At 68.1% G+C, this 226,215-nt stretch carries 203 protein-coding genes, 1 tRNA gene, 8 pseudogenes and 1 riboswitch (1 of these 213 running past the window's edge); of the genes and pseudogenes, 84 read left to right on the forward strand and 128 right to left on the reverse strand.

Translation table 11 applies throughout. The features are described from left to right. The 8 genes from pyrC to BLP73_RS03345 form a co-directional block, all read left to right on the forward strand. Window positions 1-240, forward strand: partial view of a dihydroorotase gene (gene pyrC / locus BLP73_RS03310; RefSeq protein WP_090740267.1) — the end only. It extends 804 nt beyond the left edge of the window; only the last 240 of its 1,044 coding nucleotides appear in the window; its start codon lies off the left edge, out of view; it ends in the stop codon at window positions 238-240. Continuing rightward, complete coding sequence (locus BLP73_RS03315; RefSeq protein WP_090740269.1) at window positions 237-908, forward strand: orotate phosphoribosyltransferase; 672 nt, start codon at window positions 237-239, stop codon at window positions 906-908. Before pyrC ends, BLP73_RS03315 begins: the two co-directional genes overlap by 4 nt. A 93-nt stretch (window positions 909-1,001) precedes the next feature. After that, entirely contained in the window at window positions 1,002-2,501 is a 1,500-nt protein-coding gene (locus BLP73_RS03320) for a replicative DNA helicase (protein ID WP_090740271.1), read from the forward strand. Between the two features lie 18 nt (window positions 2,502-2,519). Next, window positions 2,520-2,870: a DMT family protein gene (locus tag BLP73_RS03325; RefSeq protein WP_090740273.1), complete on the forward strand. Its 351-nt coding sequence runs from the start codon at window positions 2,520-2,522 to the stop codon at window positions 2,868-2,870. A 134-nt stretch (window positions 2,871-3,004) separates the two neighbouring features. Then, window positions 3,005-4,189, forward strand: coding sequence for a multidrug effflux MFS transporter (locus BLP73_RS03330; RefSeq protein ID WP_090740275.1), 1,185 nt, complete (start codon window positions 3,005-3,007; stop codon window positions 4,187-4,189). Window positions 4,190-4,342: 153 nt separating this feature from the next. Further along, on the forward strand, window positions 4,343-5,740 hold the full coding sequence (locus tag BLP73_RS03335) for a helix-turn-helix domain-containing protein (protein ID WP_090740277.1): 1,398 nt from the start codon (window positions 4,343-4,345) through the stop codon (window positions 5,738-5,740). A gap of 187 nt (window positions 5,741-5,927) precedes the next feature. Then, window positions 5,928-7,217, forward strand: a complete 1,290-nt coding sequence (locus tag BLP73_RS03340; protein WP_090740279.1) for a DUF5930 domain-containing protein — start codon at window positions 5,928-5,930, stop codon at window positions 7,215-7,217. Next, the gene (locus BLP73_RS03345; protein ID WP_090740281.1) at window positions 7,207-7,707 is read left to right on the forward strand and encodes a bactofilin family protein; all 501 of its coding nucleotides are present in this window, start codon (window positions 7,207-7,209) and stop codon (window positions 7,705-7,707) included. Before BLP73_RS03340 ends, BLP73_RS03345 begins: the two co-directional genes overlap by 11 nt. Before the next feature lie 88 nt (window positions 7,708-7,795). On the opposite strand, the gene BLP73_RS03350 is transcribed toward BLP73_RS03345, so the two are convergent. From BLP73_RS03350 to BLP73_RS03365, 4 genes are all read right to left on the reverse strand, one after another. Further along, the gene (locus BLP73_RS03350; RefSeq protein ID WP_245686536.1) at window positions 7,796-8,563 is read right to left on the reverse strand and encodes a DUF2189 domain-containing protein; all 768 of its coding nucleotides are present in this window, start codon (window positions 8,561-8,563) and stop codon (window positions 7,796-7,798) included. A gap of 117 nt (window positions 8,564-8,680) precedes the next feature. Then, entirely contained in the window at window positions 8,681-9,172 is a 492-nt protein-coding gene (gene coaD / locus BLP73_RS03355) for a pantetheine-phosphate adenylyltransferase (RefSeq protein WP_090740285.1), read from the reverse strand. Window positions 9,173-9,250: 78 nt separating this feature from the next. Further along, on the reverse strand, window positions 9,251-9,712 hold the full coding sequence (locus BLP73_RS03360) for a CBS domain-containing protein (RefSeq protein ID WP_090740287.1): 462 nt from the start codon (window positions 9,710-9,712) through the stop codon (window positions 9,251-9,253). Window positions 9,713-9,769: 57 nt separating this feature from the next. Further along, a complete protein-coding gene (locus BLP73_RS03365; RefSeq protein ID WP_090740289.1) occupies window positions 9,770-10,672 on the reverse strand; it encodes a LysR family transcriptional regulator in 903 nt (300 codons plus the stop codon). A gap of 105 nt (window positions 10,673-10,777) precedes the next feature. On the opposite strand from BLP73_RS03365, the gene BLP73_RS03370 reads away from it, so the two are divergent. From BLP73_RS03370 to BLP73_RS03400, 7 genes are all read left to right on the forward strand, one after another. Beyond that, window positions 10,778-12,277, forward strand: a complete 1,500-nt coding sequence (locus tag BLP73_RS03370; protein WP_090740290.1) for a CoA-acylating methylmalonate-semialdehyde dehydrogenase — start codon at window positions 10,778-10,780, stop codon at window positions 12,275-12,277. Between the two features lie 102 nt (window positions 12,278-12,379). Next, window positions 12,380-13,507, forward strand: coding sequence for a carboxylate-amine ligase (locus BLP73_RS03375; protein ID WP_090740292.1), 1,128 nt, complete (start codon window positions 12,380-12,382; stop codon window positions 13,505-13,507). A gap of 73 nt (window positions 13,508-13,580) precedes the next feature. Continuing rightward, window positions 13,581-14,726: an acyl-CoA dehydrogenase family protein gene (locus tag BLP73_RS03380; RefSeq protein ID WP_090740716.1), complete on the forward strand. Its 1,146-nt coding sequence runs from the start codon at window positions 13,581-13,583 to the stop codon at window positions 14,724-14,726. A gap of 2 nt (window positions 14,727-14,728) precedes the next feature. Continuing rightward, entirely contained in the window at window positions 14,729-15,736 is a 1,008-nt protein-coding gene (locus BLP73_RS03385; RefSeq protein WP_090740294.1) for an enoyl-CoA hydratase/isomerase family protein, read from the forward strand. Then, on the forward strand, window positions 15,733-16,614 hold the full coding sequence (gene mmsB, locus BLP73_RS03390; RefSeq protein WP_090740296.1) for a 3-hydroxyisobutyrate dehydrogenase: 882 nt from the start codon (window positions 15,733-15,735) through the stop codon (window positions 16,612-16,614). Before BLP73_RS03385 ends, mmsB begins: the two co-directional genes overlap by 4 nt. 67 nt (window positions 16,615-16,681) lie before the next feature. After that, window positions 16,682-16,990, forward strand: coding sequence for a hypothetical protein (locus BLP73_RS03395; protein WP_090740297.1), 309 nt, complete (start codon window positions 16,682-16,684; stop codon window positions 16,988-16,990). Between the two features lie 73 nt (window positions 16,991-17,063). Beyond that, the gene (locus tag BLP73_RS03400; protein WP_139165877.1) at window positions 17,064-17,420 is read left to right on the forward strand and encodes a hypothetical protein; all 357 of its coding nucleotides are present in this window, start codon (window positions 17,064-17,066) and stop codon (window positions 17,418-17,420) included. On the opposite strand, the gene recN is transcribed toward BLP73_RS03400, so the two are convergent. The 16 genes from recN to BLP73_RS03480 form a co-directional block, all read right to left on the reverse strand. Next, complete coding sequence (recN, locus tag BLP73_RS03405) at window positions 17,421-19,067, reverse strand: DNA repair protein RecN (RefSeq protein ID WP_090740299.1); 1,647 nt, start codon at window positions 19,065-19,067, stop codon at window positions 17,421-17,423. Window positions 19,068-19,086: 19 nt separating this feature from the next. Next, the gene (locus BLP73_RS03410) at window positions 19,087-19,908 is read right to left on the reverse strand and encodes an outer membrane protein assembly factor BamD (protein ID WP_090740301.1); all 822 of its coding nucleotides are present in this window, start codon (window positions 19,906-19,908) and stop codon (window positions 19,087-19,089) included. A 194-nt stretch (window positions 19,909-20,102) separates the two neighbouring features. Further along, window positions 20,103-21,047, reverse strand: a complete 945-nt coding sequence (lpxC, locus tag BLP73_RS03415; RefSeq protein WP_090740304.1) for a UDP-3-O-acyl-N-acetylglucosamine deacetylase — start codon at window positions 21,045-21,047, stop codon at window positions 20,103-20,105. A gap of 226 nt (window positions 21,048-21,273) precedes the next feature. Beyond that, entirely contained in the window at window positions 21,274-22,875 is a 1,602-nt protein-coding gene (ftsZ, locus tag BLP73_RS03420; RefSeq protein ID WP_090740306.1) for a cell division protein FtsZ, read from the reverse strand. Between the two features lie 221 nt (window positions 22,876-23,096). Beyond that, window positions 23,097-24,431, reverse strand: coding sequence for a cell division protein FtsA (gene ftsA, locus BLP73_RS03425; protein WP_090740308.1), 1,335 nt, complete (start codon window positions 24,429-24,431; stop codon window positions 23,097-23,099). Window positions 24,432-24,446: 15 nt separating this feature from the next. Continuing rightward, window positions 24,447-25,379 (reverse strand): cell division protein FtsQ/DivIB, encoded by a 933-nt coding sequence (locus BLP73_RS03430; protein ID WP_245686537.1) that lies wholly within the window; start codon window positions 25,377-25,379, stop codon window positions 24,447-24,449. After that, window positions 25,367-26,302 carry a D-alanine--D-alanine ligase gene (locus BLP73_RS03435; RefSeq protein WP_175453221.1) on the reverse strand — a complete coding sequence of 312 codons (936 nt, stop codon included), beginning with the start codon at window positions 26,300-26,302 and terminating at the stop codon, window positions 25,367-25,369. Before BLP73_RS03435 ends, BLP73_RS03430 begins: the two co-directional genes overlap by 13 nt. A gap of 148 nt (window positions 26,303-26,450) precedes the next feature. Next, window positions 26,451-27,398: a UDP-N-acetylmuramate dehydrogenase gene (murB, locus tag BLP73_RS03440; RefSeq protein ID WP_090740722.1), complete on the reverse strand. Its 948-nt coding sequence runs from the start codon at window positions 27,396-27,398 to the stop codon at window positions 26,451-26,453. Between the two features lie 55 nt (window positions 27,399-27,453). Then, complete coding sequence (locus BLP73_RS03445; RefSeq protein ID WP_090740312.1) at window positions 27,454-27,801, reverse strand: hypothetical protein; 348 nt, start codon at window positions 27,799-27,801, stop codon at window positions 27,454-27,456. Further along, window positions 27,801-28,061 (reverse strand): DUF2484 family protein, encoded by a 261-nt coding sequence (locus tag BLP73_RS03450; RefSeq protein WP_090740314.1) that lies wholly within the window; start codon window positions 28,059-28,061, stop codon window positions 27,801-27,803. The genes BLP73_RS03445 and BLP73_RS03450 overlap by 1 nt, the downstream gene beginning before the upstream one ends. Continuing rightward, complete coding sequence (gene murC / locus BLP73_RS03455; protein WP_090740316.1) at window positions 28,061-29,488, reverse strand: UDP-N-acetylmuramate--L-alanine ligase; 1,428 nt, start codon at window positions 29,486-29,488, stop codon at window positions 28,061-28,063. Before murC ends, BLP73_RS03450 begins: the two co-directional genes overlap by 1 nt. Next, window positions 29,485-30,585, reverse strand: coding sequence for an undecaprenyldiphospho-muramoylpentapeptide beta-N-acetylglucosaminyltransferase (gene murG / locus BLP73_RS03460; RefSeq protein WP_090740318.1), 1,101 nt, complete (start codon window positions 30,583-30,585; stop codon window positions 29,485-29,487). The genes murC and murG overlap by 4 nt, the downstream gene beginning before the upstream one ends. Continuing rightward, complete coding sequence (gene ftsW / locus BLP73_RS03465) at window positions 30,585-31,748, reverse strand: putative lipid II flippase FtsW (RefSeq protein ID WP_090740320.1); 1,164 nt, start codon at window positions 31,746-31,748, stop codon at window positions 30,585-30,587. The genes murG and ftsW overlap by 1 nt, the downstream gene beginning before the upstream one ends. Window positions 31,749-31,865: 117 nt before the next feature. Further along, window positions 31,866-32,717, reverse strand: coding sequence for an urea carboxylase-associated family protein (locus tag BLP73_RS03470; protein WP_090740322.1), 852 nt, complete (start codon window positions 32,715-32,717; stop codon window positions 31,866-31,868). A 23-nt stretch (window positions 32,718-32,740) separates the two neighbouring features. Further along, window positions 32,741-33,484, reverse strand: a complete 744-nt coding sequence (locus BLP73_RS03475; protein ID WP_090740324.1) for a cytochrome c biogenesis CcdA family protein — start codon at window positions 33,482-33,484, stop codon at window positions 32,741-32,743. Between the two features lie 121 nt (window positions 33,485-33,605). Beyond that, window positions 33,606-36,203 (reverse strand): ribonuclease E/G, encoded by a 2,598-nt coding sequence (locus BLP73_RS03480; protein WP_090740326.1) that lies wholly within the window; start codon window positions 36,201-36,203, stop codon window positions 33,606-33,608. 568 nt (window positions 36,204-36,771) lie between these two features. Between BLP73_RS03480 and BLP73_RS03485 the strand changes: the two genes are divergently transcribed. Beyond that, entirely contained in the window at window positions 36,772-37,662 is an 891-nt protein-coding gene (locus BLP73_RS03485; protein ID WP_090740328.1) for an alpha/beta fold hydrolase, read from the forward strand. Between the two features lie 85 nt (window positions 37,663-37,747). Here BLP73_RS03485 and BLP73_RS03490 read toward each other — a convergent pair whose 3' ends face one another. Continuing rightward, window positions 37,748-38,368 carry an inner membrane-spanning protein YciB gene (locus BLP73_RS03490; protein ID WP_090740330.1) on the reverse strand — a complete coding sequence of 207 codons (621 nt, stop codon included), beginning with the start codon at window positions 38,366-38,368 and terminating at the stop codon, window positions 37,748-37,750. A gap of 85 nt (window positions 38,369-38,453) precedes the next feature. Further along, window positions 38,454-39,344: a DUF1223 domain-containing protein gene (locus BLP73_RS03495; RefSeq protein WP_139165878.1), complete on the reverse strand. Its 891-nt coding sequence runs from the start codon at window positions 39,342-39,344 to the stop codon at window positions 38,454-38,456. Window positions 39,345-39,619: 275 nt separating this feature from the next. On the opposite strand from BLP73_RS03495, the gene acnA reads away from it, so the two are divergent. Further along, window positions 39,620-42,400: an aconitate hydratase AcnA gene (gene acnA / locus BLP73_RS03500; RefSeq protein WP_090740335.1), complete on the forward strand. Its 2,781-nt coding sequence runs from the start codon at window positions 39,620-39,622 to the stop codon at window positions 42,398-42,400. Between the two features lie 177 nt (window positions 42,401-42,577). On the opposite strand, the gene ggt is transcribed toward acnA, so the two are convergent. From ggt to BLP73_RS03555, 11 genes are all read right to left on the reverse strand, one after another. Beyond that, a complete protein-coding gene (ggt, locus tag BLP73_RS03505) occupies window positions 42,578-44,383 on the reverse strand; it encodes a gamma-glutamyltransferase (RefSeq protein WP_090740337.1) in 1,806 nt (601 codons plus the stop codon). A 67-nt stretch (window positions 44,384-44,450) separates the two neighbouring features. Beyond that, on the reverse strand, window positions 44,451-44,993 hold the full coding sequence (locus BLP73_RS03510; RefSeq protein ID WP_090740339.1) for a DsbE family thiol:disulfide interchange protein: 543 nt from the start codon (window positions 44,991-44,993) through the stop codon (window positions 44,451-44,453). Then, a complete protein-coding gene (ccmD, locus tag BLP73_RS03515; RefSeq protein WP_090740341.1) occupies window positions 44,986-45,138 on the reverse strand; it encodes a heme exporter protein CcmD in 153 nt (50 codons plus the stop codon). The genes BLP73_RS03510 and ccmD overlap by 8 nt, the downstream gene beginning before the upstream one ends. Continuing rightward, window positions 45,135-45,860: a heme ABC transporter permease gene (locus BLP73_RS03520; protein WP_090740343.1), complete on the reverse strand. Its 726-nt coding sequence runs from the start codon at window positions 45,858-45,860 to the stop codon at window positions 45,135-45,137. The genes ccmD and BLP73_RS03520 overlap by 4 nt, the downstream gene beginning before the upstream one ends. 53 nt (window positions 45,861-45,913) lie before the next feature. Then, window positions 45,914-46,570, reverse strand: a complete 657-nt coding sequence (ccmB, locus tag BLP73_RS03525) for a heme exporter protein CcmB (protein WP_090740345.1) — start codon at window positions 46,568-46,570, stop codon at window positions 45,914-45,916. Window positions 46,571-46,580: 10 nt separating this feature from the next. Then, window positions 46,581-47,210 (reverse strand): heme ABC exporter ATP-binding protein CcmA, encoded by a 630-nt coding sequence (gene ccmA / locus BLP73_RS03530; RefSeq protein ID WP_090740348.1) that lies wholly within the window; start codon window positions 47,208-47,210, stop codon window positions 46,581-46,583. Further along, on the reverse strand, window positions 47,207-47,560 hold the full coding sequence (locus tag BLP73_RS03535; RefSeq protein ID WP_090740350.1) for an Mth938-like domain-containing protein: 354 nt from the start codon (window positions 47,558-47,560) through the stop codon (window positions 47,207-47,209). The genes ccmA and BLP73_RS03535 overlap by 4 nt, the downstream gene beginning before the upstream one ends. Next, window positions 47,560-48,549: a protein translocase subunit SecF gene (gene secF / locus BLP73_RS03540; RefSeq protein WP_090740353.1), complete on the reverse strand. Its 990-nt coding sequence runs from the start codon at window positions 48,547-48,549 to the stop codon at window positions 47,560-47,562. The genes BLP73_RS03535 and secF overlap by 1 nt, the downstream gene beginning before the upstream one ends. Window position 48,550: 1 nt before the next feature. Then, window positions 48,551-50,215, reverse strand: a complete 1,665-nt coding sequence (gene secD, locus BLP73_RS03545; RefSeq protein WP_090740355.1) for a protein translocase subunit SecD — start codon at window positions 50,213-50,215, stop codon at window positions 48,551-48,553. Between the two features lie 30 nt (window positions 50,216-50,245). Continuing rightward, window positions 50,246-50,578, reverse strand: a complete 333-nt coding sequence (gene yajC, locus BLP73_RS03550; RefSeq protein ID WP_090740357.1) for a preprotein translocase subunit YajC — start codon at window positions 50,576-50,578, stop codon at window positions 50,246-50,248. A 181-nt stretch (window positions 50,579-50,759) separates the two neighbouring features. Further along, complete coding sequence (locus BLP73_RS03555) at window positions 50,760-51,938, reverse strand: M20 aminoacylase family protein (protein WP_090740359.1); 1,179 nt, start codon at window positions 51,936-51,938, stop codon at window positions 50,760-50,762. Window positions 51,939-52,002: 64 nt separating this feature from the next. Here BLP73_RS03555 and mazG point away from each other — a divergent pair, with 64 nt between their 5' ends. After that, window positions 52,003-52,809 carry a nucleoside triphosphate pyrophosphohydrolase gene (gene mazG, locus BLP73_RS03560; protein WP_090740361.1) on the forward strand — a complete coding sequence of 269 codons (807 nt, stop codon included), beginning with the start codon at window positions 52,003-52,005 and terminating at the stop codon, window positions 52,807-52,809. On the opposite strand, the gene BLP73_RS03565 is transcribed toward mazG, so the two are convergent. The 12 genes from BLP73_RS03565 to BLP73_RS03615 form a co-directional block, all read right to left on the reverse strand. Continuing rightward, window positions 52,806-53,615, reverse strand: a complete 810-nt coding sequence (locus BLP73_RS03565) for a sulfite exporter TauE/SafE family protein (RefSeq protein ID WP_090740363.1) — start codon at window positions 53,613-53,615, stop codon at window positions 52,806-52,808. The two genes, mazG and BLP73_RS03565, sit on opposite strands and share 4 nt — an antisense overlap. Window positions 53,616-53,667: 52 nt before the next feature. Next, the gene (gene dusA / locus BLP73_RS03570; RefSeq protein WP_090740365.1) at window positions 53,668-54,642 is read right to left on the reverse strand and encodes a tRNA dihydrouridine(20/20a) synthase DusA; all 975 of its coding nucleotides are present in this window, start codon (window positions 54,640-54,642) and stop codon (window positions 53,668-53,670) included. Window positions 54,643-55,217: 575 nt separating this feature from the next. Continuing rightward, on the reverse strand, window positions 55,218-55,484 hold the full coding sequence (locus BLP73_RS18920) for a hypothetical protein (protein ID WP_175453222.1): 267 nt from the start codon (window positions 55,482-55,484) through the stop codon (window positions 55,218-55,220). A 252-nt stretch (window positions 55,485-55,736) separates the two neighbouring features. Continuing rightward, a complete protein-coding gene (locus BLP73_RS03575; RefSeq protein WP_090740366.1) occupies window positions 55,737-56,096 on the reverse strand; it encodes a helix-turn-helix domain-containing protein in 360 nt (119 codons plus the stop codon). After that, a complete protein-coding gene (locus tag BLP73_RS03580) occupies window positions 56,096-56,779 on the reverse strand; it encodes a hypothetical protein (RefSeq protein ID WP_139165880.1) in 684 nt (227 codons plus the stop codon). Before BLP73_RS03580 ends, BLP73_RS03575 begins: the two co-directional genes overlap by 1 nt. 19 nt (window positions 56,780-56,798) lie before the next feature. After that, a complete protein-coding gene (locus BLP73_RS03585; protein WP_090740369.1) occupies window positions 56,799-58,319 on the reverse strand; it encodes an aldehyde dehydrogenase (NADP(+)) in 1,521 nt (506 codons plus the stop codon). Between the two features lies 1 nt (window position 58,320). Beyond that, entirely contained in the window at window positions 58,321-59,046 is a 726-nt protein-coding gene (locus tag BLP73_RS03590) for a ribonuclease activity regulator RraA (protein WP_090740371.1), read from the reverse strand. Then, a complete protein-coding gene (locus BLP73_RS03595; RefSeq protein ID WP_090740373.1) occupies window positions 59,043-59,954 on the reverse strand; it encodes a dihydrodipicolinate synthase family protein in 912 nt (303 codons plus the stop codon). Before BLP73_RS03595 ends, BLP73_RS03590 begins: the two co-directional genes overlap by 4 nt. Continuing rightward, entirely contained in the window at window positions 59,954-61,684 is a 1,731-nt protein-coding gene (gene araD, locus BLP73_RS03600; RefSeq protein ID WP_090740375.1) for an L-arabinonate dehydratase, read from the reverse strand. The genes BLP73_RS03595 and araD overlap by 1 nt, the downstream gene beginning before the upstream one ends. A gap of 23 nt (window positions 61,685-61,707) precedes the next feature. Next, complete coding sequence (locus BLP73_RS03605; protein ID WP_090740377.1) at window positions 61,708-63,240, reverse strand: tripartite tricarboxylate transporter permease; 1,533 nt, start codon at window positions 63,238-63,240, stop codon at window positions 61,708-61,710. Window positions 63,241-63,250: 10 nt separating this feature from the next. Further along, window positions 63,251-63,712 carry a tripartite tricarboxylate transporter TctB family protein gene (locus BLP73_RS03610; protein ID WP_090740379.1) on the reverse strand — a complete coding sequence of 154 codons (462 nt, stop codon included), beginning with the start codon at window positions 63,710-63,712 and terminating at the stop codon, window positions 63,251-63,253. A gap of 58 nt (window positions 63,713-63,770) precedes the next feature. Continuing rightward, complete coding sequence (locus BLP73_RS03615) at window positions 63,771-64,727, reverse strand: tripartite tricarboxylate transporter substrate binding protein (protein WP_217630631.1); 957 nt, start codon at window positions 64,725-64,727, stop codon at window positions 63,771-63,773. 142 nt (window positions 64,728-64,869) lie between these two features. Between BLP73_RS03615 and BLP73_RS03620 the strand changes: the two genes are divergently transcribed. The 6 genes from BLP73_RS03620 (at window position 64,870) to BLP73_RS03645 (ending at window position 72,188) form a co-directional block, all read left to right on the forward strand. Beyond that, on the forward strand, window positions 64,870-65,565 hold the full coding sequence (locus BLP73_RS03620) for a GntR family transcriptional regulator (RefSeq protein ID WP_217630632.1): 696 nt from the start codon (window positions 64,870-64,872) through the stop codon (window positions 65,563-65,565). After that, the gene (locus BLP73_RS03625) at window positions 65,562-66,251 is read left to right on the forward strand and encodes a GntR family transcriptional regulator (protein ID WP_090740383.1); all 690 of its coding nucleotides are present in this window, start codon (window positions 65,562-65,564) and stop codon (window positions 66,249-66,251) included. The genes BLP73_RS03620 and BLP73_RS03625 overlap by 4 nt, the downstream gene beginning before the upstream one ends. A gap of 407 nt (window positions 66,252-66,658) precedes the next feature. After that, the gene (gene glmM, locus BLP73_RS03630) at window positions 66,659-68,023 is read left to right on the forward strand and encodes a phosphoglucosamine mutase (RefSeq protein ID WP_090740385.1); all 1,365 of its coding nucleotides are present in this window, start codon (window positions 66,659-66,661) and stop codon (window positions 68,021-68,023) included. Window positions 68,024-68,035: 12 nt separating this feature from the next. Further along, on the forward strand, window positions 68,036-69,859 hold the full coding sequence (gene glmS, locus BLP73_RS03635) for a glutamine--fructose-6-phosphate transaminase (isomerizing) (RefSeq protein WP_090740387.1): 1,824 nt from the start codon (window positions 68,036-68,038) through the stop codon (window positions 69,857-69,859). A 2-nt stretch (window positions 69,860-69,861) separates the two neighbouring features. Continuing rightward, window positions 69,862-70,983 carry a UDP-glucose 4-epimerase GalE gene (galE, locus tag BLP73_RS03640; protein ID WP_090740389.1) on the forward strand — a complete coding sequence of 374 codons (1,122 nt, stop codon included), beginning with the start codon at window positions 69,862-69,864 and terminating at the stop codon, window positions 70,981-70,983. 119 nt (window positions 70,984-71,102) lie between these two features. After that, window positions 71,103-72,188 (forward strand): endo alpha-1,4 polygalactosaminidase, encoded by a 1,086-nt coding sequence (locus tag BLP73_RS03645; RefSeq protein ID WP_245686539.1) that lies wholly within the window; start codon window positions 71,103-71,105, stop codon window positions 72,186-72,188. Here the strand turns inward: BLP73_RS03645 and BLP73_RS03650 are convergent. Continuing rightward, the gene (locus BLP73_RS03650) at window positions 72,130-73,485 is read right to left on the reverse strand and encodes a hypothetical protein (protein WP_090740393.1); all 1,356 of its coding nucleotides are present in this window, start codon (window positions 73,483-73,485) and stop codon (window positions 72,130-72,132) included. The two genes, BLP73_RS03645 and BLP73_RS03650, sit on opposite strands and share 59 nt — an antisense overlap. A gap of 1 nt (window position 73,486) precedes the next feature. Further along, window positions 73,487-75,712, reverse strand: a complete 2,226-nt coding sequence (locus tag BLP73_RS03655; RefSeq protein WP_090740395.1) for a polysaccharide deacetylase family protein — start codon at window positions 75,710-75,712, stop codon at window positions 73,487-73,489. Window positions 75,713-75,993: 281 nt separating this feature from the next. On the opposite strand from BLP73_RS03655, the gene BLP73_RS03660 reads away from it, so the two are divergent. The 10 genes from BLP73_RS03660 to BLP73_RS03705 all read left to right on the forward strand — a co-directional run bounded on the left by BLP73_RS03660 (window position 75,994) and on the right by BLP73_RS03705 (window position 91,953). Then, window positions 75,994-77,511 carry a hypothetical protein gene (locus BLP73_RS03660; protein WP_090740397.1) on the forward strand — a complete coding sequence of 506 codons (1,518 nt, stop codon included), beginning with the start codon at window positions 75,994-75,996 and terminating at the stop codon, window positions 77,509-77,511. After that, window positions 77,508-78,452, forward strand: a complete 945-nt coding sequence (locus BLP73_RS03665; RefSeq protein ID WP_139165881.1) for a hypothetical protein — start codon at window positions 77,508-77,510, stop codon at window positions 78,450-78,452. The genes BLP73_RS03660 and BLP73_RS03665 overlap by 4 nt, the downstream gene beginning before the upstream one ends. After that, window positions 78,439-79,245, forward strand: a complete 807-nt coding sequence (locus BLP73_RS03670; RefSeq protein WP_139165882.1) for a hypothetical protein — start codon at window positions 78,439-78,441, stop codon at window positions 79,243-79,245. Before BLP73_RS03665 ends, BLP73_RS03670 begins: the two co-directional genes overlap by 14 nt. Then, on the forward strand, window positions 79,242-80,750 hold the full coding sequence (pelF, locus tag BLP73_RS03675) for a GT4 family glycosyltransferase PelF (protein WP_090740403.1): 1,509 nt from the start codon (window positions 79,242-79,244) through the stop codon (window positions 80,748-80,750). Before BLP73_RS03670 ends, pelF begins: the two co-directional genes overlap by 4 nt. Continuing rightward, entirely contained in the window at window positions 80,747-82,171 is a 1,425-nt protein-coding gene (gene pelG, locus BLP73_RS03680; protein WP_090740406.1) for an exopolysaccharide Pel transporter PelG, read from the forward strand. The genes pelF and pelG overlap by 4 nt, the downstream gene beginning before the upstream one ends. 543 nt (window positions 82,172-82,714) lie before the next feature. Then, window positions 82,715-83,362 (forward strand): response regulator transcription factor, encoded by a 648-nt coding sequence (locus BLP73_RS03685; RefSeq protein WP_175453223.1) that lies wholly within the window; start codon window positions 82,715-82,717, stop codon window positions 83,360-83,362. A gap of 107 nt (window positions 83,363-83,469) precedes the next feature. After that, the gene (locus BLP73_RS03690; protein ID WP_090740410.1) at window positions 83,470-84,357 is read left to right on the forward strand and encodes an MJ1477/TM1410 family putative glycoside hydrolase; all 888 of its coding nucleotides are present in this window, start codon (window positions 83,470-83,472) and stop codon (window positions 84,355-84,357) included. A gap of 177 nt (window positions 84,358-84,534) precedes the next feature. Beyond that, window positions 84,535-88,824, forward strand: coding sequence for a M10 family metallopeptidase C-terminal domain-containing protein (locus tag BLP73_RS03695; RefSeq protein WP_175453224.1), 4,290 nt, complete (start codon window positions 84,535-84,537; stop codon window positions 88,822-88,824). 82 nt (window positions 88,825-88,906) lie between these two features. Continuing rightward, window positions 88,907-90,658: a type I secretion system permease/ATPase gene (locus BLP73_RS03700; protein WP_090740412.1), complete on the forward strand. Its 1,752-nt coding sequence runs from the start codon at window positions 88,907-88,909 to the stop codon at window positions 90,656-90,658. After that, on the forward strand, window positions 90,655-91,953 hold the full coding sequence (locus tag BLP73_RS03705) for an HlyD family type I secretion periplasmic adaptor subunit (protein WP_090740414.1): 1,299 nt from the start codon (window positions 90,655-90,657) through the stop codon (window positions 91,951-91,953). The genes BLP73_RS03700 and BLP73_RS03705 overlap by 4 nt, the downstream gene beginning before the upstream one ends. Before the next feature lie 52 nt (window positions 91,954-92,005). Here the strand turns inward: BLP73_RS03705 and BLP73_RS03710 are convergent, their stop codons facing one another. Beyond that, window positions 92,006-92,806, reverse strand: coding sequence for a Rossmann-fold NAD(P)-binding domain-containing protein (locus BLP73_RS03710; protein ID WP_175453225.1), 801 nt, complete (start codon window positions 92,804-92,806; stop codon window positions 92,006-92,008). Between the two features lie 276 nt (window positions 92,807-93,082). On the opposite strand from BLP73_RS03710, the gene BLP73_RS03715 reads away from it, so the two are divergent. From BLP73_RS03715 to recR, 6 genes are all read left to right on the forward strand, one after another. Then, window positions 93,083-93,556, forward strand: coding sequence for a putative pterin-binding protein (locus BLP73_RS03715; protein ID WP_245686540.1), 474 nt, complete (start codon window positions 93,083-93,085; stop codon window positions 93,554-93,556). Next, complete coding sequence (locus BLP73_RS03720) at window positions 93,553-96,102, forward strand: hybrid sensor histidine kinase/response regulator (RefSeq protein WP_090740419.1); 2,550 nt, start codon at window positions 93,553-93,555, stop codon at window positions 96,100-96,102. The genes BLP73_RS03715 and BLP73_RS03720 overlap by 4 nt, the downstream gene beginning before the upstream one ends. Further along, window positions 96,099-96,698, forward strand: a complete 600-nt coding sequence (locus BLP73_RS03725; RefSeq protein WP_090740423.1) for a response regulator — start codon at window positions 96,099-96,101, stop codon at window positions 96,696-96,698. The genes BLP73_RS03720 and BLP73_RS03725 overlap by 4 nt, the downstream gene beginning before the upstream one ends. A 112-nt stretch (window positions 96,699-96,810) precedes the next feature. Then, window positions 96,811-98,598 carry a DNA polymerase III subunit gamma/tau gene (locus BLP73_RS03730; RefSeq protein WP_090740425.1) on the forward strand — a complete coding sequence of 596 codons (1,788 nt, stop codon included), beginning with the start codon at window positions 96,811-96,813 and terminating at the stop codon, window positions 98,596-98,598. Window positions 98,599-98,601: 3 nt separating this feature from the next. Further along, entirely contained in the window at window positions 98,602-98,946 is a 345-nt protein-coding gene (locus BLP73_RS03735) for a YbaB/EbfC family nucleoid-associated protein (RefSeq protein WP_090740427.1), read from the forward strand. Between the two features lie 4 nt (window positions 98,947-98,950). Beyond that, window positions 98,951-99,550 carry a recombination mediator RecR gene (gene recR / locus BLP73_RS03740; protein ID WP_090740430.1) on the forward strand — a complete coding sequence of 200 codons (600 nt, stop codon included), beginning with the start codon at window positions 98,951-98,953 and terminating at the stop codon, window positions 99,548-99,550. A 104-nt stretch (window positions 99,551-99,654) separates the two neighbouring features. Here the strand turns inward: recR and BLP73_RS03745 are convergent, their stop codons facing one another. From BLP73_RS03745 to BLP73_RS03760, 4 genes are all read right to left on the reverse strand, one after another. Next, window positions 99,655-100,107 carry an Hsp20 family protein gene (locus tag BLP73_RS03745; RefSeq protein WP_090740432.1) on the reverse strand — a complete coding sequence of 151 codons (453 nt, stop codon included), beginning with the start codon at window positions 100,105-100,107 and terminating at the stop codon, window positions 99,655-99,657. A gap of 126 nt (window positions 100,108-100,233) precedes the next feature. Then, on the reverse strand, window positions 100,234-101,526 hold the full coding sequence (gene glcF / locus BLP73_RS03750; RefSeq protein WP_090740435.1) for a glycolate oxidase subunit GlcF: 1,293 nt from the start codon (window positions 101,524-101,526) through the stop codon (window positions 100,234-100,236). Continuing rightward, window positions 101,526-102,566, reverse strand: coding sequence for an FAD-binding protein (locus tag BLP73_RS03755; RefSeq protein ID WP_090740437.1), 1,041 nt, complete (start codon window positions 102,564-102,566; stop codon window positions 101,526-101,528). The genes glcF and BLP73_RS03755 overlap by 1 nt, the downstream gene beginning before the upstream one ends. After that, entirely contained in the window at window positions 102,556-104,031 is a 1,476-nt protein-coding gene (locus BLP73_RS03760; RefSeq protein ID WP_425415683.1) for an FAD-binding oxidoreductase, read from the reverse strand. The genes BLP73_RS03755 and BLP73_RS03760 overlap by 11 nt, the downstream gene beginning before the upstream one ends. A gap of 103 nt (window positions 104,032-104,134) precedes the next feature. On the opposite strand from BLP73_RS03760, the gene BLP73_RS03765 reads away from it, so the two are divergent. Next, a complete protein-coding gene (locus BLP73_RS03765) occupies window positions 104,135-104,896 on the forward strand; it encodes a DUF599 domain-containing protein (RefSeq protein ID WP_175453226.1) in 762 nt (253 codons plus the stop codon). Here BLP73_RS03765 and BLP73_RS03770 read toward each other — a convergent pair. Together BLP73_RS03770 and BLP73_RS03775 are read right to left on the reverse strand one after the other, a co-directional pair. Then, on the reverse strand, window positions 104,814-106,001 hold the full coding sequence (locus tag BLP73_RS03770) for an MFS transporter (protein WP_090740439.1): 1,188 nt from the start codon (window positions 105,999-106,001) through the stop codon (window positions 104,814-104,816). The genes BLP73_RS03765 and BLP73_RS03770 overlap by 83 nt on opposite strands. A gap of 112 nt (window positions 106,002-106,113) precedes the next feature. Continuing rightward, a complete protein-coding gene (locus tag BLP73_RS03775; protein ID WP_090740441.1) occupies window positions 106,114-106,512 on the reverse strand; it encodes a hypothetical protein in 399 nt (132 codons plus the stop codon). A gap of 54 nt (window positions 106,513-106,566) precedes the next feature. On the opposite strand from BLP73_RS03775, the gene BLP73_RS03780 reads away from it, so the two are divergent. Then, window positions 106,567-107,346, forward strand: coding sequence for an alpha/beta fold hydrolase (locus BLP73_RS03780; RefSeq protein WP_090740443.1), 780 nt, complete (start codon window positions 106,567-106,569; stop codon window positions 107,344-107,346). Window positions 107,347-107,373: 27 nt separating this feature from the next. On the opposite strand, the gene zapA is transcribed toward BLP73_RS03780, so the two are convergent. Beyond that, the gene (gene zapA, locus BLP73_RS03785; protein ID WP_090740445.1) at window positions 107,374-107,745 is read right to left on the reverse strand and encodes a cell division protein ZapA; all 372 of its coding nucleotides are present in this window, start codon (window positions 107,743-107,745) and stop codon (window positions 107,374-107,376) included. Beyond that, a complete protein-coding gene (locus BLP73_RS03790; RefSeq protein WP_090740447.1) occupies window positions 107,745-108,170 on the reverse strand; it encodes a hypothetical protein in 426 nt (141 codons plus the stop codon). The genes zapA and BLP73_RS03790 overlap by 1 nt, the downstream gene beginning before the upstream one ends. Window positions 108,171-108,344: 174 nt before the next feature. Between BLP73_RS03790 and hisB the strand changes: the two genes are divergently transcribed. The 3 genes from hisB to ade all read left to right on the forward strand — a co-directional run bounded on the left by hisB (window position 108,345) and on the right by ade (window position 111,380). Then, window positions 108,345-108,932: an imidazoleglycerol-phosphate dehydratase HisB gene (gene hisB, locus BLP73_RS03795; protein ID WP_090740449.1), complete on the forward strand. Its 588-nt coding sequence runs from the start codon at window positions 108,345-108,347 to the stop codon at window positions 108,930-108,932. Continuing rightward, a complete protein-coding gene (gene hisH / locus BLP73_RS03800; RefSeq protein WP_090740451.1) occupies window positions 108,932-109,561 on the forward strand; it encodes an imidazole glycerol phosphate synthase subunit HisH in 630 nt (209 codons plus the stop codon). Before hisB ends, hisH begins: the two co-directional genes overlap by 1 nt. A gap of 127 nt (window positions 109,562-109,688) precedes the next feature. Then, window positions 109,689-111,380 (forward strand): adenine deaminase, encoded by a 1,692-nt coding sequence (gene ade / locus BLP73_RS03805; protein WP_090740453.1) that lies wholly within the window; start codon window positions 109,689-109,691, stop codon window positions 111,378-111,380. 77 nt (window positions 111,381-111,457) lie between these two features. On the opposite strand, the gene BLP73_RS03810 is transcribed toward ade, so the two are convergent. Then, window positions 111,458-112,048, reverse strand: a complete 591-nt coding sequence (locus tag BLP73_RS03810; protein WP_090740455.1) for a (d)CMP kinase — start codon at window positions 112,046-112,048, stop codon at window positions 111,458-111,460. 172 nt (window positions 112,049-112,220) lie between these two features. Here BLP73_RS03810 and BLP73_RS03815 point away from each other — a divergent pair, with 172 nt between their 5' ends. Next, window positions 112,221-112,976 (forward strand): helix-turn-helix transcriptional regulator, encoded by a 756-nt coding sequence (locus tag BLP73_RS03815; protein WP_090740457.1) that lies wholly within the window; start codon window positions 112,221-112,223, stop codon window positions 112,974-112,976. Window positions 112,977-113,267: 291 nt separating this feature from the next. Here BLP73_RS03815 and tsf read toward each other — a convergent pair whose 3' ends face one another. Together tsf and rpsB are read right to left on the reverse strand one after the other, a co-directional pair. Next, window positions 113,268-114,179, reverse strand: coding sequence for a translation elongation factor Ts (tsf, locus tag BLP73_RS03820; RefSeq protein WP_090740459.1), 912 nt, complete (start codon window positions 114,177-114,179; stop codon window positions 113,268-113,270). A gap of 83 nt (window positions 114,180-114,262) precedes the next feature. Next, window positions 114,263-115,033, reverse strand: coding sequence for a 30S ribosomal protein S2 (gene rpsB / locus BLP73_RS03825; protein WP_090740461.1), 771 nt, complete (start codon window positions 115,031-115,033; stop codon window positions 114,263-114,265). 236 nt (window positions 115,034-115,269) lie between these two features. Between rpsB and eda the strand changes: the two genes are divergently transcribed. Together eda and BLP73_RS03835 are read left to right on the forward strand one after the other, a co-directional pair. After that, window positions 115,270-115,911 carry a bifunctional 4-hydroxy-2-oxoglutarate aldolase/2-dehydro-3-deoxy-phosphogluconate aldolase gene (gene eda / locus BLP73_RS03830; RefSeq protein WP_090740463.1) on the forward strand — a complete coding sequence of 214 codons (642 nt, stop codon included), beginning with the start codon at window positions 115,270-115,272 and terminating at the stop codon, window positions 115,909-115,911. Further along, window positions 115,908-117,107: an MFS transporter gene (locus tag BLP73_RS03835; RefSeq protein WP_090740465.1), complete on the forward strand. Its 1,200-nt coding sequence runs from the start codon at window positions 115,908-115,910 to the stop codon at window positions 117,105-117,107. Before eda ends, BLP73_RS03835 begins: the two co-directional genes overlap by 4 nt. Before the next feature lie 56 nt (window positions 117,108-117,163). Here the strand turns inward: BLP73_RS03835 and xseA are convergent, their stop codons facing one another. Then, window positions 117,164-118,726, reverse strand: coding sequence for an exodeoxyribonuclease VII large subunit (xseA, locus tag BLP73_RS03840; protein ID WP_090740467.1), 1,563 nt, complete (start codon window positions 118,724-118,726; stop codon window positions 117,164-117,166). A 62-nt stretch (window positions 118,727-118,788) separates the two neighbouring features. Here xseA and purD point away from each other — a divergent pair, with 62 nt between their 5' ends. Then, entirely contained in the window at window positions 118,789-120,045 is a 1,257-nt protein-coding gene (purD, locus tag BLP73_RS03845; protein WP_090740469.1) for a phosphoribosylamine--glycine ligase, read from the forward strand. 118 nt (window positions 120,046-120,163) lie between these two features. Here purD and BLP73_RS03850 read toward each other — a convergent pair whose 3' ends face one another. Then, complete coding sequence (locus BLP73_RS03850) at window positions 120,164-121,183, reverse strand: ribose-phosphate pyrophosphokinase (RefSeq protein WP_090740471.1); 1,020 nt, start codon at window positions 121,181-121,183, stop codon at window positions 120,164-120,166. Window positions 121,184-121,268: 85 nt separating this feature from the next. Between BLP73_RS03850 and BLP73_RS03855 the strand changes: the two genes are divergently transcribed. Continuing rightward, window positions 121,269-121,865, forward strand: a complete 597-nt coding sequence (locus tag BLP73_RS03855; RefSeq protein ID WP_090740473.1) for a 2-hydroxychromene-2-carboxylate isomerase — start codon at window positions 121,269-121,271, stop codon at window positions 121,863-121,865. Beyond that, a complete protein-coding gene (locus tag BLP73_RS03860) occupies window positions 121,862-122,617 on the forward strand; it encodes an alpha/beta fold hydrolase (RefSeq protein ID WP_090740477.1) in 756 nt (251 codons plus the stop codon). The genes BLP73_RS03855 and BLP73_RS03860 overlap by 4 nt, the downstream gene beginning before the upstream one ends. Here BLP73_RS03860 and BLP73_RS03865 read toward each other — a convergent pair whose 3' ends face one another. The 8 genes from BLP73_RS03865 to BLP73_RS03900 form a co-directional block, all read right to left on the reverse strand. Then, window positions 122,618-122,965 (reverse strand): H-type lectin domain-containing protein, encoded by a 348-nt coding sequence (locus BLP73_RS03865; RefSeq protein WP_175453227.1) that lies wholly within the window; start codon window positions 122,963-122,965, stop codon window positions 122,618-122,620. Between the two features lie 98 nt (window positions 122,966-123,063). After that, entirely contained in the window at window positions 123,064-123,513 is a 450-nt protein-coding gene (locus BLP73_RS03870) for a F0F1 ATP synthase subunit epsilon (protein ID WP_090740482.1), read from the reverse strand. Window positions 123,514-123,522: 9 nt separating this feature from the next. Continuing rightward, entirely contained in the window at window positions 123,523-124,947 is a 1,425-nt protein-coding gene (gene atpD / locus BLP73_RS03875; RefSeq protein WP_090740484.1) for a F0F1 ATP synthase subunit beta, read from the reverse strand. Window positions 124,948-125,004: 57 nt separating this feature from the next. After that, complete coding sequence (locus BLP73_RS03880; protein WP_090740486.1) at window positions 125,005-125,844, reverse strand: glycosyltransferase family A protein; 840 nt, start codon at window positions 125,842-125,844, stop codon at window positions 125,005-125,007. A gap of 3 nt (window positions 125,845-125,847) precedes the next feature. Continuing rightward, window positions 125,848-126,720, reverse strand: a complete 873-nt coding sequence (locus BLP73_RS03885) for a F0F1 ATP synthase subunit gamma (protein ID WP_090740488.1) — start codon at window positions 126,718-126,720, stop codon at window positions 125,848-125,850. A gap of 12 nt (window positions 126,721-126,732) precedes the next feature. Then, window positions 126,733-128,268 carry a F0F1 ATP synthase subunit alpha gene (atpA, locus tag BLP73_RS03890; protein ID WP_090740490.1) on the reverse strand — a complete coding sequence of 512 codons (1,536 nt, stop codon included), beginning with the start codon at window positions 128,266-128,268 and terminating at the stop codon, window positions 126,733-126,735. Next, window positions 128,268-128,834, reverse strand: coding sequence for a F0F1 ATP synthase subunit delta (locus BLP73_RS03895; RefSeq protein ID WP_090740492.1), 567 nt, complete (start codon window positions 128,832-128,834; stop codon window positions 128,268-128,270). The genes atpA and BLP73_RS03895 overlap by 1 nt, the downstream gene beginning before the upstream one ends. 326 nt (window positions 128,835-129,160) lie before the next feature. Next, window positions 129,161-129,961 (reverse strand): class I SAM-dependent methyltransferase, encoded by an 801-nt coding sequence (locus BLP73_RS03900; protein ID WP_090740494.1) that lies wholly within the window; start codon window positions 129,959-129,961, stop codon window positions 129,161-129,163. Window positions 129,962-130,019: 58 nt separating this feature from the next. On the opposite strand from BLP73_RS03900, the gene gloB reads away from it, so the two are divergent. From gloB to BLP73_RS03915, 3 genes are all read left to right on the forward strand, one after another. Then, on the forward strand, window positions 130,020-130,796 hold the full coding sequence (gene gloB, locus BLP73_RS03905; RefSeq protein WP_090740496.1) for a hydroxyacylglutathione hydrolase: 777 nt from the start codon (window positions 130,020-130,022) through the stop codon (window positions 130,794-130,796). A 196-nt stretch (window positions 130,797-130,992) separates the two neighbouring features. Next, window positions 130,993-133,317: an ATP-dependent Clp protease ATP-binding subunit ClpA gene (gene clpA, locus BLP73_RS03910; RefSeq protein ID WP_090740498.1), complete on the forward strand. Its 2,325-nt coding sequence runs from the start codon at window positions 130,993-130,995 to the stop codon at window positions 133,315-133,317. Between the two features lie 325 nt (window positions 133,318-133,642). Continuing rightward, window positions 133,643-134,191, forward strand: coding sequence for a GNAT family N-acetyltransferase (locus BLP73_RS03915; RefSeq protein WP_090740501.1), 549 nt, complete (start codon window positions 133,643-133,645; stop codon window positions 134,189-134,191). Window positions 134,192-134,257: 66 nt separating this feature from the next. Here BLP73_RS03915 and BLP73_RS03920 read toward each other — a convergent pair whose 3' ends face one another. The 4 genes from BLP73_RS03920 to BLP73_RS03935 are packed head-to-tail and all read right to left on the reverse strand — an operon-like array spanning window position 134,258 to window position 140,090. Beyond that, the gene (locus tag BLP73_RS03920; protein WP_245686541.1) at window positions 134,258-134,893 is read right to left on the reverse strand and encodes an aminotransferase class IV family protein; all 636 of its coding nucleotides are present in this window, start codon (window positions 134,891-134,893) and stop codon (window positions 134,258-134,260) included. After that, window positions 134,854-135,975 (reverse strand): aminodeoxychorismate synthase component I, encoded by a 1,122-nt coding sequence (locus tag BLP73_RS03925; RefSeq protein ID WP_090740505.1) that lies wholly within the window; start codon window positions 135,973-135,975, stop codon window positions 134,854-134,856. Before BLP73_RS03925 ends, BLP73_RS03920 begins: the two co-directional genes overlap by 40 nt. Then, complete coding sequence (mfd, locus tag BLP73_RS03930; protein WP_090740508.1) at window positions 135,972-139,478, reverse strand: transcription-repair coupling factor; 3,507 nt, start codon at window positions 139,476-139,478, stop codon at window positions 135,972-135,974. The genes BLP73_RS03925 and mfd overlap by 4 nt, the downstream gene beginning before the upstream one ends. A 39-nt stretch (window positions 139,479-139,517) precedes the next feature. Beyond that, the gene (locus BLP73_RS03935) at window positions 139,518-140,090 is read right to left on the reverse strand and encodes a hypothetical protein (protein ID WP_090740514.1); all 573 of its coding nucleotides are present in this window, start codon (window positions 140,088-140,090) and stop codon (window positions 139,518-139,520) included. Window positions 140,091-140,185: 95 nt separating this feature from the next. On the opposite strand from BLP73_RS03935, the gene hemB reads away from it, so the two are divergent. The 3 genes from hemB to BLP73_RS18925 all read left to right on the forward strand — a co-directional run bounded on the left by hemB (window position 140,186) and on the right by BLP73_RS18925 (window position 143,327). Beyond that, entirely contained in the window at window positions 140,186-141,181 is a 996-nt protein-coding gene (hemB, locus tag BLP73_RS03940) for a porphobilinogen synthase (RefSeq protein ID WP_090740516.1), read from the forward strand. Window positions 141,182-141,269: 88 nt separating this feature from the next. Beyond that, the gene (locus tag BLP73_RS03945) at window positions 141,270-141,866 is read left to right on the forward strand and encodes a lipid-binding SYLF domain-containing protein (protein WP_245686542.1); all 597 of its coding nucleotides are present in this window, start codon (window positions 141,270-141,272) and stop codon (window positions 141,864-141,866) included. A gap of 765 nt (window positions 141,867-142,631) precedes the next feature. Continuing rightward, on the forward strand, window positions 142,632-143,327 hold the full coding sequence (locus BLP73_RS18925; protein WP_139165883.1) for a hypothetical protein: 696 nt from the start codon (window positions 142,632-142,634) through the stop codon (window positions 143,325-143,327). 40 nt (window positions 143,328-143,367) lie between these two features. On the opposite strand, the gene BLP73_RS03955 is transcribed toward BLP73_RS18925, so the two are convergent. The 17 genes from BLP73_RS03955 to BLP73_RS04035 all read right to left on the reverse strand — a co-directional run bounded on the left by BLP73_RS03955 (window position 143,368) and on the right by BLP73_RS04035 (window position 157,945). Continuing rightward, a complete protein-coding gene (locus BLP73_RS03955; protein WP_090740732.1) occupies window positions 143,368-144,003 on the reverse strand; it encodes a recombinase family protein in 636 nt (211 codons plus the stop codon). A 152-nt stretch (window positions 144,004-144,155) separates the two neighbouring features. Beyond that, a complete protein-coding gene (gene drt2, locus BLP73_RS03960; RefSeq protein WP_090740522.1) occupies window positions 144,156-145,490 on the reverse strand; it encodes an antiviral reverse transcriptase Drt2 in 1,335 nt (444 codons plus the stop codon). Window positions 145,491-145,729: 239 nt separating this feature from the next. Further along, on the reverse strand, window positions 145,730-146,974 hold the full coding sequence (locus tag BLP73_RS18930) for a tyrosine-type recombinase/integrase (RefSeq protein ID WP_139165884.1): 1,245 nt from the start codon (window positions 146,972-146,974) through the stop codon (window positions 145,730-145,732). Window positions 146,975-147,086: 112 nt separating this feature from the next. Further along, window positions 147,087-147,162, reverse strand: a tRNA-Phe gene (locus BLP73_RS03970). A 71-nt stretch (window positions 147,163-147,233) separates the two neighbouring features. Further along, window positions 147,234-147,404: a DNA gyrase inhibitor YacG gene (locus BLP73_RS03975; RefSeq protein ID WP_090740526.1), complete on the reverse strand. Its 171-nt coding sequence runs from the start codon at window positions 147,402-147,404 to the stop codon at window positions 147,234-147,236. Then, window positions 147,404-148,459 (reverse strand): ribonuclease E/G, encoded by a 1,056-nt coding sequence (locus BLP73_RS03980; protein ID WP_090740528.1) that lies wholly within the window; start codon window positions 148,457-148,459, stop codon window positions 147,404-147,406. Before BLP73_RS03980 ends, BLP73_RS03975 begins: the two co-directional genes overlap by 1 nt. Further along, window positions 148,456-149,088, reverse strand: a complete 633-nt coding sequence (locus BLP73_RS03985; RefSeq protein ID WP_090740530.1) for a Maf family protein — start codon at window positions 149,086-149,088, stop codon at window positions 148,456-148,458. The genes BLP73_RS03980 and BLP73_RS03985 overlap by 4 nt, the downstream gene beginning before the upstream one ends. Then, complete coding sequence (gene infA / locus BLP73_RS03990) at window positions 149,085-149,303, reverse strand: translation initiation factor IF-1 (RefSeq protein ID WP_036636451.1); 219 nt, start codon at window positions 149,301-149,303, stop codon at window positions 149,085-149,087. The genes BLP73_RS03985 and infA overlap by 4 nt, the downstream gene beginning before the upstream one ends. 87 nt (window positions 149,304-149,390) lie before the next feature. After that, window positions 149,391-150,542 carry a FliM/FliN family flagellar motor switch protein gene (locus tag BLP73_RS03995; protein WP_090740532.1) on the reverse strand — a complete coding sequence of 384 codons (1,152 nt, stop codon included), beginning with the start codon at window positions 150,540-150,542 and terminating at the stop codon, window positions 149,391-149,393. Window positions 150,543-150,601: 59 nt separating this feature from the next. Continuing rightward, a complete protein-coding gene (locus BLP73_RS04000) occupies window positions 150,602-153,265 on the reverse strand; it encodes an ATP-binding protein (RefSeq protein WP_090740535.1) in 2,664 nt (887 codons plus the stop codon). Further along, window positions 153,255-153,590, reverse strand: coding sequence for a hypothetical protein (locus tag BLP73_RS04005; RefSeq protein ID WP_245686543.1), 336 nt, complete (start codon window positions 153,588-153,590; stop codon window positions 153,255-153,257). Before BLP73_RS04005 ends, BLP73_RS04000 begins: the two co-directional genes overlap by 11 nt. 30 nt (window positions 153,591-153,620) lie before the next feature. After that, the gene (locus BLP73_RS04010; protein ID WP_090740537.1) at window positions 153,621-153,980 is read right to left on the reverse strand and encodes a response regulator transcription factor; all 360 of its coding nucleotides are present in this window, start codon (window positions 153,978-153,980) and stop codon (window positions 153,621-153,623) included. 72 nt (window positions 153,981-154,052) lie between these two features. Further along, window positions 154,053-155,366, reverse strand: a complete 1,314-nt coding sequence (locus BLP73_RS04015) for a short-chain fatty acyl-CoA regulator family protein (protein ID WP_090740539.1) — start codon at window positions 155,364-155,366, stop codon at window positions 154,053-154,055. Between the two features lie 48 nt (window positions 155,367-155,414). Next, entirely contained in the window at window positions 155,415-156,254 is an 840-nt protein-coding gene (locus tag BLP73_RS04020) for an ATP-binding protein (RefSeq protein WP_090740541.1), read from the reverse strand. Beyond that, on the reverse strand, window positions 156,251-157,114 hold the full coding sequence (tatC, locus tag BLP73_RS04025; RefSeq protein ID WP_090740543.1) for a twin-arginine translocase subunit TatC: 864 nt from the start codon (window positions 157,112-157,114) through the stop codon (window positions 156,251-156,253). Before tatC ends, BLP73_RS04020 begins: the two co-directional genes overlap by 4 nt. Window position 157,115: 1 nt before the next feature. After that, window positions 157,116-157,646 (reverse strand): Sec-independent protein translocase protein TatB, encoded by a 531-nt coding sequence (gene tatB, locus BLP73_RS04030; protein WP_090740546.1) that lies wholly within the window; start codon window positions 157,644-157,646, stop codon window positions 157,116-157,118. Window positions 157,647-157,666: 20 nt separating this feature from the next. Next, window positions 157,667-157,945, reverse strand: coding sequence for a twin-arginine translocase TatA/TatE family subunit (locus tag BLP73_RS04035; protein WP_090740548.1), 279 nt, complete (start codon window positions 157,943-157,945; stop codon window positions 157,667-157,669). A gap of 165 nt (window positions 157,946-158,110) precedes the next feature. Between BLP73_RS04035 and BLP73_RS04040 the strand changes: the two genes are divergently transcribed. After that, a complete protein-coding gene (locus BLP73_RS04040) occupies window positions 158,111-158,731 on the forward strand; it encodes a MarC family protein (RefSeq protein WP_090740550.1) in 621 nt (206 codons plus the stop codon). Continuing rightward, window positions 158,728-159,297 carry a retropepsin-like aspartic protease family protein gene (locus tag BLP73_RS04045; RefSeq protein ID WP_090740552.1) on the forward strand — a complete coding sequence of 190 codons (570 nt, stop codon included), beginning with the start codon at window positions 158,728-158,730 and terminating at the stop codon, window positions 159,295-159,297. The genes BLP73_RS04040 and BLP73_RS04045 overlap by 4 nt, the downstream gene beginning before the upstream one ends. 3 nt (window positions 159,298-159,300) lie before the next feature. On the opposite strand, the gene thyX is transcribed toward BLP73_RS04045, so the two are convergent. Both thyX and BLP73_RS04055 read right to left on the reverse strand, forming a co-directional pair. After that, the gene (gene thyX, locus BLP73_RS04050) at window positions 159,301-160,206 is read right to left on the reverse strand and encodes an FAD-dependent thymidylate synthase (RefSeq protein WP_090740554.1); all 906 of its coding nucleotides are present in this window, start codon (window positions 160,204-160,206) and stop codon (window positions 159,301-159,303) included. A gap of 33 nt (window positions 160,207-160,239) precedes the next feature. Next, window positions 160,240-160,656 carry a Fur family transcriptional regulator gene (locus BLP73_RS04055; protein WP_090740556.1) on the reverse strand — a complete coding sequence of 139 codons (417 nt, stop codon included), beginning with the start codon at window positions 160,654-160,656 and terminating at the stop codon, window positions 160,240-160,242. Window positions 160,657-160,754: 98 nt separating this feature from the next. Between BLP73_RS04055 and BLP73_RS04060 the strand changes: the two genes are divergently transcribed. The 4 genes from BLP73_RS04060 (at window position 160,755) to BLP73_RS04075 (ending at window position 164,178) form a co-directional block, all read left to right on the forward strand. Continuing rightward, entirely contained in the window at window positions 160,755-161,630 is an 876-nt protein-coding gene (locus BLP73_RS04060; protein ID WP_090740558.1) for a metal ABC transporter substrate-binding protein, read from the forward strand. A 1-nt stretch (window position 161,631) separates the two neighbouring features. Next, a complete protein-coding gene (locus BLP73_RS04065) occupies window positions 161,632-162,444 on the forward strand; it encodes a manganese/iron ABC transporter ATP-binding protein (protein WP_090740560.1) in 813 nt (270 codons plus the stop codon). Between the two features lie 67 nt (window positions 162,445-162,511). After that, the gene (locus BLP73_RS04070; RefSeq protein ID WP_090740562.1) at window positions 162,512-163,357 is read left to right on the forward strand and encodes a metal ABC transporter permease; all 846 of its coding nucleotides are present in this window, start codon (window positions 162,512-162,514) and stop codon (window positions 163,355-163,357) included. Next, window positions 163,354-164,178 carry a metal ABC transporter permease gene (locus BLP73_RS04075; protein ID WP_090740564.1) on the forward strand — a complete coding sequence of 275 codons (825 nt, stop codon included), beginning with the start codon at window positions 163,354-163,356 and terminating at the stop codon, window positions 164,176-164,178. The genes BLP73_RS04070 and BLP73_RS04075 overlap by 4 nt, the downstream gene beginning before the upstream one ends. On the opposite strand, the gene BLP73_RS04080 is transcribed toward BLP73_RS04075, so the two are convergent. Next, window positions 164,175-165,788: a GMC family oxidoreductase gene (locus BLP73_RS04080; RefSeq protein ID WP_090740566.1), complete on the reverse strand. Its 1,614-nt coding sequence runs from the start codon at window positions 165,786-165,788 to the stop codon at window positions 164,175-164,177. The genes BLP73_RS04075 and BLP73_RS04080 overlap by 4 nt on opposite strands. A 122-nt stretch (window positions 165,789-165,910) precedes the next feature. On the opposite strand from BLP73_RS04080, the gene BLP73_RS04085 reads away from it, so the two are divergent. From BLP73_RS04085 to BLP73_RS04110, 6 genes are all read left to right on the forward strand, one after another. After that, window positions 165,911-167,371 (forward strand): methyl-accepting chemotaxis protein, encoded by a 1,461-nt coding sequence (locus BLP73_RS04085; RefSeq protein WP_090740567.1) that lies wholly within the window; start codon window positions 165,911-165,913, stop codon window positions 167,369-167,371. Between the two features lie 55 nt (window positions 167,372-167,426). Beyond that, a riboswitch (TPP riboswitch) is annotated at window positions 167,427-167,528 on the forward strand. A 65-nt stretch (window positions 167,529-167,593) separates the two neighbouring features. After that, window positions 167,594-168,415, forward strand: coding sequence for a bifunctional hydroxymethylpyrimidine kinase/phosphomethylpyrimidine kinase (gene thiD, locus BLP73_RS04090; protein WP_281179908.1), 822 nt, complete (start codon window positions 167,594-167,596; stop codon window positions 168,413-168,415). Continuing rightward, the gene (locus BLP73_RS04095; RefSeq protein ID WP_090740571.1) at window positions 168,408-169,370 is read left to right on the forward strand and encodes an FAD-dependent oxidoreductase; all 963 of its coding nucleotides are present in this window, start codon (window positions 168,408-168,410) and stop codon (window positions 169,368-169,370) included. The genes thiD and BLP73_RS04095 overlap by 8 nt, the downstream gene beginning before the upstream one ends. Beyond that, window positions 169,360-169,557 (forward strand): sulfur carrier protein ThiS, encoded by a 198-nt coding sequence (gene thiS, locus BLP73_RS04100; RefSeq protein WP_090740573.1) that lies wholly within the window; start codon window positions 169,360-169,362, stop codon window positions 169,555-169,557. Before BLP73_RS04095 ends, thiS begins: the two co-directional genes overlap by 11 nt. Before the next feature lies 1 nt (window position 169,558). Further along, window positions 169,559-170,320, forward strand: coding sequence for a thiazole synthase (locus BLP73_RS04105; RefSeq protein WP_090740575.1), 762 nt, complete (start codon window positions 169,559-169,561; stop codon window positions 170,318-170,320). Then, window positions 170,317-170,913, forward strand: coding sequence for a thiamine phosphate synthase (locus BLP73_RS04110; protein ID WP_090740577.1), 597 nt, complete (start codon window positions 170,317-170,319; stop codon window positions 170,911-170,913). The genes BLP73_RS04105 and BLP73_RS04110 overlap by 4 nt, the downstream gene beginning before the upstream one ends. 33 nt (window positions 170,914-170,946) lie before the next feature. Here the strand turns inward: BLP73_RS04110 and BLP73_RS04115 are convergent, their stop codons facing one another. The 7 genes from BLP73_RS04115 to pheT form a co-directional block, all read right to left on the reverse strand. Further along, entirely contained in the window at window positions 170,947-171,720 is a 774-nt protein-coding gene (locus BLP73_RS04115) for a MetQ/NlpA family ABC transporter substrate-binding protein (protein WP_090740579.1), read from the reverse strand. 30 nt (window positions 171,721-171,750) lie between these two features. After that, window positions 171,751-172,425, reverse strand: coding sequence for a methionine ABC transporter permease (locus tag BLP73_RS04120; RefSeq protein WP_090740581.1), 675 nt, complete (start codon window positions 172,423-172,425; stop codon window positions 171,751-171,753). Beyond that, complete coding sequence (locus BLP73_RS04125) at window positions 172,415-173,470, reverse strand: methionine ABC transporter ATP-binding protein (RefSeq protein WP_090740583.1); 1,056 nt, start codon at window positions 173,468-173,470, stop codon at window positions 172,415-172,417. Before BLP73_RS04125 ends, BLP73_RS04120 begins: the two co-directional genes overlap by 11 nt. Before the next feature lie 204 nt (window positions 173,471-173,674). Continuing rightward, window positions 173,675-175,513: a response regulator gene (locus BLP73_RS04130; protein WP_090740585.1), complete on the reverse strand. Its 1,839-nt coding sequence runs from the start codon at window positions 175,511-175,513 to the stop codon at window positions 173,675-173,677. Continuing rightward, window positions 175,503-176,363, reverse strand: coding sequence for a CheR family methyltransferase (locus BLP73_RS04135; RefSeq protein ID WP_090740587.1), 861 nt, complete (start codon window positions 176,361-176,363; stop codon window positions 175,503-175,505). The genes BLP73_RS04130 and BLP73_RS04135 overlap by 11 nt, the downstream gene beginning before the upstream one ends. After that, a complete protein-coding gene (locus BLP73_RS04140) occupies window positions 176,360-179,443 on the reverse strand; it encodes a response regulator (RefSeq protein ID WP_090740589.1) in 3,084 nt (1,027 codons plus the stop codon). The genes BLP73_RS04135 and BLP73_RS04140 overlap by 4 nt, the downstream gene beginning before the upstream one ends. Window positions 179,444-179,618: 175 nt before the next feature. Continuing rightward, window positions 179,619-182,006 (reverse strand): phenylalanine--tRNA ligase subunit beta, encoded by a 2,388-nt coding sequence (gene pheT / locus BLP73_RS04145; RefSeq protein ID WP_090740734.1) that lies wholly within the window; start codon window positions 182,004-182,006, stop codon window positions 179,619-179,621. Window positions 182,007-182,206: 200 nt separating this feature from the next. Here pheT and BLP73_RS04150 point away from each other — a divergent pair, with 200 nt between their 5' ends. Next, a complete protein-coding gene (locus BLP73_RS04150; RefSeq protein WP_090740591.1) occupies window positions 182,207-183,376 on the forward strand; it encodes a DVUA0089 family protein in 1,170 nt (389 codons plus the stop codon). 274 nt (window positions 183,377-183,650) lie between these two features. After that, a complete protein-coding gene (locus BLP73_RS04155; RefSeq protein ID WP_090740593.1) occupies window positions 183,651-183,950 on the forward strand; it encodes a TM2 domain-containing protein in 300 nt (99 codons plus the stop codon). A gap of 9 nt (window positions 183,951-183,959) precedes the next feature. On the opposite strand, the gene BLP73_RS18935 is transcribed toward BLP73_RS04155, so the two are convergent. From BLP73_RS18935 to pyk, 9 genes are all read right to left on the reverse strand, one after another. Beyond that, window positions 183,960-184,643, reverse strand: a complete 684-nt coding sequence (locus BLP73_RS18935; protein ID WP_175453228.1) for a hypothetical protein — start codon at window positions 184,641-184,643, stop codon at window positions 183,960-183,962. Then, on the reverse strand, window positions 184,640-185,722 hold the full coding sequence (gene pheS, locus BLP73_RS04160) for a phenylalanine--tRNA ligase subunit alpha (RefSeq protein ID WP_090740595.1): 1,083 nt from the start codon (window positions 185,720-185,722) through the stop codon (window positions 184,640-184,642). Before pheS ends, BLP73_RS18935 begins: the two co-directional genes overlap by 4 nt. Window positions 185,723-185,798: 76 nt before the next feature. Beyond that, window positions 185,799-187,205 carry an alanine/glycine:cation symporter family protein gene (locus tag BLP73_RS04165; RefSeq protein WP_090740736.1) on the reverse strand — a complete coding sequence of 469 codons (1,407 nt, stop codon included), beginning with the start codon at window positions 187,203-187,205 and terminating at the stop codon, window positions 185,799-185,801. A gap of 61 nt (window positions 187,206-187,266) precedes the next feature. After that, the gene (locus BLP73_RS04170; protein WP_090740597.1) at window positions 187,267-188,619 is read right to left on the reverse strand and encodes a cytochrome P450; all 1,353 of its coding nucleotides are present in this window, start codon (window positions 188,617-188,619) and stop codon (window positions 187,267-187,269) included. 55 nt (window positions 188,620-188,674) lie between these two features. After that, entirely contained in the window at window positions 188,675-189,760 is a 1,086-nt protein-coding gene (locus BLP73_RS04175) for a sensor histidine kinase (RefSeq protein WP_217630633.1), read from the reverse strand. Window positions 189,761-189,951: 191 nt separating this feature from the next. Then, on the reverse strand, window positions 189,952-190,311 hold the full coding sequence (gene rplT / locus BLP73_RS04180; RefSeq protein ID WP_090740599.1) for a 50S ribosomal protein L20: 360 nt from the start codon (window positions 190,309-190,311) through the stop codon (window positions 189,952-189,954). 15 nt (window positions 190,312-190,326) lie between these two features. Continuing rightward, complete coding sequence (gene rpmI, locus BLP73_RS04185) at window positions 190,327-190,527, reverse strand: 50S ribosomal protein L35 (RefSeq protein WP_090740601.1); 201 nt, start codon at window positions 190,525-190,527, stop codon at window positions 190,327-190,329. 108 nt (window positions 190,528-190,635) lie between these two features. Next, window positions 190,636-190,848, reverse strand: coding sequence for a hypothetical protein (locus BLP73_RS04190; protein WP_090740604.1), 213 nt, complete (start codon window positions 190,846-190,848; stop codon window positions 190,636-190,638). A 30-nt stretch (window positions 190,849-190,878) separates the two neighbouring features. Beyond that, entirely contained in the window at window positions 190,879-192,324 is a 1,446-nt protein-coding gene (gene pyk, locus BLP73_RS04195) for a pyruvate kinase (protein ID WP_090740607.1), read from the reverse strand. A gap of 118 nt (window positions 192,325-192,442) precedes the next feature. Here pyk and BLP73_RS04200 point away from each other — a divergent pair, with 118 nt between their 5' ends. Further along, window positions 192,443-193,183, forward strand: coding sequence for an N-formylglutamate amidohydrolase (locus BLP73_RS04200; RefSeq protein ID WP_090740609.1), 741 nt, complete (start codon window positions 192,443-192,445; stop codon window positions 193,181-193,183). A 156-nt stretch (window positions 193,184-193,339) separates the two neighbouring features. Here the strand turns inward: BLP73_RS04200 and BLP73_RS04205 are convergent, their stop codons facing one another. From BLP73_RS04205 to BLP73_RS04215, 3 genes are all read right to left on the reverse strand, one after another. After that, the gene (locus tag BLP73_RS04205; RefSeq protein WP_090740611.1) at window positions 193,340-194,200 is read right to left on the reverse strand and encodes a D-amino-acid transaminase; all 861 of its coding nucleotides are present in this window, start codon (window positions 194,198-194,200) and stop codon (window positions 193,340-193,342) included. Between the two features lie 68 nt (window positions 194,201-194,268). Continuing rightward, window positions 194,269-195,195 (reverse strand): TIGR02186 family protein, encoded by a 927-nt coding sequence (locus BLP73_RS04210; protein ID WP_090740613.1) that lies wholly within the window; start codon window positions 195,193-195,195, stop codon window positions 194,269-194,271. Next, the gene (locus BLP73_RS04215; protein WP_090740615.1) at window positions 195,195-196,112 is read right to left on the reverse strand and encodes a sulfite exporter TauE/SafE family protein; all 918 of its coding nucleotides are present in this window, start codon (window positions 196,110-196,112) and stop codon (window positions 195,195-195,197) included. Before BLP73_RS04215 ends, BLP73_RS04210 begins: the two co-directional genes overlap by 1 nt. 168 nt (window positions 196,113-196,280) lie before the next feature. Between BLP73_RS04215 and surE the strand changes: the two genes are divergently transcribed. Genes surE through BLP73_RS04230 form a run of 3 tightly spaced genes read left to right on the forward strand, consistent with a single transcriptional unit; the run spans window position 196,281 to window position 198,909 of the window. Next, the gene (surE, locus tag BLP73_RS04220) at window positions 196,281-197,099 is read left to right on the forward strand and encodes a 5'/3'-nucleotidase SurE (RefSeq protein WP_090740618.1); all 819 of its coding nucleotides are present in this window, start codon (window positions 196,281-196,283) and stop codon (window positions 197,097-197,099) included. Further along, window positions 197,096-197,755: a protein-L-isoaspartate(D-aspartate) O-methyltransferase gene (locus BLP73_RS04225; RefSeq protein ID WP_090740620.1), complete on the forward strand. Its 660-nt coding sequence runs from the start codon at window positions 197,096-197,098 to the stop codon at window positions 197,753-197,755. The genes surE and BLP73_RS04225 overlap by 4 nt, the downstream gene beginning before the upstream one ends. Before the next feature lie 47 nt (window positions 197,756-197,802). Continuing rightward, complete coding sequence (locus BLP73_RS04230) at window positions 197,803-198,909, forward strand: M23 family metallopeptidase (protein ID WP_090740740.1); 1,107 nt, start codon at window positions 197,803-197,805, stop codon at window positions 198,907-198,909. Window positions 198,910-199,095: 186 nt separating this feature from the next. Here BLP73_RS04230 and BLP73_RS04235 read toward each other — a convergent pair whose 3' ends face one another. Beyond that, window positions 199,096-199,557, reverse strand: a complete 462-nt coding sequence (locus BLP73_RS04235; RefSeq protein WP_090740622.1) for a MarR family winged helix-turn-helix transcriptional regulator — start codon at window positions 199,555-199,557, stop codon at window positions 199,096-199,098. 67 nt (window positions 199,558-199,624) lie between these two features. Between BLP73_RS04235 and BLP73_RS04240 the strand changes: the two genes are divergently transcribed. Both BLP73_RS04240 and BLP73_RS04245 read left to right on the forward strand, forming a co-directional pair. After that, entirely contained in the window at window positions 199,625-200,101 is a 477-nt protein-coding gene (locus BLP73_RS04240) for a VOC family protein (protein ID WP_090740624.1), read from the forward strand. A gap of 17 nt (window positions 200,102-200,118) precedes the next feature. Next, window positions 200,119-200,535, forward strand: a complete 417-nt coding sequence (locus BLP73_RS04245) for an SRPBCC domain-containing protein (RefSeq protein ID WP_090740626.1) — start codon at window positions 200,119-200,121, stop codon at window positions 200,533-200,535. A 386-nt stretch (window positions 200,536-200,921) separates the two neighbouring features. On the opposite strand, the pseudogene BLP73_RS19310 reads toward BLP73_RS04245, so the two are convergent. Continuing rightward, window positions 200,922-201,110 (reverse strand): annotated as a pseudogene (locus tag BLP73_RS19310) (IS6 family transposase); the annotation flags it as partial. A gap of 4 nt (window positions 201,111-201,114) precedes the next feature. On the opposite strand from BLP73_RS19310, the pseudogene BLP73_RS04250 reads away from it, so the two are divergent. Beyond that, window positions 201,115-202,095 (forward strand): annotated as a pseudogene (locus tag BLP73_RS04250) (IS110 family RNA-guided transposase). Window positions 202,096-202,337: 242 nt separating this feature from the next. Here BLP73_RS04250 and BLP73_RS04255 read toward each other — a convergent pair. Both BLP73_RS04255 and BLP73_RS04260 read right to left on the reverse strand, forming a co-directional pair. After that, window positions 202,338-202,675: pseudogene (locus tag BLP73_RS04255) on the reverse strand (transposase); the annotation flags it as partial. Between the two features lie 720 nt (window positions 202,676-203,395). Continuing rightward, window positions 203,396-204,405: pseudogene (locus BLP73_RS04260) on the reverse strand (IS3 family transposase); the annotation flags it as partial. A 72-nt stretch (window positions 204,406-204,477) separates the two neighbouring features. On the opposite strand from BLP73_RS04260, the pseudogene BLP73_RS04265 reads away from it, so the two are divergent. From BLP73_RS04265 to BLP73_RS04280, 4 genes and pseudogenes are all read left to right on the forward strand, one after another. Next, window positions 204,478-205,462 (forward strand): annotated as a pseudogene (locus BLP73_RS04265) (IS3 family transposase); the annotation flags it as partial. A gap of 334 nt (window positions 205,463-205,796) precedes the next feature. Continuing rightward, window positions 205,797-206,870 carry a GGDEF domain-containing protein gene (locus tag BLP73_RS04270; protein WP_090740628.1) on the forward strand — a complete coding sequence of 358 codons (1,074 nt, stop codon included), beginning with the start codon at window positions 205,797-205,799 and terminating at the stop codon, window positions 206,868-206,870. 96 nt (window positions 206,871-206,966) lie between these two features. Further along, the gene (locus tag BLP73_RS04275; protein WP_139165886.1) at window positions 206,967-207,797 is read left to right on the forward strand and encodes a viral aspartic protease; all 831 of its coding nucleotides are present in this window, start codon (window positions 206,967-206,969) and stop codon (window positions 207,795-207,797) included. Between the two features lie 22 nt (window positions 207,798-207,819). Then, window positions 207,820-208,839: a hypothetical protein gene (locus BLP73_RS04280; RefSeq protein ID WP_175453230.1), complete on the forward strand. Its 1,020-nt coding sequence runs from the start codon at window positions 207,820-207,822 to the stop codon at window positions 208,837-208,839. Between the two features lie 3 nt (window positions 208,840-208,842). Here the strand turns inward: BLP73_RS04280 and BLP73_RS04285 are convergent, their stop codons facing one another. The 6 genes and pseudogenes from BLP73_RS04285 to BLP73_RS19690 all read right to left on the reverse strand — a co-directional run. Then, window positions 208,843-210,189, reverse strand: a complete 1,347-nt coding sequence (locus BLP73_RS04285) for a tetratricopeptide repeat protein (RefSeq protein WP_090740635.1) — start codon at window positions 210,187-210,189, stop codon at window positions 208,843-208,845. After that, window positions 210,186-211,265, reverse strand: coding sequence for a family 8 glycosyl hydrolase (locus BLP73_RS04290; protein ID WP_090740637.1), 1,080 nt, complete (start codon window positions 211,263-211,265; stop codon window positions 210,186-210,188). The genes BLP73_RS04285 and BLP73_RS04290 overlap by 4 nt, the downstream gene beginning before the upstream one ends. Continuing rightward, complete coding sequence (locus BLP73_RS04295) at window positions 211,262-213,646, reverse strand: cellulose biosynthesis cyclic di-GMP-binding regulatory protein BcsB (protein ID WP_090740640.1); 2,385 nt, start codon at window positions 213,644-213,646, stop codon at window positions 211,262-211,264. The genes BLP73_RS04290 and BLP73_RS04295 overlap by 4 nt, the downstream gene beginning before the upstream one ends. Next, a complete protein-coding gene (gene bcsA / locus BLP73_RS04300) occupies window positions 213,643-215,961 on the reverse strand; it encodes a UDP-forming cellulose synthase catalytic subunit (protein WP_090740642.1) in 2,319 nt (772 codons plus the stop codon). The genes BLP73_RS04295 and bcsA overlap by 4 nt, the downstream gene beginning before the upstream one ends. Before the next feature lie 34 nt (window positions 215,962-215,995). Then, window positions 215,996-216,640 (reverse strand): hypothetical protein, encoded by a 645-nt coding sequence (locus BLP73_RS18940; protein ID WP_139165887.1) that lies wholly within the window; start codon window positions 216,638-216,640, stop codon window positions 215,996-215,998. Between the two features lie 369 nt (window positions 216,641-217,009). Continuing rightward, window positions 217,010-217,607: pseudogene (locus tag BLP73_RS19690) on the reverse strand (transposase); the annotation flags it as partial. A 221-nt stretch (window positions 217,608-217,828) separates the two neighbouring features. Between BLP73_RS19690 and BLP73_RS04310 the strand changes: the two are divergent. After that, entirely contained in the window at window positions 217,829-218,596 is a 768-nt protein-coding gene (locus BLP73_RS04310) for an SDR family oxidoreductase (RefSeq protein ID WP_090740646.1), read from the forward strand. A gap of 4 nt (window positions 218,597-218,600) precedes the next feature. On the opposite strand, the gene BLP73_RS04315 is transcribed toward BLP73_RS04310, so the two are convergent. The 4 genes and pseudogenes from BLP73_RS04315 to folE2 all read right to left on the reverse strand — a co-directional run. After that, window positions 218,601-219,320, reverse strand: a complete 720-nt coding sequence (locus BLP73_RS04315; protein WP_090740648.1) for an FkbM family methyltransferase — start codon at window positions 219,318-219,320, stop codon at window positions 218,601-218,603. Further along, window positions 219,317-221,131, reverse strand: coding sequence for a putative bifunctional diguanylate cyclase/phosphodiesterase (locus tag BLP73_RS04320; protein WP_175453231.1), 1,815 nt, complete (start codon window positions 221,129-221,131; stop codon window positions 219,317-219,319). The genes BLP73_RS04315 and BLP73_RS04320 overlap by 4 nt, the downstream gene beginning before the upstream one ends. Window positions 221,132-221,290: 159 nt before the next feature. Continuing rightward, window positions 221,291-221,797 carry a putative pterin-binding protein gene (locus BLP73_RS04325; protein ID WP_139165888.1) on the reverse strand — a complete coding sequence of 169 codons (507 nt, stop codon included), beginning with the start codon at window positions 221,795-221,797 and terminating at the stop codon, window positions 221,291-221,293. A 197-nt stretch (window positions 221,798-221,994) separates the two neighbouring features. After that, window positions 221,995-222,996, reverse strand: a pseudogene (folE2, locus tag BLP73_RS04330) (GTP cyclohydrolase FolE2); the annotation flags it as partial. 335 nt (window positions 222,997-223,331) lie between these two features. Between folE2 and BLP73_RS19880 the strand changes: the two are divergent. Then, a pseudogene (locus BLP73_RS19880) lies at window positions 223,332-224,491 on the forward strand (transposase). A gap of 132 nt (window positions 224,492-224,623) precedes the next feature. On the opposite strand, the gene BLP73_RS04340 reads toward BLP73_RS19880, so the two are convergent. Continuing rightward, the gene (locus tag BLP73_RS04340; RefSeq protein ID WP_090740654.1) at window positions 224,624-225,586 is read right to left on the reverse strand and encodes a Hint domain-containing protein; all 963 of its coding nucleotides are present in this window, start codon (window positions 225,584-225,586) and stop codon (window positions 224,624-224,626) included. Between the two features lie 346 nt (window positions 225,587-225,932). Continuing rightward, entirely contained in the window at window positions 225,933-226,118 is a 186-nt protein-coding gene (locus BLP73_RS18945; protein ID WP_175453232.1) for a hypothetical protein, read from the reverse strand. Window positions 226,119-226,215: the final 97 nt, after the last annotated feature.

A 226,215-nucleotide genomic window follows, 5' to 3' on the forward strand; every position in this document is an offset into this window, starting at 1 on the left:
CCGAACACCATGTCGATCCTCGCCCAGGTCTTCGAGGATGACGGCGCGCTGGACCGGCTGGAGGCCTTTACCAGCCTGAACGGCGCCACCTTCTATCGCATGGCCCCGAACGAGGACCGCATCCGCCTGACGAAGCGGGCCACCCCGGCCGCCTACCCGGCGCAGATCGAGGTCGGGGCCGAGGTGGTAACCGTCTTCGACCCCGGCTTCCCGCTTCACTGGCACCTGGAGACCGTATGAGCCTGACCTTCCCCGCCCGCGAGGAGATCGCGCGCCTCTCTGCCCGGATGCTGCTGGAAATCAAGGCGGTGGACTTCAACGCCGCCCAGCCCTTTACCTATGCCTCGGGCCTCAAGGGGCCGACCTACGTGGACTGCCGCCGCATCATCAGCTTCCCGCGCGTGCGCGCCACGCTGATGGACTTCTTGGCAGCCACCGTCATGCGCGACGCCGGCTTCGAGGCCTTCGACAACGTGGCGGGCGGCGAGACGGCGGGCATCCCCTTCGGCGCGCTGGTGGCGGAACGGCTCGGCCTGCCGATGACCTATGTCCGCAAGAAGCCCAAGGGCTACGGCCGCAACGCCCGGATCGAGGGCGTGATGACCGAAGGACAGCGCGTCCTGCTGGTCGAGGATCTCACCACCGACGGCGGCAGCAAGCTGTCCTTCGTCAACGCGATCCGCGAGACGGGGGCCACCTGCGCCCATACGGCGGTCGTCTTCTACTACGGCATCTTCCCCGAGACGATCCAGCGCCTCGGCGATCACGGTGTGCAACTGCACCACCTCTGCACCTGGTGGGACGTGCTGGCCGAGGCCCGCGCGCAGGCCGCCTTCGACGAGGCGACGCTGGCCGAGGTCGAGGCCTTCCTGACCGATCCGCGGGCATGGCAGGCGGCGAACGGCTGAACCGGGGTTATCCCCATCATTCTACGGCCGGCCCCGATGACGGGCCGGCCGCTTTGGGTCTAATGTGACCGCAATCAAGAAGGGCAGTCAGGCATGAGCAGTCTCCCCGTCACCACCGCGCGTGTGATCGTCCCCGGCCAGGCCGAGGCGCAGGACAAACAGGCGGTCCCCTATTCGCTCGAGGCCGAGCAGCAGCTTCTGGGCGCGCTCCTGACCAACAACGATGTCTTCGACCGCGTCAGCCAGATCATCCGGGCCGAGCACTTCTACCACCCGGTCCATGCCCGCATCTTCGAGATCTGCGCCGAGCGCATCCGCCGCAACGCGCTGGCGAGCCCGGTGACGATCAAGGCCTTTCTCGAACATGACGACGGGCTGAAAGAGCTGGGCGGCCCTGCCTACCTGGCCCGCATGGCGGCCTCGGCGATCAGCGCCTATGCGGCGCGCGACTATGCCCAGATGATCCGCGAATTCGCCCTGCGGCGCGAGCTGATGCAGCTGGGGCAGGACATCGCCGCCCGCGCCGCCACCGTCGAGGTGGGCGACGACGCCGAGGAACAGATCAAGGCGGCCGAGCAGACGCTCTACAAGCTGGGCGAGGCCGGCGTGGCCGAGCGCGGCTTCCAGAGCTTCCTCAAGGCCGTGACGGGCGCCGTGCAGGCCGCCAACGCCGCCTATCAGCGCGACGGCAAGCTGTCGGGCATCTCGACGGGGCTGATCGACCTCGACGCGAAGATGGGCGGGCTGAACAATTCCGACCTCATCATCCTCGCGGGCCGTCCGTCGATGGGGAAGACCTCGCTCGCGACCAACATCGCCTTCAACATCGCGAAAGCCCACAAGATGGGCGAGAAGCCCGACGGCACGCATGGCACGATCGAGGGCGGCGTCGTCGGCTTCTTCAGCCTCGAGATGTCGGCCGAGCAGCTGGCCGCCCGCATCCTCTCGGAGGCCGCCGAGGTGTCCAGTCATCGCATCCGCTCGGGCGACATGGACGAGGCCGAGTTCCGCCGCTTCGTCGAGGCCGCGCACGCCCTGCAGAACTGCCCGCTCTATATCGACGACACGCCCGCCTTGCCGATCAACCAGCTGGCGGCGCGGGCGCGAAAACTCAAGCGCACGCATGGGCTTGACGTGCTGATCGTCGACTATCTCCAGCTGCTGAAGGCAGCATCCGCCAAGGACAGCCGCGTGAACGAGGTCTCCGAGATCACGCAGGGCCTCAAGGCTGTGGCGAAGGAGCTGAACATCCCCGTCATCGCCCTCTCGCAGCTTTCCCGCCAGGTCGAGAACCGCGAGGACAAGCGCCCGCAGCTTTCGGACCTGCGCGAATCCGGCTCGATCGAGCAGGACGCCGACATCGTGATGTTCGTCTTCCGCGAGGAATACTACAAGGAACGCGAGAAGCCGTCGGACAGCGATCTGGATGCCATGGCCAAGTGGCAGCAGGTGATGGAGGCGGTGCATGGCAAGGCCGAGGTCATTCTCGGCAAGCAGCGCCACGGCCCCATCGGCACGGTCGAGCTGGCCTTCGAGGGTCAGTTCACCCGCTTCGGCAACCTCGCCAAGGACCGCCAGAGCCAGTGGGACTGAACCTGTGGGACTGAAACCATGAGCCTGCCCATCCCGGTCATGACGATCGGGCTTCTGCTGCTGTCCAACGTCTTCATGACCGTGGCCTGGTACGGCCACCTGAAGTTCAAGACCGCTCCGCTGGTGACGGTGATCTTCATGAGCTGGGGCGTCGCCTTCTTCGAATACGTGATGCAGGTGCCGGCGAACCGCATCGGCCACGGACATTTCAGCGCCGCCCAGCTGAAGACCATCCAGGAGGTCATCAGCCTCTCGGTCTTCGCGATCTTCTCTTGGGCCTATCTGGGAGAGCGGATCGGCTGGCAGCACGGCGTCGGCTTCGGGTTCATCTGCCTCGGAGCCTGGTTCATCTTCCACGACTTCGGCTGACGCGGCAGAGGGGGGTGCGGGGGGCCGGCCCCCCGCCACCGCGGGACGCAATTCCGCCCTCTGGCGCAGCGCATCGCGGCAGGGTAATCATCTCCGGCGCCTTGCACATCCTGCAAGGAGGCCGGAGGACCACCATGAGGACAGCCCCCCATCTTCTGACGCTGGTCGCGCTTTCGGGCGTCTCAGCGCTGTCGATGAACGTCTTCCTGCCCTCGCTGCCCGGCATGGCCCGCGACTTCGGGGTCGATTACGGCTTCATGCAGCTGTCGGTCTCGGCCTATATCGGCGCCACCGCCGTCCTGCAGCTTCTCGGCGGGCCGATCAGCGACCGCTACGGGCGGCGCCCGGTCGTCATCTGGGGCCTCGTCATCTTCCTTCTGGCGACCATCGGCACGCTTCTGGCCGCCAATGCCACGGTCTTCCTGATGTTCCGGATGCTGCAATCGGTGGTGTCCGTCTGCATCCTGGTGCCCCGCGCGGTGATCCGCGACCTCTATGACGGCGACCGCGCCGCTTCGATGCTGGGCTATGTCACGATGGGCATGGCGGTCGTGCCGATGATGGCGCCGGTCTTCGGCGGCGTTCTCGACGAGTGGTTCGGCTGGCAGGCCAACTTCGCCGTCATGGGGCTTCTGGGCCTTGGTGTCCTGATCCTCTCCTGGCGGGACATGGGCGAGACGGTGCGCGGCGGCGGGATGCCCATGCGCCAGCAGATGCGCAACTACCCCATCCTCGCCCGCTCGCAGCGCTTCTGGGGCTACTGCCTGGCCGCGACCCTCGCCTCGGGCGCCTTCTTCGCCTATCTCGGCGGCGCGCCCTTCGTGGGCGACCAGGTCTTCGGCCTGACGCCCGCGCAGGTCGGCTACTGGTTCGCGGCCCCTTCCATCGGCTATCTCCTCGGCAACTTCCTCTCGGGGCGTTACTCGGCGCGGTTCGGGCTGAACCGCATGATCCTCTGGGGGGCGCTCGTCTGCCTGCTGGCCCTGGTCGTCGCGCTCGTCATCGACCTGCTCGGGATGCTGGTGCCGCTGGCCTTCTTCGGCGCCATCGCGGTCATGGGCTTCGGCAACGGCATGGTCCTGCCCAACGCCAATGCCGGCCTGATGGGCGTGCGGCCGGAACTTGCCGGCACCGCCTCGGGCCTTGGCGGCGCGCTGGCGGTGGGCGGCGGGGCGGCGCTGTCGGCGCTGGCCGGGGCGCTGCTGCAACCGGGTAGCGGCGCGGGCCCGCTCTTGGTCATCATGTGCGCCTCCGCCGTCGGCTCGCTGGCCGCGATCCTCTGGGTCATGCGGCGCGAGGCGCAACTCGGCGCCGGCTGACAACGCGATCTTAACCCTTCCGGGCCATGATGCCGGCCCATGCCCCTGCGCCCCGCCCTCCATCTGATCTGCTGGCTCCTGGCGCTCACGCCAGGGCTTGCCGGAGCGCATTTGCAAAGTCTACCTCTTGCCTTGCAAAGGACGGAGGCGGCGATGGCGACCCAGAAGATCTATGCCGGCAGCGCGCTGCGCGAGACGCGCACGCGGACGGGGCTGACGCAGCGCCGCTTCGCCGAGGCGCTGGGCGTGTCGCTGCCCTACCTCTCGCAGATGGAAAACAACCACCGCCCGATCAGCGCAGGCGCCCTTCTGCGGCTGGCGCAGGAATTCGGCGTCGATCTGGCGACGCTGGCCGCGGGCGACGCCGAGCGCATGGTCATCGACATGCGCGAGGCGCTGGCCGACCCGCTCTTCGACGCCATGCCGCCGCTCGCGGACCTGCGCCTGGCGGCCACCAACGCGCCGGTGCTGGCGCGCGCGTTCCTCGATCTCTACCGCGCCTACCAGGGCGGGCAGGAGCGCCTCGCCGCGCTGGACGAGGCGCTTGGCGCCGCCAGCGCGACCAGCCTCACCACCCCGTGGGAGGAGGTGCGCGACTTCTTCCATTACTGCGACAACTATATCGACGCCGTCGACCGCGCGGCCGAACGCTTCGCCTGCCCGGACGGGCAGCGCGCCGATCCCTGGACCCGCGCCGTCGCGGCCCTGTCCGAGCGCGGCATCACCGTCCAGCTGGTCGAGCTGCCCGCCAATGCCGTTTTCCGGCGCGAGGGGGCGGTGGTGCTGGTCAATGCCGCTGCCGAGGCGCCGACGCGGCTGTTCCAGCTGCTGCATCTCGTCGCGCTCGAACGGCAGTCCGAGCTGCTGGAGGCGACGCTGGACCTTGCCCGCTTCCGCAGCAGCACGGCGCGCGAGATCGCGCGGCTCGGCATGGCCAACTACTTCGCCGGCGCCGCGCTGATGCCCTACCGGCGCTTCCACGCCGCCGCGCAGGCCGAACGGCACGATCTCGAGCGGCTGGCCCATCTCTTCGGCGCCTCGCTGGAACAGGTCGCCCATCGCCTGTCGACCATGCAGCGGCCGGGCGCCAAAGGCATCCCGTTCTTCTTCGTCCGCGTCGACCAGGCCGGCACGATCACCAAGCGCCATTCGGCCACGCGGCTGCAATTCGCCCGCTTCGGCGGCGCCTGCCCGCTCTGGAACGTGCACCAGGCCTTCGAGCAGCCCGGCCGCTTCCTGCGGCAGCTGGCCGAGACGCCGGACGGGGTGCGCTATCTGCTGCTGTCGCGCGACGTCTCCAAGCATGCCGGCGCCTTCAACGCCCCGGTCCGCAGATTCGCCATCGGCCTTGGCTGCGAGGTCGCCCATGCCGGCAGCCTCGTCTATGCCGACGGGCTGGACCTGACGAAGCCCCGCGCCTTCGAGCCGATCGGAATCTCCTGCCGGATCTGTCCGCGCCGGGATTGCCATCAAAGGTCAATCCCTCCGATCGACCGTCCCCTGACGATACCCGCCGACCGCGAGGGTCCGTTACCCTATGATATCGCCTGAAGAAACCTCACCCCGCCGCAAGATCCCGGCGAAAACTCGCGCAACCGGGCGAGGATCCGCGCATCTGCACCGCGCGCAAAGGATGCTATGTTGCCAAGAAGGCACAGCTCCTGTTTACCCATCCCCGAATGGAACAAACAAGTCCGCCCTCCGCAGGCGGCATTCCATCAGGGGACAGGATCTGCCAATGAGCGTCTCGGACCGATTGAACTCGTCGCTGGCCCGATTGCTGCCTGAACGGCGCATCTTCATCCGGTCCGACGGGTCCAGCCGCGTCCTGACCCTGCGCCCGCTGACGCAGCTCGCCGGCATCAGCGGCATGGCGCTGGTCTTCGGCTGGACGCTCGTCTCCAGCTCCTTCCTCGCCATCGACGCGATCAGCGCCGGCACCGCGCGCGACCACATGATCCGCACCCAGTCCGTGCTCGAGGAACGGCTCCAGCAGCTTTCTGAGGAGCGTGACGCCCGCGCGGCCGAGGCGCTGGCGGCGCAGAACCGCTTCGCCGTCGCGCTGGAGCAGGTCTCGCAGATGCAGTCGCAGCTGCTGGCGTCCGAAGAGCAGCGGCGCGAGCTGGAAACGGGGCTGACGACGCTCCAGGCCAACCTGCGCAGCGTCAAGGTCGAGCGTGACACGATCCTCGGCACCACCGCCCCGGCGGGCGAGGCCGCCGCGGACCGCGCCGAGGAGTTCTCGGTCGCCCTCGACATCCTGTCGGGCGAACTGCGCCAAGCCGCCGACCAGCGCGCCGCCGCCGTCCAGCAGGCCGAGGAGGCCCGCGTCGCGGCCGAGGAGCTGACGGTCGAGCGCGACCAGATCCTCGCCCGCAACGACGAGATCCTGACCCAGCTGGAAAACGCCGTCACCGTCTCGGTCAAGCCGCTGGACGACGTCTTCCGCTCGGTCGGCATGAACCCCGACGAGGTGCTGCGCACCATCCGCCGCGGCTATTCAGGCCAGGGCGGGCCGCTGACGCCGATGTCCTACTCGACCCGCGGCGACGCCGCCCTCAGCCAGGGCGAGACGAAGGCGCGGCAGATCATGGTCACGCTGGACCAGATGAACACCTACCGCATCGCGATGGAGAAGCTGCCCCTGGCCATGCCGGTCAAGCAGAGCTTCCGCTACACCTCGGGCTTCGGGCGCCGGTGGGGCCGTATGCACGAGGGGATCGACATGGCCGGCCCCGTCGGCACGCCGGTCTACACCACGGGCGACGGCGTCGTGACCTTCGCGGGTCGCATGGGCGCCTACGGCAACCTGATCAAGATCCGGCACGAGCTGGGGACCGAGACGCGCTATGCCCACCTGAACCGGATCGGGGTCAAGGTGGGGCAAAGGGTGTCGTCAGGCGAGCGGATCGGTGATATGGGCAATACCGGACGCTCGACCGGGCCGCACCTGCACTATGAGGTGCGCGTCAACGGCCGGGCCGTGGACCCGATGAGCTTCATCAAGGCAGCAGAAAATGTTCAGTAAGACCCGCGTGACCGAGAACCGCCCCCAGCAGAACGCCGCCCAGCCCCTGTCCGAGGCCGGCGCGCCCGTGCCCGAGCGCGCGCCCGAGCCGTCGGTCGCGGCGACCGCCCCGGCCGCGCCGCGCCAGCGCAGCGCCCCCTCGATCCTGTCGCCCGACCTGACGGTGACCGGCAACATCGCCACCCAGGGCGACATCCAGGTCGAGGGCACGGTCGAGGGCGACATCCGCGCCCACCAGCTGACCGTCGGCGAGACCGCCACGATCAAGGGCGAGATCGTCGCCGATGACGTGGTGGTGCATGGCCGCGTCATCGGCCGCGTGCGCGGCCTGAAGGTGCGCCTCAGCGCCTCGGCCCGCGTGGAAGGCGACATCATCCATAAGACCATCGCCATCGAATCCGGCGCCCATTTCGAGGGCTCGGTCCAGCGCCAGGAAGACCCGCTGGCCAATGGCGCCACAAAGAAGCTCGCCCCGCCCGCCGGGGCCTGAGGCCTGAGCCATCGACCGAAGGCCCGCCTTGCGCGGGCCTTTTTGCATGCGGCCTGGAGCAGACGCAGCGACCCGGGTCCGTCGCCTGTCAGCCCGCCTCGTCCACCATCGCGCAGCGATAGAGGTGCCAGGTCGCGTGGCCCAGCACCGGCAGGGCCACGAACAGCCCAAGGAACAGCGGCAGCATCGCGACCAGCAGCGCGACGGCGATGAAGGCCGCCCAGGCCGCCATGACCGGCAGGTTCAGCCGCACCGCCTCGGTCGAGACGATGATCGCGCTGATCAGGTCCGTCTCGCGCTCGAGCAGCAGGGGCAGGCCGAAAACCGAGAAGGTGAACAGCGCCGCCGCGAAGCCGAGGCCGATGGCGCCGCCGATGATCAGCATGCCGATGCCGCGCGGGGTGGCGAGGATCTCGGCCGAGCTGGTGACGTTGACCATGGGCGACGTGCCGAGGAACAGCGCGAAGATGGTGTGGGCCACGAAGACCCAGAACATGAACATCAACAGGATCACGACGGCCATCGACGGGATCTGCCGGTCGCGCTGCGCGAAGACGACGCGGATGACGGCCGGCCAGTCGAGCGGCCGGCCCGCCTCGATCCGGCGGCTGACCTCGTAGAGGCCCACGGCCGCAAAGGGCGCGATCAGCGGGAAGCCCAGCACGAAGGGCACCAGCCACCAGTCCCGGCCGACCGCCAGCGCCACGGCCGCCAGCACCAGCCCGCCTGCGACGTAGAAGGCCGAGAAGAGCAGCCCGAAGGCCGGCGCGCGCCGGAAGTCCTGCCAGCCGCGCCACAGCGCGTGGACAAGGTCAGCCGGCTCGATCCGCCGCGGCTCGGGCAGCGTGTCCGGCATGGAGACGCGATGATGTTGCACCCTGTCGCTCGCCATCGCTTCCCCCTGCCCCGCGCCTTGACGAAAGCTTACGTAGCGGAAGCCCGTGCGGCAAGAGTTTCGGCGGGCGCGGCCGGCTCAGGCGTAGCGCGCGTTCAGCGCCTCGCAGACCGGGGGGCTGACGAACTTCGAGACGTCGCCGCCAAGCCGGGCGATCTCCTTGACCAGCTTCGAGGCGATCGCCTGACGCCGGGCGTCGGCCATCAGGAACACGGTCTCGATCCCGCTGTCGAGCGCGCGGTTCATGCCGACCATCTGGAACTCGTATTCGAAATCCGCGACCGCCCGCAGCCCGCGGATGATGATCCCCGCGCCGACATCGCGGGCGCAGTCGATCAGCAGGTTCTCGAACGGGTGGACCAGGATCTCGCCGCCCGCGCGGGCTGCGACGGCGGCGCATTCCGCCTCGACCATCGAGACGCGCTCCTCCAGGCTGAAGAGCGGCCCCTTGTCGCGGTTGATGGCGACGCCGATCACCAGCCGGTCGACCAGCGCCATCGCGCGCTGGATGATGTCGATATGACCAAGCGTGATCGGGTCGAACGTGCCGGGATAGAGGCCGATGCGCATGCGGAGGCGTCCTGTGTCAGGGATCGTCGCCCAGGCAAAGCCCATCTGCGCCGCGATTGCAAGATCGTGATCGGCGCCTCAGGCGCCCATGATCATGCCCGTCAGCGCCTCCTTCTCGGCCGCCAGCTCCTTCAGCCGGCCGCTGACCGCATCCCCGATCGAGATGACGCCCAGCATCCGGCCATCCTCGTCCACCACCGGCATGTGGCGGAAGCGCCCTTCCGTCATCCGCTCGAGGATCGTCAGCGCGTCATCGGCCGGGCTGCAGGTCTGCACGCTGCGCGTCATGACCCCGCCGATGGGCTCGGACAGGGCCTGCGCGCCGCCCGGGCCAAGCTGCCGCACGATGTCGCGCTCCGAGAGGATGCCCTCGGGCCGTGTGCCGTCGGAAGAGACGACCACCGCGCCGATCCGCCGCTCGGCCAGCAGCTTGGCTGCCTCGCCGAGCGTGGCCGTCGGGGCGATGGTGACCACCGTGTCGGCGGCAATGCCGGGCTTGCCCGAATTCGACTTCATCGACAGCAACTGCTTGACCAGCATGGCAGCCTCCCTCTCACGGTGTGGTTGCGCCCATCTTTTTCCCTTGTTCGCCATCCGTCAAGCGGCAGCATCCGCTGCGGCGAGGCTTTCCAGCCGCTGCACCTCGGCCCGCAGCAGCGCGGCCACCGCCTCGGACAGCAGCGTGAGGCGGCGCGAGTTGCGGTCGTCGGCATGGCGCACCAGCCAGAAGCTGCGCTTGAGCGAGATCTGGTTCGCCAGCACCCGCCGCACGCCGGGCGCGAAAGGGATGGCGAAGTCGTGCACGATCCCGATCCCCGCCCCCGCCCGGATCGCCTGCATCTGCACCGAAACCGAGTTCGAGCTGATCGCCGCCGTCTCCACCCCCGTCTCGGACAGGTAGTCCAGCTCGCGGTCGAAGATCATGTCGGGGATATAGCCGATCACCCGGTGCCGCCGCAGATCGTCCCGCCGCACCTCGCCGTGCCGCGCCAGGTAATCCTCGTGCGCGGCGAGGTGCAGCCGGTAGTCGCTCAGCCGCTGCACGACCAGCCGCCCCGTCTCGGGCGGCGAGACGGCAATCGCCATGTCCGCCTCGCGCCGTGTAAGGTTCACGACCCGCGGCAGGGCGACGATCTGCACCTCCAGCCCCGGATGCGCGGCGCAGAGATCGCGCGCCACCTGCGGCAGCAGATAGTTCGCGCAGCCGTCCGGCGCCCCGATCCGCAGCTGCCCGGTGATCCCGGCCTCGCGCCCCACCGCCTCTGCCGCCGCCACTGCGGCCAGCTCGGCCGCCTCGGCCGCCGGCAGCAGCCGCTCCCCCTCGGCCGTCAGCCGGTAGCCCTGCGGCGTCTTCACGAACAGCACCGCACCCACCGCCGCCTCCAGCCGCGCGATGCGCCGGCCCACGGTCGAGGCATCCATAGCCAGCCGCCGCCCCGCCCCCGACAGGCTCTCGCTGCGGGCGACGCCCAGGAAGATGCGCAGATCGTCCCAGTCCATCCTCCCGTCCTCCTTTGCAGAAACGCAAAACGCCTTTGGCAACCTGCCTCTTCTCGGGGCATTTCCGCAAGGCTATCTTCACGCCAACCCACAGGAGGATGGCACATGCGCGAGATACATCACTGGATCGACGGCAAGGAATACAAGGGCACGTCGGGCCGCTTCAGCGACGTCTTCAACCCCGCCACCGGGGAGGTTCAGGCCCGCCTGGCGCTGGCCACCAAGGCCGAGCTGGACCACGCCGTGGCCCGCGCCGCCGAGGCGCAAGTCGCGTGGGGCGCCACCAACCCGCAGCGCCGGGCGCGGGTGATGATGGCCTTCGTGCAGCTGATCAACCGCGACATGGACCAGCTGGCCGAGGTCCTGTCCTCCGAGCATGGCAAGACCTTCCCCGACGCCAAGGGCGACATCCAGCGCGGCCTCGAGGTGATCGAGTTCTGCATCGGCGCCCCCCATCTGCTCAAGGGCGAGTTCACCGACAGCGCCGGCCCCGGCATCGACATGTATTCCATGCGCCAGCCGCTCGGCGTGGTCGCGGGCATCACGCCCTTCAACTTCCCCGCCATGATCCCGCTCTGGAAGATGGGCCCCGCCCTCTCGGCCGGCAACGCGATGATCCTGAAGCCGTCCGAACGCGACCCCTCCGTGCCCCTCATGCTGGCCAAGCTGCTGCAAGAGGCCGGCCTGCCCGACGGCGTCCTCCAGGTCGTCAACGGCGACAAGGAGACCGTGGACGCCATCCTCGACAGCCCGGTGATCCAGGCGGTCGGCTTCGTCGGCTCGACCCCTATCGCGCAATACATCTACGAGCGCGCGGCCCAGACCGGCAAGCGCGCCCAGTGCTTCGGCGGCGCGAAGAACCACATGATCATCATGCCCGACGCCGATCTCGACCAGGCGGCCGACGCGCTGGTCGGCGCCGGCTACGGCGCGGCCGGCGAGCGCTGCATGGCGATCTCGGTCGCGGTTCCCGTGGGCGAGAAGACCGCCGACGCGCTGATCGAGAAGCTCGTCCCGCGGATCGAGAAGCTCAAGGTCGGCCCCTGGACCGCCGGCAACGACGTGGACTACGGCCCCGTCGTCACCAAGGCCGCGAAAGAGAACATCCTGCGCCTCGTCCAGACGGGCGTGGACCAAGGCGCGGAACTCGTCATCGACGGCCGCGACTTCAACCTGCAAGGCTACGAGAACGGCTTCTTCGTCGGCCCCCATCTGTTCGACCGCGTCACCCCGGACATGGACATCTACAAGCAGGAGATCTTCGGCCCGGTCCTCTCGACCGTCCGCGCCGCCAGCTACGAAGAGGCGATCGGCCTCGCCATGAGCCACGAATACGGCAACGGCACCGCGATCTACACCCGCGACGGCGACACGGCCCGCGACTTCGCCAGCCGCATCAACATCGGCATGGTCGGCATCAACGTCCCGATCCCGGTTCCGCTGGCCTACCACACCTTCGGCGGCTGGAAGAAATCCGGTTTCGGCGACCTGAACCAGCACGGCCCGGACGCGTTCCGCTTCTACACGCGCACCAAGACCGTGACCGCGCGCTGGCCCTCGGGCATCAAGGAAGGCGGAGAGTTCAATTTCAAGGCGATGGACTAAACATCTTCTGTGCTTCAATATCCTGCGGGGGTCCGGGGGCGCAAAGCCCCCGGCCGTCGCGGAACGCAACTCCACGGTCGCGGCCCTCACGGATGGCACAACATGATCGAACCTGACTTCACCCTCGGCATCGAGGAAGAATACCTGCTGGTCGATGCCGAAACCGGCGATCTGGCCGAGGCCCCGCAGGCCCTGATGGAGGCCTGCTCGGCCGACCTCAAGGACCAGGTCAGCCCCGAATTCCTGCGCTGCCAGATCGAGATCGGCACCCCGGTGTCCCAGGATATCCGCGAGGCGCGCGCCCATCTGGCCCATCTGCGCGGCACGGTGGCGAAGCACGCCGCCGATCACGGCCTCGCCCCGATCTCGGCCTCCTGCCATCCCTTCGCCGACTGGCGCGACCAGGCGCATACCGACAAGGACCGCTACAACCAGCTCTCGCGCGACATGGGCGGGGTCGCCCGGCGCATGCTGATCTGCGGGATGCATGTCCATGTCGGCATCCCGGACGAGGATCTTCGCGTCGATCTGATGAACCAGATGACGCATTTCTTGCCCTGGCTGCTCGCCCTCTCGGCCTCCAGCCCCTTCTGGCAGGGCGAGGACACGGGCCTCGCCTCCTACCGCACCACTGTCTTCGGCGACATGCCCCGCACCGGCCTGCCCCCGCAGATGGGCAGCTGGGGCGAGTTCGACCGATCGGTCACCGCGCTCGCGAATTTGGGCATCATCGAGGACAGCTCCAAGATCTGGTGGGACCTGCGCCCGTCCTGCAAGTTCCCGACGCTTGAGACGCGTATCTGCGACGCCTGCCCGCGGATGGAGGACACGCTGACGCTGGCCGCGCTGATCCAGGCGACGCTGCGGATGCTCTGGCGTCTGTCGCGCCGCAACCAGCACTGGCGGCAATACGAAAACTTCCTCATCGGCGAGAACCGCTGGCGCGCTGCCCGCTACGGCACCACCGAGGGACAGATCGACTTCGGCCGAGGCCAGGTCACCCCTTTCGCCGAGCTGGCCGAGGAGTGGTTCGCGCTGATCTCGGAAGACGCGGACGCGCTGAACAGCCAGCCCGCGGTCGCGCGCCTGCGCGAGATGGTGGCCGGCGGCACCTCGGCCGAGCGCCAGCGCCGGGTCGCCGCCGACGCCCGCGCGGCCGGTGCCGACCGGATGGACTCGCTGCGCGCCGTCACCCGGCACCTCACCGAGGAGTTCCGCCGCGACCTCTAGCCTCTTGCGGGACCGGCCCGACATCTGCAATTAAACACCTGTTCAATTCGCGCATATCTGGGGAGGGATGCCGGTGGATTTCGAGCTGAGCGAGGAGCAGCAGGCCATTTTCGAAATGGCGCGCGATTTCGGGCAGTCCCGCATCGCGCCCCATGCCCGCGCATGGGAGGCGGCCGGCACCATCCCGCGCGAGCTGTGGCCCGAAGTGGCCGAGCTGGGCCTCGGCGGCATCTACGTCTCCGAGGACTACGGCGGCTCGGGCCTCTCGCGGCTCGATGCCACGCTGGTCTTCGAGGCGCTGGCCATGGCCTGCCCCTCGGTCGGCTCGTTCCTGTCGATCCACAACATGTGCGGCGGGATGATCGACAAGTTCGGCAGCGATGAGGCAAGGGAGCGCTGGCTGCCCGCCCTCTGCCGGATGGAGAAGGTGTTCAGCTACTGCCTGACCGAGCCCGGCAGCGGCTCGGACGCCGCGGCACTGCGCACCCGCGCCGAGCGGACCGAACAGGGCTGGCGGCTGAACGGGACCAAGGCCTTCATCTCGGGCGGCGGCTATTCGGACGCCTATATCTGCATGGTCCGCACCGGCGAGGACGGCCCCCGCGGCATCAGCGCCGTGATCGTCGAGGACGGCACGCCCGGCCTCTCCTTCGGCGGGCTCGAGGACAAGATGGGCTGGCGCTCGCAGCCGACCGCGCAGGTGCAATTCGACGATTGCGCCATCCCCACCGGGAACCTTCTGGGCGAGGAAGGGCGCGGCTTCGCCTATGCGATGGCGGGCCTCGATGGCGGGCGGCTGAACATCGCGGCCGGCGCGCTTGGGGGCGCGCAGGCGGCGCTGGACGCGACGGTCAGCTACATGGGCGAGCGGAAAGCCTTCGGCAAAAGCCTCGACCAGTTCCAGGCGCTGCAGTTCCGGCTGGCCGAGATGGAGGTGGCGCTGCAATCCTCGCGCATCCTCTTGCGGCAGGCGGCGGCGAAGCTGGACGCGGGCGCGCCGGACGCCACCAAGTTCTGCGCCATGGCGAAGCTGCACGTCACCGACCGGGCCTTCGAGGTGGCAAATCAATGCCTTCAACTGCATGGCGGTTATGGCTACCTTGCCGATTACGGGATCGAGAAGATCGTGCGCGACCTGCGCGTTCACCAGATCCTGGAAGGCACCAACGAGATCATGCGGCTCATCATCAGCCGCGCGATGCTGGCCGAACGGGGGTAGGCTTGGACGACCTGAACATCCGCATCACCGGCCGCGCGGGCCGGATCACCTTCACGCGGCCCAAGGCCCTCAATGCGTTGACGCATGAGATGGCGCTGGCGATCCACGAGGCGCTGGACGCATGGCGAGACGATCCGGCGGTCGCGCTGGTCATCCTCGACGCCATGGGCGAGCGCGCCTTCTGCGCCGGCGGCGACATCGCGGCAGTCTATCACGCGGGCCGGGCCGGCGATCACCAGGTCGGGCGCGACTTCTTCCGTGACGAATACCGGATGAACGCCGCCATCGCCTCGTACCCGAAGCCCGTGGTGGCCTTCATGCAGGGCTTCGTGATGGGCGGCGGCGTCGGCGTGGGCGGCCATGCCAGCCACCGGATCGTCGGGGCCACGACCCGCATCGCGATGCCGGAGAGCGGCATCGGCCTCATCCCCGATGTCGGCGGCAGCTGGCTTCTGGGCCGCGCACCGGGCCGCATCGGCGAATATCTGGCGCTGACGGGCGACCGCATGGGCGCCGGCGACGCGATCCATGCGGGCTTTGCCGACACCTACCTGCCCGAGGCCGACTGGCCGGCACTGATCGCGCGCCTCGAGGAGACGGGCGATCCTTCCGCCATCGCGCCCGCCCCCGCCCCGCTCGCGCCGCTGGCACGCCGCGATCTGTCGGCCTTCGGCGGCCGCGCGCTCGAGGACATCCTGGGCGCGCTGGAGGATGCGGGCGAGGACGAGGCGCTGTCGGCGCTTCGGCGCAACTCGCCCCTGTCGATGGCCGCGGGCCTGACGCTGGTGCGCGCCGCGCGGCGGGATTGCCGGATCGAGGACGCGCTCTCGCGCGAATACCGCTTCACCGCCCGCGCCACCGCGCAGAGCGATTTCCTGGAAGGCGTGAGGGCGCAGATCATCGACAAGGACCGCCAGCCGAACTGGCAACGCCAGGGGACGCCCGCCGAGGTCGAGGCAATGCTCGCCCCGCTCGGCGACGAGGAACTTCTGTGGGAGAAAACGGCATGAAGATCGGTTTCATCGGCCTTGGCAACATGGGCGCGCCGATGGCACGCAACCTTGCCGCGGCGGGGCACGAGGTTCGCGGCTACGACATGGCCGCCCCCGAACCCGAGGGCGTGCTGGCCGCCGCCAGCGCCGCCGAGGCGGCCGAGGACGCGGACGTGGTCATCACCATGCTGCCCAACGGGCCGATCCTTCTGGCCGTCGCGGCGCAGGTCATGCCGGCGATGAAGCCGGGCGCGATCCTCTGCGACTGCTCGACGGTGGACGTGGAGAGCGCGCGCAAGGTCGCCGCCGATGCCCGCGCCGCGGGCCTTGGCGCGCTGGACGCGCCGGTCTCGGGCGGGATCGGCGGCGCGCAGGGCGGCACGCTGACTTTCATGGTCGGCGGCTCCGAGGGCGACTTCCAGCGCGTCCTGCCCCTTTTCGAGATCATGGGCCAGAAGACCGTGCATTGCGGCGACAGCGGCGCCGGACAGGCCGCGAAGATCTGCAACAACATGATCCTCGGCGTCACGATGATCGCCACCTGCGAGGCCTTCGCGCTGGCCGACCGGCTCGGCCTCGACCGGCAGAAGATGTTCGACGTCGTCTCGACCAGCTCGGGCTACAGCTGGAGCATGAACGCCTATTGCCCTGCCCCCGGCATCGGCCCGACCTCGCCCGCGGACAACGACTACAAGCCGGGCTTCGCATCCGAGCTGATGCTGAAGGACCTCGGCCTGTCGCAGGAGGCCGCGGCGGCGGCGGGGGCAGAGACGCCGATGGGGGAACTGGCCCACCAGCTCTACACCCGCTTCGTCGAGCAGGAGGACGGGCGCGGACGTGACTTTTCTGCCATGCTGCCCCGGTTTGTCAGCCGCAACGCGAAGAACCTCGGCTGAGCCGCGCCCTCCGGAGGAACCGCGCCGATGAGGTGGCGTTGCCCCTCGACTCGACCAAGGACTGCCGATGCCTTTGCTGAAAATCACCGCGGCCTGCCTCGTGGCGGTCTCGCTTCTGTCGGCCGTCCGCTTCAACGACACCGCGGCCCTCTCGGACGAGGCGATGATCCTGCCGCAGGTTCCCGGCAAGTTCAGCGTGGGCGATCGCGTTGCGCCCGACGATGTCCATCTGATCCTGCAGCCCGGCCGCTACGGCCTTGGCCCCCAGCTCAGCGGCAGCCATTACGGCATCGTGAGCGGGCAGTTGATCCGCTTCGATCCAGCCACTTACCAGGTGCAGTCGATCCTGCGGCGGCAGGTGCAGCTGCTGGATTGACCGGCGTCTGTCAGAACGGGGAACTTGCGCATGGGCTGCAAGGTTAGTCCGTGAACTCCACCGGAGACTGAAGATGCTGCAGCCCCAACTTGCCGCTGCGGCGGCGGGCGGGCTGCTGCTCGCCGCCGTCACGGCGATCGCCGACGACCGCGGTGCCCAAGGCCCCGCGACTGCGCCTGCGCCGCTTGTGGTGGCCGAGGTGGCGCAGCAGGCCGCCCCGGCCCGTAACCCGGCGCGGCGCAGCTTCCGCGTTGGCGACATCGCGCCCAAGGACCGGCTGCACCGCATCACGACGCCGGGCCTTTACGGCCTCTCCGACCCGCCGAACGGCGACGCCTATGCCATCCTTGACGGAGAGTTGATCCGAATCCACAACGGCAGCGGGCAGATTCTCTCGGTCCTCTGGCAGGTCAAGCGGATCCTCGACTGATCAGCCGGCCAGAAGGGCACGCGCCGCCTCGGTCGCGGCACCGGTGATGCGGTCGCCCGACAGCATCCGAGCGATTTCCGAGACACGCTCAGCGTCGTCGAGCGGGCGCACGACCGACCTTGTGGCCCCATCCTCGACGGACTTCGCCACCTGGAAATGCAGATCGCCAAGCGCCGCCACCTGCGGCGAGTGCGTGACCACCAGGACCTGCGCGCCCGTCGCCAGCGCCTTCAGCCGCCGGCCGACCGCATCGGCCGTCGGCCCGCCGACGCCACGGTCGATCTCGTCGAAGATCATCACCAGCGCGTCGTTCCCGCGCGCGAGGCAGACCTTCAGCGCCAAGAGGAACCGCGACAGCTCACCGCCCGAGGCGATCTTGTCCAGCGGCCCCGCCGGCGCGCCCGGGTTCGTCGCGACGACGAAGGCGACGGTGTCGGCCCCCTCGGGGCCCGGCTCGGCGGGGGTCACGCGCGTCTCGAAGACCGCCCGCTCCATCCGGAGAGGCGCCAGCTCGCGCATCACCGCCTGATCCAGCCGCCCCGCCGCCGCCTGCCGCGCCTCGGTCAGCTGCCCGGCCGCCTCGGCATAGGCGGCCTCGGCCGCGCGCGCGGCGCCGCGCAGCGCCTCGATCCCCTCGGCACCGCGGTCAATCCGCTCCAGCCGGCCGCGCAGCTCGCCGGCAAGGCCCGACAGATCGTCCGCCAGGACGTTGTGCTTGCGCGCCAGCGCCCGCAGCGCGAACAGCCGCTCCTCGGTCGCCTCCAAGGCTGCGGGGTCGAACTCCATCTCGGCCAACGCGTCCTCGACGCCGCGATGCGCCGCGCCCAGCTCGACCAGGGCGCGGGACAGGGCGGCCAGCGGCTCGTCCAGCCGCCCCTCGGCGCTGGCGGCAGCGCCCTCGAGCCAGCGGCCGGCATCGACCATCGCGGCCTCGGCGCCGTCCCCGCCTAGCATCTGCAGCGCGCGGGCGACATCGCTGCGGATACGCTCGGCGGCCTGCATCCGGCGGCGGGCGGTGTCCAGCGCCGCCTCCTCGCCTGCCTCGGGCGACAGCTTGTCCAGCTCGGCGACGGCGTGGCGCAGGAACTCCTCCTCGGCCCGCGCCGCCTCCAGCGCCGCCTCGGCCGCCTCAAGCGCCCGCGCCGCCTCGCGCCGCGCCGTCCAGGCGGCGCGCACCGGGCCGAGGTCCAGCGCGGCGAAGGCGTCGAGCATGCCGCGATGGCCGCGGGGGTTCAGAAGGCCGCGGTCGTCATGCTGGCCATGCAGCTCGACCAGCGTGTCGGAAAGCTGCCGCAGGACCTCGCCGGACACGCGGCGGTCGTTGACCCAGCCCGTCTTGCGCCCGTCCTGCGCATTGACCCGGCGCAGGATCAGCTCGTCGTCGTCCAGCTCGATCCCCGCCTCGGCCAGGACCGCGCGGGCCGGATGCGCGGCCGGCAGGTCGAAGACCGCCGTCACATCGCCCTGGCTCGCGCCCGTGCGCACCAGCTCGGCCCGGCCGCGCCAGCCCAGCACGAAGCCCAGGCAGTCGAGCAGGATCGACTTGCCCGCCCCCGTCTCGCCGGTCAGCACGTTGAGCCCGGGCGCAAAGCCAAGGCTCAGCCGGTCGATCAGCAGCATGTCGCGGATGTCGAGAGATCGCAGCATCAGGCGGCCTCGCGCCGGCTCAGAGCCAGCGCCCCTGGATGGTCTGGCGGTAGATGTTGGTCAGCCAGCTGTCCCCCTGCGCCTCGGCCGAAAGACCGCGGCCGCGCAGCTGCCGGAACGCGTCCTCGTAGAAGGGCGAGGACTGGAAGTTGTGGCCGAGAATGGCGCCTGCCGTCTGCGCTTCGTCCAGAAGACCGAGCGCCAGGTATGCCTCGACCAGCCGCATCAGCGCCTCGGGCGTGTGGGTGGTGGTCTGGAACTCCTCGACCACGACGCGGAAGCGGTTGATGGCCGAAGTGTAGTGGCCGCGCTTGAGGTAGTAGCGACCGATCTCCATCTCCTTGCCGGCAAGGTGGTCGAAGGCCAGGTCAAACTTCAGGATGGCGCTGCGGGCGTATTCGCTGTCCGGGTAGTCCTCGATCACCCGGCGCAGGCCCTGCAGCGCCTGGAAGGTCAGGCCCTGGTCGCGGCCAACCTCGTCGATCTGGTCGTAGTAGGAGAGGGCCAGCAGGTACTGCGCGTAGGCGGCGTCCTCGTCCCCCGGATAGGTGTCCAGGAAGCGCTGCGCGGCGCTGCGCGCCTCCTCGTAGTTGCGGGCCCGGTGGTTGCCGTAGGCCTGCATGATCAGGGCGCGCTTGGCCCATTCGGAATAGGGATAGAGTCGCTCGATCTCGGAGAAGTAGAAGACCGCGTCGTCCGGGCGGCGGCTGTTCTCCAGTTCGAACTCGCCGCGGCGATAGATTTCCTCGGCGGTGAAGCGGTCGAGGTTCTGGCGCTCGGCCGTCGCGCGATTCCCGCCGCAGCCGGTCAGCAGCGCGCCGGCCAGCAGGGCAGCGGTCATCGAAGTGGTAATTTTCGAGCGCGCCATCTTTGTCCTGCCTACGATTCTGCCTCTGGGCGCCCCTGCGGGCCGCGCTGCCGGCACGTCCTAGCACAGAACATCAGGGGGATCAAAATGGCAATCCGTTGAATTCGGCGCGGCTTTGGCGGGCAAAACAGCGCGGCCGCGACCCGCCCGCCCGGCGCGCCGCAGGCCTATTCGGCGGCCAGGATCAGGGGCATCGGGACACCCGCATGAACGCCGTAGGCCGCGACGCCCGCGCCTGGCAGGCGGCCCTCAAGGTCGGGGCTGCACAGCTCCCAGGTCCAATTCGCGGGGTCGCTGAACAGCGCCCGCAGCAGCCGGTTGGTCATCGCGTGGCCCGCGCGGTGGCCGGTATATTGCGCCAGCAGCGGGGCGCCGGCCAGTGCCAGATCGCCCACGGCGTCCAGCATCTTGTGGCGCACGGCCTCGTCCGCGTGGCGCAGCCCGCCGGGGCTGAGGACACGCGCACCGTCCACGACGACCGCGTTCAGGAAGGTGCCGCCAAGCGCCAGCCCGCTGCGGCGCATCGCCTCGACATCGGCGGCGCGGCAGAAGGTGCGGCTGTCGGCCAGCTCACGCAGGAAGGCGCCGTTGGCCATGTCGAGGCTCATCGCCTGCCGCCCGATGGCCGCGTCGGTGAAGTCGATGGCGAAGTCGATCGAGAGATGGTCGGCCGGGCTCAGCCGGGCGAAGGCCTCACCCTCGCGCACCTCGACCGGGCGCAGCACCCGGATGGCGCGCAGCGGCGCATCCTGGAGCGCGATCCCGGCGCCGAGGATGCCGGCCACGAAGGGTGCGGACGAGCCGTCGAGGATCGGGATCTCGGGGCCGTCGATCTCGACCAGGACGTTGTGCAGGCCGGTGCCGGCCAGCGCGGCCATGACATGCTCGATGGTCGAGACGGTCGTGCCCGCGCCGTCGTCCAGCAGCGTGCAGAGCTTCGAGAGGGTCACGTTGCTCCAGAGCGCCGCGACCTCGGGCTGGCCCGGCAGGTCGGTGCGGCGGAAGCGGATGCCGTGATCGGGCAGCGCCGGCAGCAGGGCAAGCCGCACCGGGGCACCGGAATGAAGTCCGACGCCCTCGAAGGTGACCATGTGCTTCAGCGTTGCCTGCATGACTGACGTCCTTGAACCCGATAACTGCGGCCCAACAACGGCCGTTGCAGTCCAGCTATGGGCGCCCCCGAGTCGCTTCAATTAACGTTTTGTGACGCGGTGAAACATTCGGCCCTGGGTACATGCAGAACCCTCACCTTGATGGCCTAAAAGCCTAAACTACAACAGAAAAAGAGGGCGCATTCGCGCCCTCTCAACCGCCGGTCGTAGCGGCTTCGTGATGATCCTAGTTGGCTTGGCGACGCAGGAAGGCCGGGATCTCGACATTGTCCTGATTGGCGTCGGGGCTGGCCAGATCGTCGAAATCGGTTTCCTGCTGGCGGGCGCGGACGGCGACGCGGTCGTTCACGCGCTCGGCGATCGAGGCCGCCGGCGGGCGCTGCTGGCCAGCGGGCTGCTCGCCGCCATGGCCGGCCATCCGTTCCAGCATCCGGCCGAGGCCGCTCATGCGGCTCTGGTTGCGGCTGGCATCCTGCTGCGGCTGTGCGGGGGCCTCGCGCTGACCGTGGTTCTCGACGGCGCGGCGCAGGCGGTCCATCACCTCGGGCGCGGGCTGCCCGGCGCGGGCCGCGCCCGGCGCACGGGGCGCCACGAAGGCCGAGGCGTCATCGTCGATGCGGACGGCATTGCCGCGCGCGGTTTCCTTGGGCTGGTAGGCGGGCTGCGGCATGTCCTCCTCAGCCCGCGCCTCGGGGGCGGCGGGTGCGGCCGAGGCCGCCGAGGGGATGTTCACGCGCGCTTCCGGCATCGGGGTGCGGCGCGGCGGGACGGCCATTTCGGGCTCTTTCGGCGCGACGACCGGGTTCTGCGTCAGCGGCGCGGCCATCGTGCGGCGCGGCGAGGGCACTTCGGCCACGGCGGCCGCCGCGTCGATGCCGGTCGCCACGACCGACACGCGGATCGAGCCTTCCATGTCCGGGTCCAGCGTCGAGCCGACGATGATGTTGGCGTCCTGGTCCACCTTGTCGCGGATGACGTTGGCGGCCTCGTCCAGCTCGAACAGGGTCATGTCGTAGCCGCCGGTGATGTTGATCAGCACGCCGCGGGCGCCGTTAAGGCTGATCTCGTCCAGCAGCGGGTTCGCTATGGCGCGCTCGGCGGCCTCCTGGGCACGGTTCTCGCCCGTGGCCTCGCCGGTGCCCATCATGGCCTTGCCCATCTCGTCCATCACCGCGCGCACGTCGGCAAAGTCGAGGTTGATGAGGCCTGGGCGCACCATCAGGTCGGTCACGCCCTTGACGCCCTGGTAGAGCACGTCATCGGCCAGCGCGAAGGCCTCGGTGAAGGTGGTCTTCTCGTTCGCCAGCCGGAACAGGTTCTGGTTGGGGATGATGATCAGCGTGTCCACGACCTTCTGAAGGGCCTCGACGCCCTCCTCGGCCTGGCGCATCCGCTTGGTGCCCTCGAACTGGAAGGGCTTGGTGACGACGCCGACGGTCAGGATGCCCATCTCGCGGGCGGCCTGCGCGATGATCGGGGCCGCGCCGGTGCCGGTGCCGCCGCCCATGCCGGCGGTGATGAAGCACATATGCGCGCCCATCAGGTGATCGACGATGTCCTCGATGGTCTCTTCGGCGGCCTTGGCGCCGATCGAGGGCTTGGCGCCGGCGCCCAGCCCCTCGGTGACCTTTGGGCCCATCTGCACGCGGCTGGTGGCGCGCGACTGCTGCAGCGCCTGCGCGTCGGTGTTGGCCACCACGAACTCGACCCCGTCGAGCTGCTTCTCGATCATGTTGTTGACCGCGTTGCCGCCCGCCCCGCCGACGCCGAAGACGGTGATGCGGGGCTTCAGCTCTTCTTCGTCGTTCATCATCAGGTTGAGGTTCATGCTGTCCGCCTGTTGTCGCTGCTTCGCCTGCGGGTACGGGCTTGCCGCCGAATCCCGTTAATTAAGTGTAACCGTAGCCTGTGGCGCCCTTGACGTCACCTGAAAAACGGCATTGGCAAGCAAAATCTGGGGATAGGTGCTGCAACCTTCGGCGGTATCTTGCCAAGCGCGCAGCATGTGGTGGACGCCGAAGCGCCCGCCCATAGAAGATGCTGGCACAATCACCAGTTGTTCTTGAACCAGCGATAGGCGCGCCGGATCGAGCGGGCCGGATAGCTGTCGGCGGGCATCTCGAAATCCCACCATTCGTCTTGCGGATGGGCCGCGAAAAGCGCGAGGCCGACGGCGCTGGAGAAGCTGGGATCGGTCAACTGATGGGCGAGCCCGTCGATCCGCAGCGGCCGCCCGCAGCGGATGTTCGGCCCGAGGATGCGCGCGGCCAAGCCATCTAGGCCGGGGATCTGGCTGCCCCCGCCCGTCAGCACGATCTGCTGGCTGGGCATGTGGTCGAAACCGGCGGCGTCCAGCACCTCGCGCACGTTTTCCAGGATCTCCTCGACCCGCGGGCGCATGACGCCGATCACGTCGGCGCGGCTGACCTGCCGGCGGTCCGATTCCCAGTCCCCAGTCTCGCCGCCCACGTCGATCATGTCGCGGTCGTCGCGGCCCGTCGCCTCGACCCCGCCGTTGAGCGTCTTCAGCCGCTCCGCCACCGGCAGGCCGACGCGCAGCCCCTGCGCGATGTCCTGGGTGATGAGGTTACCGCCGATCGGCACATGGTCCGAAAAGATCATGTGCTTCTTGATGAAGACCGTCACCCCGGTCCCGCCGCCGCCGAAGTCGACGCAGGCCGCGCCCAGCTCCTGCTCGTCCTCGACGAGGCTGGCGCGCGCCGAGGCGTAGGGCGCCGAGGCGATGCCCGCCAGCTCCAGGTCGCAGCGGCGGATGCACTGGACGAGGTTGCCGATCATGTCGCCGTCCACCGTCAGCACATGCATGTCGCAGAACAGCTTGTTGCCGACATGATCGCGCGGGTCCGGCAGGCCTGAGCGGTTGTCCACCGCGAAGTTCACCGGCTGCGCGTGCAGCACCTCGCGGTTCTTGCCGAAATCAGGCGCGTCGCAGGCGGCGAGGACCGAGGCGACCTCGTGATCGCCGACCTTGCCCGAGGCCAGGGTGATCTCGCCGGCAAGGCCGTACGAGGCGGGGCGCCCGCCCGAGAGGCAGGCGATGACATGGTCGACCCGCACCCCGGCCAGCTTCTGGGCGGCGGCGACGACGGTGCGGATGGCGCGCTCGGTCTCGGCCATCGTCTCGATCTCGCCGCGGCGCATGCCCCGCGCGCGGGTCGAGGCGGCGCCGATGACGCGGAAGTTCACCTGCCCGGCCATCGGGCCGATCCCGTCGGTCTCGCGGAAGGTGCCGGTGCCGTCGAAGCGCAGCACGAGGCAGGCGATCTTCGAGGTGCCGATGTCGAGGATGCCGATCACCCCCCGTTGAAGCGCCGCGCGACGGATGTTCCGCATCGCCCGCTGCGTCTGATAAAGCTCCGCCATCGCCCTGCCCTCCCCTCAGCCTTCGTTTTCCGCAATCACGCGCCCGTCGGCGTCCAGCATCGGCTGGCCCCGCGCGGTGCGGATCGTGTTTCTTGCGTCGATCCCGAGCCGCAGCACCGGGCGCGACGGATCGCGCAGATCGACGGTGCTGATGTCGCGGCCCAGCATGTCCTCAGCCCGGTCCAGCGCGATGGCGGCCTCCAGCGCAACGACGGCGCCGGTCTCGGGCAGCATGATCCGCTGGCCGAAGTCCAGGACCAGGTCCCACCGCCGCTCGCCCCGCCGCACGAGGCCGCGCACGCGGGGCAGGATCGGCCCCGCCGCGTCGAAGAGGGCCAGCGCCTCCTCGGTCATCAGGTCGGCGCCCTCGCCCGAAATCAGCGGCAGGTCCGGCCGCACCTCGCGCGAGGTGACGCTGGCGACGCGGTGCCCGCCGCGGTCGAGGATCTCGATGCCGCGCTGGTGGCGCCACAGGATCGCGGGCTCGCGCTCCTTCACCACGGCCGAAAGGATGCCGCCCGGCTTGATCCGCAGGTCGATCGTGTCCACCGCGTCGAGCTGCATCACCTGAAGCCGCAGCGCGGGCAGGTCGATGTCGAAGCTGGAAGCCGGCAGGTCCACCGGCAGCATGGCCCGCAGCGCGCGCTCGACCACCGGGGAGGCGCCCTCGATGGTCATGGTGCGGACCTGGAACTCGTCGCGGCTCTGGATGTCGGTGACGACGCTGGCGATGCTGCCCGTCAGCGCGGCGCGCCGGTCCTCGTCCGCCAGCCACAGCCCGCCGAGCATTGCCAGCAGGAAGGCCGGCAGCCCCACCCGCACCACGCGGCGGTAGAGCGGCGTCAGCCACATGCGCTGCAGGCGATAGGTCAGCCGCGAGGGCGCGGGATCGCGCCGCACGCGGGGCGCCTCGGCCTTGGAGGGGCGGTGATCGATCACGACCGGCACAGCGCGTCCTCCACCATCCAGGCCATCAGCGCCGGAAAGTCGATGCCGGCATGGGCGGCCTGCTCGGGCGCGAGGCTCGTGGGCGTCATGCCGGGCTGGGTGTTCACCTCGAGGATGATGAGCCCGGCAAGGCCGCGCGCCTCGTCCCACCGGAAGTCGGTGCGGCTGAGCCCCGTGCAGCCAAGCGCCTTGTGCGCCCTGACCGCCAGATCGAGGCAGGCGGCGCGGATCTCGGCCGGGATGTCGGCAGGGATGACGTGGCGCGAGCCGCCGACGGTGTATTTCGCGGCGTAGTCGTACCAGCCGTCGGTCAGGATCTCGGTCACGTCCAGCGCCCGCTCGCCCATCACCGTCGTGGTCAGCTCGCGCCCCGGCGCATAGGTCTCGACCATTACCCGCGCTGGCATGTCATCCGACAGCGCCGGCGGCTGGTTGGCGCCGTCATGGACGATGTAGACCCCGACCGAGCTGCCCTCGTCGTTGGGCTTCACCACATAGGGGGGCGGGATCACGTGGCGGCGGCGCACCTCGTCGGCATCGGCGATGACGCTTTCGACGACCGGCAGCCCGGCGGCGCGGAAGGCCTCCTTGGCGCGGGTCTTGTCCATGGCGAGGGCCGAGGCCAGCACGCCGGAATGGGTATAGGGAAGGTCCAGCCACTCGAGGAGGCCCTGAACGCAGCCGTCCTCGCCCCATCGGCCGTGCAGGGCGTTGAAGACGACGTCGGGCGCCGCATCGCCAAGGCGGCGGACGATCTCGTCCCCGCGCGCGCTATCCAGCGCGATCTCGACCACATCAAATCCTGCCACCCGCAGCGCGGCCGCGCATTCGCGCCCCGACGACAGCGACACCTCGCGCTCGGCCGAGGGTCCGCCCATCAGAACGGCTACGGTGTGGGCTGTCCTGCTCGACCTGCCCGTCACGTTTTCGCCTTTCGCGCCCGGTTGCTCCGGGCTTTCTTGCTGCACCCTCGGTCCGATCCTGAACGGAAACCGGGGTGCCATGATCGTGAAGATACAGTTAAAGCGTCTGTGGCAAAAGCACAATTTTCAGGCGAGTGAGACTTGCCGCTCAGGCGGGCGCGGCGGCTTCCTCGGGGGCGGGATCGCCGATGCGGATCACCTCCCATTGCAGCTCGTGCCCGCTTTCCTCGAGGACGCGGCGGCGGACCAGCTCGCCCAAGGCCTCCAGTTCGGCGGCCGTCGCGCCGCCGGTGTTGATGAGAAAGTTCGGGTGCTTTTCCGACATCTGCGCCCCGCCCCAGCTGTGGCCGCGCAGGCCCGCGGCGTCGATCAGCGACCAGGCCTTCAGCTCGTGCGTGTCATCCTCGCGCCCGGTCGAGGAGAAGCCGGCCGGGTTGCGGAAGGTCGAGCCGGCGCTGCGTTCCTTCGTCGGCTGGCTGGCGTCGCGGCGGGCGAGCTGGTCGGCCATCTTCGCGTGCAGCGCGTCGGGATCGCCCGGTTCGGCGCGGAAACGGGCGCGGGTGATGACCGCGCCCTCGGGCAGTTCGGCATGGCGGTAGGCAAAGCGCAGGTCGGTCGGCGTCAGGGTCAGGCGGCGGCCGTCGCGGGTGACGGCCTCGGCGTCGATCAGGTGGTCGGCGACATAGCTGCCATAGCAGCCGGCATTCATCCGCACCGCGCCCCCGATGCTGCCGGGGATGGTCCGCAGGAAGGTCAGGTCCAGCCCCGCATCCGCCGCCCGGCGCGCGACCTGCGAATCCAGCGCGGCGGCGCCGGCCGTGACGATGTCGCCTTCGGCCTCGATGCCGTTGAAGCCGCGACCAAGCCGGATCACGACGCCGCGGATGCCCCCGTCGCGGACGATCAGGTTGCTGCCGACGCCGATCGGGAAGACCGGCACGGCCGGATCGAGGGCGGCCAGAAAGCCCTCCAGATCCGCGTCATCGGCGGGCTGGAACAGCCAGTCGGCCGGACCGCCGACGCGAAGCCAGGTCAGCCCGTCAAGCGGGCGGTCGGGGATCAGGCTGCCGCGCGCGGCGGGAAGATCGATGCTCATGGGGAAGGTCGTAGCCAGCCGCGCGGGCAGCGTCAACCGACGGCGCCGGACCGGATCAGAAGCCGAAGGACGCCGCAACGCCAAGGCCGGCCGCGATCAGGCCGAGTCCCGCCAGCCCTCCGGACAGGCTGCGCCAGCGCAGCGCATGGCCGGCGATGCGCGCCAGCACCAGCCCCGCGAGAGCGCCCAGCAGCGCCGGCGCCGTCACGTAGCCCTGCGCGATCAGCGCGCCGAGGTCGTGAAAGCCCCCCTGCCCCTGCGCCGCCATGTAGAGCTGCCCCGAGATCGCCGCCAGCAGCAGCGCCAGCACCGCCACCGGCCAGGCCAGCCGCAGCCGGGCGCTGCCGAAGGCGATGACACCCGCCCCTAGCAGGCAGGCAAGGCCGATGGCTTCGGGGTTCATCAGCCGCGGCGCTGCGTGCGCTCGAGCGCGGCGGCCCGGCGGCGCAGCGGCGCGCGGGCCAGGACCAGAAGGCCGAGGGCGAAGCCGCCGAAGCCCGGGCCCGGCCCCCAATGCAGGGTCAGAAGCCCGAGGACGGGCACACCGGCCAGGGCCAGCAGCCACAGCGTCGCGCCCGTGTGCCGCAGCGGCAGGCGCGGGATGACCAGCGCCAGCACCAGCCACAGCAGCGTCGCCGCCACCGCGATGGCCGGCGGCGACATCACGCGGCGCGTTCCTGAAGGCGCGCCGGCAGCCCGTTCGCCCAGGCCGAGATGGTGCCGGCGCCGAGGCAGACGACCATGTCGCCGGGGCGGGCCTGCTCGCGCACAAGCCGCTCGAGGTCGTCCTCGGAAAGGATCGCGCGGGCGTGGCGGTGACCATGGGCGATGAGGCCGGCGACAAGGTCGTCGCGGCTAGCGCCGGGAATCGGGTCCTCGCCGGCGGAATAGACCTCGGAGATGGCGACGACGTCGGCCTCGTTGAAGCAGGTGCAGAAATCCTCGAAGAGCGAAGAGAGGCGCGAGTAGCGGTGCGGCTGGTGGACGGCGATCACGCGGCCGCTGCCGGCCTGCCGGGCGGCCTTGAGGACGGCGGCGATCTCGACCGGGTGGTGGCCGTAATCGTCGATGATGGTGACGCCGTTCACCTCTCCGACCCGCGTGAAGCGGCGGCCGACGCCGCCGAACTTGGCCAGCGCCTCGCGGATCTCGGATTTCTTGATGCCGAGGTGTCGGGCGACGGCGACGGCCGCGAGGCAGTTCGAGACGTTGTGATCGCCGGGCATGGGCAGGGTGCAGCCCTCGATCATCTTCAGATCACCATTGTCCTCCGGCCCCTCGCCTTGCAGCGCGATGTCGAAATGGGCGATGCCGCTCTCGTAGCGCAGGTTCATGGCACGGACATCGGCCTGGGCGTTGAAGCCGAAGGTCACCACGCGGCGGTCGGTCAGCTTGCCAACGAGGGCCTGCACTTCGGGGTGGTCGGTGCAGAGGACGGCGAGGCCGTAGAAGGGAATGCCCGAAGCGAAGTTGTAGAAGCCTTGGCGGAGGGCGTCGAAGCTGCCCCAATGCTCCATGTGTTCGGGGTCGATATTGGTGACGATGGCGATGTCGGCGGGCAGGCGGTTGAAGCTGCCGTCCGATTCGTCGGCCTCGACGACCATCCATTCCCCGGCGCCGGCACGGGCGTTCGAGCCATAGGCGTGGATGACGCCGCCGTTGATGACGGTCGGATCAAGGCCGCCGGCGTCCAGAAGCGTCGCGACCATCGTGGTGGTGGTCGTCTTGCCGTGGGTGCCGGCAATGGCGATGTTCGACTTCATGCGCATCAGTTCCGCCAGCATCTCGGCGCGCCGCACGACCGGCAGGCCGCGGCGGCGGGCTTCCTCAAGCTCGGGGTTGCCCTTCTTGATGGCGGTCGAGATGACGATGACGGCGGCGGCGCCGATGTTCTCGGCCCGCTGGCCCTCGAAGACCTGCGCGCCGAGCGTCTCCAGCCGGTCGGTGATCTTCGAGCGCTTGAGATCCGAGCCCTGCACCTGGTAGCCGAGCGTCAGGAGGACCTCGGCGATGCCGGACATGCCGATGCCGCCGATGCCGACGAAATGGATCGGGCCGAGTTCACCGGGCAGTTTGGTCGCTGCGTTCATGTCGCAATCTCCTTGACGAGGTCGTAAAGGCGCCGCGCCGCATCGGGCCGGGCCAGTGTCAGCGCGGCAGCCGCCATCTGGGCGGCGCGGGAGGGGTCGGTGAGGATCGCGCGGATGTCGCGCGCAAGGCTTGTCGCGTCAAGCACGGATTCGGGATGGACCAGCGCGGCCCCCGCTTCGGCGAGCGATTGCGCATTGGCGGTCTGATGGTCCCCGGTAGCGGCGGCGAAGGGGATCAGGATGGCGGGGCGGCCGATCACGGTGATGTCGGCCAGCGAGGAGGCGCCCGAGCGGCTGATGACGAGCTGGGCGTCCGCGATGCGGTCGGGCACGTCGGCGAAGAAGGGCTGCACCTCGGCGGCGATGCCGGCGTCGGCATAGGCCTTCGTCACGCGGTCCATGTCCTCGGCGCGGGCCTGGTGGCTGACGGTCAGGCGGGCGCGCAGCTCCTCGGGCAGCGCCGCCACGGCGGCGGGCACGATGTCCGACAGCACGCGCGCCCCTTGGCTGCCGCCGATGACCAGCAGCCGCAGCGGCCCCTCGCCCGGCGCGTCGTAGGCGCTGGCGGCGCGCTCCAGGACGGCGGCGCGGACCGGGTTGCCGGTATGGGTGCCGGTGACGCCCGCCGGCAACTCGGTCGGCCAGGTCCCGCAGGCGATCCGCTGCACGCGCGGTGCGAAAAGGCGGTTCACCCGGCCCATCACGCCGTTCTGCTCGTGGATCATCCGCGGCAGGCGCATCAGGCGCGCAGCCGACAGGGCGGGAATGGTCGGGTAGCCGCCGAAGCCGATCACGACATCGGGGCGCTCGGCCCGGAAGGCGCGGCGGGCGGCGAGGACACCGGCGGCGATCTTGAGGGGCGCGGTCAACTTGCCGCCGACGCCGCCCCGCGCGGTGGTGGCCGAGGCCACGACCTGCCGCGCCACGGCCGCAGGGAAGGCGCCGGCATAGCGGGCGCCGCGCTCGTCGGTCGACAGCTTGACGCGCCAGCCCTCGGCCAGCAGCAGCTCGGCCAGGGACTGGGCCGGGAACATGTGCCCGCCGGTGCCGCCGGCGGCGATCAGGGCAAGGCGGCCTTTAGCGTCGGGGCCGGGCATCAGCGGCCCCGGCGCAGGATCTGGCCCAGCTCGCCCTGGGGCCGGGTGCGGGTCAACGCCAGAAGCATGCCCGCTGCGATCCCCGAGGCGATCATGGACGAGCCGCCATAGCTGACGAAGGGCAGCGTCATCCCCTTGGCGGGCAGAAGGCGCACGGCGACGCCCATGTTGATCAGCGCCTGCACGCCGAAGGCGCAGGCGAGGCCGGTGCCGGCGATGCGCGCGAAGATGTCCCGCTCGCGCAGCAGGCGCAGCAGCGAGCGCGTGACGATGGTGCAGTAGAGCGCGATGATGACCATCACCAGCACGAAGCCGTACTCCTCGGCCGCCACCGCGATGATGAAGTCGGTATGGGCGTCCGGCAGGGACCATTTCACGCTGCCCTCGCCGACGCCGACGCCGAAGAAGCCGCCCTCCTGGATGGCGTTGGTGGCATAGCCGATCTGCGTGCGCGGGTCGACCTCGGACGAGAGATAGCCGTTGATCCGCCGGGCGAAGTGCTCGGAGGCGCCATAGGCGAAGATCCCGCCCCCGACCGCCAGACCGGCGACGCCCAGCAGCAGCGCCATCGGCGCGCCGGCGACGAAGATCATCACCAGCCAGGCGAAGAGGACCAGCGAGGCCTGGCCGAAATCCGGCTGCAGGGCCAGCAGCATCACGACCACCAAGGCCGCGAAGAAGGAATAGAGCTTGCCCGGCGGTCCGCCCACCTCGGAACTGGCCGCCATGAACCAGGCGCAGAGGGCGACGAAGCCCGGCTTGAGGAACTCGGACGGCTGGATGGACACGAAGCCGAGCGAGAGCCAGCGCGTGGCGCCCTTGCCGAAGTCGGTGCCGATGAAGGGCAGTGCCGCGATCATCACGAACGAGACGGCGAAGCCCAGCACCCCGATGCGCCGGATCTGGCGGGGCGAGAGCATGGAGACGACCAGCATCACCAGAAGGCCCATGCCGCCGAAGACCGCCTGCCGCTGCACGTAGTAGAAGCGCGGCAGGTTGTTCTTTTCGGCCAACGGGACCGAGGCCGCGAGGCCCAGAAGGATGCCCGTCGCGAACAGGCCGAACACGCAGGCCAGCGCCCACTTGTCCAGCGTCCTCCACCAACGGGGAAGAATCGGATCGGCCGCCCGCACGGGCGTGGTGCCGAAGACCATCTCGGTCATGGGGATACCGCCGTCACTGCCTCTGATCGCCCGGTTGGTCCGGGTCTGCCGCCGACGATAGCCGAAATCCGCCGGTCGTGCTACTGCGGATTCAGCGCGCTCTGCGGAAGGATGGGGTCAGGTGCCGTGGCTGCGGTCATAGCTGCGCGGCGCGGGAAGCTGCCAGCCATCCGGGCGCGCGGCCGGCCGGAAGGTCTCGACGCGCAGCGGGTGGCAGGCGGCCGCGTCCGAGCTGTGCTCGCCCCCGCAATCGCCGCCGGGGCAGGCCGACAGCGCGCCCAGAAGGTCCAGCTCGGCGAAGAACTCGAGGTGGTCGCCGGGGCGGACGGGGCTGGCCTTCATGAAGTACTGCCCCGTGCCGCGCAGGAAGCCGGTGCACATGAAGACGTTCAGGACGTCGTGGATATGGCCCTCGGCCTCGGCCAGAGGCAGGTGGCGGGCCTCGGCCAGCGCGCGGGTGAGGTTCGAGTGGCAGCAGTGGTGATACTGGCCACCGCCCGACAGCAGGTTGTGCGTGTAGGGATCGCAGCGCGTGCCGATGACGTCATGCACGCCCCCGCCATGCTCGTCGAAGCCGTACCAGTCGAGCGTGTCGTCCGTGATCGTCGCCATCGGTCGCAGGGTCGGGAAGTTCGACCAGAGCCGGTCGCCGGTCGTCAAATGCGTGCCGTGCAGGGCGCGGGTCTTGCCGGAATAGAACCGCTCGGACAGGTCGGCCGACCAGAGGTTCAGATCGCCCACCTGCGGGCCTTCCACGCTGATGATGCGGAAGAAATGGCCCGCCGGAACCTCGAAGCAGCGGGCCTCGCGCGGGGGGACGGGGACGGTGGCCGTGCGGGTCCAGCCGGCGCGCGCGGCGCGCAGGGCGTGAAGGTCCGGCTGCGGCAGGGTCTCTGTCGGGTAGCAGACGACGGGCGGGATGGCGCGGCGGGCGGCGGCGTCTTGCGGGGCGTCGTGCTCGGGCGTCATGGGCTCTCCGGTGGTCGCGGCCCTCAGCCGAGGGTGGCGAGGGCGGGGAAGGTTTCCAGCAGCCAGAAGCTGAAGGCCGAGAAGGCGCCGGTGATCAGCATGACCCCGACGACGATCAGCAGCGCGCCCATGACGCGCTCGATCGCGCCGAGCCAGGGCTTGATGCGGTTCATCAGGCCGATGGCGCGGTTGATGAAGATCGCGGCCAGCAGGAACGGGATGCCGAGGCCGGCGGCGTAGACCGCCAGCAGCGCGGTGCCGCGCGAGAGTTCCCCGCCGGTCGCGGCCAGCGACAGGATCATGCCCAGCTGCGGGCCGATGCAGGGGGTCCAGCCGAAGGCGAAGGCGAGGCCCAGCACATAGGCGCCAAGCGCGCCGCCGCCCTGCTGGCCGGTCTGAAGCCGCGCCTCCTGGTCCAGCAGCGGGATGCGGATGATGTGCAGGAAATGCAGGCCCATCACGATGACCATGAGCCCCGCGACCTGCGCCAGCCGGTCCTGCCACATGAGGAACGCCCGCCCGAAGGCCGAGGCCGCAAACCCCATGACGAGGAAGACGGTGGACAGGCCCAGCACGAAGAACAGCGCCGGCAGGACCGCGCTGCGCTGGCGGGCGGTCAGGCCGTTGACGTTCACGCCGGTCATGTAGGCCAGATAGGGCGGCACGATCGGCAGGACGCAGGGCGAGAGGAACGAGAGAACCCCGGCCAGCAGCGCGACGAAGGCGGCGGGCAGGAAGGCGGCGGTGGCAATCTCGATTCCCAGCATGGCCGGCACTCTAGCGGGACGCCCGCGGAAGGACAGGGGTCAATGCGTCACGGCTGCGTCAGCCGCAACGCGACAGGGGCGCCGTGACGCGCCCCTGCCCTGCATTCCTATCGGTCTCGGATCAGCTGCCCGACCACCAGCCGCGACGCTTGGGACGGCTGTCCTCGTCCGCGGGACCGGCGGTGTTGGCCGGCTCGGGCACCGCGGCGGGTTGCACCGGGGCGACGGCGACCTCGGGCTGCACCTCAGGCTCGGGCTGCGGCTCCGGCTGCGACTCGGCCTCGTCGGCCGCGTCATCGGCCTCGGCAGGAACGCCAGCTTCGGCATCCGGCTGCGCCGCCTCCGGCAGATCGGCAGGCGCTTCGGCCGAGACGATGGCGTCGGCCAGCAGCGCCTCGGGCTCCGGCGCGTCCGGGGCCGCGGCCTCGTCCAGGCCCGGCAGGGCCTCGGCGCGGGCATCGGCATCGGCCGACAGGTCCACCACCTCGGGCAGCGGCTCGACCGACTGGCTCTCGCGTCCGCGCGACCGGCGGCGGCGGCGTCCCGAGGGCGCGGCGTCATCCGCCGCGACCTCGGCCGGCTCGTCGGCCTCAGGCTGCGCCACGACTTCTGCGTCGGTCGCGTCTTCGGAGCCAGCATCGGCCTCGTCCTCGCCACCCTCGGCCGAGATCTCGCCCTCGGGACGATCTCCGTTCCGCCGCCGGCGGCGGCGGCGGCGGCGCGAACGACCTTTGCCATCGCCCTCGCCCTCGTCGCCCTCGGCATCGGCCCTGGCGGCCTCTGCGGCAGGCTCGGCTGCCGTCTCGACAGTGGTCTCGACCTCGACTGCATCCTCGACCGGGTCCTCGACGGCAGCCTCGTCCTCGTCATCGATCCGGGCCATCAGCTCGGCATCCACCGACAGGGCCGCATGGGCGGCCGGCTGGACGACGCGCGTCGCCGTCTTGAACTTCTCGAGCGCGAAATCCGGCGAGATCAGCGTCGGGTCGGCCTCGACCCGGACGGCCATGCCGTAGCGCGCCTCGATGCTGGCCACGTGCTCGCGCTTGGCGTTCATGATGTAGTTCGCCACCGCGATGGGCGCCTTGACCAGCACCTCGCGCGAGCGCTTGCGCGTGCCCTCTTCCTCGATCGCGCGCAGGATGGTCAGCGCGAGGCTGTCGTCCGAGCGGATGAGGCCGGTGCCGTGGCAATGAGCGCAGGGCTGCGTGGTCGATTCCAGCATCCCTGGACGCAGTCGCTGGCGCGACATCTCCATCAGGCCGAAGCCCGAGATGCGGCCGATCTGGATGCGGGCGCGGTCGGATTTCAGCGCGTCCTTCATCCGCTTCTCGACCGCGGCGTTGTTGCGCCGCTCGTCCATGTCGATGAAGTCGATGACGATGAGGCCGGCAAGGTCGCGCAGCCGCAACTGGCGCGCCACCTCGTCGGCGGCCTCGAGGTTGGTCTTGAGCGCCGTCTCCTCGATCGAGCCTTCCTTGGTGGCCCGGCCCGAGTTCACGTCGATGGCGACCAGCGCCTCGGTCACGCCGATGACGATGTAGCCCCCGGACTTGAGCTGCACGGTCGGATTGAACATCGCGCCGAGGTAGCTCTCGACCTGGTGGCGCGCGAAAAGCGGCATCGGGTCGGTGTAATGCTGCACGGCCCGGACGTGGTCGGGCATGATCATGCGCATGAAGTCCTTGGCGGTGCGGTAGCCGCGTTCGCCCTCGACCAGCACCTCGTCGATCTCCTTGGAATAGAGGTCGCGGATGGTGCGCTTGATCAGATCGCCCTCTTCGTAGATCGGGGCGGGGGCGACGGACTTGAAGGTCAGGTCGCGGATCTGCTCCCACAGGCGCAGCAGGTATTCGTAATCGCGCTTGATCTCGGTGCGGGTGCGCTGGCTGCCGGCGGTGCGGATGATGAGCCCCGCGCCCTTCGGCACGTCGAACTCGGCCGCGATCTCCTTGAGCTTCTTGCGGTCGGCGACGTTGGTGATCTTGCGGCTGATCCCGCCCCCGCGCGCCGTGTTCGGCATCAGGACGCAGTAGCGGCCGGGCAGCGACAGGTAGGTGGTCAGCGCGGCGCCCTTGTTGCCACGCTCTTCCTTGACGACCTGGACCAGCATGATCTGCCGGACCTTGATCACCTCCTGGATCTTGTAGCGGCGCGCGCGGGGCTTGCGGGGGGCGCGGACCTCTTCGGTCACGTCCTCCTCGGCCACCGATTCGATCTCGTCGTCCTTGTCCGAGGCCTGCGTGGGCTCGTCCTCGGCCTCGCCCTCGTGGTCGGCGGCGTCCTCCGCGGCGTCGGCCGCGTCGGCGGCAGCTTCGGCGGCGTCCGCGGCCGCCTCTTCCGCGACGGTCTCATCGCCGCGCTCGGCGGCCTCGGCACGGGCGCTGCGGCGGCGGCTGCGACGCTCCTCCTCGGCCTCCTGGGCCTCGGCGGCGGCACGTTCCTCGGCCATCAGCGCCTCGCGGTCGGCGGCCGGGATCTGGTAGTAGTCCGGGTGGATCTCGGCAAAGGCGAGGAAGCCATGCCGGTTCCCGCCATAGTCGATGAAGGCCGCCTGAAGCGACGGCTCGACCCGCGTGACCTTTGCCAGATAGATGTTGCCAGAAATCTGGCGCTTGTTCAGGGTCTCGAAGTCAAATTCTTCGACCTTGGTTCCGTCGACCACGACCACCCGAGTCTCCTCGGCATGGGTGGCGTCGATCAGCATTTTCTTTGCCATTGATATGTCTTTCGCGCAGGCGGCAGCCCGGCGGGGCCAGTGGCCTCGGCCGGGTCAACGGGCTGCGTTGTGATGAGGACACGGGCGCGTCACCCCGAACGGCGGCGGCACCGGCCGGGCTTGTCGCCCGCCGGTTCCCGTCATTGCCATCCATCGCGCGCGTCATCGCGTCTGTTCCTTCGTCTGACCCGGAGCCGAAGAAGGCCGGCCGGGCCGCTGTCTGTTGTCGCCCCCGTGCAGCCAAGGCGCAGGCAGGGGCGGGTTTTCCGCGCGGCACATGACTCGCCCGGTCCGGGATCAGAGGTGCCGCGCTGCGAAACTTTGGGCGCCGGCAACCGCGGGTTGCGGGATCGACGCGCATATCCGGACCATAGAGGCGAAAGCGCCCCGGTTTCAATCGAAAATCCGCGTGCCCGGACCAGATGCCAAGCGGCTTCCCGCCACGCCCGTCCCGGCGTTGCCTCGGGCCGCGCGCAACAGCGGCGCACGCAAGTGTAACGGAAGCTTCATCCGGCTGTCGCAGGCTCGACCTAAGAGGGCCCTTGCGAGGCAGGCCGGGAGGCAGCTGATGGCGGTGATACGGGTGACGGCGGAAGATGCGCCCTCGGCGCGCCTGCTGGCCGAGGCGGCCGCCCTGCCCCCCGGCGCCCCCATCGTCGCCATGATCCACGGCTACCGCTACTCGCCCGCGCGGCCGGCCAGCGACCCGCACCGGCACATCCTCGCGCTGGACCCGGCGCCCGGCTGCCCGCGCGCCTTCTCCTGGCCGCGCGGGCTGGGCTTTTCCGGCGCGCCCGGCGAAGGCCTCGCCCTCGCCTGCGCATGGGAGGCGCGCGGCAGCCTCGGTCGCGCCTATGGGCGCGCCGGCGCGACCGGCGCCGCCCTCGCCCGCCTTCTTGGCGAGCTGGCGCAGCGGGCCGGACGGCCCGTGGCCGTCATCGGCCATTCGCTCGGCGGGCGCGTCGGGCTGCAGGCGCTCGCCCATGCCGAGGCTGGCGCGATCTCGCGGCTCGTGCTGCTGAACGCGGCCGAGTTCCGGGACACCGCCGCCGCCGCCATGAACGCCCCGGCCGCCGCCGGCGCCGAGGTGCTGAACGTCACCTCGCGCGAGAACGACCTCTTCGACTTCGCGCTCGAGCAGCTGCTGGCGGCCGGCCGCCGCCGCGCGCTCGGCTTCGGGCTGGAGCGGGCAGCGGCGAACTGGCTGGACCTGCAGATCGACGACGGCGCCACGCTCGAGGCGCTGCGCCGGCTCGGCTTCCCCACCGACCGCCGGTCCCTGCGCCTCTCGCACTGGACGCCCTACCTGCGCGAGGGCCTCTTCGAGCTTTACCGAACGGCCCTCTGCCACCCCTGGGCGCTGCCGCTGGACCTGCTGCGCCGCCAGCTGCCCGCACGCCCTGAGCCGCGCTGGTCGCGCCTTCTGCCCTTGCCCGCAGCCGGTCTCGCCGCAGGCTAGCGAAGGCGCCTTCTTCTGTGTGCAAATATCCTGGGGGGTCCGGGGGGCAACGCCCCCCGGCCGTCGCGGGACGCAGGAAGCGCCTTCAGCCGTCCTTCGCGTCGCCCGCCGGCAGCGCATGCGCCTTGAACAGCCCCGCATTGCCCATCAGGAAGACGAAGATCAGCACCGGCAGGCCGAAGGTCTTGAACCAGACCCAGCTCGTCTCGGACATCGTCCGCCAGACCAGCTCGTTGAGCAGCGCGAGGCCGAGGAAGAACACCGCCATCCGCGCCGTCAGCTTGCGCCAGCCGGCCGCGTCCATCGGCAGCGCCTCGGACAGGACTGCGCCCAGCCAGTTGCGGCGCAGCACAAGGCTGGTGCCGAGGATCGCGGCGAAGAGAAGGTAGATGATCGTCGGCTTGATCTTGAAGAAGCGCGGATCGTTCAGCCACAGCGTGGCGCCCCCGAAGACCACCACCAGCACCAGCGTCGCGACCTGCATCGGCGCCAGCTTGCCGGTCAGGCGCCACTGGATCAGCGTCGCGATGGTCTGGACCGGCACGAAGACCAGCGTGGCCAGCATGAAGCCGCCATAGGCCTGCCCGAAGACGGCGACGGTGTCGTTCCGCCACAGCATGAACACCGCGAAGAACAGGATCAGCGGCCCGAACTCGAGCAGCGGCTTGACCCAGGGCTTCGCCCCCGCGGTGTGGCTGTCGCTCATCGTATGTCACTCCTCTGGATGCATGGGCCTCTGGATGGGGCTGGTTCTGGACCAGGACGGCCGCCGCGGCAAGCGGCGCGGGGCGTCAGTCCAGCCGCACCGCCGCCAGGATCGGGCCAGGCAGGTCCGCCGGCGGCTGGAGCAGCTGGACCAGCAGCGCATGGCGCGTGTCGTCGGGGAAGCGCCCGCTCTCGTCCAGCTCGGCCCGAACGGTCAGGCGCAGGGGCTTCTGCCCGTCCCACCGCGCCAGCGGCTCGATCGCCAGCACGACGTTGCTGTATGACACCCGGCGGCCCCGGTTCTCGCCCGCCGTGACGTCCACCGACCGCTGCGGCGCGTAGCGGATCATCAGGATCTCGGCGCTGCCGCCGAGGTCCGAGAGGGGCAGAAGCTCGATCGCCTCGCCCGAGGGCAGGCTGTCGCGCTGCACGCTGACGCGCGCCGGCGCAAAGCGCGCCGCGTCGATCTGGCCGTTCAGCTGCGCGGGGCCCGGCGACGGCACCGTGTCATGGCCGGCGACGATGAGCTGGGGCGTGTAGATCGCCCGCTCGCCGGCGGCCCGGGCATAGCCCTCCTGCCGCTTGGTGAATTCGGGGCGCGCGTAGCTGTCCGCCCAGCCCAGATAGTCCCAGTAATCGACATGGTAGGACAGGGCCAGGACGTCCGGCTGCGCTGCCAGCATCGACAGCATCGCGTCGGCCGGCGGGCAGGTGGAGCAGCCCTGCGAGGTGAACATCTCGACCACGACCGGCGCCGAGGCGGCCCGCGCCAGCGCGGCGGCGGGCGCGGCCAGCGTGTCGGCCGAGGTGAAGCTGTTGAAATCGCCGCCCTCCGATCCGGCCTCGTCGCCGCGCGGGGCGGTCCGGCTCGGATCGTCGGGCGCCGCGATCACGGGCGCGTCGGCCGCGATGCCCTGCGCCTCGGCCGCCGCGGATGCAATCCCGGCCAGCGCCAGCGCAATTGCAGCGACAGTCATCGCCGGGCGCCCCTGGCGCGGCGCATGGGGCCGCGCCCCGTTCCCTGTGTCCATCGAGATCATCACCCCCGTCCATACCGCCTTGGTCCCTAAAGCTGTAATCAAGGCTTCGTTAACCGCGCCGGCAGGCGACTGCGTGCCTCTTGAGCAACAGGCGCGTCTCTGGTATGCCACGGCATACAATTCGGTGCCGCCGCACTTGCGCCCTGCCTGTCGATGGGGCAAAGCGGTGCGGCAAGCCCGACCCATCCTCACGTCCAGACAGGGAGGCCCTGATGCCCATCCAGACCGGAACCGACACCGCCAAGACGCGCCGCACGCTCAGCGCGGGCGCGCAAAGCGTCGACTACTACTCGATCGCCGCCGCCACCGAGGCGGGCCTGGGCGACTTCTCGAAGCTGCCGGCCGCGCTGAAGGTCGTGCTGGAGAACATGCTGCGCTTCGAGGATGGCGGCTTCACCGTCAGCACCGACGACATCAAGGCCTTTGCGCAATGGGCGGCCGATGGCGGCAAGAGCGCCCGCGAGATCGCCTACCGCCCCGCCCGGGTGCTGATGCAGGACTTCACCGGCGTTCCGGCGGTCGTCGACCTTGCCGCGATGCGCGACGGGATCAAGGCCCTTGGCGGCGATGCGCAGAAGATCAACCCGCTGAACCCGGTCGATCTGGTCATCGACCACTCGGTCATGATCGACGAGTTCGGCACCCCCCGCGCCTTCCAGCGCAACGTCGAGCTGGAATACGAGCGCAACATGGAGCGCTACACGTTCCTGAAATGGGGTCAGAAGGCGTTCAACAACTTCCGCGTGGTCCCGCCCGGCACCGGCATCTGCCATCAGGTGAACCTGGAATACCTGGCCCAGACCGTCTGGACCGACACCGACCAGAACGGCAAGACCGTCGCCTACCCGGACACGCTGGTCGGCACCGACAGCCACACGACCATGGTCAACGGCCTTGCGGTCCTTGGCTGGGGCGTCGGCGGGATCGAGGCCGAGGCCGCGATGCTGGGTCAGCCCATCTCGATGCTGATCCCCGAGGTCGTCGGCTTCAAGGTCACCGGCGCGCTGCGCGAGGGCGTGACCGCCACCGACCTGGTGCTGAAGGTCACCCAGATGCTGCGCGCCCACGGCGTCGTCGGCAAGTTCGTCGAGTTCTTTGGCGAGGGTCTTGACCACATGCCGCTGGCCGACCGCGCGACCATCGCCAACATGGCACCCGAATACGGCGCCACCTGCGGCTTCTTCCCGATCGACGACGAGACGCTGCGCTACCTCCGCCAGACCGGCCGCGAGGAAGACCGCATCGCCCTGGTCGAGGCCTATGCCAAGGAAAACGGCTTCTGGCGCACGGCGGACTACGCGCCCGTCTATTCCTCGACGCTGGAGCTGGACCAGAGCACCGTCGTTCCCGCCATCTCGGGCCCCAAGCGCCCGCAGGACCACGTGCCGCTGACCGACGCCTCGCGCGTCTTCGGCGAATACATCAAGGGGATGCGTCCCGCCGCCTCGGTCTCGCTGGCCGAGAAGGAGAAGATGACGGCCGAGGCCGGCTCGCCCGATCCCGCGCCGCAGCAGATCCCCGGCGGCGATCACGGCCACCTGAACAGCGCCCCGGTCGAGGGCGAGGACTACAAGCTGCGTGACGGCTCGGTCGTGATCGCCTCGATCACCTCCTGCACCAACACCTCGAACCCCTATGTGCTGATGGCCGCCGGCCTCGTGGCCCGGAAGGCGCGCGACCTCGGCCTGACCCGCAAGCCCTGGGTCAAGACCTCGCTCGCCCCCGGCTCGCAGGTCGTCGAGGAATACCTCAAGGCCGCCGGCCTGCAGGAGGACCTGGACGCGCTCGGCTTCAACCTCGTCGGCTTCGGCTGCACGACCTGCATCGGCAACTCGGGCCCGCTGCAGCCGGAAATCTCGAAGGCGATCAACGACAACGACCTGGTCGCGGTCTCGGTCCTGTCGGGCAACCGCAACTTCGAGGGCCGCATCTCGCCCGACGTGCGCGCGAACTACCTCGCCTCGCCCCCGCTGGTCGTGGCCTATGCCATCGCCGGCGACATGAACATCGACGTGACCAAGGACCCGCTGGCCCATACCCCGGACGGCAAGCCGGTCTATCTCAAGGACATCTGGCCGACCTCGAAAGAGGTCTCGGACATGGTCCACAACATCGTCACGCGCGAGATGTTTCAGACCAAGTATGCCGACGTCTTCAAGGGCGACGAGCGCTGGCAGGGCGTCGAGGTCACCGACAGCGAGACCTATGACTGGCCCGCGTCGTCGACCTACATCCAGAACCCGCCCTACTTCCAAGGCATGTCGAAAGAGCCGGGCACGATCAGCGACGTCAAGGGCGCCCGCGTCCTGGCGCTGCTGGGCGACATGATCACCACCGACCACATCTCGCCCGCGGGCAGCTTCAAGCCAACCACCCCGGCCGGCAAGTACCTGACCGAGCGCCAGGTCTCGCCGCGTGATTTCAACAGCTACGGCTCGCGCCGCGGCAACCACGAGATCATGATGCGCGGCACCTTCGCCAATATCCGCATCCGGAACGAGATGCTGGACGGCGTCGAGGGCGGCTACACCAAGGGCCCGAACGGCGAGCAGGAGGCGATCTTCGACGCCGCCATGCAATATGCCGACCAAGGCACGCCGCTGGTGATCTTCGGCGGCAAGGAATACGGCGCCGGCTCGTCGCGTGACTGGGCGGCCAAGGGCACCAACCTCCTCGGCGTCAATGCGGTCATCGCGGAAAGCTTCGAGCGCATCCACCGCTCGAACCTCGTCGGCATGGGCGTCGTCCCCTTCGAGTTCACGAACGGCGACACCCGCCACTCGCTGAACCTGACCGGCGACGAGACCATCACGATCGAGGGCCTCTCGGGCGAGTTCAAGCCGCTGTCCATGGTGCCCTGCACCATCACCTACGCGGACGGCACCGAGAAGACGATCCAGCTGAAGGCCCGCGTCGATACCGAGGTCGAGATCGACTACCTCAAGAACGGCGGCGTGCTGCACTACGTGCTGCGCAACCTCGCCGCCGCCTGATCCGGCGCTCGTGACAAAGAAAACCCCCGGCAGACCGCCGGGGGTTTTTCGTTGCGAGCTTAAAATCTGTATTCTCGAGTGAAGAAGAAGCACCGCGCCGCCCCTTCTTCTTCATGAAAATATCCGCGGGGGAGCCTGCGCAGCAGGCGGGGGCGGCAGCCCCCTGCCCGCTCGCCGTCAGCCCCCGATGGCGATCCCCTCGCGCCGCGGATCGGCCCCGCCTTCCAGGATCTCCGGCCCGATCACGATGCCCTGCAGGCCCGAGGTCAGTTCGGTCTCGTTCAGCTCGAAGCCAAGCGCGGTCAGCTCGTCCGTCAGCACGGCGGGGAGTCCCGCCTCGATGTCCATCGGGCCGAAGCGGTTCACGATGTTCGGGCTGGCGATCGCCTCCTGAATGTTCAGGTCCCAGTCCAGGTGGGCGATGATGGCCTTGGCCACATAGCCGATGATCCGGCTGCCGCCCGGCGAGCCGATGACCATGACGGGCGCGCCGTCCTGCATCACGATGGTCGGCGCCATGGACGAGCGCGGCCGCTTGCCTGGAGCGATGGCGTTCGCGATGGGCCATCCGTCCGCGTCATGCGTCTCGAAGCTGAAATCGGTCAACTCGTTGTTCAGGAGGAACCCGCCCGCCATCACGCGCGAGCCGAAGCCGTTCTCGATGGTCGTGGTCATCGACAGGGCGTTCCCGTCGGCGTCCACGATCGAGATATGGGTGGTCGAAGGCAGCTCCAGCGCGCTGTCCTGGCCCCAGAGCGAGGCGTGGCTCCAGCCCGGCTGGCCCGGCGTGACCTCGGGCAGGCTGTCGTCGCCCTGCAGAAGCTCGGCGCGTTTGTCCAGGTAGGCGCGGTCGATCAGCCCCTCGGTCGGCATGGGCACGAAGTCCACGTCGGCCATGTAGCGGCCCCGGTCGGCGAAGGCGAGGCGCGAGGCGTCGCCGATCAGGCGCCAGGCCTCGGGGCTCTCGGGGCCCATTGCGCCCAGGTCGAACCCTTCCAGCATCCCGAGGATCTGCCCCACCGTCAGTCCACCCGACGAGGGCGGGCCCATGCCGCAGACGTCATGGGCGCGGTATTCGACGCAGACCGCCGGACGCTCGACCACGCGATAGGCGGCGAGGTCCTGAAGCGACAGAAGGCCCGGATTGTCCTCGGCCCCGCGCACCGCCGCGACAATCTCCTGCGCGATCTCGCCGCGGTAGAAGGCGTCCGCGCCCTCGGCGGCCAAGGCGCGCAGTGTCTCGGCATAGGCCGGGTTGGTCAGCGTCGTGCCCTCGGCCACCGGCGCGCCATCCGGGAAGAAGTAGTCGGTCGTGGCAGCGTAGCGTGCCAGCGCGTCCCCCTCGCCGGCGACCAGCGTGGCGAGGCGGGGCGAGACGGTGAAGCCGTCCTCGGCCAGGCGGATGCCGTCCTCGAAAAGGCTCGCCCAGTTCGCGCGGCCCCATTTGCGATGCGCCATCTCCATCAGCGCCGGCGTTCCGGGCGTGCCGACCGAGCGGCCGCCGACCACCGCCTCCATGAAGGCCAGCGGCTCGCCCTCCTCGTTCTGAAAGAGGGTCGGCGTCGCGGCGAGGGGCGCTGTCTCGCGGCCGTCGAGGGTCGTCACCTCGCCCGTCTCGGCGTCGTAAAAGACGACGAAGGCGCCGCCGCCGAGGCCCGAGCTTTGCGGCTCGACGAGGCCGAGGACGACCTGCACCGCGACCATCGCATCGGCCGCGCTGCCGCCCGCCTCGAGCACCCGCGCCCCGGCTTCGACCGCCAGGGGATGGGCCGCGCTGACCATCCAGTTCTCGGCCGTGACCGGGGTGCTTTCGGATTTCGCGGTCAGCCCGTCTTGCGCCGCCTCGGTCAGATCGCCGAAGCCCTCGGTCCTGACGTCGAAGCCGGATGCGCCCTCGGGCGCGACGGCATCCGCCGCCTGCTGCGCCCCCGCCATGGCCGCGCTGCCGAGCAGCAGCGCCAGTGCCAGACCTGTCCGTGTCATGCCAGACCCTCCCCTTGATGTGATGGGAGAAGTTTGGCCTGCACATAATGCGGGTGCAACCCGCGGCTTACTCCTCGGCGGAAAGCGCCGCGTCGAGCTGCGGGCGGAAGCGGGTCTCGTAATCGGCATCGACCAGCGGGCCGGCAAAGCGGTAGAGGACGTTGCCCTGCCCGTCGAGGATGAAGGTCTCGGGCGGGGCGGTCACGCCCCAATCGATCGCCGCGCGGCCGCGCGGGTCGTCCGCGATGGCGGCAAAGGGATCGCCGTCCTGCGCCAGGAAGGACAGCGCGTTGGAGGGGTTGTCGCGCAGGGCGATGCCATAGACGGGGATCTCCTGCGAGAGCTGCATCAGCGTCGGATGCTCCAGCCGGCAGGGCGGGCACCAGCTGGCCCAGAAATTCACCAGCTTGACGCCCGGCTCGGCCAGCATCTCGACCGTCAGCGGCGTCTTGCCCTCCAGGGCGCCCTCGGGCACCGGCGGGGCGCTGCTGCCGACGATGGCCGAGGGGACCACGCCCGGCTCGTCCCGGTTCATGCCCCAGAGGAAGGTGACCGCCAGTGCGGCGAACAGCGCCGGCGGCAGGATGACCAGCGGCGAGAACCTAGCCATTGTCGCTCCGTCTTTCGTGGGTCTCAAGCGCGCGGCGGGCGCGGGCATTGGCGGCCAGCGTGTGCCAGACAAGGCCTCCCAGCAGCGCAAGCCCGATCCCGTAGGAGGCGAGCACGGCGAAGGCGTAGCGGCCGAGGTCGATCATGCGCGCGTCTCCCGTGCCAGAAGCGCGGCGAGGCGGCGCTTGCGGATCTCGGTGCGGGTGCGGATCAGCAGCAGGGTCAGGAACAGCAGCCCGAAGCCGATCATCGCGAGATAGAGAGGATAGCGGTAGACATGGCTCATCCGCTCGCCGGACTGCACCGAGAGGCTGGCGCCCTGGTGCAGACCCTGGCTCCAGAAGAGGACCGCGTAGCGCGAGAGCAGCGCGAAGACCGAGCCGACGAGGCAGAGAACCCCTGTCAGGTCGGCGGCGCTGTCCGGGTCCTCGATCGCCGACCAGAGGGCGATGTAGCCCAGGTAGAAGAGAAACAGGATCAGGAACGAGGTCAGGCGCGGGTCCCATTCCCACCACGTTCCCCACATCGGCTGGCCCCAGAGCGCGCCGGTCGCCAGCGCGATCAGCGTCATCACCGCGCCGATGGGGGCGGCGGCCTTGGCGGCCAGCGCGCTGACATGGTGGCGGCGGATGATCCAGATGAGCGAGGCGACCAGCATCATCACCCAGATGTTGATCGCCATCATCGCCGCCGGCACGTGCAGGAAGACGATCTTGACCGTCGAGCCCTGGCGGAAGTCGTCCGGCGTCAGGAAGCCCCAGCCGAGCCCTCCGACCGTGCCGATGACGGCGCCGGCGGCGACCCAGGGCAGCATCCTGCCCGAGACCTGCATGAACCTGACGGGGTTGGCGTATTCCCAGAGCGACATGGGCCTGTCCTATCGGGGGCGGCAGGGACGCTCAAGCCCCATGAAGGTCGCGGTCACCGCAGATTGACCCGCAGCGCGGCCGATGCGGCGAAGGGTATCAGCGCCAGCGCGCCGAGCGTGATGCCGGCAAGGAAGACCAGCGGGGTCGCGGCGCCCAGACCCTCGGCCCCGCGGCGGGTGACCTCGGCGCCGAAGATCAGCGTCGGGATGTAGAGCGGCAGGACCAGCAGCGACATCAGCAGCCCGCCGCGGCGCAGGCCCACCGTCAGCGCCGCGCCGAAAGCTCCCAGCATCGACAGGGCCGGCGTGCCGACCAGCAGCGAGACGATGAGCCAAGGCATGGCGGCGGGCGGCAGTTGCAAGAGGACGCCGAAGAGCGGCGCGGCAAGGATCAGCGGCAGGCCGGTGGTGATCCAGTGCGCGAGCGCCTTGACGGCCACCGCCCCCTCCAGCGGCAGGGGCGCGGTGGCGAGCAGATCGAGGCTTCCGTCCTCGTGATCCAGCGCGAAGATGCGGTCCAGCGAGAGAAGGCAGGCCAGCAGCGCGCCGACCCACAGGATGCCGGGCGCCACGGGGGCCAGCGCGGCGCGGTCCGGGCCGACCCCGAACGGGACCAGCGCGGACAGGATCAGGAAGAAGGCGACGCCGAGGCCGAAGCCGCCGCCGGCGCGGACCGCCAGGCGCAGGTCGCGGATCAGCAGCGCCAGCACGGGCGGCTCCTCATGCGAAGGCCTCGTTGAAGCTGTGCGGCCGGGCCGGCGCCGCGCCGCTGGCCCGGTAGGGCGTCAGGTCCAGCGCCCGCGCCCCCGCGATCCCCAGCTCGATATGCGTCGCCATCAGCGCGGCGCCTCCGCCGTCCAGATGCGCTCGGACCACTTCGGCGAAGCGCAGGGTCGAGGCCGCGTCCAGCGAGACCGTCGGCTCGTCCAGCACCCAGAGCGGCCGCCCGGTCACCATGAGCCGCGCGAGGCCGAGGCGGCGCTTCTGCCCCGCCGACAGCGCCCCCGCCGGACGGTCCGCCAGCGCCTCCAGATCCATCGCCCGAAGCGCCGCGGCCGCGCCGGTGCCGCCGAAGACCCGCGCCCAGAACGCCAGATTCTCGGCCACGCTCAGCGCCGGCTTGATCCCGTCGGCATGGGCCGCATAGGCCACCGCGTCCTCGGCCAGCACGATGCTGCCGGCCGCCGGCGGCTGTAGGCCGGCGATGCAGCGCAGCAGCGTCGTCTTGCCGATCCCGTTCGGGCCGCGCAGGACCAGCGCCTCGCCCGCGTCGAGCGTGAAGCCGAGGCCCTCGATCACCCGCAGGCCGCCGCGCGAGACTGCAAGCCCCTCGGCGGCCAGCAGTCTCACAGCGGCAGAAGCGCGCAGGCGACGCGCCGCCCTTCGCTGCGGGTGACGTTGTAGGTGCGCGCGGCCTGCGGCGAGGGCATGGCCTCGGCATGGACCTTCAGCGCGGCAAGTCGGGCGACCAGATCGCGCGGGGCATAGGCCGCCTCGGCGCCGGTGCCGAGGAACAGCACGTCCACCTGCCCCGCCAGCGCCAGAAGCGGCGCCTCGTCGGCCAGCCCGCCCCAGGGCGTCGCCGTCTCGCCCACCACCAGCACCCCGCCCCGGATCACCTCGCCCGCGACGCGAAAGAAGCCGGGGCCGTAGCCCTCAATGGTGTTCGTGCCCTCGAAGTCGGCGGAGCGGAAGGCCATCAGACCTCCTCTGCGCCTTCGAAGGGCGAGGCGGACTTCTTCTTCGTCTCGGGGTCGTTCTTGTCCCAGTTGCGCTTGACGCCCAGCCAGAGGACGACGTTCTTGGCGACGTAGATCGAGGAATAAGTGCCGATCAGGATGCCGAAGGTGATCGCGAAGACGAAGCCGCGGATGACGTCGCCGCCCAGCACCAGAAGGGCGATCAGCGCCAGAAGCGTGGTGCCCGAGGTCATGACGGTGCGCGACAGCGTCTCGTTCACCGACAGGTTCATCAGCTCGCGCAGCGCGCGCTTCTTGTACTTCATCAGGTTCTCGCGCAGCCGGTCGAAGACCACGACGGTGTCGTTGATCGAATAGCCGACGATGGTCAGCAGCGCCGCGATGGTGGTCAGGTCGAACCGGATCTGGAACAGCGCGAAGATGCCCATGGTGATCAGCACGTCATGGATCAGCGACACGATCGCGCCCACGGCGAACTGCCATTCGAACCTGAGCCAGATGTAGATCGAGATCGCCACCAGCGAGGCGAGGACGGCGTAGATCGCCGTCTGGATCAGCTCGGCCGAGACCTTGGGCCCGACCGATTCCACCGAAGGGAAGGTGATCGAGGGATCGACGGTCTGCAGCGCCGCCTCGACCGCCAGGATCGTCTCGGGCGTGACGGCCTCGACGCCGTCTTGCGCGCTGATGCGGACCTGCGCGACGTTCTGGTCGGCCCGGAAGCCCGGGTCGAAGACCTCGGTGATCGCCACGTCGCCAAGATCCAGCGGCGCCAGCGCGGCGCGGTAGGCGCCGACATCGACGGGCTGCGCGCTCTCGGTGCGGATCGTGGTGCCGCCGCGGAAGTCGATGCCGAAGTTCAGCCCGTTCATGAACAGCACGACGACCGACAGGACCGCCAGCAGCGTCGAGATGCCGAAGGTGATCTTCTGCGCGCGGAAGAAGTCGATCGCGGTGTGCTCGGGGACGAGTTTCAGACGAAATGCCATGTCAGACCTCGATCGTTTTGGGGCGCGCGCGCTCGAACCACATGACGGTCAGAAGGCGCGTGACGAAGAGCGCCGTGAAGACCGAAGTGACGATGCCGATGGTGAGCGTCACCGCAAAGCCCTTGACCGGACCCGAGCCGAGAACGAACAGGATGGCCGCGATGATCAGCGTGGTGATATTGGCGTCCACGATGGCGGACATGGCCTTCTCGTAGCCCAGCTCGATGGCGCGGGCAGGGCCGCGGGCGGTCCGCAGCTCCTCGCGGATGCGCTCGAAGACGAGGACGTTGGCGTCAACAGCCATGCCGATGGTCAGCACGATCCCCGCGATGCCGGGCAGCGTCAGCGTCGCCCCGATCACCGACAGGACCGCGAAGAGCAGCGCCATGTTCACCGCCAGCGCGACGGTCGCGAACAGGCCGAGGCGCCCATAGCTGAGGATCATCAGCGCGATCACGGCGATGAAGCCGACCGATGCGGCGACCTTGCCCGCGTCGATGCTGTCCTGGCCAAGCTCGGGGCCGACGGTGCGTTCCTCGAGGAATTCCAGCTCGGCCGGCAGGGCGCCGGCGCGCAGCAGGATCGCCAGCTGGCTCGCCTGCTCGAAGTTCATCGAGCCCGAGATCTGCCCCGAGCCGGTGGTGATGGCCGAGCGGATGACCGGGGCCGAGATCACCTCGTTGTCCAGCACGATGGCGAAGGGCTGGCCGATATTGGCCGAGGTATAGGCGCCGAAGGCCCGCGCCCCCGTCGGGTTGAAGCGGAAGTTGACCGAGGGCATCCCGTTCTCGTCCGTGCCGGGCATGGCGTCCACGAGATCGTCGCCGGTCACCACCGGACTGTCCTCGAGGATGTAGTAGAGACCCTCCTGGTCAAGCGAGGGTGCGAGGAACTGGCCGATGCCGGGCGCGGCCTCGGGGTCCGAGGTCGAGCCGGTGACGGGGTTGAAGGTCAGCTGGGCCGTGGTGCCGATCAGTGCCTTCAGCTCGCCCGCCGAGCCGATGCCGGGCACCTGGATCAGGATGCGGTCCTCGCCCTGGCGCATGATCGTCGGCTCGCGCGTGCCGACCTCGTCGACGCGGCGGCGGATGATCTCGAGCGATTGCTGGATCGTGCGGTCGTCGGTCAGCGCCTTCTCGGCATCCGACAGCTGGATCGTCAGCGTGCTGCCCGTCGCGTCGATGGCCAGCGACTGTTGTCCCGCGCCGGTCAGCGTCGTCACCGGCGTGGAAAAGCCGCGCGCGATCTCGACGGCGCGGGCCAGCTGGTCCGGGTTGCCGATCTCGATCGCCAGCGTGCCCTCGGGCGAGGGAACGCGGCGGACCGCGCCGACCGCGTCCCGCTCGGCCGCCAGGGCGCGGCGCAGCTCGGGCCACAGCGCGTCCACGCGGGCCTTGTAGACCTGTTCGACCTGCACCTCGCCCAGGAGATGGGCGCCGCCGCGCAGATCGAGTCCCAGATTGACCAGGCTGGAGGGCAGCCAGCTCGGCCAGCCATCCCGCGCCGCCACCAATTCGGGCGTGGTGACGCCGGTCGCCTCGATCCGGGCAACGGCATCGTTATGCGCCTCGACGCGGGTGTAGAAGGCGTTCGGCATGGCGTAGGCCAGGCCCAGAAGGCAGATCCCGAGGATCAGGATGCGCTTCCAGCGGTCGATCTGAAGCATGGTGGCTTGCGCCTTTCAAGAATTGGCGGCTCAGGAGTTCGCGGCGAGGGGCTCGGTCCGGCTGACGACCTGGGCGATGGTGCTGCGGACGACGCGGATGCGCACACCCTGCGCGATCTCGACCTCCAGCTCGTCGTCGCGGACGGTGGTGACCTTGCCGAGGATGCCGCCCTGCGTGACGACCTGGTCGCCCTTCTTCAGCGCGCCCACCATCTCGCGGTGCTGCTTGAGGCGCTTCTGCTGCGGGCGGATCATCAGGAAGTACATGATCGCAAAGATCAGGATCAGCGGGATGAACTGCGCGAAGGCAGCGCCGGCGCCGGCGCCTCCGGCGGCTTGGGCATAGGCGGGGGTGGCGAACATGCACGGTCCTTTCGTTCGGGAAGGCGAGGCGCGCACGCACCGCCCGGCTGGATTGGCGCGCAACCTAATCGCGCCGCCCGCCCTTGGCAAGAAAGCCCCGGACCGCCCGCCGGCAAGGCGGCGGAACGGCTTCGTGATGAAACGTCAGCCGATGTCAGCCCGCGCTGGCCGTGCCGACGCGTCAGCGTGCCGCAGGCTGGGCGCGTTCGACGAGGCGGGCGAAGAAGCTGGCCCCGACCGGCGCGATGGCGTCGTTGAAATCATAGGTGGGGTTGTGCACGCCCGCCCCCTCGCCCTGCCCCAGAAACAGGTAGCAGCCCGGCCGGGCGTTCAGCATGTAGCTGAAATCCTCGGCCCCCATCTCGCGGCCCGCTTCGCCGGCCACGTTTTCGGCGCCCGCGATCTCTTCGGCGACGGCGACGGCGAAGGCGGTCTGGTCCGGGTCGTTGACCGTGGCGGGGTAGCCGACCTGATAGTCCAGCCGCACCTCGACGTCGTAGGCCGCCCCCTGCCCGTCGCAGATCTGCGTCATCCGCCGGCGCACCATGTCGCGCACATGCGGCGCGAAGGTCCGCACGGTCCCGCAGATATAGGCCGTGTCCGGCACGATGTTGTCCGCGCTGCCCGTGTGGATCTGCGTAACCGACAGGGCCAGATCCTCCAGCGCATGGTGGTTGCGGCTGGAGATGGTCTGGATCGCCGAGACGATGGCCACCGCCGCAACGATGGGATCGGCCGTCAGATGCGGCAGCGCGCCATGCCCGCCCCGGCCGCGGACATGGATCTCGAACGTGTCCACCGCGGCCATGATCGGGCCGGGCGTGGTCTGGAACGCGCCCTCGGGCTGGCCGGGGTTGTTGTGCATGGCGAAGACGCGGGTGATACCGAAGCGCTCCATGATGCCGTCCTGCACCATCGCCTCGCCGCCGCCGCCGCCCTCTTCGGCGGGCTGGAAGATCAGCGCGACGCGGCCGGCGAAGTTGCGTGTCTCGGCCAGATAGCGCGCCGCGCCCAGCAGCATCGTGGTGTGCCCGTCATGCCCGCAGGCATGCATCCGGCCAGGGACGGTCGAGGCGTGGGGCAGCCCCGTCTCCTCGTCCATCGGCAGCGCGTCCATGTCGGCGCGCAGGCCGATGGTCTCGCCGCCATCGGTGGTCTGGCCCTGCCCGTTGATGATCGCGACGATGCCCGTCTGCCCGATCCCCTCGTGGATCTCGTCCACCCCGAACTCGCGCAGGCGCTCGGCCACGAAGGCGGCGGTCTGCTGGCACTCGAAACCCAGCTCGGGATGCTGGTGCAGGTGACGGCGCCAGGCGGTCATCTCGTCCGCGAAGTCGGCAATTCGGTTCAGGACGGGCATGTGGACACGGGCCTTTCGCTGTGGCAGTCGAGGGGGCATCATCCGCCTGACCGAGGGAATTGCAATGGCCGACCCGCGCGACCCCGCCACCGAGATGACGCGCCTTCTGGGCATCATGGCCGCCCTGCGCGATCCCGACACGGGCTGCCCCTGGGACATCGAGCAGACCTTCGAGACCATCGCCCCCCATTCGATCGAGGAAGCGCACGAGGTCGAGGACGCCATCCAGCGCAAGGCCTGGGACGAGCTGCCGGGCGAGCTGGGGGACCTGCTGCTGCAGGTCGTCTTCCAGGCGCAGATCGCCAAGGATGCGGGGATGTTCGACTTCGCCGACTGCGCCGCGGCCATCAGCGACAAGCTGGTCTTCCGCCACCCCCACATCTTCGGCACCGAGAGCCGCGACAAGACGGCCGAGCAGCAGGTCGCGGACTGGGAGGCGATCAAGGCCGCCGAGCGAGCGGGCAAGGCCGAGCGGGGGACGCTGGACGGCGTGGCGCTCGGCCTGCCGGCGCTGACGCGGGCGGTCAAGCTGCAGAACCGCGCGGCGCGTGTGGGCTTTGACTGGCCGGGGCCGGCGGACGTGCTGGAGAAGATCACCGAGGAGACGGCCGAGCTGGTCGAGGCGCGCGACACGCTCGGGCCGGACCAGCTTGAGGAGGAGTTCGGCGATCTGATGTTCGTGATGGCGAACCTTGCGCGCCACCTGAAGATCGACCCCGAGCTGGCGCTGCGCCGCGCCAACGCCAAGTTCACCCGCCGCTTCCGGTCGATCGAGGCCGCGCTCGCCGCCGATGGCCGCCGCCCCGAGGAGAGCGATCTGACCGAGATGGACCGCCTCTGGGACGCGGCGAAGGCGGCCGAGCGCGCCTAGCCCGCCAGCGCCTTGCGCAGCATGTTCAGGCCGACCAGCAGCAGGAAGAAGGCGAAGTAGCGCTTCAGCCGCACCGCATCCGTCCTGTGCGCCAGCGTCGCGCCCCAGGGCGCCGTGATCAGCGTCATCGAGATGGTCAGGAAGAAGGCCGGCAGGTTGACCGAGCCGAGCGTATAGGGCGGCGCAAGCTCCACCGGCATCATCAGGAACAGCACGACCGAGGGCACCGCGATGGCGACGCCGAAGCCCGCCGCCGTGGCGACGGCGCGGTGGATCGGCCGTCCGTGCAGCGTCATCAGCGGCACGCCGATGCTGCCCCCGCCGATCCCGAGAAGGACCGAGACGAAGCCGGTGAAGGGCGAGAACAGCCACAGCCAGCCGCCGCGCGGCATCTGGTCCGCCAGCCGCCAATGGGGCTTGGAGACCGCCATGTAGACCGCGATGACCGAGACGAGCACGCCGAAGATGATCGCCAGCGTCTCGGTCCGAAGCGAGCCGACGATCAGCGCCCCCGCCAGCGCGCCGACGCCGATGCCGGGCGCCCATTGCCTCAGGATGTCCCAGTCCACGGCGCCCTTGCGGTTGTGGGCCAGCACGGATCGCAGCGATGTCACGATGATCGTCGCCAGCGATGTCGCAAGGCAAATCTGCATCAGCTGCGGCCCGCCATAGCCCGCCGCGCTGAAGACGTAGAAGAAGGCCGGCACCAGCACGATGCCGCCGCCGACGCCCAGCAGCCCGGCCAGGATGCCCGCAAAGGCGCCGGTCAGGGCGAGCGCGATGATGGGAAGGATCAACTCGGTCATGCGCCCTGATTAACGGGCGGGCCGGCCGCATGCCAGTTGCAATATCTGCAACCTAAGTCTGAAGCTGCACGACCTCGGCCAGGGCGGCGTCATAGACCTCGATCCCGCCCTTCGAGGCGCCCTCGGACAGGGTGCGCTTCCAGCCGCGGGCGCCCGGCAGCCCGTGAAAGAGGCCCAGCATGTGCCGCGTGACCTGGTGCAGCCGTCCGCCCTGCCCGAGGTGATCCTGGATCAGCGGCCGCATCGCCGCCGCCGCCTCGGCCGGATGCGCGAAGGGCGGTGTCTCGCCCCAGAGCGCGTCCGCCGCCCCCAGGACCTGCCACGGCTGGTGATAGGCCGCCCGGCCGACCATGACGCCGTCCATCACCTCCAGCTGCGCGCGGATCGTGTCCATGTCCGCGATGCCGCCGTTGATCGACAGGTGCATCTGCGGGAAGGCCGCCTTCATCCGGTGGACCAGCGGGTAGTCGAGCGGCGGGACTTCGCGGTTCTCGCGCGGGCTGAGACCCTGAAGCCAGGCCTTGCGCGCGTGGATGGTCATGCGGCGCACCCCCGCCGCCTGCATCGCCGCGATGAAGTCGGGCAGCACCTCGGCCGGCTCCTGATCGTCGACGCCGATGCGGCACTTGACCGTGATTGGCACCGGGCTGACCGCCTGCATCTCGGTCACGCACTCCGCGACCAGCTCCGGCGTCTTCATCAGCACGGCCCCGAAGCAGCCCGACTGCACCCGGTCGCTCGGGCAGCCGACATTCAGGTTGATCTCGTCATAGCCCCAGTCCGCCGCGATGCGCGCCGCCTCGCGCAGCTCGGCCGGCTCCGAGCCCCCCAGCTGCAGCGCCACCGGATGCTCGGCGGCGTCGAAATCCAGCAGGCGCGCGCGATCGCCATGAATGATCGCCGGCGCCGTCACCATCTCGGTATAGAGCAGCGCCCGCCGCGACAGCAGCCGGTGGAACCGCCGGCAATTGCGGTCGGTCCAATCCATCATGGGCGCCACTGAAAGGCGAGAGGCAGTCCAAGCCATTGTTGCGAGATCGCTATCCAAGTCTATTCCTGCCAAGAACCAGCTCTGTACGCACCCGGCTTCGGCGCGTTATGCAGCATTTTGCCAAGGTCCGCGAGCGGAGTTGCTGCAGTGTAGCAGATTGGGTGGCAGGCCCTAATGGGCGCGAGGGTCCCGCGACCTACGCTGGCCTGGCATCAGCGGCAGGGCCATCGAGCCTCGCGTGCCTGTCGCCCCCTTGCGCCCGCCGCGGCACCGGACATGCAGCCGCTCCTCGCGGCAGATGCATTTGAGTCACCTCGTGTTCCTCGCGGCGCTGGAAGACACGCAGCCGCCGATAGCCGAACCGGCGTTCATGGGCCCTTGGACCGATGGCGCCACACTGGACAAACGCAGCCGAGCCAGTTCTTACAGCTGCTCGCGCAGCACAGCGTCATCCTGCCGGATCGCCTCATTGTGCATGGTCATCCGACATGAGCCGATGACCTAAGACGCCCGCCGCTCGCTCATTTCGTGGCTGACGCGACCGTTTGCCGCTTTCCGGCACGTCACCAGCAGGTGCGCGCCTGACTGCGGCGCCAGAAGCGCGGATCTTATCAGCGGCCGCGCCTGTGCATGACGACGCCGCGACAGTTGCTCATGTTGTGCTTGGGGCAGTTGCGCAGGTTGATCTTGCCGGAGGCGGCACGGCCTGTCGCAGGTGCAGCGGCAGGCGCTCCCTCGGCTAAGGGCGCGGTGTCTGTTCCCTGTGCTGGAATGCCGGCGGTCTGCGCCAGGCCTGCAGGTGCCAGCAGGCCGGCCGAGACCATTACGGTCACGAACAAGCGAGACATGATATGTCCTTTCTGTGGATGATTCAGCATGCGCTCGAATCGCTCGTTGTTCAAGAAGTTGGTCGAGCCTCAGACGTAAGCCTCGGGCCTTCGAGACGAGCACAAGAAGGATGGAAGCTCGCTCAGGAGTCCATGAAAGCCGGTGCCAACTGGAGTGCGATCAACCTTGGCGATGATCGTCTTGAGGCGACGGATATCGCACGCCAGCGATCACGCGCGGCGCCGAAGATGCGCCGCCAGATCCATCTGCCGCGATCGCCGCGACGACGCCGGAAGGCACGGTCAGAAGTCGTCCGGCAGATCGAGGCGGAAGCCCATGTCTCGCGCCGCGGCCAAGTGGAGCTTGCGCGTCTCTTCTTCCGACAGATCGAGAGCGGTCGCGAGGCGGTCGATGGTTTCGGGCCGCGGGACCTTCGAGCCTGTCGCGAGTTGCGAGAGGTATGCCGGGGTCATCTCGAGCGAAGTGCTGAGCTCGCTCTGGCTGTAACCCCGGCTTTCGCGCAGCGCCCCGAGGATGCGCGGAAACTTCCGCTCCTCGCGATGGTCGCGCCCCTCGCCCTTGCGGGGGCGGCCACGTCCCCGGGCCGATGCTGTCGGCTCAACCGGTTCCGGCGCCTCAGCGTCCCTGTCATCTTGCGGCATTAGGATGGCTCCTCTGGCTCCGACATGACCGCGCTGTCGACGCGGGCGCGGCGCATGAACGGGACAGGGTCGGGCGATGCCGCCGGCAGCGGCGCGAGGGTGTCGAGATCGACTCCGCTCGCACCACCGAGGTCGGGTTCTGGGCCATCCTCACAGGCTTCATCCCCGCCGAAGGCATCACCTGCCGTAACCTTCTGCGCACTGGAATAGGAGGTGCTCAAGGCCATGCCGGAGGCGAACAGTGACATGTTCGCGGCCGTGGCCTCGAAGATCGATCGGGTCGCCTCGCGATCGGTGCCGTAAGCCACGATCTTGTCATCCTTCAGCCCAAGCTTCCGGCCCATGTTGTAGGCCTCTTCTCGCAAGCCAGCCCCCATGAAGATGAACTCCCAGCCCTGCTGCTCCATCGCGCAGATCCGGCCCTTCACCTCCTCCCAGCCATGACGGCGCGATGCGTTCTCTTCCCCGTCCGTCTGGATCGCAACGATCACCTTCACCTCGCCCGGCTCACGCCCCTCCAGGGAAGAACTGATGGCCGCGATCGTGTCCATGATCGCATCGAGCAGCGGAGTGCCGCCCCGCGGCTGGAAGTCCGTCTGCTGCAGCAGAGGGACCTCGGCCACGCGACGCGCGATATGGATCGTCTCGAGGCACATCTGCCCGGCATGATCGTCGAACTGCACCAGGGACAGGCGGATGGGCTCAGATCTCGCGCAGGTCCGCGGGGATCAGCGCGTCGGGCAGGTTCTGGTAGCAGACCGGGCGCAGGAAGCGGCGGATCGAGAGGGTGCCGACCGAGGTCGCGCCGAAGTTCGTGCTGGCCGGATAGGGCCCGCCATGGACCATCGCGTCCGCCACCTCGACCCCCGTCGGAAAGCCGTTGCAGAGAACCCGCCCCGCCATCCGTTCGGCCACCGGCAGAAGGCGCTGGCCCAGCTCGGCGTCCGCGTCGTCCAGCTGCAGCGTCACCGTCAGCTGGCCGCCGAAGCTGGCCGCGACCTCCTCCATCTGCGCCGCGTCCCTGACCCGCACGATCAGCCCGAGCGGGCCGAAGACCTCCTCGGCCAGCTCGTGGTTGCCGAGGAAGTCGGCCGCCGCGACCTCGAAGAGATAGGGCAGCGAGGTGCGGCCCGAGCAGTCCTGCTCCAGGAGCGCGCGCACGCCCGTGCCCGCCGCGACGCGCGCCGCGCCCTGGCGGTAGGCCTCGGCCATGCCATCCGTCAGCATCACCTGGGGCTGCACGTCGGCAAGCGCCGCCCGGGCGGCCTCGGCGAAGGCTTCAGCTTCGGGGCCGTCCTTGATCACCGCGATGCCGGGGTTGGTGCAGAACTGGCCCGCGCCCATCAGAAGGCTGCCGGCCCAGCCCTTGCCGATCGCCTCGCCCCGCGCGGCGGCCGCCTCGGGCAGCACAAACATCGGGTTGACCGAGCCCAGCTCGCCGAAGAAGGGGATCGGCTCGGGGCGCGCGGCGCAGAGGTTGTAGAGGGCGCGGCCCCCGCCGAGCGAGCCGGTGAAGCCCACCGCCTTGATGCGCGGGTCCTGCACCAGCGCCTCGCCCACGTCGCGCTTGCCGCCTTGGACGAGGCTGAAGATGCGCGGGTCCATCCCCAGCTTCTCGATGGCGGCGGCGATAGCGTCCGCGACGATCTCGCCGGTGCCGGGATGGGCGGAGTGACCCTTGACGACGACCGGGCAGCCGGCGGCGAGGGCCGCGGCGGTGTCGCCGCCCCCGACCGAGAAGGCCAGCGGGAAGTTCGAGGCGCCAAAGACCGCCACCGGCCCGATCGGCCGCTGGATCATGCGCAGGTCCGGGCGCGGCAGCGGCTGGCGGCCCGGCAGCGCGGCATCATGCCGGCGGTCGAGATAGTCGCCCTTGCGGATATGCTCGGCGAAAAGGCGCAGCTGACCGGTGGTCCGCCCGCGCTCGCCCTGAAGGCGCGCCTCCGGAAGGCCGGTCTCGGCGCTGCCGATGGCGGTGATCGCCTCGCCGCGCGCCTCGATCTCGTCGGCGATGGTGTCCAGCAGCCTCGCGCGCTCCTCGCGGGTTGTGGCGGCGAAGGCCGGGAAGGCGGCATGGGCGGCGGCGCAGGCCTGATCCACCAGCGCCGGGGTCCCGGCCGAGAACTCATGCGCCGTGCCGGTGGCCGGGGCGGAGGAGAAGCGCCCCTCGCTGCGGGTCTTGGTGCCGGCGATCCAGTGATCGCCATGGGGAATGTGCGTCATGTCAGCGTCCTGTCCGTTCGCGCCATTCGGCGTATTTCGTCAGGTTCTCCTCGTCCGTCGCCGGATAGAGGCCGATGATGCCGGCGCCGGCCTGCACCTGCTCGAGCACGAAGTCCTCGTAGGACTCCATGCCCGTGCACTCTTCGGCGATCTCGTCGGCGAGATGGGCGGGGATGACCATGACGCCGTCGCCGTCCCCCAGCATCACGTCGCCGGGAAAGACCGGTGCGTCGCCGCAACTGATCGGCACGTTGATGTCGATGGCCTCGTGCAGCGTCAGGTTCGTGGGCGCCGAGGGACGCGCGAAGTAGGCCGGCATGTCCAGCGCCCCGATGCCCGCCGCGTCGCGCACGCCGCCGTCGGAGACCACGCCCGCCGCACCGCGCAGCGCCAGCCGGGTGATCAGGATCGAGCCGGCCGTGGCGGCGCGGCTGTCCTTGCGGGCGTCCATCACGAGGACATGGCCCTCGGGGCAGGTCTCGACCGCGACGCGCTGCTTGTGGTCGCGGTTCCTGAAGACGGTGATCGGGTTGCGGTCCTCGCGCGCAGGGATATAGCGCAGGGTGAAGGCCTGGCCGACCATGGTCACCGGCTTGCGCTCCACGGGGACCACGCCCTGGACGAACTGGTTGCGCAGCCCGCGCTTGTAGAGGGCGGTCGCCACGGAGGCCGTCGAGACCTTCTTCAGCTTCTCGCGCGTGGCGTCGGACAGGACATAGTCGGTCATGCGTGTTCCTTCGGGCAGAGTTCGTTGTCTGTCATGAAGCCATCCAGCTGCGCCTGTTGCGCCGCCGTCAGGGGCCAGGCGGAAGGGGCGCGGGTCGGGCCGCAGTCATGGCCCTGCGCGATCAGCGCGGCCTTCACGCCGGTGACGTTGGTGCCGTTCATCTCTTGCGCGCGGATGTCCTCGAAGACGCGCATCTTCTCGATCAGGGCGTTCGCCCTGTGGTAGTCGCCTGCCTCCAGCGCGGCGTGGATGGCGACGGAATGCTCGGGCCAGATGTTGATGAGGCCCGAGGTGAAGCCCCGTGCGCCGACGGCGTAGAAGGTCGGCGCCCAGACCTCGGCCAGCCCGCCGACCCACACGATGGAAGGATCGCAGGCGGCGCGCGCCTCGGCCAGCTTCTGCGGGTTCGGGGTCGCCCATTTGACGCCGCGCACGCCCGGCACAGCGCAGAGATTCGCGATGGCCTTGGTGCCGATGGTGTCGTTGCGCAGATAGACCATCATCGGCAGCCCGCCAGAGGCGTCTGTCAGCGCCATGAGGTAGTCGACGACTCCCCGGGGCGCCACGAAGGGATCGGGCGGCTGGTGGACCATCAGCGCCGTGGCGCCTGCCCCGGCCGAAGCCTTCGCCAGCCTGATCGCGTCCGGCAGCGCGCGGCCGACACCCGCCAGCAGGGGCGCGCGGCCGGCGATGAGGCCGGCAACCTCGCGCACCATGGTGCAGGCCTCATCGGTCGTCAGGGCGTAGAACTCGCCCGTGTTGCCGTTCACGACCGGCATGTGCATCCCCGCGCCAAGCGCACGGTCGAGGATCGGCGCCAGCTTGGCCGGCGCGATCTGCCCCGCCTGGTCGTATGGCGTCACGAGAATGCCCGAGATGCCTGTCAGGGCTTGGTCCAGCGTCATCATCAGAAGATCTCCGGCTCGTTCGCCGCGGGGCCGAAGCCGCGCTCGAGGAAGGTGAAGTCGCAGCCCTTGTCCGCCTGCGTGACGTTCTGCGAGAACATCCAGCCCCAGCCCCGCTGATAGCGCGGCTCGGGCGCTTTCCAGGCGGCGCGGCGGGCCTCTAGCTCGGCCTCGTCCACCAGCATGTCGAGGCGGCGGTTCGGCAGGTCCAGCCGCACGATGTCGCCGGTCTTCAGGAGGGCCAGCGGGCCGCCGATATAGGCCTCGGGCGCGACATGCAGCACGCAGGCGCCGTAGGAGGTGCCGGACATACGCGCATCCGAGATGCGCAGCATGTCGCGGTGGCCCTGCTTGATCAGCGCCTTGGGGATCGGCAGCATGCCCCATTCGGGGAAGCCCGGCCCGCCCAGGGGGCCGGCATTGCGCAGCACCATCACCGTGTCGGGCGTGACGTCGAGGTTCTCGTCATCGACCGCCGCCTTCATCTCGGGGTAGCTGTCGAAGACCAGCGCCGGGCCCTCATGGACATGGTACTTCGGATCGCAGGCGGCGGGCTTGATCACCGCGCCGTCGGGACACAGGTTCCCGCGCAGCACCGCCAGCGAGCCCTCGTGATAGACCGGGTTCGACAGCGGCCGGATGACGTCGTCGTTGTGGACAACCGCGCCCTCGAGGTTCTCGCCCATGGTCTTGCCGGTGACGGTCAGGGCCGACAGGTCAAGCCGGTCCGCGATCTGCTTCATCAGCGCGCGCAGGCCGCCCGCGTAGAAGAAGTCCTCCATCAGGTAGTCCTTGCCCGAGGGGCGGACGTTGGCGATCAGGGGCGTCGTACGGCCAAGCGCGTCCAGATCGTCCAGCGTTAGCTCGACCCCCGCGCGGCGGGCCATCGCGATCAGGTGGACGACCGCGTTGGTCGAGCAGCCGGTGGCCATGGCGACGATGGCAGCGTTTCGGACGGCGGCCTCGGTCACGATGCGGTCGGGGGTCAGGTCCTCCCACACCATCTCGACGATGCGGCGGCCGCAATCGGCGCCCATGCGCTGGTGGCCGCTGTCGACCGCAGGGATCGAGGAGGCGCCGGGCAGCGTCAGCCCCATCGCGTCGGTGATGGCGGTCATGGTGCTGGCCGTGCCCATGGTCATGCAGACGCCGGCCGAGCGGGCGATGCCGCCCTGCACGCCCTGCCACTGCTGGTCCGTGATGTTGCCGGCCCGCCGCTCGTCCCAGTATTTCCACGCGTCCGAGCCGGACCCGAGCCGCGCCCCTGCATAGTTGCCGGCCAGCATCGGACCTGCGGGCAGGTAGATCATCGGCACGCCGGCCGTCAGCGCGCCCATGATCAGGCCGGGCGTGGTCTTGTCGCAGCCGCCCATCAGCACCACGCCGTCCAGCGGGTGGGCGCGGATCTGTTCCTCGGTCTCGATGGCCAGAAGGTTGCGGTAGAGCATCGAGGTCGGCTTGGTGAAGCTTTCATCGACCGACAGGGAGGGCAGCTCGACCGGCAGGCCGCCCGCCTGAAGAACGCCGCGCTTCACGTCGGCGGCGCGTTCGCGGAAGTGCGAATGACAGCTGTTCAGCTCGGACCAGGTGTTCAGGACGCCGATGATCGGGCGCCCCATGAAGTCGGCCTCGGAATAGCCCAGCTGCATCATCCGCGAACGGTGGCCGAAGCTGCGCAGGTCGTCGGGCGCGAACCAGCGGGCGGAACGCAGTTGGTCGGGGGTCTTGGTCATGGTCTGTCCTTGCGCAGGGGCGGTCATTCTTCGCCGCCGAGCCTGAGGGAACCCGCCGCCGCGGGGCGCCGCGCGTTGCGCCATTCGCCCCAGAGTTGCCAGGCGATCGAGATGACGGCGAGGGCGAGGAACGTCCCCGCGATCGGGTTCGTGACGAACCCCATGTAGTCGCCGCGCGACAGTTGCAGGCCGCGGCGGAAGCTGGTCTCGGCCATCGGGCCGAGGATGAAGCCGATGATGAAGGGCGCGGTCGGGATGCCCGCCTTGACGAAGGCGTAGCCGAGCACGCCGAAGCCCAGGATGGTCCAGATGTCGAAGACGCGGCTGGCAAGGCCGAAGGCGCCGACGGCACAGAGGACCAGGATCACAGGCAGCAGGATGTGCTTGGGGATCGCCAGCAGCCGGATGAAGATGCGCAGGCCCCAGAACTCGAGCAGCAGCATCATGAAGGCGGACACGATCAGCGCGGCGAAGATCGTGTAGACCAACGGTCCCTGCGTCAGGAACAGCATCGGGCCGGGCTGGATGCCGTGGATCATCAATCCGCCCAACAGGATCGCGGTCACCGCGTCGCCTGGAATGCCAAGCGTCAGCAGCGGGATCATCGCGCCGCCGATGCCGGCGTTGTTCGCGGTTTCCGAAGCGACGACGCCCTCGATCGTGCCCTTGCCGAACTGCTCGGGCGTCTTCGAGCGCTTCTTGGCGACGATGTAGCTGATGATGTTCGAGGTGCCCGCCCCGATCCCCGGCAGGATCCCGATGCTGACGCCCAGAAAGGCGCTGCGCAGGGCGTTGGGGATCTGGCCCAGGAACTCGGCCATGGAAAAGCCGAAGCCCTTGATGCGGACCATCGCCGCCTTGGTGCTGCCCGCCAGCGGGTTGCGGGCGGTCTCGGCCACCTTGATGATCTCGGCCACGGCGAACATGCCCACCAGCACGGTCAGGATGTTGAAGCCGGCGTTCAGCTCGACCTGGCCGAAGGTGAAGCGCGCGGTCGCGTCCACGGGCGCGATGCCCACGGTCGAGACGGCAAAGCCCAGCACGCCTGCGAAGATCCCCTTGGCCATGGACCCCGAGGAGAGCGTCGCGATCAGCGTCAGCGAGAAGACCGCGATGGCGAAATACTCGTGCGGCCCGAAGGACAGCGCGACCCGCGCCAGCGTCGGCGCGATGAACATCAGCGCGCCGATCGAGATGATCGTGCCAATGAACGAGAAGACGATGCCGACGCCAAGCGCCTTGGCGCCCTCGCCCTTCTCCATCATCGGGCCGCCGTCGAAGGTTGTGGCGATCGAGGAGGGCGTGCCCGGGATCTTGAGCAGGATGGCCGAGATCAGCCCGCCGGACGTGGCGCCGACGAACAAGGCGATCAGCAGGCTGATCCCCGCAGCCGGGCCAAGCCCGTAGGTCATCGGCAGGCACAGCGCGATGGCCATCACCGCCGTCAGGCCGGGGACGGCACCGAAGACGATGCCGACCGCCACGCCAACCGTGATCAGCATGAAGATCTGCAACGAGAAGACGTTGCCGAAACCTTGCAGGAGAAGATCGAACATGGCCCGCCTCTCAGTTCAGCCAGGCGACCAGCGGCCCGGCGGGCAGCAGAAGGTCGAAGCCATAGCGGAAGGTCGCGAAGATGACGCCCGCGGCCATCACCGCCAGCCCGGCATAGCGCGCGAAGGGCCGGCCGCCGTCCCTCGGGGTCAGGACGAGGAATTGCAGGAAGAGGTAGATCGCCGTCGCGATGGGGAAGCCCAAGGGCCGCAGCGCCGCCACATAGCCCGCGATCAGCGCCAGCGTCAGCGCGACGGTGACCATGTTGCCCACGCCCTTCTCGCCCGGCTCTCCGGGCCGGCGCAGCGCGCCCGCCAGCTCGATCAGGCCAAGGCCGATCATCATCCAGGCGAGGATCGTCGGCACTGTCGTCGCGTCGACGCCGTCACGCACGGGCAGACCCGCGATCATGCCCAGATAGCCCAGACCCGCCCCGGTCATCGCCAGGGCCACCAGAGTGTCCTTGAGCCGCATCGCCGCCCCCTTGCCATGTCAGGTGTAACGGTGGGCGCGCCGCGCGCGCCCGCGAGGATCAGCGCGCGGCCTGCAGCGCCTCGCGATAGGGCATGTAGGCGTCGCGGATCGCGTTCAGACGCTCCATCGCCTCGGCCTGCGGCAGGAAGCTGACCGGCTGGCGGAAGCCCTGCTCAAGATCGGTCGCATATTCCGGGATCTGGGTGATCTGCTCCATCACCTCGCCCATCTTCGCGACGATCTCGGGATCGGTGCCTTTCGGGAAGGCGATGATGTAGGGATTGTTCATCACGAAGTCGACGCCCTGCTCGGCAAAGGTCGGGACTTCGCCCAGCAGCGGGTTGCGCTCTTCGTTGGGCTGGCCCAGCACGACCATCTGCCCGGCCGTGACGTAGTCCTGCACCGCGCCATAGGCGATGCCCGCCACGTCGATCCGCCCGCCCAGGAGGTTCGCGATCTTCTCCGAGGCCGAGCCGGTGTCGACGACCATCATCTCGGCGCCGGTTCCTTGCTGGAAGATCAGGCCCTGCAGGTGCGAATAGCCGCCGAACTCGGTGCCGAAGGTGATGCTGCCCGGCTCGGCCGCCTGAACGTCCGCAACCGAGGTGAGGCCCGAACTGGCGCTGGCGACGAAAACCGCGCCCTGGTCGATGGCGGGGATGCAGCAGATCTCGAAGTCGTCGATGCCGTAATCGGCCAGGCCCGAGACCTCGGTCACGATCAGGTGGCCCGTATGGCCGAAGAGCATCGTGTAGCCGTCCGGATCGGCATCGCGCACCGCCGAGGTCGCGATGGTCGCGCCGCCGCCCGGCATGTTGGTGATGACCATGCTGGTGCCGGTGATCTCCTCGAAGTAGCGCGCCATCGTGCGGGCGTTGAAGTCGGTATCGCCGCCGGGGCTGGCCCCGATGATGACGTTCACCGTGCGCTGCGGCCAGTCGGTCTGCGCCATCGCAGCGGTGCCGTAGAGGCTGGCGGCCATGCCGGTCAGCGCGATCAGTGCCTTCATGTTCATGTCGATCTCCTCCCCTTGGGCAGATTGCCCTTTACCCGATTTGACGCACTAATATATTTGTGACGATGCAGCAAGCCTAAATTCGGTTGCGGGACCGCATGTCTGCTGGCACTGCGGAAACAGGGAGAGGAGGATGTTCGGGATGCAGAGGCGCAAGCGGTCACGGGCCGAGATCGTGCATGACGAGCTGCGGCACCTCATCGTGACGTTGCAACTGCAGCCCGGACAGCCGCTGCTCGAGAAGGAGTTGTGCGAGCGCTTCGGCGTCAGCCGCACTCCTCTGCGCGAGGCGATCCTGCGGCTGGCGGAGCACGGCCTCGTCACCGTCGCCCCGCAGCACGGCACCTTCGTCGCCGGGATTTCGCCCCGCGCCGTGCGGCTGGCGCATTTCATGCGCGAGAACCTGGAGATCCCCGCCTCGCGCCGGCTGGCCCAGCAAGCCGCGGCGGACCTCAAGCCGGCGCGCGAGATCCTGCTGGCGCAGAAGATCGCCGCAGCCCGCAACGATCATGCCGAATTCATCCTTCTGGACGACCGCTTCCACGAGGCTCTGTTCGAAGCGGCAGGCCTTCACGAGGTCTGGTCGGTGATCCATGCGCGCAAGGGCCACCTCGACCGGATCCGCTTCATCCAGGGCAACGCCCGCGGCAGCGTCGAGGTGCCGCTGGCCCAGCATGAGACCATCCTTCAGGCCTTGGCGGACGGCGATGCGGATCGCTCGGCGGATCTTCTGCGCGAACATGTCGCCGGCTCGCTGGTCTTCATGGAGCGCCACCTGCGGGAGCGGCCGGAGCTGTTCGTGGATGAAGGCGGGCCCGTGCGGAGGAAGGTGTCGTGACAGCCGACGATGGCCTGGTGGAGGATCTGCGCCGCCGCATCCTGTCTCTGGAGCTGCCGCCCGGCGCGGTCCTGTCGCGGGCGGATCTGGCGGCCCGCTACGGCACCAGCTCGACCCCGCTGCGCGACGCCCTGCTGCGGCTTCAGGATGCCGGCCTCGTCACCATCATGCCGCAGTCCCGCACACAGGTGACGCGCATCGACCTCGACCACGCGCGGCAGATCCATGTCTTGCGCAGCACCATCGAGGCCGAGGCCGCGGCGCGCCTTGCCGCCGCGCTGCCCGAGGGGCTTGTCGAGCAGTTGAAGGCCCTGATCGGGATGCAGGAGGCCGAGGCGCAGCGGGCCGAGATGGACGCCTTCGCGCGGCTGGATCTGGCCTTTCACGAGGCGCTGTTGCAGGCCGCGGGGCTGGCCGCCGTGCACCGCGTCATCCGCCGCGAGAGCATCCATATCGACCGCCTGCGCGCCCTGCACCTCATGCAGCCCGAGAAGGCGCAGCAGATCCTGGAAGATCATCGCTGCATCGCGGCAGGTATCGCCGCGGCCGATCCCGAGGCGGCAGCCGCGGCGATGAAGCGCCACCTGTCGCAATCGATCCTGCTGGGCGAAAGGCTGACCCGCGAGCGGCCCGAGTTCTTCACGACCGCGGACGCGGGAGATCGCCGCGCGGCGGCCGCGTTCTGACAGCCCCCTTACGCCGAAAAAGCGGTGACGGATCACTGTCGTGTCATAGCTTAAGGGTGAAGGGGTCAACCGACGGCTACTAGCCGACGCAGCGATTGATCATGTCCACGGCTGCGCGAGATGATCAGGCGACAGGAAGATGCCAATGCGGCGTCTGGCCCTTTCGGCGGGCAAGTCGGGATGAACGTGATGCCAGATGTCGATCCTTCGGTGACACTTCGCGGCGCGGTGGCGACTCAGGGCGTCAGCCCGCTGCGGACAGGGACGCGCGGTCTTGCGCGACCGGCGGGATCGCGGCCCGCTGAACCGCGATCAGCGCGGGCCTGATCGCGCCCGATCAAAAAGCTAGCGATTTCCTCATGTTCTCCGCTGATACCCGTGAAACCCTCAAGAGGTGAGTTTCAGACATGCGCCACAAGCTTTTCGGGACCGACGGCGTGCGGGGGCGCGCGAATGCCTGGCCGATGACGCCGGAGGCCGTGCTGCAGCTCGGTCGGGCGGCCGGCCGTCACCTCTCGCGCTCGGGTCAGGCGAACTCGGTGCTGATCGGCAAGGACACGCGGCTCTCTGGCTACATGGTCGAAAGCGCGCTGGTGGCGGGCTTCACCTCGGCCGGGATGAACGTGCTTCTGACCGGACCGCTGCCGACGCCCGCCATCGGGATGCTGACGCGCTCGCTGCGCGCGGATCTGGGCGTGATGATCTCGGCCTCGCACAACCCGTTCGAGGACAACGGGATCAAGTTCTTCGGCGCCGACGGCTACAAGCTGCCCGATGAGCGCGAGGCCGCCATCGAGGCGGCCATCGGCTACCGCGGCGATCTGGCCGAGCCGTCCCAGATCGGGCATGTCCGGCGCATCGACGGGGCCGGCGAGCGCTACATCGAGTTCGCCAAGCGCGCCTTCCCGCGCGGGCTGCGGCTGGACGGCCTGCGCATCGTCGTGGACGCGGCCAACGGGGCCGCGCACCGGGTCGGCCCCGAGCTGATCTGGGAGCTGGGCGCCGACGTGATCCGCGTCGGGACGAAGCCCAACGGCGTCAACATCAACGCGGCCTGCGGCTCGACCGCGCCGCAGGCCTGCATCGACGCAGTTCTGGCGCATGGGGCCGATCTCGGCATCGCGCTGGACGGGGACGCGGACCGCGTGCACCTGATCGACGAGAAGGGGCGCCTGATCGACGGCGACCAGCTGATGTGCGTGATCGCCGAACGGGCCCGCGCCAGGGGCGCGCTGGCCAACGACACGCTGGTGGCGACGGTGATGTCGAATTCCGGGATGGAGCGCCACCTCGCCGGCCAAGGGATCGCGCTGCTGCGCACGCGGGTCGGCGACCGTTACGTGGTCGAGCGGATGCGCCAGACCGGCTGCACGGTAGGGGGCGAGCAGTCCGGCCACATCATCCTGTCCGAATTCAGCACCACCGGCGACGGCCTCGTCGCGGCCCTGCAGGCGCTCGCAGCCATGCGCGAGGCCGACCGCCCCGCCTCCGAGGTGCTGTCGCGCTTCACCCCGCTGCCGCAGATCACCCGCAACGTGCGGATCGAGCCGGGCGCCGGCCTGCTGGAGCGGCCCGCCGTGGCCGCGGTGATCGAGCGCATGACCGGCCGGCTCGGCGGGATGGGCCGCGTCCTCGTGCGCCCCTCGGGAACCGAGCCCCTCGTTCGCATCATGGCCGAGGGCGAGGACACCGACCTGCTGTCCGAGATCGCGGACGAGATCGGCCACGTCCTGTCGGCCGAAGCCCGTCCAGAGCTGTTCCGTACCGCCTGAGGAGGGCGCGCCATGTGTGGAATCATCGGAGTCATCGCCAACCGCCCCGCCGCCCCCATCCTGATGGCCTCGCTGGAGCGGCTGGAATATCGCGGCTACGATTCGGCCGGGATCGCCGTGCTCGAGGGCGGCATCCTCGACCGCCGCCGCGCGGCCGGCAAGCTGTCGGCGCTGGCACGGCTGCTGACCGACCGGCCGTTGCCGGGCACGACCGGGATCGGCCATACCCGGTGGGCGACCCATGGCGGCCCGACCGAGGCCAATGCCCATCCGCACCGCGCGGGGCCGGTGGCCGTGGTCCATAACGGCATCATCGAGAACTACCAGGAGCTGAAGCGCGACCTGACGGCGGCTGGCTACGGCTTCGAATCGCAGACGGATACCGAGGTGATCGCGACGCTCTGCGCCTCGATGCTGGCGCGGGGCCTCTCCTGCGAGGATGCCGCGGCCGCCACCATCGCCAAGCTGCGGGGCGCCTATGCGCTCTGCTTCGTCTTCGACGGGCAGCCCGACATCCTGATCTGCGCGCGGCGCGGCTCGCCCCTGGTCGTGGGCCTTGGCGAGGGCGAAAGCTTCGTCGGCTCGGACGCCATCGCGCTGGCGCCGATGACCAACCGCATCTGCTATCTCGAGGAGGGGGACTGGGCGGTCCTGACCCGCGACACGATCCGCATCCACGACGCGGGCGGCAACCCGGTCCGCCGCGAGGTCCAGACCATCGCCATCGACACGATCCTCGCCGACAAGGGCCAGCACCGCCACTTCATGGCCAAGGAGATCCACGAGCAGCCGAGCGTCATCGCCCGCGCGCTTGGCGCCTGGATTTCGGAGGATCGCACCCGCGTCTCCTGCGCGGCAGAGGCGATTGATTGGCGGGCCGTGCCGCGCCTGACCATCGTCGCCTGCGGGACGGCCCATTACGCCTCGCATGTGGCGAAGGTCTGGATCGAGCGCGTGGCCCGGCTTCCGGTCGAGATCGAGATCGCTTCGGAGTTCCGCTACCGCGAGCCGCCGCTGCCGCGGGGCGGGGTCACCATGGTCGTCAGCCAGTCGGGCGAGACCGCCGACAGCCTGGCCGCCCTGCGCTATGCCAAGGCGATGGGCCAGACGACCTTGGGCCTGGTCAACGTCACCACCTCGACCATCGCGCGCGAGGCGGATGTCGCGCTGCCGATCCATGCCGGCCCCGAGATCGGCGTGGCCTCGACCAAGGCCTTCACCGCCATGGTGCTGTGCCTTTCGGCGCTGGCCGTGATGATCGCCCGCCAGCGCGGCGTGATCGACGCCGCCGGCGAGCGCGCGCGGCTGGACCTGCTGTCCACCGTGCCGCGGCTGATGGCCGAAACGATCGCGCTGGAGCCGCAGATCGAGGCCCTGGCCCGCGAGATCTCCGAGGCTGGCGACGCGCTGTTCCTCGGGCGGGGGTTGATGTACCCTCTGGCTCTCGAGGGTGCGCTGAAGCTGAAGGAGATCACCTACATGCATGCCGAGGGCTATGCCGCGGGCGAGATCAAGCACGGCCCCATCGCGCTGGTGGACGAGACGACGCCCGTCATCGCGCTGGCCCCGCATGACGCGCTGTTCGACAAGCTGGCCTCGAACATGCGCGAGGTGATCGGCCGCAAGGGCCGCGTCGCGATGATCGGGGATGCCGACGCCTGCGCCGAGATGTCCGGCGAGGTCTGGCGCTCGGTGACGCTGCCGCGCGCCGACCCGCTGGTCGCGCCCTTCCTCTATGCCGTGGCGGTCCAGTTCATCGCCTATCACGCGGCCCTCGCCAAGGGCACCGACGTGGACCAGCCCCGCAATCTCGCCAAATCCGTCACGGTGGAATGATGATGCAGAACACGAACGACCGGCCCCCTCAGACGGGCAGGACCATCCTGGCGACGGGCGGGGCCGGCTATATCGGATCGCATGTGGTGGTCTCGCTGCTGGAAGAGGGGCACCGGGTGGTCATCCTCGACAACTTCGAGAATTCAGACCGCTACACCGTCGCGCGCATCCCGCGCATCGCCCCCGGCTCGGTCGCCCTGGTCGAGGGCGACGTGCGCGACCAGGCGCTGGTGACGGACCTTCTGCGCCAGTACAAGGTCGACGCCGTGATCCACCTGGCGGGCAAGAAGGCCGTCGGCGAATCCGTCGCGGACCCGCTGCTCTATTACAGCGACAACATCGGCGGGGCCGTCTCGCTGCTGCGCGCGATGCAGGCGACGGGCGTCTCGCGGCTGATCTTCTCGTCCTCGGCCACGGTCTACGGCATGACCGAGGTGATGCCGATCGACGAGACCGCGCCGACCTCTGCCACCAATCCCTATGGCCGCACCAAGCTGATGATCGAGGAGATCATCGAGGACCTCACCGTCGCCGACAGCGACTTCCGGGCCATCTCGCTGCGCTACTTCAACCCGGTCGGCGCGCATTCCAGCGGCCTCATCGGCGAGAACCCGAAGGGCGCGCCGAACAACCTCTTTCCCTATGTCGCCCAGACCGCCGCCGGGCTGCGCAAGAAGGTGCAGGTCTTCGGGTCCGACTATCCCACGCCGGATGGCACCGGGATCCGCGACTACCTGCATGTCGTCGACCTGGCCCGCGGCCATGTCGCCGCCATCGACCACATCTTCGGCGCCGCCCCGCAGAACCGCCACCAGAAGATCAACCTCGGGACCGGCACCGGCTACAGCGTGCTCCAGGTGCTGGCGGCCTTCTCGAGGGCCTGCGGCTTCCAGGTCCCCTACGAGCTGACGCCCCGCCGGCCCGGCGACGCCGCGCGTTCGCTGGCCGATCCAAGTCTGGCGCACAGCCTTTTGGGCTGGAAGGCGCTGCACGACCTCGACCAGATGTGCGCCGATCACTGGGCCTTCCAGCAGAAGGCGGCGCAGGACAGCCGCCCGACCCTCGTCTCCGGCAGCCGCACGGGGCCGGCCGCGCGCAGCGAGCGCGTCAGCCCGGCAAGCTGAGACGGGGCGGCCCGATGTCTGCGCCTCGGGACCTGCCGCAACCTGCCGCCTGCGGGCCGGCACTCGACCATGACCGGGACGTTCCTGTCTCGAAAGGACGCATCTTGCCCTTCAAGCCTTTGTCGTTGATCGCGGCGCTTTCCGGGCTGGCCGGCCCGCTGCTGACCGGCGCGCCCGCCCATGCCGAGCCCGCCGCGGCCCTCGCGCCTCCCGCCAGCGCCGGCGACCGCGACTGCGTCATGTCAAACCCGCGCAGCCGCGCCGCCCGGCTGTCGCAGGCGCTGGCGCGGGGCTATGGCGTGCAATACTGGGGCCCGTCCTACGATGCCGAAGCCCTGTCGCGCCAGCCGCACGGCCTGCTGATCATCGAGACGACGCGCGTCGGCGCGCCCGACAGCGCGACCGGCGTCGAAGAGCGTTTCACGTCCGCCGAGATTGCGCAGATCAACCGGAACGGGTCGCGGCCCGTGCTGGGCTACCTGAATGTCGGCGAGGTCGAGACCTATCGCGACTACTGGGCCCACCGCCCAAGCGAGACGCCGGACTGGTACGGCCCGGTGGCGGGCGCGGGCGATCACCTCTCGGCCTTCTGGTCGCCCGACTGGCACGCCATCATGCTGGACCGAGTGGACCGGATGATGCAGACCGGCATCGACGGGCTGTTCCTGGACGACGTCCTGCACTACTACAACCACGCGATGGACCCGGGCCTCAGCTGGCCCGCCGGGCACCGGCCGGAAGGACCGGCCGATGCGCCCGGCATGGCGCGCGAGATGATGCATCTGGTCGGCCTGATCGCCGTGCGCGCGCGGCAGTGGAACTGCAACGCCTTCATCGTGGTCAACAACGGCGCCTTCATCGGCCGGGACGCCGCCGGCGACGGCGCGGACCCCGCCGCACGGCGGGCCTTCGCCGCCTATCTGCGCGCCATCGACGCGATCCTGATCGAGAACGTCTCCGCCCCCGGCACCCATGCCCACACGATCGAGGCGCTTCAGCAGGATTTCCGCGACCAGGGCGTGGCGGTGATGTCGCTGGACTTCGCCACCACCTTTCCCGCGACCACGCCCGAAGCCCTTGGCCGGTTCATCGTCGAGAGCGCGCTGGACCGGGGCTTCCACCCGGCCCTCGCCGAGGATGACAGCTTCAACCGGGTCTCGGCGCCGATCTCGCTGCCAGCGCGTCCAGCGGGCGCGCGGGAGTGACCGCCTCGCGCAGCCGCTGGCGCAGGCCCGGATGCGTGGCGGCGCCGGCCAGAAGCTGGCGGTGGAACGAGGTGCCGCGCAGGTTCTCGGCCAGCGACATCCAGATCAGCTGGTCCCAATCCGACAGCGGCTGCTGCGCGGCGGCCACCAGATCGCGGTAGCCGCCCGCCAGGTCGGCGCGCCAGATCGACCAGGCCGCACCCAGCAGAGGCGCCTTCTCGATAACTACGCCGTCCAGAAGGCCGCGGTAGGGGACCAGCGCCACCGGCCCGCGATAGCGCAGGAACTGCATCAGCGCCGCGGCGGTCGCGTCGGGACCGGCCGGCCCCTTGCCCGAGACCAGTGCCGCGTGCAGCGCGCGCAGATCGCCCGTGCTTTCCGCCATCGCGGTCAGGGTGGCCCAATCCCCCGCGCCAAGGGTCTGGCGGCCGGCCAGCCACTCGTCCTGCAGCATCCGCGCGACGCCGCCATGGCCGGTGCGGGCCAGGACGGGCAGCGCGACATGCCCGTGCTCGGGCGCGGCCGCAAAGCCTGCCCGCGCCAGGCGTATGGCCGCGTCGACCGCGCCCCGCCCGATCAGCGCCTGGACCGAAGCCTCCAGGACCGCGGCGGCGTCCGGCCGCTCGAGCCATCGCGACGCGGCGGCGACGGCATCAGTCGGCCGGCCGCTCTCGACCAGGTATTCCAGCCAGCGCCGCTTGAAGACGAGGTGGTCGGGCCCCTGCCCCTCGGCAAGGCCCGAGAGCAGCGCCTCGTAGGCGTCGATTTGCCCCGCATCGATCAGCAGCAGGGACAGCCGGTCGATCTCGGCCCGGGTCAGCGTCTCGGACGGGACCGAGGCCAGCAGCGCGCGCTCGGCATCCGCCATCCTCAGCGCGCCGTAGTAGCCAGCGAGGCGCGAGCGCCGCTCGGCCGAGGGCGCGGTGTGGTAGGCCCGTCGCAGGGCGACGACGGCGCGCGGCAGGTCGCCCTGGATCACCTCAATCTCGGCCAGCATGTCCAGCGCCGCCACGGTCGAGGGGCTGCGCGCCAGCAGGCGCAGGGCAGACTGCCGCGCGGCCCCCAGATCCCCGTCGGCCAGAAGAAGCTGTCCGTAGAGCAGCTCGAGATTGTCGTGGAACGTCATCCGGCCCTGCGCCTCGCGCAGTTGCAGCAGCGCCGCATCGGGTTCGAGCTGCGCCAGCCCGGCCTCGAAGCGCACCTCGGGGGCGGGGCGCAGGGCCACCAGCCCGCCGACGACCCCGCAGCAGAGGACCAGCGCGCCGATGGCGACATCGCGGCTCAGGCGTCGCTGCATCCTAGCATCCTCCGCTGATCGACACGCCCCGCAAGCCGCCCGGCGCCGCGGGAACCACGAGGGTCAGCATGCCGCCCGCATCGGCCGTGGCTGCCCGCGGCCGCCCGTCATCGACGCCCGAGACCGCAACCGCCAGCCGCGCGCCCGGCGCCGTCTTCAGCGTCACCGGGCCGGGCGCGAAGCCCGAAACCTGGAAATCCAGCGTGCAGTCCCCGCGCGCCCAGGTCTCGATCACGGGGCGGCTGGAGGACAGGGCAGGCGCGCCCACGCCCGGCGCGATGCCGCTTGGATCGCGGCCCGCCGACAGCGAGACCAGAGGCGCCTCGACCCCCGGCGCCAGCGCGACGAAGAGGCTGGTCCCCACGCGGCGCGCGCCCATCACGCCCTCGCTGCGGGTCATGTCCAGCACCCGGCCCGCGGCATCGTCCAGCCGCAGCGTCCGCAGCGCTCCGCCGTCGCGGATGCGCCACAGGTCCGGGCCCTCGGGGATGATCCGCATCCGGGCGAAGCCCTCGGCGGCCGCGACATAGGCCGAGGCGCGGATCGGCACGATCTCGGCCTCGCGGGCCAGTCGCAGGGCGTTCTGCACCGCGCGCAGCGTCTGGAAATGGATCATCGAGCGCGCCGCCAGCGCAAGCTGGAACGGCTTCAGCCGCCGCGGCCTCTCGGTCAGGCGCAAGGTCTGCGGCAGGGCGTGCAGGCCGGAGAGCGGCTCGGTCCAGTAGCCGGTAAAGGCCGCGTCGCCGCCAAGCGCGTCATAGACCTGGCGCTGATCGCCGACCTGCACCGACATGGGCCAGAGGCCGGTGACCGAGGGCCGCGCGGCATCCATGATCCCGCCGCCGCCGCCGATGCCAGGCAGGCCTGCCTCGCCGACGGCCCTCAGCGCAGTGTCGAAGGGTCGCGCGTTGCCGCTCCAAGCAAAGAGGCCGACGGGACGGGCGGGCGGCGCCAGCGCGGTGACGTCGCTCATCGCGCCGGCCAGTTCCCGGTTCAGGTCGAAGGGCACGCCCGCGTAGCGCCGGGGCGCGCCGCCCCATTGCGCGTTCCTGACCATGCCGGGATCGGCCACCGCCTCGCGCAGCATCTGGAAGGCCGAGGTCACCAGCGCATCCTCGGTCCCCTGCCCGCCGGACGCGGCCATCATCAGCGCCTCCTGGCTGCTGTCGTAGCGCGCGAAGAAGTCCCAGTCCCAAATGTCGCTGTAGCCCTCGGCCGCGGCCTCGACATTCGGGGCGGCGAAGGCCTGCATCGCCGCCTGCCGGCCGCGCGCGGCATGGCGCCCGCCGATCTCCGTGGCCAGGTCCCCGGCCAGCACGGCGACCGACATCGGCAGGTCGGGGAACGCCTCGATGACGCGCTCAACCAGCACCTCCGAGGCCAGGCGGTCCGGCTTGCCGAAGACCGGCGCGGGCATCAGGTCCAGCCAGCCCGTCGGCAGGATCGTGACGAAGAAGCTGCGCAGTCCCTGGAAGGTGGTGGGATCGGGCCTTGGAACCGCGTCCTGCTGCAGGACCGCCTCAAAGAAGGCGAAGGGGTCGATCACCCAGGCCGCGCGGCCGCCGGGAGCGGCCTGGACCGCGGCACTGGCATGGACATAGCCCCCGCCCGCCCCGATGGCGGCCAGCGTCAGCGGCGCCTCCGGCGGACCGAGTTGCAGCAGCACCCGCGCCGCGGGCGTGGCACCGACAGCGCGGTAATCGCCGGGGACCAGCAGGAAGTCGGTCTCGAAGTCCATCAGGGCGCGGTCGCGGGCGATGACAGTCGCGCCGATGCCGACCGCCCGGATGGCCGCATCCCAGGTCACCCCCATCGCCGCCATCGACCGGCCCGAGGGATCGATCGCGGCCCAGGGGGCGAGGTCGTCGAAGGCGACGATCCTGGGACCGCCGTCGCAGAAGCCCTGATCCTGCGCCAGCCACGCGCCCAGGGCCGAGACATCGGCCACCGGCGCATCTAGCCACGACATCACCAGCGCGACCGAGGCCGGATCGACCTGCGGCGCCGCGTTGCGGGCGATGTCATGATAGACCACGACCTGGCCCAGATGGTTCAGGACCAGCTCGGCATAGCGGTGGATGCGGGTGTCGCGGGGGGCGGCTTCACGCGTGCCGTCATAGAGGGCGAGCGTGGTGCGGGGCACCGCCTCGCAGGCGGCGGGCGCGGTCGCGCCGGCCAGCAGGGCCAGCGCGGCGGGCAGCAGAAGCTGGCGGAGAAGCGGCGTCATGTCCCGGCATGCTCCCTGACCGAGGCGGCGCGGCTGGCCGGCACCAGTCCCGAGAAATTACACCCCCGACGCTAGCGCCCGGCACCCGCCGAATCCATCCAGCCTTCGGGATGAAGCCCATTCACCTTTGGTCGGGTCCTACACCCTTCGGGCAGTCCGGCGCATCGGCCGCCCCGGCCGCACTCTCCCTCAGGGCAATTGCACCGACAAACCGATTCCTCGTATCCCAATCGTTAAGACTTTATCGAGTTTCGAGATTTGCACGCAGATGGAGAGCCGAGTTGTCCAGCGATAAGAGCGGCTTCCTCGTCAGTGCGGCCATCGTCGCGGTCGGCATCGGCGGACTGTGGGCCTTCCCCACCCTGCAAGAGGACGGTCTGCAAGGCGCGCTGGCGCGGCTGTCGGCCCTGGCCGGGCGCGGCGGCGCGGTGACGGTGCCCGACGGCAGCGCGGGCGTGCCGAGGCCGGACCCGGCATCCATCGCAGAATCCCCTGTGCCGGGCCATGGCGCGGCCGATCCGTCGATCCTCGTCGCGGCCAGGGCACCGGAGATCGGGTCCCTCTGCGACCGCCGCGCATCGGACGATCTTGCGGTGGTGGGCGACCGGGTGCAGCTGCGTTTCTTCGAACGCTCGGCCATGGCCGCCGCGACAGGTCCCGCCGGCCCCCTCCCCGCCAGCGAGATCGTGTTCGAGCGGCTGGACCTGTCGGGGCTCTACGACATCGACGCGGCCGGCGCGGCCTCCTTGCCCGCCATCGGGCATGTGGAGCTGGCCGGGCGCGGGCTGGCCTGCATCGAGGCGATCATCGCCCGCGCGGCCTACGACAGGATGGGCGCGCAGACCTCGGTCACCGCCGCCTTCGCCGCCCGGCCGCCGGTGCTGGTGCGCGGGGCGGTGCGCGCTCCGGGCAGCTACGGCCACAGCCCCGGCCTGACGGTCGAGCGGGTGCTGGCCCAGGCCGGCCTGCTGGACGGCCGCGACCCCGCCAGCCAGGCGCGCCTGATCGCGCTCGAGGCCCGCCGCACCGAGCTGGAGCGCACGCGCGCCGCCTTGGCGCTGGAGCGGATGCGCGTCGCGGCCATGCTCGCGGGCCAACGGACGCTGCGTGACGACCCCCTGCGGCCCGAGGTCCTGCGCCTGCTCGGCGCGGACCGCCTCGCCGCCGAAGAGCGTGTCCTTGTGCAGATGCTGGATGCCGAGGATCGCCGCGCCGACACCGCGCGCGAGGCCATCGCGGACCTCAGCGAGCGGATCGACATCGCCGGCCGCCAGCAGAGCCTCGCCCGGCAGCAGGTGGTCCAGTACAACGCGCGCCTCGCCCAGCAGAGCCAGCGCCTGCGCAACCTGCAGGTCCGCGACCTGCGGCTGGAAGAGACCACGATGCGCGCGGTCGATTCCGAGCGCATCCTTCTGGAAAAGCAGGACCTGCTGCTGCGCCTGCAGGCCGAGCGGCGACAGGCCCAACTGGACGCGGCCCTGTCCGCCGGCGCGCGAGAGCGGGACCTGACCCTCGAGCTGCGCCGCATCGACGCGGCCATCGCCTCGGCCGCGACCGAGCTGCAGGCGATCGCGGCCGAGGAGCGGTTACTGGGTCAGGACGCCGCGGCTCTGGAGGTGACGATTGCACGCGCCGGCGGATCGCCCGTCGCGGCCGAGACCTCGGCACCGGTGCGGCCGGGCGATCTGGTCACCGTGACCCTTGCCACGCCGCCAGCGCCCGACGACCTTTCGGCCCTCCCGAAGCCGTCCTCGCCCATCGCCTTGCCCCATGACAACCAGAGCGCGTGGATCAGATGAGCCATATTGCCGAGCTGCCTCCCCGGGACATGATCGCTCCGGATGCCGATGGCGGAAGTTTCCTGCGCGGCTTCGTCGGCAGCGCGGTGCTGCTGCTGGCCATCGATGCGGTCGAGCCGCTGTTCTTCGGTCCGGGCTACTTCTCCGGGCTGACCTATCACCCGTTCTGGATCGTGATCCTGCTGGCCGCGGTGCAGCACGGGCTGTTCGTGGGGCTTTCGGTCGTCGGGCTGGCGACCCTGCTGATGGACTGGCCTGCCCGTCCGCTTGGTGTGGACATCACCGCGCATTACGCCGATGTCGCGACGGCGCCGGCGCAATGGCTGCTGGTGGCGCTGGTGGTCGGCCTCTACCGCCAGCACCAGCTGCGCCAGGAACGGATGGTCCGGCAGGCCGCCGACCGCCTGCAGCAGGTCAACCAGACGCTGACCGACGAGATCCGGCGCCTCGACGCCTATGTCGTCCAGACCGAGCGCATGGTCGCCATCGCGGGCTCGGCCCCGAACTCAGCGATGCTGGCGGCGCTGGACGCGCTGGCCCGCGCGGACGCGGCACGTCGGCAGGACGCGTTCGTGGCGGCCGCGCGGCTGTGCCTGCCGGCGCCGGGCGCCTGGCTGGCGCTGGAGGACGGCGCCTTCACCCTTGCCGCCGCGACGCAGCCAGAGATGCGCCCGCCCGCCCTGTCGTCCGAGGACGTGGCGCGCGACGCCGACTGGCACACGCTGCCGCTGGACCCGCCCGCGCTTGGCGCGGCGGTGATGGTCGACGAGGCGCTGGCGGGGCTGATCCTGGTGCAGGCGCCGGCAGCGGAGGCGGCGGGATACGAGGTGGCGATGGACGCCCTGCGCCGTGCGTTGCAGGACAGCCTGCGGGCCGAGCGCCACCGCCCGGTCCTGCGCCTCGAGCGCCCGAACCGGCTGCTGACCTATGTCCGCGGCTGAGGCATCCTCGGGCCGGGCGCAGCCGTCCGGCATGGGCATCGGCGCGCTGATAGGCCTTGCCGCGCTGGCGGACATCCTGCTGGTCCGGGCCTGGCTGATGCAGGACTTGGCGATGATTGCGGCGATGGGCCTGCATCTCGGCGTCGTCGCGCTGTTCGCCGGCCTCTGCCGCGCCATCCTGGGCCGGGGCGCACCGGCGGTCTGGGCCATGACGGCGATCCTGGCGCTGTTCGGGCCGTTCGGCGGACCCGCCCTGATGATCATCGGCCCCGGCCAGGCGGGCGGCAGCGCGGCCGATGCCGCACGCACCGGCGCAGGCCGGCGCCCCGCCAGCGCCGCCGAGGCGCTGGCCGACAGCATCACGCAGCGCCGTCGCCATCCCCTGCCGCTGACTGGCATGCCCGGCTTCGTGCAGGTCTTCCGCACCGGCACGATGCAGCAGCAGCAGCGCGCCATCGCCGCGATCTCGCGCCACTACCATCCCGACATGCGGCCGGCGCTGGCGACGGCGCTGGCCTCGCCCGTGCCGGCGCTGCGCGTGCAGGCCGCGGCCGTCCACGCCAAGCTGCGCAGCAGCTTCGAGGCGCAGGCGAAGGCGATCCTGGCGCACCCGGCCTCGGCCGATGCCGCGACGATCCACAGGGTCGCGGCATCGGGCTTCGTGGACGACGAGACCCGCCTGCTGCTTCTGGCGCTGGCCGCCGATCACGCCCCTCCGGCAGCGGTTGACCGCTGCTCGCCGCTGCTGCCCGCGCCGCGGCTCAAGCGCTATTCCTGCGGAGGCCTCGCATGACCGAGGGCAGCACGGCGGTCGATGTCTGCCTCGTGGTCGAGGGCTGCTATCCCTTCGTCGCTGGCGGCGTGTCCTCCTGGCTCGACTGGCTGATGCGCACCCAGCCGCAGACCCGCTTCGCGGTCGTCGCCCTCGTCGCGGACGAGCGCCCGCGCGAGATCCGCTACGCCCTGCCCCCCAACCTCGAGGCGCTGCATGTCCTGCCCCTGGCGCCGCGCAGCCGCCAGCCCAGCCTGCGCCAGCCGGTCCTTGACGGGCAGCTGATGGCGGACCTGCTCTACGGCGTGCTTCACGACGGCGACCTGGACAGCTTCGACGCGCTGATGGCCCTGGTCGCGCGCCCGGTGCGCAGGCAGCCGCTCGGCTTTCTGGACCGGCCCGCCGCGCCCGACTACGCGACGCTGACCGCCTCGCCCGCGGCCTGGCACGCCCTGACCGACTGCTACCGCCGCATCGCGCCCGAGGCCGCCTTCAGCGACTTTTTCTGGGCGTGGCGCAACCTCGTCGGCAGCCTGCTGGCGGTCGCGACCGCGCCCGTGCCCCGTGCCGCCACCTATCACGCGATCTCGACCGGCTATGCCGGCCTCTTCGCGGTGCGCGCGGCGCGCCAGACCGGGCGCACCGCGGCCATCACCGAGCACGGGATCTACACCGCCGAGCGGCGCATCGACCTGGTCATGGCCGACTGGATCACCGACACCATCGACGCGGGCATGTCGGACGCCGATCCGCGCATCGACGTCCGGCAGTTCTGGATCCACGCCTTCGAGTCCTTCGCGCGCATCGCCTATCAGGGCAGCCGGCGGATCACGACGCTCTACGGCGCCAACCAGTCCTTCCAGCGCCAGCTCGGCGCCGAGGAAGCCCGCCTGCAGGTCATCCCGAACGGCATCATGCTGGAGAAGTTCGCCGCCATCCGGCCAGAGCCGGACCACCCGCTGACCGTCGCCCTGATCGGGCGCGTCGTGCCGATCAAGGACATCGAGACCTACATCGCCGCCGCCGCCATCGCCCGGCGCGCCCTTCCCGCGATCCGCATGCTGATCCTGGGGCCGATGGACGAGGACGAGGATTACGTCGCCCTCTGCCAGCGCCGCGTCGCCGAGCTGGGCCTGCAGGACTGCATCGAGTTCACCGGCAAGGTCGACATCGCGGACTACCTTCCGCGGATCGACATCGTCGTGCTGACCAGCATCAGCGAGGCGCAGCCCCTCGTCCTGCTGGAGGCGGGCGCCGCCGGCATTCCCTGCATCGCGACCGATGTCGGCTCCTGCCGCGAGATCATCGAGGGCGCGCCGGACGAGCGCCCCAATCTCGGCTTGGCCGGGCGCGTCGCGCCGCCGATGGATGCCAATGCGGTCGGCGCGGCGATCGTCGAGCTGGCGGGTGATCCCGCGTTGCGTGCCGCCTGCGGAGAGGTGTTGCGCCAGCGCGTCCGCACCTACTTCACCTCCGAGATCTCGGCCTCGCGCTACGAGGCCCTCTATCGCGAGCTGACCGCATGATCACGCCCCGGGCCTCGCGGCGGCACCGGCTGGAGGCGGGGCTGGCCGAGCTGGAATGGATCGCGTCGGACCCGCTTCTCGGGGCGGCGAGCCGCGTCGGCGCGGCGGTGATCGTGGCGGCGGGGCCGTGGCTGGTCTCGGTCATCGCGCTGGCGCTGATCTCGGTGACCATGACGCCGGTGATGGGCTTCGCCGCGGTCGAGGACCTGCGGCTGACGGTGGTCTACGCCTTCTGCATCGCCCCGCTGGCCGCGGGTCCCGTCGGCGCGATCGCGGCGCGGCGCATCTCGGCGCGGATCGACACGGGCGACACGGCGCCCGTGCCGGAGCTGTTCCTGGCGGCGGCCCTGGTCTCGGGCCTTGCCGCGCAGCTGCTGGCCCTGGCGGTCAGCCTCGCCTTGGGGATCGGGCCCGCAAGCATCGTGGTGGGCTTCGTCTGCCTGACGACGGCAGCCGCCCTCCTCTGGACCTGCTTTGCGGTCCTTGCGGCGATGGGCTCCTACGCCTTCCTGATCGCGGCCTTCACCGGCGGCATGGTCCTGTCGGTCGTCTGCGTGATGGTTGTGGACGTGCCGACGACCGAGATCCTGATCTGGTCCTTCTCGGCCGGCATCAGCCTCTGCGCCGCCCTGTCGATGCGGCATATCCAGAAGCGCTTTTCCAGCGATTACGCCAGCTTCACCGCGACCTTCCGCGAGCTGCTGGCCCTGCTGCGCCGGCACGCGGTCCTCTGCGCCGGCGTCCTTTGCGCGATCTGCGGCATCTGGGTCGACAAGTGGGTCTTCTGGCTCGGCGCGTCCGGGGTACGGTCGAGCGCGGGCTTCCTGCATTTCAGCGGCTATGACAGCGTGATGTTCCTGGCCCATCTGTCGGCGATCCCGACCTATGCCGGGCTGCTGATGTTCCACCGCACCGACCTCGTCGCCGCCATCGAGCGCTTCCGCGCCAGCCTCGACGCGCGCGCCACCCACGGCCTACTGCGGCAGCGCGTGGACCGTCTGGAGGAGGTCGCCTGGTCCGGCATCGTCACGATCGCCCTGGTTCAGGCCAGCGTCACGATCGGGCTCGTGATGATGTCGCCGGTCCTGGTGGACCGGGTCGACTTGAGCTTCGACCAGCTTCTGGTGCTTCGGGTCGGGCTGATCGCGGTCTTCTTCCACTCGGTCCTGTTCCTGTTCTGCACGCTGCTGCTGGTCGCGAACCGCGTCCGGCACTTCGCCCTGGTGCAGGGCTGCTTCCTGGTCCTGAACCTGATCCTCAGCGTGATCCTCGACGCCACGATCGGCATGTCCGCCTACGCGATGCTGGCCAGCGCGATTCTCTCTGCGGCGATCTGCTTCCCCTTCGCCTACATGTCGCTGAGGGCCTACGACTACCACCTCTTCGTCGGCGAGAACGAGTCGCTATACGTGCAGCGCTAACAGCGGGCCGGGCCAGCGCGGGGGACGATCTTCATAAAGCGTTGTAATGAAGAACTCTTGCGGAAGGTATTCCGAATCAGAATGAGTAGCTATCGGAGCATCTTCTTCTTCAACGCGAGTTGCGCGGCCTCATGATTATCCTTAATTGATCTACGGCTTGAATGTGGCGCAAGTGGCAATGCGCCCAATATCACCACTCGAAGTTGATTATTTAGCAAAATCGATGACTTGAAACTCCGAATTCTACAACCAAAAAGATTATCCTCTCCCGCGACACATCTTCAACAAAACCGCCGCGAGCGCCCAAACCGGCTTGCGGGTCTATTTTCGGACAGGAGGGGGAACTTTTCTTGCAGACACATTAACGTGGCGTTAACGTGGAATTAATTCGAGTTTTATCAGTGTCCCTCTACGGGAGTATTTACCATGACGGCCACCAATCTGCTGCTCGTAGATCCCAACACGTTTCGCGGTTCGGCATTTGTGGCACTTCTCGCACCATGGGCAGTCCGCTGCGGTGCCGAGCTGCATGTCGTCCAGGACGTGAGCGAAGCCGCCGACCTCTCCGGTCTCGACATCGCCGCCTGCCTGATCAATGTCGGCGGAATGTCCCTGTCAGATCGGGACGTCATCCGCACCACGGACGGCTTGCAGGAGCTTTATCCCGACGTTCCCCTGATCATCCTGTCCGATGTCACCGATCCGTTCGAGGTGGACATCGCGCTCGACAACAAGTTGCAGGGCTTCATCCCCACGACCATGCCGACGCATGTGGCGCTGGCGGCCGTCCAGTTCATCCTGAACGGCGGCACCTACCATCCCCATGCGCTGCCGGTGAACCGCCCGGCGGCAGCCCGCACCCTCGGGACGCAGCGCGGGTGCAGCGCGGATGTCCGACCTCCGGTCGAGCAGGATGGACATGAGCCGGCGACGAACCTCGTGCCGCTGAAGAAGATGCGCCACGTCGAGGTGCTCCGCTACCTTGCGCAGGGCGAGACCAACAAGGAGATCGCACGGCGCCTGAAGCTGACCGAGGCGACGGTCAAGGTCTATGTCCGCGAGCTGATGCACCACTTCGGCGCCAAGAACAGGATGCAGGTCGCGCTGCATGCCCTGGCGATCGACCCGGTGGACCCGCCGCACGCCCCGGCGCAGGCGAACGGCACGGTGGCGTCCCAGATGCACCTGTGATCGGGCGCAGCCGGCATCGTCAGCACGCATGGCCATGGGCCTGACCTGCTAGCCGCAATGCCGGTTATGGTGCTACAGCTGTAGCGTCGTGCCTTCGAGGGCTCCCGATGGACCTGCCCTATCTCTACCAGCTGCAACATGCCGACTACCAATCGCTGGAAGCCGCCGCGTTCCGCGTCGCCGTCGTCGATCCGGACGACACCGGCCTGACCGCGGACCAGATCCTCGATCTGCGCGAGAGGCAGGGGAAGATCCTCTACGCCTATACCAGCATCGGCGAGGCCGAGGACTACCGCGGCTACTGGCAGCCAGAGTGGCGCCTCTCACCGCCGGACTTCCTGCTGGCCGAGAACCCCGAATGGGAGGGGAACTACCGCGTCGCCTTCTGGGCGCCGGAATGGCGGGACATCGTCCTCGGCCGTGTCGATGACACGGTGGCGGCCGGCTATGACGGCGTCTACCTCGACATCGTCGACGGCTACGAGGCCGAGGAGGTGGTTCGGGCCTATCCCGGAACCTCGGCCGCGTTGCGCCAGGAGATGGTGGACTTCGTCACCCTGATCTCGGCGCGGGCGAAGGCCGCCGACCCGGACTTCGCCATCATCCCGCAGAACGCCGTCGGGCTGCTGTCGGTGGAGGAAAGCAGCCTCGGGTCCGGCCCGAACCTCGGCTATCTCGCGGCGATCGACGGGATCGGCGTCGAGGATCTCTGGTACGATGGCGACGCGCCGGCGGGTTGGACGCCGGGCGATCTGGAGATGATCGGCATCGCGCAGCGGGCCGGGAAGTTCGTCCTCGCGACGTCCTACCCCGCGCAGGAGGCGGCGCAGCGCGACTTCATCGACAAGGCGCTGGCTGCGGGCCTCGTTCCCTTCGTCGCCGATCGCCAGCTGACCGGCACCATTGATCCGGTCAATCTCGGGCTTCGGGAACGCATGGCGGGTCGCGACATCGTCGCGCCCTGGAATGACGGCCGCCGCCCGACCCGTCGGTGATGGCCGCAGCACCGCCGTTCTCGCTTGGACGGACTCAACCTTCGGCGCGGTATACCAACAGCTAACCACCCAAAGATAGGTTGCGACCTGCCCCCCTCCCCGGGCGATATCGGATCAGGTTCCGGTCATGCCCGACAGGCCGGCGAACTCTCCGATGACGAGATGGGGGTGCTTTCCATGCCGACTCTGACTGGTTCGATCAGCGACTTCCCGAGCGGCGCACGGCTGGACCGACCGGGCCAGGGCGCCGAGGGCTATGCCCTCTACGGCTACAAGGACGGCGACATCTACGTCTTCGCGTTCCAGGCGGACGCGCAGGCCATCGGCGCGGGCACCACGCTGTGGCTGGACGCGGACAAGAACCGCAGCACCGGCTATCAGATCTGGGGCTTCACCGGCGGCGCCGAGTTCAATGTCGACGTGGGCGCAGACGGCATCCCGCGGCTCTACACCGGGGATGCAGGCAGCGCCTTCGTGTCGAACATCGACTATATGTATTCGGCGGACGGGCGCGTGCTGCAACTCGCCATCCCGGCCAGTCTGATCGGCGGCGCGCCCGAGGTGCGGGTCTTCGCTGACGTGAACAACCAGGTCTTCCTGCCGAACAGCTACGCCAATATCGACATCTTCGTGGGCGGCGAGTCCGCGCCGCCGATCACGGTGGACGGCAAGGTTCTGGACGGCCGCATTGGCGAATGGACGGCCGCCATGCGCCTCGACACGCCCGCGACCGGCACGCCGGGCTTCGCGCTCTACGGCGACAAGGGCGAGACCAGCTTCCAGTTCGCGATCACCTCCGAGACGGCGCGCATCGGCGCCGGCACCACGATCTGGCTCGACACGGACACGAACCGCGCCACGGGCCACCAGATCTTCGGCTTCACGGGGGGCGCGGAATACAACGTCAACTTCGCCGCCGACGGGACGGCCGCGCTCTATCGCGGCGGCGCCGGCCAGACCTTCGTCGCCAATATCGACTACCGCCTCTCGCCGGACGGGCGGGTGCTGGAGTTGGCCATCGACAAGGCGCTGCTGGGCGGGACCGAGCGCGTGCGCGTCTATGCCGACGTGAACGACCAGGTCTTCATCCCCAACGACTACGCCAACGTGAACCTTTTCGTCGGGGCCCAGGTGGTGACGCCGGCGGTGGACAGCCCTGCCCTCAGGATCGGCATCGTCTTCTCCGAGACGACGGCCGCGAACTTCTACGCCGAGACCTCGTATCACCAGCTGATCATGTCGGCGCAGAACCAGGCGATCCAGGCAGGCATCCCCTTCGATCTGCTGTCCGAGCAGGACCTGAAGAACACCGCAAGCCTTGCCAACTACGACGTGCTGGTCTTTCCCGGCTTCTCGCATGTGCGCTCGGCGGACCTGGTCGAGATCACCGAGTCGTTGGCGGCCGCGCAGCGCGCCTACGGGATCGGCTTCGTCGCGGCGGGCAACTTCCTGACGAACACCGAGACCGGCGAGCCGATCGCGGGCGACAGCTACGCCCGGATGAAGACGCTGCTCGGCGTGACGCTGGAGGGCTTTGGCGAGACGGCGGGCATCGGGATCGAGGCGAGGGGCGGCACGAACCCCATCCTCGACAGCTACGGGGCCGGTGAGCGGGTCGGCAACTACACCAACATCTCGTACCTGAACTTCACCGACGTCACCGGGAACGGGACGGTGCTGTTCGATCAGGTCGTGTCGGCGCCGGGCGGCGGCACCACGCGGGTCGATGGCGTGATCGCCACCCAGACTGCGGGCCGCAACGTCCATTTCGCCAGCGACGCGATCATCGGCAACAGCAACATCCTGCAGGACGCGATCGGCTGGATCGCCGCGGACAACCAGCCGTCCGTCTCGCTGGCGATGACCCGCGGCAACTCGCTGTTCTATTCGCGCAACGACATGGACCAGTCGCAGGAGGCCTATGACGTCATCGACACGCAGCCCAGCATCTACGACCGGATGCTGCCGATCCTGGAACGGGCCTATGCTGATTTCGGCTTCGTCGGCTCGTATTACGTCAATATCGGCGCGGACAGCCCGGACCAGCGGACGGACTGGACGGTCTCGCGCGCCTATTACGACCGCCTGCGCGCCATCGACAGCGAGATCGGCTCGCATTCCTATACGCATCCCCATGACACGAACCTGCTTTTGCGGGACACGCCCGAGATCCTGGCCCTGATCGCGCGGGTCGATCCGCGCAATCCGAACGCGGTCGACCCCACGACCCTGACCGCCGCCGAGAAGGAGCTGCTCTTCTCGTCCTACCGCTTCCAGTTCGAGACCTCGCGCGCCATCCTGGAGGCGCGGCTCGGCTATCCGATCACCGGCGCCGCGGTGCCAGGCATGCCCGAGCGGATCGAGACCACCCGCGAGATCATCAAGTACTACGACTACATCAGCGGCGGCTATTCGGGCACCGGGGCCGGCTATCCCGGCGCCTTCGGCTTCCTGTCCCCGGCCGAGATGAACCAGGTCTACCTGGCGCCGAACATGTCCTTCGACTTCACCCTGATCGGCTGGCTCGGCCTGACGCCAGACCAGGCGACGGCGCGGTGGTTGGCGGAATACGAGACGCTGACCGCCCATGCCGACACGCCGATCATCGCCTTCCCCTGGCACGACTACGGGCTGACGAACTGGGACATCGGCTCGCCGCAGCAGGTCTATACCGAGGAGATGTTCCTGACGATCATCCGCCGGGCCTTCGCGGACGGGACGGAATTCGTGACCGGCGCCGATCTGGCCAACCGCATCCGCTCCTTCCAGGCCAGCGCGCTGGAGGCCACGCGCGAGGGCAACATGCTGTCGCTCAGGGTCAACTCGACCGATGCGGGGCGCTTCGCGCTGGACGTTTCGGACGAGGGGCGCATCCAGTCCGTGGCCAACTGGTATGCCTGGAACGAGAGCAAGGTGTTCCTCGACCGCGATGGCGGGCAGTTCAACGTCGTTTTGGGGCCGAACGCGGCCGACGTCACGCGGGTGAGCGATCTGCCGCAGCGCGCCGACCTTCTGTCGGTGACGGGCAACGGCACGAACCTGTCCTTCGCCTTCGAGGGCCGGGGCAGCGCCGCCGTCACCCTCAGGACACAAGGCAGCGACATCGTCCGCATCACCGGCACCGACGAGGGCACGCCCGAGGCCGGCGGCAGGGTCGTGCTGAAATACAACGCGGCCGGGCGTCACGACACGGCCGTCACCTATGTCGCGGCCGGGACGGTCGTCACCGCCACGGCGGCGGGCGACGTGCTGCTGGGCGGGACGGCGAACGACCGGCTGAACGGCGCGGGCGGCGCGGACCACCTTCATGGCGGGGCCGGCAACGACACGATCAGCGGCTTTGCCGGAGTCGACCGGCTGTTCGGGGGCGCCGGGCGCGACGTCCTCAGCGGCGGACAGGGCAACGACCAGATCTTCGGCGGAGACGGCGACGACCTGATCCTCTGGACCTGGGGCGACGGCAACGACAGCATCGACGGCGGCGCCGGCACCGACCGCCTGCAGATCGACGGCACCTCGGCGGGCCAGACGATGTCCGCGACCTGGAACGGCACGGCCCTGTCGGGACTGACCAACTTCGCCGCCCTGACCTCGGTCGAGGAGTTCCAGCTGAACCTGCAGGGGGGCACCAACACGCTGAGCTATGCGGCAGGGTCGGCCGGCGTGACGGTGAACCTGACCGCAGGCACGGCCTCGGGCTTCGTCTCGATCGCCAACATCGCGAACGTGAACGGCGGCAACGGCGCCGACGTGCTGACCGCAAGCGACCGGGCGAACGTGCTGAACGGCGGCGCCGGCGACGACCGGCTGATCGCGACGGTGGACAACGTGCGCGACACCTTCGACGGCGGGGCCGGGACGGACATCCTGGACCTGTCCGCCTATGCCAGCAACCTGACGGTCAACATGTCCTCGAGCACGGTCACCATCGGCGGCACCGGCTCGAATCAGGGGCAGTCGGACATCGCCCTCAACATCGAGACCTTCGTCTTCGGCTCGGGCGCGGACAGCGCGACCGGCAACGCCTCGGCCAACCGCTTCGTCGGCGGCGCCGGCAACGACACGCTGAGCGGCCTCGGCGGCAACGACACGCTGGAGGGCGGCGCCGGGAACGACAGGCTGATCGGCGGCGCCGGCACGGACGTGCTGATCGGGGGGACGGGCGACGACCGCTTCGTCTTCAACTCGATCAGCGACAGCTCGGTCTCGGCCCCGGACGTCATCATGGACTTCCAGGGGGCGGGCGTGACCGGAGGAGATGTCATCGACCTCAGCGGGATGTCGCTTCTGCCGTTCCTCTGGATGGGGTCGTCCAACTTCATCTTCGGGTTGGGGAACCAGGTCAGGGCGTTCAACAACGGGACGGACACGTTCGTCCACATCAACACGAACCTCGACACCTCGCCCGAGGCCGTGATCCGGCTCGCCGGCGTCCACAACCTGAGCGCGGGCGATTTCATCCTCTGAGCCGCGCCTCGGCGGACCGCTGCGCCCTTTCAGGGCGGGGATCATCGCCCCCGCCCGTTTCTCCCACCTCGAAGGCCGTGCCATGACACAGTTCCCGCTTCCGCATGATGGCGCCAAGGAGATGAAGCTGGCGCGCGATGTCGGCTGGCGGCTGCTGGTTCCGGTCGCCATCTTCTCGATGGTGGTGAACCTGCTGATGCTCACCGGGCCGCTGTTCATGCTGCAGGTCTACGACCGCGTGCTGGCCTCGCGCAGCGTCGCGACGCTGACGGCCCTCTTCGTGTTGATCATCTTCCTCTTCCTGCTGATGGGCGTGCTGGACCTGATCCGCAGCCGCGTGATGCAGCGCCTCTCGGCCCGCTACCAAGACCGGATGGAGGCGCGGGTCTTCAACGCCTCGCTGCGCGAGGGCGCGCTCTCTGGGCAGGAGGCCGCCGCGACCACGGGCGGGATGCGCGATCTGGACGCGGTGCAGCGGCTGATCGGCGCGCCCGCCGCGATGGCCTTCTTCGACCTGCCCTGGACCCCGATCTTCCTCGCCTGCGTCTACGTCTTCCACCCCCTGCTGGGCGTCGTCGCCACGGCCGGCGGGGCGATCCTCGTCGGCGCCACGATCCTGAACCGCGTCCTGACCCGCGACCCCCTGCGCGGCTCGGCGCGGGCGGGGGCAGAGGCCCAGAGGATGATCGACCTCTACAGCACCGAGGGCGAGGTGATCAGCGCCCTCGGCATGCGCGGCGCCACCTTCGCGCGCTGGCGCCGCGCGCGCGCCGAGGCGCAGGCCGACACGGTCCGCGCGGGCGACATGTCCGCGGGCTTCAGCGTCTTCTCGCGCGGCTTCCGGCTGTTCCTGCAAAGCGCGATGCTTGCCGCGGGCGCCTGGCTGGTCCTGCGCCACGAGCTGACGCCGGGCGCGATGATCGCCAGCTCGATCATGATGGGCCGCGCGCTGGCCCCGGTGGACCAGCTGGTCGGCGGCTGGCCGATGGTGCAGGCCGCGCAGGACAGTTGGGCGCGGCTGGCGGGCCTTCTGTCCCGCAACCCGCCCGAGGCCGCGCCGACCGCCCTGCCGCGCCCCGAGGCCCGGCTCGAGGTCACGAACCTCTTGGTCGCGCCGCCGGGCACGAATGTCGCGACGCTGCGCGGGGTCAGCTTCAGCATCCCGCTGGGCACGGCACTCGGCGTCATCGGCCCATCTGGCGCCGGCAAGTCCACCTTGGCGCGGGCGCTGATCAACGCCTGGCCCGCCGGCGCCGGGACCATCCGCATCGGCGGGGCGACGCTGAACCAGTTCCAGCCGGACGTGCTGGGCGCGCTGATCGGCTACCTGCCGCAGCAGGTCACCCTGTTCGACGGCACGATCGCCCAGAACATCGCCCGCCTCGCCGAGGCGCCCGACCCCGAGCGCGTCGTCGCCGCCGCCCGCGCCGCCGCCGCGCATCAGATGATCCTCGGCCTGCCGCAGGGCTACGACACCCGCATCAGCCAGACCGCCGGGCGGCTGTCGGGCGGGCAGATCCAGCGCATCGGGCTGGCCCGCGCGCTCTATCCCGACCCGGTGCTGCTGGTCCTCGACGAGCCGAACTCGAACCTCGACAACGAGGGCTCGGAGGCGCTGAACCAGGCCATCCGCGCGGTCAAGTCCCGCGGCGGCGCCGTCGCCATCATGGCCCACCGGCCGGCCGCCATTTCCGAATGCGAGAACCTCCTGGTCCTGGAACAGGGCCAGAGGCGCGCCTTCGGTCCGCGTGATCAGGTCCTTCAAGAGATGGTCAAGAACTCGGCGAGTATCCTGCGCACCCACACCGCCGGGCAGAAGGGAGGTGTCGCATGAGCGCGCCGCACTGGTCGGTCCGGGGCCACATCCTGACGGGCCTTCTCTCCATCGCCATCCTTGTCGGCGGCTTCACGGCCTGGGCGATGGGCACCCAAATCTCGGGCGCCGTCGTCGCCAGCGGCCAGGTCGAGGTCGAGCGCCAGCGACAGGTGGTCCAGCACCCCGATGGCGGCGTGGTCGCGACGATCGCGGTCCGCGACGGCGCGGCGGTCGAAGCCGGGGAAATCCTTCTGTCGCTGGACGGAGATCTGCTGCGCAGCGAGCGCACCATCGTCGAGGGGCAGTATTTCGAGATCCTGGCCCGCCGCGGCCGGCTGGAGGCCGAGCGGGCGGACGCCGCCAGGATCGAGGTTCCCGCAGCGCTGCGCGAGGCGGCGGCGCTGGACGACACCTATGCCAAGCTGATCGCCGGTCAGGAGAGCCTGTTCCAGACCCGCCGCGACACGCTGCGGCAGTCGCTGGACCAGCTGGCCCAGCTGGCCGGCCAGATCGACGCCGAGGTGGGCGGCATCGACGCCCAGATCGAGGCTCTCGCCAAGCAGCGCGACCTGATCGCGCAGGAGCTGAAGGACCAGCAGAGCCTTCTGGACCGCGGCCTGGCGCAGGCCTCGCGCGTGCTGGCGCTCGAGCGCGAGGCGGCGCGGCTGGACGGTCAGGTCGGCGCGCTGCAGGCCGACCGGGCCGCCGCGCTGATCCGGCAGCGCGAGCTGGAGATCCAGCGCCTGCGGCTGTCGGCCGAGCGCCGCGAGGAGGCCGAGACCCAGCTGAGCGATGTCGGCTATCGCGAGCTGGAGCTGGCCGAGCGCCGCCGCAGCCTGACCGAGCAGATCGGCCGTCTCGAGATCCGCGCCCCGGTGGCGGGAATCGTCTACAACATGCAGGTGACCACGCCCCGCTCGGTGATCCGTCCGGCGGACCCGCTGCTCCACATCATCCCGCAGGACCGGCCGCTGGTCATCACCTCGCGCATCGCGACGATCAACATCGACGAGATCCAGCTGGGCCAGCCGGTGGCGCTGCGCTTCTCGGCCTTCTCCTCGCGCACCAGCGCCGAGATCGAGGGCAGTGTCAGCCGCATCTCGGCCGACGTCCTGATCGACGAGGCGACGCGGACGCCCTATTACCGGGTCGAGGTCTCGATCATGCCGGACGAGTTGCAGAAGCGCCCCGACCTGGCCCTGGTCCCCGGCATGCCGGTCGAGGTCTATGTCCAGACCGGCGACCGGACCCCGATGGCCTATCTGCTCAAGCCCTTGGCCGACTACTTCAACCGGGCCTTCCGCGAGACTTGAAAGCTTCCTGCTGCGCGCGGGCACCGGTGACAACCACCTGCCGCCGCGCGTCTCAGGCCGGCGTGGCGAACGCGGCCTTCAGCGGGAACAGCATGTGCCGCCCGGACCTCAGATCGGACTGCGCCGCAGGCTTGCCGGCCCAGGGAAACGCCCGGCTGCGCGACGGCAGGCTGCTGGTCATCTCGGACACTTCAAGCGTCGAAACCGTCGCCTGCATGCCGATGGCGGTGAAGATCACGTCCAGGCGGCGCGCGGTCTGTGCGTCGGTGACGCCCAGCATCACGGGAAGCAGGTCCTCGGCCGCCGCATCGCCCTCGGCCTCGAGCCGGTCGCTCATGTGGCAGAGGCCGAAATCGACGCCCGCGCGCAGGCCCGACGCCGCCTCGATGGCGGGCAGCAGCACGCCGCGGGTGGTGCCGGGTTCGGTCGCGGCCTGCTGGATGATGACGTGGAAGCCGGCCTTGTGTGCAAGCGCTGCGCCGATCGTGCGGCCCATCGCGGACAGGACGTAGGTGTCCATCTCGCCCAGGAAGTTCTGGCTGGCGCCCTGGCAGATCACCGTCACGTCGCTGTCGATGATCGCCATCAGCGGATCGTCGGTAACGCGCAGCGCGCTGGAGGCGCAGCCCCGGGCCAGCCCGCGCAGACCGCCCGGCGCCGTCCGCTCGATCTGCCGCGACAGCGCCTCGACCTTCTCGGGATCGGCATCGGCGCAGATGACGTTGTAGCCCGCGTCCAGAAGCGCCGAGGCCTGCGCCGCGGTGGTGGCGTCGATGCCCAGGATCGAGATGACCGACTGAGCCGGCAGCAGCGGCATCGCGATCCCGGCAGCTTTGTAACCCTGAGCCATCATGACCTTCACTCCTCTTGGCTGGTTGTTGAGCCTTGATGCCATACGGCGCCGGGCACGTCGCGCGTCGGAAAGAAGATCGGGGCGGCGCGGATGGCGCGCTGCGCCTATACGACCGGCAGAAGACTAGCCAGAGGTATAGCAGGGGGCGGATTCCCGGCGGGTCGGAAGACCTTTAGCCAATTTCCTCAACCGGAAGGCGCGAAGCTGTGGCAAGACATGCGGCAGCCTGCGGCCGACGACGCCGCGCATCCTGTCTGTCGTTTCCCGGAGTTGACCATGTCCCACCGCACCGTGATCGCGCCCTTCGCACTGATGGCCGCCCTCGCCATGCCCCTTGCTGCCGGCGCCGCCGAGCTGCTGACCGTGACCGGCCCGGCCGGCGTGCAGACCTATGACCTGCCGGCCCTCGAGGCGTTCGAGCCGGTAACCTTCGAGACCTCGACGATCTGGACCTCGGGCACGGCCAGCTTCGAGGGCGTGCCGCTGAAGGCGCTTCTCGACGCCGCCAGCATCGAGGAAGGCAGCGTGCAGGCCACCGCGATCAACGACTATGCCATCGACATCCCCGTGGCCGAGATCACCGACAGCTATCCTATCGTCGCCTACCGGATGAACGACGAGGTGATGTCGACGCGCGACAAGGGACCGCTCTGGGTCATCTATCCTTTCGACAGCGAGCCGTCGCTGCAGACCGAGGTGAACTACTCCCGCAGCATCTGGCAGCTGGACCGCATCGCCCTTAAGGAATGACCCGCGCCGCGGCCATGAAGGGGCTGATCGCCCACCTGCTGCCGGTGCTGGTCGCGCTGACCGTCAGCGTGCTGGCGGTCGTCGCCTGGAGCCACAATGCCGACATCCGCCGGCAGATCGAGGAGCTGGGCATCGCCAATTCGGACAGCACCCAATGGTCGCTGGCCCAGACCGAAGTGGAGGCGATGGCCCTGCAGCGGGCCATCCTGCTGCTGCAGGACGATCCCGCCGATGCCGACCAGGCCGACGAGCTGCGCAAGCGCTTCGACATCCTCTATTCGCGTCTTCAGACCCTGCGGACGGGGCGCACCTTTACGGGGCTGCGGGCGCGGACCGGCATCGTCCCGGCCCTCGACGAGCTTCAGGCGGCGCTGGACGGCGCGATCCCGGTCATCGACGGCGACGACGCGCTGCTCTTCGCCTCGCTCGACCGGCTGGCCGCGCAGGCCGAGGCGGCGCTTCCCCTCGTGCGGCAGATCTCGCTGGCCGGCGTGCGGCAGTTCTCCAGCGAGTCGGACCTGCGGCGGCAGGACGTGGTCAAGACCCTGTTCCAGCTGTCGCTGATGGTTGTTCCGCTGTTCCTCGTCCTCGTCGGCACAACGCTGGTCCTCTTCGTCATGGTGAACGCGGCACGGGTGCAGACCTCGCGCATCGCGGCGACGGGCGAGCGGATGCGCTCGCTCTTCGACGCCTCGACCGATGCCATCCTCTTCGCCCGGCCCGACGGGCGGGTGCGCGGCTACAACAAGGCTGCCGAACGCATCTATGGCTACGAGCCGGACGAGGTGATCAACGGCGACCTGATCGAGCTGCTGACGCCGCCGACGCAGCGCGACGCCGTGCGGGCGCTGCTGGCCGAGGTGCAGATGGGCCGCACCGGCGGCGAGGGCAGCGGGCCGGCGGTGATGCAGGCGACGGCGCAGCACAAGTCGGGCCGCGTCATCCCGGTCGAGATGTCCTGGTCCGTCGCCCATGACGACCGCGGCCCCCTGCTCGTCGCCTATGTCCGCGACGTCTCGCGCCGCGCGCAGGAAGAGGCCGAGCTGATCGAGGCCCGCGACCGCGCCGTCGCCGGCGAACGGGCGAAGGCGCGGCTGATCGCGGTCATGAGCCACGAGATGCGCACCCCGCTGAACGGCATCCTCGGCACGCTCGACCTCTTGAAGCTGACCGGGCCGGACGCGCGGCAGCGTCACTATCTCGACGCGATGGAGCAGTCCGGCCGGATGCTGCTGCGCCACGTCAACGACGTGCTGGACGCCTCGCGCGCCGACGGCGCCGCCACCGCCGCGCCGCTGGACCTGCGCGCCGTGGTCGCAAGCACGGTCGAAAGCCTGCAGGCCCATGCCGAGGCGCGGGGCAACCACATCACCATCGGCCTCGTGGGCGAGCAGGACGGTCTTCTTCTGGGCAACGCGCTCCAGATCGAGCAGATCCTCATCAACCTGATCGGCAACGCGATCAAGTTCACCGAGAACGGCAGCATCCACGTGGAGCTGGACCGCAGCGCCGGACCCGGCCAGGTCGAGCTGCGCGTCTCGGACACCGGCATCGGCATCGCCGAAGAGAACCTCGCCCGGATCTTCGAAGAGTTCGTGACGCTGGACGCCACCTTCGACCGCACGGCCGAGGGCACGGGACCGGGCCTGTCGATCGTCCGCAACCTCGTCGGCGCGCTGGACGGGCAGATCGACGTCGAGAGCGCCGTCGGCGAGGGCACCGTCTTCTCGATCAGCTTTTGCCTGCCGCAGGCCGCCTGCCCCGACACCACAGACGACGCCGAGCCGGCCGCGCCGCTGCCCGCCGCCTCGCGCAACCTGCACGTGCTCGTCGTCGACGACAACGAGATCAACCGCCTCGTTGTCTCGGACATGCTGCAGCATCTGGGCTGCGAGGTCGTGCAGGCGGCCGACGGGCTCAGCGCCTGCGAGATCGCGGGGGGCACGGTCTTCGACCTCATCCTCATGGACATCAGCATGCCGCGCCTCGACGGCACGGTGGCCGCGCAGCGCATCCTAGCCGAGGGACCGAACGTCGCGACGCCGATCGTGGCGCTGACCGCCCATGCCCTGCCCGAGGATCTCGCCCGTTTCCGCCGCGCCGGCATGCGCCGCGCGCTTCTCAAGCCCCTGCAGCTTCGCGACCTGACGGCGGTGCTGAACGACATCTGCGGCGCCGGGGCCGAGGAGCCGGTGCCTGCCGAACCCTCCCTGCCTCCCGGCCTCGGCCAGCGCATCGAGGACGAGCTGCGGACCGATCTCGGCGATCTCTGCCTTTCGCAGGAGGACGCGGCAGCGCGGGTGCACAGGGCTGCCGGAACGGCCGCACTCGGCGGCTTCAAGGAGTTGCACGGCCGGCTGATCCGGCTCGAGACGGCACTGCGGCAGGGCGCGGACCGGGCGATCCTGGTCCCGCAGCTGCGCGAGATCGTGGGCATCCTGCCCGGCGCGAAGGACGTCAGCAGATATCAGCGTCGTCTCAATGATTTGGAAACCTCGGGCTGCTACCCCTTGGACAGAAGCGCGGGGCGTGAGGTCATGCAATGAAGATCCTGTTAGCTGACGACCACGGCCTCGTGCGCGAGGCGCTGTCCAGCCTGCTGCGCAACGAAAGCCGCTTCGAGGTGACCGAGGTCGACTGCGTCGAAAGCGCGCTGGCCGCCGTCGAGGCCGCCGCCGAGCCGTTCGAGCTTGTGCTGCTGGACTACGACATGCCGGGAATGAACGGGCTCGACGGCCTGGCGCGCCTGCGTGCGGCAGTCGGCGGCAAGCCCGTCGCCATTCTGACGGGGACGACTTCGCCCGCCCTCGCGCGGCAGGCGCTGTCCGCCGGCGCCAGCGGCTTTCTGTCCAAGACCCTCAGCGGCCGGGCGCTGGCCGCGGCCATCGACTTCATGCATGCGGGCGGGGTCTTCGCCCCCTATGACCTGATGAAGGAGGAGACGACGGGCACCGGCGGCAATCTCACGCAGCGCGAGGCGGATGTGCTGGCGGGGCTGCGCCAAGGCAAGTCCAACAAGGAGATCGCGCGCGACCTCAACCTGCAGGAGGTGACGATCAAGCTGCACGTCAAGACCCTCTGCCGCAAGCTCGGCGCCCGCAACCGGACGCAGGCCGCGCTGATGGCCCCGGCCGACATCTAGCCGCCTTCCGCCAAGGCGGCCGCTTCCGCAAAGCTGCTCCCTTGCGCCCCCGCCGACCGGTTGTCCCCGCCCCGCCGCGCGGCTAGAGTGACGCCGCAACAGCGGGTGCCGGATGAGCGAGACGACCACCACCTACAGGGTTCTGGCCCGCAAGTACCGGCCCGAGACCTTCGCGGACCTCGTCGGCCAGGACGCGATGGTGCGGACGCTTAAGAACGCCTTCGCGGCCGACCGCATCGCTCAGGCCTTCGTGATGACGGGGATCCGCGGCACCGGCAAGACGACGACCGCCCGGATCATCGCCAAGGGCATGAACTGCATCGGCCCCGATGGCCAAGGCGGGCCGACCACCGAGCCCTGCGGCATCTGCGAGCATTGCGTTGCCATCGCCGAAGGGCGGCATGTCGACGTGATGGAGATGGACGCGGCCTCGCGCACCGGCGTTGGCGACATCCGCGAGATCATCGAATCGGTACACTACCGGGCAGCCTCGGCACGCTACAAGATCTACATCATCGACGAGGTGCACATGCTCTCGACCAGCGCGTTCAACGCGCTGCTCAAGACGCTGGAAGAGCCGCCGCCCCATGTGAAGTTCATCTTCGCCACGACCGAGATCCGCAAGGTGCCGGTCACGGTCCTGTCGCGCTGCCAGCGGTTCGACCTGCGCCGGATCGAGCCCGAGGTGATGATCGCCCTGCTGCGCCGCATCGCGGCCGCGGAAGGAGCGACGATCACCGACGAGGCGCTGGCCCTCATCACCCGCGCCGCCGAGGGCAGCGCGCGCGACGCAACAAGTCTGCTGGACCAAGCGATCAGCCACGGTGCGGGCGAGACGACGGTCGAGCAGGTGCGCGCGATGCTGGGCCTTGCCGATCGCGGCCGGGTCATCGACCTCTTCGAGATGATCCTGCGCGGCGACGCCGCCGCGGCCCTGACCGAGCTGCAGTCGCAATATGCGGACGGCGCCGATCCTGTCGCCGTGCTGCGCGATCTGGCCGAGGTGACGCACTGGATCTCGGTCTGCAAGATCACGCCGGACGCGCTGGACGATCCGACTGTCGCCCCGGACGAGCGCACGCGCGGCCGCGACCTGACCGATCGGCTGGCGATGCGGATCCTCTCGCGCCTGTGGCAGATGCTGCTCAAGGCGCTGGACGAGGTGGCGGCGGCCCCGAATGTCATGATGGCCGCCGAGATGGCCGTCATCCGGCTGACCCATGTCGCGGACCTGCCCGATCCCGAGGCGCTGATCCGCCGCGTCCAGCAGGCGCAGGCGGCCGGCGAATTCACGCGCGGGCCGGCCGCGCCCGCCGCCGCCGCCTCGGCCGGCGCCCCGCAGATGCGTGCCGCCCGACCCGCGCCGCGGCATGCCGCGGTCCCGTCCTCGGGCGCCGCGACGGCGCTGGCCGTGGCGCCTCAGCTGCTCGAGACCTTCCCCGACTTCGCGTCGGTCGTCGACCTGATCGCCCGGATGCGCGACATGACCCTCCTCGTGATGGTGGAACGCCATGTCGCCCTCGTGCGCTACAGCCCCGGCCGGATCGAGTTCGAGCCGCGCGGCAACGCCCCGGCCGATCTTGCGCAGCGCCTGGCCGAGCGGTTGCGCGGCTGGACCGGCGGGCAACGTTGGGCGGTGACGGTGGTCAACGACGGCGGCGCCCCCACCATCGCCGAAACGCGGCAGGCCGAGGCGCAGGCGGCGCGCGCGCGCGCCCTCGCCCTGCCCATCGTCCAGCAGGTGATGCAGACCTTCCCCGGCGCCCGGCTGACGACCGTCACCCGCGCCCCCGCGCCCGAACCGGTCGAAACGGCCGAGGGACAGGCAAACCCCCATGACGGAACCGAAGGCCCGGTGGCCGAGGTTGAGGAATGGGACCCCTTCGAGGATGAGGACTGAGCGATGATCAAGGGACTGGGCGGCATCGGCGACATGGCCAAGATGATGAAGGCCGCCAAGGAGATGCAGGACAAGATGACCCAGGTTCAGGAGGACCTGAACCGGATCACGGTGACGGGCGAGTCCGGCGCGGGCCTCGTCAAGGCGACCTGCACCGCCAAGGGCGAGCTGACCGCGCTGGACATCGACCCGTCGATCTTCGTGCCGACCGAGAAGGAGGTCGTCGAGGACCTGATCCTCGCCGCCATCAAGGAGGCGCAGCGCGCCGCCGAGGACCGCATGCAGTCCGAGATGGCGCGCGTGACCGAGGGGCTGGGCCTGCCCGCCGGCTTCAAGTCGCCCTTCTGACGCGATGGCCGCCGGCAGCGACGACATCCAGGCGCTGATCGCGCTGATGGCGCGGCTGCCGGGCCTCGGGCCGCGCTCGGCCCGGCGGATCGTGCTGCAGCTCATCACCCGCCGCGACAGCCAGATGATCCAGCTGGCGCAGCTTCTCGACCGTGTTGCCGCCGGCGCGCGCGAGTGCCTCACCTGCGGCAACATCACCGACCGCGACACCTGCGCGATCTGCGCCGATCCCGCCCGCGCGACGGGCGAGATCTGCGTGGTCCAGGACGTCGCGGACCTCTGGGCGCTGGAACGCGGCGGCGCCTTCCGCGGCCGCTACCACGTCCTCGGCGGCACGCTCTCGGCGCTCGACGAGATCGGCCCCGAGGACCTGCGGATCCCCGACCTTCTGACCCGGATCGAGGAGGACCGCACCGCCGAGGTCATCCTTGCCCTCCCCGCCACGGTCGATGGCCAGACCACCGCCCATTACATCGCCGATGCGCTCGCGGACACGGCGGTCGCCGTCACCGGCCTCGCCCAGGGCGTGCCCATCGGGGGCGAGCTGGACTATCTCGACGACGGCACCATCACCGCCGCCCTCCGCGCCCGCAGGCGCATATAGAAAGAGGCCGCGCAAACGCGCAGCCTCAGCCCTGCTTTGGTCCCGAAATATCCTGCAGGGGGTCCGGGGGACGCAAAGTCCCCCGGCCGCCCGCGGGACGCGGATCAGGCGTCCAGCTTCTCCACCTTCGGCGCGGTCTTGGCGATCTCGATCCGGCGCGGCTTCAGCGCCTCGGGGATCTCGCGCACGAGGTCGATATGCAGCATTCCGTCGGCATGGCTCGCGCCATCGACGCGGACATGGTCGGCCAGGGTGAACTTGCGCTCGAAGGCGCGGGTGGCGATGCCGCGGTGCAGGAAGGTCCGGCCCTCCTCCTCGTCCGCCTTGCGGGCCGAGACGATGACCGAGCCGTCGCGGACCTCCACGTCCAGATCGTCGGCGGCAAAGCCGGCCACGGCGATCGAGATGCGGTAGGCGTTCTCGCCGGTCTTCTCGATGTTGTAGGGCGGATAGGTCGGCGCGGCGACATCGGCGGACAGCGCGCGGTCCATGACATCGGCCAGGCGGTCGAAGCCGACAGAGGCGCGGTAGAGCGGGGTCAGGTCGAAGTTACGCATGGTTCTCATCCTCGGGTTCAAGCGATGTGAAGGCTGCCCCCCGATGATCCGGGCGGGCGGTCACCGACGCCGTTGCGGCCGCCGGTGACCCGAATCTAGGATGCGCGACGTCGGCTTCAAGACCCTTCAGGCAGGCTCCAGCGCGCGCGGCTTCGGCCCGCCCGTCGCCCAGTCCAGCAGCTCGACCGTGTGCACCACGGGCACATCCGTGCCGCCGCCGATCTGCATCATGCAGCCGATGTTGCCCGCCGCGATGACCTGCGGCGCGGTCGCCTCCAGCGTCTGGACCTTGCGGGCCTTCAGCTCGGCCGACAGCTCGGGCTGCAGGAGGTTGTAGGTCCCTGCCGAGCCGCAGCAGAGATGCGGGTTGGCCGGCTCGACCACCGTGAAGCCCGCACGGGTCAGAAGGTCCTTCGGCGCGCTGCGGATCCTCTGGCCGTGCTGCAGCGAGCAGGCCGAGTGATAAGCGACGCGCAGCGGATCGCCGGCCACCCGCTCGGGCAGGCCGAGCACCTCGAGAAACTCGCTCACGTCGCGCGTCAGGCCGGCGACGCGGCGGGCATCTGTCTCCATCGGATCGCCGGCGAAGAGGTGGCCGTAATCTTTGACCGTGGTGCCGCAGCCCGAGGTGTTGATGATCACCGCATCCAGCGGCCCCGCCGCCTCGGCCGCCAGAATCCGCCTGATGCTGTCCCGCGCCCGCGCCTTGCCGTCCTTGTCGTCGCCCATGTGCAGCGTGATCGCCCCGCAGCAGCCGAAAGCCTCAGGGATCACCACCTCGCAGCCCGCGCGGCGCAGCAGGCGGATTGTCGCGTCGTTGATGTCGGTGTTTAGCGCCCGCTGCGCGCAGCCGATCATCAGCACGACCCGCGCCCGGCGCTCGCCGATGGCGGCGAAGGTCTGGCCGTCATCGTTGCGGCTGACCGGGGGGACATGCTTCGGCGCCATGCCGATCATCGCCCGCAGCCGCCGGTCCGGCATCAGCCGCCCGAAGGGCCGCGCAATCTTGGCGCCCAGCAGCGCCAGGCGGAAGCGGCGAGGATAAGGCAGCACGGTCTTCAGCACCCAACGCAGCGCGCGGTCCATGAAGGGCCTGCGATAGGTCGCTTCGATATGCTCGCGGCCGTGCTCCAGCAGGTGGGCGTAATGCACGCCCGAGGGGCAGGTCGTCATGCAGCTGAGGCAGCCGAGGCAGCGGTCGATGTGCTTGACGGTCTTGGCGTCCGCCGGGCGGCCGGATTCCAGCATCTCCTTCATCAGGTAGATGCGCCCGCGGGGGCTGTCCAGCTCGTCGCCCAGCACCTGGTAGGTCGGGCAGGTCGCCGTGCAGAAGCCGCAATGCACGCAGGTCCGAAGGATCTTGTTCGAGCGCGCCGTCAGCGGATCGGCCAGCTGCTCGGCCGTGAAATGGGTCTGCATCAGGCCGTCCTTTGAAAGATGCCGCGCGGATCGAAGCGGGCGGCGAGGTCGCGGTCCAGCCGCGCGGTGACCGCGTCCTGCGGGGGCACGAGGCCGGGCGTGCCGGTGATCCGGCGGGCATGGCCCGAGAAGCGCGGCAGATCGAGGCTGCTGCCCTTGGGCAGGCGGACATGGATCAGCGCCCCGCCCCAGTCCAGCATCAGGGGGTGCGGCAGCTGGGCCAGCAGCTGCGGCGCCTCGCTCGGGCGGCAGAGGATGCGCCAGGTGTCCGCCTCTAGATCATGGGTATTTGGGCAACGAAGGAGCGGCCAGGGGTCGTCTTCGGTCCGGGTGACGGTGCCGAAGGGGGCGAGGCGGGCGGCAAGCGCCTCCGCGCGTTCGGCGACCGAGCCGGCGAGGCCCTCCAGCCGGATCAGCGCGCCGTGACCGGGCAGCCAGGCGGCGCCTGAGACGTCGAAGGCGCCGGTCAGGGCCGAGGTGAGGGCGGGGATCGCGCCCGGTGCGTCCAAGTCCGGCAAGGCCAGCGTCGCGCGGTGGGGCGGGATGGGGGCGGTGCGGAAGGTAAGCTCGGTCAGCACGCCGAGACGGCCGCGGCTGCCGGCCATCAGCTTGACGAGGTCGTAGCCGGTGACGTTCTTCATCACGCGCCCGCCGTTGCGGATCACGCTGCCCTCGCCATCGACTATGCGGATGCCGATCAGCGCGTCGCGCGCCGCGCCCGCCTGCACCCGGCGCGGGCCGGCGGCATTGGCGGCCACCACGCCGCCGATGGTCGAGGCGGGATCGCCCATCGCCTCGAAGCCCAGCATCTGCTTCTCGGCGGCCAGGGCCTCCTGCACCACCGAAAGGGGCGTGCCGGCGCGGACGCTGAGGGTCAGCGCCTCGGGCTCGTAGAGCGTCACGCCGGTCAGGCCGCGCGTGTCGAGCCGCTCGCCCGCGCCTTCGCCCGGCCAGAGGCGCGTGCCGCCGCCGACGACGCAGAGCGGGCCGCGGGCGTCGCGGATGATCTGGGCCAGTTGCCCCTCGGTCTCAGGCCACATGAACGGGCAGGCTCGGGGCAGGCGTGTTCAGGCGGCGGCTGCGGCGGGGTTCCGAGACGGCCAGCGGGAAGACCTTGGCGGCGTTCAGAAGCCAATGCGGATCGAAGGCGTCCTTGACGCGCATCTGCGCCTCGAGGTCGGGCGGATCGAACTGCGCCGTCATCAGGTCGCGCTTCTCGATGCCGACGCCATGCTCGCCGGTGAGGCAGCCGCCGACCTCGACGCAGAGGCGCAGGATGTCGGCGCCGAGCGCCTCGGCCCGGTCCAGATCGCCGGGCGTGTTGGCGTCATAGATGATCAGCGGGTGCATGTTGCCATCCCCGGCGTGGAAGACGTTGGCGACCTTGAGGCCGTAGTCATGGGACAGCTCGCCGATCCGGTTCAGCACCAGCGGCAGGGACGAGACCGGGATCGTGCCGTCGAGGCAGATGTAGTCGCCCATCTGCCCCATCGCGCCGAAGGCCGACTTGCGGCCCAGCCAGATGCGGCGGGATTCGTCCTCGGACTTGCTCTCGCGGAACTCGACCGGGTCGAAGCGCATCGCGATCTCGCGGATGAGGGCCAGCTGCTCGTCGATCTCGGGCGGCGTGCCCTCGACCTCGACGATGAGCAGCGCCTCGCAGTCGGGATAGCCGGCGCCGGAGTGACGCTCGGTCGCGACGATGCAGGGGCGGTCCATGAACTCGATGGCGACGGGGATGATGCCGGCGCGGATGATGGCGGCGACGCAGGCGCCGGCGGTCTCGCTGCTGTCGAAGCCGACCAGGACCGGGCGCGCGCCGGCGGGCTTGGGCAGGATCTTCAGCGTCGCCTCGGTGACGATGCCCAGTTGCCCTTCCGAGCCGCAGACGACGCCCAGCAGGTCCAGCCCGGCCCCCTCGCCCATCGGGCCGCCCAGCTCGACCACCGAGCCATCCATCAGCACGACGGTCACGCCCAGAAGGTTGTTCGTGGTGACGCCGTATTTCAGGCAATGCGCCCCGCCCGAGTTCATGCCGATATTGCCGCCGATGGCGCAGGCGAGCTGGCTGGAGGGATCGGGCGCGTAGAAGAAGCCCAGGTGATCGACCGCCCCCGAGACCGACAGGTTCGTGCGCCCCGCCTGTACGCGGACCAGCCGGTCCTCGGGCGAGATCTCCAGCACCTCGGTCATGCGCGAGAGGCCGATGACCACCGCATCCGTCGTCGGCATCGAGCCGCCCGCAAGGCTGGTCCCCGCCCCACGCGGCACCACCGGCACCCGCAGGTCGTGGCAGAGGCGCAGAAGGCGCGAGACCTCCTCGGTCGTCCGCGGCAGGACCACCGCCAAGGGCGCGCAGCGATAGGCCGAGAGGGCGTCGCACTCATAGGCGCGCGTCTCGGCCGGATCATCGATCACGGCGCCGGGCAGCGCGGCGGCCAAAGCCTCCACGATCTGCGTGCGCCGGGACAGGACGCCCGCGTCGGGAATGGGAAGTTCGATCATGGCCCGCCTCCTCCTGATGCCCGCCGGCCTTTGCGGACCTGCCGACGATAAGGGTGCGGCCCCCCCCTTTCAAGCCGCCGTCCCCCGCCCTACAACAAATGTCATGAGCCAAGACCTGCTGTTCTCGCTGCGCCTCCCGCTGCCCGATCTCGTCGCGGTCGCGCTGCTCTTCGTCACCTGGCTGGGGATCGGCTGGCTGACCGAGCGTCCGCCGGCGGGCCGCCCCTCGGTCTCGGTGCTGATGGTGCGGTTCCGGCGCGAATGGATGCGGCAACTGGTCGCGCGGGACAATCGCATCTTCGACGGCAACATCCTGGCCAGCCTGCGCGAGGGGACGGCCTTCTTCGCCAGCGCCTGCATGATCGCCACCGGGGGGCTTCTGGCGCTGATCGGCAATGGCGAGCGGCTGCGCGGAATCGTGCAGGAATACGAGTTGGAGGCCGTCGCCGGCACCGCATGGGAGATGCGGCTGCTGGTGACGATGTTCTTCGTCGTGAACGCCTTCCTGAAGTTTGTCTGGGCGCATCGCCTGTTCGGCTATTGCGCGATCATGATGGCCTCGGTCCCGAACGAGCCGCATCACCCGGCCGCCGAGGCGCGGGCCATGCAGGCCGCCGACCTGAACATCACGGCGGCGCGCAGCTTCAACGCCGGGCTGCGCTCGGTCTATTACGCGCTCGCCTCGCTGACGTGGCTGGCGGGGCCTTGGGCGCTGATGATCGGCACGGCGGTCGTGCTGTTCGTGACCTGGCGGCGCGAGTTCAACTCGACCTCGCGCGAGGTCATCCTGCGATCGCTGCCGGCGCCCGAGCTGTCCGATCATGCCAGACGGCCGCTGTCAGAACGACAGCCCCCGCAGCCGTAAGCAGCACGCCCACGACACCCGGCGCGCGCCAGCCCCAGCCCGCTGCCAGCGCAAGGCCGGCGAGATAAGGCCCGAGCGCGTTGGCCGCGTTGAACGAGGCATGGTTCATCGCCGCCGCCATGTTCTGCGCCCGCCCGGCGACATCCATCAGTCGCGCCTGCAGCGGGATCACCAGCCCCGCCCCGGCGGCCAGCAGGAAGGACGAGATCGCCATCAGCACCCAGTTCCCGACCGCCGCCGCCGCGAAGGCCTGCGTCACCGCCATCAGCGCCAGGCTCAGATAGGCCCCCCGCCACGGCCCGAGCCGGGCGGTGTAGCGCCCCGCCCCCCAGATGCCGAGCGTGCCGCCGACGCCGAACACCGCCAGCGCCAGCGGGATGCCGTAGGCCGGCGCGTCGGTCGTCGCCAGCATCGCCGCCGTCAGAAAGGCGTAGGCGCCGAAGAAGCCGCCGAAGCCCACCGCGCCCACGGCCAGCAGCCACAGGACGCGCGGGTTGCTCAGCGCCTTCAACTCGTCCAGCGGCCGGGCATGGGGATCGCCGCCGACTCGCGGCGCGACCTTCAGGATCGCCGCGGCCGAGACCAGCGCGATCACGCCCGGCAGCGCGAAGCCCCACCGCCAGCCCATCTCCTGCCCCAGCCAGCCGGCCAGAGGCACGCCGAAGATGTTCGCGACCGTCAGCCCCAGCAGCACCTGCGCCGCGCCCTGCGCGCGCCGCTCGCGCGGCAGGGCATCGGCGGCATAGAGCATCGCGATCCCGAGGAAACCGCCATGCGGCAGCCCGGCGAGGAAGCGCACGGCCGTCAGGCTGGCAAAGCCCGGCATCAGCGCGGCCGTCAGGTTCATCACGCCGTAGAACCCCATCAGCGCCGCCAGGAACCGCCGCCGCGGCAGCCGCGCCCCGATCATCGAGGTGATGGGCGCCCCGATCACCACCCCGATCGCATAGGCGCTGATGACATGCCCCGCCTGCGGGTCACTGAGGCCGAGCGCGTCGCGGAAGAAGGGCAGTAGCCCCATCGCGGCGAATTCGGACGTGCCGATGGCAAAGGCGCCGAGCGCCAGGGCGAGAATGGCGGGCGTCATGCTGCGGGGCTGGGTCATGGATGTCCTGTCGGCGCGAGGGTCATGATGGCCCTAACACCAGCTTGGCGGCGCCTTGGCAAGCACGCGAGGCGGCAGGCTGCCTTGCATCCCGTGCAAGATCCGACCCGCGTCAGCCCCGTGCACGCAGGACGGTCAGCCAGATCGCCAGCGCTGCAAGAAGCAGCAGCGTCAAGGCCAGCCGCGAGGCAAGGCTGACCGCGCGCCCCTGCCAGCGGCTGATCTCGCCCAAGGGTCGCAGATGAGCGGCCAGCGCCGCGTGGTCGCGCGCCAGCCGGTCCAGCGGCAACTGACGGGCGATGCGGGGCTGGCTTGCCAACCGGTCCGCCCGAGCCAGCCGCTGCGCCGGATTGCGCAGCCGGCCCGGCAGCGCGCCGCCGCGACGGCGCAGCATCGCCTCCAGCGTCGGGCGCTCGCCGCGCTGCGCCCCGCCGAGCCGCGAGGCCATCAGCGCCGCGATCTCGTCGGCCAGCTCTCGGATCTGCTCGAAGTTGCGGGTCGGGCGGCTCATGGGACGAGCCTAGACGGGATGGCGATGCCGCGCCAGACGCTCTAGTCTCGCGCCATGAAGCTGAATCGCACCAGTGCCGGGCCCGAGAGCGGCCTTCCCATCCTTCTGGTCCACGGCCTCTTCGGCCAGGCCCGCAACCTCGGGGCGCAGGCCCGCCGGCTGGCCGAGACGCGGCCGGTCGTCAGCGTCGATTTGCGCAATCACGGCGAAAGCCCGCACGACCCGGATGCCGGCTATGCGGCGCTGGCCGCGGACCTGGCCGAGGTGATCGAGGATCTGGGCGGACGCGCCGACGTGGCCGGGCATTCGATGGGCGGCAAGGCGGCGATGGTGCTGGCGCTGACGCGGCCGCAGCTGGTCCGGCGGCTGGCGATCATGGACATCGCGCCCGTCGCCTATGCCCATGACCAGACGCCCCATATCGACGCGATGGAAGCGCTGGAGCTCGGCGGCCTCGACCGCCGCGCCGAGGCCGATCGCGGCCTAGCGGCCGGCGTGCCCGACCGCGGCACCCGCGCCTTCCTGCTGCAGAGCCTCGACCTGAAGTCCGATCCGCCCGCCTGGCGGCTGAACCTGCCCGCGCTCAGGACGCACATGCCGGCGATCGTCGGCTGGCCGGAAGGGCTGCCCGAGGCGAACTTCGGCGGGCCCGTGCTCGCCATGCGCGGCGCGCGGTCCGACTACGTCACGGCCGAGGGCGAGGCCGCGCTGCGCCGCCACTTCCCGCAAATGCGGCTGGTGACGCTGAAGAACGCGGGCCACTGGCTCCATGCCGACGCGCCCGAGGCGGTGGCCGACACGCTGGCGGCCTTCTTCGGCGACGGGCGCGGCTGAGCGCCCGTCCCGGCACCGCTTCGGCGGTCAGTCCGTCGTGTCCGCCTGCTGGTCGGCCAGCCGCTCGGCCAGCGATTCGGCGCGCGCGGCCAGTTCCGCCATCGCCTCCTTCAGATCGGCCGGGATCACCGGGACCTCGACCCGCGCAGGGTTGGCCTGAAGCCGCGCCAGGTGCCGCTCGGCGCGCTCGGCGCGCTCTTCCATCGTGTTGAAGCGGTCGGCCAGCATCAGCCCGGCCAGCAGCAGCAGCCGCGGCTCGGGCACGCGGCCCGCCTGCTCCAGGATCTTGCGGGCCTCGCCGTCGAGGACCTGCGCGGCCTTCTGCAGCAGCCGCTCCTCGCCGTCGGCGGCTCCGACACGGTATTCCTTGTGCCCGATGGTGAAGTCGACATCCGCCATCAGCTCTCTCCGTCCTTGCGTTCGCCATCCTCGGCCAGAAGACGCTCCAGCTCGGCCATGATGTCGCCCATCTGCGTCATCTCGGCGGTCCGGGCGGCGCGCAGCGCCTCGATCTCGGCCTCGAGCGCCTCGCGCGTCTCGTCGGCGCCGATGCCGCCGGTCTCCTGCGCCTCGATCAGCTGGCGGTTCGCCGCCATCAGGTCCTCGTTCGCCGCCGCGAGGCGCGCCGCCTGCTCGGACAGGGTCTGCAGCCGCGCGCTCATGTCCTCCGCCTGCGCCGCCGCCAGCTGCGCCTGAAGGGCATCGCGCTCGGCCGTCAGCGCCGCAAGCTGCCGCGCCGCGGCCGGGCTGCCCGTCTCGAGAAGCTGGTCGATCCGGTCGAGCGCGGCACTGAGCCGGCGTTCGCTGGCGGTGATCTCGGTCATGCAGCCGATCCCTTTCGCGTGGTTTCACCGTTTCTCGCATCGCATCGGCGCCATGACAAGAACGGGCGGCCGGCTGCCGGCCGCCCCGCCCGCGCCGGCGACTTCCCGCCGCCCGCCGCATCTTGGCGGGCCGCACCGCGCGCCCTATAAGGCGGCCACAGGAAAGGGACCCCCATGCGCCAGGCGACGATCACCCGCACGACCTCCGAGACCGAGATCGAGGTCACGCTGAACCTCGACGGCACGGGCGTTTACGACAACCGGACGGGCGTCGGCTTCTTCGATCACATGCTGGACCAGCTTTCGCGCCACTCGCTGATCGACCTGACGGTGAGGGCCACCGGTGACCTGCACATCGACGACCACCACACGGTCGAGGATACCGGCATCGCCATCGGCCAGGCGCTGACGCAGGCGCTCGGCGACAAGCGCGGCATCCGCCGCTACGGCAGCTGCCTTCTGGCGATGGATGATGCGCAGGTGCGCTGCGCGCTGGACCTCTCGGGCCGGGCCTTTCTCATCTGCAACCTCGACATGCCGACCGAAAAGATCGGCGCCTTCGACACCCAGCTGGTGCGCGAGTTCTTCCAGGCCCTCTCCAGCCACGGCGGCATCACGCTGCATATCGACCGCCTGCACGGCTTCAACAGCCACCACATCGCCGAGGCCGCCTTCAAGTCCGTTGCCCGCGCCCTGCGCGAGGCGGTCGAGCCCGACCCGCGGATGGAGGGCGCCCTGCCCTCGACAAAAGGCGCGCTCTGATGCGCGTCGCGCTGATCGACTACGACAGCGGCAACCTGCACTCGGCGGAGAAAGCCTTCCAGCTGATGGGCCGCGACGCGGGGGCCGAGATCATCGTGACCTCGGACCCCGACACCGCGCTGAAAGCCGACCGCATCGTCCTGCCCGGCGACGGCGCCTTCCCCGCCTGCCGCGCCGCACTGGGCGAGGTCGACGGCATGGCCGAGGCGCTGCGCGAGGCCGTCCTCAGCCGCGGCACCCCCTTCATGGGCATCTGCGTCGGCATGCAGATGCTCGCGACGACCGGGCACGAATACCGCGAGACCCCCGGCCTCGGATGGATCGGCGGCGAGGTGCAGGCCATCGCCGCCCCCGGCCTCAAGGTCCCCCACATGGGTTGGAACGACCTCGTCATCGACCGCCCCCACCCGGTCCTAAGCGGCATCGCCACCGGCGATCACGCCTATTTCGTCCATAGCTGGCAGTTCCAGGTCGCCGATCCTGCCCACCTCCTGGCTCATGTCGACTACGGCGGCCCCGTCACCGCCATCGTCGGCCGGGACAACATCATCGGCACCCAGTTCCACCCTGAAAAGTCCCAGGCCATCGGCCTCAGGCTCATCGCCAACTTCCTGCGCTGGACCCCCTGACGCTTTTTCGTTGCCCAAATACCCCAGGGGGTGAATTGGCCGGCACGGCCAAGAGGGGGCGCGTGCGCCCCCTTCCGTCTGGACGCCGCCGCCCCGATCCGCTTCTTTGTCGGAAAAGAGGACATCCATGGACGATCTGGAACGCCGCATCGCGCAGGCCCGCGGAGACGCGCCCGCCGATCTCATCCTGCGCGGCGGCCGCGTCTTCGACCTGATGACGGGCGAGATGCTCGCGGGCGATGTCGCGATCACCGGCACCCGCATCGCCGGGATCGGCAGCTATGACGGCGCCCGCATCCTCGACGTCACGGGCCTCACCCTCGTGCCCGGCTTCATCGACACGCATCTGCATGTCGAAAGCAGCCTCGTCACCCCGTTCGAGTTCGACCGCTGCGTCACCCCGCGCGGCATCACCACCGCCATCTGCGACCCGCACGAGATCGCCAACGTCGTCGGCCCCGCCGGCATCCGCTACTTCCAGGACGCCGCGCAGCACCTCCTCATGGACCTGCGCGTCCAGCTCTCCTCCTGCGTCCCCTCGACCGACATGGAGACCTCCGGCGCGCGCATCGAAGCCGCCGACCTCGCCCCGCTGATGAACCATCCGTCCGCCATCGGCCTGGCCGAGTTCATGAACTACCCCGGCGTGATCCACCGCGACCCCGCCGCCTTGGCCAAGCTGCGCCTCTTCGAGAACGGCCATATTGACGGCCATTGCCCGCAATTGACTGGCCGCGACCTCAACGCCTATATCGCCGCCGGCATCCGCACCGAGCACGAGGCGACCACCGCCGAGGAGGCGCTGGAGAAACTCCGCAAGGGCATGCGCGTCCTCATCCGCGAAGGCTCGGTCAGCAAGGACCTTGACGCCCTCGCCCCCATCCTGACCGAGCGGACCAGCCCCTACCTGTGCCTGTGCACCGACGACCGCAACCCGCTGGACATCGCCGAACATGGCCATCTCGACTACATGATCCGCCGCCTGATCGCCCTCGGCACGCCGCCGCTGGCTGCCTACCGCGCCGCCTCGCTCTCGGCGGCGGAAGCCTTCGGCCTCAAGGACCGCGGCCTCATCGCGCCGGGCCTCCGCGCCGACATCGTCGCCCTCGACAGCCTCGAGAGCTGCCGCGCCCAGCTGGTCCTCGCCGCCGGCCGCGTGGTCGATGCCGAGGCCTTCGCCGCCCGCGGCCACGTCCCGGCCGTCGGCCGCGGCTCGGTCAAGGCCCCGCCGCTCACCGCGGACAGCTTCCGCTGCGCCGGCAACCGCGCCGAGACGCCGGTGATCGGCGTCATCGAGGGCAAGATCATCACCCGCCACCTGACCGAGGAAATCGCGCCCGAGGACGGCGACAAGCGCCCCGATCCGGCGCGCGACCTCGCCCGCATCGCCATCATCGAGCGCCACGGCCGGAACGGCAACATCGCCACCGGCTTCGTGCAGGGCTTCGGCCTTCAACGCGGCGCCATCGCCTCGACCGTCTGCCACGATCACCACAACATCGCCGTGGTCGGCATCGACTACGACGACATGGCGCTTGCCGCGACCCGCCTGACCCAGATCGAGGGCGGCTTCGTCACCGCCGAGAATGGCCGCATCACCGCCGAACTCGCGCTTCCCGTCGCCGGCCTCATGAGCCTTCAGCCCTTCGAGACCGTCGAGGCCGCCCTGCGCGAGCTTCGCGCCGCCGCCCGCAGCCTCGGCACCCAGCTCGAGGAACCCTTCCTCCAGCTCGCCTTCCTCGCGCTGCCGGTCATCCCCGCCCTGAAGATCACCGACCGCGGCATGGTCGATGTGGAAAGCTTCCGCCTCCTGCCCTGACCATCTTCTGTGCCGAAATATCCGCGGGGGTGAATTGGCCGGCACAGACAAGAGGGGGCGGCAGCCCCCTTGTGCGCTTAGGCCCCCGCCCGGGCGCGCTCGGCTGCGGCAATGGCCTGCGCCACCGCCTCCTCGATGCTCAGATCGCTCGTGTCCAGCACCAGCGCGTCCTCGGCCGGCCGCAGCGGCGCCACCGCGCGCTCGCTGTCGCGGCGGTCACGCTCGCGCAGCTCGCTCAGGATCGCGGCCGCGTCCGCACCCAGCTCGGCCGCGCGCCGCGCCGCGCGGACCTCGTCCGAGGCCACGACATACAGCTTCAGCGCCGCATCCGGGCAGATGACCGTACCGATGTCGCGCCCGTCCAGCACCGCGCCCGGCGGCTGGAGGGCGAAGCGCCGCTGGAACTCCACCAGCGCGGCGCGGACCTCGGGGATGGCGGCGATGCGGCTGGCCGCCTGCCCCGCCTCGGCCGAGCGCAGGTCCGGCCGTTCCAGGTCCTCGGGCCCGAGCGTCCGCGCGGCGGTGACTGGATCCCCGCCCTTGACCGCCGTCGCGCGGTAGAGAAGCCCGGTGTCCAGGTGATGAAGACGCAGCCGCGACGCCAAGGCCCGCGCGATCGTCCCCTTCCCCGAGGCGGCGGGACCGTCGATGGCAATCACGAAAGGCATGGCAGGCTCCGTCAGGTCATGCCGTCCCATGCCATGCCGCGCCCGCGCTCGTCCAGTACCACCCGCCGAAAGGTCAACGCGAATGGCTAGTGCACGAAAGTATTGCTTGGCAAATGTTAGCCATGTCTGCCAGTTAATGCTCCCTACGCATTAACGAATCAACTCATTTACAATGATCGACGAATGGCTCGAGCGGCTCACGTCCTGTGAAGAGACCTCCGCCCTGCACGGAGCGTTCTTCGAGGCCATGGCCCATTTCGGCTTCAACAACGTCTTCTACTCGGCCCGCTTCCTCGTGCCGCTGCCCTCCTCGCTGACGCAGGGGCACGCGGTGACCGTCACCAACCTGCCGCCCGACATCGCGCGGCAATTCACCGACAGCGGGGTCATCAGCCAGTCGCTCTGGGCGGACTGGGTCTTCAACAACAGCGGCGAGATCTCGTCGCGCGAATTGCTGGCCAGCGCTTCGGACGCCGCGCCCACGCAGATGCTGCGCATCGCGCGGCGGCTGGACCTGGTGGCGGCGCAGATCCTGAGCCTGCGCGATCGCGAGCTGCGCAGCCACGGCGCGCTGCTCCTCAATCCCCATGTCGGGGCCGAGCACGAGGACGTGGCGCGGCTCTGGTCCATCGGCGGTCGGCAGGTGCGCGTGCTGGCGCGGGTCTTCCACCTCAGGATGGCGACGATGCGGCGCGACACGCGGAAGGTCCTGACGCCGCGCCAGCGTGAGGTGCTGGAATGGCGCTCCGCCGGCAAGACCATCGCCGAGATCGGCACCATCCTCGGCGTCACCCCCGCGACGGTCGAGAAGCACATGCGCCTCGCGCGCGAGGCGCTTGGCGCAGAAACGACCGCGCAGGCTATCCTGAAGGCGCATGTGGCGCAGGAACTGTTCCCCGATCACGACAGGCAGAACCCATTCGCATGACCGGGTAAGGGTTTACGGACTTTCGCCCGGCTCTTCGGCCACGCACATGAAAGAGGTTCCGTGAGTGGTGACACGCAAGTGTCAGGAACCTGCAGCGGCTGCCTCGGGTGTTGCCGGGCGGTCGCGGCAGTCGGACCCCGGTCCGGGCGGGCTGCCGGCGGACATGTCCGCCCGGCAGCCCTGCCCGCCCCGGTCACGCTGGCCGAAGGTCCAACACCAGCCGACCTCCAGAACGCAAGATGCCAGCCCGGAGGCTGGCATCTGCAACTTCATCGTGGCGAGCGCCGAGGATCAGGCGCCGCTGAGGGTCTTGGCGACCTCGGCCGCGAAGTCCTCTTCCTTCTTCTCGATGCCTTCGCCGACCATCACGCGGGCATAGGCCGTGATCTCGACGCCGGCTTCCTGCGCCGCCTGCTCGACCGTCTGGTCGGGGTTCATGACGAAGGCCTGGCCCAGCAGCGTGTTCTCGGCCACGAACTTCTTCATCCGACCCGGGATGATGTTGTTCTGGATGACGGCCTCGGGCTTCGGCTTGGCCGAGCCGGCATTCTCTTCCAGCGCCTTGGCGGTCTGGACCTGCAGCTCGCGCTCCAGCGCGGCGGGGTCCATCGTGGCTTCCGACAGCGACACCGGGTTGGTCGCCGCGATGTGCATCGCGAACTGCTTGCCGACCGCCTGCGCCTTCTCGGTCGGGCCGGACAGCGCGACCAGCACGCCGATCTTGCCCAGACCGTCGGCGGCGGCGTTGTGGACGTAGGAGACGACGGTCTCGCCTTCCAGCACCTGCACGCGGCGCAGGGTCAGGTTCTCGCCGATCCGGGCAATGGCGCCGGTCACGACGTCCGAGACGGGCTTGCCGTTCAGGTCGGCGGCCTTCAGCGCCTCGATGTCGCCGGCGCCGGCCAGGGCCACGCCCGTGATCTCGCGCACGAGCTGCTGGAAGTCGGCGTTCTTGGCGACGAAGTCGGTTTCCGAGTTGATCTCGACGGCGACACCGCGGCCACCCTCGACCTGCACGCCCACCAGGCCCTCGGCGGCGACGCGGTCAGCCTTCTTGGCGGCCTTGGCGAGGCCCTTGGTGCGCAGCCAGTCGACGGCGGCGCCCATGTCGCCATCGGTCTCGGTCAGGGCCTTCTTGGCGTCCATCATGCCTGCGCCGGTCGTCTCGCGCAGCTCTTTCACCATCGCAGCGGTGATTGCCATATCCGTCTCCTCTGTGTTCAACGCATCAGGCGGGGCATATCCCCGCCTGACGACAATTCGATGAAGTCGCGCGGCTGGCGCGCTCAGGCTTCCGCAGCGGCCGGCTCGTCCAGCAGCTCTTCGGGCGCATCGGCCAGCGAGCCCAGATCGACGCCCGCGGCGCCCATCTGCGCCGACATGCCGTCCAGCGCGGCGCGGCTGGCCAGATCGCAATACAGCGCGATGGCGCGGGCGGCGTCGTCATTGCCGGGGATGATGTAGTCGACGCCGGCGGGCGAGCAGTTGGTGTCGACGACGGCGACGACCGGGATGCCCAGCTTCTTGGCTTCGGCGATGGCCAGGTCTTCCTTGTTCACGTCGATGACGAACAGCAGGTCCGGCAGGCCGCCCATGTCGCGGATGCCGCCAAGCGAGGCTTGCAGCTTGGCCTGCTCGCGCTCGAGCTGCAGGCGCTCTTTCTTCGTCAGGCCCTCGGCGCCGCCGGCCATCGTCTCGTCGATCGCCTTCAGGCGGTTGATCGACTGGCTGACGGTCTTCCAGTTGGTCAGCGTGCCGCCGAGCCAGCGATGGTTCATGTAGAACTGCGCCGATTTCTCGGCAGCTTCGGCGATGGCCTTCTGCGCCTGACGCTTGGTGCCGACGAAGAGGACGCGGCCGCCCTTCGAGACGGTGTCGCGGATCACGGTCAGCGCCTGGTCCAGCATCGGGACGGTCTGGGTCAGGTCAAGGATGTGGATGCCGTTGCGCTCGCCATAGATGAACTCGCCCATGCGGGGGTTCCAGCGTTGCGTCTGGTGGCCGTAGTGAACGCCAGCTTCAAGAAGCTGACGCATGGAGAAATCGGGAAGCGCCATAACGTGTTCCTTTCCGGTTTGCGCCTTGGCAGGGGATCTCAGGGCGATTGCCCCAACCGGTGGACGTCTTGCGGATGTCTCCCGCAAGGGCCCGCCCCTGCCTGTGAAGTGCGTGCGCCATAGCCCCAAGCGGCGGCGGATGCAAGCCCCCTTGCGCCGTGTCAGCGGTAACGGCGGCCTTGCATCGCGGGGCCGCGGGGGGCAGTTTGCGGGGCAAGCCAGCAAGAGGTGCCCTGATGACCCCCGAACTGCAATCGCAAAAGACCCGCAGCCTGTGCCGGCTGGCCCCGGTGATCCCGGTGATCGTGATCAAGGATGCGGCCGCGGGCGCGGACCTGGCGCGCGCGCTGGTCGCAGGCGGGCTGCCGGTCCTCGAGGTGACGCTGCGCTCGGAGGCCGCGCTGGACGCGATCCGCGCGATGTCGGCGGTCGAGGGCGGCCATGTGGGGGCGGGCACCGTGCTGACACCGGACGATGCGCGCCGGGCCAAGGACGCGGGCGCGACCTTCGCCGTCTCGCCCGGCCTCACCGACCGCCTGATCGACGCCTGCGCCGAGATCGAGCTGCCCCTTCTGCCCGGCGCCGTCACCGCCTCCGAGGTGATGCGCGCCGCCGATGCGGGCTTCGACATGCTGAAGTTCTTCCCGGCCGAGGCCGTGGGCGGCGCCCCGGCGCTGAAGTCCCTTGCCGGTCCCCTGCCCCGGATCAGCTTCTGCCCTACCGGCGGCGTCACCACCGGCAACGCGGCCAGCTACCTGTCGCTGCCGAACGTCGTCTGCGTGGGCGGCAGCTGGATCGTGACCGATGCCGACGTGGGGAGCGGCAACTGGCAGGCCATCGAGACCCGCGCCCGCGAGGCGGCCGCCCTCAGGCCGTGACCGACCTTCGGCGCGCGCGTCGCAACGCGGCGATCCTCGTCTTCGCGCAGGCCATCCCCGGCGCGCAGATGTCAGTGGTCTTCATCATCGGCGGGCTGGCCGGCATGGCGCTGGCGCCGCATCCCTGCCTTGCCACCCTGCCCGTCTCGCTGATCATCCTCAGCTCGGCCCTGACCGCGCGGCCGATGGGCCGGCTGATGCAGCGCCGCGGGCGGGTGGCGGGCTTCATGCTGGCCGTGCTGGGCGGAGGGCTGGGAGGCGCGGTCTCGGCGGCGGGGCTGTGGCTCGGCTCCTTCACGCTGTTCCTGATCGGGGCGCTGCTGACGGGCGTCTACATGGCCGGGCAGAACTACTACCGCTTCGCCGCCACCGACACCGCGCCCGAGGACTACGCCCCCCGCGCCATCAGCTTCGTGCTGGCCGGCGGGCTGGTGGCGGCGGTCCTGGGGCCGATGCTGGTGCGCGTGACGGCCGACCTGACCGCGGCGCCGTTTTTGGCAAGCTATCTGGCGGTGATCGCGCTGAACCTCGTCGGCCCGTTCCTCTTCGCCTTCCTCGACATCCCGCGCCCGCCCGCCCCCGCGCCGGGCGAGAGCCAGGGCCGCCCCATGGCCGAGATCCTGCGCGATCCCGCCATCGTCGTCGCGATCATCTGCGGCATGGTCACCTACGGGCTGATGAACCTGGTGATGACCTCGACGCCGCTGGCGGTGGTCGGCTGCGGCTACGCGCCCGCCGATGCGGCCAACATCGTCAGCGCGCATGTGCTGGCCATGTTCGCGCCGAGCTTCGTCACCGGCCACCTGATCGCCCGCTTCGGCGCCGCGCCCATCGTGACGCTCGGGCTGATGATCCTCGCCTCGGCCGGTGCGGTGGCGCTGTCGGGGGTGGAGCTGACGCAGTTCTACCTAGCGCTGGTGCTCTTGGGGATCGGCTGGAACTTCGGCTATATCGGCGCAACCGCGATGCTGACCCGCGCCCATTCCCCGGCCGAGCGGGGCCGCGTGCAGGGGATGAACGACGCCATCGTCTTTGGCGGGGTGTTCCTGGCCTCGCTCTCCTCGGGCGGGCTGATGAACTGCGCGGGCGGCTCGGCAGTGGCGGGCTGGCAGGCGGTGAACCTTGCCATGCTGCCCTTTCTGGTGCTGGCCGGCGGGGCGCTGATCTGGCTGGTGCTGCGCCCGAAGGCGGCGTGAGAGCCGGGGGCATTCTGCCCCCGGACCCCCTGAGGATATTTCAGGACCAAAGCAGGCTAGAGGAGGGTCTTCTGCTCGGGGGCCGGTGTCGTGCGGCGCTTCGGTCTGGGCGCGGCCTCGGGGCGGGCGTCGATGCGGCCGTCGGCGAACTCGATCTGGAACTGCGCGGTCGCCGCAGCTGCCGCGGCGCTGGTCAGAAGGTGCTCGGGGCCGTGGATGACGGCGAAGCCGCGCTTCAGGGTCTCCGTATAGCCAAGCGTCAGGCGCATCCGGTCGAGCCGGCCCAAAGCTTCGCTCCGCTGCGCCTGCCCCCGCCGCAGGGCAGCCGTCAGGCGCGCATCGAGGTCGGCAAGCTTCGCCTGCTGCTGGGTCATGGCCCGGCGCGTGCTCGCCGTGACGCGGGCGAGCGAGCGGTCCAACCGCTCGTGCAGTTGTGCGAGGCGGTCCTGCGGGCGCTCGAGCCGGCGCTGGCGGGCGGCGTCGAGGCGCCCTTCCAGCCGGTCGAGGCCGTGGCGCTTGGCGGCGGTGAACTGGCGCAGGGTCGCCGCCGGAATGGGACGGGAGGCGAGGCGGTGGCGGCGCGATTGGACAAGCTGGCGCAGCGCAGGCTCTAGCCGGGCGCCCTGCAGGTCGAGGCGCTGGCGCGGCCCTTCGGTCAGGGTCGCCGGCCGGCCCATGGCGCGGGCGAGGTCGCGCAGGCGCTGGCGGCGCCGCTCGGTGCCCTGCGCCCGGCAGCGCAGGATGCGACTGCCGGCCTCGGAGAGGCGCAGCGCCAGTTCGGCCCGGACGGGCACCGCCATCTCGGCGGCGGCGGTCGGCGTCGGGGCGCGGCGGTCCGAGGCGAAGTCGATCAGCGTCGTGTCCGTCTCGTGGCCTACGCCCGAGATCAGCGGGATGCGGCTGGCGGCGGCAGCGCGGACGACGATCTCTTCGTTGAAGCCCCAGAGATCCTCGAGGCTGCCCCCGCCCCGCGCGACGATCAAGAGGTCCGGGCGCGGGATGGGGCCGCCCTCGGGCAGCGCATTGAAGCCGTGGATGGCGGCCGCGACCTGCGGCGCGCAGCCCTCTCCCTGCACGGCGACGGGCCAGATCAGCACGTGCATCGGGAAGCGGTCGCGCAACCGGTGGAGGATGTCGCGAATCACCGCGCCCGATGGCGAGGTGACGACGCCGATCACGCGCGGCAGGAAGGGCAGCGGGCGCTTCCGGTCCTGATCGAACAGCCCCTCGTCCGCCAGCGCCTTGCGACGCTTGTCCAGCATCGCCATCAGCGCGCCGGCGCCCGCCAGCTCGATCTGGTCGACGATCATCTGGTATTTGGACTGGCCCGGAAAGGTCGTCAGGCGGCCGGTGGCGATGACCTCCATCCCCTCTTCGGGGCGCTGGATCAAGCGGGCGGCCTGGCCCTTCCAGGTGACGGCGGCGAGGCAGGCGCGGTCGTCCTTGAGGTCGAAATAGAGATGGCCCGAGGAGGGGCGCGAGACGCGGCCGACCTCGGCCCGCACCCGCACGCGACCGAACTGGTCCTCGATGCTACGCTTCACCGCGCCCGACAGCTCGGAGACGGTGAATTCATGCGCGTTGCTGCCCGGGCTGGGCTCGTCGTCGATGAGGTCCATGTCGCTTGTTCCCTTCCGGGCGGCAGACTAGAACGCCGGCAAGTCAAGCGAAAGGGCGGCCCATGAATATCCTGATCCTCGGCGGCGGCGGGCGCGAGCATGCGCTGGCCTGGGCCATCCGGCAGAACCCGAAATGCGACCGGCTGGTGGTGGCGCCGGGGAATGCCGGGATCGCGGGGGTGGCGGAATGCGCGGCGCTGAACATCCTGTCGCGGGCCGAGGTGCTGGAATTCGCGCAGGAAAACGCCATCGACTTCGTGATCGTGGGCCCCGAGGCGCCGCTGGCCGCGGGTGTCTCGGACGCGCTGCGCGATGCGGGCTTCCTGGTCTTCGGGCCAAGCCAGGCGGCCGCCCAGCTCGAGGCGTCGAAGGCTTTCACCAAGGAGATTTGCGACGCCTGCGGCGCGCCGACGGCGGCCTGGGCGCGCTTCACCGACGGGGCCGCGGCGCGGGATTACGTCAGCGCACAGGGCGCACCGATCGTGGTCAAGGCGGACGGGCTGGCGGCCGGCAAGGGCGTGACCGTGGCCGAGACGGTGAGCCAAGCGCACGAGGCTATCGACGCGATCTTCGACGGGGAGTTCGGCGAGACCTCGGTCGTGATTGAGGAATTCATGGCCGGCGAGGAGGCCAGCTTCTTCGTCCTTTCCGACGGCACCGACTGTCTGCCCATCGGCACGGCGCAGGACCACAAGCGCGTGGGCGATGGGGATACCGGGCCGAACACCGGCGGCATGGGCGCCTACAGCCCCGCGCCGGTCCTGACCGAGGCGCTGCAGGCCCAGGTCATGGAGCGGATCATCCGCCCGACCATCGCCGAGATGGCCCGGAGAGGGATGCCGTTCCAAGGGGTTCTCTATGCCGGGCTGATGATCGAGGATGGCCGGGCGCGGCTTGTCGAATACAATGTCCGCTTCGGCGATCCAGAATGTCAGGCGCTGATGATGCGGCTCGGCGCGCAGGCGCTGGACCTCATTCTCGCCTGCGCCGAGGGCCGGCTGGCCGAGGCGCAGGTCACCTGGGCCGAGGATCACGCGCTGACGGTGGTCATGGCGGCAAGGGGCTATCCGGGCGAATATGCAAAAGGCAGCCGCATCAGTGGCTTGGACATGCTTCCCGAGACGAGCTTCCAGATGACCTTCCATGCCGGCACGGCCTTGAAGGCGGGCGCCGTCGTCGCGACGGGCGGGCGCGTCCTGGCCTGCACGGGGCGCGGCGCGAGCCTCGCCGAGGCGCATGAACGCGCCTATGCGCTGGTCGACTCCCTCGCCTGGCCCGAGGGCTTCTGCCGACGCGACATTGGCTGGCGGGCGCTGTAGAACCGCCCGCAGCGGACCTGCACGGCTTTTATCCACAACGGAAAAAGCCGGCGCCCAATCGCCGGCTTCTTCGTTGCCCAAATACCCCCGCCGGAGGCTCCCGCCCCAATCGCCCGGCTCAGACGGTCGTGTAGAGTCCCTCGTAGATCGGCAGCAGCGTATCCGTCTCGAAGAGACTCGAGACCGAGGTGCCGTTCCAGATGTTCAGGATCGCCTGCGTGAACATCGGCGCGGTCGGCACGATTCGGATGTTGGGGGCGGCCTTCACCGCCTCGGTCGGCTGGATCGAGTCGGTGATGACCAGCGACTTCATCACCGACTTGCCCACCCGCTCGACCGCCGGACCCGACAGCACGCCATGGGTGATGTAGGAATGAACCTCGGTCGCGCCATTGTCGATCAGCACCTGCGCGGCCTTGCAGAGCGTGCCGGCCGTGTCGCAGATGTCGTCGACGATGATGCAGGCCTTGCCGGTCACGTCGCCGATCACAGTCATCTCGGCCACCTCGCCCGCCTTCTCGCGGCGCTTGTCCACGATGGCCAGCGGCGCGCCGATCCGGGTCGCCAATTCGCGCGCCCGCGCGACGCCCCCCACGTCGGGCGAGACGACCATCAGATCGCCCATCCGGCCCTTGAAATGGTGCTGCACGTCCAGCGCGAAGACCGGCGCGGCGTAGAGGTTGTCCACGGGAATGTCGAAGAAGCCCTGGATCTGCGCGGCATGCAGGTCCATCGTCAGCACCCGGTCCACCCCGGCATTGGTCAGCAGGTTCGCCACCAGCTTGGCCGTGATCGGCGTGCGCGCCTTGGCGCGGCGGTCCTGGCGGGCATAGCCGAAATAGGGAATGACGGCCGTGATCCGCGCGGCGGACGAGCGCTTGAGCGCGTCTACCATGATCAGCAGCTCCATGAGGTTGTCATTCGCCGGGTTCGAGGTCGGCTGGATGATGTACATGTCCTCGCCGCGGACGTTCTCGTAGACCTCAACGAAGATCTCGGCGTCGTTGAACCGCTCGACCCGGGCGTCCAGCAGGCTGACGCTCATGCCGCGATGCATGGACATGCGCCGGGCGATGGAGCTTGCCAAGGGTCGGTTGGCATTGCCGGAAATCAGCTTGGGTTCGGTCATGACGGGCATGGAGGTGCGGCCTTTGAGAGGTTGCGTCAGATTGCGGCTGCCTTAGCACCGCGCTAGCCTGCCGGCAAACCAGAAGGGGGCCGTCATGGCGCATATCGACTATTACCTGGCGACGATCAGCCCGTGGTGCTACCTGGCCGGGAACCGGCTGGAGGAGATCGCGCAGCGGCATGGGGCGAGCGTCACCTACAAGCCGCTGGACGTGCTGCAGCTTTTCGACCGCACCGGGGGCGTACGGCCCGCCAACCGGCACCCGAGCCGGATGGAATATCGCGGCTACGAGCTGCCGCGTTGGGCGTCGCATCTGCAGATGCCGATCAACCTCAAGCCCGCCTTCTGGCCGGTAAACATGGCGCCTTCCTCCTATGCCATCATCTCGGCGCAGGAGACGGGCGGCGATGTCGGCCCGCTGGTGCAGGGCTTCCTGCGCGCCTGCTGGGCCGAAGAGCGCGACATCAGCGACGACCAGGTGATCCGCGACATCCTGGGCGCTGCGGGATTCGATCCGGCGCTGGCCGACAGCGGCCTCTTCGTCGGGGCCGAAACCTATGGGCGCAACCTGGAACAGGCGGTCGAGGCCGGCGTCTTCGGCGTGCCCTTCTACATCGTGCGCGAAAGCGGGCAGCGCTTCTGGGGCCAGGACCGGCTGGACTTCCTCGACCGGCACCTGGCCGGGCTGTGAGCGGCATCCATCTGCGGCACTGGCCGGGCGATGCGGATCGTCCGGCCCTCGCGCTGCATCCGATGATGGGCTCGGGCGCGGTCTTCGACCGGATGGCGGCGGCGCTGGACGGGCGGCTGGACCTGCGCGGCTTCGACATGCCGGGCCACGGGAAGAGCGGGCCTTGGGAGGGGGCCGAGGTCGACTTTCACACCGCCGTCACCCGCGTCGCGGCTTCGATGATCGAGCGGCCGCTGGACCTGATCGGGCATTCGATGGGCGCGACGGTGGCGCTGCGGATCGCGGTGGCCGCGCCCGAAGCGGTGCGGAGCCTCACCCTGATCGAGCCGGTGCTCTTCGCCGCCGCGCCCGATCCGGCGCAGGACGCGCTGGACGCGCGCTTGGCCGAGCTGCTGGCCACCGGCGAGGATCAGGAGGCGGCGCGGGTCTTCCTGTCGGCCTGGGGCCTGCCGGGGATGAGGGTCGGACCAGAGGCCGCGGCGCAGATCCGGCTGGTGGCCGAGACCGGGCCGACGCTGCGCGAGGACGCCGCGCGCATCCTGCGGCCGGGCGGGCTGGAGGCGATCGACGCCCCGGTGCTGCTGATCCAGGGCGCCGAGAGCCCGCCGGTGATCGGCGCCATCGCCGAGGTCCTGGCCGCGCGGCTTTCCGATGTCGGCCGGGCCGTCGTTCCCGGCGCATCGCACATGCTGCCCCTGACCCATGCCGCCGAGGTGGCGGGGCTGGTCGGGGTCAACCTGGACCGGGCGTGACTAGAGGATGAAGTCGCTGTCGTCGGGCAAGGGCCCGATGGCGGTCCACTGCACGCGCAACCGGCCGATGCGGCTGTCGCCCCAGGTCTTGAAGACCAGCTCGAAGCCGCGCGAGGTGATGTTCTCGGCCGCGATGTCGCCGCGCTGGTTCGCCGCGCCGTCGCTGTCCCACATCACGACGCCCAGTTGGACCGAGGGCGGGATGTGGAAGCGATCCGGAAACTCGACGCGCTGGCGGGACTCGCGTTCGCCCTGCCCCGTCCAGAACGGGCCCTGGGTGTCGAAATCCGAGACGATCTGCACGATGCCCTGGCTGATGCCAAGTTCGCTGGCGGTGAATCGCAACATGCCTGCCCCTTTCTGCGCGACCATATGCGGCAATGCCGCGTCAAAAGAAAAGCCCCGGCGCGGGGCCGGGGCTTTGAAGATGCTGAGAATGCCGCGGATCAGTCCGGGACGGTGGACTGGTTCGGGTCCAGCCCGATATGCGTGCCCATCGCGACCATGTCGCCGACCAGCTTGACGGCGGCGGTGACCGCCTCCTCGCCCAGATGCTCGCGCCGGTCCTCGACGCTGCGGCGAGAGCGGTGCGCCTCGGCCAGCATGTCGTTGTAGACGTCCTGCGTGATCTCCTCGCGCGCGTGACCGCGCTCGGCCAGCAGGCTGACGCTGTCGGCATTGATCTCGGCGAAGCCGCCGGTCACGGCGAACTCGCGGCTGGTGCCGTCCGCGCCGATCAGGATGACCATGCCGGGCCGCAGCGTGACGATGGTCGGCGCGTGGCCGGGCATCGCGGTCAGATCGCCGTCGCTGCCCGGCAGGCGCACCTCGCGCACGGGAACGGAGGCGAGGCTCCGTTCCGGCGAGACGAGGTCGAACTGCATGGTATCGGCCATCTTGCCCCCTTACGCGGCTTCAGCGGCGAGGCGCTGCGCCTTGGCTTTCACTTCCTCGATGTCGCCGACCATGTAGAAGGCGGCCTCGGGAAGGTGGTCATACTCGCCGGCAACCACGGCCTTGAACGAGGCGATGGTCTTCTCGAGCGGCACCTGCACGCCGTCCGAGCCGGTGAAGACCTTGGCGACGTCGAAGGGCTGCGACAGGAAGCGCTGGATCTTGCGCGCCCGCGTCACGGTCAGCTTGTCCTCTTCCGACAGCTCGTCCATGCCGAGGATGGCGATGATGTCCTGCAGCGACTTGTACTTCTGCAGGATGCCCTGCACGTCGCGCGCGACCTGGTAATGCTCTTCGCCGACCACGGCCGGGTCGAGGATCCGGCTGTTCGAATCGAGCGGGTCAACGGCCGGGTAGATCCCCAGTTCCGAGATGGCGCGCGACAGAACGGTCGTGGCGTCGAGGTGGGCGAAGGTCGTCGCCGGCGCCGGGTCGGTGAGGTCGTCGGCCGGAACGTAGACGGCCTGGATCGAGGTGATCGAGCCGTTCTTGGTCGAGGTGATGCGTTCCTGCATCGCGCCCATGTCGGTGGCCAGCGTCGGCTGGTAGCCCACGGCCGAGGGGATGCGGCCCAGCAGAGCCGACACTTCCGAACCGGCCTGCGTGAAGCGGAAGATGTTGTCCACGAAGAACAGAACGTCCGTGCCCGAGGCGTCGCGGAACTGCTCGGCCAGCGTCAGGCCGGTCAGGGCGACACGCATGCGGGCCCCCGGCGGCTCGTTCATCTGGCCGTAGACCAGGGCCACTTTCGACTCCGACAGGTTGTCGGGGACGATGACGCCCGATTCCACCATCTCGTGGTAGAGGTCGTTCCCCTCGCGGGTGCGCTCGCCCACACCGGCAAAGACGGAGTAACCCGAGTGCACCTTGGCGATGTTGTTGATCAGTTCCATGATCAGAACCGTCTTGCCCACGCCGGCGCCGCCGAAGAGGCCAATCTTGCCGCCTTTGGAGTAGGGCGCCAGCAGGTCGATGACCTTGATGCCGGTGACGAGGATTTCCGAGCTGGTCGCCTGCGAGGCGAAGTCGGGCGCCGGCTGGTGAATCGCGCGGGTCTCGGTGACGTTCAGGGCAGCGCCCTCGTCCACCGGCTCGCCGACGACGTTCAGGATGCGGCCGAGCGTCACATCGCCGACCGGCACCGTGATCGGCCCGCCGGTGTCGGACACGGCCTGGCCGCGCACGAGCCCTTCCGAGGCATCCATCGCGATGGTGCGGACGGTGTTCTCGCCAAGGTGCTGGGCAACTTCCAGGACCAGCGGCTTGCCGTTGTTGTCGGTTTCCAGCGCGTTCAGAATCGCCGGCAGGTGGCCATCGAACTGCACGTCAACGACGGCGCCGATCACCTGCGTGATTTTGCCCTGTGATACTGCCATGTCTTGAACTCCTTGGCTTTCGTTGCAGGCGGGCCGAACGGCACGGCGGCCCCGCAGTTATTGTCCCACGCCCTTGCTGTCGGGCGAGGCATATACATGATCGTCGAGAAAGTCCCAACGGCTTTTGGGCGTCTCGCGCCAGCCCTCGCGGAGACCGCCAAGGCCGAAATCAAATTGGGCCACCGTGCACTGGAGCTTGCGCCCCGGGAAGTAGCGCCGGTACTTCTGCGCGAACCGCTGGCGGCTCGGCTGGAAGGTCGCGTCGATCATGCCGGGGCTGTGATGCTCCAGCAGGAAGGGGATCACGTAGCTCCGCCCGCCCATGATCTCGGCCAGGCGGCAGAGATCCGAGGCATAGAAGTGGAAGCCCGTCAGATCGTAGGAATTCACCACCGGATGGTCGCGCCGCATGACGAAGAAGTTCTCGTCGAGCGATTCCACCAGCGTCGGGGCGGTGACCCGCTCCTCGGCGTCGTGCGGATCGCGCAGGTGGCGCGCGTTCTTCCCGTAGGTGACGCCGCCGGCATTGCCGGCCAGCAGCCAGAGCGGATCGAGCCGCGTCAGTTCCTCGAGGCAGGCGGTCAGCCGCTCGGCGCCGTCGGCGACGAACTCCACATCGTCATGCGTGAAGACGATGTAGCGTCCCTTCGCCTCGGGCAGCGCTCGGCGGATCGCGCCGTAGCCGTCGAAGTTGTTGCCGCGCCGGTTGTCGATGGCGAGGAACTGGCTGTTGCCCGCATGAAAGCCCTTGGCCTCGGCCGAGGTCAGCATGCGGTCGTAGCGGTCCTGCCGCGCCAGCAGGGTCACGAAGGTGAAGGTCACCTCGGCTTCGGCGGGTCCGGCCAGATACCGGACCCCGAGGCGGTCGGCGACGTCGCCCTTCGTGCCTGCGGACATGGATCAGAGCGCCTCCGCGCCGGAGATGATCTCGATCAGCTCCTTCGTGATGGCAGCCTGGCGCGAGCGGTTGTACTCGGTCGTCAGGCGGTCGATCATGTCGCCGGCGTTGCGCGTGGCGTTGTCCATCGCGCTCATCCGCGCGCCCTGCTCGGAGGCGGCGTTCTCGAGCAGCGCGGCGAAGACCTGCGTCGCGACCGAACGCGGAAGCAGTTCGGCCAGCAGCTCTTCCTCGCCCGGCTCGTAGTCATAGAGCGCGTTCGCGGCCGAAGCCTCTTCCGGCACTTCGGCGGGGATCACCTGCCGGGCGGTCGGCACCTGGCTGATGACCGACACGAAGCGGTTGTAGAACAGCGTCGCCACGTCGAAATCGCCGGCCTCGAAGCGCCGCAGCACCTCGTCCGTGATCTGGCGCGCCGTGTCGTAGCCCATCCGCTTGACCTCGGAGAGATCGACGTGATGGACGAACAGGCTGCCATAGTCGCGCTTGAGCTGCTCGCGGCCCTTCTTTCCGACGGTCAGGATCGCGACTTCCTTGCCTTCGCCCCGCAGCCGCTCGGCATGCTGTCGCGCCAGCCGCACGATCGAGCTGTTGAAGCCGCCGGCAAGCCCACGTTCGGAGGTCAGCACCACCAGGAGGTGGCGCCGGTCCTCGCCCGTGCCGGCCAGAAGCCGCGGCGCGCCCGACTGGCCCGCCGCGTTCGCGGTCAGGCCGGCCATGACGGCCGCCATGCGGTCGGCATAGGGACGCGCGGCTTCCGCCGCGTCCTGCGCCCGGCGCAGCTTCGCGGCGGCGACCATCTGCATCGCCTTGGTGATCTTCCGCGTGTTCTTGACGCTTCCGATCCGGTTCTTGAGATCCTTGAGACTGGGCATCTATTCCCCCTCTCAGGCGCGGGTGCGGTTGTATTCGTCCAGCGCCGCCTTGATCGCATTCTCCAGATCGCCGCTGACCTTGCGGTCGTTGCGGGTCATGTCGTCCAAGAGTTCGGACTTCTGGCTGCGCAGGAACTGGATCAGGCCATCTTCCCAGGCCGTGATCTCGCGGACCGGCACCTGGTCGATATAGCCCTTGGTGCCGGCATAGATCACGATGACGATCTCGGCGTTGGTCAGCGGGCGGTATTGCGGCTGCTTCATCAGCTCGGTCAGACGCGCACCGCGGTTCAGCAGGCGCTGCGTCGCGGCGTCGAGGTCCGAGCCGAACTGGGCGAAGGCAGCCATCTCGCGATACTGCGCCAATTCCAGCTTGACCGGGCCGGCGACGGATTTCATCGCCTTGGTCTGGGCGGCCGAACCCACGCGCGACACCGACAGACCGGTGTTCACGGCCGGGCGGATGCCCTGGAAGAACAGCTCGGTCTCGAGGAAGATCTGGCCGTCGGTGATCGAGATGACGTTCGTCGGGATATAGGCCGACACGTCGCCCGCCTGCGTCTCGATGATCGGCAGCGCGGTCAGCGAGCCGGCGCCGTTCGCCTCGTTCAGCTTGGCCGAACGCTCCAGCAGGCGCGAGTGCAGGTAGAAGACGTCGCCCGGATAGGCTTCGCGCCCGGGCGGGCGGCGCAGCAGCAGCGACATCTGGCGGTAGGCCACGGCCTGCTTCGACAGATCGTCATAGATGATCAGCGCGTCCATGCCGTTGTCGCGGAAATACTCGCCGATCGCGGTGCCGGAATAGGGCGCCAGGAACTGCATCGGGGCCGGGTCCGAGGCGGTGGCCGCGACGATGGTCGTATAGGCCATCGCGCCGGTCTCTTCCAGCTTCTTCACCAGCTGCGCCACGGTCGAGCGCTTCTGGCCGATGGCGACATAGATGCAGTGCAGGGTCTTCATGCCCTCGGCCTCGCGGCCGTTGTAGTTCTGCTGGTTCAGGATCGTGTCGAGCGCGATGGCGGTCTTGCCGGTCTGGCGGTCGCCGATGATCAGCTCGCGCTGGCCGCGGCCGACGGGGATCATCGCGTCCACCGACTTGAGGCCGGTCGCCATCGGCTCGTGCACCGACTTGCGCGGCATGATGCCGGGGGCCTTCATGTCGGCGATGCGGCGCTCGGTCGTCTCGATCGGGCCCTTTCCGTCGATCGGGTTGCCGAGCGCGTCCACGACGCGACCCAGCAGCGCCTTGCCGACCGGAACGTCCACGATCGAGCGGGTGCGCTTGACGGTGTCGCCTTCCTTGATCGTGCGGTCGTCGCCGAAGATCACGACGCCGACGTTGTCCGTCTCGAGGTTCAGCACCATGCCGCGCACGCCGCCGGGGAATTCGACCATCTCGCCGGCCTGGACCTTGTCGAGGCCGTAGATGCGGGCGATCCCGTCACCGACCGACAGCACCTGGCCGACTTCGGCAACCTCGGCGTCCTGGCCGAAGTTCTTGATCTGCTCCTTGAGGATCGCCGAGATTTCGGCAGCCTGGATTCCCATTATCCGACCTCTTTCATGACATTCTGCAGGGAAGCGAGCTTCGAGCGGACCGAGCTGTCGATCATCTGCGAGCCCAACTTGACAATCATTCCGCCGATGAGCGTGTCATCGACGCGGGTGTTCAGCTTGACGGTCTTGCCCGATTTCTGGGCCAGCGTCGCCTTCAGCTTCTCTTGCTGCGCGTCCGTCAGCGGGGCGGCGCTGGTCACCTCTGCCGTGACCTCGCCGCGTTCGACCGCGATCAGTTCGGCCAGCGCCTGCGTGAATTGCGGCAGCACGAACAGCCGGCGGTTCCGCGCCATCAGCTGCAGCGTGTTCGCCAGCACCGGCGAGAGGTTCATCCGCGCGGCCAGCGTGCCGATCGCGCGCGCCTGGTCGTCGCGCGCATAGATGGGCGAGGAGATCAGGTCGCGCAGCTCGGGGCTGCCGTCCAGCGCGGCCGAGAGCTCCTCGGTCTGCGCGGCCAGGGCATCGACCTGCCCCTCCTCGCGGGCGATCTCGAAGACGGCCTGCGCGTAACGCCGGGCGATGCTGTGGGACATGGAAACAGAGTTGGCCACGGTCATCCTTTACGGTTTGCCCAAACCCCGCTGGCGGGCCGGGCTGTTGCCTGGTCTGTCGCGGGGTGCGGGTCGCGGTCGCGCGGCTTATGGAGGGCCGCCCGGAAATCTCGCGTGTCTCTAGCAGCAGTTTCAGCGCCCGGCAACCGCATTGGACGCGCGTGGCCGCACTTGCGCGGCGCTTCTGCCGCATCCGGCGCGGGCCTGCGGATTCGCCAGGAGGATAGCGGAAACATGGGCTTGTCCGGGATCGCCGACGGATGCGACAGCCTGTCGCATGCCACCAAGGTCGCGGCGGCGGAGCGCGCCTTTGCAGTGGGCCGAGAGGCGACTCAGGGGCGCTGCGTCAGGGGCGCCGGACGCGGCTCGTTCCGGGCCAGGCCTGCGGGACTACGGGCCGGCCGGACGGCGCCGTCCAGCAGCTCCAGCGGGCTCGGCACATGGACCTTGATCCCCGGCCCCACCGGCGCGCGGGTCTGCTTGGACAGCTCGACCAGCACCACCCCCGCGATCAGCACCCGGCTGATCCTGAGGCCGAGCCGCTCCCAGAACTGGGCGCTGCGCAGCCAGAAGCGCCTTTCCGAGGGCGGCACGTAGACGGCCGAGCCGTGCCATTCCGGCGACAGGCCCGCCGCCCGCATCTGCGCCTCGATCTGGCCGGTCGTGTAGGCGCGGCCATAGCCGAAGGGCGTGCGCTCGGACGCGGCCCAGAGACCTGCGCGGTTCGGCACCATCACCATCATTCGCCCCCCCGGCCCCAGGCAGCGCCAGGCCTCGGCCAGCAACTCGCGCGGATGCTCGGAGGTCTCGATCCCGTGCAGCATCACTAGGCGGTCGATGCTGCCCGTCTCGATCGGCCAGGCGGTCTCGTCGCACAGGACGGCGTGGTTCGCCATGCCGACAGGCCAGGGCATGACCCCCTGCTGGCCCGGCATCAGCGCCGTCACCCGCCGCGCCGTCGCCAGATAGGGCCGCAGCATGGGGGCAGCAAAGCCGAAGCCCGCGACCGTCATCCCGGTGCAGCCGCCCGGCGCCCATCGCTCGGTCAGCCGGTCGCGCAGGATGCGCTGGACGACGCGGCCAAGCGCGCGCTGATAGTAGAACCGTCTCAGCTGGTCGATGTCGTGGTGCATTGCGCCCCGGGCCGGCATTTGTCAGGCTTCAGGTGACCACAAGGGGAAGGATTTGCCAATGCCGGTGGAAAACGCACCGCTGACCGCGCCGACGCTGGAGCTGGTGACCCTGCGCTGCCTTGCGGACAACTACGCCTACCTGCTGCATGGCGCGGCGGGCACGGTGCTGATCGACGCCCCAGAGGCCGAGCCGATCCTGACCGAGCTGGAGGCGCGCGGCTGGCGGCTCGACGCCATCCTGCTGACGCACCACCACGACGACCACATCCAGGCCGTCCCGCAGATCGTCGCCGCGACCGGCGCGCGCGTCATCGGCGCCGCCGCCGATGCCGACCGCCTGCCGCCGCTGGACCTGGCCGTCGCGCCCGGCGAGCCGCTCGAGGTGCTGGGCGAGCCGGTGGCGGTCATCGACGTGCCCGGCCACACGATCGGCCATGTCGCCTTCCATTTCCCGAACTCGGGCTACGCCTTCACCGCCGACAGCCTCATGGCCCTCGGCTGCGGGCGGCTGTTCGAGGGGGATGCGCCGACCATGTGGCAGAGCCTCATGCGGCTGGACGCGCTGCCCGGATCGACGCTGATCTGCTCGGGGCACGACTACTGCAAGGGCAACGGCGCCTTTGCCCTGTCGGTCGATCCCGACAACCCCGCGCTGCACGCGCGGCTGGAGGCCATCGCAGCGGCGCGCCAGCCCTGCGCCCCCGCCACGCTGGAGGAAGAGCGCGCCACGAACCCCTTCCTGCGCGCCGCCGCGCTGCGCGAAAGCCTGGGGATGATCGGGGCGAGCGACGCCGAGGTCTTCGCCCGGCTGCGGCAGATGAAGGACGCCTTCTAGGCGCGGCAGGGGGGCGCTCTCTTGAAAGGCGCCCTTTGTGACATCACATCTGCCTCATCCGTGGGAAATTCCGATGCCGGCGACGAATTGCCTCTTGATGCCGGCCGAAATCCACCAAATCTTTACCTTATCATGACAGTCTGGGCAGGTGGGTGTCGTGAGCCCATACCGCCAGCCGACTGACAGGAGACGACCCGTGCCAAGTTTCTCGACCTCCCTGGAACAGGCCATCCACCAGGCGCTCGCGCTGGCAAACGAACATCGACATGAGCTTGCGACGCTTGAGCACCTGCTGCTGGCGCTGACCGAGGAACCGGACGCGGTCAAGGTGATGCGCGCCTGCAATGTCGATCTGGACGAGCTGCGCAAGACCCTGGTCGAATTCATCGAGGATGACCTCTCGACCCTCATCACCGACATCGAGGGCTCGGAAGCCGTGCCGACGGCCGCCTTCCAGCGCGTGATCCAGCGCGCCGCCATCCATGTCCAAAGCTCCGGCCGGCAGGAGGTGACGGGCGCCAACGTCCTCGTCGCCATCTTCGCCGAGCGCGAATCCAACGCCGCCTATTTCCTACAGGAAATGGACATGACCCGCTACGACGCGGTCAACTTCATCGCGCATGGCGTCGCGAAGAACCCCTCGTTCAACGAGCCGCGCAAGGTGGTCGGCTCGGACGAGCCGGTCGAGCAGACCAAGGCCGAGACCGCGCAGGAATCCAAGGACGAAACGGCGCTCGGCAAGTATTGCGTGGACCTGAACCAGAAGTCCCGCAAGGGCGACGTGGACCCGCTGATCGGCCGCGAGGCCGAGGTCGAGCGCGCGATCCAGGTCCTCTGCCGCCGCCGCAAGAACAACCCGCTGCTGGTGGGCGATCCCGGCGTGGGCAAGACCGCCATCGCGGAAGGGCTGGCGCTGAAGATCACGCGCGGCGAGACGCCAGACGTGCTGGCGGGGGCGACCATCTTCTCGCTCGACATGGGCGCGCTGCTGGCCGGCACCCGCTATCGCGGCGACTTCGAGGAGCGGCTGAAGGCAGTCGTGAAGGAGCTCGAGGCCCATCCGGACGCGATCCTCTTCATCGACGAGATCCACACCGTGATCGGCGCGGGCGCGACTTCGGGCGGGGCGATGGATGCCTCGAACCTGCTGAAGCCGGCGCTGGCTGGTGGCAAGCTGCGCTGCATGGGCTCGACGACCTACAAGGAGTATCGTCAGCACTTCGAGAAGGACCGCGCCCTCAGCCGGCGCTTCCAGAAGATCGACGTGAACGAGCCTTCGGTCCCGGACACGATCAAGATCCTCATGGGCCTGAAGCCGCATTTCGAGAAGCACCACGACCTGCGTTACACCAATGACGCGATCAAGTCGGCGGTGGAGCTGGCGTCCCGCTACATCAACGACCGCAAGCTGCCCGACAGCGCCATCGACGTCATCGACGAGGCGGGCGCCGCGCAGCACCTGGTCGCGGAAAGCAAGCGCCGCAAGACGATCAGCCCCAAGGAGATCGAGGCCGTGGTGGCCAAGATCGCCCGCATCCCGCCCAAGAACGTCAGCAAGAACGACGCCGAGGTGCTGCGCGATCTGGAGACGACGCTGAAGCGCGTGGTCTTCGGCCAGGACAACGCGATCGAGATGCTGTCCTCGGCGATCAAGCTGGCCCGCGCGGGCCTGCGCGAGCCCGAGAAGCCCATCGGCAACTACCTCTTCGCCGGCCCCACGGGCGTCGGCAAGACCGAGGTCGCCAAGCAGCTGGCCACCAGCCTCGGGGTCGAGCTGATCCGCTTCGACATGTCCGAATACATGGAGAAGCACGCGGTGAGCCGTCTGATCGGCGCGCCTCCGGGCTATGTGGGCTTCGACCAGGGCGGGCTTCTGACGGACGGGGTCGACCAGCACCCGCATTGCGTCCTTCTGCTGGACGAGATCGAGAAGGCGCATCCCGACGTCTTCAACATCCTGCTGCAGATCATGGATGCGGGCCGCCTGACCGACCATAACGGCCGCACGGTGGACTTCCGCAACGTGATCCTGATCATGACCTCGAACGCGGGGGCGGCGGACCAGGCCAAGGCGGCGATCGGCTTCGGCCGCGACCGGCGCGAGGGCGAGGACACGGCCGCCATCGAGCGGACCTTCACGCCCGAGTTCCGCAACCGCCTGGACGCGATCATCTCCTTCGCGCCGCTCTCGCGCGAGGTGGTGGTCCATGTGGTCGAGAAGTTCGTGCTGCAACTGGAGGCGCAGCTGATGGACCGCAACGTCCACATCGAGCTGACGCCGGAAGCCGCCGACTGGCTGGCCGAGAAGGGCTATGACGACCGGATGGGTGCACGCCCCCTCGGCCGGGTCATCCAGGAGCACATCAAGAAGCCCCTGGCGGAAGAGCTGCTCTTCGGACGCCTCACCAAGGGCGGCGTGGTCCGCGTGAAGATCGAGGACGACAAGCCCGCCTTCGACATCTCGGGCCCCGACACCCCGCGGATCGGCAAGTCGAAGACCCCGCTTCTGACGGCCGAGTGACAGGAACAACAGCAGGGCCCTGCCGATGGTGGGGCCCTCTTGCAGCACGCGCCAGGCAAGCGGCGATCCCTTGAGCGCCCTTCTGTTGGTCAGCACGGTGACGATGCTGCTCCCCGACATCGCTGACTTCAATTTTCGCGTCTTTGCGCCGCCACAGACCTATTCCAGCGCGATCTGGTGCTCGTGATTACTCTGCGATAAATGTCACGCCGAATGGATGGCAGAAGCTCATGAGCGCCCGCCCCTCCCTCGCGCATGGCACTTTGGAAGCAAACGGGACACAGTCGAGGCACCCCTTTCGCACCCTCCTTGGGCAGAGCAACAGATGCCCCGCGCCTACCGACTCTCTGACAGTCTCACGACCTCGCACTACCTGCTGCGCCGAGTGACGACGGCGGATGCCGCAGCCATCTTCACCAGCTACGCCGCGGATGCGGATGTGACGCGCTTCCTTGGCTGGACGCCGCATCGGCATGTGGCAGAGACGGAGCGGTTCCTCGCCGGTGCCGCGCGGGAATGGGAGGACGGCAGCGGCTTCCCCCTCATCGTCTCCCCTCGTGGCGCGCCAGCGGAGGTCATCGGAATGTTCCACCCGCGCCTTCGAGGCAGTTCCGTCAGCTATGGCTACGTGATCGCCCGCCGCGCGTGGGGCCGCGGCTGCGCGTCCGAGATCCTTTCTTGCCTCGTGCAGCACGCCCTCGCCCATCCTGCGATCTTCCGGACCGAGGCCTTCTGCGACGAACGCAACGTCGCCTCCGCACGCGTCATGGAGCGTGCAGGGATGCAGCGCGAGGGTCGTCTGCGCCGCTACTTCCTGCACCCGAACCTCTCGCCCGAGCCGACCGACTGCCTGCTCTACGCCCGGGTGCGCTAGGCGCCGGGGGTGCGGGGGCGGGCCCCCGCGCGCAGGCGGCCCCTTCGATGGGGGCCGGCTGCGCCCTCAGCCGAGCTGCGCCGGGATGAGGCCGCGCAGCGCGTTGCCGCAGAAGACCTCCCGGCCCGCCAGATCCGCCGGAGACAACACCGCCTCGCGGGCCCGCCCCGCCGCCAGCAGGCTCTCGCGCAGCACGCCGGGCAGAAGCCCCGAGGACAGCGGCGGCGTCAGCAGCAGACCGCGCTCCGCGACAAAGAGGCTGGTGATGGTCCCCTCGCACAGCTCGCCGCGCTCGTTCAGCAGCAGCGCCTCGTCGGCGCCCGGCTTCAGGCGCGCGCGCGCGCGGTCGTAGACCGCCCGCTGCGACGACTTGATCCCCAGCCACGGATCGTCCGAGCGCAGCCGCTCGTCGGAGATCACCACCCGCCAGACTGGCGGGCTCGGGGGAAGCGGCGCTTGCGTCAGCGCGACGGCACCCGCGGCATCGATCGCAAGCCGGGCGCGCAGCGGACGGCCGCGCGGCAGGCTGGCCAAGGCCTGCGCGACGGCGGTTTCGTCCAGGCTGAAGCCCACCGCCGCGCAGCCCCGACGCAGGCGGGCGAGGTGCAAGGGCCACAGCCGGATGCTGCGATCCGCCTCGGCGCGCATCGTCTCGAAGACGGTCAGGTCGGGGGGGTAAGGTCCAGGTATGCGGCCTTGCACAGCGCCTCCTCCCATTCGCTGCCGGCGCGGCTGTCATGGACGATGCCGCCGCCGACATTCAGCCGCAGCCGCCCCTCGCGCGTCATCCAGGGCGAGCGGATCGCGACGGAAAACCGCATTGGCCCCGCAGGGTCCACCCATCCGATGGCGCCGCAATAGACCTCGCGCGGGGCGTCTTCCAGCTCGGCGATGATCTCCATCGCGCGGATCTTCGGCGCGCCGGTGATCGAGCCGCAGGGAAAGAGCGCCCCGAGGATCTGCGCCAGCCCGACGCCCGGGCGAAGCTGTCCCGCCACGGTCGAGACCATCTGGTGCACCGTCGCGTAGCTCTCGATGGCGAAGAGCGAGGGCACATGCACGCTGCCCGGATGGCAGATGCGGCTGATGTCGTTCCTCAGGAGGTCCACGATCATCAGGTTCTCGGCCCGGTTCTTGTCGCTGCGGGCCAGGGCGCGGGCCGCCTCGGCATCCGCGCGCCCCGATCCCCGCGGCGCAGTGCCCTTCATCGGGCGTGTCTCGATGCGGCCCGCGGCATCCACGGCGAAGAACAGCTCGGGGCTGCGGGAGAGGACCACCGGGCCGCCGAGATCGACGAGCGCCCCCTCGCCCACCGGCTGGCGGGCCGCCAGCGCGGCATAGAGGGCCAGCGGATCGCCCGCGCAGTCGGCCTCCATCGGGAAGGTCAGGTTGATCTGGTAGGTGTCGCCCGCCTCGATATAGGCATGGACCGCCGCGATGGCCGCGTCATAGCGGGCGCGGTCCCAGAGGGGGCGGGGCGCCGTGATGCTGCCGCCGGGCGCGGGCAGCGGCGGCGCCGGGCGGGGGCCGTCGAAGACGCCCATCAGGATCAGCGGCATCTCGCGCCGCGCCGGCATCAGGGCGAAGAGGCGCGGGTCCAGCGCGAAGCCCAGCTCATAGGAGAGATAGCCCGCGAGCCAGCAGCCCCGCGCCTGCGCGGCCTGCATCGCGGCGAGGGCCGGGCCGACGCCGGCCGGCGTGTCGGCGCGGATCACCGTCTGCGGCGCCTCGAAGAGGGTACCGCCGGGGATCGGGCCGCGGTCGAAGCGGACGCGGCCGCTCACGCCCGCGCCTTTCCTTCCTTCGCGGCCTTGCCCTCCTTGGCGGCGGCCTTGCCTGCCTTGACCTTTGCGGCCAGATCGCGCGCCACGGAGAAGGCCGCCTTGATCCGCTCGGCGTCCGAGGGCAGGTCGCGCAGCAGCACGACCTTGTTGTCGGCGACCTTCGCCTGACCGCGCTCCTCGGTCAGGAACTCCACCAGACCGGCCGGGTTCGGGAACTTGTCCATGTGGAACTGCACCGTGACGCCCTTGGGCCCGGCATCCAGCTTCGAGATGTTGGCGCGCTTGGCCATCGCCTTGATGCGGATGACCAGCAGCAGCGTGTTCACCTCGCGCGGCAGGGCCCCGAAGCGGTCGATCAGCTCGGCCGCGAAGCCCTCCAGCTCAACCTTGGTGGTCAGCTCGGCGAGGCGGCGGTAGAGGCCGAGGCGGACGTCCAGATCGGGGATGTAGCTCTCGGGGATCGTGACCGGCACGCCGAGGTTCAGCTGCGGCGCCCATTCGTCCTCGGGCGTGCCCTCCAGCTCGCCCGAGCGGAGCTTGGCGATCGTTTCCTCCAGCATCTGCTGGTAAAGCTCGTAGCCGACCTCCTTGATGTGGCCGGACTGCTCTTCGCCCAGAAGGTTGCCGGCGCCGCGCAGGTCCATGTCCTGGCTGGCGATGTTGAAGCCCGCGCCCAGCCCGTCGATCGAGCCGAGGAACTTCAGCCGCCGCATCGCCTGCGGGGTCAGCGGCTGGCGCGGCTTGGTGGTCAGGTAGGCGTATGCGCGGGCCTTGGACCGGCCCACCCGCCCCCGGATCTGGTAGAGCTGGGCTAGGCCGAACATGTCCGCCCGCCAGACGATCATCGTGTTGGCCGTCGGGATGTCGAGGCCGCTCTCCACGATGGTGGTCGCCAGCAGCACGTCATGGCTGCCGTCGTAGAAGGCGTTCATGCGCTGGTCCAGATCACCCGCCGCCAGCTGGCCATGAGCGACGATGTAGTTCAGCTCGGGCATGTTCTCCTTGAGCCAATGCTCGACGTCCGGCAGGTCCGACAGGCGCGGGACGACGAAGAAGCTCTGCCCGCCGCGATACTTCTCGCGCAGCAGCGCCTCGCGGATGGTGACGCTGTCGAATTCGCTGACATAGGTGCGGATCGCGAGGCGGTCCACCGGGGGCGTGCCGATGACCGAAAGGTCGCGCACGCCGGTCAGGGACAGCTGCAGCGTGCGCGGGATGGGCGTCGCGGTCAGGGTCAGGACGTGGATGTCGCTGCGCAGCTCCTTCAGGCGTTCCTTGTGGGCGACGCCGAAATGCTGCTCTTCGTCGATGATCAGCAGGCCGAGGTTCTTGAAGCGGATGCCCTTGGCCAGCACCGCATGGGTGCCGACGACGATGTCGACGCTGCCATCCGAAAGTCCGGTGCGGGTCGCCGCGGCATCCTTGGCCGAGACGAAGCGCGACAGGGGCCGGACGTTGATCGCGGTAACGCGGAAGCGTTCGGCGAAGGTCTTGAAGTGCTGGCGCGCCAGCAGCGTCGTCGGCGCGACCACGGCGACCTGCATGCCCTGGCTGGCGGCGATGAAGGCGGCGCGCATGGCGACCTCGGTCTTGCCGAAGCCGACATCGCCCACGACCAGCCGGTCCATCGGGCGGCCGGCGGCCAGATCGCCCGCCACATCCTCGATGGCGGAAAGCTGGTCGTCCGTCTCGCTATAGGGGAAGCGGGCAAGGAACTGCTGCCATTCGTGATCCTCGGGCTCCAGCACCGGGGCGGGACGCAGCAGGCGCTCGGCCGCGACGCGCATCAGCTTGTCGGCGATCAGCTTGATGCGTTCCTTCAGGCGGGCCTTGCGCGCCTGCCAGGCGCCGCCACCCAGCTTGTCCAGAAGCCCTTCCTCGTGACCGTAGCGGCTGAGAAGCTCGATGTTCTCGACCGGCAGCAGCAGCCGGTCGCCGCCCGCATATTCCAGCGCCACGCAATCGTGGGGCACCTTCATCGCGATCACGGTCTCGATGCCCATGTAGCGGCCGATGCCGTGCTCGACATGGACGACCAGGTCGCCGGGGCTGAGGGTGGCGGTGTCCTTGAGGAAGTTCTCGGCCTTGCGGCGCTTCTTGGCGCCCCGGATCAGCCGGTCGCCCAGCACGTCCTGTTCCGAGATGACCGCGATGCGGCCAAGGGCGGTGCCGTCGGCGACAAAGCCCTCCTCCAGCGGCCAGACGGCGAGGCCGATGGCGCCCGCCGCGTCGGGCAGGTCGCGCAGGTCCGCGATGGGCTTGGCGCCGGCCAGTCCCTCGTCGGTCAGCAGCCCGGCCAGCCGCTCGCGGGCGCCGTCCGAGAAGCTGGCGATGACGACGCGGCGGTCCTTTGCCAGCGCCTTCACGTGATCGGCCAAGGCCGCGAAGAGGTTGATCGACTCGGCCTGCCGCTCGGGCGCGAAGTTGCGCCCGACCCGGCCGCCGGCGTCGAGGACACCCGGTCCCGGCGGCTGGTTCAGCACCGACAGGCGCAGCGTCCGGTGCGCGCCCAGCCAGCGGGACCATTCCTCCTCGGAAGGGAACATCAGGTCCGGCGGGACGGGCTTGTAGACGTTGTCCGTGCGACCCTTGGCGGCCATGGCGGCGCGGCGGGCGTCGAATTGCTCGGCGATGGTCGAACGGCGCGCGTCGATCACCTGCCCGATATGGTCGTCCAGCACCACCGAAGCGCCGGGCATGTAGTCGAAAAGGCTCTCCATCCGCTCGTGGAACCACGGCAGCCAATGCTCCATCCCTGCGGTCTTGCGGCCGGCGCTGACGCTTTCGTAGAGCGGGTCCGAGGTGCCGCCGCCGTATTCGGTGCGGTAGGCCTGACGGAAGCGGGTGATCGAGGGCTCGTCGAGGATCACCTCGGACATGGGGGCCAGCTCGATCCGGTCCAGCTTCTCGGTCGTGCGCTGCGTCACCGGATCGAAGCGGCGCGCCCCGTCCAGCACGTCGCCGAAGAGGTCCAGCCGCACCGGACCGCCCTCGCCCGGCGGGAAGATGTCGATGATGCCGCCGCGGATGGCGTAATCGCCCGGCTCGGTGACCGTGGGGCTCTGCACGAAGCCCATGCGGACGAGAAAATCGCGCAGGGCGCTCTCGTCGATCCGGTCGCCCACGCGGGCGATGAAGGCGCTCTGTCGGACCAGATTGCGCGGCGGCACGCGCTGCAGCACCGCGTTCAGCGTCGTCAGCAGGACGAACGGCCCCTTCAGCGCGCCCTGCGCCAGCGCGGCCAGCACCGACATGCGCGCGGCCTGGATCTCGGGCGCAGGCGAGACGCGGTCATAGGGGGTCGTATCCCAGGCCGGGAAGTCCAGAACGACCAGCTGCGGCGCCATGAAAGCCAGCGCGGCCCGGGTCGCGGCCATGCGGCGGTCGTCGCGGGCAATGTGGATCACCGGCGCGCCGCGATTTTCGGGCCGGGCGGCCTCGCGCGCGATGAGGGCGGCGTCATAGCCCTCGGGCGCGCCGGAGAGGATCAACTGGTCGGACATGCTGGCTGACCTAAGGGGCGGCGGGGGGAAGTCAAGCCGTCACAGCCCGTTCGGGTGCAGAAGCGACCAGAGCGTGCCCCAGAGCGCGGTCACGGCCACGGCCAGCATCGACAGAAGCAACACCCAGGTCCGGTGACGGACCATCCGGCGCACGGCCGCGGTGGCGGTCTCTTCGGGGCTCGCGCGGCCCTCCTGCGCGTCCTCGATCAGCGGGATCAGGCGGCGGGCCAGCGCGTGGCGCATCCAGAAGAGCAGCCAGAACGGAAACAGCAGCAGGAACAGGGCCTGCGCCATCTCGAGCCAGAAGAGAAAGCCCATGAGCGCCAGGACCGTCAGCCCGAAACTGGTGACGCCCAGGAAGACCACCCCCTCGCGCGGGCCCATCCGCCAGCGGGGCAGGACCAGCGACAGCCAGTCCAGAAGCGTGATCACCGCCATCGTCTCGCCCCGCCCGGCGCGGAGATCGCTCCGGGCGCGGCCGAGGATCTCGGTCGGCACGCCGAGGACACTGCGTCCGGTCGTGGACCACATGCCGACGAGGACCAGCCAGTACCAGACCGTGACAAAGGAGCGGCTGTCCAGCAGGCCGATCACCCCGTTGAATTGCGGCACTCTGTCGCTTCCTTGTCCTTGGCTGCCGGCGACCTTAGAACGGGTTTCAGCCGAGGAAAAGCCGCCCGCCCGCACCCGCGCCAAGGAGTCACGTCATGGCAACGCCCATCATCGCCCCCTTCCCCGCCTCGCGCCTGCGCCGGCTGCGCCGCAGCGCGAACATCCGCGCGATGGTGTCCGAAACGAACCTGACGCCCGCGAACCTGATCTGGCCGATCTTCGTGACCGAGGTGCCGGGCGCGGATGGCGAGATTGCCTCGATGCCGGGGGTCGAGCGGCTGACGCTGGACGGCGCCCGGCGCGCGGCCGAGCGGGCGATGCGGCTGAGCATCCCGGCGATCTGCATCTTCCCCCATTCCGACCAGGCGCTGCGGACCGAGGATTGCGCGCGGGCCTGGGACCCGGACAACATCGGCAACCTCGCGATCCGCGCGGTCAAGGAGGTCGCGCCCGAGCTGGTCGTGATGACGGACATCGCGCTGGACCCCTACAACGCCAACGGCCATGACGGACTGGTCGTGGATGGCGAGATCCTGAACGACGAGACGGTCGAGGCGCTGGTCCGCATGGCGCTGGTGCAGGCCGAATGCGGCGCGGACGTGCTGGGCCCGTCCGACATGATGGACGGGCGCATCGGCGCCCTGCGCGCGGCGCTGGAGCGCGAGGGGCACAAGCATGTCGCGATCCTCAGCTACGCCGCCAAGTTCGCGAGCGCCTTCTACGGCCCGTTCCGCGACGCGGTGGGCGCCTCGGGGCGGCTGGTCGGGGACAAGAAGACCTACCAGATCAACCCGGCGAACCGGGGCGAGGCGATCCGCTGCGTGGCGCGCGACCTGGCCGAGGGGGCCGACATGGTCATGGTCAAGCCCGGCATGCCCTATCTGGACATCTGCCGGGCGGTGAAGGACGAGTTCGGCGCCCCGACCTTCGCCTATCAGGTCAGCGGCGAATACGCGATGCTGGAGGGAGCGATCCGGAACGGCTGGCTCTCGCGCGAGGCGATGCTGGAGAGCCTGCTCGGCTTCCGCCGCGCCGGCTGCGACGGCGTCCTCAGCTATTTCGCGCCGAGCGTTGCCGAGATGCTGGCCTAGAGACGGCCGTGCCGCTATCATCTGCCGCAACGGGCCTGTCAGAACCCGGCGATCGTAACGAGGGCGGAAGATGAGCAATTCCATGATGATGACTCGCCGTGGCCTGCTGGTCGGCGGCGCGGCGATGCTGGCCCTGGGCGGCTGCACGAACGCTGTCGGCACCAACGGTGCGGCGCAGCTGGACGCGCGGGTGGACGAGACGCACCAGTACCTGGTCAGCGCCTACCCCGCCGCAGCCCCCGTGGTGCAGAATGCCCGCGGCGTTCTCTACATGCCGCTGATGACCGAGGCCGCGCTCGGGATCGGCGGCGCCTACGGTCAGGGCGCGCTGAGGATCGGCGGGCAGACGGTCGACTACTATTCCGCGACGCGGGCGACGGTCGGGCTGCAGGCCGGGGCGCAGCAATACGCGCATGTCCTGATCTTCCAGACCGACGAGGCGCTGGCGGCATTCCGCGGCGCGCCTGGCTGGGTCGCCGGGGCGGGCGCCTTCTACGCGATGCCCGACCGCGGCATGGCGATCGGCGCCGATACGTTCAGCGCGCAGTTCCCGGTGGTGGCGATGATCTTCGGGCAGGCGGGCCTCATGGCCGGCGCCGCCATCGAAGGGACGAAGTACAACCGCGTCATCCCCTCCACCCTGCCCGAGATCGCCTTCGGCATGGGCGGCACGCCGGCTTACTGAGGCCGGCGTCTCGGGGCGCCGCACCGAGACAAGCGAAGACAACCTGGAAGCTCGCGGACCGCCCACGGCCTGCGGGCGCTTCTGCTATTCAAGATGGTGGAAGAAGATGGTGCCCGGAGACGGATTTGAACCGCCGACACGCGGATTTTCAATCCGTCATGAACGTCCGTATTTCAGTAACTTAGCTGATGTGTCTAGGTTTTAGTGTCTAAGTATTTTAGCCGAGATGTGGACCGGCTCCCCAATATTTGTAAGGAATCGCGACCGTGTTCTGGGCCTGTCCCCGACCTGAGTAGAGACAGCTTCAGATCGACCGTTAGCTAACCGAAATAGCATAAATAGAACGTGCGCGGGATGAGGATCAACGACGAAAAAAAGTCGAAGAAGTCAAAATACCTGCGAACATATCATGAACACGCGTATAAATAGATTATAGACAAACGGAGATCTGGCGAATGGATGACCTACATATTCGACTGCCCAGCCAGCTGAAGCACGACTTCAGGGAAAGCTGTGCAAGGAAGAACCTTTCGATGACTAGTGCATTGATATTTATGATGAACAGAGAGATGAAAGAAGGTTTTCTCGTCGATGAGAAGCATTATTTGTCTCAAGAAACAGAACTACTAGGGTTCTTCCTGACCTAGATGGCAAGATAGTTGTCCTGCGGGACCTCGTGAGCCGCCATCGCCAAGCCTCCCGTCACATTCAACAACGCCTTTTCAGGCGAAGGTATAGCTATGGAAAAACGATAAAGGAGATAGCATGAAATTTTTCAATGAAAAAACACAGCAGTATAAGCTGGTAAACGAAGGAATAGCAGCAGCTGCAGCCGGGATGAAGTCGCATTCACAACTCGATGAACGGTGTCTGATCTTCACTGTCCATCTCACTGGACCTGCTCAGCATGAGCAGCTTTGCCGGACTATGTTCGGCAAAGTAGAACAGTTCCTTGAAAGCATTGGCCTCAAGTGTCCAGCGCATCCCGCTTCTGGACTGGCATCGTATCTAGACGTAAATGGCAGCAAGTTCACAGGCGCAGACAGAGACCCAACACAGGTGCACTGTCACGGAATGATCTTCTGCCCGCATGGCATGACTGACCATCAGTATCAGGAACTGATTGAACAACTGACCTCTGCGGCTATCGAACTAGTTCACAGCCGCTACTTGCTGCCAAGGAACGTTGCAAGCGTCGTCTCTGTCACCCGCTTCGACCGCAACAAGCGACGTGAGGCAGATGGATCCGCATTAGCGCTCAGCCGCTGGGTCAGCTATGCTCAGAAAGAGGAAGTTCGAGTATCCGCGACAACGGGCCTTGGGATTTATCTTCCGTTTGATATGCGCCACAGCTACCCCAAGCATGTTCGCGAGCGGCTTGAGAAGAAGCGCGACCTGATCTTAGGTGAGCTAAACACGAGCAACCACTTCAAAGTCTTTCGCCGCCCCCGGCCCTCCTAGAGTAAAAAACTTAGGTCCGGTTGACCCGGGCAGGAATACATCAGACCCAACGCTCAAGCAGGGCTTCAGCCGCTGTGAAGTCATTACGTAGCCGCTGGACAGTCTGCCGCGTCAGACCGGTCGCCCTTGCGATTGCGGACATTCCCTCACCTCGCGCCACCATATCCCGCATCAGCGTCAGCTGCTGCCGATTGAAGCTAGGTTTCCGGCCGCGATATTTGCTTGGCTCGCGCGTCCTAGCGGCCATGATCCCTGCCCGTTGCGCCTCTTTAGTGGCCTCTGCTTGCGCCTGGGCTGTCGCCGCCATGAACGCGATCATAGCATCTCGGACAGCCTGCTGCATCGGGTCGGTAGTTGCGCCGTCAAAGGTCAGCTTGTTGATGACGGTCTTGATGACAACGCCGCGCTTCATGAAACGCCTGATTGTGTCAGTCACGTCGTCATAGTTCCTCCCAAGCCTGTCGACCCAGCGAACCACCAATACGTCACCATGTCGAAGCAGATCGAATAGTCTTCGTCCTTCTGATCGTTCAGAAAGCAAAGTGGTAGTGCCAGACACGCCGTGATCTGCAACCACCTCATCAATGTTGAAGCCCGCAGCTTCGGCTTGTTGCCGCTGATGTTCGATCACCTGGTCCAGCGTAGAGACACGTGCGTAGAGGATAGTTCGAGACATGTGGCACCCGCCCGTTAAGGTCATGCCCATTTAATAGCGCGCCCACAAAAGAGAAGCAACCCTCTTGGGCACCTTCTCAACATTCTCTAGACCTGCCCATAAAGGCATACCCCCATGGGCATTTTACAGCAGGTGAGAGAGAGCGGACGCCATCACTTAGATGATACGAGCCCGCCATACACGGCCTCTACCTCGCGCTCCCAGGCGTTGTTGAACCACCGCAGATGGTTTCTCACCTGATGCCGGATTGCTTCCGTTCCCATCAGGTCGGAAGATCGATAAGCGTATCGGATAAAGTTCCGACCCTTGCCCTTGTGAGTGTATCGGCTCATCAGGTCGCGCTTGTAGACGGAGAAAGAAGGTATCCCGCGCGACTTTGCGGCTACAAGCTTTGCATGGATGCCGCGCCTCATCTTGCGGCAGTATGCGTCGATGGAAGATGGTCGGATCAGCGTCCTCTGCCCGTCATAGGTGAAGCCGAGATACTGGATGGGTCTACTTCCAACCAACAAGCCCTGGTGGAACTCAGCCGCTTCTGTCTTCTCCACCGAGAGCGGGAGGTGGTAGTCTGCAAGTGCCTTTTCCACGACTGCGACCACGTGGCGTCGTTTGATCCCACGCGGCAGCACCACTGCAATGTCGTCCGAATATCGCCGGTAAGATCCGCCAAGTGACCGAGCCAGTTCGAGAAGTTGCCGGTCAAAGGTCCGCATGTAAATGTTTGCATACAAGCCGGAAAGCGGTGTCCCCTGGGGAATACCATAGCTTAGTTCGTGCATCCGGACCAAGCCATCTGACCTGCCCCGCACATGCTCCCTGAAGTCGTCGGGCGAGCAGATCCGTCCCTGACGCTTTCGGTCTTTACCTAAGACTGCCTCAATATCGCTTGTCTCCACCCATGCGTAACGGGTCATAAACTGGTAGACCGTCCAGTCGTGTCCGAGAAGACGCCCCGCCCCACGAAGGGACAGAAGCTCATCTTTAAGGTGGCTGTGATCCAGCATGTCGAAGAAGCCACTGATGTCCATGCAGATGACTTGGCAGTCACCCCGTTCAGCGATTTCGGCAAACAAAGATCGAGCGTGATGGATGTTACTCCCGCCTGATCTTCTGTAGGCCAGCACGGACGCTGTAGTTTGATCAGAAGAAAGTGCCTGCTCGTAGACCTCGTTAAGATGCTCTGCGTAGGCCTGAAGGTAGGCAGCGTCGGCATGCGCTGAATACCTGATGGGCCGCTCCTTCTTCTTCTTTACGACGTCTTTCGCGGCATTCCTTGTGACCTTCCAAGTCGTGTCCGTGAACCCCAGCAACGGATAAAACCGATGTCGCGTGGCCTCAGACGTGAAGTCATAAGTTCTTTGGCGATCCTTCTCTGATAGCGGAAGATCGAAGTGACGATACTTGCGCTCCTTCGTCACAAACGGCGCGACGAAATCGTCTTGTGAGGGATCATATTCATCGTGAGTAGGCAGGTAAAACCCGGGCATAGCGACTCCGTTCGTCAACTGCCCGGGCTCTTTGAACCTAACTCCCGCCTTACTTCGCAGACGGTTCGGAATAAACCTGGCGTGGTATGATATGACCACGATGTGTGTGGAAGGATGCCCGATGTGCAGATGCACGGCCACCCGGATGCTGGCGCAGTTCGCGCTTGCGGTCCTTAACACGGTTCATCCGGGCCCAAAGTCCCAGAGCACAACTTACGTGGCGTCGCCTAGTTATGACTTCAAGGGGTGGTAGCAACTTTTTCATCATCCACGAGGGGCGGTGTCGCTGGGGGATCTGCTACGCGCTCAAAATGAAGGTTCTCGATCATCGCTGACGAAGGGGCAAGGAACTTCGCGTAGAACTTTTCGATCATCTCAACGCTTGTCCCGGCATTCTTCGCAAGCGTGTAGATGTTAACCACCCCGCCTGACCCAGTGATCCGTTTCTGAATGCTGTAGTGACGGAGTGAGTAAAGTTGCCTGGCCTCCCCTCGCGGGTCCGTCTTCAGGGCCGCTTTCCCAAGGACGTGGTTGAACATCTGCCTAGCTGCAGTGACCGCGAGAGAACGGTTAAGCAAGTGCGGGAAGAAGAGGAACTGGTCGGGCGATGTAGCGCCAGCCAGCTTGATCTGTCGGTGATATGTATCAACGCATTCCGGCATTGTGACGGTGGTCCTGGCGCCGTTCTTACCATCGTGAATCGACAGATGAAGAGCCTTCGGGTGCTCCTTTATCTCAATGTCGCTGAGACGCAGCGAGAACAACTCAGACTCAAGTGGCCGCACGAAACTGCCGACCATGAACTCAATGAGGTTTGGAAGTTCCATCGTAATGCGGCGCCCCATCACTAGGGCTCCCAGGCTCGCTTCAGCACGTGCGGTGGCAAGCAGAAGCTTATAGTCTTCATCACTGAAGGATGGCCGCGGGCGAGGACGTGATGTCTGTCTTGGAAGAGCCGGGACGGTAGAGAGCGTCCCATCCTCCACAGCTTCATTGAACACCTTCCGGATCACAATCACATGCTTCGCAAGAGTTGAATCGCTTAGCGGCGCCGCTCTTCTCTCGTTCAACGACTGCAGGTAATCGCGCACAGCCGACGTTTTGATCGTGCGGATGTCCAACTGTCCAAAGTGTGCAACAAGACCATCTACTGGACGAAGAAGAATGCGTTCGTCATCCCGCGCTGCAAATTTTTTGCTTGATCCCGTCCCCGCTCGGAGCACGCGCTGGGAAAAGTAATCAAATGACGTTCGGCTCTCTAGCAGTGGCTGCGGCTTGAAGTGACCCTGAGCCGCCAGTGCACTGACCAGTTCCTCAGCCGCAAGTTTTGCAGCAACCCTTCCAGTCTCGCGCGTCGACCGCACAACATACTTCTTTGTAGCTGAGTTGTAGATCCTTACGTGCCAGTAGGGGCTGCGCCCAACTCGATAGATGGCGACGCCGCGTCTGATCTGAATAAGGTCAATTTTCTGGTTGCGTGTCACAGGTAAATCCAAAGAAACGGACTGAATCTGTGTCTAACAGTGTCTAAGGAAATCGTGGTCAGTCCGGTAGGCCGACGAAACCACAAACAACACGCTAATTCAATAGGTTGTATGGTGCCCGGAGACGGATTTGAACCGCCGACACGCGGATTTTCAATCCGCTGCTCTACCAACTGAGCTATCCGGGCCCCGTGTGACGCCATCCGGCATCGGGTAGGCGGTGTTTATGCGGCGTGCCGGGCGCTGTCCAGACCCAATCTCAGGATTTTTCCGGCCCCTCGTCCGCCTCGCCCGGAAGATCTTCCAGCGGCGGGCCCGGGATGGCGTAATCGCCCCGCAGCCACTTCGCCAGGTCCACATCCGCGCAGCGTTTCGAGCAGAACGGGCGGTAGCGCTCGGTGCGGGGCTTGCCGCAGATCGGACAGGCCATCAGCCCGCTCCCGCCGCGGCGAGGCGTGCCAGCGGCACGCGGTCCCGCTTGCGGCTCAGCTCGTAAAGGCCCATCGCGGTCCAGCCGACCAGCGTCGTCTCGGTGCCGCTGGCGCGGAAGGCGGCCGACAGCACCTGGTCCAGCGTCGCGCGGTCGCGCTTGGGCATCGGGGCGAAGTCGATCACCACCTGCCCGCCCAGGCCCCGCAGCCGCAGCTGGCGCGGCAGATCGCGGGCCAGCGCGATGTTGGCCTTCAGCGCGGCGGCGGGCGAGCTGTCATTGCCGGTGTTCACATCGACCGCGACGAGGGCGCGCGTCGCCTCGATCACGGCGTCGCCGGCCCCGGCGCCGAAGGGCACGCGCGGCGAGAGCAGCGCGTCCACGGCCTCCAGAACGCCGCAGCGGGCGAAGCTGTCCTCGCCCTCCTCGACGGCATCGGGTGCGGGCTCGGCCCATTCGGTCCAGGCTTGCTCCCAGGGGGAAGCGGCGTCCAGCAGCAGCTCGGGTCCGCCCTCGCCCTCGGCGCAGACGCCGTCCGCCAGGTCCAGCAGCTGCGCCAGTTCCGCGGCGATCTCGTCCTCCTCGGCCAGTTCCGCGGCGCTGCGCAGGATCAGGCCGTGGCTGCGCCCATCAAGCGCGGCGGTACCGAGCGCCTCGAGCAGCGCGCGCTCCTCCGCCTCCCGGATCTTGCGCGAGACGTTCACGCCCGGCGCATCGGGGGTCACCAGCGCGTGGCGGCCGCGGAAGATCAGCCGCGTCGTCAGCGGGATCGCCTTGCCGGGCTCGGCGACTCCGGCCACCTGCACCAGCAGCGGCTTGCCCTCGGCAATCCCCCGACGGTCGCGCAGATAGCCGGTCTGGCCCTCGGGCAGGCGCACGAAGATCCCGCCCTGCCCCTTCATGAGCCGCTCGGCCACGCCGCGGCAGATCGCGCCGGGCGCAAGCGGAGTCAGGGGCGAGATGTCGGCCAGAAGGTCGACGAGCTGGCCGTCCTCCATCAGGGCGGCAGCTTCCCTGCCGAAGAGGCGTCCCAGAACGACCTGGCGACCTTTCATGCGGCGTCTCCTTGGGTTTCGGGCAGGATGCCCGCGGCGGCAAGCATGGCGGCGGTCTCGGCCAAGGGCAGGCCCACGACGGCCGAGAACGAACCTTCAATCCACGGGATGAAGGCCGCGGCGGCGCCTTGGATGGCGTAGGCGCCGGCCTTGCCCTGCCAGTCGCCAATGTCGAGATAGCGCTCGAGCGCGGCAGGCTCGATGGGGCGCATCCGCACCCGGGTCTCCACCAGGCGCAGGCGCGTCCGGCCGCCCTGCCGCAGGGCCAGCGCGGTCAGGACCAGGTGCCGGCGCCCCGACATGAGCCGCATGAAGGCGGCGGCCTCCGCCCGGTCCGCGGGCTTGCCGAGGATGCGGCGGCCGACGCTGACGGTCGTGTCCGCGGTCAGCAGCAGCTCGTCATCGGCCAGAGGCAGCGCCTCGGCCTTCTCAGTGGCCATGCGGCGGACATAGTCGCGCGCCGTCTCGCCGCGATGCGGTGTCTCGTCGATGTCGGCGGGGCGCAGGGCGTCGGGCCGGATGCCGATCTGCGCGAGAAGCTCAAGCCGGCGAGGGCTGGCCGAGCCGAGGATCAGCCGCGGCCGCGTGGCCGGACATGCGCCGGCCTCAGCTGCGGGATCGGGCGTCACTTGAAGCGATAGTTGATGCGTCCCTTGGACAGGTCGTAGGTGTTCATCTCGACCTGCACCTTGTCCCCCGCGAGAACGCGGATGCGGTTCTTCCGCATCTTTCCTGCCATATGCGCGATGATCTCATGGCCGTTTTCCAGCTCGACCCGGAATGTCGCATTGGGCAGGAGTTCCTTAACGACACCGGGGAATTCGAGCATTTCTTCCTTGGCCATGGTCACTCCATCATGAACGTCCCGCAGGATTCGGGACCGGGGTTAGATGCGACCGCACGGCAGGAATTTCAAGGAAAAAGCGCCTGCTCAGCTGGCAATGCGACCTTCGGGCAGATCGAGGTCGCCGCCGAGCCCCCCGCCGTCCCCCATCTGCAGGCGGAAGGGATCGTCCCCCTCCGGCAGCAGGCCGGGGACGAAGCCCGCCGCGGGCCCGCCGATGCCGTCCAGCATAGCGCCCCCTGCATGAAGGGAAGCAGCCTCCTCGGCAGGCGCGCCGAGGCGGATCGCGTGGCAGCCCGCCGCCTCGCCGAGGCGCCCCTGCGCCAGAAGCTGGCCATCCACCGTCTCGACCCGGGCATCGGTCAGCCGGGCGCGGGGCAGCATCAGAAGCCGGCCCTCGGTCAGCGCGCGCAGCTCGCCCAGAGTAATGCGGCGGCGGCAGAGCACGCCGACGACCTCGACCGAGGCCTCGCGCACGGCCGAGGCGATGTCCTCGGGCTCGGCCGCGCCCGCCGCTGGCGCCTCGGACGGGGCTTCCAGCTGGGGGATGGCGGTGGGCGCGGCTGTCGGGGCCGGGCGGGATTGCGTCTCGGGCTGCGGCAGCGCCAGCAGCAGGCGGCCGTCCCGGCTGGCGGGGGCGCCGAGGCGCATCTGGAAATCGAGGCTGCGGAAGGCGTCATGGTCCAGCAGCAGCGACAGGCTGCGTGCCTCGTCGACGGCAGTGACGAAGCGGAACGCGCCCATGCTCTCGAAACCGGGCAGGCTGCACAATTCCTCGCGCAGCTCGGTCAGGAGGGCGTTGATGAAGTCGGTGCAGAGCAGCGCCTCGCTGCGCGTGGGGCGCCGCCGCTCGCCCTCGCGCGTGGTGACGCGGCCCAGGGTCTGGATCTCGATCAGCGCCGTCACCGCCTCGGGGCAAAGCGCGACGGCGCCGAGCGTCTCCCCTGGCCCCTGCAGGATGCCCAGGAGCGGGCGATCGGGCAGCAGCTCGATCAGTTCGGCCAGCGTCAGCGCGCCGGCGGTCACGTCGAGCGGCTGGACGGGCAGCGCGTGCAGCCGTTCGGCCACGCGCCCGAAGGCGGTCGCCGCCGCGCGCGAAGGGGTGCTGGGCGTCTGCCGCGGCAGCTCGGGCGGGCGGCCGCGCTTCGTCTCGGCCTGCCGCCGTGCCAGCAACTGCCGCAAGACCCCCCCTGCACCGGACATGGCGTCCTGTTCCGCATCCGTCTGCTGGCTGGTCATGGTCCGTCCGAATCGCGCTGCTGTCCCGGCCAGATTCGCAAGGAAGGGTTGATAAACCGTTACGCGACGGCCTGCGGCAGCTCGACCGGCGGGCGCTGCGGCAGGCTGATGCGGAAGGCAGCGCCGCCAAGGCCCGGCAGATAGGCGATGTCGCCGCCGAGGACCGCCATGATCTCGCGGCAGATCGCGAGGCCGAGGCCCGCGCCGCCGGCCCGCGCCGGATCATTCAGCCGGGCGAATTTCTCGAAGATCAGCGACTGCCGGCTGCTGTCGATGCCGCTGCCATTGTCCATGATGTTAATGACCGTCCCGCCCTCGGCCGGGCGGGTGACGCGGATGTGCAGCATGGGCCGGTCCGCGTCGCAGTACTTCCGCGCGTTCGAGATGACGTTGATCAGCACCTGCAACAGCCGGTCCGCGTCGGTGATGATGCCGACATGCTCGGAGGCGACGTCGCGGTCGATCAGGAAGCTGCGCTCGGGCCGCGTGGCCGAGGCGGCCGAGAGCGCGCGGCTGATCAGGTCGTGCAGGTTGACGGCCGTAACGGACAGCTGCGCCCGCCCGCTTTCCAGCACCGAGAGGTCCAGAAGGTCGTCCAGAAGCCGCGTCAGCCGCCCGGCCTCGTCATGGATGATCCCGGCGAAACGGCTGCGTTCTTCATGCGTGAGCGTCGGGTCCTTGAGGATCTCCGAAAACGCCCGGACCGAGGTCATGGGCGTGCGCAGTTCGTGGCTGATCTGGCTGAGGAAGGCGTCCTTCTGCACCGAGAGGGCGGTCAGCTTGTCATTGGCCTCGCGCAGTTGCAGGGCGGTGCGCGCCAGTTCGGCCCGCGCGCTCTCCAGCCGCTGCGTCTCTTCCTTGGCGCGCTGCGCCTCGTCCGCGACCTGCAGAAGGTCCGAGACGGTCAGCGCGACGCCCCCCGCCACGCGGTCGATCATGGCATGGGCGGTCGCCGAGCCGATCGACCCGCCAAGCCGCCGCTCGAGCCGCGTCAGAAAGCGCGGGGTCAGGTCCGGCAGGTAGCCGGTCTTGCCCTGCGCATGCGCCTCGTCGCGGAAATAGCGCAGCGCCTCCTCGGGGCCCCAGACCCGGCGGGCCATCGCCAGAAGCGGCTCGGCGCGGCCCTCGCCGCGGGTCATGCGGCTGTGGCGGATCGGCTCGACCGCCGACACGAAGGACAGGCCCTGCAGCCGCTCGACCGGGTCGGGAAAGCCGAAGATCGACACGCCGATGAAGGCCAGGATGTTCATCGACAGCGACAGGAAGACGGCGAAGGTCCAGGGATCGACGCCCGACGGCAGGGGAATGTCGCCGCCAACGCCGATCGAGGGCAGGAAGATCAGCGCGATCCACAGCGCCGCGCCGCAGCCGATCCCGGCATAGGCGCCCTTGCGGTTCGCCCCGCGCCAGAGCAGCCCGCCGATCATCGCCGGCAGCACCTGCGCCATGCCCGCGAAGGCCACAAGGCCCATCGCCGCCAGCGCCGCCGTGCCGCCCGAGGCGTGGTAGTAGAGCCAGCCCGCGCCGGTGACGGCCAGGATCGCCAAGCGCCGGGCGTTCAGCACGAAGCCGCGCAGGTCGTCCGCGTCCTCGCCCCCCTGCGGGCGGCGCAGCGCCAGCCAGACCGGCACCAGCCAGTGGTTCGAGACCATCGTCGCCACCGCGATGGCGCAGACCACCACCATCGAGGTCGCCGCCGAGAAGCCGCCGAGAAAGACCAGCAACGCCAGCCAGTTCTGCCCCTGCGAGGCGGGCAGCGTCAGCATGTAGAGATCGGGGTTGGCCGCGGCCGGCAGCAGCTCGCGCCCCATCACCGCGATCGGAAGCACGAAGAGCGACATGGCGAAGAGATAGGCCGGAAAGGCCCAGCCTGCCGTGTTCAGCCGCTCTTCGTCGGCGGCCTCGACGACCATGACCTGAAACATGCGCGGCAGGGTCAGGATGGCCGCGGCCGAGACGATGTTCAGCGCCGTCCAGCGATCGGCCCTGAGGGCCCAGCCCTCCGCGTTCTGCGGCTCGGCGGCGGCGGCCGCGATGCGGTCCAGGATGTCGGCCGGTCCGTCGGCCAGCCACCAGACGACGAAGACGCCAAGGGTCAGGAAGGCGACCAGCTTGACCACCGCTTCAAGGGCGATGGCGGTGACAACCCCGTGGTGCCGCTCGTCCGCGGCCAGGTTGCGCGTGCCGAAGAGGATGGTGAACAGCGCCAGCCCCGCCGCCACCCACAGCGCGGTGCCGCCGAGCGTGTTGCCGTTCAGCGTCGGCCCGTAGGGCGTGTCGGTGGCGAAGACCTCGAAGGACAGGCTCACCGATTGCAGCTGCAACGCGATGTAGGGGGTCGAGGCGATGACGGCGATCAGCGTGACGAGGCCGGCGAGGCGGTTCGACTTGCCGAAGCGGGCCGAGATCAGGTCGGCGACCGAAGTCACATGGTGCATCCGCGCCACGCGCACGAGGCGGCGCAGCCCCCACCACGCGCCGGTGAAGACGATGGTCGGGCCGAGATAGATGGTCAGGAACTCCAGCCCCGAGCGCGAGGCGTAGCCGACAGCGCCGTAGAAGGTCCAGGCCGAGCAGTAGACCGAGAGCGAGAGCGTGTAGACCAGCGGATGGTCGAGCCAGCGCACATGGCCGCGCGCCGCCGCGCGGTCGGCCGCAAAGGCGACGCCGAACATCAGGACGACATAGGCCAGGCAGCTCGCGAGCAACGTCTCAAAGGGCATCGGGGCCGCGCTCCGCCTCACCTGACGGCCGGCGCCCCGCAAGCCCGTCGCGCGGGGCGACCTGCGCGGCGGCGGCCTCGCTGGCGCGGACGGTCGCGGCCTCGGCCCGCAGCAGCGCCCGGTGCAGCGCCCAGATCGCGACGATCAGCCCGGCCCAGAGCGCGAAGAACCACACCGCCCCGCCTGCATAGCTGACCGAGCGCGGCACCCACCAGACCGGCAGCAGCAAGAGCAGCGTCGCCAGCACCGGCAGCACGCGCGCGGCGTCGCCAAGCCGTCGGCGGTGGAACGACGCGCGTTCCAGGAACAGCGGCCGGTCAGGCATGGCCCTGCCCCGCCGCAACCGCCTGCCGTGTCATGACAGCATCTGGCGGACCAGCGCCCGCAGGTCCTCGTTCGCGAAGGGCTTGGCAAGGACGGCGTCGGCGCCGCTTCCGGCCTCGGTCGTCTCGCCGCGGGCGGTCAGCATCAGCACCGGCGTCGCGGCGAGGGCCGGATCCTCGGCCGCGCGCAGGTCGCACAGGATCTCGGTCCCCGAGCGGTTGGGCAGCATCAGGTCCAGGATCACGAGGCGCGGGCGGTGGCGCTCGATCTCCTCGATGCCGCCGGCGCCGTCGTGATGCAGGCCGAACTGCCAGCCCTCGCGGGTCATGATGAAGCGCACCGCCTCGGCGATGTTCGGCTCGTCCTCGATCATCAGGATGTCCAGACCCATCTGACACGCGCCTCCCCCAAAGCGCGTTGATGATGCGGCAGAAAGCGTCGCGATGTCAAAGCATCCGTGGTCTCATCGACCGTCCGGCAGGTTCGTGATGCCCGCGCGCATCCCTGCCGCCGTGGCTGGCGCGAGGATTGACGGCTCGCGCCGGGCCGGGCAGTCCCGGCGCGGGCAGATGCGGCAGGTCGGCCCGATGGCGGTGGCGTCGGCCCGTGCCGCCCCCGGCTCCGGCAGGACCAGCATCAGCCCCTCGATCAGCACCGGCCCCGACATTCCCTGCGGTTGACGGCGCGCGGCGAGGCTGAGCGTCCAGAAGCGGCGCCCGTCAGGCGTGACGACCTGCCGCTGAAGCGCCGCGCCCGGCGCGGCCAGCGCCTCGTAGAGCGGCCAGAGCGGGCAGCTTTCGCCCGGCCGGGGCAGCGGGAAGCCAGGGGCGGCGCGGCGGAAGGTCAGTGTGCCCGAGGCGTCGCAAGCCAGCAGCCCCGCGCTCTCGAAACCGGGCGGGCGCAGCATCGCCAGCCGCCGCAGCAGAAGATCCAGCGGCACCCGCAGGCCCTCCGCCATCATCACCGGGTCCGGCACGCCCGCGCCCTCTTGCCCTGTCGCGGCAGCGGCAAGGCGCAAATCGGGCAGCGCGTCGCGGTCGTCCTGCATCCGCATCGCCAGCCGCGCGGCCATCGCGCGGGCAGCGTCCGAGGCCAGCGCCGCATCCTCGAGGGCGCCAGCCTCCAGCCACTGCTCCACCTCCTCCTGCGGGGTCAGCGGCGCGGCCTCGGTCTCGAAACTGTCGAGATATGCGACGAGCGATTGCGCCGTCACCGACAGGCGCTGGCTGTCCTCGTTGAGGTTGCCGTGGAAGCGCCGTCGCCAGTCGGCCGGAATGTCCTCTTCCTCGACGAGGATCGAGGCGGTGGAGCGCAGCGAGGTCACGGCCGACAGCACCTCGTGCAGCGTGGTCAGCAGGTAGGGATCGCGCGTCATCCGTTCGCTGAGGGTCGTCAGCTGCCGCTCCAGCGCGGCGGCGCGGCGGGCATGGCCGACCAGCAGCTGCGACCAGCCCGGATAGCGGGCGATGAACTCGGCGGCCTGGTCCAGCTCGGCCGCCTGCGCCTCGGGCAGGGGCTGTGCGGCGGCCTCGCGCAGGGCCGCGATGCGCGCCTCCTCGCGACCCTGCGCCAGCTCCTCGGGGGGAACCTGAAGCTCGCCGGCGAGGCGGCTGACCAGTTCGGGGCTGACGGGACGGCGGTTGTGCTCGATGAGGTTCAGATAGGCCGGCGAGATGCCTACGGCCCGTGCCAGCTGCGCCTGCCGCCGCGACAGCGCCAGCCGCCGCTCGCGGATGCGGGTGCCGGTCAGGACATGGGGGCCGCTGCGATCGCTCATGGGGTGATGAAAGCCCGCCCGCTTGCCTTGGGCAAGGAAATCCTGCGCTTAGACGGCGATCCCGTGACGGCCCGCAAGGTCGGTGAAGAACTGCCACGCCACCCGCCCCGAACGCGCGCCCCGCGTCGCCTGCCACTCGATCGCCTCGGCATGCAGCTGCTGCGGGTCCACGGCCAGCCCATAGCTGTCGCAATAGCCGGCGATCATGGCGAGGTATTCGTCCTGGCTGCAGGGGTGGAAGCCCAGCCACAGCCCGAAGCGGTCCGACAGCGAGACCTTCTCCTCGACCGCCTCGCCGGGATGGATGGCGGTGGCGCGCTCGTTGTCGATCATGTCGCGCGGCATCAGGTGGCGCCGGTTCGAGGTCGCGTAGAGGATCACGTTCGCCGGCCGTCCGCTGATCCCGCCATCCAGCACCGCCTTCAGCGACTTGTACTGCGTGTCGTCATGGCTGAAGGACAGATCGTCCGCGAAGAGCAGGAACCGCTTGTCCGGCCGCGCGCCCAAGAGCGCCAGCAGCCGGCCGACCGAGGCCAGATCCTCGCGCGCGATCTCGACCAGCACCAGCGGCAGGCCCTGCGCGACCGCCTCGGCATGGACCGCCTTGACCAGCGAGGACTTCCCCATGCCCCGCGTGCCCCAGAGGAGGGCGTTGTTCGCGCCATGCCCGCGTGCGAATTGCAGCGTGTTCTCCAAAAGCGTGCGGCGGGCGCGGTCGATGCCGATCAGCTGGACCAGATCGACGCGGGCGACCTGCGGCACCGGCTCAAGCCGGTCGGGGTCCGGGTGCCAGACATAGGCCTCGGCGCCGGTGAAGTCGGGCACCGGCACGGGAGGCGGCGCCAGCCGCTCGAGCGCGGCGGCGATGCGCTCGAGCGGCTCGCTCACTGCTCGTCCTCGACCCAGAGGCCCTGGGCGCGCAGCTCGGCCTCGCGCTTCTTCTCGATGCGGCGGACCAGCTGGATCGAGATCTCGTAAAGGCCGTAGACCACCGTGAAGAGCACGACCTGAGAGATGACGTCCGGCGGCGTGGCAATGGCCGCCAGCACCAGGATCGCCAGCACGGCGTAGCGCCGCACCCCGGCCAACCCCTCGGCCGAGACCAGCCCCGCCTTGCCCATCAGCGTCAGCAGCACGGGCAGCTGGAAGCTGAGGCCGAAGGCCATGATGAACTTGGTGGTCAGCGACAGGTATTCCTCGACCGAGCCCTGGAAGACGATGGCGGCCATCGGCGTCGCGGGCTGGGTCGCGCCTGCGGCGGGATCGTCTGGCAGCAGCAGCGGCCCCTGCTGAAAGGCCAGGAAGAAGTCGTAGGCCATCGGCAGGATGATGTAGAAGGCGAAGGCCGCGCCGACGAAGAACATGACCGGCGAGGCGACGAGGAAGGGCAGGAAGGCCTGCTTCTCGTTGCGGTAGAGGCCCGGCGCCACGAAGCGCCACATCTGGTAGCCGATGATCGGGAAGGACAGCGCGAAGCCGCCCAGCAGCGAGATGCGGATGGCGACGAAGAAGCCCTCCTGCAGCTTCAGCAGGATCAGGCCGCATTCCTGCCCGCGATCTTCCAGCGCGGCGCAGATGGGCTGGGTCAGGAAGTTGTAGATCGGGTTCCAGACCGTGTAGCACAGCACCATCGCGATGATGAAGGCGACCAGCGACCAGATGATGCGGGTGCGCAGCTCGGCCAGATGCTCGATCAGGGGGGCAGAGCTGTCGTCGATCTCTTCTTTCGGGGGGGTCTTGCCGGCCAACTCAGTCGTCTTTCATGTCCGAGCGGCGAACCGCGTGCAGCCGCCGCGCGCCCGTGCCACTGCCCGTGCCTGCGCCAGCACCTGTTCCGGCGATCGGGGCGGCTGCGGCCGTCGCCGTCGCCGGGGCAGGCGCGGCCTCGGCGGTTGCCTTCGCCTTGGCGATCGTCTCGGCGGGGGGTGGGGGTGCGTCGGCGGCGGGGGCGTCCGGGTCGGGCTTCAGCGCGGTGCGCTTCGGCTGCGGGCGCTTGGGGTCCCATTTCTCGAACCGCTCCGTCGCGCGGTCCAGCGCGTCGAGGCCGAGCGCCTTCTTCGAGGTCAGGCTCTTCACGTCGCGCAGCGTGCCCGCCGCCTCGTCAAGGCCCGCGCCCTTGGCCGCGTCCTCCATGGCCGAGCTGAACTCGCGCGCCATGCCCCGCGCCTTGGCGGTGATCCGGCCAAGCGAATGGAACAGGTGCGGCAGGTCCTTCGGCCCGACCACGATCAGCGCCACGACCCCGATCAGAAGCAGCTCGGTCCAGCCGATGTCCAGCATGGCTCAGCGCCTTTCGCGGATCAGCGGTGGTCGGTCGAGGTGGTGGTGGTGCTCTGCGGCTTCGGCGTCGGCGTCACGTCGCGGGCACGCTCGCCCGGCAGGTCGCGGCGCAGCGCGGGGTCGCGCAGGTCGTCCGTCGCGGTCTCGACCTCTTCCGAGCCGTCCTTGACGCCCCGCTTGAAGGCGGTGATGCCCTTGCCGACCTCGCCCATCAGCGACGAGATCTTGCCGCGCCCGAACAGCACCAGCACGACGACCGCGATGAGAAGAAGGCCGGGAAGGCCGATATTGTTCAGCATGTGAAACTCCATCAGCGGACGAGCTTCGCCCGCGCCCCACAGATACGGGCTGGCACGCGTGATTGCAAAGCCCTTCTCCGTGATCGCGAAGCCGTGTGCAGACCCCCGCCCGCCTGCGCGCCCGCGCCGCCTTGGCAGCGCGCTGGCGCCGGGTGATAAGGGCGCATGGACATGGCCACCTACATCACCGCTTTCGTGACGCTTTTCGTGGTCATGGATCCCGTCGGACTGGCGCCGATCTTCATCGCGCTGACTCCGGACATGTCCGGCGCCGCGCGTCGCCGCATCGGGCTGCGCGCGCTGGTCATCGCCGCGATCCTGCTGACGCTCTTCGGCCTTGCGGGCGAGGCGATCCTGTCGGGCATCGGCATCTCGATCTCGGCCTTCCGAATCGCCGGGGGCCTCCTGCTGTTCCTGACCGCGCTCGACATGCTGTTCGAGCGGCGGACCGAGCGGCGCGAGGGCCAGGCCGGCATGGAGGAACCCAGCCACGACCCCTCGGTCTTCCCGCTGGCGATGCCGCTTCTGGCCGGTCCCGGCGCGCTGGCCACGATGATCCTGCTGGTGGGCGAGGGCCAGGGCGCGGGCCATATCGTCATGGTCCACCTGATGATGCTGGCCGTGCTGGCCATCGCCATGGTCCTCTTCGTGCTGGCGACGCCGCTTGCCCGCGCGCTTGGCCGCACCGGCACGATGGTCGTCACGCGCCTTCTGGGGATGCTGCTGGCCGCGCTGTCGGTGCAGTTCGTGATCGACGGGCTGCGCGGGTCGGGGCTTTTCGGATGAGCGGGGACGAGACTGCCCGCCTCGCCTATCTGGTGCTGCTGCTGGTGGTGATCGGCGGCGCGATGCTGTTCGAGCTGTCCGGCCGCGGCGGCCGCGCCCTGCGCCAGATGCTGCTGTGGGTGGTCGCCTTCGCGGGCCTGGCCCTGGCGGCCGACTGGTGGATGGGCGGCGATGCGCCGCGCCAGCAGATGCTGGAGGGCGGCCGGATCGAGGTTGCCGCCGGCCGCGGCGGGCATTTCCACCTGGAGGCCGTGCTGAACGGCGAGCCGGTCCATTTCATCGTCGACACGGGCGCGACCACCGTCGCCCTCAGCCGCGAGGATGCCCGCCGCGTCGGCATCGACCCCGCGCGCCTCTCCTATACCGGCATCGCCATGACGGCGAACGGCCAGGTGCCGACGGCGCAGGTGACGATCCGCGACTTCGCGCTTGGCGAGGTGCGGGACCAGAACGTGCGCGCCGTGGTGATCGACGGCGACCTAGGCGTGTCGCTTCTGGGCATGTCCTATCTCAGCCGCTTCGCCCGCGTCAGCTTCGAGGGCAACCGGCTGATCCTGGAGCGCTGAGGGTCAGCCCCAGACCTCCTGGAATTCGCGCCACTCGCGCGCGCCCATCCCGGAATTCTCCTGCGTCACCACCTCGCCGGCCAGCCGCCGCTTCAGCGCCGCCGCGCCCTGCGCAGACAGGCTCACCGCGTCCATCCGGTAGTCGCGGAAGGCGGCGAAGGCGGCCGGCACCCAGTCCGCGACGATCTCGCACATGACCTCGGCATAGACCCGTATCTCGTATTGCGCATGGGCATCGGCCCGCAGGCGCAGGAAGTGCAGAAGGTTGTGCAGGTCCGTCTTCCAGTACCACTGGGTGTAGATGTTCGCCGGCAGGTTCATCCGCGCCAGCTCGCGCGCGAGGCCCTGCTGGCCGTCCTGGCTCAGCATCGCCTCGTAATGGTCATAGGACCGCATCGCGTCGTCCCGCAGCAGGTCGAGGACGCGCTGCGCCTCCTCGCCCTGCAAGACGTCGCCGCGCCCCTGGTTGTTCTGCGTCGATTGCGCCGCCAGCTGCTCGGGCGCGGGAATGTAGAACTCGCGGTCGAGGATCGAGTAGCGCGCCGAGTATTCGTTGACGTTCGCCATCCGGTGCCGGATCCACTGGCGGGCGACGAAGACCGGCAGCTTGACGTGGAACTTCACCTCGCACATCTCGAACGGGGTCGAGTGCCAGTGCCGCATCAGGTAGCGGATCAGCCCCTCGTCGTTCTGGACCGAGCGCGTGCCCCGGCCATAGCTGACCCGCGCCGCCTGGCAGATCGCCGCATCATCGCCCATGTAGTCGATGACCCGCACGAAGCCGTGGTCCAGCACCTCATGCGCCGTGTAAAGCCGCGCCTCCATCCCGGGCGAGACCGCCCGCAGCGTCCGCTCGCCCCCGGCCCGCTGGCTCTCGATCTCGGCTTTCTGTTCGGGGCTGAGCGGCATGGGGGCGATCCTTCGGTCGGTTCGGATCAACCTCTAGCGCCGGCGCACATATAATTCCAGCCGGTGATGCACGATCTCGTAGCCCAGCTCGGCGGCGATCTCGGCCTGCAGCTTCTCGATGCGTTCGCTGTGAAACTCCATCACCTCGCCGCTGTCCACGTCGATCATGTGGTCGTGGTGCGGCGCATCGGCCGCCTCCCACCGGGCCGGCTCGCCCTGGAACTCCAGCTTCTCGATCACCCCCTGCGCCTGGAGCGTCGTCAGCGTGCGGTAGACGGTGGCCAGCGACACCCCTGCCCCGGCCGTGACCGCCCGCGCATGCAGCTCGGCCGCGTCGGGATGATCCTCGGCCGCCGCGATCACACGCAGCAGCGCCGCCCGCTGCCGCGTCAGCCGCACGCCCGCGCCGCGCAGCGCATCCTCCAGTTCCTTGGCCCGTCCCTCGCTCATCCGCCGATTTTGCCGCAAGCCCGCACCAGTTGCAACTGGTTCGCATCTATTGACAGTTGCGAACGCGTCGCACATCTAGAGCGGCAGGAGGTCCATCGATGCGCTTGCCGATCCTTGCCGCCCTGCTTCTGACGCCGCTGGCAGCTGCCGCCGACCAGATCAAGGTCGCGACCAGCTTCACGATCCTGGCCGACATGGCCCGGAACGTCGCCGGCGATCTGGCCGAGGTGACCTCCATCACCCGCCCCGGCGCCGAGATCCACGACTACCAGCCCACCCCCCGCGACGTGCTGGGGGTGCAGGATGCCGACCTGATACTGGTCAACGGCATGAACCTGGAAGGCTGGATCGACAGCTTCCTCGTCCGGCTCGAGGACGTGCCCGTGGCGGTGCTGACCGAGGGAATCGCGCCCGTCCCCATCGCGGGCGGCGGCTATGACGGGCAGCCGAACCCCCATGCCTGGATGGCCCTCGACAGCGCCGGGATCTACATCGACAACATTGCCGCCGCCCTGTCCCAAGCCGACCCGGCGAACGCCGCCGCCTACGCGGCCAATGCCGAGACCTACAAGGCCGAGATCGCCGCCACCATCGCTCCCCTGCGCGACGCCGCCCGCGCCCTGCCCGAGGACCGCCGCATCCTGGTGACCTCCGAAGGCGCCTTCTCCTACCTCGCCCGCGATTTCGACCTGGAGGAGCTGTACCTCTGGCCGATCAACGCCGAGGGCGAAGGCACGCCGCAGCAGGTCCGCACCCTGGTCGACCGGATGCGCGAGACGGGCGCGCCGGTGATCTTCTCGGAAAGCACCGTCTCGGACCGCCCCGCCCGCGCGGTGGCCGCCGAGACCGGCGCCCGCTATGGCGGCATTCTCCACGTGGACAGCCTGTCCGATGCGGACGGCCCGGTGCCGACCTATCTCGACCTCCTCCGGGTGACCTCCGAGACCATCGTCACCCAGCTCGCGGCCGACTGAGATGACACACGCGATCGAGGTCCGAAACCTGACGGTCGCCTATCGCAGCGGCCTGACCGCGATCACCGATGCCAGCTTTTCCGTCCCGAAGGCCTCGGTCACCGCGCTGGTCGGCGTGAATGGGGCGGGCAAGTCGACCCTCTTCAAGGCCCTGACCGGCCTTCTGCCCGGACGCGGCGACATCGCCATCCTCGGCCGCCCGGTCCGGCAGGCCCTGCGCGCCAACCTCATCGCCTACGTGCCCCAATCCGAAGAGGTCGACTGGACCTTCCCCGTCCTCGTCGAGGACGTGGTGATGATGGGCCGCTACGGCCATATGGGCTTTCTGCGCCGCGCCCGTCCCGCCGACAGCGAAGCCGTCGAGGCCGCCCTCGCCCGCGTCGGCCTCGCGGACATGCGCCGCCGCCAGATCGGGGAACTCTCGGGCGGCCAGAAGAAGCGCGTCTTCCTCGCCCGCGCGCTCGCGCAAGAGGCGCAGGTGATCCTCCTCGACGAGCCCTTCACCGGCGTCGACGTGCAGACCGAGCGCGCCATCATCGAGCTGCTGATCCAGATGCGGAACGAGGGCCGCGCCATGCTCGTCTCCACCCACGACCTCGGCGCGGTGCCCGAATATTGCGACCGGGTGGTGATGGTGAAGGGCACCGTCCTCGCGAGCGGCCCCACCGCCACCACCTTCACGCCCGAGAACCTGCGCCGCGCCTTCGGCGGCACGCTGCGCCACTTCCCGCTAGGCGCGACCGACCTCTTCACCGATGACGAGCGCCCGCTGGTCATGGAGGCCAACCGCCCCCGCACCGGAGGCGGCGCGTGAGCCCATCTTCTGTGCAGAAATATCCCACGGGGGTGCGGGGGTGTGAAACCCCCGCCTGCGGCGCCTGATGCTGGAGCTCGCCCTGACCCCCTTCCGCTACGACTACATGACGACCGCGATCTGGGTCGCGGCCCTTGTCGGCGCCAGCTGCGCCTTCCTGTCGGCCTATCTCATGCTCAAGGGCTGGAGCCTCATCGGCGACGCCCTCTCGCATTCCATCGTCCCCGGCGTGGCCGGCGCGATCATGCTGGGCCTGCCCTTCTCGCTCGGCGCCTTTCTGGCCGGGGGGCTCGCCGCGCTCTCGATGCTGTTCCTGAACCAGCGCACGGGGCTGAGGCAGGACACCGTGATCGGGCTCATCTTCACCGGCTTCTTCGGCATCGGCCTCTTCATGGTCTCGCTGAACCCGGTCGCGGTGGACATCCAGAGGATCACGCTCGGCAATATCCTCGCCATCGCACCCGGGGACGTCCTGCAACTCGTCCTCATCTCCGGCGTCTCGCTCGCGATCCTCATCTTCATCTGGCGCGACCTGATGGTGGTCTTCTTCGACGAGAGCCACGCGCGCACCATCGGCCTGCGCCCCGGCCTTCTGAAGCTCGTCTTCTTCACCCTGCTCGCCGCCTCGACCGTCGCCGCCATGCAGACCGTCGGCGCCTTCCTGGTGATCGCGCTGGTCATCACGCCCGGCGCCACCGCCTACCTGCTGACCGACCGCTTCGGCTGGATGCTCGCGCTGTCGGTCGCCATCGGCGCGCTCACCTCGGCCATCGGCGCCTATGCCAGCTTCTTTCTCGACGGCGCCACCGGAGGCGTCATCGTCCTTCTCCAGACTGCCCTCTTCCTCGCCGCGCTGGTCTTGGCCCCGCGCCACGGCCTGATCGCCGCCCGCCGCCGCAGGCGCGCCGCATGAGCTGGGCATACGAGACCTTCATCCTGCCCTTCACCTTCCCGGTGATGCGCGACGCGCTGCTGATGGCGTTGGCAGTGGCGCTGCCCGCCGCCCTTCTCAGCTGCTTTCTGGTCCTCAAAGGTTGGGCGCTGATCGGGGACGGGATCAGCCACGCGGTCCTGCCCGGCGTGGTGCTGGCGCATCTGGCCGGCGTGCCGATGCTGATCGGAGCCTTCATCGCCGGCATGATCTGCGCGCTGGCGGCGGGCTGGCTCGACGCCTCCAGCCGTATCAAGTCCGACACGGCGCTCGGCATCGTCATGTCGGGGATGTTCGCGCTCGGCCTCGTCCTACTGCTGGCCTTCCCCGGCGAGCTGCATCTGAGCCACATCCTCTTCGGCAACATCCTCGGCCTCGTGCCGGCCGACTTCGCCAGCACCCTGCCCATCGCCGCCGGCATTACCGCCGCCATCGCGCTGAAGTGGCGGGACCTCGCCCTGCTGGCCTTCGATCCGGTGCAGGCGCGGGCGGCGGGGCTGAGGACGAACTGGCTGCATTACGGGCTTCTGGCGATGATCTCGGCGGCGGTGGTGGCGATGCTCTCCTCGGTCGGGATCATCCTCGCCATCGGCCTGCTGATCGCGCCGGGGGCGATCGCCTTCCTGCTGGTCCGCCGGCTCGGCGCGATGCTGATCCTCGCCGCCGCCCTGACGCTGGCGGCCAGCGCGGCGGGCATCTGGGCCAGCTTCTGGCTGGACAGCGCCCCTGCGCCCACGATCATCGTGGTGCTGACGGGGCTCTTCGTTCTCGCCTTCCTCTGGCGGCAGGTGGTGCCGCGCTAGGCCATCGCGCGGGCGTCCGCCAGGATCATCTCCGCCGCCTTCTCGGCGATCATCGTCGCCGGCGCATGGGTGTTGCCCGAGACGATGCTCGGCATGATCCCCGCATCCGCGACGCGAAGCCCAAGGAGCCCATGCACCTTCAGCCGCGGATCGACGACAGCGCCCGGCCCTGTCCCCATCTTCGTCGTGCCGACCGGATGGAAGATCGTCGTCCCGACCTCCCCCGCCGCCCGCAGCAGATCCGCGTCGCTGACCAGATGCGCGCCCGGCTTCACCTCTTCGGGACGGAAGGCAGCCATGCGCTTCGTCGTCATCAGCCGGCGCGCGTGGCGCAGGCTCTCGATTGCCACCTGCCGGTCACCCTCGGTCGAGAGGTAGCGCGGCGCGATGGCCGGGGCGGCCAAGGGATCGGGGGCGGTGATGTGGCAGGAGCCCACGCTCTCGGGGCGCAGGTTGCAGACCGAGACAGTGAGGCCCGGAAAGTCGTGCAGCGGATCGCCGAACTTGTCCAAGGACAACGGCTGGACATGGTACTCGATATTGGCCGTCTCGAACGCTTCCGAAGACTTGGCGAAGATCCCCAGCTGGCTCGGCGCCATCGCCATCGGCCCGCTGCGCCTGAGCGCATATTCCAGCGCGATCCCCGCCTTGCCCCAGAGCGTCCGCGCCCGGTCGTTCAGCGTCTTCGCCCCCTCGATGCGGAAGATCGTCCGCAGCTGCAGATGGTCCTGCAGGTTCTCGCCCACGCCCGGCAGGTCATGGACCGCCGCGATGCCCAAGGCGGCCAGCCGCTCGGCCTGCCCGATGCCCGACAGCTCCAGCAGCGCGGGCGAGTTGATCGCCCCGGCCGACAGGATCACCTCGCCGCGCACCCGCGCCCGCCGGACCATCCCGTGCTGACGGAAGTCGAGGCCTGTGATGCGCTTGCCCTCCAGCACCAGGCGCAGGACCTGCGCGTCGGTCTCGATCCGCAGGTTGGGCCGGCCCCGCACCGGGTCGAGAAAGGCCTTTCGCGCGTTCCAGCGGATGCCCCGCCGCTGCGTGACGGGGAAGTAGCCCACCCCCTCGTTGTCGCCACAGTTGAAATCTGGGCAGGCCGGCAACCCCATCTCCTGCGCCGCCTCGGCCACGGCATCCAGGATCGGCCAGCTGAGGCGCTGCTTCTCGACCCGCAGCTCGCCCGCATCGCCATGCAGCGCGCAGGCGGCCTCGTAATGCCGCTCGGACCGGCGGAACAGCGGCAGCACGTCGTCCCAGCCCCAGCCCGGATTGCCGGCCTGCCGCCAGCGGTCGTAATCGGCCGCCTGCCCGCGCATGTAGATCATGCCGTTGATCGACGAGCAGCCGCCCATGACCCGCCCGCGCGGATAGTTCAGGCGCCGCCCGTTCAGCCCCGGCTCGGGCTCGGTCCGGTAGCACCAGTCCAGCTTGGGGTTACCCATCGCATAGAGATAGCCGACCGGCACATGCACCCAGAGCCGGTTGTCATGGCCGCCCGCCTCCAGCAGCAGCACGCGGTGCCGCGGATCGGCGGAAAGCCGGTTCGCCAGCACGCAGCCCGCCGAGCCCGCGCCCACCACGATGAAGTCGTAGTCTCCGAAATCCTGCATCCGCGCCTCCTCGCGCCAAAGGCTAGCCAGCCGGGCGCAGGGCCGCAAGCTGCAGGGCTTCAGCAATCCTTAAGGCCTGCCTGCTAGGGTCGTTCATCGAACTGCTTCATGTAGGTGCCAAGATGGCCGCTTCCCTTGACGAGACTGCAATAGACCTAGAGGCCCGGCTCGACTTCCTCGGCCTGACGACCGAGGACCAGTCGAGGCTGCGACGCCTCTCGGCCCAGATCGACGCCAGCATCCGCCCGGCCCTGGCAGGTTTCTACGCCAAGGTCACGCGGACGCCGGTGCTGCGCCAGCAGTTCCGGGACGAGGGTCACATGGACCACGCCCGCGATTCGCAGCAGGCGCACTGGAAGCGGATCATGCAGGCCGATTTCGGCCAGGCCTATGCCTCGGCCGTGCGCCGCATTGGCGCCGTCCACGCCCGGATCGGGCTCGAGCCGCGCTGGTATGTCGGCGGCTACGGGCTGGTGCTCGACCGGCTGCTGCGGGACGTGGTCGTGAACCGCCGCAGCTTCCGTGCAAGCCACCGGGTGGCGCTTGCGGCCGATCTGTCGGCCCTCGTGCGGGCGGCGCTTCTCGACATCGAGCTGTCCATCACCACCTATCTCGAGCAGATCGACGCCCGCCGCCTCCATGCCGAGGAAGAGCGTCAGCGCGCCTTCGACGAACTGGCCGGGGCGATGTCGCAACTGGCGCGCGGGGACCTGTCGGCCCGCGTCAGCGCCTGCCTCTCGGAGAAGACCATGTTCAACGAGGCGATCGCGTCGCTGGCCGCCACGATCGGCGCCGTGCGCCGCGGCGCCGACGAGATCGGCAACGGCACGCGGGAGATCGCGGCGGCCTCGGACGATCTGGCGCGCCGGACCGAGCAGCAGGCCGCCAGCTTGGAGGAGACCGCGGCCGCCTTGAACGAGATGACGGAATCGGTGCGCGCCTCTGCGCAGCGCAGCCGCGAGGCGGACCAGATGGCCGGCCGCGCCCGCGACGTTGCGGCCAAGGGCAGCCAGGTGATGTGCGAGACGCGCGATGCCATGTCCAGCGTCGCAAGCAGCGCCAGCGAGATGGGGCAGATCATCGGCGTCATCAACGAGATCGCGTTCCAGACGAACCTTCTGGCGCTCAACGCGGGGGTCGAGGCCGCACGCGCCGGCGACGCCGGCCGCGGCTTCGCGGTGGTCGCGGCCGAGGTGCGGGCGCTGGCGCAGCGCTCGGCAGAAGCCGCGCGCACGATCCAGGTCCTCATCGACCGCAGCGCCCACCAGACTGAGCAGGGCGTGGCGCTGGTCGACGCGACCAACTCGGCCCTGAGCGAGATCATGGAGGTGGTCGCCGAGATCGGCAGCCGCATCACCGAGATTGCGGACGGCACGCAGCGCCAGGCGATGAGCATCTCCGAGATCAACAACGCGATCCGCTATCTCGACGACGCCACGCAGCAGAACGCCGCCATGGTCGAGCAGGCCACGGCGACAAGCGCGCTTCTGCACAACGAGACGCAGTCGCTGACGCAGCTCGTCTCGCGCTTCGCCGGCATCGACACCCGCCCCGAGCCGCAGCGCCTCAGCCGCGCCGGCTGAGGCCCGCACCCGCGCCGGACCGGCTTGCGCCGCCCGAGCGGGTGATCTAGCCTTCCTGCAACCGTTGGGGTGCCTGCGTGCAGGCTGAGAGGCGAAATGCCAACCCATCGAACCTGATCCGGGTCATGCCGGCGGAGGGAACGGTGCCGAAGGACTGCCGCCACGCGGCCTGCCCTGCGTCCTCTCCCCCTCGTCACGCCCCGGCTGCCGAAGGAGGGCGACGTGACACCAAGGCTGAACCGCGTGCCGGTCGCGCTGACGATTGCCGGATCCGACTCGGGCGGCGGCGCCGGGATCCAGGCCGACCTCAAGACATTCTCGGCGCTCGGCGTCTATGGCGCCAGCGTCATCACCGCCCTCACCGCGCAGAACACACGCGGCGTGCACAGGGTCGAGGCGGCCAGCCCCGACATCATCACCGCCCAGATCGATGCGGTGACCACCGATCTTGCCCCTGCCGCGATCAAGCTGGGGATGCTCGGGGACAGCGCCGCGATCTGCGCCGTGGCCGCAGCCCTGACCGGCTCGAGCGTTCCTGTGATCCTCGATCCGGTGATGGTGGCGAAGTCGGGCGACGCGCTGCTGCCGGACGAGGCGGTCGAGACGCTGCGCACGGTCCTGCTGCCGCGCTGCGCGCTGCTGACGCCGAACCTGCCCGAGGCCGCGCGCCTGCTGGACTGCCCCCCGGCGAGCGACGAGGCCGAGATGGCGCGGCAGGCCGAGGCGCTGCGCGCCCTCGGTGCCGCCGCCGTGCTGATGAAGGGGGGACATGCGGAGGGGCCGACCTGCACCGACCTCCTCCTGACGGACAGCGGCATGCTGCGCTTCAGCGCACGGCGCCAGGCGACGCGGAACACGCACGGCACCGGCTGCACCCTGTCCGCGGCCATCGCGGCCGCGCTGGCGCATGGGCAGGGACTGGCGCAGGCGGTCGGGATCGCGCATCGCTATCTGCAAGGCGCCATCGCAGGGGCCGATGCGCTGCGGGTCGGCGGCGGCATCGGGCCGGTCCATCATTTCCATGCAGTCTGGGCGGATGTCTGACGTCACCGTCATCGGCGCCGGCGTCGCGGGCCTCTTCGCCGCGCTTGAGCTGTCGCGCCGCGGCCTAGCCGTCCGCCTCATCGACCGGGGGGGCGGGCCGGGCGCGCATGGCTGCTCGTGGTGGGCGGGCGGGATGCTGGCGCCCGATTGCGAGGGCGCGACGGCCGAGCCGCAGGTCGCGCGGCTCGGGGCCACGGCCGCCGCGGCCTGGGCCCCCATCACCCCCGTGACCCGGCGCGGCACGCTTGTCCTCGCCATGCCGCGCGACCGGGCCGAACTGGCCCGCTTCGCCCGCCGCACGAGCCGGCACCGCGAGATCGTCCCGGCCGAGCTTGAGCCGGAACTGTCGCATCACCGGACCGGCCTCTTCTTCGAGGCCGAGGCGCATCTGGACCCCCGCCGCGCGCTCAGCGATCTGGTGCGGGCGCTGGCCGCGCGCGGCGTCACGGTCGAGACCGCCGAGGCCGATCCTGCCGACATCCCCGGTCCGGTGATCGACGCGCGCGGCCTGGCGGCAGGGCTTCCTGACCTGCGTCCCGTTCGGGGCGAGATGGCGGTGCTGCACGCGCCCGGCATCCGCCTGTCGCGGCCGGTGCGGCTGCTGCATCCGCGCCATCCGCTCTACCTCGTGCCGCGCGACGAGGGGCTCTTCATGCTGGGGGCGACGCAGCTGGAAAGCGCCAGCCGCGCGCCCGTCAGCGCCCGCGCCGCCCTCGAGCTGCTGAGCGCCGCCTATGCCCTCGACCCGCGCTTCGCCGAAGCCGCGATCGTCGAGCTGGGCGCCGACCTGCGGCCCGCCTTTCCCGACAACATCCCGCGCATCCTCGTGCGCGGGCGGGTGCTGCATCTGAACGGCCTCTTTCGCCACGGCTACTTGCTGGCGCCGGCGCTGGCGCGGCAGGCTGCCGACCACATCCTGACCCGCACGAGGGGAGAACTCGTCCATGAAGATTGAACTCAACGGCGCCGAGCGCGACATCGCCGCCGCCACCGTGGCCGAAGCGCTGGACGAGCTGGGGTTCGGGGACCGCCGCGTCGCCACGGCGCTGAACGGCGCCTTTCTGCCGGCCTCGGCCCGCCCCGTGCAGCGACTGCACGACGGTGACCGGCTCGAGGTGCTGACGCCGATGCAGGGGGGCTGAGATGCGCGACTTCTACGGCGTCACCCTGCCCTCGGCCCTGATGCTGGGCACCGCGCGCTACCCATCGCCGGCGGTGCTGGAGGCGGCGTTCCGCAGCAGCGGCGCGGCCGTCGCCACGGTCTCGCTGCGCCGCGAGCAGGGCCAGGGCGGGGCGTTCTGGGACATGATCCGCGAGCTGGGCGTGCGCGTCCTGCCCAACACCGCCGGATGCCACAGCGCCCGCGAGGCGATCACCACGGCGCAGATGGCGCGCGATCTCTTCGACACGCCGTGGATCAAGCTCGAGGTGATCGGACATGCCGACACGCTGCAGCCCGACCCCTTCGGGCTTCTCGAAGCCGCCGAGGCGCTGGCCGCCGACGGATTCGAGGTCTTCCCCTACACGACCGAGGACCAGGTCCTCGCGCAGCGCCTGCTGGATGCCGGCTGCAAGGTGCTGATGCCATGGGGGGCGCCCATCGGCTCGGGCCTTGGCCTCAACAACCGCTACGGGCTGCGGATGCTGCGCGCGGCGTTCCCCGACGTGCCGATGGTGATCGACGCCGGCCTCGGCCTGCCGAGCCAGGCGGCCGAGGCGATGGAGATGGGCTTCGACGCCGTCCTGCTGAACACCGCCGTCGCCGAGGCCGGGGATCCCGCCGCGATGGCGCGCGCCTTCGCCCTGGCGGTCGAGGCCGGGGCCGCCGCCCGCGCGGCCGACCCGATGGAGCCGCGCGAGATGGCCAGCCCCTCCACGCCCCTCATCGGAAAGGGCTGGCTGTGAGCCTGCCGCGCTTCTACCCGATCTTCGACAGCGCCGACTGGCTGGAGCGCGCGCTGCCGCTTGGCGTCAAGCTGGTGCAGCTGCGCCTGAAGGACCGCGCCGAGGCCGAGCTGCGGGCCGAGATCCGGCGCGGGCTGGCGCTGGCGCGGCGGCACGGCGCGGCGCTGGTCGTGAACGATCACTGGCGGCTCGCCATCGAGGAAGGCGCTGACTGGCTGCATCTGGGGCAGGAAGACCTCGACACGGCCGACCTACCGGCGATCCGGCGCGCGGGGCTGCGCCTCGGCCTTTCGACCCATGACGAGGCGGAACTGGAGCGGGCGCTGGCGGTGGCGCCGGACTATGTCGCGCTCGGGCCGGTCTGGCCGACGATCCTGAAGAAGATGCGCTGGCACGAGCAGGGGCTGGACCGGGTGACCGACTGGAAGCGCCGCATCGGCCCGCTTCCCCTGGTCGCCATCGGCGGCGTCACGGTCGAGCGGGCCCCCGCGGCGCTGGCGGCGGGGGCGGATGTCGTCGCGGCGGTGACCGACATCACGCTGAACCCCGACCCCGAGGCGCGCATGGCCGACTGGCTGCGCGTCACGGGGTGACGAAGGGCCGCCCGGAACGGGCGGCCGCACGTATTACCACGAGGTGATGACGGCGCCCTCGTATTTCTCGTCGATGAAGGCCTTCACCTCGGGCGACTGGTAGGCCTCGACCAGCGTCTGCACCCAGGGCTCGTCCTGGCGGCCCTCCTGGACGACGATGATGTTGACATAGGGGCTGTCTGCCTTCTCCATCGCGATCGCGTCCTCGCGCGGCGAGAGGCCTGAGGCCAGCGCGTAGTTCGTGTTGATGATCGCGATGTCGGCATCGGCCAGCGTGCGCGGCAACTGCGCCGCGTCCAGCTCGAGGAAGCGCAGGTTCTTGGGGTTGTCGGTCACGTCCAGCGGGCTGGGGACCAGCCCCGTCTCGGGCGCAAGGCCGATTACGCCCTGGTCCTGAAGCACCAGAAGCGCCCGGCCGCCATTCGTGGGATCGTTCGGGATCGCCACCTGCGCGCCGTCCGGCAGATCGTCCAGCGAGTCGATGCGGCTGGAATAGATGCCCATCGGCGTCGTGATCGTGGTCCCGACCTCGACCAGCGCGAAGCCGCGGTCGGTCATCTGGTTTTCCAGATAGGGGCGGTGCTGGAAGCTGTTGGCGTCCAGATCGCCGTCCGCCAGCGCCTGGTTCGGCACGACATAGTCCGACAACTCGATGATCTCGATGTCGAGGCCGAGGGGCGCGGCGACCTCGGCCACCTTCTCCATGATCTCGCCATGCTCGCCAGGCGAGACGCCGACGGTGATGTCCTCGGCCATGGCGGCGCTCGAGAGGGCCAGGGCGGAAACGAGGGTGGTCAGACGCAGCATCGGATTTGTCCTTTCTTGTCTGCGGAAAACTTAGTGCCCGCGGTTGCGGGCGGCGCGGCGGTCGACGCGGGCGGCGATCCATTCGCCAAGCGACTGGACCAGCTGCACCATCACGATCAGGATGACGACGACGGCGGCCATGACCTCGGGCATGAAGCGCTGGTAGCCGTAGCGGATGCCCAGATCGCCGAGGCCCTGCCCGCCCACGGCCCCGACCATCGCCGAGTAGCCGATCAGGCTGACGACGGCGAGCGTGAGGCCAAGCGTGATGCCGGGCAGCGCCTCGGGGATCAACACCTTGCGGATGATCTGCAGCGGCGTCGCGCCCATCGCGCGCGCGGCCTCGATCAGGCCGGCATCGACCTCGCGGATGGCGTTCTCGACGAGGCGGGCGATGAAGGGGATCGCGGCCAGCGTCAGCGGCACGATGGCCGCGTTGGTGCCGATCGAGGTGCCGACGACGGCCCGCGTGAAGGGGATGATCGCCACCACGAGGATGATGAACGGGACCGAGCGTGTGGCGTTCACGACCAGTCCGAGGATCTTGTTGATCCAAGGGGCGCTGATCAGCTCGCCCCGCTGCGAGACGGCCAGGAACACCCCGAGCGGCAGCCCGCCGAGCGTGCCGAGCAGCGCCGAGATCGCCACCATGTAAAGCGTCTGCAGCGTCGAGTCCCAGAGGATCGGGATCAGGTTAGCGGACATGGCCCAGCACCTCCGTCAGCAGCCCGTGGCGTTCCAGATGGGCGCGCGCCTCCTCTGCCCGCGCGGCGTCGACGGCGATCAGCAGGTTGCCGAAGGGCCGCGTGCCGACCTCCTCGATCGCACCGGCCAGGATGTTGGCGGCGATGCCGAGATCGGTGGCAAGGCTCGCCAGCATCGGGTCGGTCGCGTGCGTGCCCGCGAAGGTGACGCGGATGACCTGCTGGCTGGGCCCGTCCGGGCGGCTGTCCAGCAGGCGGCCGGCGATGAAGGCGGGCAGCGTCGCGCCGGTCACGCCGGCGAGGAAGCTGCGCGTCGTCGGATGCGCGGGCCGCGTGAAGATGTCGTAGGTTGCGCCGGCCTCGACGATGCGGCCGGCATCGATGACCGCCATGTGGCTGGCGATGTCGCGCAGGACCGCCATCTCGTGCGTGATCAGCAGGATGGTCAGGCCCAGTTCGCGGTTGATCCGGCCCAGCAGCTCAAGGACCGTCTGCGTCGTCTCTGGGTCCAGCGCGCTCGTCGCCTCGTCCGACAGCAGCACCTTCGGGCGCGTGGCAAGGGCGCGGGCGATGCCGACGCGCTGCTTCTGCCCGCCCGACAGCTCCGCCGGGTAGCGGTCGGCCAGCGCGTCGAGGCCGACCTGCGCGATCAGCTCGTCCACGCGCGCCCTAGTCTCGGCCCGCGGCACGCCGGCGACCTCCAGCGGCAGGGCGATGTTGCCGCGCACGGTGCGCGAAGCCAGCAGGTTGAAGTGCTGGAAAATCATTCCGACCTCGCGCCGCAGCAATCGCAGCGGCGCGCCGCGGGCCGCGCCGACATCCTGTCCGCCGACCAGCACCCGCCCCTCGGTCGGCCGCTCGAGCCCGTTGACCATGCGCAGCAGCGTTGACTTGCCGGCCCCCGACCGGCCGATGATGCCGGTGATGCTGCCTTGCGGCACCTCCAGCGTCACGTCCTGCACGGCCATGACCGGGCGGCCCTTCTTGACGAAGGACTTTCCGACCCGCTCGAAGCGGATGGCGGCGGCGGCGGGGCTGCCGGGCATGGCGCGGTCTCCTGCGATGCGAGGGGGAGGGGATGCCTCAGACGCGGGGCAGGCGCAACCCCCGCACCCGGTCCGAACGGGGGCGCGCCGGGGACGACATGCTTCAGATCAGGGCGAAGGGGGCGACGCCGTTCCGCAGGCCCGCCCGCCGCAGGACGTCCGATCCGTCACCCCGGGGCGGCGGCGGACCGGCGTTCTTCTTCGTCACGCCGCGGCGGTGCCGACCTTGCCACGGCCCATCTCGGCAAGCACGGCCGTCAGGATGGTGCGCAGGGCGTCGGGCCGGAACGGCTTCTCGATCAGCGGGGCGTCCGCGAAATCCCGGGGCAGATGCTCGCGCCCGTAGCCCGAAACGAAGCAGAAGGGGATGTCGCGCCGCGACAGGAGGCGCGCGACCTCATCGACCGCCTCGCCGCGCAGGTTTCCGTCCAGAAGCGCCAGGTCCAGCGTCAGGTCCGCGGCCATCGCCAGCGCCTCGGGCACCGAGCGGGCGACGGCAACGACCTCGGCGCCGGCATCCTCCAGCTCGAATTGCAGGTCCATGGCCACCAGCGGCTCGTCCTCGACCAGAAGGACGCGCGCGCCGGTCAGGCTGGCGGGAACGCTCCGGGACATGCCGGGCGCGGCCTCGGGGGCCGGACTGGCCGTGCGCAGGGCGGTGATGCCCTCGTTGATGCTGATCGTCCAGACGACGCCGTCGGGGCGCCAGTCGACGCTGGCGGCGCCGTCGTCACCGCCTCCCGCCGCGCCGATCAGGATCGTGCCGAAGCCGCTGCGATCGGGCGGCGTCACCGGCGGACCGCCGGCCTCGCGCCAGGTCAGCTCCAGCCGGCCCCGGTCGAAAGTCCAGGTGACGTGAACCTCGCCCGTCGGCACCGACAGCGCGCCGTATTTCGCCGCGTTCGTGCCCAACTCGTGCAGGGTCAGCGCCAGGCGCAGCATCGTCTCGGGCGCCAGCTCGACCGGCGGGCCGCTGCGCCGCAGCCGGTCGGGGTCCAGCGTGCCCGAGCTGATCTGGTCGTCGATCAGCTGGTCCAGCGGCGCCGAGGCCCAGGTGGCGTCCGACAGGATCGAATGCGCCCGCGCCAGCGCCTGCAACCGTCCCGTGAAGCTCTGCTCGAACTGCTCGAGCGAGCCGGACTGGCGCAGGCTCTGGCGGGCGATGGACTGCACGTTCGCCAGCGTGTTCTTGATGCGGTGGTTCAGCTCGCCGATCAGCAGCGAGCGCACCTCCTCGCCCTGCTTGCGCTCGGTCACGTCGAGCACCTGCAGCGAGAGCGACTGGCGGCCCAGGCCGTCGTCCAGGATCGAGCCGTAGACCTCGCAGCTGATCGCGTGCCCATCCTGGTGCAGCGGCGTGATCTCGGCCGAGAAGCGCGGCGCCTTCGTGTCGCTGTCGCACCAGGCCCTGAGGGTGCACGCCGATTCCTCGCCGATCCAGCCCGACTCGACCGCGCCCGTGCCCACGATGCCGTCGGTCGTCCGGCCGAACATGCGCTCGGCGCCCTTGGACCAGGCGCGGATGACGAGGTCGCGGTCCAGCTCGACGAAGCCGAGGGGCGAGTTGTCGGTATGCGCCTTCAGCCGTGCCATCGCCTCGTCGCGGTGACGGGCCAGCGCCTGCATCGCGTCGCGCTGCCGCTCCAGCTCCTTGGCCTGAAGGCCGATGCGGAAGAAGACCTCGGCCTTCGACTTCAGGATGACCGGGTCGATGGGCTTGAAGATGTAGTCGACGGCGCCCGCCTCGTAGCCACGGAAGCGCCGGGCCTCGTCCATCTCGGCGGCGGTGACGAAGATGATCGGCACGCTGCGGGTCCGCTCGGTCCCGCGCATCAGCTCGGCCAACTCGTACCCGTCGGTGCCCGGCATCTGCACGTCGAGGAAGGCCAGCGCATAGTCATGGACCAGCATCAGCTCCAGCGCCTCGGCGGCGCTGCGGGCGCGGTCAACGACCAGGCGGTCGCGTCGCAGCAGAGCCTCCAGCGCCATGATGTTCTCGGCGATGTCGTCGACGACCAGGAAGCGGATCGGCTTATCGGGCATGGGTCAACTCCTGGCTGGTCCGGCGCCAGATCCGGTGGCTCTCGTCAAAGGCGGCGAAGGCGGGAGCGTGGGAGGAAAAGCGCAGCGTCTCGTGCGAGCCGAGGCCGAGAAAGCCCCCCCGCGTCAGCGCCTCGGCAAAGAGCCCGAGCGTCCGGTCCTGCAACGGCGTGTCGAAATAAATCAGCACGTTGCGGCAGGTGATCAGGTGGACTTCCGAGAAGACCTGGTCGGTGGCGAGGTTGTGCTCGGAAAAGACGGTGCGCGCGCGCAGGCTGCGGTCGAAGGCGGCCCGGCCATAGGCGGCGGTGTAGTAGTCCGACAGCGAGCCGCGCCCGCCGGCCTGCTGGTAGTTCTGCGAGAATTGCGGCAGCCGCTCGATGTCGTAGACGCCCGCCTCGGCCCGGCGCAGGGCGCGGGCGTTGATCTCGGTCGCGTAGAAGAGCGTGCGCTCCAGCAGCCCCTCTTCGTGGAAGAGGATCGCCAGCGAATACAGCTCCTCGCCGTCCGCGCAGCCTGCGACCCAGACCTTGAGCGAGGGGAAGGTCTGCAGATGCGGCAGCACCTCCTGCCGCAGCGCGAGATAGTAGGCGGGGTCGCGAAACAGCTCGCTGACCTGGACCGTCATGGCGTCGATCACGTCGGCCAGCACCTTCGGCTCGTGCAGAAGGCGCCCCTGCACCTCGGACAGGGTCGCGCAGCCGAGCCGCTCGCGGGCCAGATCCGCGCGCCGCGCCAGCGACGAGCGGGAATAGGCCCGGAAGTCGAAGTGATAGCGCCGGTGCAGCGCCTCGAGGAACAGGTCCAGCTCGATCGCCTCGGGCGAGCGGACGGGAATGGGCGGCGTGGTCATCGCGGCATCCAGACGCGCGTGAGCGACAGCAGCTTGTCCACGTCCAAGGGCTTTGGCAGGTAGTCGTTCGCGCCTGCCGCGAGGCACTGGTTCTGGTCCTCGGCCATGGCCTTGGCGGTCAGCATGATGATCGGCAGCGTCTTCCAGCGGTCGATCTTGCGGATCTCGCGCGTGGCGGTCAGCCCGTCCATCTCGGGCATCATCACGTCCATCAGCACGAGGTCGATCCGCGGCGCGCCGCCGTCGTTGACGCGGCCAAGCGCCTCCAGCGCCTCGCGACCGTTGCGGGCGATCTGGACGGTGGCGCCATGCGGCTCGAAGATGCCGGTCAGGGCGTAGACGTTGCGGATGTCGTCCTCGACCACCAGGATGCGGCGGCCTTCCAGCTGCGCGTCGCGGTTCAGGGACGCGGCCAGCATCTCGCGCTGCTTCTCGGGCAGGTCGCTGACGACTTGGTGCAGAAACAGCGTGACCTCGTTGATCAGACGCTCGGGCGATTTCGCGCCCTTGATGATGATCGACTTCGAGTGGCGGCGCAGGCGCTGCTCCTCGGCCTCGGAAAGGCTGCGGGCGGTGTAGACGATGACGGGCGGGAAGGTCCCGACCGCATCCTCGTGCAGCTGCTCGAGCAGGTCGAAGCCCGAGGCGTCCGGCAGCGTCATGTCCAGCACGATGCAGTCGACCGTCTGCGCGCGGCAGATGCGAAGCGCCTCGGCGGCGGTGCCGGCGCCGATCGTCTCGACCTCGTCATTGGCCAGCAGCGCCTTCAGCCCTTCCAGCTGCGCGGGGTCGTCCTCGACGATCAGCACGCGGCGCAGGCGCTGTTCCAGCCGCGATTCCAGCTTCCGGATGGCCGCTTCCAGCTCGTCGCGCTGGACGGGTTTCAGCATGTAGCTGATGGCGCCCTGCGACAGCGCCTCCTTGGTGTAGTCGTTCGCGCTGACGACATGGACGGGGATGTGCCGCGTCGCCGTGTTGCGCTTGAGCCGGTCCAGCGCGGACAGGCCCGAATGGTCCGGCAGGCCCATGTCCAGCGTGATCGCCTGCGGCTGGAAGTGCTTGGCGGCAGGCACGACGTCGTCGGCCCGGGCGACGCAGACGCAGCGAAAGCCCAGCTCGCGCGCCAGATCGCGCAGGATGCGGGCGAAGGCCGGGTCGTCCTCGACCACCAGCATCACCCGCTCGCCCGGCTGGACGGCGGCGCGGTCATCCTCGATCCCGTCGAGCTGGCTCAGGACCAGCGGGCCGTCCGGGGCATCGCGCGCGGGTTCCTCGGCGCGGGCCACGGCACGGGCGGGCACAGGATCGGCCCGCAGCGGCCGCTCGGGCAGGGTCAGCGTGAAGGTGCTGCCGCGCCCTAGCTCGCTGGTCAGCGAGATGCGCCCGCCCAGAAGATCGGCCAGCTCGCGCGAGATCGAGAGGCCGAGGCCCGTGCCGCCATACTTCCGCGAGATGGTGCCGTCGGCCTGGCGGAAGGCCTCGAAGACCGCCTCCTGCTCGGCCTGGGGGATGCCGATGCCGGTGTCCTCGACCGAGAAGGCGATCCCCTGCCCCGCGCGGGCGACGCGCAGCGTGACGCGGCCGCGATCGGTGAACTTCAGCGCGTTCGAGATGAAGTTCCGCAGCACCTGCTCCAGCCGCTGCTGGTCGGTCTGGATCTCGCCGAGGTCGGGGGCGACGTCGAAGCCCAGCTCCAGCCCCTTCTGCCGCGCCTGCACCTCGAAGCTGCGGATCAGCTTCTTGGCGATGCCCTGCGGGCTGACGGCCTCGCGTTGCAGTTCGACCTTGCCCGCCTCGATCTTCGAGAGGTCCAGGATGTCGTTGATCAGCGCCAGCAGGTCCTGGCCCGAGCCCTGGATCGTCTCGGCCCATCGCACCTGCTCGTCCGTCAGGTTGCGGCCGCGGTTTTCGGCCAGCAGGCGCGACATGATCAGCAGCGCGTTCAGCGGCGTGCGCAGCTCGTGGCTCATGTTGGCGACGAATTCGGACTTGTAGCGGCTTTCGCGGGCCAGCTCGGCCGCCTGATCCTCGAGCAGACGGCGCGAGCGGGCCAGAGCGTCGCGCTGTTCCTCCAGCTCCTGCGTCTGGCTTTCCAGCATCGCGTTCTGCTGCTCCAGCTCGTTCTGCTGTTCTTCCAGCTTGCGCTGGCTGTCCTGCAGAATGCGCGTCTGCTCTTCCAGCTCCTCGTTCGAGGCGGCCAGTTCCTCGGTGTGGCTGCGCAGCTCCTCGGCCTGCCGGCGCGTCTCCTCCAGCAGCTCCTGAAGCTGCTCGCGATACTGGGCCGAGCGGATGGCGATGCCGACCTTGTCGGCCACGCGGCTGAACATCTCGATCACGCGGGGCGGCGCGGCCTGGTCGAGCCCGAACTCGAGAACGCCGTTCACCAGCTGTCCGTCGCGCACCGGCACCAGCACCGAATGCGGCGCCCTGCCCCGCCCGAGTCCCGAGGCCCAGCCAAGCGCCTCGTCGGGCTGCATGGCGATCTGCAGCGGCTCGCCGTGCGCGATGGCGCGGCCCAGATGGCCTTCGCCCTCGGCGATGCGTTCAGGCAGCGCGGCCTCGTCGGCGCCCCAGCAGGCGATCCGCTTGAAGCCGCGGCCATTGCGGGAGTAGGCGACGGCCGCGCGGGCGCCGACCTGCTCGGCCAGCGCCGAGAGGACCTGCGCGCCCAGCTTCTGCGGCGACAGCTCGCCCTGGACGGCGCGGGACAGCGCCACCTCGCCCTGCTGGACCCACTCGCTGCGCGACAGGCGCTCGCGGTTGATGATCAGGTTGCGGCCGGTGATGCCGAGCACGACATAGACCAGCGCCGCCATGGCGCGGTTCGCGGCCGCCGTGATGGGCGAGACCACGTTGTTGTCGTTGAAATCGATGAGCAGGCCGACAAGCAGCAGGACGCAGACGGCCGCCGCGGTCACCAGCGGCAGCACCGGCCGGCGCGACGCGAAGGACAGCGCCAGCGGCAGGAAATAGATGACCCAGACCGCCGTGCCGAGCGGGAAGATCAGGTCGAAGACGAACACCGCTGCGAGGCTGAGGGCGATGACCAGGGGAATCGCCAGATCGGAAGTCTTGCTCACGTGTTCTCCTGCAGGCTCGCCTGTCGAATTTTCGACGCTTGCGTCGAACGCTCGCGCATGGCCTCGGGTTCAGCCAGCGACGCAAGAAACCACATTTTGATTGAAGGATCAATAATTCCGGCCGAAACGCCTGCGTGACGTTGCGCGCAGGCGTTTCGGCGGTCTTCGGTCAGGATCAGCTGCGCAGCGTGCCGCCGGTCGCCTTCTGGACCTTTTCCACGATGCGCGCGGCGACGGCCTCGATCTCGGCATCGGTCAGCGTCTTGTCCTTCGGCTGCAGGCGGACGGTGATGCCGATGGACTTCGCCCCGCCCTCGAGGCCAGTGAACTGGTCGAAGACCGAGACGGCCGCGATCAGCGCCTTGTCCGCCCCCGCCGCCGCGTTGACCAGCGTCAGCGCCTCGACCTCGGGGCCGACGACGAAGGCGAAGTCGCGTTCGACCGCCTGCAGCTCGGACAGCTCCAGCGCCGGGCGGGTCGCGGTCCTCGTCTTGGGGAAGGGGATCGCGGCGATGTCCACGGTGAACCCGACCGCCGGACCCTTCACGTCCATCTGGCGCAGCACGCGCGGGTGGATCTCGCCGAAGGTCGCCAGCACCTTCGGCCCGAGCGCGATGTTGCCCGCCCGGCCCGGATGCCACCAGCCGTCCAGCTTGCGGTTGATCTGCGCCTTGGCCGGCGCGCCGATGGCCTGCAGGATCGCCTCGGCATCGGCCTTGGCGTCATAGAGGTCCACCTTGCGGCGGCTGCCGAACGGATCGCGCGGCGCCGCAGCGCCCACCAGAAGCCCGCTGATCCGCAGCCCCTGCTCGCCTGGCTCGCCTCCCGTGAAGACCGGCCCCAGCTCGAAGAGCGCAAGATCGGCAAATCCCCGCGCCTGGTTGCGCGCCGCCGCCGCCAGAAGGCCCGGCAGCAGGTCGGGACGCAGATGCGTCATCTCGCTGCTGATCGGATTCTCGACCCGCACCGCATCGGTGCCGCCGCCGAAGAGGGCCGCGGACGCCTCGTCGATGAAGCTGTAGGTCACGCATTCGTTGTAGCCGAGCGCCGCCGCCATCCGCCGCGCCGCCTTCTCGCGCTGCTGCAGCGGCGTCAGGACGGGCCGTGGCACGCCGGGGCGCGGGCGCGGCAGGGGCTTGCCCTGCAGCTTCGTCAGGCTGGCGATGCGGGCGATTTCTTCCACCAGGTCCGCCTCGCCCAGCACGTCCGGGCGCCAGCTGGGCACATGCGCCATGTCCCCCTCCAGCCGGAAGCCGAGCGCCTCGAGCGTCGCGCGCTGCTGGGCTTCGGGGATGTCGAGGCCCACCAGCGACGAGGTGCGCTGCGGGTCCATCCTGTAGGCGCGGCCCGTGTCCGGCACGGCGCCTGCGGTGGTCACCTCGGAGGGCTCGCCGCCGCAGAGGTCCAGGACCATCTTCGTCGCCAGCTCCAGCCCCGGCAGGGTGAAGTGTGGGTCAACGCCCCGCTCGAAGCGGTAGCGCGCGTCGCTGTTGATCTTCAGCGCCCGCCCCGCCGCGGCGATGTCGATGGGCGTCCAGTAAGCGCTTTCCAGGAAAACCTCGGTGGTCTCGTCCGAGCAGCCCGAGACCTCGCCGCCCATGATCCCCGCGATACTCTCCGGCCCCTGATCGTCGGCGATGATCATGGTGCCCGGCGCGAAGGCATAGGTCTTTCCGTCCAGCGCCAGCAACTCTTCGCCGTCTTGCGACGCACGCACGGCCAGATCGCCCCGGACCTTGGCCATGTCGAAGACATGCAGCGGGCGGTTCAGGTCGTAGGTGAAGAAATTGGTGATATCGACCAGCGCGTTGATCGGCCGCAGCCCGATGGCGCGCAGGCGCTTCTGCAGCCAGTCGGGGGACGGCCCGTTCTTGACGCCCCGGATCACACGGCCCGCGAAGAAGGGCGCTTTGGCGGCCATCTCGGGCGCGATGCTGACGCCCATGGGGCACGGGAAGGCGCCTGCCACCGGCTGCACCTCCAGCGGCTTCAGCGTGCCAAGCCCCCGCGCCGCCAGGTCCCGCGCGATGCCGCGCACGCCGAGCGCGTCGGGCCGGTTCGGGGTGATCTTGATGTGGATCATCGGGTCGATCTTCTCCGGCGCGTTCTCCGCAAGCCAGTCGACGAAGCGCTGCCCGACCTCGCCCGAGGGCAGCTCGATGATGCCGTCATGCTCCTCGGACAGCTCCAGCTCGCGCTCGGAGGCCATCATGCCGTGGCTCTCGACGCCGCGAATCTTGCCGACGCCGAGCGTCGTGTCGATGCCGGGCACGTAATCGCCCGGCTTTGCCAGCACCACCGTGATCCCCGCCCGCGCGTTAGGCGCGCCGCAGACGATCTGCTTTTCGCCCTCGTCCGTCAGCACCCGGCAGACCCGAAGCCGGTCGGCGTCGGGATGCTGCTGTGCGTCCTCGATCCGCGCCAGGGTGAAGGTGCCAAGCTTGGCCGCGGGATCGGCCACGTCCTCGACCTCGAGCCCGAGATCGGTCAGCGCCTCGGCGATCTCGCCGAGCGTGGCTTCGGTATCCAGATGCTCCTTGAGCCAGGAGAGGGTGAACTTCATGGCGCTGCCTTCCATCGGCCCGCAGGCGCTGCGGGGCTTTGCTGCCTTCAAGCGCGGGCGGGCGCAGGGGTCAAGCGTCAAGCCGCGTTTTTCGCACGCTTGCGGGACTCGGGGCTTGGTGCCAATGCTGCGGCATCACGTGCCAACGGGTGTGTCCCATGCGACTGCTTCTCTCCCTTTCCCTCGGCGCCGCTAGCCTCATGGCACTGCCCCTCCACGCGCAGGAGCCGCTTTGCGCGGGCGAGCCGGCGGAATGGCTGGCCGAGGCGGACCTGTCCGCCGCAGATGCCCCGCTGCAGGTCGAGGGCCGAACCGACGCCGCCACCCGCCCCTGGTTCGCCTTCCGCACGGAGGCCGAAACCACGAGCCTGCGGCTGGAGCCCGAGGCGGTGGGCGCGGGCGATCCATCCTTGGTGCTTGCGACTCCGGATGGCGAGGTGCTGGCCGAGAATGACGATGCGGCGGGCACGCTGAACAGCCGGATCGAGACCAGCGTCGGGCCCGGCACCTATTGCCTGCGGCTTGTGCCGGTGGGCGAGCCCGTGATGACCGCGCGGGTGCAGGCGGGGCGCGCCGACCAGCCGGCGCTGCTGGCCGAGCCGGCGGACACCAGCATCGTGGCCTGCGGTCCCGAGATCGGGGGCACGCCGCTGGCAGAGGGACCGCTGGACGCAGCCCTCCCGGCGGGGAAGGTCGAGCATCAGGCAGGGGCGGGTGTGGAGTATCTGCGCTTTTCGCTGGCCGCGCCGACCTCGGTGACGCTGCGGGCGGTAAGCGAAGGGCTTGATCCGCATGTGAAACTCTATGACGGCGCGGGCGCGCTGGTGGCCGAGAATGACGATGCGGACGGGCTGAATTCGCGGCTCGACTTCCTGACGCCGCTCGAAGCGGGGGACTATTGCCTCGGCGTGGCGCCGCTCTCGCCGGGCGAGGGCAGCATCACCGTTTCGGCCGAGGCGCTGGACCGTGCGGGCTTCCTGCGGACCGCTTGGCGCAAGGGCGAGATGCCCCCGCCGGAAGGCGAATGGCCGGTGCAAGTCCTTGATCTGGCGAAGGTCCGCGACACGGTCGTGCTGCATGACGGCGCCGCGCAATGGCTGGGCTTCGCGCTGGAGCGGCCGAGCGTGCTGGTTGTCGATGCCTATGGGCAGGCGGTGGGCGTCGACAGCAAGCTGGCGCTGTTCGGCGCGGCGGGGCAGCTGGTGGCCGAGAATGACGACGCGGATGGCGGCACGGACGCGCAGCTTCTGGTGCGGCTGGAGCCGGGGCAGTACCGGCTGGCGGTGATGGACGTGAACCGGCTGGACCAGCCGGGCGCGCCGATCCGGCCCATCGGCCTCGTCTTCGAGCGCTACGAGCGGGTGGAGTAGCCGCGCAACGCGCGGTGGGTGTTGCGCCGCCCTGAGGGGCGGCTGCGTTTCGGCCTGCATTTGCTCGGGTTTGGGCCGCACCGGGCGTGCACCGGGGCGGCACCGGATGTGCACAACCTGTACACCGCTTGCGGGCGTTGCCGTTGCATTTTGGGTATTTGTGCAACGAAGAAGCGGCGGGGGCGGCGCGGGGTGGAACCCTTGCGCGGGGCTGCGGGGTTCCTATCTCCTGAAGGGCCGGCGATGGGGCCGGGTCGGGAAACGGAGACGGGACATGGACACGCAGCGGGAACTTCTGATCGAGCAGCGTGTGGCGAATGACGCCAAGTCGCCGCTGGTGGCTTACCTGCTGCTGATCTTCCTCTGGGGCTTCGGCGTCCACCGCATGTATCTGGGCCGCTGGATGAGCGGGCTTCTGATGCTGGCGCTGTGGGGCGTCGGCTGGCTCTTGACGCCGGTGCTGATCGGCTGGCCGCTGGTCGGCTTCGTCGCCTTGTGGTGCGTGATCGACCTGTTCCTCATTCCGGGGATGATCGAGGCGGACAAGGCGGATATTCGGCGGCGGATGCGGTGAGGCAGTGTCTCAGCAGCCTAGCATTTTGAATAGGGACGCCCAATCAGCTGTCGCTAGCGGCACGTAGAGTACTGCAACTATAATCCCGACGATGGGCAGTACTAGTGACCAAGCAACGGCGTCGTAATCAGCTTCCTTCCGCAGCAGGTCGACAATCAGGTCCTTCTCCATTTGCGTTTCGAGGTGAGATGCAGGCTTATTTCTTGTGATCAGACCCGAAGTGGCAAGTTGGTCAATATGGTGGAATCCGCCAACCAACCCGGCGACTAAGAAGACGAAAAACGCGACACAGCCTGTATAAAACTCTTTAGAGTAGTCACTAAACTCATCAGCGCTGGCGAGTGTAACCGCTGCTACGGCCAAAAAGACTACGACCGCGGCAAGAGAGTTGGCTTTTGATTCGATTTTCTTGAGGGTTCCCAGTAGAACTTGGTAGGCTCCTAGTGATAACGTGCCATTCCCAGGCCTTAGCGAGTAGCCTTGTAACGAGGCATATGCGTTCATCCGGACGCGGAGATAATTTAGATCCTTATGCGAGATATCCAGTTCTTCGATCCTTCGGCCGCGGTAGACGTGAGGCAATAGGGTGAAGGGGAGCCAACGCTTTCTCACCAAACCGATTGCCTGTCTCCGCGACGACTTGATGGACTGATAGACAAGAAAAAGAACGACAAATGTAAAAAGAGCAATCATCTGCTCAACCCCGCTGCTACGCTCGGCACATCCCCCGCTGCAAAGCCGTAATGCCTCAACCACCGCAAATCGCTCTCGAAGAACGCGCGGAGGTCCGGGATGCCGTATTTCAGCATCGCGATGCGGTCGATGCCCATGCCGAAGGCGAAGCCTTGCCATTGATCGGGGTCAATCCCGCCCGCGCGCAGGACGTGGGGGTGCATCATGCCCGAGCCGAGGATTTCCAGCCAGGAGTTGCCTTCGCCGATCTTCAGCTGGCCGCCCTCCCACGAGCAGCGGATGTCGACCTCGGCCGAGGGCTCGGTGAAGGGGAAGTGCGAGGCGCGGAAGCGGAGTTCGACCTCGTCCACCTCGAAGAAGGCGCGGCAGAATTCTTCCAGCGTCCATTTCAGCTGGGCCATCGAGATGTCGCGGTCGATGGCCACGCCCTCGATCTGGTGGAACATCGGCGTGTGCGTCTGGTCCATGTCCATGCGGTAGACGCGGCCCGGCGCGATCACGCGGAGGGGGGCGCCGTGCTGCTGCATCGCGCGGATCTGGACGGGCGAGGTATGGGTGCGCAGGACATGCGGCGGGCGGTCGTCGCCCGGCGCGCGGTGCATGAAGAAGGTGTCATGCTCTTGCCGGGCGGGATGCTCGGGCGCGATGTTGAGGGCGTCGAAGTTGTACCAGTCGCTCTCGACCTGCGGGCCTTCGGCAACGGCGAAGCCCATGTCGGCGAAGATGGCGGTGACCTCGTCGGTGACCTGGCTGATGGGGTGGATCGTGCCTTGGCGGCGCGGGCGGCCGGGCAGCGTGACGTCGAGCCATTCGTCCTTGAGGCGGGCGTCGAGGGCGGCGTCCTCGAGGGCCAGCTTGCGGGCGCGGAGGGCCGCGTCCAGCTCGTCCCGGATCTGGTTCAGGGCCTTGCCGGTGGTCTGGCGTTCCTCGGGGGACATGCGGCCCAGCTCGCGCATCTTCAGGCTGATCTCGCCCTTCTTGCCGAGGGCCGCGAGGCGCACCTCTTCGATGGCGGCGGGGTCGGCGGCGGCGCTGATGCGGTCAAGCCATTGCTGGCGCAGGGGGGAAAGGTCGTCCATGGCGGGCCTCATGCGAAGTTGCGCCCCGCCTAGCATGGGCGGGCGCGCGGGAAAAGACCGCGCGCCCTGCCCGGTTTTACTTCCAGATGTCGCGGTTCACGCCCGGCGCGATGCCGGGATGCTTGGCGATGTGGAATTGCGGCTCGATCCCTGCCCGGCGCTGGCTGAGATAGTCGCGCGTCACCTTGGCGACAGTGCCCGACAGCAGCACGATGGCGATCAGGTTGATCGTGGCCATCAGGCCCATGCTGGCATCGGCGAAGTCGAAGACCGTGGTGACGGCCTGCAGCGAGCCCCAGACCACCATCGCCAGCGCGGCAAGGCGCAGGATCATGATGCCGGGCTTGCCGGCGCCGAGGAAGACGATCGAGTTCTCGGCATAGGAGTATTTGCCGATGATCGAGGTGAAGGCGAAGAAGAAGATCGCCACCGCGATGAAGATCTGGCCGAAGGGGCCGAAATGGTCGCTGAGGGCGGCCTGCGTCAGGTTCACCCCGGTCAGCTCGTCCGAGGGGATGACGTTGGCCAGCAGGATCATCACGGCGGTCGCGGTGCAGACGAGGATCGTGTCGATGAAGACGCCGAGGGCCTGCACGAAGCCTTGCGAGGCCGGGTGGTGCGGGTTCGGGATGGCGACGGCGGCGATGTTGGGGGCCGAGCCCATGCCGGCCTCATTGGAGAAGAGGCCGCGGCGGATGCCGTTCATCATCGCTGCCATGACGCCGCCGGCGACGCCGCCCACGGCCTCTTGCAGGCCGAAGGCGCTGCGGACGATGCCGAGGAGGATGCCGGGGACCTGCGGCAGGTGCATGACGAGGACGATGACGGCGGCCAGCAGGTAGAGGCCGGCCATGACCGGCACGACCAGTTGCGCGGTACGGGCGATCTGCGGGATGCCGCCGAAGATGATGACGCCCGACAGGACCGCGACGCCGCCGCCGACGAGGACAGCGTCGATGCCGAAGGCGCCCTCGACGGCTTGGGCGATGGAGTTGGCCTGAACGGCGTTGAAGACGAGGCCGAAGCTGATGATCAGCGCGACGGCGAAAAGGCCGGCGAGCCAGGGCAGGCCCAGCCCGCGCGAGATGTAGAAGGCCGGGCCGCCGCGATACATGCCGTCCGCGCCGTGGACCTTGTAGAGCTGCGCGAGGGTGGATTCGGCGTAGGCCGTCGCCATGCCGACGAGGGCGACCATCCACATCCAGAAGATCGCGCCAGGCCCGCCGAGGGTGAGGGCCACCGCAACGCCCGCGATGTTGCCGGTGCCGACGCGGCTGGCCAGCGAGACGCTCAGCGCCTGGAAGGGCGAGATCCCGTCGCGGTCCGTCGCGCCCGAGCCGCGCACGCAGCGCCACATCTCGCCGAAATGCAGGAATTGCAGGAGGCCGAGGCGGAGCGTGAAGTAGATGCCGACCGCAAGGAGGCCGTAGATCAGGACATAGCCCCAGAAGATGTCGTTCAGAAATCCGATGATGGCGGTCATGGCCGTCTCCGCTGGCTGCATTTTGTGCAGTCTGTAACAGCCTCGTGAGCCGCCGCAAGCCTCAGCGGGGGGTGACGCGCAGCCAGACGCCGCCGTCGGGGCGCAGGGTCAGGATCATGCGCGGGACCGGCGCGCGGCCCGGGATGGGCTGGAAGCGGTGCGCGGCAAGAAGGGTCACGAGGATGATCACCGCCTCCTGCAGGGCGAAGCTGGCGCCGATGCAGATGCGGGGGCCGGCGCCGAAGGGCAGGAAGGCGTAGCGGTCGGGGGTCGTCTCGAAGCGGCTCGGGTCGAAGGCGTCGGGGCGGTCCCAGAGGTCGTGGTGGCGGTGCAGCGCGTAGACCGGCAGCATCACCGTGTCGCCGGGCCGCACCTCGCGCCCGCAGATGCGGTCGTGGATGCGCGAGGTGCGCGACAGGAAGGCGGCCGGCGGGTAGAGGCGCAGCGCCTCGTTCACGATCCGCATGGTCAGGGGCAGCGCGCCGAGGTCCTCCGCCGTGGCGGCGCGGTCGCCGAGGACGGCCTGCGCCTCGGCGGCGGCGTCCTCTTGCACGACGGGGTCATGGGCGCAGAGATAGAGCGCCCAGGCCAACGTCAGCGCGGTCGTCTCGTGGCCCGCGACGATGAAGGTCAGCAGGTTGTCGCGCAGCTCGTCGCGGTTCATGGCGCGGCCGGTCTCGGGGTCCTGCGCATCGAGCAGCAGGTCCAGAAGGTCCGGCGGGCCGTCCTTGGCGGCCGCCTTCGCCCGCGCCTCGATGGCACCGTCGGCCAGCGCCTTCATGCGCTTGAGCCCCGGCCCCGCGAGAAGCCGGCCGGGGCGCGGCAGCCAGGCCGGCAGGCCCAGCACGTCCAGCAGCGAGACCTTGGCGGTCTGCGCGATATAGGCGTTGATCGAGGCATGGACGGCGTCGCGGTCGAACATCCCCCCGCCCGAGAAGGTGACGTCCGAGATCACCTCGAAGGTCGCGGCAACCGTCTCCTCGAAGACGTCCACGGGGCCGGTCGCGGCGGACAGGCGGCGGCGCGAGGCCTCGGCGGCGGCGGTCATCACCGGGCCGAGATTCTCGATGTTGCGATGGGCGAAGGCGGGGGCGGCGGCGCGGCGCTGCCAGCGCCAGTTGGCGCCCTCGGCCACGAACATGCTGTCGCCGATGGCCGGCTCGAGGATCAGCTTGGTGGTGGTGGACTTGGGATAGTCCTCGACCTTTTCCTTGAGGATGCGGCGCAGGCTCTCGGGGTCCATGACCATGTGCCAGCGCAGGCCCGTCTGGCCCGACACGATGGGCTGGCGGGTGGCGATGGCCGGGATCAGCTCCAGGAGGTTGCGGCGCGCGGTGAGGGCGGTGCCGATGACGCCCAAAGGGCGGACGGCCAGCGGCACCTTGACCGGTTCAGGCAGGGTCGGGTTGCTCATGGGTCCTACCTAGGAGGCCCGTCCCTGCCCCGCAACGCGGCATCGGGCAGCAGGCTCAGCCGGCCAGCTGCCCCTCCAGCCGGTATTGCAGCCCCTCGGGCGCGTAGCGGGTGGCGCCGTGCCCCTCGAAATAGGCGGGCACGATCAGATTGGTCAGCTGCGAGCCGAAGCCGCTGCGCCGCGCCGTGGGCGCGACCTGCGGCCCGCCGCTCTCGGCCCAGGCAAAGCGGAAGCGCCCCGACAGGTCGTGCTGCCAGTTGATCGAGATGCGCCCGCCGCTCTGGCTGAGGGCGCCGTACTTGGCCGCATTCGTCGCCAGCTCGTAGAGCGCGAGCGAGAGGCCGACGGCCTGCTGCGAGCTGAGCGCCAGCTGGGGGCCGGACAGGTCCACCCGGCTCCAGTCGTCGATATGGGCGCTGATCGACTGGCGCGCGACATCGCCGATCTCGGCCCGGTCGCCCAGTTCGGTCATCAGCCCCTGCGCCTTGGACAGCGCCATGATCCGCGCCGCCACCCGGTCGCGCGCCTCGGGAAGCGAGCTGGCATTCCGCAGCGTGGCCGACACCACGGTCGAGGTGACGGTCAGGATGTTGCGGATGCGGTGCAGAAGCTCGGCCTGCATCACCTGCTGGGCGCGGCGCGACTCGACATGCTCGGTCACGTCCATGGTCAGGTTCACGAAGCCCGCGACGCGCCCGAGATCGTCGAAAAGCGGGCTGTAGGTGAAGGTGAAGAAGGTCTCTTCGTCATAGCCGTTGCGGCGCATGATCAGCCGCATCTCGTGGCTGAGCGTGCCCTCGCCCGACAGGGTGCGGCGCACCAAGGGCTTCACGTCCTCCCACACGTCGGACCAGACGAGGGCCAGGGGGCGGCCGAGCGCGCCCTCCTCCTTGGCGCCAAGGATCGGCGCGTAGGCGTCGTTGTAGAGCATGGTGAGGTCCGGGCCCCAGAACATGCTGGAGGGGTGCGGCTGGTAGAGCATGCCCTTGACGGCCGAGACCAGCGAGACGGGCCAGCCGTCGATGGGACCGAGCGGCGTCGCCGCCCAGTCATGCGCCGCGATGGCGCGGGCCATCCGGCTTGTCTCCCATGAGAACTCCACCACCTTCGGCAGATCCAGCCCGGGCCACAGCGTGTTCACTCAGTCTCTCCGCAACCAGCAGGATCATCTTCGACCGCAAGGTCGGCAGGAGCAACGAATGCGCGACCGCAAAATCGCAACCTGATGCAGCGCAAATGGTTGCGACGAAAATGGTTGCGGCGACGCATTTCTCAAGAAGAAAAGGCCCGTCCGGAGACGGGCCTTCACGAATGCCGGACGCGCGCCTCGGCTCAGGCGGCGGCCTTCGCCTGCTGGACGATCGCACCGAAGGCTTCGGGCTCGTTCACGGCCAGGTCGGCCAGGACCTTGCGGTCGACCTCGATCCCGGCTTTCGCAAGCAGGTTGATGAAACGCGAATAGGTCATCTCGGCGTCGACCAAGCGGACGGCGGCGTTGATGCGCTGGATCCACAGAGCGCGGAAGTTGCGCTTGCGGTTCTTGCGGTCGCGGGTGGCGTACTGGTTCGCCTTGTCCACGGCCTGGGTGGCGGTGCGGAAGTTCCGCGAGCGGGCGCCGTAATAGCCCTTGGCTTGCTCAAGGACCTTCTTGTGGCGGGCGTGGGTAACCTTGCCGGATTTAACTCGTGCCATTGTTCAGTCCTCGGATCAGCGGTTGTAGGGCATGTATTTCTTGACGATCTTGGCATCCGCGTCCGAAAGGACCGTGGTGCCGCGCGCGTCGCGAATGAACTTCGTGGTGCGCTTGATCATGCCGTGGCGCTTGCCGGCCTGGGCGGATTTCACCTTGCCCGTGGCCGTGAACGAGAACCGCTTCTTGGCAGCGGATTTGGTCTTCATCTTCGGCATTTTCATCTCCTTGGTCAGAGTGAACGCGCGACTCGGCAATGCCACAGGGGCCGGCCGCACGGGGTAGCAGGCGCGCCGTATACGGGCGCGGCCGCGGAATGGCAAGGCTCAGTTGCCGATGACCCGGCCGAAGGCGGCGGGAATGTCCTGGACGCGGAACGGGTCCGGGTTCAGCCAGGCGCTGGCGAAGACCAGAAGGATACCCAGCACGAAGGCCAGCACGGCCGCCCGCGGCGGCTGGAGCCGCAGCAGCTGGACCACGGCCAGCGGCAGGGACAGAAGGCACAGCAGCACGCCGGCCAGCAGCAGAAGATCGGTCATCGCCTCAACCCTCGATCAGGAACGCCACCGTTATTCCGGGTCGGTGGCGAAGATCAAGCGGTCATCGCAGGGCGCGATCCTGAGGATGTTCGTGGTCCCCGCGACGTTGAAGGGCACGCCCGCCATCACCACGATCTTGCGCGATTCGTCGGCAAAACCGAACTTGCGCGCGGCGCGGGTGGCGTTCACCACCGCCTCTTTGAAGCGCGAGAGGCGGGGCGTGATGACGCAATGGGTTCCCCAGGTCAGGCACATGCGGCGCAGCACGCTTTCTTCCGGGGACAGCGCCAGGATCGGCACGCGCGGCCGCTCGCGCGCGACAAGGTTCACCGTCGTGCCCGATTGGGTGAAGGCGCAGATTGCGGCGACATCGGTCGTCTCGGCGATCTCGCGCGCCGCCGTCACGATGGCGTCCGGCACCGAGGACAGGGACGCCTTGCGCGCCGCCTCGATGATCGAGCGGTAGTTCGGGTCCGCCTCGACCGAGCGGGCGACGGCGTCCATCGTCTTCACCGCCTCGATCGGGAAGCTGCCGGCGGCGCTTTCAGCCGACAGCATGACGGCATCCGCGCCCTCGTAGATGGCGTTCGCCACGTCGCTGACCTCGGCGCGGGTCGGCATCGGGCTCTCGATCATGCTCTCCAGCATCTGCGTGGCGACGATCACCGGCTTGGCGGCGCTGCGGCAGAGGCGGACGAGGCGCTTCTGGATCGGCGGGACCGAGTGGACGGGCAGCTCCACTCCCAGATCGCCGCGGGCGACCATGATCCCGTCCGAGACCTTCAGGATGTCGTCGAAGGCGCGCACGGCGGCCGGCTTCTCGATCTTCGACAGGACCGCCGCGCGGCCGCGGGCGAGGACCTTGGCCTCCTCCACGTCCTCGGCGCGCTGCACGAAGGACAGGGCCAGCCAGTCGACGCCCAGCTCGCAAGCGAATTCCAGATCGGCGCGGTCCTTCTTCGACAGCGCGGCCAGCGGCAGCACCACGTCAGGCACGTTCACGCCCTTGCGGTCGCTGATCGTGCCCGAGACCGTGACCACGCATTCGGCGAAGTCGGGGCCGCATTTCTCGACCCGAAGGCGGATCTTGCCGTCGTTGACCAGCAAGTTGCTGCCCTCGATCAGGGCCGCGAAGATCTCGGGATGGGGCAGCTGCACGCGGGTCGCGTCGCCCGGCGCGGGGTCCAGATCGAAGCGGAAGGGCGCGCCCTCGGCCAGGTCCACGGGGCCCGCGGCAAAGGCGCCGACGCGCAGCTTGGGGCCCTGGAGGTCGGCGAGGATGGCGATGGGGCGGCCCGTCTCGACCTCGATCTCACGGATCGCGTCGTAGCGGGCGCGGTGGTCGTCATGGCTGCCATGGCTCATGTTCAGGCGGAAGACGTCGGCCCCCGCCTCGAACAGCGCCCGGATCATGTGCTTCTCGGACGAGGCGGGGCCAAGCGTCGCCACGATCTTCACGTTGCGGTGTCGTCTCATCATCCTGCCCTCTCGTCGCACGCGGTTTAGCGCTATCTAGGCCGAATTGCCCCCGGCCGGCAACTGGCGTCTGGCCCCGCCCCGTTGTAGGAACGTCGCCATGAAGGATGACATCGCCATGACAGACCGCGCCTTCTGGACCGAGGGCGAGGACCGCCCCTCGCGCTGGCTGGTCACCTGCGATCACGCGACGAACCGCGTGCCGGACTGGGTCGGCGGCGGCACGCTCGGCATCGCGGCGGCCGACATGGCGCGGCACATCGCCTATGACGTGGGCGCGGCCGGGCTCGCCTCGGCGCTGGCGCGGCTGATGGCGGCGCCGGCGGTCTTCTCGGACTTCTCGCGGCTGGTGATCGACCCGAACCGGGGCGAGGACGACCCGACGCTGCTGATGCGCCTCTATGACGGCACGGTGATCCCGGCGAACAAGGCCGCAGACGCGGCCGAGCGCGCGCGCCGGCTGGACCGGCTGCACCGCCCCTATCACCGGGCGCTGGCCGGGCTGGCCGGCCGCCACGAGGCGCGCTGCATCTGCGCCATCCACAGCTTCACCCCGCAGCTGCGCGGCCGCCCGCCGCGGCCCTGGCAGGTCGGCATCCTCTACTCGCACAAGGACGCCCGGCTCGGCCCGGCGATGGTCGCCGCCTGCCGGGACGAGGGCTGGATCACCGGCGAGAACCAGCCCTATGACGGCCATCTCGACGGCGACAGCATCGACCGCCACGCGCTGGCCCATGGCCGGCCGAACCTGCTGATCGAGGTGAGAAACGACCTGATCGCCGCGCCCGAGGGTCAGGAGGCCTGGGCCGCACGCCTCGCGCCGGTGATCTCGCGGGTTCTGGAGGACGCGCGCCTCTGACGGCGAAGGCGCAGGGGGGCCAGCCCCCCATCGCGCTTTCGCGCGATGCCCCCCGGGATACTTGCGCACAGAAGATGAAGCGGTTGGCCCTATCTTCTGTGCCGAAATATTCCGGGGTGCGCGGGGGGCTGGACCCCCGCAGGGGCGGGACGCAATTCAGACGGCGGTCTTCAGGCTCTCTTCCAGGTAGATCTCGCGCAGGCGTGCGGCGACGGGGCCGGGGGTGCCGGAGCCGATCGAGGTGCCGTCGATCCGCACCACCGGCATCACGAAGGCCGAGGCGGAGGTGACGAAGGCCTCGTCCGCGTCCTGCGCCTCGGCAATGGTGAAGGCGCGTTCCTCGACGGCCATCTGCGCCTCGGCGGCGAAGCGCAGGACGGCGGCGCGGGTGATGCCGTGCAGGATGTCGTGGCTCAGCTCGCGCGTGACGATGCGGCCGTCCTTGACGATGTAGGCGTTGTTCGAGGTGCCCTCGGTCACGCGGCCCTCCTCCACCATCCAGGCGTCGTCGGCGCCGCGCGCCTTGGCCTCCATCTTCGCCATCGATGGGTAGAGAAGCTGCACAGTCTTGATGTCGCGCCGTCCCCAGCGCAGGTCGGGGATGCTGACCACCGACCAGCCGACCTTCGCGGCGGGCGCGTCGGCAAGTCCGGGCTTGCTTTGCGTGAACATCACCACGGTCGGGACCGTGTCTGCCGGGGGATAGGCGAAGTCCCGGTCGCCCGGATTGCCCCGCGTGACCTGCAGGTAGACGAGCCCGTCCGTCACCTCGTTGCGCGCCACCAGCTCGCGGAAGGCGGCGAGGTAATCCGCATCCGCCAGCGGGTCCTGGATGGCAAGCTCGGAGAGCGAGCGTTGCAGGCGGACCATGTGGCCCTCGTAGTCCAGCAGCTTGCCGCCAAGGACGCTGACGACCTCGTAGACGCCGTCCGCCATTAGGAAGCCGCGGTCGAAGACCGAGATGCTGGCCTCGGCCTCGGGCAGATACGCGCCGTTCACATATACCGTCCGGGTCATCCAGGGCCTCCTCGCCAATTATCCGGGCATGGTCCTGCGCCCAAAGCCCGTCCGCGTCAAGAACCGGCTCATCCCTGGCTCAGCCTGCGGAAGGCGGCCGAGGCGCCCCAGCCGGCAAGCGCCGCCACCGCCAGCGACATCAGCCCGTAGAGCAGCGGCTGGTCGAAGGCGAGGCGGTAGAGCCAGCGCTCGAGCCCAACCTTGTGCACGTCGATCGGCGCCTGGTGGACGTCGACAACCTGCCCGCCGCGCAGAAGGAAGATGCGGGCCTTGTAGGCGCCCTCGACCAGCGTCGCCGGCAGGCGGATGTCGGCGCGAAAGAGCGTGTCCTCGGCCAGGACGACGCCCCCCTCGTCCAGGCGGTAGCGCCCGGCCTCCTCGCGCAGGCGGATCAGCGCCTCGGTGAAGGGCAGCGTGTCGTCCACCTCATGCGCGCCGGCGAAGGCGCGCAGCGCCTGCGGCAGCGAGATGCGGAAGCGGCTGTCCCAGTCCGGCGCGAGGATCTCGTCCAGCGGCCGGGTCGTGGCGACGGCGTAGAAGCTGGGCGCGGCGCCGACCTCGACCCGCTCGGCATTGACCCAGATGCCCAAGCGCCGCTCCTTGCGCCAGACGGTCAGGGGCTGCGAGGGCGCCTCGATGGTCACGATGATGTCGAGGGGATCGGCGGGAATGGGCGACTCGCGCCGGACCGCGCCGTAGATCAGGATCTCGGAGCCGTCGAAGGTCGCCGTGATCGCCACCGCGTCGCGCGAGAGGCCCGCGACCACCTGCTCGGTCGGCGCCGCGCCGTTGACCGGGGCCGGCGGCCGGCGCTCGCCCGGGAAGGGATAGAGCGGGAAGTCCGCGCCCGGTGCGGGTGGCGCGGCCGGGCCGGTTTCGGGCGCGAGCGGCTGCGGCGCCTCGCCGGGAGCTTCGGGCCCGGCCTCCTGCGCCGTGGCGGTCAGCGGGACGAGGACGGCGAGGGCAAGCGCCAGGGCGAGGGCGAGCGGCCGCATCAACCCGTTCTCGCCGCGATGGAGTAAAGCTCGTCCGGCGGCAGGAAGAGGTCCAGCGCCAGCTTGCCGCAGACGCTCAGCACCAGAAGCGCCAGGAGGATGCGCAGCTGCTCGGCCCGCAGCCGCGCCCCGAGCGTCGTGCCGACCTGCGCGCCGACCACGCCCCCGATGATCAGCAGCACGGCCAGCATCAGGTCCACCGTGTTGTAGCTGATCGCGTGCATCAGCGTGGTGAAGGCGGTCACGAAGGTGATCTGGAAGAGCGAGGTGCCGACGACGACCTTGGTCGGCATCCCCAGAAGGTAGATCATCGCGGGCACCATGATGAAGCCGCCGCCGACCCCCATGATGGCCGCCAGCACCCCCACCGCCACCCCGACCAGCAGCGGCGGGATGACGCTGATGTAAAGGCCCGAGGCGCGGAACTTCAGTTTCAGCGGCAGGCGGTGCACCCACATGTGCTGGTGCAGGCGCCGCCGCGGCGCGGCCGGGTTGCGCGAGCGGTAGATCGTGCGCAGGCTCTCCTGCAGCATCATCGTGCCGATCAGTCCCAGGAAGACCACGTAGCAGAGCTGCACGACCAGCTCGACCTGGCCGAGGCCCTGCAGGATGTTGAAGACCAGAACCCCCAGCGCCGAGCCGACGAGGCCGCCCGCCAGAAGGACGCCCCCCATTCGGAAATCCACGGTCCGGCGCTTCATGTGCGCCAGCACGCCCGAGACCGACGAGGCGACGACCTGGTTCGCGCCCGTCGCCACGGCGATGGCGGGCGGGATGCCGATGAAGAACAGCAGCGGCGTGATCAGGAAGCCGCCCCCCACGCCGAAGAGACCGCTCATCAGCCCGACCACGCCGCCAAGGCCGATCAGGACGAAGGCGTTGACCGACGCCTCGGCGATGGGGAGGTAGATCTGCATGCTGCCGCGCCGGTTGTCTTGCCCAGGAAAAGGATGCAACGCCGCGACAGGCAAGGTCAAACCGCTTTCGCTGCCGTGATCGCGCCTTGAAGCAAATGCGCCCCGCCGGTAAGCAGATTGCAACACGCCTGCCGGCGCGCGTCGGCGGCCAGCAAGCAAGGGGCAGCGATGCGCATCCTCATCACGAATGACGACGGCATCAACGCCCCCGGCCTCGAGGTCCTGCACGAGATCGCGACCGAACTGGCCGGCCCCGGCGGCGAGGTCTGGACCGTCGCCCCCGCCTTCGAGCAGTCGGGCGTCGGGCACTGCATCAGCTACGCCCATCCGACGATGATCGCCCGCCTCGCCGAGCGGCGCTACGCGGCCGAGGGCAGCCCCGCCGACTGCGTCCTTGCCGCGGTGGGCGATCTTCTGGCGACAACGCCGCCCGATCTGGTGCTGTCGGGCGTGAACCGCGGCAACAATGCCGGCGAGAACGCCATGTATTCGGGCACGATCGGCGGGGCGATGGAAGCCGCCCTGCAGGGCCTGCCGGCCATCGCGCTGTCGCAATATCTAGGCCCGCGGACGGCGGGTCTGGCCGATCCGTTCGAGACCGCGCGGCAGCACGGCGCCAGCGTGGTGCGGCGGCTTCTGGATCACGGCGACTGGCGCTCGGACCAGGACTTCCGGCTCTTCTACAACGTGAACTTCCCGCCGGTGCCGGCCGCCGATGTGCGGGGCCTGCGCGTCGCGCCCCAGGGCCAGCGCCGGGGCAGCCGCTTCGGGGTCGAGCCCTATGTCGCCCCCAACGGGCGGCGCTTCATCTGGATCGCGGGCGGCTCGCAGCAGGCCCCGGCGGCCGAGGGCAGCGACGTGGCGGTGAACATGGACGGCTTCATCTCGGTGACGCCGATGCGGGCGGACCTGACCTGCCACGCCTCGCTGGCGCGGCTGGCCGCGGCGCTGGACGCGCCCGCCCCGGCCGAAGCGGGCACGCCATGACCGAGGCCGGCCCGGAGGACAACCCGGCCGAGCGCAAGATGCGCTTTCTCTTCCAGCTGCGCTCGCGCGGGGTCACCGACCCGCGGGTGCTGGAAGCCATGGAGCGGATCGACCGCGGCCTCTTCGTGCGCGGCCAGTTCGCCGACCGCGCCTACGAGGACACGCCGCTGCCGATCCCCTGCGGGCAGACGATCAGCCAGCCCTCGGTCGTGGGCCTGATGACGCAGGCGCTCGGCATCGGGCCGCGCGACACGGTGCTGGAGATCGGGACCGGCTCGGGCTACCAGGCGGCGGTGCTGTCGGGCCTCTGCCGGCGCGTCTACACGGTGGACCGCCACCGCCGCCTGGTGCAGGAGGCCGAGGCGATCTTCCGCGAGCTGGGTCTTTACAACATCACCGCCCAGGTCGCAGACGGCTCGCGCGGGCTGCCGGACCAGGCGCCTTTCGACCGCATCCTCGTGACCGCCGCGGCCGAGGACCCGCCGGGGCCGCTGCTTGCGCAGCTGAAGATCGGCGGTATCATGGTCGTCCCGGTCGGGCAGTCGGACGCGGTCCAGACGCTGATCCGCGTGACCCGCTCCGAGAGCGGCTTCGACTATGACGAGCTGCGACAGGTGAGGTTCGTGCCGCTGGTCGAGGGGCTTGGCCAGACATGACCTCGGGCCGGGTGATGGCGATGTTCGGACGGGCTGAGGGCAGGGACATGGGATCGACACGACGTCTGGCCGCAGGGCTGGCAGCGGCCGCACTGCTGGCCTCCTGCGGGGCGCGGGGCTTCGATCCGGACCTGCGCGGCTGGCTGCCGGGGAACCTCGGCACGGCCGAGGCTGCGGCCGAGGCCCCGGCCCGGCCGCAGCCGGACGAGCGCGGGGTGATCAGCTTCCCGGGCAGCCAGGTGGTGCTGGCGCGGTCCGGCGACACCCCGGCCGCGGTCGCCGCACGGCTCGGCCTCTCCGGCGACGCGCTCGCCCGCCACAACGCGCTGCCCGCCGACGCCGCGCTGACGGCAGGGGCGGTCCTCGTCCTGCCGCAGCGGGTGGCTGGCGCTGCTGCCACGACGTCCGCACCTGCCCTGCGCGACCCCTTCGCCGCCGCAAGCCCGGCAGCGGCCGGGGCTGGGGCCGCGCCGCGCCCCGCCCCCGCCAATCCGCGCGAGCATGTGGTCACGGCGGGCGAGACCGCCTGGTCCGTGGCGCGGCGCTACAACATCTCCGTCCAGGACCTAGCGTCCTGGAACGGCCTGCCCGCCGACATGGGCCTGCGCGTGGGCCAGCGCCTGATCGTTCCTGCCGCGGCGGCGCGCGTGGCCGCAGCCACGACTAGCGCGCCCGGACAGGGCAGCGCGACGCCCCTGCCCCCCTCGGCCGCGGCGCCCCTGCCGGATGAGACCACCCGCCCGGCCGCGTCGCCTGCGCCCGAGGCGCCCGTCGCCGATCTCGGGACGACCCGCACCGCCGCCTCGGGCAGCGGCCGGTTCCGGATGCCGGTGCAGGGCTCGATCATCCGCGTCTACGAGAAGGGCCGCAACGACGGCATCGACATCGCCGCGCCGACCGGCAGCACGGTCGCGGCGGCCGGCGCCGGCACCGTCGCCGCCGTCACCCGCGACACCGCGGGGGTGCCCATCGTCGTCGTGCGGCACGAGGGCGACCTGATGACCGTCTATGCCGGCCTCGGCGACGTCGCGGTCTCGAAGGGCGACACGATCGGCACGGGCGACAGGATCGGCGCGGCCGGAAACAACGGCTTCGTCCATTTCGAGGTGCGCCGCGGCTTCGAAAGCCTCGATCCCGAGACCTTCCTCAACTGACCTATGCACCTCGGCCTTGGCTGGAGCGGTCGCGTTCGGTGGCGAAGCAATCGCTGACATGAGGATGGACGGAGGCGCCGGAACCGCAGCATTGCCCGCTGCCAAGGGGCAGCTCCGTCCTGCGTCGCTGACCCTTCGGGCTTGCTGCACTTCACATGGGCGTCCGCCCTGGGGCGAGGCGTTGATCTAAGGAAGGTCTGCCAGCAGCGCCAGCCCGTCGCGCAACTCGGCGGGCAAACCAGCCGGCAGGGCCGAGTCGAGCTCGGCATGAGCCTCGCGCCAGGCTTCTGCGGCCTCTCGAAGCAGGCTCACGCCCTCTGGGGTGATGCGCAGAAGGCGCGACCTGCCGTCATCCGGGTCAGGCTCGACCACCAGCAGTCCGCGACGGGAGAGCGGCTTGACTGCGGCAGTCAGAGTGGATGGATCCATGCCGAGAAACGGCGCCAGCCGACCGATTGCTGGCGGCTCGGACCGATTCAACGCCATCATCAACGAGAGCTGGCCGTTGGTCAGCCCGAAGGGCCGCAAGGCGAGATCGAACCTTCGGGACAGCCTGCGTGCAGCCCGCTGCACCGCAAGGCAGAGGCAGGTGTCACGGATGTGCAAGACCGTCTCGGATGGCAGCAGGTCGGGAGTTGTTTTCGACATTTTATTTTGGTATCAAAGTAGCAGCGTGGCGACAAGCCTTGCGCGTGGTCCGGTGTGGGAGGCATCGATGATCCCCAAGAACACGATCTGCATCTGGTACGACACCGAGGCCGAAACGGCAGCGCGCTTCTACGCCTCGGTCTTTCCCGACAGCGAGGTCGAGGCCGTCCACCGCGCCCCGATGGACAACCCTGGCACCAAGGAGGGGGATGTGCTGGTGGTCCGTTTCACCGTTTGCGGTATCCCCTGCATCGGCGTGAATGGCGGACCCATCTTCCCCCAGTCTGAGGCGTTCTCGTTCCAGATCGCGACGGACACGCAGGAGGAAACCGACCGTTACTGGAACGCGATCGTGGGCAATGGCGGCCGGGAAAGCGCATGCGGCTGGTGCAAGGACCGATGGGGCGTCAACTGGCAGATCACGCCGCGAACGCTGACCGAAGCCTTGGCGGCGGGTGGCGACGAGGGAAGACGTGCCTTCGCTGCAATGATGACCATGCAGAAGATCGACGTCGCCGCGATCGACGCTGCCCGTCGCGGGTAAGGAAGAGGACACGCACGATGACCGAGCGCATCACCATCACTGCTATCGTGAACGCAACGCCTGACGAGGCCTGGGCCGCCTATACCTCGCCCGAAGCGATCATGGCATGGAACAAGGCGTCTCCTGACTGGCACTGCCCGTCTGCCACCGTTGATCTTCGCCCTGAAGGTCGGCATGTCGCCCGGATGGAGTCGCGCGATGGCGCGTTCGGCTTCGACTTCGGCGGCACATATGAGGAGGTGCAGGCGCCCGACGCGCTAACGCTGCGCCTCGATGACGGTCGCCGGACCAGCACGACATTTGTGACAGAAGGCACCGGCACCCGCGTGACGACTGTTTTCGAGCCGGAAAGCAGCAACCCGGTCGAGAAGCAACGTGCTGGTTGGCAGGCAATCCTCGACAGCTACGCCGCCTATGTGAACCGTTCGCGCTGATGCCTGCGAAGGGAAGGTTCAGGAGAATGCATCGGCAAGATTGTCTCTCTACGTTGCGGAGATCGCAAATGCGCAGGCAAGCTGTCTCGAATTAGGCTTTATCAGATCGTCCTCTGGTTTCACATGATCCAAATACGTGCGGCCTAACCGGCGGCTAGAGATTTCGTGCAAGCTTCCAGCGTCTGCTTTGGGCAACCCCGACTAGGTGCAGCGGGATGCCCTTGCCCGCGTGGTGCCTAGAATGAGCCGGTTTTATGGCCTGCTGGACCGCTCTCATTAGAAGCGACAGGCGCCAGTTAGGCACATGACGTTCATTCAAAGAAATGATTTGGCTGTGCTGTCAGACATATGCAAACTCGTCTCAGTGTTTGCGGTCGCGTCAGCTCTCAGGCAGCGCCGAGCTGGCGCCACTTGGCAAGAGCTGCGGCTCGGTTGACTTCAAAGTGCTGATGTCGAGAGAAGCTGCGATCCTGGTTGAAGTGATCTGAGACCGAGGAGTGGACGGCGGCAAAGAGCTGAAGCGTCTTCATCCGCCGGAAGCGGAGCATGGCCCGTTCTCGTCGCAGGAACGGCATCTAAATCGTCGACCAGCAGCGCAAAGTCGTTCATCGTGCCTCTGTCGAAAGCGACCCTGTCGTTGTCTGAGAGCACCTGCTCGACCTCGACCTTGCCTTTGGGAGGGTCGGCCTAGAGGCCGGGCCCCTCTCGTCCTGGCTATACGCGGGGCTGGTCGATGATGGTCTCCCGGCGATCCTTGTAGAGACCCGTCACATGCACTCCGCCCTGTCGGCCCGGATCAAAAAAACCGACCTCAACGATGCACTGGGCATTGCGCAGATGATGCGCGCGGTCCTGTTCAAGCCGGTCTATGTGAAGACCCCGGCCAACCAGCAGCGCAGACTGCTGCTGACCTCGCGCAAGCTGTTGCAGCGCAAGGCCTACGACATAGATAACGATCTGCGCGGGCAGTTGCGCACCTTTTTCTTGAAAGTCGGCGCCTTGGGCGCGGCAAGCTTCGACGCGCGGGTGCGCGAGCTCGTCGATGACCATTCCGCGATTGCAGCCGTTGTCATTCCGCTGCCACTGGCCCTCGAAGCGCTGCGGACGCAGCTTGCCAGACTTCACAAGCTGCTCCTCGACACCGTTCGTGTTGATCCCATATGTCGCCGCCTGATGGCAGCGCTCGGCGTGGGCCCGGTGGTCGCGCTCAGCTACCGCGCCTGCGTCGACAATCCGACTCGCTTCAGCCGATTAAAGAACGTGGGTGCCCACTACGGCCTGACGCCACGGCTTTACCAGTCCGGCGAGGTCAGCCGGACAGGCCGGGTCTCGCGATGTGGCGATGCCATGATGCGTGCTGCCTTTTATGAAGCAGCGCTCGTTTTGCTGACCAGCCCGCGCGGCCGCTGGAAATCCCTGAAGGCTTGGGGCATGGGTGTGACGCGGCGCCGGGGCATCCAGAAGGCGATCGTGGCTGTCGCTCGGACGCTGGCCATAGTGCTCCATCGTATGTGGCGGGACGGCACGCAGTTCCGCTGGAGCGTTGCCGAAACTATTTAATCAATCCGACCCCTTATCGAAATCTCGAGCTCCTCCGTCGGAGGAGATCTCTACGGGGACGACGGGAGCGGGCGAGACCGAGGAAACTCAAGCAGCAGTCCGACTGACATTGCGCGGCTCAGATGGCTCCGCCCACTTCCTCTGATCCCATCATGAGGCGGCAACAAAGCCGACCTCGGAGAGAAGCAAGAGCTCCGCAGGCCTGACCTTCTGACCGTCGCACAGGCTCAGCAAGTGGAGTAGACACATGACCTCCGAATAGAGAAGAAGTTTCCCGATGCCGCCTCCCGAAGAATGAGCTTCTCAAGCGTCAGGTTGGAGACGGCCTTCCGAAGCCGCTCCCTCGCCAGCGGTTCTCGGACCGATAGCGAACCGCTGGCTCGATCCTTCTCGAGCTCCTTCAACCGCTTCACCTGGTCGGTCTTCAGCCCGCCGAACTCCTTGCGCCATCGGTAGTAGGTGAAGTGCGTCACACTGATTGATCGCACCGCCTCGGCTACCGACTGGCCTCGCGATACCAGCACGTCGACCTGCCGAAGCTTCGCGACGATCTCTTCCGGCTTGGTCTCTTCTGGGGCATCGTTGCATCCCCCAACCAGCTCGTAAGCCATACTTCAGGGAGGACCACTTTTTAGGAGTCAGACCAGGCAGTTGCGTCAATGTTCTTGAGTAATGTCTAAGCGCGCCGTCAAGCTCATACGGCCCGGGCCGATGTGGTCAACCACGGCGTACGCTTATACATGTCGACGCGAGGACATTCACTATTCGGCTTCATCGGCTGAATGGAACCTTCGTCTCACGTTGTGCTACATCCGCCAGGCAGACTTTTCCGTCTCTCAGGAAGTTACGTTCTTGCGTATCATGTTCAGCGCACCCTGTAATGAGCATGCCCACCCAGCATGCTGTGGAGCGGTGAAGACAGACCAATGCCACTGCTCGCTTTTCGTCAGTAGGCTATGCAGCACGTCACGATTGACACGGCCGACCATCACGCCGTCGCGTAGGACGAACCAATCATCAAGATCAGGATCGAAAGTGCGCCTGCGGGTCCACGTTGCCATTCGCGCACAAGATCACGCTCAAAGCGTCTCGTCCAGATCATCCGAGGGCGTGATGAAGAAACAGAAGTGACCACGCGTACTATAAATGCACTCCCTCAACACTGGGAGGTGCCGGAAGCCAACATCTGACGACTAATTGGCCTGCCCCCTGAAAAGTGGTCCTCCCTGGAGTATGGCTTTCGAGCCACTGCGCTGCTCCCCAATCTTGGACCGCCGGATTCTGGAGTTTTCCGACTTGGTCATGGCGACGGGCTGGCTGCGCCGCCGGGATAATGCAGGGCGATCGGGACGGTATATCCAATCGCACTATGGGGCCGGTCTTCGTTAGAGTGCCTACGCCAATCCTCCAGCTTTTCCCGAGCATCTGCAAGGCTCATAAACCAATGCGCGTTCAGGCACTCTGAGCGGAGCTTGCTGTTGAACGCCTCGATGAAGCTGTTGTCGGTGGGCTTGCCGGGTCGTGAGAAGTCCAGCGTGACGTCATTGGCATAGGCCCACAGATCGAGGTCACGGGAAATGAATTTGCTGCCGTTTTCGACCCGAATGGTTCTGGGACAGCCGACCTGGGCACAGACCCATTCCAGTGTCTGGACCACATCTTCGTCGCGGTAGGTGAAGCGGGGATCGGCAACCGGGCAAAAGCGGGAATGGATATCGACGATTGTCAGAATGCGTAGCTTGTTACCCAAGGCCAGCTGATCGTGAACAAAATCCATAGTCCAGACATCATTTGGACCGACAGCCTCCTGACGATCATCGCGCAACTTCGCCTTGACCCGCCGCTTCGGGTGCTTGTTCCTGAGCTGCAGACCCACCTCATTGTAAATCCGGCGCGTCTTCTTGACGTTCACCTGCCACCCCTCCCGTCGCAGCAAGACATGGATGCGCCGATAGCCGTAGCGCACCCGCGTTTCGCAGATCTCTCGGATCCTCAGCTCCAATACGGCATGCCCGGTTCGGCGGAATTTGTAATGCTAGCTCGACGGGTCAAAGCGCAGGGCCCCACATGCCCCGCGGATCGACACGCCCCAGTCCACCAACATCCCATCGACCAATTGCCGTATCGGGGCAGGCCTGAAAGCTTTCGGCGGATGACGTCCTGCAACATCTCCCTGTCCAGCGTCAGGTCAGCGACGATCTTCTTGAGCCGGCGGTTCTCGTCTTGGAGCGCCTTCAATCGGCGCATCTCGTCGGGCAGCAGCCCGCCGTATCGCTTCTTCCAGTTGAAGTAGGTGGCCTGTGACCTGCCCCCTGCGAACTGGACCGTTTCAAAGTGGAGTTTTCGGCTAACATTCTCTGGTTGGGAGAGGAGCTGAAGACGATGAAAGCATCGCGGTTCACCGAAGCGCAGAAGGCATTTGTCCTGAGGCAGGGCGAGGAAGGCACGCCGGTGGCCGAGGTCTGCCGGAAGGCGGGGATCAGTCAGGCGACCTACTTCAACTGGAAGAAGCGATACGGCGGCCTGCTGCCTGTCGAGATGCGTCGGCTGAAGGCGCTGGAGGACGAGAACGGCCGCCTGAAGAAGATCGTCGCCGACCTGACTTTGGATCGGGAAATGCTGCAGGACGTGATCCGGCGAAAGCTCTGAAGCCTGGCCGGATGCTCGAACTAGCTCACGGGATGTGCATCGATTGGGGCGCATCGATACGCAAGGCTTGTGGGGCCCTGCGGTTTGACACCTCCACCTTCCACTACAAGTCCCGGCGCACCGACCAAGCAACCGTTGCAAGGCGGATCAAGGAGATCTGCGAGACACGCGTGCGATATGGTTATCGTCGCGTCCGCGTGTTGCTGCGACGGGAGGGCTGGCATGTGAACGTCAAGAAGACGCGCAGGATTTACAATGAGCTGGGTCTGCAGCTCAGGAACAAGCACCCGAAGCGGCGGGTCAGGGCGAAGTTGCGCGATGATCGCCAGGAGGCGGACGGCCGAACGATGTCTGGGCCATGGACTTTGTTCATGTCCAACTCGCCTTGGGCAACAAATTGCGGATCCTGACGATCGTCGACACGCATTCGCGTTTCTGCCCCGCCGCCGAACTGCGCTTCACCTACCGCGGCGAGGATGTGGTCCGGACCCTGGAACGGGTCTGTGCCCAAGTCGGCTATCCTCGGACGATCCTGGTCGACAATGGCAGCGAATTTATCTCTCGCGATCTTGACCTGTGGGCTTATGCCAACGACGTCACCCTGGACTTCTCACGTCCTGGCAAGCCAACAGACAATCGCTTCATCGAGGCGTTCAACAGCAAGCTCAGGTCGGAATGCCTGAACGCGCACTGGTTCATGAGCCTTGCGGACGCGCAGGGGCAGGTCACTCCTTGCGGAGCTTGATTCGCGTCAAGCGAATGCATTCAGTGGGTCTAACGCCTAGAGATTAGCAGAGGTCGGATTGTGTTTTCCATCACTGCCCCACTTCCGGTGTAGCGTGAACGAGCCTAATGTACTGCCAGCAGATGAAGAGCAGCAGGCCGATCAGAAACTGGAGCCAACACTATTGGTGCAGATGTGGTCGCAAGTCTCTCAGAACTTCAGCATCCAACGCACATCTCGATCGATGTTACTCAATCTACCGATTTAGGCAGCTTCCGGATGTAACTCTAAGGTTGTAGGGTTTCGATAGGTTCCCGTAGGTAGTCCCATGCAGCCGTATTTTTTTGTCCTTGCTTACACCTGTGGCCTGATGACCACGTGCACGATGATTTACAGTTACACTCAGGCGCAAGTCTCCCGCCAGATCGTGCGGAGGTGTATTGTAGGACTGGGCTTTGGGTCAGCCGGCATCCTCGCAATGCTTCAACCGCTCGAGATCGAGCCGGGTGTGATTGCAGACGCCAGAGGCGCTTTTGTAGGCATGGCGACAGCTTTTGGCGGTCCTGTGGCTGCGGCAATTGCGGTAGCACTGACGGTCGCCGCACGCGTCGCCATCGGCGGCTCGGGAGCAGCCTTGGGTGCGGCTGTAATTTTAATCACCACTGCACTCGCGGGATTGTGGCTGCACGCCTTCAAGAACCACCAAAGCCGCGACAATAGGGCTTGGATCATGCTGGCGTTGTCATGCGCCGTCCCCACTTTTATTGCGCTTCATAGTTTGCCAGCTGCGCATAGCCTTATTGGCATCTTCTTTGCTGGGATGACAACGATTGTTGTCTTCAGCTTTGGCAAGCTGCTGCATGCCGAGCAACATCGCGGGCGCCGCGAGCGGCAGCTAGCGCACGCTGCTTCCACAGACGCGTTGACCGGCCTGCCGAACCGCCGTGCTTTTGAGGATCACGCGCGGCAGCTTGAGGAAACTGGCGCACAAGATGTTATGCTGCTGCTACTTGACGTTGATCATTTCAAAGCGATCAACGACGAACTTGGCCACGACGGCGGGGACAATGTTCTACAAGATATCGCGAAAGCCATACGAAACACCGTTCGCGATACGGATTTTGCTGCACGTATTGGCGGCGAGGAGTTTGCCGTCATCGTTGAGTTGCGCGACGCTACAAACCCTCACCAGATCGCCGAGCGCTTCCGCGCGGCCGTACAAATACCCTATGGCTCAGCAGCGGACAGAAAGGTATCAACCGTAAGCGTTGGAGGCTTCTGCCTCAGCGGCAGGGCCTTCAGCTTTCAGAACGCCTACAAGCATGCCGATGAGGCGCTGTACAGGTCGAAGCGAGCCGGAAGAAATCTTGTGACGCTCTTCCCCTCCCTACAGGTTGCATAAGCACACGCACAAGGAGAACTGCGGCATTGTCTTCTCGTGGCCACAAGCTATGATCTGACCGGGTGCTGCCTTTCGGACTAAGCTATGCACATTATCATGCGCTTCTTCACTCTCATCTTATCTGCGGTTCTGGCAGCCTGCGGTGGCCATTCCCCAACAACCGAAGTGTCGCCAGGCGGAAGACCGGTTGCCTCTGGACCCTTCGATACTTACAAGACGCAGCACAACAGCTTCAATCGGGTGCGGATGGACCGTTCTCGCGCAGAGGATGCCGCTACGCTGGCTGCATTCGAGGATGCTGATCCCACGGATCCCGCCGGCTATCGCAACCTGATCCGGCTGGCTGAGCGGGACTACGGCGGCAAGGTAACAATCGAGGTGATCGCGCAGGTGGATACAGCGAGCGGCGCTCCGACGCGCCTGCTGCGGCTGACGGCAGACCAAGCACCTTTCGACAACAGCCGCAATGGTTCACCCGGCGCCACCCGCGGGCGGTACTTCTTCAAGGGCCAGAGCTTTGCGTGGGTTACGATCGACGACGGCCCCTTGTTGTCGGGCCGCCACAGTCAAGGGCTGGAGAACCTGGTTCTGGACTTCGACAAAGGCACTGCTGACATCGACATCCGCACTGAAGTTTCGGACCGCTCGCAGGTCGAGATAGGACTGCGCGCAATCGGGCTGCCCTTCGACGTTGTATCGGGAGCTTTTGGCGGCGGAGCGACGATCCACGTGCGCAACCCGGACGTGACCGAGACGTACCGGATCCCCGGGCATCTGCGGGGCAATGTCGGCGGCAGTCCGACATATAGCGACGGACAGCACGGGATGGCCGCGTCGGGCCTGTACACAGCGCGGGGAGCGGATGGAGGACACTCGGTGAAGGTCGACGGCGCCTTCGTGGGCCGCGATCCGAATGCGCGCCCCTGACCGGCGGCTTCCACTGATCGCTGTGGCCGCGCTGATCCTGCCAATGACGTCTTCTGCCGATGTCATCGACAGGCTTCGCCTCGCCGAGGCCGCCGCTCCCGAACGGCTGCGCTTGCGCGTTCATGCGGCGGCGCTCTCGCACGGCACGCTTCCGGCTCCGGGCGTTGCGCGGATGCGCCGTGACATGGAGCGGCAGGGATACTACTTCGACGGGGGACCACCCGAAGTGATCGCATCGGACGTGGTCCTAGCCCCGACCTTGGCGTGGGACGGCAACATCAATGGCGGCGTCGTGCAGGACCGCTTCGTCGCGGGCGGGCTTGTGTTTGAAGCCGCACCCGAGGTGCGTGCGGTGAGCGGTGCAGTGGCCGGTGTGCAAGGGCTTTACCGCACGCGTTTGGCCCTCAACAACGGACAGCTTATCGAGTTGCGCGGTGGGGTCGAACTTGGCTATGCGCCAGCTGTGCGTCTTGGCCGAGCCGATACCCGGTTGGGTATCTGTCTGCAGAACCACCTCGCCGGATGGTCCTTCCTGGACATCTGCGGGACGAAGGCGTTCTACTGGCGTGACCTGGTCGAAGGGGATGCCGAGCAAGTTTCCCTCGAAGCCACGCAAGTTCTTGTCGCCAGCGCCTCGGCCCACCAACTCGGCTTGCGGGTCCTGCGAGTTTCCGGGGAAGCCGACAAGCAAGATCGGGTCGCATTTTCGGTCAATTCGGTTTGGACACGCGTGGCCACGCAGGCAGAGCTGACGCTGGGGGAAGATGTCTCCGGCACTACGTCGCTGCGCTATCGGCTAGAAGGTGGCGTCAGCTGGCTGATGCTGGATCGAGTCTTCAGCCTAGACCTATCAAGGCAGGAGCTGGATGGGGGGGCGTTCCTCGGCGTGCCGCGCCGGGACGAAGTCTACGAGCTGACCTTGGCGGTAGATCTACGCACCGGCGCTGAACTTAGTCTGGGGCTTGTCGACAGTCGCTCGACGGCAGCGATCGCAGACTACCGACAGGTGACGCTAGATCTGCGATTTGACAGCTTCCGCTGAACGTCATTCCAATGCTGCCAACCCTCGCCGGGTCTCGGCAGTCGCAAGCTCCCTGTGCAGCCGGGTGAATTCCTGCCTTGCACGGTCGCGTTGGCCGCTGTTCAGATAGGAATAGGCACGCAATGTGTCGAGATCCCGGCGCAAGCTGCCTGTCAATGCCTGCAAGGCGTCGAAGAACTCGATGGCGCGGCGATAATCGCGGCGGTTGTAGGCGGCCACCCCGCGCTGGTCTAAAATCTGCCTCTCGACATCGACCCGTTGTTGTCGCGTCAGGTCGGTAGCGGCTGCCATACTCGCCGCATTGTCGCTCATCCCCATCTTCAAATAGGACAATGCAATCCCATACTGCGCGTCGCGTCGCTGCGTCGCGTCAAGCCGGCCCTGCAGCGCTGTCTGAAACTGCGCTATAGCTTCCATCGGGCGGTCGAGATTGTAGGTCTGCCATGCCTGCTGGTAGATTGCCGTGCCAGATCCCCCCGAGGTGCGCGGCGCCGCCGATTGGGGCGCCCGCACAGTGCTGGATTCCGCCGGGACTGATGCCTGTGGACTGGTTGACGGTCGGCTGGCAGGTACTGGCGACGGACTGGCGGGTGATCCCGCCGCGGCTCTGTCAGGAGACGCCGGCGGCGACGCAGCGGTCGCGACACCTTGCCCCGTCAGCCGCGCCTGGACTGGCGACAGGCTCTCGGCCAGCTCCGGAAAACGAGCCAGCACTTGCGAAAATAAGCTCTGCAGCTCTGCGGTCGACGCGACCGCGCTGGATTTCTCGAGCGTCGCAATGATGTCGGGCGGGTTCACGCACGCGCTGATCACCGCGCGGTAGGTTCCTAAGGCCTCGCTCGTCTGCCCCGCCGCCTCCTGCGCTTCGGCAATGCGCCACGCGTTGTTGATGCGGTCGCACCGTAACAGCCCCGGCCGCTGCCCCGCCAAGGTCAAGGCTTGTGCCAGATCACCGCCCGCGAGCGCATCGTCAAGCAGGATCTGCCCCTCGCTGGTGTCCAGCAGGCTCGTCATTTCGGGGGGCGGGACCCAATCGGGAAAAGCGGCTTGCGTTGCTAGGATGGTCGATCGCGCTTCTGCTAACTGGCCCGCCCCGATCTGCCGATAGATCGTGTCGATTTCAGGCCCCGGCTCCGCCTGCGTCAGGCGCGCCAAATCCTCGGGTGGTTGCCATTCGGGATAAAGGATCTGCAAGCGCTGCAATTCCGACCGAGCCGATGCCTCGTCCTGCTGCTGGTAGTAGAAGGTCAGGGCCAGCAGCTCTTCCGGGCCCGGTGCTGCGGGTGTTTGAGCCACCGCCTGCGTAGCAGCACAGACGAGGAAGAAGGCAGTTAGTGCAAAGCGGGTCATAAAGGAACGCACCTCGGATAGGTCGTGATCTGGACGAGAAGTGACATCAGGTGAAGCGTCGCTGGGTAGTAGGGCTGATCGCTATTAAAACGCGGCATCAAAGAGCCGACGCCGCCGCCGGCAGCACATTCGCCGAGGCGGGATACGGCAGCGTAACCGGCATGGCCGCTGCGCTCGGACACTTCACCGGTGCGCGGGTCGATGCGGGTCGGCGTTGCCTCTGAGCCGAACGTCGAAGTGGCCTTGACATGGGCAAGGACGGCGGGGCTTCGAGCATGCCCAGACCAAAGTGCAAAGAGCGGCACGCGCACGGCCTCATAGCCCGACTGGCTTGAAAAACCATCGGGCGGTTTTGTCAGACTATCACCATCCACCAAAACCCAATCGGGCACCGGCCCGATCTCACCGAGGCGGTCGATCAGGGCCATCCCGCTGCTAGCCGCTTGGGCCAAGCGCTGTGTGCCCGTTGCGGCGGCGATCTGGGTCATGGCGAGCGGCATATAATAGGAGGGATTAATTAAGATCCCTTCCTCTCGAACAAAGCCGTTCACTGCTGGGAGCAGCACGACGTCGCCGCTGCTGTCAGGGAGGTCGATAAGGCACAGCCGGTCGAGGTCGCGCGCGATTCGTGTCGCGCGCACGCGCAGGCTCTCGTCGCCAACTAGGTTGGACACGAGGAGAAGCCCCCAAGCATAGAAGATGTCGCCGTCGCTCGCGTTATTCGGGTCTTCGATCTGCGGCACCGTGTTCGGGCGCCAGCGCCAAGACAGCAGGGCGTCATCGCGTACGGCTAGATGCCGCTCGGTCCAGTCGATGATCGTGCGGCAACTGAAATGATCGGCAAACATGGCCGCAAGAACCAGACCATAACCCTGCCCCTCTGAGTGGCTTGCACCTTCCTGAAACCCGTCCACGATGCGACCGTCCGACATAAGGCACATCCTCTTCCACGTCTGCCATGCCTGTTGCAACGGGTGGAGCGGATCGGACACTTGGCGCACTACAAGATCCTCTTGTGCAGCGGCAGGTACGGCCAAAGCCGCGGCGATGAGAGAGAGGCAGGCCCTGCGGTTCATGATCGCCCTTTCGGCTCACGGGATGTGAGCACATAGAAAAGCGCAGGAAGCGCCGAAAGCAGCGCCAAAGCAAGCAAACACATTGTAAAAAGCATTGGAGACCAGGAGGCATAATTCCCTACGACCGTCCGTAGGTTGCCTGCTGCCAAGGGTTCTGAAAGCAGCGGCGGGCGAATCGGCGTCCAGATGTCCCAAGTGCCATCAGTAAGGAGGACAGCGGCTTCACCGACGGCTGAGCGGGACGCAATTAGTCCCTGAAGTTGATCGGCAACTTCGTCGATTTGAACTCGCGGACCGACGATCAACCAGAGGCTGTCTGGTGCCTCAATATCCGGGCGCCAAAGCAGAGCCTCTCCTTGCCGGTCAACAATCCAGTCGCTCAAGCTGAGCTCAGAGCCTTGGAAAGCTGTCTCGCGAAAACTTTCGACGTTTCGCCAGATACCTTCATGCGAGAACAGCCAGCCGGTAGTCCTGATCCAGAGCCGGGACAGCAGGCCCGGCTCGGTCGCAGCACGTGCAGCAGCAGGCGCTTCCAGAACATAGGGCGAGGCGGCAGGCGCGGGGATTGCTGTGGCCTCGGCAGCACTGGGCTGACGAGGGAATAGAAGTGCCTGCAGCTGACCTTGGCTCACCCCAGCGACGTCCAGCGGAACGCTACCAACTTCGCTGAGGCGAACGATGGTGAGGGTGACCGCCTCACGCGGCTGCGATGGCAGGCTCAAAGCGGATGCCAAGCGGATCGAGATGGCCTGAAGCCCGGCGTCACCAGCGGCTGACGACGGAACGATAACATTGGCGGGCTGAAGCCCAGAGATTGTGCCGGCAATGCCCGGAAGCGTCATAGAGGGTGAGGACGGAACGTCGAGCGCGCTTTCAGCCAGCACCACCATCATATCAGTAGTCCGGACCGGGCACGCCTCATCAGGTGGATCACCTGGAACCATCATCTCAAAGCTCAGGGTGTTGCGACCAGGATGCAGGAGGTTCGCATCGAACCCTACCGGCAGCGGTGGAAGCACCCGGCCTCCATCGCGGTCCAGTGGCAACAGCCGCACTGTCTGATTGTTAACTTTCACCAGCAGCAACGCACCCACGGGCAGCTGGCGGGCATAGCCATATCGCAGCGTCAGCCGCGCCTTCTGATTTGCCAGAAGCAGCCAGTCGTCAGGCAGGGCGAAGGCAATGTCGCGGCGGAAGTAATGTGTCTTGCCGATGATGTCCGCGCTGCCCAACTCGGCCAGAGTGACGGGCCGGCCCGGCACCACCCGAGGGGGACCTTCGACCTTCCGCTCGGTTGTAGGCAGCGCCCCAGCAATGTCGGGCAGCTCGTCCCCGCGGTACTCGATCTGTAGAATGATTGCTCCGGTTGCACCGATGCGGTAGCTGACTGCGCTGCGGTCTGCGGCGATCAAGGCCACCGCAGCGAACCGCGGCGGAGCATCGTCGTAGAAGGATACAATGCGTAGGCGCTCACGCTGTTCTAGGCCGGCCATCAATGCGTATGAGGCGCGTCGCAGGAGTGTCAGATCAACACCCTGGTCGACCAGCAGATCCAGTGCGCCGCCATGTGCCAGCTGCGCCTCCATCGCCAATCTGAAACCCTCGACATCCGCGCGAAGCGCGTTCAGCGGAAGCTGGACGCCACTTTCTGCGAGGTTGACCTCGGTCCAGACCTGAAAGCTGGCATCCGGGCCACAAGAGATGCGGTGCGGCTGCTTCACCGTCAGCGAGATGCTGTTCGAACCTACTCGCAGCCCGGCTGCAGGGAGCGTTGCCTGCGCAAAGTCGCCAATGCTGCGTAGGGGCAGCTCAACAGGCTCGCCGCCGTTGATCGAAACGGCCAGGGCGGCAGAGCCAATGAGGACATCGACGCCCGAGCGAAGCGAAAGTTGCAACTCAGCTGGAGGCGAAGTGTCCGCTGGCAGGGTCAGCGAGAGCTGCGCCTCGGCTGTCTCCCCTGTTAGCCTCAGAATGCCGGGCGCCGTCAGGCTGTCGCCTATACGGACCTGCCGCGAGATCCTCGGGTCAACCGTCAGAGGAAGAAGCCGGTCATACTGCCCGGACGCAGGCGTAGTAGCTCGGTCGCGCTCGACCGCAAGTGGGGCCGCGGCCTCAGCCGCAACATCAGAGGCTGTTTCTGATGGCAATCGCAGCTGAATTATTGGGCTGCTGTCGTCGGGTACGGGTGGTGCGTCAGGTCTAGGTTCGGCCGGAACCGCAACCTGCGCCTCTGCGCCAGTCGTAGGCGGTGCCGTTTCGAGCGTAATCGTTGGGGGCAGATCGACCTGCGCTTCCGCGACGCCCGGTACTGCAAGCGCAAGGACTCCGGCTAAAAGGCAGGCGTAAGCATTAAGCCGGATGTGGTGAGGCTGCCGGGTCATACGTGAGCAACTCCAATAAGCTCCTCCGGCGTCAATTCGCGCTGCGGCTCACGATACTCGGGGGCATCGAAATCCGCTCCAAACGCAACCAGATGGGCCGGTGCCTCATTGCTCAGCTTGGTCTGGCTCAAACGCCTCCGCCGCGCCGGTTCGCGACTGAAGTCGCGCACCGTCATCGGGATCGACCTTAGGATCAGTGCCAACACATATAAGAGGCCGGCAACAAGGCCTTTTCCGCTCTGCGTCGCTCGGCGCTGCTGCAACCAACGGTCGGATGATCCGAAAATCAAGTGAGCAACCGCCTCTCGCACGTCAATTGCTTGATCGGCGACAAATCTTAGATTCAGTACCGTTGCGCCGCTGGCAGCCGAAGAAGTCTTTAGCAGTTGCGCGCGAACGTCGCGTTCAAGATGGGGTGCATGAGGGAATGATGGCCGCAGCACTACCTCACTCCGCAGCGGTGGAAGGCGCAGGGCGCTGCCTCCCGCCAGCTCGATTCCGGCGCCACTGGTTGACGCATCGACCACAGTTACCGGCAGCGGCGCGTCCATCGCCGACCAGCAGAGACTTGCCGGCTCGCGCATCGACACACGGGGCGCAGCGCGGCGCTGCTGCTTCTCCGCAACTGCTCTGAGCGACAGGCTGACGAGAAGCATGTTGAGGACCGCCCAGATGCCAACGACAAGCAAAACGCTTCGGTCGCCCGGAAAAGCAATCCAGCGGAAAATCAGTGCGACCACGCCCGCCACCGTCAACGCGAACAATATCAGCAGCGGACGGTAGATGGGTGAGATGTAGTCCTCGGCGAGAGTCTCGTCCTTTGCCGTCACATTAAATTTCGCAGCGCGCGGGCGCAGTACGGTGCGAAAGATCGCGCCAGCCAAGTAGGGCGCCTGCGCGATCTCGTAGATCTCGGAGATGAGGGGCCAGCGCTGACGCGCAAAGACTGCATTCTGCACTAGAAGCACAATGGCCATGTAGCTGAGCACGTAGGCCGCAGCCTCGTTAGCGGTGGTCACGAAGATTTCGACCCCGAAGAACAGGTAGGTCAGCGGCGCGACCAAGTACGCCAGCCGGATCAGCGGAAACAGCCAAAACGACATCGAGTTGATGTAGCAGAGCCGCTGAAGCGGGTTGAGGCCCTTTCGCAGCAGAGGGTTCTTCAGGATCAACATTTGCATCATGCCAGTGGCCCATCGCCCCCTCTGCTGAATGAACGAGGCAAAGGTTTCGGGCTGTAGTCCGGCGATCATTGCACGATCGAGATACATGCTGCTCCACCCCTTGGAGTGGATTTCCAAAGCAGTCTCGGCGTCCTCGGTAATCGTCTCGCCCGCAAAACCGCCCACGCTGTCCAGCGCCTTGCGGCGCAGCACTGCGGCTGAGCCACAGAAGAACGCGCCGCCCCATCGATCAAGTCCCGGATGGATCTTGCCATAGAACATCTCGTTCTCGGGCGGACATGCAAGGCCGAGGTTCCGCTCGATTGGGTCGCTGTTAATGAAAAAGTGAGGCGTCTGGACCAGGAACAGCTTAGGGTTTTGGGCAAAGTAGCCGACCGTTCGCGCCAGGAAATCACGCGACGGGACATGGTCTGCGTCGAACACTACGACTAACTCCCCGTCAAGCCTTGCAAGGGCCGCACTCATGTTGCCGGCCTTGGCATGTTCGTTGCGCGCGCGCGTCGAGTAGATCACGCCAAGCTCTCGACATAACTCCTGCATCTGGCGACGCCGCTCGCGCGCGGCATCGGCCAGTGCAGGATCGGCGGCGTTGCAGCGCTGGTCAGTACCGCCATCGTCGCACAGTACGACTTTCTTCAGCCGGGCGGGGTAGATCATGTTCTTCGCTGCCGACAGGGTGATCGACAGCATCTCGACCGGCTCGTTGTACGAAGGAACGAGGATGTCCACCGTTGGCAGATCCTCGGCCCGGACCTGTGGCGGCAGGTCGCGCTCAACCGGGTCGGCGGTGATGAAGGCGTTGAGGAAGAAGACCAAGATGGAGTAGGTTTCTGTCAGCAGCAGCAACACCGCTAGCACGTATGAAAGGCTAAGATCGGGGTCCGGAAGTGTCGATGTGATGCGCCAGACAAAGTAGCGAAGCACGATAATGCTGGAGATCGCCATGAGCGCAATGCGCGGCATCAGCGTGCCGGCGAACGGCTTGAGCAGCGCCACAATAGCAACAGCCGTGACGCCCAGCATTGCCTGCGCCGCATTCGAGGTTGGAACCGAGGCCATCACGATTACAGGCGCCAGCGCCACCAGCCAAAGCGCCAAGGACCACCGGGCCAACGGGTTCGCCTGTCTCATCTTGGTTGCCTCTTCTTGATACGGCTGGCCACGTTCAGCGAACAACAGGTGCCGCCAGTGGGGAGATGTTGCGCGAGGCGCCTGCAGAGACCCCTGGCATGGGTGAGGCACTCACGCTGCCGGCCAGAAGCGGAGCCAACGCGTCCTGAGATTCGCCACGGACACAGTTGCGCATCAAAATGTCTAGGGTGGTAGCGCCAGCGGGCAAAAGCCGCTGCGCAGAGGTCAGCCGACGAACCCCGAGCACACAGACGACATCTGCGCCGCCGCGCTCCTCCGCCCAGAAATAGATGCCTGCTTCGTCCTCCGCGGACAGAAGATCGCCTGACGTGACGCCCCTAAAGGGCGCAGGAGTGCCCCCGGCCCACCGAACGAACTCGTCGTAATCAAAGCGGCCTGCACGTCCATGGTGGGCTTGAGCGCGCATGATGACCACATTCTCGCCTGTGCCGCCTGCTCGATTTGCCATTGCGACGCGCTGCTCAGACTCGCCGCGAAGACCGCGCTGCATGACCATTACGATATCGGGAGCGTTGATCCAGCTCTGCGACACTGAGATCGGCGTAAAAGGTGTTTGCTCTCGTAGCGCCGCCGAACTTGTTAGCAGGGACTGCGGCGTCACTGCACATGCGGCCAGCGCCGCAGCACACGAAAGTACAAGACCGATTCTCCAGAACATCGATCTTGATCCCGCTCGTCCGGACATCTGTTACCTCATGCGTCGACCGATTCATCATAGCGCTAGCTCGCGTCTTTGCATACATCTAGCCGAAGACTTCTCGCTTGAGTTGCGCGGCTGTGGTAATCGGATCATTCCGCCGACACCCGTGCGCCGTCATCAGGCTGCGAACGGAGGATGGTGAAACGCCGCGCCGCTTCTTGTGTTCAGCAAGATTGAACATCCAAAGCAGCATGTCCGGCCTTTCGCGCCGGCCAACGGCCTTATACCAGCCGCGACCGTCACGGCATGAGACTTGATCTGGCCACTCTGTCGCACCTTGGATAAGTCGCGTTAGACTAGCTGATCGTGAACAAAACCCATTGCCTAAACATCGTTCGGACCGACAGCCTCCCGGCGATCGTCGCACAGCTTCGCCTTGACAGCCCGCTTTGGATGCCTGTTCCCGAGCTGCGGAGCCAGCTCGTTGTAAATCCTCCGGGTCTTCTTGATGTTCACTTGGCATCCTTCCCTTCCCAGCAGAATCTATAGCTCACCCGCGTCTTGCAGACTTCTCGAGCCTTCAGCTCCAGCGCAGCCGGCCCGGCGCGATTTGTCATGGTAAATCGACTAATCAATGCGCAGGGCCCCACATGCCCGGCGCATCGACACGCCCCAGTCCACCAATAACCCATCTACCAGTTTCCGAGTGCGCGCAGGCTTCTGAGCTGTCCGCGGGTGACGTCCTGCAGCATCTCCCGCACCAGGGTCAGGTCAGCGTCGATTTTCTTCAGCCGGCTGTTCTTGTCGTCGATCGCCTTCAGCCGACGCAACTTGTCGGGAAGCAGACCGCCATAGTGCTTCTTCCATCTGAAGTAGGTCACTTGGCTGATCCCGGCCCTCCGACATATCTCTGCAAGTGACGTGCATCCCTTACCCTGCTTCAGGATGAACGCCTTCTCGCCTTGATGAACTTAAAAGCTTTCATTGTTCTCAGCTCCTCTCCCAGCCAAGGAAAGGTAGTCGACAATACCATTTCCAGCGGTCGGGTTCTCAGGGGGCAGAGCACCTCGCTGGGTTCTTGCAGCAGACTTCATTGCTACGACAATAGGTCGTCCGGCGAGCACTTCGTCCTCGCAGAACCGCTGGACCGTGTGTATTACCGGAAGTTGAATATCAATGAGCTCTCAACTTTAGGAAGTAGTGACAATGGCGGCACTTGTGACTGGCGCAGGACAACGTATTGGCAGAGCTCTAGCACTCCGTTTGGCAGAGCGCGGATACGATGTCGCCGTGCACTATTCGTCCTCGGAAGAAGGCGCACTGCAAACAGTCTCGGAAATACGGAAGTTGGGACGCCATGCAGAGGCGATACAAGCCGATCTACTTGACGAAGCCGACACGAACTCTCTTGTCAGAGAAGCCTGCCGCGCTGTCGGAAAACTTTCGGTGTTAGTTAACAATGCCTCAATCTTCGAGGAAGATAGTTTCATGACCACGACGCGAACGAGTTGGGAGCGGCATATGCGCTCCAACCTTTGGGCCCCGTTTGTCCTGATGCAGGGATTCGCGGCGCAGGTTCCGGGAGCTGCTGACGACGGAGAACCTCTGGCGCAAGGTTTGATCGTTAACATGATTGATCAGCGGGTACTGAAGCTCACACCGCATTTCACAACCTACACGCTTGCAAAATCAGCGCTGTGGACCCTGACTCGCACCGCTGCTCAGGCCTTAGCGCCCCAAGTCAGAGTGAATGCGATCGGACCTGGGCCAACACTAAAAGGGGCGCGCCAAACACAGGAAGACTTTCTTCGGCAGAGGTCAGCAACAGTATTGAAGCGGGGCGCTGACACTTACGACGTTTCAGCCGCCCTCGACTACCTGCTGCAGGCCCGAGCAGTTACTGGCCAGTTGATATGTCCCGACGGAGGACAGCATTTGGCATGGGAAACACCAGATGTTGTTGGAGTAGAATGACCTGTCAGTCATTGTAAGGCCGGACAGACCCATCGTCTCGTTGAAATAGGACACACGGACCGACAGACGTGCGGGGTTCGTAAGAAAAACCGAGTTCGCTCAAGACATTAAATATGGAGCGAACACCACTGAGTCCGTATAGATGGTCATGAAGTTCGAGAAATATTCGATCGACACCAGTCAAAGAGGCGCCTGCAAGCAGGCTCTTTTCGGCTCCCTCGATGTCCATCACCAACACGTTTATCCCATGAGTCGACACGAAGAAATCAAGGTTCTCTGTATCAAGTTCTATCGTGCTCTCATAAAGACCCTGCTCCTCAATTAGCGAGGACATCCAGAAGTCTCTGCGAATGAAGAAGGTCACGGTATCTGGGTCACCTGATGTGAAGATGCCTTGATCAACTTCGACATTCCGGATGTCGTTCGCCTCAAGAACTCGCCTGGCTAGGGCGACAATGTTTGGATTTGCATCGAAGGACCAGATCAGCACATCAGGAGTGTTAGCCATCACAGAGGTGATAACCCCCAGTCCCGTCCCCAGTTCTAAGACTCTATCGCCTGGTACTAGAAGGTCTCGGACGATGACTGCTTCTTTGGCTTCGAAATTGCCGCTCTGCAGTGCCTGCCAGATCACTGACGAGACCTCCTCTTCCTTGATTGGCACCTTGACGCCATGGACGACAAGCGGACGATTGCTTTGGAAAGGCGTGGGAGAGGGTTTCATATCGTCCTGACAAGTTGAGATGGAAACATTCGAAGACCGCTCAGCTGATTTTCCGGAACCGGTCGAGCAAACAGAAACCCTTGTGCTACATCACAGTGTAATCCCCTGACAACGTTATGCTCCTCAATGGTTTCAATTCCCTCGATGATGACCTCTTTGCGCAGCAGGCTCCCCAAATCGCTCACGATTTTAAGAAATTCACTAGCCTTGGGATCTACAGTGATGTCGGTCAGAAAGCTTCTATCCAGCTTGATGGTATCGAACGGGACAGTCCGAAGCCGAGCCAAGGACGAGTATCCCGTTCCAAAATCGTCGATGGCAACGGACACTCCCAAGCTTCTTAGCTCCGTTAAGACCCGCAAGAGTGCATCCTGACCATCTGCCAAGGCCGTCTCGGTGACCTCGATCTCCAGCCTCGTCGCCGGCAATCCAGTATCCCTCAAAACCTCAACTACGAGATCTAAGAATTCGAGTGTCTGAAGCTGAAGGGGTGAGACGTTAACAGCAATCTTCGCAGGCACATCCCACTTCGCAGCTTGTTCGCATGCTTTTCGCAGAATCAAGCCGCCTAGATCAAAAATAGCGCCAATCTCCTCAGCAATTGTGATGAACTTTATCGGAGGGATGTACCCATGTTTGGGATGGTTCCACCGTGCAAGCGCCTCCATCCCTCGAAGCTCAAGTGAATGCACATCAAACTGCATCTGATAATGGACATCTATTGTTCCTTCTCTGATTGCGTGAAGTAGATCATGCTCAAGAGATTTGCGATCATTGAAATCTACTTCCATTGCATCTTCGAAGACACAGACCCGGTCATCTCTAGATGCCTTGGCGCAATATAGAGCCATGTCTGCACGCTTGAATAGAGTCTGAAGGTCTAGCGCATCTAAATCTGCAGAGGTAGTCACAACACCCACAGAGCACCCAATCCTGATCTGTCGGCGGAGAATATGATACGGCTCACTGATGGTGGCGGCAATCAGTTCGCCATGTTGCACCGCATCCTCAGGTGTCGAACCAAGCAATACGCTTGCAAATTCGTCCCCTCCCAGCCGGCAGAACATGTGTGGCTGCGGTTTCAGATTTCGAAGGCGGTCGCTGACCTGTTTAAGCAACGCATCTCCCGTATCATGTCCCAGGGTATCGTTCACGCTCTTGAAATCGTCCAGATCGATGAGAAGAAGTCCAATCACGTCTTTCTCTGATCTCATTTCCCGAAGCTTGGCCTCGAGGCACCGCCATAGCATGCCCCGATTGGGAAGCCCCGTCAGAAGATCGTGGTTCGCAGCGTACTGCAAATCTTCGTTTGTCTGTTGAAGTGTAACACCAGTCGCCACCAAATCCTCGTTGAGAAGCTTCGTCTGCCTCTGAGAGTTCGCCAGAAGAATATTTCGTCGTAGAAGAATATATAGTAAGCCACACCAACCGAGAATGAGGGATACGATGACGACAGTGAAGATCTGGTGGAGTGACTCCAGCTCTTCCAAGGTAGCTTCGACTTCCCTCCAGCTATACTGGACAGCTTGCGACGAAAGCCGTGTTATAGGACCGACCAGTCGGTTGAGCCTACCGAAATCCACAAACAAGCCTTCTCGAGAACCTTCCGTGAGATTCTGCTCGATATCGACAACGACTGCATTCAGCTCATCAACAACAGTCCAGCGTTCAGGAGCATCATTGAAGAAGTCATGCACCGCTCCGTCTCTGATGGACGAGAGCCGGCTGGTGACGATGTCGATCCTCAGACCTAGATCTGATTCCTGGTGGAGCCGTTCAAGCAGCAAGTGTCCCAAAAGCTCGCTTTCCAAGCGCAGCACTTCTTGAACTGTCTTGCTAACCGCCCAAGCATCGTCATGATGTACGACGCGTCGAAGCACAGCCTGCCGTTCGCTAACTGTGGCAAGAAGAAATAAAGTCGCCACTACGAATAGCGTGACCAAGATGGACAAAGGATGGCGCAAAGCCGTCTACCGAATTATCAATTCGGCAACTTGCCACGCTGACCTTGTGTAGTATGTTTGACTTTGCAATGCGTCGGAGCTGTCATACGGGTAGATGATGAATATAGGGCCCTTTTCCTTCACCGACATGTCATTGCCGTTCATTTTTGTTGCCGCAATAACTCCGGTTTCGATGACGTCCGAAACCGGAATCTCGACTTCATAGTCATTCAACGCAACGGCGATAATGGTCTCTCCTGAAGCACCCACGTACTCTAGGAGCTGCAATAGAGGCACGCCAGAAAATGTTGTCTCACCATCATGCCACGGCGTTGTGGTGACAACATCAACGTAGCCCATGCTTTCCAACATCATGCGATCGAACACCGCAGCTTCGCCAGAATTGCGACGTGCAATGTCGCCGGAGATGGTAAGTATGATCTCCCCGGTTGGCTGAGGAAGCTCCGTCGCCTTGGCCGCTCCACTAAGGCAGAGTGCGATTGACGTGGCTTTGATCAGAGCTAAAGGGTTCACTAGTTATTCTCCCATCATCGTGTTGGGGTGAGGCGTAAGAGGAATTCCAGCTCGCCGGTGTATTGCAGTGGCTTCAGCCTCGCGATCCATAGAGTTGCAGATCGATCGACCGGCGTTTGGAAACCTGGCGAACAACTGTCGGTGACGCTTAATAAATAGCCCCTCGGCCGTATAGGAGTTGGATTGCAATGGTGTACTTACGCTGCTTTGATTAGCGTCGAGAAAAATTTCGGATCAAGGCTTGCCTGATCGAACGTAGCGCCGCGGGTGAGAATCGAGACAGCGTCATGTGAGTGCAGCGACTCCTGGTGACTTGCAACGATGCGGAAATCGCGAATTCGGTGATCGCTTTGAAGCGCAGCACAGAACGACCGGGCGGCATCCTCAACGAACAATGGATTTGCAGCGTTCAGTTCTGCAAACGCCTGCTCATCCTCGCGCTTTACCATGACCTGTGTTTCGGTCGGTACCGCTAGCCGTGCCAAGTCTATGAAGTCCTCGATCCATAGATCTTCGCCGGCCAAGATGGACAACCGAGCTGTTGAGCGCTGCGAGTGAGGAGTGGCAAGCTGACCGCGCGTCTGCCTCGCGTGCTCAGAGAGCTCCAGCGAACAGGGACACGTGGATGAGTATACGTAGTCGAGATGTACCATCTTCTTGCGTTGCCCCCTGAGGTCCACGAGCTCCAACGCCACGTCATAGTACTGCCAGCCGGTCAGGCCTGATCGCAGTGAACGAGTTTGCAAGGGAAATGAGAAGCGCATCTGGATCCGTGCGTCGAAGCTCTCAAGATCCTGTTTGTAATCACGAAGCGCATGTTCAATCACCTCGAGAGAGGTGCTTTTCTCTGCATGGACATAAAACGAGCGCATGATACGGCTCATGTTTATGCCCTTCTTTTCCGCCGACAAACTGACTGTGCCGGTAATCGAAGTCTCCAACACAACCTCTCCGCCATTCCGAAGGAGATGACGGATGGGCAAGCGAAAGTTGGATATTCCGACGTGTTGGATTGGAGCTTGAGCTCCGACGATCAGGCTCGCGGGCCCGTTCTGAAGGTCTGGCAGACCGCTTCGATAGGCGGCGTCAGCAGCAAAACTGGCGTCGTACTTCCTTGAGAATATTGGATAGTCCCGATGTTGCTCGGGCTTCTGCGTGGCTACAGCGCCGGGTACGTTGACAGTGGTCTCACCCTGTTCTCTGTGTGGTGACAGTTCTAGCCCCATGCTCATCGCCCATCCGCATGAAAAGTGTCTATAGTAACCTCATAAGCGAACCGGACTGACTCTCCAATAACGAATGCGGACAAGATTCCATTCAGCTTAAGGTTGTCTTTTCTGCCACAGTCGCTTCTGCCTCGTCAACAGCCGCACCAGCTCCGGCGGTCTTTCGACGTCAACTGCCGGCAGCGGCACGAACGCAACATCGATATGGCGCGAGGTAACGTTCCGGGGCGTGGTGCAGGTGCGGTGGGCGTCGGGTTCTTCGTTAGGGTAAGGTTGCTGAGGCAAATTTGAACCTAAAGATAGTCCCGATGACAAACCCGATGATGGACCTCCGTGCGCTCGTCGAGAGGAGCGGTGCTGCCGACCTGCCGTGCGAGATGGTCGACCCATGCGGTCGACGCTTGCCGCCGAGCAGCTGATGTAACTGGAGGTCAGGACCAAAACCGGCGCCGACTATGGCAAGAAATTCGGCGAGCGGCTGGCGCAGCGGAACGACTACCGCACTCGGGACCGGCAGTCCTCGAGCGGGCAGCATTGAGCTGCGCACACCGCGCCTGAGAACCGGCTTCTACTTCCTCTCTTTCTTGACCAGCGGCAATCGGTCGAGAAGGCGCTGCCTTCGGTGATCCAGCACACCTATTTTCGTGGCGTGTCGACAACGTCGAGCGATAACCCCGTGCAGGCCTTGAGCGGGACCGGCATCTTAAAGAGCCAGGTCAAGGGCGAGAAGATCGTTGACCGGTTGGACATTTTTTCTCAAGCGCCCACTCGGTGGTCAATGGGCGTTCGCCATCGGGTGCGGATCGTTCGCGCGGCGACGGCACCTCTCTGGATCGCCGCTAATCATCTCAAGGTGCGCCAGATGGGCAGGACTGTCTCTGCAGCCGTGACGGTCTCGATGGATGTCAACGCCGACGGCTTAGGCGACAAGCTGGGGATGGTAATCAGAGCTTCCGAAGCCCGAGCCGCTCTGTCTGGACGTTCTACTCGATCTCCCGCGGTCTTTAGGGCGTTACGCTGGTGAACTGCGACGCACATGAAGACATCAACCCGGCCACGAGCCGGGTATTGTCCACCGCTTGGCAGCGATGCAGGGTTCATTTCCAGCGAAATCCGCTTGCTCCTGCCAGCACGGATAGTCGCAGTGTAGTCTTGGCCGTCATCGTCAGTGCTTTTGCGCAGCCAGACCATACCGGCGCCGGGATCCAGTGGCGGATGGTGGCAAACCGGATAAGGCCCAAACTGCAGAAGCTCGCCAGAGCTCATCGACAGGACGGCAAAATCAAGCGCCGCACGGCGGTCGCCGAGATCTTATCCGACGAGGCTCGATCTGGAGACTAGGGAGGCGGTTCTGATGGAGCAGACCGAGGAATGGGCCGTCCAGCGCGACCGCTGCATGACGCTGGAAACGCTTGCAGTGATCTGCGTCGCTTCGATTGTCAGCCTGCCTGCCGCGCAGCGCGATTGACCAGCTCCGCCCATACTCACCGCGAGGCCCATCGTCATCCACACCATCAGCTGGGACATGATCGACACATGAGATGCTTGGTGAAGGTGGCCCCGCATCCTTTCGAGTGAGGCCACAATATCACCGTTCAGATCATGAAACCAAGGCCTGGCCATTTTGCCGATGACGCACTGCAAGTTGGCGCGCCTTTCGCCCCGGAACAAGCTCTCGCGCTGAACGAGCTGCGGTTTCCAGAGTTTCCAGTTCCGGAAAGAGACTCAGGATTTCTTCCCGAGCTGCTGCACCCACGGACTTCAATGCTTGCGGTCCTGTGTACAGTGATTCCGTTTCAGCACCGTTGGCGATGATGACTTCATGTTGATCAAACAGCAGATGGAAGTATTCAACTTCTTGAAGTTCATTGGCGACTTCCACCCCATCCACTTCAAGTAGCTGTTTGGCAGCAACCAACACCTCGTTCGTATTGAACATCCTCTGAGCGATCATCGAACGAACGAGGATACGGTGCTGAGGCGATACTGTGAGATCATCGGCTGGGACATTCCGGCCCAGAGCGCCCGCTCGAATTCGGATGGGCCGAAGGTTAGGCGATGAAGCCAACGCCGCCGCGTCCAGCTTGGTGGAGCCGATCCATCGAATCGGCTGCATCCCACGGTCTTTCGTTGCGACCAAATCTCCCACCCGCAGAGATTCAACAAGGACATCACCACGTTGGACGAAGATTTTTGTGCCTCGCGCGAAACAGATGATGTCAGACGTCGGGAATAGGATGGGCGGAAGGGTGGGCCCGAGCTCGACACCCGTTGAGATGGCCGGATAGGCTGGGCTGAGAACGCCGGCGACCAGCGGGATGGAAAACGAGGACCCATCGACCATATGGAGAGCAGCTACTTCGACACGCTCACCGTTGATGAAGAACGCGTCCAGCCAAGCCTCAGCGACAGTTTGGCGGGCTCCGTTGAAGGTAATAGTATCGCCAGCACCGATCGTGCCATCGCTATCATCTGCAACTGTGATCTCAACGATCAATGTGCCTAGATCTGTTTCGCCCGCAGCGAATTCCGGCGCTACGCCCCAAGCTCGAATTTGTACCATTGCCTATCCTTTATCAAGCTCTGCTGCTTATCATGCTCGGCTGCGCCGCTCGCAAGAATCAACCCAAGGTAGTTATACAGTAACGACGGGTATTCGGTAGAGTATTTCGAATTTGAAGGCAGCCGTTGCACATCTGCCGACCTGAATCACCCCATCAGATCAGCTGGACCGCGCAGAAAATGGGTCAGCCATTTAGAAAAAACGGTAGTAGATTCGTCGATGCTGCAGAACGACGCCTCTGCATCACCACGGCACGTGGCCGTGAAGCACCAGGGCATTATATGCGTCAAGTTTCGCTCAATTGACGACGCATATGAGATTACAGAACAATCTCCATGTCTTATCCTCACATCAGCAGGAGTGCGATCACAATGAATATAGTAGCTGCGGCAGTAGCTAACATCCACTTGGTCTTTGGCGTGAAGAAGGATTTACCAGCTCCACTGTGATCATCGTACTTTGAGAAAGCTGAAGCAATGTTCGGACCAGTGTCAGGCCGCCGGCTGTGATCGATGACTGGACGCTTGCTCATGCTGGCTCTCATTTCGGCGGTTGAAGGTCTTCCTGTAGATGAGATACCGGGTTTTTCGAAGCAGTAAAGCGGGATCCACACGCCCATCCAGAAGGAT

This window comes from Paracoccus tibetensis (genome assembly GCF_900102505.1).
In the GTDB taxonomy this organism is placed as follows: Bacteria; Pseudomonadota; Alphaproteobacteria; order Rhodobacterales; family Rhodobacteraceae; genus Paracoccus; species Paracoccus tibetensis.

Excerpts from the sequence above, each read along its gene's own strand:
- BLP73_RS03315 (WP_090740269.1), top strand. The coding sequence starts at position 237 with ATGAGCCTGACCTTCCCCGCCCGCGAGGAGATCGCGCGCCTCTCTGCC.
- BLP73_RS03320 (WP_090740271.1), top strand. The coding sequence starts at position 1,002 with ATGAGCAGTCTCCCCGTCACCACCGCGCGTGTGATCGTCCCCGGCCAG.
- BLP73_RS03325 (WP_090740273.1), top strand. The coding sequence starts at position 2,520 with ATGAGCCTGCCCATCCCGGTCATGACGATCGGGCTTCTGCTGCTGTCC.
- BLP73_RS03330 (WP_090740275.1), top strand. The coding sequence starts at position 3,005 with ATGAGGACAGCCCCCCATCTTCTGACGCTGGTCGCGCTTTCGGGCGTC.
- BLP73_RS03335 (WP_090740277.1), top strand. The coding sequence starts at position 4,343 with ATGGCGACCCAGAAGATCTATGCCGGCAGCGCGCTGCGCGAGACGCGC.
- BLP73_RS03340 (WP_090740279.1), top strand. The coding sequence starts at position 5,928 with ATGAGCGTCTCGGACCGATTGAACTCGTCGCTGGCCCGATTGCTGCCT.
- BLP73_RS03345 (WP_090740281.1), top strand. The coding sequence starts at position 7,207 with ATGTTCAGTAAGACCCGCGTGACCGAGAACCGCCCCCAGCAGAACGCC.
- BLP73_RS03350 (WP_245686536.1), bottom strand. The coding sequence starts at position 8,563 with ATGCCGGACACGCTGCCCGAGCCGCGGCGGATCGAGCCGGCTGACCTT.
- coaD (WP_090740285.1), bottom strand. The coding sequence starts at position 9,172 with ATGCGCATCGGCCTCTATCCCGGCACGTTCGACCCGATCACGCTTGGT.
- BLP73_RS03360 (WP_090740287.1), bottom strand. The coding sequence starts at position 9,712 with ATGCTGGTCAAGCAGTTGCTGTCGATGAAGTCGAATTCGGGCAAGCCC.
- BLP73_RS03365 (WP_090740289.1), bottom strand. The coding sequence starts at position 10,672 with ATGGACTGGGACGATCTGCGCATCTTCCTGGGCGTCGCCCGCAGCGAG.
- BLP73_RS03370 (WP_090740290.1), top strand. The coding sequence starts at position 10,778 with ATGCGCGAGATACATCACTGGATCGACGGCAAGGAATACAAGGGCACG.
- BLP73_RS03375 (WP_090740292.1), top strand. The coding sequence starts at position 12,380 with ATGATCGAACCTGACTTCACCCTCGGCATCGAGGAAGAATACCTGCTG.
- mmsB (WP_090740296.1), top strand. The coding sequence starts at position 15,733 with ATGAAGATCGGTTTCATCGGCCTTGGCAACATGGGCGCGCCGATGGCA.
- BLP73_RS03395 (WP_090740297.1), top strand. The coding sequence starts at position 16,682 with ATGCCTTTGCTGAAAATCACCGCGGCCTGCCTCGTGGCGGTCTCGCTT.
- BLP73_RS03400 (WP_139165877.1), top strand. The coding sequence starts at position 17,064 with ATGCTGCAGCCCCAACTTGCCGCTGCGGCGGCGGGCGGGCTGCTGCTC.
- recN (WP_090740299.1), bottom strand. The coding sequence starts at position 19,067 with ATGCTGCGATCTCTCGACATCCGCGACATGCTGCTGATCGACCGGCTG.
- BLP73_RS03410 (WP_090740301.1), bottom strand. The coding sequence starts at position 19,908 with ATGACCGCTGCCCTGCTGGCCGGCGCGCTGCTGACCGGCTGCGGCGGG.
- lpxC (WP_090740304.1), bottom strand. The coding sequence starts at position 21,047 with ATGCAGGCAACGCTGAAGCACATGGTCACCTTCGAGGGCGTCGGACTT.
- ftsZ (WP_090740306.1), bottom strand. The coding sequence starts at position 22,875 with ATGAACCTCAACCTGATGATGAACGACGAAGAAGAGCTGAAGCCCCGC.
- ftsA (WP_090740308.1), bottom strand. The coding sequence starts at position 24,431 with ATGGCGGAGCTTTATCAGACGCAGCGGGCGATGCGGAACATCCGTCGC.
- murB (WP_090740722.1), bottom strand. The coding sequence starts at position 27,398 with ATGAGCATCGATCTTCCCGCCGCGCGCGGCAGCCTGATCCCCGACCGC.
- BLP73_RS03445 (WP_090740312.1), bottom strand. The coding sequence starts at position 27,801 with ATGAACCCCGAAGCCATCGGCCTTGCCTGCCTGCTAGGGGCGGGTGTC.
- BLP73_RS03450 (WP_090740314.1), bottom strand. The coding sequence starts at position 28,061 with ATGTCGCCGCCGGCCATCGCGGTGGCGGCGACGCTGCTGTGGCTGGTG.
- murC (WP_090740316.1), bottom strand. The coding sequence starts at position 29,488 with ATGAACGCAGCGACCAAACTGCCCGGTGAACTCGGCCCGATCCATTTC.
- murG (WP_090740318.1), bottom strand. The coding sequence starts at position 30,585 with ATGCCCGGCCCCGACGCTAAAGGCCGCCTTGCCCTGATCGCCGCCGGC.
- ftsW (WP_090740320.1), bottom strand. The coding sequence starts at position 31,748 with ATGACCGAGATGGTCTTCGGCACCACGCCCGTGCGGGCGGCCGATCCG.
- BLP73_RS03470 (WP_090740322.1), bottom strand. The coding sequence starts at position 32,717 with ATGACGCCCGAGCACGACGCCCCGCAAGACGCCGCCGCCCGCCGCGCC.
- BLP73_RS03475 (WP_090740324.1), bottom strand. The coding sequence starts at position 33,484 with ATGCTGGGAATCGAGATTGCCACCGCCGCCTTCCTGCCCGCCGCCTTC.
- BLP73_RS03480 (WP_090740326.1), bottom strand. The coding sequence starts at position 36,203 with ATGGCAAAGAAAATGCTGATCGACGCCACCCATGCCGAGGAGACTCGG.
- BLP73_RS03485 (WP_090740328.1), top strand. The coding sequence starts at position 36,772 with ATGGCGGTGATACGGGTGACGGCGGAAGATGCGCCCTCGGCGCGCCTG.
- BLP73_RS03490 (WP_090740330.1), bottom strand. The coding sequence starts at position 38,368 with ATGAGCGACAGCCACACCGCGGGGGCGAAGCCCTGGGTCAAGCCGCTG.
- BLP73_RS03495 (WP_139165878.1), bottom strand. The coding sequence starts at position 39,344 with ATGACTGTCGCTGCAATTGCGCTGGCGCTGGCCGGGATTGCATCCGCG.
- acnA (WP_090740335.1), top strand. The coding sequence starts at position 39,620 with ATGCCCATCCAGACCGGAACCGACACCGCCAAGACGCGCCGCACGCTC.
- ggt (WP_090740337.1), bottom strand. The coding sequence starts at position 44,383 with ATGACACGGACAGGTCTGGCACTGGCGCTGCTGCTCGGCAGCGCGGCC.
- BLP73_RS03510 (WP_090740339.1), bottom strand. The coding sequence starts at position 44,993 with ATGGCTAGGTTCTCGCCGCTGGTCATCCTGCCGCCGGCGCTGTTCGCC.
- ccmD (WP_090740341.1), bottom strand. The coding sequence starts at position 45,138 with ATGATCGACCTCGGCCGCTACGCCTTCGCCGTGCTCGCCTCCTACGGG.
- BLP73_RS03520 (WP_090740343.1), bottom strand. The coding sequence starts at position 45,860 with ATGTCGCTCTGGGAATACGCCAACCCCGTCAGGTTCATGCAGGTCTCG.
- BLP73_RS03535 (WP_090740350.1), bottom strand. The coding sequence starts at position 47,560 with ATGGCCTTCCGCTCCGCCGACTTCGAGGGCACGAACACCATTGAGGGC.
- secF (WP_090740353.1), bottom strand. The coding sequence starts at position 48,549 with ATGGCATTTCGTCTGAAACTCGTCCCCGAGCACACCGCGATCGACTTC.
- secD (WP_090740355.1), bottom strand. The coding sequence starts at position 50,215 with ATGCTTCAGATCGACCGCTGGAAGCGCATCCTGATCCTCGGGATCTGC.
- yajC (WP_090740357.1), bottom strand. The coding sequence starts at position 50,578 with ATGTTCGCCACCCCCGCCTATGCCCAAGCCGCCGGAGGCGCCGGCGCC.
- BLP73_RS03555 (WP_090740359.1), bottom strand. The coding sequence starts at position 51,938 with ATGCCCGTCCTGAACCGAATTGCCGACTTCGCGGACGAGATGACCGCC.
- mazG (WP_090740361.1), top strand. The coding sequence starts at position 52,003 with ATGGCCGACCCGCGCGACCCCGCCACCGAGATGACGCGCCTTCTGGGC.
- BLP73_RS03565 (WP_090740363.1), bottom strand. The coding sequence starts at position 53,615 with ATGACCGAGTTGATCCTTCCCATCATCGCGCTCGCCCTGACCGGCGCC.
- dusA (WP_090740365.1), bottom strand. The coding sequence starts at position 54,642 with ATGGCTTGGACTGCCTCTCGCCTTTCAGTGGCGCCCATGATGGATTGG.
- BLP73_RS18920 (WP_175453222.1), bottom strand. The coding sequence starts at position 55,484 with ATGCTGAATCATCCACAGAAAGGACATATCATGTCTCGCTTGTTCGTG.
- BLP73_RS03575 (WP_090740366.1), bottom strand. The coding sequence starts at position 56,096 with ATGCCGCAAGATGACAGGGACGCTGAGGCGCCGGAACCGGTTGAGCCG.
- BLP73_RS03585 (WP_090740369.1), bottom strand. The coding sequence starts at position 58,319 with ATGACGCACATTCCCCATGGCGATCACTGGATCGCCGGCACCAAGACC.
- BLP73_RS03590 (WP_090740371.1), bottom strand. The coding sequence starts at position 59,046 with ATGACCGACTATGTCCTGTCCGACGCCACGCGCGAGAAGCTGAAGAAG.
- BLP73_RS03595 (WP_090740373.1), bottom strand. The coding sequence starts at position 59,954 with ATGATGACGCTGGACCAAGCCCTGACAGGCATCTCGGGCATTCTCGTG.
- araD (WP_090740375.1), bottom strand. The coding sequence starts at position 61,684 with ATGACCAAGACCCCCGACCAACTGCGTTCCGCCCGCTGGTTCGCGCCC.
- BLP73_RS03605 (WP_090740377.1), bottom strand. The coding sequence starts at position 63,240 with ATGTTCGATCTTCTCCTGCAAGGTTTCGGCAACGTCTTCTCGTTGCAG.
- BLP73_RS03610 (WP_090740379.1), bottom strand. The coding sequence starts at position 63,712 with ATGCGGCTCAAGGACACTCTGGTGGCCCTGGCGATGACCGGGGCGGGT.
- BLP73_RS03615 (WP_217630631.1), bottom strand. The coding sequence starts at position 64,727 with ATGAACATGAAGGCACTGATCGCGCTGACCGGCATGGCCGCCAGCCTC.
- BLP73_RS03620 (WP_217630632.1), top strand. The coding sequence starts at position 64,870 with ATGCAGAGGCGCAAGCGGTCACGGGCCGAGATCGTGCATGACGAGCTG.
- glmM (WP_090740385.1), top strand. The coding sequence starts at position 66,659 with ATGCGCCACAAGCTTTTCGGGACCGACGGCGTGCGGGGGCGCGCGAAT.
- glmS (WP_090740387.1), top strand. The coding sequence starts at position 68,036 with ATGTGTGGAATCATCGGAGTCATCGCCAACCGCCCCGCCGCCCCCATC.
- galE (WP_090740389.1), top strand. The coding sequence starts at position 69,862 with ATGCAGAACACGAACGACCGGCCCCCTCAGACGGGCAGGACCATCCTG.
- BLP73_RS03650 (WP_090740393.1), bottom strand. The coding sequence starts at position 73,485 with ATGCAGCGACGCCTGAGCCGCGATGTCGCCATCGGCGCGCTGGTCCTC.
- BLP73_RS03655 (WP_090740395.1), bottom strand. The coding sequence starts at position 75,712 with ATGACGCCGCTTCTCCGCCAGCTTCTGCTGCCCGCCGCGCTGGCCCTG.
- BLP73_RS03665 (WP_139165881.1), top strand. The coding sequence starts at position 77,508 with ATGAGCCATATTGCCGAGCTGCCTCCCCGGGACATGATCGCTCCGGAT.
- BLP73_RS03670 (WP_139165882.1), top strand. The coding sequence starts at position 78,439 with ATGTCCGCGGCTGAGGCATCCTCGGGCCGGGCGCAGCCGTCCGGCATG.
- pelF (WP_090740403.1), top strand. The coding sequence starts at position 79,242 with ATGACCGAGGGCAGCACGGCGGTCGATGTCTGCCTCGTGGTCGAGGGC.
- pelG (WP_090740406.1), top strand. The coding sequence starts at position 80,747 with ATGATCACGCCCCGGGCCTCGCGGCGGCACCGGCTGGAGGCGGGGCTG.
- BLP73_RS03690 (WP_090740410.1), top strand. The coding sequence starts at position 83,470 with ATGGACCTGCCCTATCTCTACCAGCTGCAACATGCCGACTACCAATCG.
- BLP73_RS03695 (WP_175453224.1), top strand. The coding sequence starts at position 84,535 with ATGCCGACTCTGACTGGTTCGATCAGCGACTTCCCGAGCGGCGCACGG.
- BLP73_RS03700 (WP_090740412.1), top strand. The coding sequence starts at position 88,907 with ATGACACAGTTCCCGCTTCCGCATGATGGCGCCAAGGAGATGAAGCTG.
- BLP73_RS03705 (WP_090740414.1), top strand. The coding sequence starts at position 90,655 with ATGAGCGCGCCGCACTGGTCGGTCCGGGGCCACATCCTGACGGGCCTT.
- BLP73_RS03710 (WP_175453225.1), bottom strand. The coding sequence starts at position 92,806 with ATGATGGCTCAGGGTTACAAAGCTGCCGGGATCGCGATGCCGCTGCTG.
- BLP73_RS03715 (WP_245686540.1), top strand. The coding sequence starts at position 93,083 with ATGTCCCACCGCACCGTGATCGCGCCCTTCGCACTGATGGCCGCCCTC.
- BLP73_RS03720 (WP_090740419.1), top strand. The coding sequence starts at position 93,553 with ATGACCCGCGCCGCGGCCATGAAGGGGCTGATCGCCCACCTGCTGCCG.
- BLP73_RS03725 (WP_090740423.1), top strand. The coding sequence starts at position 96,099 with ATGAAGATCCTGTTAGCTGACGACCACGGCCTCGTGCGCGAGGCGCTG.
- BLP73_RS03730 (WP_090740425.1), top strand. The coding sequence starts at position 96,811 with ATGAGCGAGACGACCACCACCTACAGGGTTCTGGCCCGCAAGTACCGG.
- BLP73_RS03735 (WP_090740427.1), top strand. The coding sequence starts at position 98,602 with ATGATCAAGGGACTGGGCGGCATCGGCGACATGGCCAAGATGATGAAG.
- recR (WP_090740430.1), top strand. The coding sequence starts at position 98,951 with ATGGCCGCCGGCAGCGACGACATCCAGGCGCTGATCGCGCTGATGGCG.
- BLP73_RS03745 (WP_090740432.1), bottom strand. The coding sequence starts at position 100,107 with ATGCGTAACTTCGACCTGACCCCGCTCTACCGCGCCTCTGTCGGCTTC.
- glcF (WP_090740435.1), bottom strand. The coding sequence starts at position 101,526 with ATGCAGACCCATTTCACGGCCGAGCAGCTGGCCGATCCGCTGACGGCG.
- BLP73_RS03755 (WP_090740437.1), bottom strand. The coding sequence starts at position 102,566 with ATGTGGCCTGAGACCGAGGGGCAACTGGCCCAGATCATCCGCGACGCC.
- BLP73_RS03760 (WP_425415683.1), bottom strand. The coding sequence starts at position 104,031 with ATGATCGAACTTCCCATTCCCGACGCGGGCGTCCTGTCCCGGCGCACG.
- BLP73_RS03765 (WP_175453226.1), top strand. The coding sequence starts at position 104,135 with ATGAGCCAAGACCTGCTGTTCTCGCTGCGCCTCCCGCTGCCCGATCTC.
- BLP73_RS03770 (WP_090740439.1), bottom strand. The coding sequence starts at position 106,001 with ATGACCCAGCCCCGCAGCATGACGCCCGCCATTCTCGCCCTGGCGCTC.
- BLP73_RS03775 (WP_090740441.1), bottom strand. The coding sequence starts at position 106,512 with ATGAGCCGCCCGACCCGCAACTTCGAGCAGATCCGAGAGCTGGCCGAC.
- BLP73_RS03780 (WP_090740443.1), top strand. The coding sequence starts at position 106,567 with ATGAAGCTGAATCGCACCAGTGCCGGGCCCGAGAGCGGCCTTCCCATC.
- zapA (WP_090740445.1), bottom strand. The coding sequence starts at position 107,745 with ATGGCGGATGTCGACTTCACCATCGGGCACAAGGAATACCGTGTCGGA.
- BLP73_RS03790 (WP_090740447.1), bottom strand. The coding sequence starts at position 108,170 with ATGACCGAGATCACCGCCAGCGAACGCCGGCTCAGTGCCGCGCTCGAC.
- hisB (WP_090740449.1), top strand. The coding sequence starts at position 108,345 with ATGCGCCAGGCGACGATCACCCGCACGACCTCCGAGACCGAGATCGAG.
- hisH (WP_090740451.1), top strand. The coding sequence starts at position 108,932 with ATGCGCGTCGCGCTGATCGACTACGACAGCGGCAACCTGCACTCGGCG.
- ade (WP_090740453.1), top strand. The coding sequence starts at position 109,689 with ATGGACGATCTGGAACGCCGCATCGCGCAGGCCCGCGGAGACGCGCCC.
- BLP73_RS03810 (WP_090740455.1), bottom strand. The coding sequence starts at position 112,048 with ATGCCTTTCGTGATTGCCATCGACGGTCCCGCCGCCTCGGGGAAGGGG.
- BLP73_RS03815 (WP_090740457.1), top strand. The coding sequence starts at position 112,221 with ATGATCGACGAATGGCTCGAGCGGCTCACGTCCTGTGAAGAGACCTCC.
- tsf (WP_090740459.1), bottom strand. The coding sequence starts at position 114,179 with ATGGCAATCACCGCTGCGATGGTGAAAGAGCTGCGCGAGACGACCGGC.
- rpsB (WP_090740461.1), bottom strand. The coding sequence starts at position 115,033 with ATGGCGCTTCCCGATTTCTCCATGCGTCAGCTTCTTGAAGCTGGCGTT.
- eda (WP_090740463.1), top strand. The coding sequence starts at position 115,270 with ATGACCCCCGAACTGCAATCGCAAAAGACCCGCAGCCTGTGCCGGCTG.
- xseA (WP_090740467.1), bottom strand. The coding sequence starts at position 118,726 with ATGGACCTCATCGACGACGAGCCCAGCCCGGGCAGCAACGCGCATGAA.
- purD (WP_090740469.1), top strand. The coding sequence starts at position 118,789 with ATGAATATCCTGATCCTCGGCGGCGGCGGGCGCGAGCATGCGCTGGCC.
- BLP73_RS03850 (WP_090740471.1), bottom strand. The coding sequence starts at position 121,183 with ATGCCCGTCATGACCGAACCCAAGCTGATTTCCGGCAATGCCAACCGA.
- BLP73_RS03855 (WP_090740473.1), top strand. The coding sequence starts at position 121,269 with ATGGCGCATATCGACTATTACCTGGCGACGATCAGCCCGTGGTGCTAC.
- BLP73_RS03865 (WP_175453227.1), bottom strand. The coding sequence starts at position 122,965 with ATGTTGCGATTCACCGCCAGCGAACTTGGCATCAGCCAGGGCATCGTG.
- BLP73_RS03870 (WP_090740482.1), bottom strand. The coding sequence starts at position 123,513 with ATGGCCGATACCATGCAGTTCGACCTCGTCTCGCCGGAACGGAGCCTC.
- atpD (WP_090740484.1), bottom strand. The coding sequence starts at position 124,947 with ATGGCAGTATCACAGGGCAAAATCACGCAGGTGATCGGCGCCGTCGTT.
- BLP73_RS03880 (WP_090740486.1), bottom strand. The coding sequence starts at position 125,844 with ATGTCCGCAGGCACGAAGGGCGACGTCGCCGACCGCCTCGGGGTCCGG.
- BLP73_RS03885 (WP_090740488.1), bottom strand. The coding sequence starts at position 126,720 with ATGCCCAGTCTCAAGGATCTCAAGAACCGGATCGGAAGCGTCAAGAAC.
- atpA (WP_090740490.1), bottom strand. The coding sequence starts at position 128,268 with ATGGGAATCCAGGCTGCCGAAATCTCGGCGATCCTCAAGGAGCAGATC.
- BLP73_RS03895 (WP_090740492.1), bottom strand. The coding sequence starts at position 128,834 with ATGACCGTGGCCAACTCTGTTTCCATGTCCCACAGCATCGCCCGGCGT.
- BLP73_RS03900 (WP_090740494.1), bottom strand. The coding sequence starts at position 129,961 with ATGCACCACGACATCGACCAGCTGAGACGGTTCTACTATCAGCGCGCG.
- gloB (WP_090740496.1), top strand. The coding sequence starts at position 130,020 with ATGCCGGTGGAAAACGCACCGCTGACCGCGCCGACGCTGGAGCTGGTG.
- BLP73_RS03915 (WP_090740501.1), top strand. The coding sequence starts at position 133,643 with ATGCCCCGCGCCTACCGACTCTCTGACAGTCTCACGACCTCGCACTAC.
- mfd (WP_090740508.1), bottom strand. The coding sequence starts at position 139,478 with ATGTCCGACCAGTTGATCCTCTCCGGCGCGCCCGAGGGCTATGACGCC.
- hemB (WP_090740516.1), top strand. The coding sequence starts at position 140,186 with ATGGCAACGCCCATCATCGCCCCCTTCCCCGCCTCGCGCCTGCGCCGG.
- BLP73_RS03945 (WP_245686542.1), top strand. The coding sequence starts at position 141,270 with ATGACTCGCCGTGGCCTGCTGGTCGGCGGCGCGGCGATGCTGGCCCTG.
- BLP73_RS18925 (WP_139165883.1), top strand. The coding sequence starts at position 142,632 with ATGAAATTTTTCAATGAAAAAACACAGCAGTATAAGCTGGTAAACGAA.
- BLP73_RS03955 (WP_090740732.1), bottom strand. The coding sequence starts at position 144,003 with ATGTCTCGAACTATCCTCTACGCACGTGTCTCTACGCTGGACCAGGTG.
- drt2 (WP_090740522.1), bottom strand. The coding sequence starts at position 145,490 with ATGCCCGGGTTTTACCTGCCTACTCACGATGAATATGATCCCTCACAA.
- BLP73_RS03975 (WP_090740526.1), bottom strand. The coding sequence starts at position 147,404 with ATGGCCTGTCCGATCTGCGGCAAGCCCCGCACCGAGCGCTACCGCCCG.
- BLP73_RS03980 (WP_090740528.1), bottom strand. The coding sequence starts at position 148,459 with ATGAAAGGTCGCCAGGTCGTTCTGGGACGCCTCTTCGGCAGGGAAGCT.
- infA (WP_036636451.1), bottom strand. The coding sequence starts at position 149,303 with ATGGCCAAGGAAGAAATGCTCGAATTCCCCGGTGTCGTTAAGGAACTC.
- BLP73_RS03995 (WP_090740532.1), bottom strand. The coding sequence starts at position 150,542 with ATGACCAGCCAGCAGACGGATGCGGAACAGGACGCCATGTCCGGTGCA.
- BLP73_RS04000 (WP_090740535.1), bottom strand. The coding sequence starts at position 153,265 with ATGCCCTTTGAGACGTTGCTCGCGAGCTGCCTGGCCTATGTCGTCCTG.
- BLP73_RS04005 (WP_245686543.1), bottom strand. The coding sequence starts at position 153,590 with ATGCCTGACCGGCCGCTGTTCCTGGAACGCGCGTCGTTCCACCGCCGA.
- BLP73_RS04010 (WP_090740537.1), bottom strand. The coding sequence starts at position 153,980 with ATGGGTCTGGACATCCTGATGATCGAGGACGAGCCGAACATCGCCGAG.
- BLP73_RS04015 (WP_090740539.1), bottom strand. The coding sequence starts at position 155,366 with ATGAGCGATCGCAGCGGCCCCCATGTCCTGACCGGCACCCGCATCCGC.
- tatB (WP_090740546.1), bottom strand. The coding sequence starts at position 157,646 with ATGCTGGACATCGGCTGGACCGAGCTGCTTCTGATCGGGGTCGTGGCG.
- BLP73_RS04035 (WP_090740548.1), bottom strand. The coding sequence starts at position 157,945 with ATGCTGAACAATATCGGCCTTCCCGGCCTTCTTCTCATCGCGGTCGTC.
- BLP73_RS04040 (WP_090740550.1), top strand. The coding sequence starts at position 158,111 with ATGGACATGGCCACCTACATCACCGCTTTCGTGACGCTTTTCGTGGTC.
- BLP73_RS04045 (WP_090740552.1), top strand. The coding sequence starts at position 158,728 with ATGAGCGGGGACGAGACTGCCCGCCTCGCCTATCTGGTGCTGCTGCTG.
- thyX (WP_090740554.1), bottom strand. The coding sequence starts at position 160,206 with ATGCCGCTCAGCCCCGAACAGAAAGCCGAGATCGAGAGCCAGCGGGCC.
- BLP73_RS04055 (WP_090740556.1), bottom strand. The coding sequence starts at position 160,656 with ATGAGCGAGGGACGGGCCAAGGAACTGGAGGATGCGCTGCGCGGCGCG.
- BLP73_RS04060 (WP_090740558.1), top strand. The coding sequence starts at position 160,755 with ATGCGCTTGCCGATCCTTGCCGCCCTGCTTCTGACGCCGCTGGCAGCT.
- BLP73_RS04065 (WP_090740560.1), top strand. The coding sequence starts at position 161,632 with ATGACACACGCGATCGAGGTCCGAAACCTGACGGTCGCCTATCGCAGC.
- BLP73_RS04070 (WP_090740562.1), top strand. The coding sequence starts at position 162,512 with ATGCTGGAGCTCGCCCTGACCCCCTTCCGCTACGACTACATGACGACC.
- BLP73_RS04075 (WP_090740564.1), top strand. The coding sequence starts at position 163,354 with ATGAGCTGGGCATACGAGACCTTCATCCTGCCCTTCACCTTCCCGGTG.
- BLP73_RS04080 (WP_090740566.1), bottom strand. The coding sequence starts at position 165,788 with ATGCAGGATTTCGGAGACTACGACTTCATCGTGGTGGGCGCGGGCTCG.
- BLP73_RS04085 (WP_090740567.1), top strand. The coding sequence starts at position 165,911 with ATGGCCGCTTCCCTTGACGAGACTGCAATAGACCTAGAGGCCCGGCTC.
- BLP73_RS04095 (WP_090740571.1), top strand. The coding sequence starts at position 168,408 with ATGTCTGACGTCACCGTCATCGGCGCCGGCGTCGCGGGCCTCTTCGCC.
- thiS (WP_090740573.1), top strand. The coding sequence starts at position 169,360 with ATGAAGATTGAACTCAACGGCGCCGAGCGCGACATCGCCGCCGCCACC.
- BLP73_RS04105 (WP_090740575.1), top strand. The coding sequence starts at position 169,559 with ATGCGCGACTTCTACGGCGTCACCCTGCCCTCGGCCCTGATGCTGGGC.
- BLP73_RS04115 (WP_090740579.1), bottom strand. The coding sequence starts at position 171,720 with ATGCTGCGTCTGACCACCCTCGTTTCCGCCCTGGCCCTCTCGAGCGCC.
- BLP73_RS04120 (WP_090740581.1), bottom strand. The coding sequence starts at position 172,425 with ATGTCCGCTAACCTGATCCCGATCCTCTGGGACTCGACGCTGCAGACG.
- BLP73_RS04125 (WP_090740583.1), bottom strand. The coding sequence starts at position 173,470 with ATGCCCGGCAGCCCCGCCGCCGCCGCCATCCGCTTCGAGCGGGTCGGA.
- BLP73_RS04130 (WP_090740585.1), bottom strand. The coding sequence starts at position 175,513 with ATGCCCGATAAGCCGATCCGCTTCCTGGTCGTCGACGACATCGCCGAG.
- BLP73_RS04135 (WP_090740587.1), bottom strand. The coding sequence starts at position 176,363 with ATGACCACGCCGCCCATTCCCGTCCGCTCGCCCGAGGCGATCGAGCTG.
- pheT (WP_090740734.1), bottom strand. The coding sequence starts at position 182,006 with ATGAAGTTCACCCTCTCCTGGCTCAAGGAGCATCTGGATACCGAAGCC.
- BLP73_RS04150 (WP_090740591.1), top strand. The coding sequence starts at position 182,207 with ATGGCACTGCCCCTCCACGCGCAGGAGCCGCTTTGCGCGGGCGAGCCG.
- BLP73_RS04155 (WP_090740593.1), top strand. The coding sequence starts at position 183,651 with ATGGACACGCAGCGGGAACTTCTGATCGAGCAGCGTGTGGCGAATGAC.
- BLP73_RS18935 (WP_175453228.1), bottom strand. The coding sequence starts at position 184,643 with ATGATTGCTCTTTTTACATTTGTCGTTCTTTTTCTTGTCTATCAGTCC.
- pheS (WP_090740595.1), bottom strand. The coding sequence starts at position 185,722 with ATGGACGACCTTTCCCCCCTGCGCCAGCAATGGCTTGACCGCATCAGC.
- BLP73_RS04165 (WP_090740736.1), bottom strand. The coding sequence starts at position 187,205 with ATGACCGCCATCATCGGATTTCTGAACGACATCTTCTGGGGCTATGTC.
- BLP73_RS04170 (WP_090740597.1), bottom strand. The coding sequence starts at position 188,619 with ATGAGCAACCCGACCCTGCCTGAACCGGTCAAGGTGCCGCTGGCCGTC.
- rplT (WP_090740599.1), bottom strand. The coding sequence starts at position 190,311 with ATGGCACGAGTTAAATCCGGCAAGGTTACCCACGCCCGCCACAAGAAG.
- rpmI (WP_090740601.1), bottom strand. The coding sequence starts at position 190,527 with ATGCCGAAGATGAAGACCAAATCCGCTGCCAAGAAGCGGTTCTCGTTC.
- BLP73_RS04190 (WP_090740604.1), bottom strand. The coding sequence starts at position 190,848 with ATGACCGATCTTCTGCTGCTGGCCGGCGTGCTGCTGTGCCTTCTGTCC.
- pyk (WP_090740607.1), bottom strand. The coding sequence starts at position 192,324 with ATGAGACGACACCGCAACGTGAAGATCGTGGCGACGCTTGGCCCCGCC.
- BLP73_RS04200 (WP_090740609.1), top strand. The coding sequence starts at position 192,443 with ATGACAGACCGCGCCTTCTGGACCGAGGGCGAGGACCGCCCCTCGCGC.
- BLP73_RS04205 (WP_090740611.1), bottom strand. The coding sequence starts at position 194,200 with ATGACCCGGACGGTATATGTGAACGGCGCGTATCTGCCCGAGGCCGAG.
- BLP73_RS04210 (WP_090740613.1), bottom strand. The coding sequence starts at position 195,195 with ATGCGGCCGCTCGCCCTCGCCCTGGCGCTTGCCCTCGCCGTCCTCGTC.
- BLP73_RS04215 (WP_090740615.1), bottom strand. The coding sequence starts at position 196,112 with ATGCAGATCTACCTCCCCATCGCCGAGGCGTCGGTCAACGCCTTCGTC.
- surE (WP_090740618.1), top strand. The coding sequence starts at position 196,281 with ATGCGCATCCTCATCACGAATGACGACGGCATCAACGCCCCCGGCCTC.
- BLP73_RS04225 (WP_090740620.1), top strand. The coding sequence starts at position 197,096 with ATGACCGAGGCCGGCCCGGAGGACAACCCGGCCGAGCGCAAGATGCGC.
- BLP73_RS04230 (WP_090740740.1), top strand. The coding sequence starts at position 197,803 with ATGGGATCGACACGACGTCTGGCCGCAGGGCTGGCAGCGGCCGCACTG.
- BLP73_RS04235 (WP_090740622.1), bottom strand. The coding sequence starts at position 199,557 with ATGTCGAAAACAACTCCCGACCTGCTGCCATCCGAGACGGTCTTGCAC.
- BLP73_RS04240 (WP_090740624.1), top strand. The coding sequence starts at position 199,625 with ATGATCCCCAAGAACACGATCTGCATCTGGTACGACACCGAGGCCGAA.
- BLP73_RS04245 (WP_090740626.1), top strand. The coding sequence starts at position 200,119 with ATGACCGAGCGCATCACCATCACTGCTATCGTGAACGCAACGCCTGAC.
- BLP73_RS04270 (WP_090740628.1), top strand. The coding sequence starts at position 205,797 with ATGCAGCCGTATTTTTTTGTCCTTGCTTACACCTGTGGCCTGATGACC.
- BLP73_RS04275 (WP_139165886.1), top strand. The coding sequence starts at position 206,967 with ATGCGCTTCTTCACTCTCATCTTATCTGCGGTTCTGGCAGCCTGCGGT.
- BLP73_RS04285 (WP_090740635.1), bottom strand. The coding sequence starts at position 210,189 with ATGACCCGCTTTGCACTAACTGCCTTCTTCCTCGTCTGTGCTGCTACG.
- BLP73_RS04290 (WP_090740637.1), bottom strand. The coding sequence starts at position 211,265 with ATGAACCGCAGGGCCTGCCTCTCTCTCATCGCCGCGGCTTTGGCCGTA.
- BLP73_RS04295 (WP_090740640.1), bottom strand. The coding sequence starts at position 213,646 with ATGACCCGGCAGCCTCACCACATCCGGCTTAATGCTTACGCCTGCCTT.
- bcsA (WP_090740642.1), bottom strand. The coding sequence starts at position 215,961 with ATGAGACAGGCGAACCCGTTGGCCCGGTGGTCCTTGGCGCTTTGGCTG.
- BLP73_RS18940 (WP_139165887.1), bottom strand. The coding sequence starts at position 216,640 with ATGTTCTGGAGAATCGGTCTTGTACTTTCGTGTGCTGCGGCGCTGGCC.
- BLP73_RS04310 (WP_090740646.1), top strand. The coding sequence starts at position 217,829 with ATGGCGGCACTTGTGACTGGCGCAGGACAACGTATTGGCAGAGCTCTA.
- BLP73_RS04315 (WP_090740648.1), bottom strand. The coding sequence starts at position 219,320 with ATGAAACCCTCTCCCACGCCTTTCCAAAGCAATCGTCCGCTTGTCGTC.
- BLP73_RS04340 (WP_090740654.1), bottom strand. The coding sequence starts at position 225,586 with ATGGTACAAATTCGAGCTTGGGGCGTAGCGCCGGAATTCGCTGCGGGC.
- BLP73_RS18945 (WP_175453232.1), bottom strand. The coding sequence starts at position 226,118 with ATGAGCAAGCGTCCAGTCATCGATCACAGCCGGCGGCCTGACACTGGT.